The following is a 180,129-nucleotide window of genomic DNA, read 5'->3' on the forward strand; positions in this document are numbered from 1 at the left end:
CTTCCATGGACAGGTTGCGGATCGCCTCGCCCGCATATTCGATCACATGGCCGGTACCGCCGGCGGTGCCGATGCGGCCGATGATCGCCAGGACCAGATCCTTGGAAGTGACGCCGAACGGCAGGTCGCCCTCGACCCGGACCAGCATGTTCTTGGCCGGCGCCTGCACCAGTGTCTGGGTCGCCAGCACATGCTCGACCTCGGAGGTGCCGATGCCGAAGGCCAGCGCGCCGAAGGCGCCGTGCGTCGCGGTGTGGCTGTCGCCGCACACGATGGTCGTGCCCGGCAGGGTGAAGCCCTGTTCCGGGCCGATGATGTGCACGATGCCCTGTCGCAGATCATCCATCGCGTAATAGGGAACGCCGAATTCCTTCACATTGGATTCCAGCGTTTCGACCTGGATGCGGCTTTCCGCGTCGGCTATGCCCTTGGAACGGTCCGAGGTCGGCACGTTATGGTCGGCGACGGCGAGGGTCTGGTTCGGCCGGCGCACCGTGCGCCCGGTCGTGCGCAGCCCCTCGAAGGCCTGCGGGCTGGTCACCTCATGGACGAGGTGGCGGTCGATATAGATCAGGCAGGTACCGTCCTCCTGGACGTCCACCAGGTGGTTTTGCCAGATCTTGTCGAAAAGGGTACGGGGCTTGGAAGTGGCTGCAGTCACGAAGGCGGTCCTCATTCCTGGCGGTCGTCAATATTGTCGCCGGGTATCCTGACGATCAGGACCCCGGCTATTGGCCGCTCAGCTTAGACCCGCCGGTGCGGGCGCACCAAGCAGCATGCATTCTTGTCAGCCATGCGCCGCCGAGGAGTGGGTGCGGGGCGCAAAACGGGCCCGCATGGGCCCGTTTTTTTACTGGCTGTAAGTCTTACTCGCCGGCAGGGGCCGCCGCTGCTTCCACGGCCACGGCCTTGGGCGTACGAACGGTCTGCTTCTCGCGGATGCGGGCTGCCTTACCGGTCAGGCCGCGCAGATAGTACAGCTTGGCCCGGCGGACGTCGCCACGGCGCACCACCTCGATCGAGGCCAGGCGCGGCGAATACAGCGGGAATACGCGCTCCACACCCTCGCCGTAGGAAATCTTCCGCACGGTGAAGGAGGAGTTCAGGCCGGCATTGCTGCGGGCGATGCAGACGCCTTCGAAGGCCTGGATACGCTCGCGCGTGCCCTCGACGACCTTCACATTCACGCGCAGCGTGTCGCCCGGCACGAATTCCGGTACCTGGTGATCGGCCGTAACCTTGGCGATCTGCTCCTGCTCGAGCTGTTCGATGATGTTCATTGTCCTAATCCCTAGCTAACCGTAATCCCTGCCTGACCGTAATCCCTGTCTAACAGGGCCCTGCGGCAAACCACTCTCCAAGACACCTGACGGCGCCTAGTTCCTGTCTTCCTCTCCGGCCGCGACATAGGCCGACCAGAGGTCGGGCCTGCGTTCGGCCGTAATCCGTTCCGCTTCCGCGCGGCGCCACCGCCGCACCTTTTCGTGATGGCCCGAGGTCAGCACCTCCGGCACCACGCGCTCGACCCCTTCATGGTCGATCCAGGCCTGCGGCCGCGTATAGTGGGGATATTCCAGCAATCCCCGCTCGAAACTCTCTTCGTCCAGACTTTCCTCGGACCCCATGGCCCCAGGCAACAGCCGGACACAGGCATCAATCAGCGCCATCGCCGCCGGTTCGCCCCCGGAAAGGACGAAGTCGCCGAGGCTGACCTCGACGATCCGGCGCGAGTCGATGACCCGCTGATCCACCCCTTCGTAGCGCCCGCACAACAAGGTCACGCCCGGGCCGTCTGCCAGATCGCGCGCCATCGGCTGATCCAGCTTGCGGCCCCGCGGCGAGAGATAGATCACCGGGCCCGGCCGGTCCGCAACCGCACCCAACGCCGCATCCACGACATCGGGCCGCATCACCATACCGGCACCGCCGCCGAAAGGGGTGTCATCGACGGAGCGGTGTTTATTACGCGCGAACTCGCGAATGTCCAGCGTTTCCATTAGCCAGACGCCCTTTTCCAGCGCCTTGCCTGGAAGCGATGCCCCGAGCGGCCCCGGAAACATCTCTGGAAACAGCGTCAGCACGGTAGCCCGCCAGCTCATTCCGCATCATCCCGCACCGCGGAGTCCGCAATCTCGTCGCCAGCCGCACCGCTTTCCAGCAGCGCCGCCGGCGGATCGGCGACCAGCCGCCCGCCCGCGATATCGACCACCGGCACCACGGCCCTGGTGAAGGGCAGGAAGACGCTGCCGCCTTCCTCCCGCGTTACCTCCAGCACGTCGCCGGCGCCGAAATCATGGAGCGCCTTCACCGTGCCGAGCCGCCCGCCAGCCACCTGATCCACAGCAAGGCCGATCAGGTCGGCATGGTAGAACTCGTCTTCCTCCAGCGCCGGCAGGGCATCGCGGCCGATATAGAGCCGCAATCCCTTCAGCGCCTCGGCGGCGGTGCGGTCGGCAACGCCATCGAGCGTGGCCATCACCACATCGCCCTTCGGCTTGCCGCCCTTGGCCGTGCCGACGGGGCGCAGCGTCAGGCTGCGTCCCGCTTCGCCATCGCGCCGCTTTCCGAGAAGCGCGCCGTATCCGAAGATCGCGGCAGGCTCGCCGGTGAAGCTGCGGATTCGGAGCTGGCCACGGATGCCATGGGCACCGACAACGACCCCGAGCAGGACGGATTGTCCTGTCTCGGCATCGCGATCTGTGCCTGCCGGCGCCGGCTGGCGTTCTGGGTGGCTCGCCATGACCAGGCCGCTCCCGTCCTGAATGTGCGCGTTGCCATCGGCCCGGCGCCTTTAGGCGCTGGGCTTCTCGGCCTCGGCGGCTTCCTCGGCCGGGGCCTCGGCAGGTGCTTCCGCAGGGGCTTCAGCAGCAGGCGCTTCCTCGGCCGGGGCTTCCTCGGCAGGCGCGGCGGCGGCGGCAGCAGCGGCCTCGGCGGCGGCAGCTTCAGCGGCGGCCTTCTCGGCGGCAGCCTTCTCGGCCAGCGCGGCCTGTTCCTTCATGCGCTCCTGCGTCTTGGCGCGGGGCTGGTTCTTCTTGGTCTGCTCCGGCTGGGCCGGGGCTTCGCCAAGGCCAACCGTGGCCAGGAAGCGCGCGACGCGGTCGGTCGGCACGGCGCCAACCGAGATCCAGTGCTTGGCGCGGTCGGCGTCGATCTTCAGTCGGTCCGGATGGCCATGATCGACCATCGGATTGTAGGAGCCGATACGCTCGATGAAGGCGCCATCGCGCGGCGAGGTGCTCTGCGCCACAACGATGCGATAGAACGGACGCCGCTTTGCGCCGCCACGGGCCAGACGAATCTTCAGTGCCATTAGTTTCTTCCTTAACCTGTTACGCGTGTTCTGGTTGTCGTCGAATTGAAGTGTCAGCGCCGGCCGAAACCGGGGGGAAGCTTGCCGCCGGGCAGTTTCGGCAGGCCGGGGAAACCGCCGCCGCCGCCAAGCCCTCCAAGACCGCCGGGGGGCAGCTGCGGCGGTGTTCCGCCACCGCCACCCATCATTCCGCCCATCATGCCTTTCAGCATGCCGGACTTGCCCATCTGCTTCATGACCCGGCTCATATCCTGATACTGCTTCAGCAGCCGGTTCACTTCCTGCACCGTTGTGCCGCTGCCGGCCGCGATGCGCTTGCGGCGCGAGGCGTTCAGCAGCTTGATGTCCTTGCGTTCCTTCTTGGTCATCGAGGAGATGATGGCCTCCTGGTGGGCCAGTTGCCTCTCGTCGATGTTGGCGCCGGCCAGCTGCTTCTTCATCTTGCCGATGCCGGGCAGCAGGCCCATGACGCCGCCGAGCCCGCCCAGCTTGCGCAGCTGGCGCAGCTGCGAGGCCATGTCGTCCAGGTCGAAATCGCCCTTCGCCATCTTCTTGGCGAGCCGTTCGGCCTCGTCCTTCTCGATGGTCTCCGCGGCCTTCTCGACCAGCGAGACGACGTCGCCCATGCCGAGGATACGGCCGGCGATGCGCTGCGGATGGAAATCCTCCAGCGCGTCCATCTTCTCGCCGACGCCCAGCAGCTTGATCGGGCAGCCGGTAATGGCGCGCATCGACAGTGCCGCACCGCCGCGCGCATCGCCATCGACGCGGGTCATGACGATGCCGGTGACGCCGACGCGCTCCTTGAAGGATTTCGCCACATTCACGGCGTCCTGGCCGGTCATGGCATCGACCACCAGCAGCACCTCGTGCGGCTGCACGAGGTCGCGTACCGAGGCCACCTCGGTCATCAGCGCCTCATCGACATGCAGCCGGCCGGCCGTGTCCAGCATGACCACGTCATAGCCCTGCAGGCGGCCGACGGTCATGGCGCGCTTGGCGATGGAAACCGGCTGCTCGCCGGGCACGATGGGCAGGGTGGCCACACCGGTCTGCTCGCCCAGGATGCGCAGCTGTTCCTGCGCCGCCGGACGATGCACGTCCAGCGAGGCCATCAGCACCTTCTTCTTGTCGCGCTGGGTGAGGCGGCGCGCCAGCTTGCCGGTGGTGGTGGTCTTGCCCGAGCCCTGCAGGCCGACCATAAGGATCGGCACCGGGGCGGGGGCGTTCAGGTCGATTGGTTCCGGCTCCGCGCCCAGCATCTCGACCAGCTGGTCATGGACGATCTTCACCACCATCTGGCCCGGCGTGACCGAGCGCAGCACTTCCTGGCCGACGGCCTTCTCGCCGGCCTGGGCAATGAAATCCTTCACCACCGGCAGGGCGACATCGGCCTCCAGCAGCGCCACGCGCACTTCGCGCATGACCTCCTTGACGTCGCTCTCGGAGAGGGCGCCGCGCCGCTTCAGTCGCTCGAACACATCGCCGAGCTTGCCGGTCAGGCCGTCGAACAAGGGCTCTATCCCGTTGCCGTTGGGTCGGTTTAAAGTCGCGTCACCGCACGCAAACCCGCCCAAGCAAAAATGCGCCCGTGCGCGAAACTCGCGGACGGACGGTGCCCCCCAACAGGGGTGGAGGGCTTCTATGGGCGGCCAACATGCCGTGAATGGGGCGGAACCTAGGGGAAACGGCCACCGGAGTCAATCGCCGTGCGGCCGGGAAGCGGGGGGCTTCATGGAAGACGAGAAGACAAAAGATTTCTGGGCGGCCTATCGCGCCGCGTCGGGCGTGCCGGATCGGCCTTATGAGGTGGTGCGCTTCGGCGATTCGCCGGCGCTGGCCGACGAGCTGCTGGCCCTGGTCCGTGCCGGTCGCAAACGGGCGACGGCATCGCTGCTGCGCGACTATGCGCCGGATGCCGTGCCGAAGCCGGGGGATCATGTGCTGGTGCTGGACGGCGCCGGCAATCCGGCCTGCATCTGGCGGACCAGTGCGGCGGATATCCTGCCGTTCATCGAGGTGGGCGAGGATTTCGCGGCGGCGGAGGGCGAGGGGGATGGCAGCCTCGCCTATTGGCGCGAGGGGCATAACCGCTATTTCGGCCGGCAGGCGGAACGCGAGGGTTTCGCCATGCACGACCGGATCGAGGTGGTGTGCGAGCGTTTCGAACTGGTCTGGCCGCCGGAACTGGCGGACCGGCGATAAGGGGTTACTTCCCCGAGCGCTTCAGGCTCTTGATCTGGCCGCGCGGCTGGCCGGACATCTCGGCGATCTTCCGGTCCTGGTCCATGATGTAGGTCCGTGCGGGCGCATCGCCATCCAGCCCGTCGATAAGCTCGCCGGGTACCTTGCGGTTGGAGGACAGGCTGCCATCCTCATAGATCACGTTGAACAGGACGAAGCTGGCAGGTGTGGCGGGTTTCTTCTGGCGGCCCAAGATGGTCTCCATCGGGTATAAGGAAAGCGAGAAAGGCCGGTGGTCGCAGAATCAATCAACCGCGGCTGATTGACCGCGGTCTGGCGACCCCGGTTTGGCGACCCCGACCGCAGTGTCAGCAGGCACTTTGTTTCAGTCGCGCTTTTCCGGGCTTTCGCCTGTCGCGTCGCCACCAGGAAGGACGGTATCGGCGGATTCCCCGTCGAGAGTTTCGCCGTCGAGAGCGTCCCCGTCGGGGGATTCCCCGTCAGCGGACTCCTCGCCAAGTGTCCCCTTGCGGCGGGCCACTTCTTCTTCCTTGCGCAGAAGCTTTTCTTTTTTCTTCTGCTCTTTGGCCCGGTTCCGCTCGGCGCGCTGCTGATTGTAGTTCGGCTTAAAGGCCATCTGGGCGTCTCCCGGCTGGCTGAAATGGAAAAGGGCGCCGGTGAACCGGCGCCCTTTCGCTTTAGGCTCAGACCTTAGGTCAGACGGCCTTCAGATTCTCAGCCGAGGTCTTGCCACGCTTCGGATCGCGCTGCTCTTCATACGAGACCTTCTGGCCTTCGTTGAGGCTGCGCATCCCGGCGCGCTCGACGGCGGAGATGTGGACGAAAACGTCCGGACCACCGTTCTCCGGCTGAATGAAACCGTAACCCTTGGTGCTATTGAACCACTTGACTGTACCGATCGGCATGTTTGCCTCCTTCGTTGTCGATTCGCCCCACCCGGATGGGAGGAGCGTCGCACTCTGTGTCCAGGGATAGCGCGAACTGGACACCCGAAGGGGCGTTACGAGCCGGCAGTCTGAAGCAGAATGGTCACAGCAATGTGGGGCCGTTCCGTTCAAAAAGCAAGAGGAATGGCGGAATTCAGGAAAAGATAAGCCAGAGCAGCAGGATGAGCGGGATGGGAATTCCCACAAGCCAGAGCAGAATATAGGGCATGTGTGTCTCCTTTGATAGTTGCATAAGAGAACGATTGACCACCGGTTTCGATCCCGCCGGGCCGCTTCTGCAAGGCAGGTCTGCGGAAACAGGCGGGGGAATGCGCGTGTGCTTGCGCAAGCTGGCCGTGGACTCCGGGCCCCGCATCGCCATATAACGCGAGCTATGGAAAAGCTTCCGTTCATAAAGATGCATGGGCTGGGCAACGATTTCGTCGTGCTCGACGGCCGCGCCGCGCCGATTGTGCTGAGCGAGGCGCAGATTCGCGCCATCGCCGACCGCCGCACCGGCGTCGGCTTCGACCAGATGATCGTCATCGAGCCGCCGAAGAACGGCGCCGATGCCTATATGCGCATCCTGAATGCCGATGGCGGCGAGGTGGAGGCCTGCGGCAACGCCACGCGCTGCGTCGCGTCCTGGCTGTCGGAAGAGGCGGATCGGCCGGCTTTGTCGATCGAAACCGTGGTCGGCACGCTGCTGACCAATGTGAATGCGGACGGCACTGTGACCGTCGATATGGGCGAGGCGCGGCTGGGCTGGGACGAAATTCCGCTGGCCCGCGAGATGGACACGCTGAAGGTCATGGCCGGCGTGGCGCCGCTGACCGAGGCGACCTGCGTGAATGTCGGCAACCCGCACGCCGTCTATTTCGTCGATGATGTCGAGAGCGTCCCGATGGCCGAGATCGGCCCCCGCATCGAACATGACCCGATGTTCCCGCAGCGCATCAATGTCGAGGCGGTGCAGATCCTGTCGCCGACGAAGATGCGGATGCGGGTGTGGGAGCGTGGTGTCGGCATCACCCGGGCCTGCGGTACCGGCGCCTGCGCCAGCCTGGTTGCCGCCGTTCGGCGCGGCCTCAGTGAGCGCAAGGCCGATGTGATCCTCGATGGCGGCACGCTGACCATCGAATGGACCGAAGATGGCCGGGTGCTGATGACCGGGCCGGTCGCCATCTCCTACCGGGGCGAGCTGGAGCCGTCCGTCATCGGGGCCGCGTGATGGGCGTCGAGATCGTCACCTTCGGCTGCCGCCTCAATTCCTACGAATCCGAGGTGATGAAGGATCTGGCCGCGCAGGCCGGGCTGACCGACACGGTGATCGTGAATACCTGCGCCGTCACCGCCGAGGCCGAGCGCCAGGCGCGCCAGACCATCCGCAAGCTGCGCCGCAACAACCCGGACGCAAAGATCATCGTCACCGGCTGCGCTGCCCAGGTGAAGCCGGAGCAGTTTGCCGCCATGCCGGAAGTGGACCGCATCCTCGGCAATGAGGAGAAGCTGCAGGCCGCAAGCTACGGGCTGGACGACGATGCCCGGGTGCGGGTGAACGACATCATGAGCGTGCGCGAGACCGCCGCGCACATGATCGCCGGCTTCGAGGACCGCGCCCGCGCCTTCGTTCAGGTACAGCAGGGCTGTGACCATCGCTGCACCTTCTGCATCATCCCCTTCGGCCGCGGCAACAGCCGCTCCGTCCCCATCGGCCGGGTGGTCGAGCAGGTGCGCGAGCTGGTACGCAATGGCTATAACGAGGTCGTGCTGACCGGCGTCGATATCACCAGCTACGGCCCCGATCTGCCGGGCAAGCCGATGCTGGGCCAGATGATCCGCCGGCTGCTGGCCAATGTGCCGGAACTGCCGCGCCTGCGGCTGTCTTCGCTCGACCCGGTGGAGATCGACGATGATCTGTTCCGGCTGATCGCCGAGGAGCCGCGTCTGCTGCCGCATCTGCATATCAGCCTGCAGGCCGGCGACGACATGATCCTGAAGCGCATGAAGCGCCGCCATCTGCGCGCCGACGCCATCGCCTTTGTCGAGAAGGTGAAGGCGCTGTGCCCCGACATGGTGTTCGGCGCCGATCTGATCGCCGGTTTCCCGACCGAGACCGACGCGATGTTCGAGAACACGCTGCGCAGTGTCGAGGAATGCGACCTGACCTATCTGCACGTCTTTCCCTATAGCGAGCGCCCCGGCACGCCGGCGGCGCGCATGCCTCAGCTTCCGGTGGAGGTGCGCAAGGAGCGCGCGGCGCGTCTGCGCGCGGCGGGCGAGGCGCGGCAGGCGTCCTTCCTGGCCTCGCGCATCGGCACTGAGGCCGAGGTTCTGATGGAGAAGCCCGGTATGGGCCGGACCGAGCATTTCGCGCCCGTCCTTCTCGATACCGATGTCGCGCCGGGCACGATCCTGCGTGCCCGCATTACCGGGGCCGGGGCGGAACAGCTTACCGGCCAGACCTTGGATATCCGGACAGCAGCATGAGCGATGAGAGTGATCCGACCGGCGCGGCGCAGGATGACGCCCGCAAGCCCGGCTGGCTGGCGCGCCTAAAGCAGGGGCTGGCCCGCACCTCGGCGAAGCTGGGCGGCGGCATCATCGGGCTGTTCACCAAGCGCAAGCTGGACGACGCCACGCTGGAGGAGCTGGAAGATTTGCTGATCCAGGCCGATCTTGGCGTGAAGACAGCGGCGAAGCTGACCGCCAACCTGGCCCGCGAACGCTTCGACAAGGAAGTGACGTCGGAGGAGGTGCGGCAGGCCTTCGCCGAGGATATCGCGGAAATCCTGACCCCCGTGGCACTGCCGCTCACCATCGATCCGGCGCTGAAGCCGCATGTCGTGCTGGTGGTCGGCGTGAACGGCACCGGCAAGACCACGACCATCGGCAAGCTGGCCAAGCAGTTCCGCGACCAGAAGAAGAAGGTGATGCTGGCCGCGGGCGACACGTTCCGCGCTGCCGCCGTCGAGCAGCTGAAAATCTGGGGCGAGCGGACCGGCTGTCCGGTGATTTCCGGGCCGGAGAATTGCGATGCCGCCTCGCTGGCCTTCGACGCGCTGAAGCGGGCGAAGGCGGAAGGCGCCGACGTGCTGCTGATCGACACCGCCGGCCGGCTGCACAACAAGGCCGTGCTGATGGACGAGCTGAAGAAGGTGATCCGGGTCATCGCCAAGATGGACCCGGCCGCCCCGCATTCCACCGTGCTGGTGCTCGACGCCACCACCGGCCAGAACGCCCACGCCCAGGTCGAGACCTTCCGCGAGATGGTGAATATCACCGGCCTGGTGATGACCAAGCTGGATGGCACGGCGCGTGGCGGCATGGTGGTGGCGCTGGCCGATGCCTTCGGCCTGCCGGTGCATGCGGTCGGCGTCGGCGAGGGGGCGGACGATCTGCGGCCCTTCGAGGCCCGCAGCTTCGCCCGCAATCTGATGGGGCTGGAGTAGACTCTAGACGTTGCGCGCGCGGACTGTCCGCCCGGCCGGGAAGGTGACGCGCACGATGGTGCCGCGCCCCGGCCAGCTTTCGATGTCCATCTCGCCGTCATGCAGGCCGATCAGGCTGTCGATGATGGCGAGGCCGAGGCCGGTCCCCTGGATTTTATGCTTCGCGGCCCGGCTGGCGCGGCCGAAGCGCTGGCGGATCAGCGGAATTTCCTCGGGCTCGATGCCGACCCCGGTGTCAGAGACCAGGATCTGGATTGCCGCCGTTGCGGTCAGCACGGCGGAGACGGAGACCTGCCCGCCGGCCGGCGTGAACTTGATGGCGTTGGAGATCAAATTCACCAGAATCTGGCGTGTCATGCGCTCGTCCGCCATCAGGTGCGGCAGGCCGGGCGGCACATCGTTGGTCAGCTCGATCTCGGCGCTCTCCGCCCGGTCTGCGAACAGCCGGATCGTGCCCTGAACCAGGCTGGCGACATGAAGGTTGGTCTCGATCAGTGTCAGCCGGCCGGCCTCGATCTTGGCCAGGTCCAGCAGATCGTCGATGAATTCCAGCAGATGCTGGCCGCTGGCGTGGATATCCTCGGCATAGTCGCGGTAGCGCGGATTGTCGAAGGGGCCGAAATATTGACCCAGCATCACTTCGGAAAAGCCGATGATGGCGTTCAGCGGCGTGCGCAGTTCGTGGCTCATATTGGCCAGGAAGTCGCTTTTGGCGCGGTTGGCGATTTCCGCCTCTTCCTTCGCGCTGCGCAATTCATCCTCCGCCCCCACGCGCTCGGTGACGTCGATCACCTGGGAGATGATCTGAACGTCAGCGCCGGCGCCGGTCTCCAGAACGGCGGTGGTCATCAGGCCAACGACGATGTCGCCGCCCTTGGTGATGTAGCGCTTCTCGAACTGGAATTCGCCTGAGCGCGCCTGTGCCTGGCTGGCAAATCTCTGCGCCATCTGCTCGGCATCGTCCGGATGGGTGACATCCCGGACCGACATGTGCCGCAGCTCGTCACGGTCATAGCCGACGAACCGGCAATAGGCGTCGTTCACCCGCAGGTAGCGGCCTGTCAGGTCGATCACGGCCATGCCCATTGGCGAGCGTTCGAACAATTGGCGGAACAAGGCCTCCTTCCTGGCTTCGGCAGCGGCACGGTGCGTGCGTTCGGTTGCATCGTGACCGATAATCAGGGTGGCGCCATCGGCCAGGCGCTCCTCGCGCAGTTCGATGACGCGCCCGTCCCTGTGATGCAGCGTCAGCGTGCCTTTCGGGTTGCGGTGATAGGCGATGCGATAGGCGATCCATTCCTCGACCTGTTCGGGCGTACGCTCCGGCAGCAGGTTCGGGATGTTTTCCCGCAAGCAATCGAGATAGTGACTGCCGGGGGTCAGCAGGCTGGCGATACCGAAAAAAAGCTCCCGGTGCCGCCGGTTGCACAGGACCAGCCGGTCGTCGGCATCGAACAGCACCACACCATCGGAAGACAGGTCGAGTGCCTGTACCAGCTTGCGCGCGGCGTCATTGGCGATATCGACTTCGCGCACCTGGTCGGTGATGTTCTGGCAGGTGCCGTGATAGCCGAGGAAGCTGCCATCGGCGGCGTAGATGGGGAAGCCGGACACGCTGACCGTTCGTACCTGTCCGTTGGCGGCCAGATAGCTATAGCGGTAATCGTTGAAAGGCCGGCGATTGGCCAGGTCGTCCAGATGACGCTGCCAGGCTTCCTGGTTGGTGCGGGGCATGCCAACCTCGGCGCGGGTCTTGCCCAGGACGTCGTCTGGATCGAGGCCGGTTTCCGCCGCGAACTCGTCGGACAGCAAGGTGAACCGCAGATCGGCATCGGTCTCCCAGCGCCAAAGGCGGGCAAGCCGGGGCACTTCGCGGAACTTTTCAAGCTCCGCTTCCAGATCGGCGATCCGCTTCCGCAGGCGCTCCATCTCGGATGCCTGCGCAAGGTCGCTTGGGGGATTATCCTCTCCCGCCATGCTGGGTTTCGTCCTTACCGCCTCATGGGATCAGGTAAATGAATATCGAGTAAGCTTCAAATCTCATGCCTGTCGCAGCAATCCGCGCCCGGCCAGGTTGCGCATCAGCGCGCCCGTCCCGAAATTCCAGGCCGGAATCCGGTCCGAGCGGTTCACCCGGTTCACCAGCCGGCCCAGCGCCGGGCTGGCGATCGTCACCAGATCGCCCGGCTTGTGGGTGAAGCCCTGGCCCGGCGCCCCGCGATCCTCCACCGGGGCGAACAACGTACCGGTGAACAGCACCAGCCCATCGGGGTATTGATGGTTGGGGCCGATGGTCTGGGCGGCAAGGTCGCTCACATCGCGGCTGATTTCCGCCATTGAACTGCTGCCTTCCAGCCGGAACCCGTCCTCGCCCTCGACCGTCAGTGTCAGCTCTGCCTTGCGCACATCATCCAGCGTGAAGCCAGCGTCGAACAGCCGGATGAAGGGGCCGATGGCGCAGGAGCCGTTATTGTCCTTCGCCTTGCCCAGCAACAGCGCGCTGCGGCCCTCGACGTCGCGCAGATTGACGTCGTTGCCGAGGCTGGCCCCGACGATCTGCCCGGAAGACGCGATGGCCAGCACGATCTCCGGCTCGGGGTTGTTCCAGGAGGAGATCGGGTGGATGCCGATCTCGGCGCCGCAGCCGACCGCCGACATTGGCTGCGCCTTGGTGAAGATTTCCGCATCCGGGCCGATGCCGACCTCCAGATATTGCGACCACAGGCCGCGCGCCATCAGTGCCTGCTTCAGGCGCAGGGCGGCGTCCGAGCCGGGCTTGACGGCGCGCAGATCGTCGCCGATCTCGGCAACGATCAGCTTGCGCACGCCCTCGGCAGCAGCCGGGTCGCCCTTCGTCTGCTCCTCGATCACCCGTTCCAGCATGGAGCGCGCGAAGGTCACGCCGGCGGCTTTCACCGCTTGCAGATCGCACGGCGCCAGCAGCCAGGGCTGTTGCGGGTCCTGGCCTTTGGAAGCGTTGTTGGCGGCGGCGCTGTTGGCCAGCAGCGCCTCGACCGGGGCCAGCGACTCGCCGTCAGCGGCCTGCAGGGCGGCGGCCGGATCTGGCGCATCCAGCAATTCGGCGACGGTCGGCCAGTGCCGCGTGACATCGATGGCCATGCCGTCGCGCAACGTGACGACGCACGGCCCCGCGATGGCGGGATTCCAGACCCGCCCCACCAGCGTGGCCTGGCGCCAATCTTCCGGCAAGATTTCCTGTCCCAGCCCGTGTCGCATCGTTTCCTCGACGCAAGTTCTTGTCGTTCGGACAGTAGCAGGCCAATACTTCTAAGCAATAATAACGTGTAATCCGAAAGGAATGCTTATGCCTGCCGAGATGGAAATGGCTGGCCGGGCAGGCGATCCACCGCGCAGGGTGGTGTCCGTTGGCGAATGCATGGTGGAACTGCGTGACCGCCCGGACCGGCTTTCCCGCGCGTTTGGCGGCGATACGCTGAACACGGCGGTCTATCTGGCGCGGCTTGGTGTTCCGGTCGCCTATCTGACGGCGCTGGGCGACGATCCCTACAGTGCGGAAATGCTGGCCGCCTGGCAGGCAGAGGGCGTGGGGTGCGGCGATGTCGCGATCCTGCCCGGCAAGCTGCCCGGCCTCTATGCGATCCGTGTCGATGGCGGCGGCGAGCGGTCCTTCTATTACTGGCGCGGGGCCGCCGCCGCGCGCGAGATGATGAAGGACGCGGCGGGCGACAGGATCGCCGATGCCATCGCCCACGCCGGGTGCGCCTATCTGTCGGCGATCACCCTGTCGATTCTGGATGCAGCCAGCCGGGCGCGGCTGAACGGTGCGCTGGACGCCTTGCGCGGCGCTGGCGGGCTGGTGGCCTTCGACAGCAATTACCGGCCGCGCAACTGGCCCGGACGCGAGGCAGCGCGGCTTGCCGTTCAGGCAACGCTGGCCCGGGTCGATATCGCCCTGCCGACCTTCGAGGACGAACAGGCGCTGTTCGACGATCCGTCGCCGGAGGCTACTGTGGCCAGACTGACCGCGGCGGGCGTATCCGAAATTGTGGTGAAGCGCGGCGCCAGCCCGGCGCTGGTTGCGGCCGGCGGCCGGACTTGGCACAGTCCCCCGGAGCTGGTTGCCGATCCCGTTGACACCACGGCGGCGGGCGACGCCTTCAATGCCGGCTATCTGGCCGCCCGTCTGCGTGGCCTGGAACCGCCGTCGGCAGCGCGCGAGGGGCATCGCCTGGCGGCTGCCGTCATCCGTCACCCCGGCGCCATTATTCCGGTTGCCGCCATGCCCAAAGGTGAGTGATCCGCATGACCATCCGCTTCTACGACCTCGTCGGAACCGACAACCGCCGCATGAGTCCCTATGGCTGGCGCGTGCGCATGGCGCTCGCCCATAAGGGGCTGGACTATGAATGGGTGCCGGTACGCTTCACCGACAAGGAAGTGATCGGGTTTTCCGGCCAGAAGCTGGTGCCGGTTCTGACCGATGGCGAGACCGTGGTTTTCGACAGCTGGGCCATCGTCAATTATCTGGAGGACTCCTACCCCGACCGGCCCAGTATCTTCGGCGATTCCGGTGGGAAGGCGTTCGCAGAATTCATCATGCACTGGGCCAACACGCAGCTGCATCCGCCGCTCATCAAGCTGATCCTCGGCGATATCTTCAAGATCGTGCTGCCGGAGGACCAGCCCTATTTCCGCGAGAGCCGGGAAAAGCGCTTCGGCATGACGCTGGAGCAGGTCACCGACCAGTCGCCGGAGCGGGTGGCGGCCTTCCGCGCCGCGCTGGAGCCGGCGCGGCTCTGTCTGGCGTCGCGGCCCTATCTGGCCGGTGCGGCGCCATCCTATGCCGATTATGCGCTGTTCGGCAGCCTGCAATGGGCGCGCTGCGGCAGTCCGCTGAAGCTGCTGGCCGAGGATGATCCGCTGCATGGCTGGCGGCAGCGCCTGCTCGACAGCTTCGACGGCATGCCGGGCAAGGCGGTCGGTTTTGCGGCTTAGGCGGCTGCCAGCTTCTCCGCCAGGTCGAGCAGCATCCAGTCGCTGCCCGGCAGGCCGGCGATGGAGATGCCGAGCGGACAGCCCTCCAGCTTTGCCAGCGGCAGGGTGATCTGCGGCATGCCGGTGAGGCCGCCGGGGCAGGTCAGCTTCAGCATGGCGGCACGGTAGGCGCCCTCGGCGGCCCCCGACAGGGTCTTCAGCGGCGCCGGGCCGCTGGAGGCCGGCAGGCACAGCACGTCGCCCGGCTGCAGGATCGCCGCCAGGCGCTGGCGCGCCTTCTCCCGCACCTTGCCGGCCTCGGCGACTTGTTCCGCCGTCACCTGCCGGCCGAGGTCGAAGCGTTCGGCAATTTCCGGTGCCATTTTCGGCTGGGTCTTTGTGATCCACTCCCCATGCGCCTGCCAGGCCTCAAAGCCCTGGATCTGCCGGAAGGCGGCGAACCAGACATCGAATCCATCCGGGTTCAGCGTTGCGTAATGGCGCGGCCCGACCGCGGCGATCAGCCGGTCCACCAGCGGTTTCAGCGCGTCGCGCATTTCCGGCGCCACCAGGTCGAAGCAATCGGTGGCGATCACCAGCCTGCCGGCGGGGAAGCTCTCGCGCGGCCCTAGCAGCACCTCACCGACGCGTGCCAGGGTGCGGGCATCGCGGGTGAACCAGCCCACAACGTCGAAACTGTCGGCCAGCGGTACCAGCCCATCCTTCGCCACCCGCCCATGCGTGGTGCGGATGCCGTAGAGGCCGCAATTATTCGCCGGCACGCGCACCGATCCACCTGTGTCGGTGCCGAGCGCGAAATCGACCAGCCCGCCCGCCACGGCGGCGGCGGAACCGCTGGAGGAGCCGCCGGGCAGCCGGTCGGGGCAGGCGGTATTCACCGGCGTGCCGTAATGCATGTTCACGCCGGCCAGGCTGTAGGCCAGCTCGTCGGTGATGGTCTTGCCGTGCAGGGCGGCGCCGGCGTCGAGCAGCTTGCTGACGGAGGAGGCAGTGGCGCCTGCCGGCTTGTGGGTCGCCAGCCAGTCGGGATTGCCGGCGCCGGTCACATGGCCTTCGATGTCGAACAGATCCTTCGCGGCGAAGCTGAGTCCGGAAAGCGGGCCGCCTTCCTTGCCCTCGATATGGATGTCGCCATGCGGGCAGAAGCAGCCGAGCCGGTTGTCCAGTGCCATCGTTCTCTCTGTGGTTGCGGGCGGAACAGGGGGGGACGGAATGGGGAGAGTGTGTCAGCAGCCCAGCTTGTCGGCCAGCTCAGTGAAGCTGCCGGCGGCGAGGTCGATGCCGGGTTCGACGGCCAGGTCCCGGGTCTGGCCGGGGCCATGCTCGGTCGGCCGGGCGATGAAGGCGGTGCGCAGGCCGCTTTTCGCGGCGGCATGCAGGTCGGCATTGTGCGCGGCCACCATCATGCATTCGGCCGGCGCCAGCCCCAGCAGTTCCGCCGCCGCTTCATAGGCGCGCGGCTGCGGCTTGTAAGCCCGCGCCACTTCCGCCCCCAGGATCATGTCCCAGGGCATGCCGGCGCGTTTGGCCATGTTCACCATCAGCGCGACATTGCCGTTCGACAGGGTGGCGATGATGAATTTGCGCTTCAGCCGGGTCAGCCCCTCTACCACGTCAGGCCAGGGGTCGAGCCGGTGCCAGGCGTGGTTCAGATGATCGATTTCCGTCGGGGCGATACCGCTGACACCGAACCGGTCAAGCAGGGTAAGCAGGCTTTCGCGGTGCAGATCGTCCAGCTTCGTCCAGGGCCGGGCGCCGGTGCGCACCTGTTCCATCGAGGGCTGGTAGAGGCTGCGCCAGGCATCGGCGAAGGCCGGCCCGTCGAGCCCCAGCCCGTGCGACCGCGCGAAGGCGTCCACCTCACGGGCGATGCTGGTGCGCCAATCGACCACCGTTCCAAACACGTCGAACGTCAAGGCCCTGATTGCGGACACGTCCATCCCCCACCCCCTCTTTCAGCAAAGCCGCCCCGAATTTACCGCACTCTAGCGTCTGCCGCAGGGCCAATCTACGGCATGTTATGGGGTGACTCTACTGTTCTGCCTGAGTATTCTTCTTTAATCAGTTGATTTTAAGGTTAGAATCCTGTGTATTGCTCGAAGGGGGCATGAGCAATGCGGATAGTGGCAATATTCATGGCGGCACTGGTTCTGGCCGGCTGCGGGATGACCGCGAAAGCGCCTGCACCTGCCGCGCCCGATGCCGGGTCTGGCAGCGCTGCCTTGCCGGGGCAGGAGGCGCATGCCCTGCGGCCCTATCCGGAGACGGATGAATTCCTGCAATGCGTGCCCTTCGCCCGCACGGTTTCCGGCGTGGAAATTTATGGCGATGCCTGGACCTGGTGGACGCAGGCCGAGGGGCGCTATCGCCGTGGCAGGGAGCCCAGAATCGGTGCCGTGCTGGCGCTCCGCCAGACCGGTCGGCTGCGCCTCGGCCATGTTGCGGTGGTCGTCGCGCGGATCGACGAGCGCCGTCTTCTGGTCAGTCACGCCAATTGGGGCGGCGATTCCCGCACCAGGGGTAAAATCCACACACGCCAGCCAGTAATGGATGTCTCGCCGGCCAATGACTGGAGCCAGCTGCGCTTTATGAACACGCAAGGAACATTTGGCAGTGTTTATCCGGCACATGGTTTCATTTACCCGGAACAGGCTGTCGCTGCTCTCGGAAGATAATAGAAAATCGAGTTATGTAAAAATTTATGAAAATAAAAATGGGTGGTGTTGAATCTTCCGATTTTTCTAGTGAAGCAATTTTTCTTTTTGGAATTAACATTAGTTTAACGATTTACAACAATCCTGTTATCTTCACACGCGTCCTGTGTGTCCAATGATGGGGGACTCGATGTTTATGTGGAAGAAGGATGTTCATATCGAGCCGGGTATGCGGGTCGAGACTTTGAGCCGCTGGGGCGATACGAGCTGGATGATCGAGGGGGTCGTCAGCATCGAAGGCATTGCCCATGCCCGCTTGATGCCTGTTGATCCCGCCCGCGATTCGATCACCATCGCGGTTTCCGCTTTGGCCGACAAGCACCGCTTCCGGGTGCATCCGATGGCGGCTGTCGCCGGCTAGACTCTGTCTGTCTGCGCCGGATTGCATTGGCCCCGGCCGCGATAGGGCGGCGGGGGCTTGATCGGGTATTTCCCATCCCCTACATAAAGCATGGCGGTGCCAATCGGGCCGCCGGCTTCAGGCGCCGTTTACCGGGCCTTCTGAAGTCGTCTCAAGACCGTCTCGCTCATCGGGAGGAGGAAGGTCGCATGACGCGCATGACTGCATTCAACAGCCCGTTCCTGCTGGGCTTCGATCATTTCGAACGGGCGCTGGACCGTATCACCAAGGCGTCCACGGAAAGCTATCCCCCGTACAATATCGTGCAGACCGGCGCCAACAGCCTGCGCATCACGCTGGCTGTGGCCGGCTTTGGACCGGAGGCTCTGGAGGTTCTGGTCGAAGGCAACCAGTTGCAGATTCGCGGTCGCCAGAGCGAGGAGACGGAGCGGGTTTTCGTCCATCGCGGCATCGCCACCCGCCAGTTTCAGCGCAGCTTCATGCTCGCCGAAGGGATGAAGGTCAGTGCGGCGGCGCTGGGCAACGGGCTTCTGCACGTCGATCTGGAGCGCCCTGAACCGGAAACCAGGATTCAGCGCGTGGCGATCACGACGGCGTCTTAACCAATCGGCAGTGATTTGCCGGCAATATAGCGTTTCCGGGCCAGGCGACAGCCGCTTGCGTCAGGCAGCCCGGAAGAATATGGGATAGCGACCATGAACATGCTTCAGAAATTCCATCCGATGTCGAATCAGGACCTGGTCATGCTGGGCCTGAACGATGTGGCCTATATCCGCACGGTCCCCTCCCTGGAGGGGCAGTCGGGATTCGCCATTCACGCCGCCGACGGTACCGAGATGCTGGTCGTCGATAGCGTCGCATTGGCGATGGCGACAATCCGCCAGAACGATATGGAGCCGCTGCTGGTGCATTGACCGCGCTCCGCCGGCCGGGGCGATGCCCCGCCGGTGACGATATCAGGCTGCGCCGCCTTTCAGGCGGCGTGGCTGGTCGGAGTCTGGGTCAGTACGGCATAGAGCCCGTCCGCCGTGTCGCATCCCCTCAGCTTGCTGCAGGTCGAACGATCACGCAGCAGCCGCGATACCCGCGCCAGTGCCTTCAGATGATCCGCTCCCGCCGATTCGGGCGCCAGCAGCAGAAAGATCAGATCGACCGGCTCGTCGTCGATCGAATCGAAATCGATCGGCTTGTCCAGCCGCGCGAAAATGCCGTAGAGCCGGGTCAGCTCCGGCAGCTTGCCATGCGGAATGGCAATGCCGTTGCCCACGCCCGTGGTGCCCAGGCGCTCGCGCTCCAGCAGCACTTCGAAGATGCGCCGCTCTTCCAGTCCGGTAAGCTCGGCAGCCTTACGCGCAAGCTCCTGCAAAGCCTGCTTCTTGCTGGTCGCCCGCAGAGAGGCGATCACAGCGTCCGGTGAGATCAGGTCCATGATTTCCATGCTTGAAACGGCCCCGTTGTCTGTTGCGGGGCGGGCACAGCCCGCCCGTTCCTACATCTGGGGATCGATCCACCCTATATTGCCGTCTTCACGCCGATAGACGACGTTCAGCCGGCCGTTTGAGGCAAGGCGGAACATCAGTACCGGCTTGCCCGCAAGATCCATCCGCATGGCCGCGTCGCGCGGCGTCAGCGTGGGGATTTCGGTCTTCATTTCGGCCACGATCAGCGCGTCGTCACCGACAGGCTCGGCCCCTTCCTCTTCCGGTTCGGGGGCCAGCACATAATGCTGTGCCGACAGAACCTCTCCGACCCTGGCCGCGTTCTTGTGGTGATCGCGCAGCCGCCGCTTGTAGCGGCGCAGCTGCTTGGCGACGCGGGTGCAGGCATTGTCGAAGGCGACATGGGCGTCATCCGCCTCGCCGCTGGCCTGCACATCAATGCCGCGGCCGACATGCACATCGATATCGGCGGTGAACATCACCGCATCGCGTGACATGACAACCTTGGCTTCCAGCGCCGACCCGAAATACTTCTCGATCTCGGAACGCAGATTCTTGTCGATATGGTGACGCAAAGCGTCGCCGACGTCGATCTGCTTGCCCTTGACGGTGAGCTGCATAGAGCACCCCGTTTCTATGTTTATCCACTCCGCCGGTCCGCCGCCGATGCGGATTTTATCCGGCAGGAGGCGCGGACCATACTGCCCTCGCCTGAAGAGTCAAGCTTAGGCGGACCGGCCTGGCAAGGCCTTGACAAAAGCAAAAATTGGGTGTGCCGGATCACAGGCCAAGGCTTTTCTCCCGGCGGCGTTGAACAGATGAGGGAATGCGCATGGATTCCCGATACTTGGCGACGGTTCTTCTGGCGATATCGACGCCGCCCGTCTGCAAAATCTCGACGATCCGGTCATCCGACAGCACGGCGTCGGCAGGCTCCGCATCGATCAGCGTCTTGATGCGGAAGCGCACCGACTCGGCGGAATGGCTGGCCGCCCCGTCCATGGCCGAGATCGCGGCGCTGAAAAAGAACTTCAGTTCGAACACGCCGCGCGGGCTGGCGATGTATTTGTTCGCCGTCACCCGGCTGACGGTGCTTTCGTGCATGCCGATGGCATCGGCGATGTCGCGCAGTACCAGGGGGCGCAGATGGCCGATGCCGTGCCGGAAGAAGGCGTCCTGCTGGCGCACGATCTCGCCCGACACCTTGATGATGGTGGTGGCGCGCTGGTGCAGCGACTTCACCAGCCAGTTGGCCGATTGCAGCTGTTCGGACAGGTAATCCTTGTCCTCGCGGCGCAGGCCGCTGCGGCTGATGGCGGCATGGTAGCGCCGGTTGACCAGCACGCGCGGCAGGGTGTCGCTGTTCAGCTCGATCTCCCAGCCGCCATCGGCGGTCGGGCGCATCAGCACATCGGGGATCAGCGTCGGCGGTGCCTCGCGCTCGAAGCGCTCTCCGGGCTTCGGATTCAGCGCCTTGATCTCGGTGACCATGTCGCCGAGATCCTCGTTATCGACGCCACACAGGCGGCGCAAGGCGCTGAGATCGCGCTTGGCCAGCAGTTCCAGATTGTCGAGCAGCGCCTGCATTGCCGGGTCCAGCCGGTTCTTCTCGCGCAGCTGCAGGGCGAGGCATTCCTTCAGCGAGCGGGCGAAGATGCCGGGCGGGTCCAGCCGCTGCAGCCGGTCCAGTACCGCCTCCACCTGCTCCAGCGTGCATCCCAGCGCCTCGGCGATGGCCTCGCAGCCGGTGGTGAGCCAGCCGCAATCATCCAGCTGCCCGATCATGTAGCTGGCGATGGCGCGGTCCAGCGGGGCGGCGAAATCGGCGCCGACCTGTTCGTTCAGATGTTCGGACAGGCTTTTCTCCGAGGCCAGCGTGCGGTCGCGCAGATCCTCCTCGTCGCTGAAATCGCCGCCGCCGCCGGAGGTCTTCCAGTTCAGCGATTCGCCGCCGCTGCCCTCGCCGGTATATTCGTTGCTGCTCCAGAGGTTGGTATCGCCGGCATCGGAGTCGAGCGGGCCGTCGCCCTCGCCGGGCAGGGTGTCGCCGCCGGCAAGTACGGCGGTGTCCTGACGGTCGGAGGAGAGTTGGGGCGTGTCGTCCCGGTCGAGATCGGCGTCGATGCCACCCTCGATCCGGACGTCGCCATCGCCATCGTCACGCTCCAGCAGCGGGTTCTGCTCGATCTCGCGTTCGATATAGTCGGCGAGTTCCAGATTCGAGAGCTGCAGCAGCTTGATCGCCTGCTGCAGTTGCGGCGTCATCACCAACGCCTGCGACTGTCTGAGGTCTAACCGCTGCGCCAATGCCATGACCGTTCCGTCCCGTCCGACCGGTTACGCTTGCATCACAAGCTGAACCGTTCCCCGAGATAGACCCGGCGAACGTCGGCATCGTCCACGATCTCGGAAGGCACGCCTTCCATCAGCACCCGCCCATCATGCAGGATATAGGCGCGATCCACGATCTCCAGCGTCTCGCGCACATTATGGTCGGTGATCAGCACGCCGATCCCCCGGTCCTTCAGATGCGAGACCAGATCACGGATATCGCCCACCGCAATCGGATCGATGCCGGCCAGCGGTTCGTCCAGCAGGATGAAGCTGGGCCGCGAGGCCAGCGCCCGGGCGATCTCGACGCGCCGGCGTTCACCGCCGGACAGCGCCATCGCCGGCGTGCGGCGCAGATGCGAGATGGAGAATTCCGCCAGCAGCTCGTCGAGCTGTTCCTCGCGCCGCGCCGGATCGGCTTCCACCACCTCCAGCACCGCGCGGATGTTCTGCTCGACGGTCAGGCCGCGGAAGATCGAGGCCTCCTGCGGCAAATAGCCGATACCGAGGCGGGCGCGGCGGTACATCGGAAGCTCGGTGATGTCCTCGCCATCCAGGGCAATGGTGCCATAGTCCGGCGCGATCAGGCCGGTGATGATGTAGAAGCAGGTGGTCTTGCCGGCGCCGTTCGGCCCCAGCAAGCCAACCGCCTCGCCGCGCTGCACGGAGACGCTGACGCCGCGCAGCACCGGGCGCTTCTTGTACTGCTTGCCCAGATTGACGGCGGACAGGCCCCGGTTGTCGGCGATCAGGCGCGGGCCTCCGGCGGTCTCGCTGTCGGCGGCTGATCTGGGGCCGTTCTGGTTCATCGCCGTCCCTTCTCTTCCTACTGTGTCCTGCGACCGGGCAGCGAACTGCCCTCCTGCGGCACGAAAATCCCTTTCACACGGCCGTCCCCGCTCTGGCCGGCCAGCAATTTGCTGACGCCGGTGCGCAGATTCACCTCGGCGCGCTGGCCGTTCAGCTGATTCCGGCCCTGGGTGATCTTCACGTCTCCCGTGAGAACCGCTGTCTCCCTGGCGACAGTATAGACAGCTTGCCGGCTGCGCGCGATTTCGTTTGGCGTGGTGATGACGACATTTCCGTCGGCATCGACGCGGGTTAGCTGCTGCTTGCCGTCCTTGCCCTCGGCGAAGCGGGCGGTCAGTGTGTCGGCGCGGATCGTCCGGTCACCGCGCGTGGCGACCGCATCGCCGACCGCGACGGCCATCTTCTCCTGCTGGAAGTAATCGATGCGCTCACGCGCCGTGACCGTGTCCTCGGCGGAAACCAGCCGCAAATCCTGGCCGGTCAGGCGCATCCGCTGGCTGTCGAGATCATAGACGGCGCGGTCGCCATAGGCGGTTTCCGTCGGCGAGGCGATGCGCACATTGCCGTCGGCTTCCAGCTGGAAAATCTCGGTGCTGCCGTCCGCCGCCTCGCGGTAGGACGCGATCAGCCTGTCGGCAAGCACGGTGACCTCGCCCTGTGTGGCTCTGGCATTGCCGCGCGCGATGTACTGGCGGGCATCGCGCAGCCATTCGATGCCGTTCTCGGCCTCCACCGTCACCGGCCCGTCGCCGCCGCCGATGGTGGACAGCGATTGCGCCTGCACCGACGCCGGAACGAGAAGAAAGGAAAGGCAGAACAGCAGGGCGAGCAGGAGGGAGGGAACGGGCAGTCTGAGAGGTGTCGGCATTGTCGGAATCATCCTCCCGCCGCGGGATACATGACGAGGCGCGCCTTGCCGGTGAACAGGATGCGCGCGCCCTGGTCGAGAATCTGGAAGCCCTCTGCCTCGACATCGCCCAGCGGCCCTTGTCCGGTGACGGTTTGTTCACCGGACGCGGTGCCGGCCTTAAGGTCGATCAGGGCCGATTCGGAGCGGAACTCGTAGCCGGAATCATGGAAGATGTTCACGGCCCCCTTCAGGTCAATCGATTGCTGGCCCCGATGATACAGGCCGTCGCTGGCGGTCAGCGCAACCCAGGTGCCATCCTGCAGTGCGATGTCAGCCTTGGGATGGTCGAGCGCCACCAGATCGGCATTGCCGCTGGATTGCGTGGCGGCGTCGGCGGTGACGGTAAAGGGCTGGTTGCGGTTGTCGGTGCCGACATAGCGCGGGTTCACCATGCGCAGCGTCTCCGCGTCGCGCTGGTCGATGCGCACCGCGTTCAGCCGGAAGCGCCCATCGTTGGAGATCAGTTCCGGCCAGGCGATGACCAGCCCGACCAGCACCACCGCGATCGATGGCAGCAGGACTTTCATCAGGAACACCATGCGGCTGTAGCCAGCCACCGGCAGGCGGCGCACGCGCCGGCCCTTCGGCGGCGGCGGGGCCGGCCAATCGGCGCTTCCGTCCTCATTGGTGTGGGTCTGGCTGCTCACAATCTCCCCTGGGGCTTCCCCGGACTTCATCTTGCTTGGCGGGTCCGGTCATGCATCTGGCATCCCGCTTGCAGGGTGCCACAAGCGGATTATGGGCGGCTGTGCCAAACGGGTCAACGAAGCCGCAGATATGGCGCTTCCCCGGTGCCGGACCAAGGGCCGGCCGGAACGCGATCGCTCAGTGCGAGAAGATATCTTCTTCCGCCCAGCCGCTGAGGTCGAGCACAGCACGGGTTGGCAGGAAGCGGAAGCAGGCCGCGGCGATCTCCTGCCGGCCCTCGCGCGCCAGCCGCTCGTCCAGCACCGCCTTCAGCCTGTGCAGGTGCAGGACGTCGGAGGCCGCGTAGGCAAGCTGCTCCTGGGTCAGCTCAGCGGCCCCCCAGTCGGAGGATTGCTGCTGCTTGGACAGGTCGATGCCCAGCAATTCCCGGCACAGATCCTTCAGCCCGTGGCGGTCGGTATAGGTGCGCACCAGCTTGGAGGCGATCTTCGTGCAGTAGAGAGGGGTTGTCTCGACGCCCAGATAATGCCGGAACACGGCAATATCAAAGCGCGCATAATGGAACAGCTTGGTGATTTTGGGGTCGGCCAGCAGCCGCTTCAGATTGGGCGCGTCATACTGTTCCGGCGCGAACTGAACCAGATGGCTTTCGCCATCGCCGGCCGAAAGCTGGACCAGGCACAGCCGGTCGCGACCGGGGCGCAGGCCCATGGTTTCGCTGTCGATGGCGACGCAGCTGCCGAGGTCAAGACCGTCGGGCAGGTCGCCTTTATGAAGATGGATTGTCAACAGTACCTCCGGTCTCTATCCGGCTGGCGCCGAGATCATGACCGCCGGCCTGTTTATGCCAGCTTCCCTTGCTGCATTGAGCAAGAGATGGTGCCCAGGAGAAGACTCGAACTTCCACGACCTTTCGGCCACAGGTACCTGAAACCTGCGCGTCTACCAATTCCGCCACCTGGGCACGGCTTGGAGCGCCGTAAAATCGAGAAGAGCGGGGCTTCTGTCAATACGATTCTGCATGGTTCCGCAAAATCTTTCCGGCGCGTTGTGCGGCCCCCGGCAAATAGGCGGCAAATAGATGGTCCGGGTCGATTTACCTGCCGGGGCCGGTGTAGTATTAGGGGCGCACGGGATGCGCCCAGGCAATGTGTGTGGGGCGCACCCGCCAGGCTGAGGAATAGGCAATGAGCGATAAGGTGGTGACGGTTTTCGGCGGCTCGGGCTTTATCGGCCGCTATGTCGTCCAGCGGCTGGCCAAGACCGGCGTGCGCGTCAATGTCGCGGTGCGCCATGTCGAGCGTGCGAAATTCCTGAAGCCGATGGGCAATGTCGGCCAGATCACGCCGATCAGCTGCGATATCACCGACGCGGACTCGGTCGCCGGTGCCGTGCAGGGCGCTGACGCGGTCATCAATCTGGTCGGTATCCTGTATCCGTCGGGTCATGGCCACGGTTTCGACGACGTGCATCATCAGGCCGCCCGGACCATCGCCGAGGCCGCGAAGGCGGTCGGCGCCAGGGCGCTGGTCCATCTCTCGGCCATCGGCGCCGATGCCGACTCGGACTCGGCCTATGCGCGCTCCAAGGCGGCGGGCGAGGCGGCGGTTCGCGAGGTTTTCCCGGAAGCCACGATCCTGCGCCCCAGCATCGTGTTCGGGCCGGAGGATGCGTTTTTCAACCGGTTCGGCGCCATGGCGCGGCTGTCGCCGGCGCTGCCGCTGATCGGTGGCGGCCATACGCTGTTTCAACCGGTCTATGTCGGCGATGTGGCGGATGCGGTGCTGCGCGCCCTGTCGGATAGCAAGGCGCAGGGCAAGACCTACGAACTGGGCGGGCCCAAGACCTACAGTTTCAAGGCGCTGATGGAAGTCATGCTGGCCACCATCGGCCGCAGCCGGCTGCTGGTGCCGGTGCCGTTCTGCGTTGCGGACGTCCAGGCCGCCGTCCTGCAGCTGCTGCCGGTGCCGCCGCTGACCCGTGACCAGGTGACGCTGCTGAAGCACGACAATGTGGTGGCCGAGGGTGCGCTGACGCTGACCGATCTGGGCATCGACCCGACCACGCTGGAGGTCATCCTGCCGGCCTATATGGAGCGCTTCCGCCGGGATGGGCATTACAGCCGGTACACGGGGTAACGCCTGAAGGGGGTAACGCCTGAAGGGCGCAACGCCTAGAGATAGATCAGCGCCAGCAGGGCAGCCCCCAGCAGCAGCCGATACACCACGAAGGGCGTGAAGCTGGCCCGGCGCAGCCAGCGCATCATCAGAGCGATGGCGAGCAGCGCCGAGACGAAGGCCAGCCCCGCGCCGATCAGCGCGTCCATGGTCAGGCTGGCATCGCCGGCCTTCGCGAGATCCAGCGCTGCGAGCAACCCGGCGCCGGCAATCACCGGAATCGACATCAGCATCGAAAAGCGGGCGGTGTCGGCGCGCTCGTACCCCAGGAACCGCGCCGCCATCATGGTCACGCCGGACCGGCTGGCACCGGGGATGAAGGCCAGTACCTGCGCCAGGCCGAGCAGCAGCGCCGAGCCGGCGGTCATATGTTCGATCCGCCGCAGGGTCATGCCGATCCTGTCCGCGATATAGAGCAGTACGCCGAAGCCGATGGTCGCCCAGGCGATCACCTCGACGCTGCGCAGCAGGTCGCCGGCATATTTATGCAGCAGATAGCCGGCGAGGACGGCCGGGATTGTGGCGATGATCAGGTGCCCGATCATGCGCTGGCCTGCGGTGCGCTTGCCGCGCAGCGCCAGCCCCGCACCGCGCAGCATCTCCCAGAGGTCGCGCCAGAAATACAGCATCACCGCCAGCAGCGTGCCGACATGCACCGCGACGTCGAGCAGCAGCCCCTGATCCTCCCAGCCGGTGACATAGGGCACCAGGATCAGATGCGCCGAGGAGCTGACCGGGAGAAATTCAGTAATGCCCTGGACCAGGGCCAGGACGATCAGGTGGAACAGCGGCAAGTGAGCACCATGCACGCGAGGGTAAGGGGCGCGGCAGTCTCGCGCGCCCACAGGCGGCTGACTGTATAGCATTTCGGAATCCATCTCTCAGTGCGAAAAATAGGTCATTTGTGAGCCCTATTTACAAATGACGGAGAGGTCGAAAGATTCTTTCTCGACCGGGAAAGGATGAGTTTCCTGAAAATAGGTAATTTATCGGACCTATTTTCTATTTTTTGCTCGCCAAGGCTGGGCCACGCGCGTATAGCAGACCTCCGGACCGGTGCCCGCGATGGCGCCGGAGGCAAGGTGCGCGCGTCGGCAAAGGGGCGCGGGCCGAGAAAAGCGCCGAGAAAAGCGAGGGAGAGCCAGCCCATGGCCAGCAAGATGCTGAAATTCGTCACCGTGCCGCAGCACATGCCTGACAAGCGGGGTGTCGATGCGCGCCGGCAGGATTTCCAGGAAATCTATTCCCGCTTCGAGCCGAAGGATGCCGCGGAACAGGCAGCGCGCTGCTCGCAGTGCGGCGTGCCGTTCTGCCAGATTCACTGCCCGCTGCAGAACAACATCCCCGATTGGCTGATGCTGACCGCCGAAGGGCGCCTGGAGGAGGCCTACGAGGTATCCTCGGCGACCAACAACATGCCGGAAATCTGCGGCCGTATCTGCCCGCAGGACCGGCTGTGCGAGGGCAATTGCGTCATCGAGAAGGGCTTCAACTCGGTCACCATCGGCTCGGTCGAGAAATACATCACCGACACCGCCTGGGAAAAAGGCTGGGTGAAGGTGCCGAAGCCGCGCCGCGAGCTGGAGCAGTCGGTCGGCATCATCGGCGCCGGCCCGGCCGGCATGGCGGCGGCGGAACAGCTGCGCAAGAAGGGCTACCAGGTCCATATCTACGACCGCTACGACCGTGGCGGCGGGCTGATGATCTATGGCATCCCCGGCTTCAAGCTGGAGAAGGATGTGGTCGAGCGCCGCACGAAGCTGCTGCAGGATGCCGGCATCGTCTATCACTTCAATTGCGATATCGGCCGCGACGTCACCATGGATGAACTGCGCGAGCGCCACGACGCCGTGCTGATCGCCACCGGCGTCTATAAGGCGCGCGACATCAAGCTGCCGGGTGTCGGGCTGGGTAATATCGTGCCGGCGCTGGATTATCTGGTCGCCTCCAACCGCAAGGGGCTGGGCGACGAGGTGCCGGCCTATGACGATGGCTCGCTGAACGCGGCGGGCAAGAATGTCGTGGTCATCGGCGGCGGCGACACGGCGATGGATTGCGTGCGCACCGCGGTGCGCCAGGGTGCGAAATCGGTGAAGTGCCTCTATCGCCGCGACCGGGCCAACATGCCGGGCAGCCAGCGCGAGGTTCACCACGCCGAGGAAGAAGGCGTGGAGTTCGTCTGGCTGGCCGCGCCCGAAGCCTTTGTCGGCGACGGCACCGTCTCCGGCGTGCGCGCCATCCGCATGCATCTGGGCGTGCCCGACGCCACCGGCCGGCAGACGCCGCAGCCGATCGAGGGCTCGTCGGAGACGCATCCGGCCGACCTCGTCATCAAGGCGCTGGGCTTCGACCCGGAAGACCTGCCGGTGCTGTTTGGCGCGCCGGGCCTGGAGGTGACGCGCTGGGGCACGGTGAAGGTCAATCACCGCACCATGATGAGCAAGCTGGATGGCGTGTTCGCCGCCGGCGATATCGTGCGCGGCGCCTCGCTGGTCGTGTGGGCCGTGCGCGATGGCCGCGACGTGGCCGAGAGCATTCACAAGCACATCACGGCCAGGCTCGCCGGCGAGTCGGCGGAACAGCCGGCGGACGTGAAGAAGGCGGGCGGCAAGCCGCTCGCCATGGCATCCTGAGGGAGGGCCGGACAGTGGGCATTGAGAAGATTACGCAGGACAGCGGCCAGCAGTTCGTTTCCGAATATCGCCGCAACGCCGAGCATCTGGCCGATACCGGCCTGTACGATCCGGCTGACGAGCATGATGCCTGTGGCGTCGGTTTTGTCACCGCGCTGGATGGCACCGCGCGCCGCGATGTGGTCGAGGCCGGCATCAACGCGCTGAAGGCGGTCTGGCACCGCGGCGCTGTCGATGCCGATGGCAAGACCGGCGACGGCGCTGGCATCCATATCGAGATTCCGCAGGATTTCTTCCGCGAGGTGGTGGAGCGTCTGGGCTTCCGGACCGACAGCACGCGCATGGCGGTCGGCCAGGTGTTCCTGCCGCGCACCAGCTTCGACCAGCAGGAAACCTGCCGCTCCATCGTCGAGACCGAAATCCTGAATTTTGGCTACACTATCTATGGCTGGCGCCAGGTGCCGATCAGCATCGAGGTGATCGGCGAAAAGGCGAACGCGACCCGCCCGGAGATCGAGCAGATCATGATCTGCAACTCCAAGGGCGTGCCGGAGGCCACCTTCGAACGCGACCTCTACATCATCCGCCGCCGCATCGAAAAGCGGGTGCTGGAAGCGCACATCACCGAATTCTACATCTGCTCGCTGTCGTGCCGCTCGATCATCTACAAGGGCATGTTCCTGGCCGAGCAGCTGACGATCTTCTATCCCGACCTGCTGGACGGGCGCTTTGTGTCGCGCTTTGCGATTTATCACCAGCGCTATTCGACCAACACCTTCCCGACCTGGCGCCTGGCCCAGCCGTTCCGCGTGCTGGCGCATAATGGCGAGATCAATACGGTGAAGGGTAACATCAACTGGATGATGTCGCACGAGACGCGCATGGCCGCGCCCGCCTTCGGCGATCATGGCGAGGATCTGAAGCCGGTCATCCAGTCCGGCAGTTCCGACTCGGCGGCGCTCGATGCGGTGTTCGAGCTGCTCTGCCAGGCCGGCCGCGAGCTGCCCATGGTGAAGACCATGATGATGCCGGAAGCCTGGGGCGAGCACACCGACCTGCCACAGGCGGTGAAGGACATGTACGCCTACTGCAACTCGGTGATGGAGCCGTGGGACGGCCCGGCCGCCATTGCCGCCTGCTTCGGCGACTGGGTGATTGGCGGCATGGACCGCAACGGCCTGCGCCCGATGCGCTATACCATCACCGGCGACAAGCTGCTGATCGCCGGCTCCGAGACCGGCATGGTGAAGGTCGATGAAAGCCGCGTCATCGAGAAGGGCCGGCTTGACCCCGGCGAGATGATCGGCATCGATCTGGCCAATGGCCGGGTCTTCCATGACGGGCAGCTGAAGGATCATCTGGCGGGCAAGCGTCCGTTCGGCGACTGGATCGCCGGGTCGGTGAAGCTGGATAAGCTGATCCGTGGCGACCAGAGCGAGCCGGCCTATCTGTCGCGCGAGGAGCTGCGCCGCCGCGAGGTCACCTATGGCTGGTCGCTGGAGGATCTGGAACTGATCCTGCAGCCGATGGTCGAGGATGCGAAGGAGGCCGTCGGCTCGATGGGCGACGACACGCCGGTCGCGGTGCTGTCGCACACCTATCGCGGGCTGCATCATTTCTTCCGGCAGAATTTCAGCCAGGTCACGAACCCGCCGATCGACAGCTTGCGCGAACGCCGGGTGATGACGCTGAAGACCCGCCTCGGCAATCTCGGCAACATCCTCGACGAGGACCCGACCCAGTGCCAGCACCTGCTGCTGGAAAGCCCGGTGCTGTCCAGCGCCGAGTTTGAGGCGATGCGCGCCTATATGGGCGACATGGCGGTCGATATCGACTGCACCTTCGATGCCGCCGAGGATGGCGAGGAGGCGCTGCGTCAGGCCATCACCCGTATCCGCCGCGAGGCGGAGGAGGCGGTGCGCGGCGGCTGTGCCCATGTGATCCTGTCCGACGAGGCGATGAACGACGACCGCGCGGCGATCCCGATGATCCTGGCGGTCGGCGCGGTGCACAGCCATCTGGTGCGGCAGAATCTGCGCACCTTCACCTCGCTGAACGTGCGCTCGGGCGAATGTCTCGATGTGCATTACGTCGCGGTGCTGATCGGTGTCGGCGCCACCACGGTGAATGCCTATCTGGCGCAGGAGGCCATCGCCGACCGCCATGCCCGCGGCCTGTTCCCGGGCATGAGCCTTGAGGAATGCGTGCGGCGCTACAAGAAGGCGCTGGACGAGGGGCTGCTGAAGATCATGTCCAAGATGGGCATCTCGGTGCTGTCCAGCTATCGCGGCGGCTATCATTTCGAGGCCATCGGCCTGTCGCGCGCGCTGGTCGCCGAATTCTTCCCCGGCATGCCCAGCCGGATTTCCGGCATCGGCCTGCCCGGCATCCAGCGCCAGGTTCTGGCGCAGCATGCACGCGGCCATGCCGAGGATTTCTCCGCCCTGCCGGTCGGCGGTCTCTACCGCTTCCGCCAGCGCGGCGAGACCCACGCCTTCGAGGGCTCGCTGATCCATATGTTGCAGCACGCCTGCGACAATGACAGCTACTCGACCTACCGGAAATACGCCGAGACCGTGCGGCAGATGCCGGCGGTCAGCCTGCGCGACCTGCTGGATTTCCGGCCGCAGAAGGAGGCGATCCCGGTCGATGAGGTCGATTCCATCACCGAAATCCGCAAGCGGCTGGTCGCCCCTGGCATCTCGCTGGGCGCGCTTGGCCCGGAGGCGCACGAGACGCTGTCTATCGCTATGAACCGGATCGGCGCCAAGTCCGATTCCGGCGAGGGTGGCGAGGATCCGGCACGCTACAAGCCGCGGCCGAACGGCGACAATCCCAGCTCCGCGATCAAGCAGATCGCCTCGGGCCGGTTCGGCGTGACCGCGGAATATCTGAACAATTGCCGCGAGATCGAGATCAAGATGGCGCAGGGCGCCAAGCCCGGCGAGGGCGGCCAGCTGCCCGGCATGAAGGTTACCGGCCTGATTGCCCGGCTGCGCCATTCCATGCCCGGCGTCACGCTGATCAGCCCGCCGCCGCATCACGACATCTACTCGATCGAGGATCTGGCGCAGCTGATCTACGATCTGAAGCAGATCAACCCGGAAGCCAAGGTCTGCGTGAAGCTGGTGGCGCGCAGCGGCATCGGCACCATCGCCGCCGGCGTCGCCAAGGCGAAGGCCGACACGATCCTGATTTCCGGTCATTCCGGCGGCACCGGCGCCAGCCCGCAGACCTCGATCAAATATGCCGGCATTCCCTGGGAGATGGGGCTGTCGGAGGTGCATCAGGTGCTGACGCTGAACCGGCTGCGCCACCGGGTGACGCTGCGCGTCGATGGCGGCATCAAGACCGGCCGCGACGTGGTGATCGCGGCGATGCTGGGGGCCGAGGAATTCGGCCTCGGTACCGCCTCGCTGGTGGCGATGGGCTGCCTGATGGTGCGGCAGTGCCATTCCAACACCTGCCCGGTCGGCATCTGCACCCAGGATGACGAGCTGCGCGCCAAATTCGCCGGCACGCCGGAGAAGGTGGTGAACCTGTTCAGCTTCGTCGCCGAGGAGGTGCGCGAGATTCTGGCCTCGCTTGGCGTGAGCACACTGAACGATATCGTTGGCCGGTCCGACCTGCTGGCCCAGGTCAATCGCGGTTCGTCGGATGTCGATGCGCTGGATCTGAACGCCATTCTGGCGCAGGCCGATCCCGGCGATTATCCGCGCTATTGCACGCTGGAAGGCCGCAACGAGGTGCCCGACACGCTGGACGCCAAGATGCTGGGGGATGCCAAGCCGTTCCTGAAGGATGGCGAGAAGATGCAGCTCACCTACAACATCTCGAACACGATGCGCGCCATCGGCACGCGGCTGTCCAGCCATATCGTGCGCAAATACGGGATGACGGGGCTGCAGCCGGGGCATCTGACGGTGCGTCTGCGCGGCTCGGCCGGTCAGTCGCTCGGCGCCTTTGCCGTGCAGGGCATCAAGCTGGAAGTGTTCGGCGACGCCAATGACTATGTCGGCAAGGGGCTGTCGGGTGGCGCCATCGTGGTGCGGCCGATGACCTCCAGCCCGCTGGTGACCAACGAGAACACGATCATCGGCAATACCGTGCTGTATGGCGCCACGGCGGGCACGCTGTACGCCGCCGGCCAGGCGGGCGAACGTTTTGCCGTGCGCAATTCCGGCGCGGAGGCGGTGGTCGAGGGCTGCGGCTCCAATGGCTGCGAATACATGACCGGCGGCACCGTCGCCATTCTCGGCCCGGTCGGCGACAATTTCGCCGCCGGCATGACCGGGGGCATGGCCTTCATCCATGACAGCGATGGCTCCTTCGAGCGCCGGGTGAATCCGGAGACGGTCATCTGGCAGCGGCTGGAATCGCCCTACTGGACGGATGTGCTGAAGGCGCTGATCCGCCGCCATGCCGAGGCGACCCACTCGGCCTTCGCTGAGCGGCTGCTGATCGACTGGCAGCTGGAGGCGGGCAGCTTCTGGCAGATCGTGCCGAAGGAGATCTTGAACAAGCTGCCGCAGCCGCTGTCGGCCGAGCCGGCCGAGCTGCGGGCGTAACCAGCGCATGCTCCGACTGTACGATCATCCCGATTCCGGCAATGGCTATAAGGTCCGGCTGCTGCTGGCCAAGCTGGGGCTGGCCTACACGCTGGTCGAGCTGGACATCCTGAAGGGCGCAAGCCGGACCAAGGATTTCCTGGCGAAGAACCCGAATGGCCGCGTCCCGGCGCTGGAACTGGAGGATGGCACGGTCATCGCCGAATCGAACGCCATCCTCTATTACCTGGCGGAAGGCACGCGCTTCTGGCCGGAAGACAGGCTGGCGCGCGCCCAGGTGCTGCACTGGATGTTCTTCGAGCAGTACAGCCACGAGCCCTATATCGCCGTGCTGCGCTTCTGGTACCGGCACGGGCCGATGGATGCGGCAAGGCGGGCGCAGGAATCGGACAAGCGGGCACGGGGCGAGGCGGCGCTGGAGGTGATGGAGCGGCATTTGCTCAGCCGCTCCTACTTCGTCGGCACTTCCATGACCATCGCCGACATCGCGCTCTATGCCTATACCCATGCGGCGGCGGATGGCGGTTTCAACCTGTCGCATTATCCGGCGATCCGGCTCTGGCTCGACCGCATTGCCACCGATCACGGCCATGTGCCGATGCTGCCGGAGGATTACGTGCCGGAACGGCTGGGCTGAGTTTTAACGTTCCGCCAGCGCCCGGCCGGTGGGGCGCGCATCCGCGATTTCCCGGATCAGCTTTTTCAGCAGTGCCCGGTTCAGGTCGGCCCGGCTTTCCGCCACCTCGACAAAGGCGCCGAAACCGCCGATCACATCGCGCCGGTAATGCTCGTCCAGCGGCATGCCGCCGGGGCCGCGCAGCATGCCGTCCTTGTTGTTGATGGCCAGCGCGTTGATGGTGATGTCCTCGTCGATGGCCTCGGCACGGATGCGTTCCAGCGGCATGCCGCCGATCTGCGGCCCGTCGCCCGACACGTCGATCACCTTGCGCGGTGCCACAAGGCCGCTCTCGCGCATCAGCGCCGCGGAATAGGCGATGGCGTTGGAGATCGAGTTGTAGCCGAAGGCCTTGCGCGGGGCGGCGAGGATGTCGGCGGCGAATGCATCGGCGCTGGCCTGGTCGCGGATCACTGTCCAGTCGACGATGATGTGCTGCGAGGTGGGGGCGCCCCATTCGATCATCGCCACCGCGATCGACCCGCCATAGCCGGACTGGATCGCCGCCACCACGCGCGGGTCGCTGATAGCTGCGGCATAGCCTTCGCGCTGCAGCTTGAACTCGTCTTCGTCGATGGAGCCGGAGCCGTCAGCGGCCAGCACCAGCAGCAGATCCGGATTGTCGGCCCTGGCCGACGTCGCCGCAGGCGGTGCGGCGAGGAGGCAGAAAGCTGCCAGCAGGGTGAGGAAACAGCGTCGTGCGAGCCAGGCCATGCGCCGTTTTCCTCTCTGCCGTGCGCCAAGGAACGATTGCGTGCATATTAGCAGATGGCGCGCGACGGCATGAGGTCAAGGCCAGCGGTTTGACCCGGCGCTTTGGAATGCCTATATCCGGCCATAAGAAACAGGAGAAGCGGATATGGTCGTGGTGATCTTCGAGGTGTATCTCGACCCGGCGAAGGGCGATCGCTATTTCGAGATCGCCGCCGGCCTGCGCAAGGAGCTGGACCAGGTGGATGGTTTCATCTCGGTCGAGCGTTTCAAGAGCCTGGTGACCGAGGACAAGTACCTGTCGCTGTCCACCTGGCGCGACGAGCAGGCGGTCGAGGCGTGGTACAAGGTGGCCAACCACAAGAAGGCGCAGCAGGAGGGTATCGAATTGCTGTTCACCGATTACCGCATCCGTGTCGCCGGTGTGTTCCGCGATTATGACATGGCCGTTGGCCGACCCCGGATGACCCTATGAGGACTATAGCCACCGCCCTTCTTCTCGCCGTCGTGCTGCCCGCCGGCATGGCGGAGGCACAGCAGCGCCGGGAAAGGCCGCCGGTGTACGATACCGGCAGCAATGTGCTGCTGCGTTCCAACGCGCCCTTCTGGGAGGTCGGGCGGCTGTCGGAAATGTACTCCACCCTCTGCGCCGCCGGTCAGTTCAACCAGGTGCGCAAGAATGAAAGGGCGCTGGAGTTCGTTGGCCGGGGCGGCAATACCGTGCTGGGCGTTGCCAAGGGAACCGGCTGGAATCTCTATGATCCGCAGGGGCGGGCCGAGCGGGAGGCGGATTATTTCTTCCGCAATGACGGCACGACGAGCTGCGAAGTCTATTACTACAAGCCCGATCCGAACCGCCCGAAACAGAACGATCCGCTGCAGCGATAGGCGCTATCCGGCTCGGATGCCGTAGGGGGCTGCCCAGGCAAGCCCCGCCGAAGTGCCCTCCGGGCAGCGGTACTCGAAGCCGATCCAGCCGGCATAGCCGAGCCTATCGATCTCCGCCAGCAGCCAGGGGTAATTCACCTCGCCCTGGTCGGGCGCCACCCGCGCCGGCGGCCCGGCGATCTGGATATGGCCGACGAGGTCCAGCACGCCCTCCAGCCGGCGCAGCACGTCGCCCTGCTGCACCTGCGTGTGGTAGCAGTCGAATTGCAGCCGCACGGCGGGATGGCCGACAGCATTGACGATCTCCGCCCCCTGTTCGGCGCGGTTCAGGAAATAGCCGGGCTGGTCGTGCCCGTTCAGCGGCTCGATCAGCAGCGTGATGCCGCGCTTTTCCGCTTCCGGCGCGGCGCGGCTCAGATTGGCGATCAGCGTGTCGCGCGCCGATGCGCTGGCGGGGTCGATGCGGCCGGACAGCACATGGATGCGCCCCGCCCCGATGGCAGCGGCATAATCCAGCGCCTGGGTGATTTCCACCTCGAACACCGCTTCGGCACCCGGCAAGGCGGCGTGGCCCATTGTGCCCTTGTCCGGGTCGGTCGGGCTGTTGATCAGCACCGCCTCCACCCCCGCCGCCGTCAGCGCTTCCTTCACCCCGGCGGCTGGCGTGGCGTAGGGGCGCAGCATCTCCACCCCCTTGAAGCCGGCCTTCGCCGCCGCCGCGATGCGGGCCGGCAGGCTGTCCTGCTCCAGGAACAGATAATCGAGATTGGCGTCGAAACGGGGCATGGCTCTCCTCACCGCATAGGCGGGCCAGCATAGGCGTGCTGTTCCAAGGCTTCCAGCCCGCCATTGCCGGGCGCTTCCTCCCTCCGCTAAGCTGCCTGTCGAAAAAGCAGAAATGCCTGCAAGGGAGTCCTCCATGTCCGCGCCCGTCTGGCCCGTCACCGGCATCGACCATATCCTGATCGCGGTGCGCGATCTGAAGCAGGCCCGCAGTACCTACGAGGCGCTGGGCTTCATGCCGACGCCGATGGGCCGCCACACCAAGCTGGGCTCGATCAATCACTGCCTGATGCTGGAAAATGACTATCTGGAACTGCTCGCCATCGACCCGGAGAGCAGCGTGCCGAATCGCTGGAGTGGCCTGCTGGAAGTGCGGCAGGGGGTCGGCGCGGTGGCGCTGCGCAGCACCGATTCGAAAGGGGCGGCGGTGGCGTTGCGCGCGGCCGGGCTGAACCCTGGCGATGTCAGCGAATTCTCCCGCCCCGTCGAGCGGCCGGACGGGGTGAAGGATGCGTCCTTCACCGTGCTGCATATCGACCATGCCGCCACGCCGGGCCTGCGCGAATTCCTGTGCCAGCACCACACGCCGGAACTGGTCTGGCTGCCGGAATACCAGACCCATCCGAACGGCGCCAAGGCGATCTCCGAGGTGATCGTGGTGGCCACCGATCCGGCGTCGGTCGTCGCCGCGCAGGAGAAGATGTTCAACACCCGCGCCATGGGCAACAGCCCGCATGCCCGCGTCATCGAGACCGGGACCGCGACCCTGATGGTGATGACGCCCGATGCCTTCCTGAAGCGCTTCCCCAAGGCCACGCTGGTGAAGGCGGCGCTGCCCTATGTTGCCGGTTTCTCGCTCAGGCTGCGCGACACGATGGCCAGCGCCGGCTGGTTCCGCAAGCAGGGTATTTCCTTCGAGCGCAGCGCCGATGGCCGCGCCTACCTGCCGCCGGAGCGCGCCTGCGGCGTGACGCTGCAATTCGAAATGCCGGCCTGAAGGGAAAAGACAATGGGGCTGGAACTGGGGATCGACCGGAGGCCCGTGCTGCCGCCCTCGCTGTGGGCGAAGACCGCCGTCTCCGCGCCGGAAACGCCGGCCATGCAGGGCGATGTGCGCGCCGATGTCTGCATCATCGGCGGCGGCTATACCGGCCTGTCCACCGCGCTGCATCTGAAGCAGCGTGACCCGTCGCTTTCCATCGTGGTGCTGGAGGCGGCGGAACCGGGTTGGGGCGCGTCCGGCCGTAATAACGGGCAGGTCATCCCGGCGATGACCCGGCCCGATCCGACCGACATGCTGCGCGAATACGGGCCGGATCGCGGGCCGCTCTATGCCGCGATGATCCGCGATTCGGCGTCGCTCACCTTCGACATGATCCGCCGCCATGGTATCGATTGCGAGGCGGTGCAGAATGGCTGGGTGCAGCCGGCGCACACGCCGGGCCGGATGAAGATCAGCGAAAAGCGCTTCCGCGAGTGGGAGGCGCTGGGCGCGCCGGTGGCTCTCTATGACCGTGACGCCATCGGGAAGCTGGTCGGCAGTCCGCATTATGAAGGCGGCTGGGGCAATGCGACCGGCGGCCATATCAACCCGTTGGGCTACGCGCGCGGTCTGGCGCGCGCCGCGCTTGCGGCCGGCGTGGCTGTGCATGGCATGAGCCCGGCGACCGGGCTGGAACGCCATCACGAGGGCTGGCGCGTGACCATGCCGGGCGGCAGGGTGACGGCGGGATCGGTGGTGCTGGCGACGGCGGGCTACAGCCGCGACCTCTGGCCGCCGCTGGTGCGCTCCTTCGTGCCGTTCCGCAATTACCAGGCGGCGACGATGCCCATCGGCGAGAACCAGCGCGCCGGCATCGTGCCCGGCAATCAGGCGATCTCCGACACGCGCGGCGATCTCTATTTCTTCCGCTTCGATGCGTCGGGCCGGCTGGTCACCGGCGGCAATCTGATCCTGCCCTTTTCCAGCACGGAGCGGCTGGAACGCATGCTGCCGGCGCGGCTGTCCTGGCTGTTCCCGCAGCTGGCCGGCATCCGCATGGAGCATGTCTGGCACGGTCATTTCGCGGTAACGCTGGACCGCTATCCCCGCCTGTTCGAGCTGGGGCCGGGGCTCTATTCCTTCATCGGCTGCAACGGGCGCGGGGTGGCGCTCTCCACCGCCATGGGCGGGGTGCTGGCCGGGCTGGTGTTGGGCGATGACCGTGCGGGTCTGCCGCTGCCGGTCACGCAGCCGCAGCCCATCGCCTTCCACGCCGTGGCCCGCCGTGTCGCCCAGTCGGCGCTGGCCTGGTACCGCTGGAAGGACAAGCAGGAGGTCTAGCGCGACCGCCGTACCGCGTGCGCGGTCCACAGCGCGGCGGTGAACAGCAGGAAGGCGCCGCCCTGATGCGCCGCGCCCAGCGACACCGGCACATGCGCCAGCAACGTCATAATGCCCAGCAGATACTGGCCGGCCACCGCCAGCGCCAGCAGGTTGGCCGGCAGCCGCACGGCGGGGTCGGCATGGCGGCGCAGTTTCCACCACAGCACCAGCGCGGCCAGCAGCGTCAGCGTCGCCACCAGCCGGTGGTTGAACTGGATCGCCGCCGTATTCTCCAGCAGGTTCAGCCAGTAGGGCGTCAGCACGCCATAGGCTTCGGGCACCAGATGGCCGTCCATCAGCGGGAAACTATTATAGGCGCGGCCCGCATCGGTGCCGGCGACGAAGGCACCGGTCACCACCACGAACAGAATCCACAACGCCAGCGCCAGCGACCAGCCTGCGAGGCGGGAGCCAGCGGGGCGGGCTGTCGGGGCAAGCCGCCCGCGGATCAGGTCGAGGGCGGTCCACAGCACCACGCCATGCAGGATGAAGGCGACGGTCAGGTGCACTGCCAGCCGGTAATGGCTGACATCCGGCCGGTCCACCAGCCCGCTCTTCACCATCCACCAGCCGATGCCGCCCTGCACCGCGCCGAGGACGAACATCAGCAGCAGCGCCGGCAGCAGCGGGCGCTCGATGCGCCCCTTCACCAGGAACCAGACGAAGGGGATGAGGAACAGCAGCCCCAGCCCGCGCCCCCACAGCCGGTGGATATATTCCCACCAGAAGATCGTCTGGAAGTCGGAAAGGGTCATCCAGAAGTTCTTGTGCTGGAACTCTGGCGTTTGCCTGTACAGGTCGAACAGCCGCTGCCAGGCGGCGTCGCTCATCGGCGGCACGGCGTCCAGGAAGGCGCGCCATTCCACCATCGACAGGCCGGATTCGGTCAGCCTTGTGATGCCGCCGATCACCACCATGACGAAGATGGCGGCGGAACAGACCAGCAGCCAGCGGCCGATCTGGCGGCGATGCGCGGTACGGTCAGACGCGAAAGCGGTGTCGGCGGCGGCGGTCATCGGGCGCGGCATCCCTGGCTGGACGATATGGCTGTGGTCGGGATGGAATGTGTCGCGCCGGGCGGCTGCCGTCAAACCCCCGCGACCTTTGGGCGCGGCCTTATTGGACCAGCTTTACCGCGCCATCCTCGATGGCGAGCGGCACCGTCGTCAGGCTCTCGCCCTGGCAGGGGCCGGCGATGCATTCACCATCCGCGATCTTGAACAGCGCGCCATGGGTCGCGCAGATGATGAACTGGCCGCTATCGTCGATGAAATCGTCGGGCATCATTTCCAGCGGCGTGAACAGATGCGGGCAGACATTCACATAGCCGAATACCGCGCCGCCCTGACGCACCACGAAGATATCCCTGCCATCGACGGAAAATCCCCTGGAGTCGCCGTCGGGAATCTCCTCCAGCTGGCACAGCACGCTGCTCACAGGCTGGTCTCCCCCATCTCCAGCAGGATCTTCCAGTGCTCGTCGCTGACCGGCTGCACCGACAGGCGCGACTGGCGCACCAGCGCGATGTCGGTGAGGCGCGGATCTTCCTTGATGGCCTTCAGCGGCACCGGCTTGGTCATTTTCTTCACCGGCGCCACATCGACCATGCCGAACTTGCCGGCAGGGTCGCTGGGGTCCGGGTAATATTCCTTCACGATCTTGGCGATGCCGACGATCTCCACCCCTTCGTTGGAGTGGTAGAAGAAGGCGAGGTCGCCAATCTTCATCGCCTTCAGATTGTTGGCGGCCTGATAGTTGCGCACCCCGTCCCAATGGGTGCGCCCGTCCTTCACCAGCTGGTCCCAGGAATATTTGAAGGGCTCCGATTTCATCAGCCAGTGCGCCATCGGCTTATTCTCCAAGCGACGCGTTGAAGAACACCTTGCGCCAGGGCTTGATCTCGACATGCGCGAACAGCCCGGCAAGCGCATAGGGGTCGTTGGCGGCGAAGGCGCGGGCCGCCTCGATGTCCGGCATCTCGACGATCAGGTGGCTGCCGGTCGGCTCCTCGCCAGTGGCGCCGCCGCCCAGCACCGGGCCGCCGACCAGGATCTTGTCGGCCCGTTCCTTCAGATACTCCAGATGGGTCGGGCGGGTGGCCATGCGCAGCTCGACGCTGTTCGGCTTGTCTTGGCACACGATGGAAAACAGCATGGAAAAATCCTTCAGCTAGATATCGCGGAAAATGTCGGTCGAGAGGCTAGCCGGTCAAGACCGCGCTGCCAATGCTGTGCTTTGGGCCGCGTCTCGGGCCGAGTCACGAGGCCGCGCCGTGGCGCGCGGCTGCACGGAGACGGCGTCGGGGTCGAGCGGCCAGCGCGGGCGCGGCGCGAAGTCGAGGCCGTCGGTGAGACCGAGGCGCAGCCGCTCGATGCCGGCCCAGGCGATCATCGCCGCATTGTCGGTGCACAGGCGTGGCGGCGGGGCGGTGAAGCCATAGCCGAAGTCGCCGCACAGCCCGGTCAGCGCGGTCCGGATGGTCTGGTTGGAGGCAACGCCGCCGGCCACCACCAGCCTGCGCACTTCCGGATGGCTCTGCCCGAGCATCGTCATCGCGTTGCGGCAGCGGTTCACCAAGCTCTCGGCGGCGGCGGCCTGGAAGCTGGCGGCGAGGTCTGCCTGCGCGCGTTCCGGCAGTGGGCGCGGCATCGCCTCGGCGATATGGCGCACGGCGGTCTTCAGGCCGGAGAAGGAGAAGTCGCAGCCCGGCCGGCCCAGCATCGGGCGTGGCAGGGTGTAGCGCGCCGGATCGCCCGCGGTGGCGGCCTTTTCCAGTGACGGGCCGCCCGGATAGGGCAGGCCCAGCATCTTCGCCGTCTTGTCGAAGGCTTCGCCGACAGCATCGTCGATGGTGGAGCCCAGCAGCGCATAGCGCCCGACACCTTCGACCACGAGCAGCTGGCAATGCCCGCCGGACACCAGCAGCAGCAGGTAGGGGAAGGCGACATTGTCGGTCAGCCGCGCCGTCAGCGCGTGGCCTTCCAGATGGTTCACCGCGAGGAAGGGCAGGCCGTGCACGGCGGCGATGGCCTTGGCCGTCATCACGCCGACGATGACGCCGCCGATCAGCCCCGGCCCGCCGGTCGCGGCGACGCCGGACAGGTCGGCGAAGCCCATGCCGGCCTCGTCCATCGCCTGGCCCACCAGCCGGTCGATATGGTCGAGATGCGCGCGCGCGGCGATTTCCGGCACCACGCCGCCATAGGGGCGGTGCTCCTCCAGCTGCGACAGCACGACGTTGGACAGAATCCGCCGGTCCGCCGTCACGATGGCGGCAGCGGTCTCGTCGCAACTTGTCTCGATGCCCAGAACGATCATGGCGCGCACTCTATCGGATAGGTACGGTATACTCCAACGGGCTTTCCTTCCGCCCTTCATGCGTCTATCTGTGGCTATACCATGCAGAATAAAAGCCTTGTCCGAATCGGCACCCGTGGCAGCCAGCTCGCCCTGGCGCAGGCCAGCGAGGTCAAAGCGCGTCTCGCCGCCGCGCATGAGGCTCTCCGCGATCCCGACGCGGTGGAGATCGTCGTCATCAGCACCACCGGCGACCGGGTGCAGGACCGTCCGCTGGCGGATATCGGCGGCAAGGGCCTGTTCACCAAGGAGATCGAGGAGGCGCTGCTGTCGGGCGGCATCGACCTCGCCGTACACTCCATGAAGGATGTGCCGACGGTGCTGCCGGACGGCCTCATCATCGATTGCATCCTGGAGCGCGAGGATCCGCGCGACGCCTTCCTGTCCACGAAGGCAGCCGGCATCGACGAGCTGCCGGCGGGAAGCGTGGTTGGCACCTCCTCGCTGCGGCGGCAGGCGCTGATCCTCAGCCGTCGGTCCGATTTGAAGGTGGTCAGCTTCCGGGGCAATGTCGGAACCAGGCTGCGCAAGCTGGAAAATGGCGATGTCGATGCCACGCTGCTGGCGGTGGCCGGGCTGAATCGCCTGACATTGCAGCCGGCGGGGACCACGCCCATTCCGGCCGATGTCATGCTGCCGGCGGTGGCGCAGGGCGCCATCGGTATCGAGCGGCGGGAATCGGACGACCGGGTCGCCGTGCTGCTGGCGCCGCTGAACCATGCCGAATCCGCCATCCGGGTGACGGCGGAACGCGCCTTGCTGGCGGTGCTGGATGGTTCCTGCCGCACGCCGATTGCCGCGCATGCCGTGCTGTCGGGCGACCGTTTGGCGCTTGATGGCCTTGTCGTGTTGCCGGATGGCTCGCAACGCCATGATGCGGCGCTCGAAGGGGCGCCGGGCGATGCCGCAGCACTGGGCCGCGAGGTCGGGCTGCAATTGAAGCGCGATGCCGGGGCGGAATTTTTCCGGCTCTTGGGGCAGGGTTGATGCGGGTCCTGCTGACCCGTCCCGAACCCGACTCCACGGCGCTGGCCGCGCGCCTGAAAAATGACGGCATCGAGAGTGTGATCGCGCCGCTGCTGGAAATCGTGCCGCGCGATCCCGGCCCGCCGCCGGTGCCAATGGACAGCGTGCAGGCCTTGCTTGTCACCTCCGCCAATGCGGCGGAGCGCCTGCCGTCGGTGACCGAACGCCGCGATGTCCGCGTGCTCTGTGTCGGCGCGGCAACGGCGGAGGCGGCGCGCGCGCAAGGCTTCGATTCCGTGGAAAGCGCCGATGGCGCCATTGAGGAGCTGACCGCGCTGGCGCTCGGCACGCTCGATCCCAAGGCCGGGCCGGTGCTGCATCTCTCGGGCGAGACGGTGGCCGGCGACCTCGCCGGCATGCTGCGGCTGGCGGGGTTCGAGGCGCACCGGCTGGTGGTCTATGAGGCCCGTCCGGCGGAGGCCTTGCCGCCCCGCGTGCTGGCGGAACTGCGGCGGGGGCGGCTGGATGCCGTCCTGTTTTTCTCTCCCCGCACGGCGGAGACCTTTGTTAGGCTGGTCAAATCGGCGGGTCTGGCAGGGCAACTCGACAGCGTTGCGGCGGTCGCGATCAGCGACAAGGCGGCGGATGCCTGCCGCACCCTGCCCTGGCGTAGCGTGCTTGTCGCAGCATCGCCCGATTTGCCGGGCATGATGGCGGCTCTGACCCAGATGGCAACGGCCCAAGCGAAACCGGTGGATGGCGCGATGAGCGAACAGGACAAAGACCAGAAAGCAAAGCCGAAGCCCGAGTCTGCGAAGCCCGAGTCTGCGAAGCCGGCAGAGTCGACAGCGGTGTCGAAGGCATCGCCTGCCGGTGCGGCGGGCGCGAAGCCCGCAGACAGGAAGCCGGAAGGCCCGTCTGCCGCTTCCGCTTCTTCCGCCGCTGCTCCGCGCCGCAGCCGCGCGAAACTCTATGGCTATGGCGTGCTGGCGCTTGTCGTGCTGGCCATCGTTGCCTTCGGAACGCTGCCGCTGTGGCGGCCCACCGTGCAGCCCTATTTGTCGCAGATCGGCATCACCTTGCCGGATCTGACGCCGGCTTCCGCCGAGGATCAGCGGCTCACCGCCCTGACCGAGCGCGTGGCTGCGCTGGAAGCGACACCCCGCCAGGCCGATACGGCCCCGCAGGAGTTGGCCGATCTGCGGACGGCGCTGGAGGCGCGCATCACCGGTCTGGAAGAGCGCCAGACCGCGCTGTCCGAGGAAATCCAGCTGGTCCGCGAGATGCTGGCCGGCGAGGGGACGGCATCGTCGGCTGCTGCGCCGTCTGCGCTGCCCGCACCGGAAATCATGGATCGGCTGGAAAAGCTGGAACAGCAGGCGCAGGCGCTTGCCCAGGCGCAGGCCGGGCTGGATGGCGAGGCGCTGCGCGGCCGCGTGGCGGCGCTGGAAACCCGGCTGGCCGATATGCCGCGCACCGACCCGCAGGAGATGAGCCGCCTGCGCGAGGATCTGGGGGCGCTGAAACAATCCCTGTCGGAGATCGAGACCGGGGCCGGCGAGCGCGAGGCGCTGGTGCTGGCGGCGGCACAGCTTGCCGGACCGTTGCAGCAGGGGCTGTCCTACGAGATCGAACTGGCGGCGCTGAAGCGCACCGCAGGCGCTGATCCGCTGGTGGCGGAGATCGCCGTGCAGCTTCAGCCCTATGCAGCGCAGGGTGTGCCGACGCTGGAGGCGCTGCGGCAGCGCTTCCCGGATGTTGCGGGCGAGGCCGTGCGGGCGGCCCGGGTCGGAGAAAGCGACAGCGTGGTCGGCCAGACCCTGAACCGTATCGCGGGCCTGGTGTCTCTGCGCCGGGTCGGCCAGGTCGAGGGCGATACCGCAGAAGCCCGCATCGCCCGTGCCGAGGCGGCGCTGGCGCGGGGCGACCTCGCCGCGGTGCTTGGCGATCTGGAGGGGCTTCCCACCGATGCCGCGACCGTCGTCGCCGGCTGGCGCGCCGATGCCGAAGCGCGGCTGGCGGCGGACAAGGCGCTGGCCCGCTTGCGTGATCATCTGCTGGCCGGGCTGACCCAGCCTGCGGCCCAGCCCGCGACGAAGCCGTGAGGATACGGCTATGATCCGCGCAATCCTGTTCTTTGTGAAGCTGGCGCTGCTGGTCGCCGCCGCGGTCTGGCTGGTCGAGCATCCGGGTATGGTCCGTGTCGATTGGCAGGGCTACCGGCTGGAAACCTCCTTCGGCATTCTGGTGCTGATGCTGCTGGCGCTGGCTGTGCTGCTCTATGTGCTGGTGCGCTTCTACGGCTCCATCCTGAAGGCACCCTTCGCCTTTCTGAATGCCCGGCAGGAGCGCAAGCGCCGGCAGGGCTATCTTGCGCTGACACAGGGAATGGTGGCGGTCGCCGCCGGCGATCCGGACGAGGCGAAGCGGCTGGCCCGCAAGGCCGATTCGCTGCTGGACGACCCGCCGCTGACCATGCTGCTGTCGGCGCAGGCGGCGCAGCTGAATGGCGACGAGGCAGCGGCCGAACGCTATTTCACCGCCATGCTGAAACGCCCGGAAACCGAGTTCCTGGGCCTGCGTGGCCTGCTGACCGCCGCCGTGCGCAAGCAGGATTCCGCCAAGGCCTTGACGCTGGTGAAGCGTGCACATGAGATCAAGCCGCAGACCGACTGGGTGCTGCGCACCCTGTTCGACCTGCAGGTGAAGGAAGCGCGCTGGAACGAGGCGCTGGCCACCGTGCAGGAGATGGCGCAGACCAAGCTGCTGTCCGCCGAGACGGCGAATCGCCACCGCGCGGCCCTGCAGACCGAACGCACGCGCGAGGAAGTCGCCAAGGGTGACACCGGCGAGGCGCTGGACCGGGCGAAGCGCGCGCTGGGCCACAAGGCCGATTTCGTGCCGGCGGCACTGGAAAAGGCGCGGCTGCTGATCGAGGCCGGCAAGCACAAGCGCGCGGCGAAGCTGATCGAAAGCGTGTGGGCGGTGCGCCCGCACCCCGATCTCGTCCCCCTGTACGAACGCTGCTGGCCGGGCGAGAGCGCCCTGCAGCGCATGCGGCGCTTCCAGCATCTGGCATCGCTCAACCCCGATGCGGTGGACAGCCGGATCGCGGTCGCCGGCGCGGCGCTCGAGGCCCAGCTCTGGGGCGAGGCGCGCGGTCATCTCGACAAGGCGATGGCGGCCGGTGCCTCGGCCCGCGCCTACCGGCTGATGGCATCGGTCGTCGAGTCCGAATATGGCGATGCCGTGAAGACCCGGGACTGGCTGACCAAGGCCGCCGCGGCGCCGGCCGATCCGGCCTGGATCTGCGGCAATTGCGGTGCGCAGGCCGAACGCTGGCATGCGGTATGCGGCAATTGCGGCGCGTTTGACAGCCAGGACTGGCGCACGCCGCCACGCGCAGAGACGGATGCGGTGCCGGCACTCGACGCCCGGGCCGACGCCCGGGCCGGGACCGGGCAGACTCAACGGCCGCCGCAGCCGCCGGTTATCCTGCCGCCCGCAGCACAGCCGGCGGTAGCGGCAGCAACGCCACCCCGGCCGGATTAAGGGGGCCGGACTAAAGGGCCGGGTAAGGGCATCGGGATTGACCCGGTGCCGCGTCTCCGCTACGAGGCCTGGCCCATCCGTTCCAGCGCTCCTGTCCTAGCGCCCCTGCGAGGTTTCGACATGCCTGCCCACCCCGACTTCCCGAATCTGCATGTGCTCGATCATCCGCTGATCCAGCACAAGCTCTCCAAGATGCGCAGCCGCGAGACGACGACGATCAAGTTCCGCCTGCTGCTGAAGGAGATCGCGCTGCTGATGGGCTACGAGATCACCCGCAATCTGCCGATGACGACGGAGCGGGTGGAAACGCCGCTCACCACCATGGACGCGCCGGTGATCGACGGCCGCAAGCTGGCGGTTGTCTCGATCCTGCGCGCCGGCCTCGGCATGGCGGACGGGTTGCTGGAGCTGGTGCCGGCGGCACGGATCGGCCATGTCGGCCTCTATCGCGATCACGACACCAAGCAGCCGGTGGAATATCTGGTGAAGCTGCCTTCTGCGGAGGGACGGCTGTTCATCCTGGTCGATCCGATGCTGGCGACTGGCAATTCGGCGGTACATGCCGTCGATGTGCTGAACCGGCACGGCGTGCCGGACGAGCATATCCGCTTCATGGCGCTGGTGGCGGCGCCCGAGGGCGTGGCGCAGTTCAACAAATCGCACCCCAACGTGCCGGTCTATGTGGCGTCGCTGGATGAGAAGCTGGACGAGAATGCCTATATCGTGCCGGGCCTGGGCGATGCCGGCGACCGGCTGTTCGGCACCAAATAGCGAGGAAGACTCCCATGCCCCTGTCCGAACCGGCCGCACGCGAGAAGCTGCATACCCGCACGGTGACCTGCGAGGGATTCCGCCGCGCCGACGGGCTGTGGGACATCGAAGGCCACATGACCGACGTGAAGACCTACGGCTTCGACAATAGCTGGCGTGGCCGGGTCGAGCCGGGCGAGCCGCTGCACGGCATGTGGCTGCGCCTCACCATCGACGAGGATTTCACGATCCGCGCCGCCGAGGCCTTCACCGAATACAGCCCCTACGCGGTCTGCGGCGCCATTGCGCCGAATTTCCAGGCGCTGGAAGGGCTGACCATCGGGCCGGGTTTCACCCGCAAGGTGAAGGAACTGCTGGGCGGCACGCGGGGCTGTACCCATCTGGTGGAGCTGCTGGGGCCGATGGCGACGACCGCCTACCAGACGCTGGTCGGGCAGCGCCGGAAAAAGCCGCAGCCGGAAGACGCGCCGCGGCGCAAGCCCTGGCATCTGGATACGTGCCACGCGCTGGCCAGCGATGGCCCGATCGTGAAGAAGGATTGGCCGGACTTTTATACCGGCCGCTGAGTCCGTTCCGCCGCAATCTGCTGGCGCGTCATGCCCAGCGCCGCATCCAGCGGGTGGGGCGTCTGCACGGCGGCGGGCGGCCGAAGGCTGTCAATGGGGTCATCCAGCCCGGCGGCGACCGAGCGGAAATAGGCCAGCGCGAAGACCCGCACCGCCGAGGTCAGGCTGGAGCGGTCGCGCACCTGGTTCACCAGCGTACAGAGCTGGTTGATGCTGAGATTTTCCCGAAGCGAGATATCGCGCAGCGCGTCCCACATTTCGGGCTCCAGCCGCATGCTCGTCCTGTGTCCGTTCACGACGACGTTATGGCTTTTCAGGCTCGTGCCCATTTGCCCTTCGCGGTTGCTGCGCCGCCGCCGCCGGGGCGCCGGACGATTATCTTGGTATGTCAGTGTAGTGGAGCGCTTGATGAATGCAACCATGAAATGTCTTTCTTTTTGAAACACCCTCAATGGTTGATGTGCTCAGGGTATTTTTTCGTCAGGGGTCTGGGTGGACAGCGACAGGGCATGGATTGGCCCGGTCAGCTCTTCCGCCAGCAGCGCATGGATCATGCGCTGGCGCTCGACGCGTGATTTGCCGGCGAACTGCGCGGAGACGATCTCGACGCGGAAGTGGCTTTCCCCGCCGGGCCGGTGTCCGGCATGACCGACATGACGGTGGGATTCGTCGATGACCGTCAGGCTTTCCGGGGCGAGTCCCTGGCGCAGCTTGGCTTCTATCGTCTGGGCAACTGTCATGGAATCCTCACTGCCTGTGGTTGCGCCGGCATGGCGATTAACCATTACCGTGATACGAAGAGTAACGTCCGTACACAAATGATAAATCCGCAAACCCCGTATCAAAGCGGAAGATGCCGCCTGATGCGGTCAGCTATGCGGCCGGCTGATGCGGCTGCATGTGCGCCATGTTGTGCAGTCTCGGCGCTTGCCGGGGATGGGTCGCGCGACCATAATTCCTGTCATGGCACGCACGAAGACAATTGACCCGTGGGAAGAGGAGTGGCGCCGGCGCTATGCCGAGGCGCAGGCGCATCAGCCGGCCCATCGTATGTGCGAGCATCCCGGCTGTTCGGAGCGGGGCGAATTCCGTGCGCCGCGCGCGCGCGACAAGCTGAACGAATATCGCTGGTTCTGCCTGGCCCATGTGCGCGCCTACAATGCCGCCTGGAATTATTTCGCCGGCATGAGCGAGCCCGAGGTCGAGGCGCATATCCGCCGCGATATTATCTGGGACCGGCCAACCTGGCGGCTGGGCGACGGCCAGCGCGTGAAGGAGCCGAAGAAGGGCTGGCGCGTCTATGATGATTTTGGAATCTATGAGGAAAATGTCGGCCCGGATGCCGAGCAGGCCGAGAAAGCGAGGCGTCAGGCGCGCCAGCCTGCCGCCTCACCGGAGGCGCAGGCCGCTGCCGAGCTGGGGCTGGAATTGCCGATCACCTGGCCGGAAGTGCGGGTGCGCTACCGCCAGCTGGCCAAGGAGAATCACCCTGACATCAATGGCGGCGACAAGGCCGCCGAGGAGCGGCTGAAATCGATCAATCATGCCTATTCGATTTTGCGAAAGTTCTTATGTTAAAAAACGCGATGCGTAACCCTGCCCGATTGCGCTAGCCTGCTCCCCGATTTGGCCTGACGGCTGGCAAGGCTCCCTTAAAACAGAACGGAAGTCACCTTTCATGGCTCAAGCTACTGCGTCCGCCATCCCTGCATCGACCGTCGCGGAGACTCCGCGCGCGCACCCGCTGGACATGCCGGACATCACCGTTTCGGTGCGCCAGACCTTCGGCATCGATGTCGATATGGATGTGCCCGCCTTTTCCGTCGGCAGCGAATATGTGCCGGACCTGGACGAGACGTATCAGTTCGACCGGGCGACCACGCTCGCCATCCTGGCCGGCTTCGCGCATAACCGCCGCGTGATGATCCAGGGCTATCACGGCACCGGTAAATCGACCCATATCGAGCAGGTCGCCGCGCGCCTGAACTGGCCGTGCGTGCGCGTCAATCTGGACAGCCACATCAGCCGTATCGACCTGATCGGCAAGGACGCCATCGTGCTGCGCGACGGCCATCAGGTGACCGAGTTCCGTGAAGGCATCCTGCCCTGGGCGCTGCAGAACCCGGTGGCGCTGGTGTTCGACGAATATGACGCCGGCCGCGCCGACGTGATGTTCGTCATCCAGCGCGTGCTGGAGGTCGAGGGCAAGCTGACGTTGCTGGACCAGAACCGCGTGATCCGCCCGCACAAGAGCTTCCGCATGTTCTCCACCGCCAACACGGTGGGCCTCGGCGACACCACGGGCCTCTATCACGGCACGCAGCAGATCAACCAGGGCCAGATGGACCGCTGGTCGATCGTCGCCACGCTGAACTATCTGCCGCATGATGACGAGGTGAACATCGTCGCCGCCAAGCTGCCGGCCTATAACGGCAAGGAAGGCCGCGAGACGCTGTCCGCCATGGTGCGCGTCGCCGACCTGACGCGCGCCGGCTTCATCAATGGCGACATCTCCACGGTGATGAGCCCGCGTACCGTCATCACCTGGGCGGAGAATGCCAAGATCTTCGGGGATGTCGGGATGGCGTTCCGCCTGACCTTCCTGAACAAGTGCGACGAGGTCGAGCGCAGCGTGGTGGCGGAATATTACCAGCGCAGCTTCGGCAAGGATCTGGAGGATACCGGCATCCGCGCCACCCGGAAGAACTGAGCCCCCACTAAGCCCCTTAGGGACAGGTAAAGGCAGGATCGACATGTCGAGCGGCGAAACCCCGGTCGAGGAATTCAAGCGCGCTACCGCGGCCACCTTGCGGGCCATCGGTCGTGCGCCCGAGGCCGAGGTCACCTATGGCGTCGAACAGCCCGGCATCATCGCTGGTAGGGTCCGGCTGCCGGTGCCGGCGACCGACCTCAACCCGCATGAGCGTGCGCTGGTGCGTGGCGAGGCGGACGCGCTGGCCCTGCGCCTGCGCCATCATGACGAGTCGGTGCACCAGCGCCGTGCGCCAGGCAGCGGTGTGGCCAAGGCGATCTTCGATGCGATGGAACAGGCCCGCTGCGAAGCCATCGGCGCCAACCAGATGGCCGGAATCGCCGACAATCTGGCGCAGGCGCTGGACGAACGCTGCAAGCGCAAGGGCTTCGAACACATCACCGATCGCAACGAGGCCAACCTCGCCGATGTGATGCGGCTGATCGCGCGCGAGCAGATCAGCGGTGAAGCCCCGCCGCCGAGCGCCCGCCGGCTGGTCGATGTCTGGCGCGGCTGGGTGGAGGAACGCTGCGGTGGTGACCTCGATTCGCTGCGCGAGCATCTGCTGGACCAGGATTCCTTCGCCAAGGCGGCGCGCCAGCTTATCCGCGACCTGGACATCGATCCGGGCGAGGAGGGCGAGGGCGACGACAGCGACATGGATGACAGCGAGGGCGGCGACGACGGCGAAGCCGACCAGCAGGACGACAGCGACATGCAGTCGGCCTCGGACGGCGCCGATGGCGAAGACACCATGCCGCAGGAGATGCAGGCCGGCGAGGAGGGCGACGAGACCGGCGAACAGGCCGAGGGCGAGATGATGCCCGGCAGCAGCGAGGAGGATTCGGAAGAGCCCGGCTCGCCGCAGCAGCGCCGCAACCAGGCCGGTGCCGGCGATAACCGCCCCTATCAGCCCTATGTCACCGAATTCGACGAGGTGGTGCTGGCGGACGAGCTGTGCGATCCCGAGGAGCTGACGCGCCTGCGCAAGCTGCTGGACCAGCAGCTGACCCATCTGCAGGGCGTCATCGGCAAGCTGGCGAACCGGCTGCAGCGCCGCCTGATGGCGCAGCAGAACCGCACTTGGGAGTTCGATCTGGAAGAGGGCATGCTGGATACCGGCCGGCTGTCGCGGGTGGTCACCAACCCGACCTATCCGCTGTCCTACAAGATCGAGAAGGAAACCAACTTCCGCGACACCGTCGTCACGCTGCTGATCGACAATTCCGGCTCAATGCGCGGCCGGCCGATCACCATCGCGGCGATGAGCGCCGATATCCTGGCGCGCACGCTGGAGCGCTGCGGTGTGAAGGTGGAGATTCTGGGCTTCACCACCCGCGCCTGGAAGGGCGGACTGTCCCGCGAACGCTGGATTTCCGGCGGCAAGCCGGCCAATCCGGGTCGCCTGAACGATCTGCGCCACATCGTCTATAAGGCTGCCGACGAGCCACTGCGCCGGGCGCGCAAGAATCTGGGGCTGATGCTGCGCGAGGGTATTCTCAAGGAGAATATCGACGGCGAAGCACTGCTCTGGGCGCATAACCGCCTGCTTGCCCGCACCGAGGAGCGCCGCATCCTGATGGTGATCTCCGACGGTGCGCCTGTCGATGATTCGACGCTGTCGGTCAATCCGGGCAATTATCTGGAGCGCCACCTGCGCGAGGTCATCCACTTCATCGAGACCCGCTCGCCGGTACAACTCGTCGCCATCGGCATCGGCCATGACGTGACGCGGTACTATCGCCGCGCGGTCACGCTGGTGGATGCCGAGCAGCTGGGCGGCACGATGATGGAGCAGCTGGCCTCGCTGTTCGACGAGGATCAGGGCGGCCGCAAGGGACGCCGGGCGGCCTAATCAGCTAGCCCTTGCGGCCCGTTTTGGCTCCGGGCCGGGCCAGCGGGTGGTGCTGTTCGACCAGCCGGCGCAGCCTTTCCTCGACCACATGGGTATAGATCTGCGTGGTCGAGATGTCGGCATGGCCCAGCATCTGCTGCACGCTCCGCAGATCGGCGCCGTGGTCCAGCAAATGCGTCGCGAAGGCGTGGCGCAGCACATGCGGCGAAACCTTCTGCGGGTCGATGCCGGCCGTCACCGCCAGCTCCTTCAGCAATTGCGCGAAACGGTGCCGGGTGAGGTGCCCGCTATCGCCGCGCGAGGGGAAAAGATAGGGCGATTTCTGTTTCTCTTTCTGGCCTTCCTTCAGGAAGGCATCGCGGACCTGCCGGTAGGCCTCGACCGCGCGGATCGAGGCCTCGGTCAGCGGCACCATGCGTTCCTTCCCGCCCTTGCCGCGCACGATCAGCATGCCGGTATCGCGCGTCACTGCCGCCAGCGGCAGGCCGACCAGTTCGGATACGCGGAGGCCGCTGGCATAGAGCAGCTCCAGCAGCGCCAGCAGCCGCGCCCCGTCCGGTCCGGGCAGGCCGGCTGCGGCGTCGAGCAGTTGATCGACCTCCGCCTCGCTCAGTATTTTCGGCAGGGGCCGGCTGCGGCGCGGCGCATCGACCACGGTGCAGGGATTATCCTCACGATAATTCTCGGCATGCAGGAATTTATGGAACTGCCGCAGGGCGGAAAGCCGCCGTGCCGCCGTGCTGGCGGCCATGCCGGCGCGCGCGAGAGCGGACATATAGTCGCGCAGATCGGTGGTCGAAGCCGCATCGGCGCTGCGTTTCCGCCGGCTGAGGAAATCCGAGAAATCCTCCAGATCGTGCCGGTAGGCCTGCAGCGTGTTGGCGGCGATGCCGCGCTCGGCGACCAGCATTTCGAGGAAGGCCTCGACGGCGTGGCCAGCAGCGTTACCGGCAGTATGGCTGGCGGCCATCGTCACACGCCCCGGCTAGAAGCCGTGGGCGATGGCGGCTTCCAGTGCCAGCTGCCGCGCAGCCTCCGGCTGGTCCGCCTGGCGCAGTGCCTGAATGATACGGCGCAGCGGCACGATATCGATCTGGCCCAGCGGATCGCTGCCGGCGGCAATCAGCACCAGCGACAGCGTCTCGCCGATGCGCCCTTCCGCTGCGGCGTTTTCCAGCGCAAACCAGATTGTCGGCGACGGCAGGGCGGTTGCCTGGATGTAGGGACCGTCCAGCCAGCCGCGCCACAATGTAGACGGTACCGGTTCGCCGGCGGCGTCCAGCAGGGCTGCCAGCAAGGCCGCGCGCGCCGGCCCCTCGTTCGGCTGGGCGGTCATCAGCGCATTCAGTGATGCCTCCAGCGCCATATCCTCCCATACCGTGACGGTATCGTCGCCGACAAGGCGCGCCAGCGGCCACAGCTGCAGCCAGGCCGCCGCCGCCAACTCGTCGAAGCGTCCGCGGTCGCGGATCGCCAGCAGCCAGGGCCGGGCGTCCTCCGGGCGGTTGGCGGCATAGAGCGCATGCGCCGCCGGTTCGGCGAACCAGATCATTTCGCCCGTCGGCTGCATCCCGGCGATCAGCCCGGCATAGAGCCGCGCTGTCGCCATGTAGCTGCCGCCGTCGCGGGCGATGCGCAGCGCGGTGGCGATGGCCTCAGCCTTGGCGAGCGGCAGGCTCTCCTCGCTGGCCAGCCGGAACAGATGGGCGCGGCTGACACTGTCGGAGCGTTTCTCCGCCGCCGCGATGGCGCCGGCAAGCTGCGCCGGTGTCGCCGGATAGGCCGTGTACAGGGCGGCCAGCCGGTCGGCGGAGACGATGCCCAGCGCCAGGCCGCGCTCGGCGGCGGCGATGCTGATCTCGGCGGCGGCATAATCGCCTTCGGCAAGGGCAACCAGTGCGGTCGGCGGCGCGCCGGCAACGGCGTCGGCCGGTACCGGCATGTTCGCCGCCTTCAGCAGTGCCAGATGCAGCGCGGTCGGCGCCGGCAGGCTGTCCAGCAGCACCGAATGGCCCATCACCGCATCGACAAGCCGGGTGAAGGCGCGGTCTTCCGGCACATTCATTTCACGCAGCACGGTCATGCCCAGATCGACCCGGCCGGTCTCCCGCGCCAGCGCGTCGCAGACGATCTGCGCCCGGCGCCAGAACACGCCGCCATAGGTGCTGCCGGCGTTCCGGGCGGTGGCGCAGGCCGCATCATCCTTGCCGCGCAGCAGGTCGGTTTGCAGCGAAAGCCGGCTCAGCCCCTCGCTGCCGGCGTTGCGGGGCAGGCTGGCAAGCAGGGCCGACAGATCGTCCAGTGCCCCCATCTCGCGCAGCGCCTGGGCACGAATCGTCAGCACGGTGCCCTCCGGCCCCTCTTCCGGGCCAGGCGGGGGCAGCAGGGCGGCAGACACCAGCAGCCGGCGCTGCAGCGTATAAAGCGTGTGGCTGCCCGGCAGTTCCGGCAGGGATTCCAGCAGCCGCTGCGCCACGGCGCGCGGCGTCCCGTTCCAGATATCCTGCCCGAAGCCGCGCTCGGCAATGCCCAGCGAATCGAGCGAGGGGGCCGCCAGCACATTGCTCGACACCGGCACCGGCATTGGCACACGCAGCGAGGGCGCGCTGTCGGTTTGGGCGGGAGCCGCCGGGACCGGGCGCACCGGCGCGGCCGGCGCGATCTGACCGGGTGCGGTACTGTCCGTCGCTGCACCGGGCAGCGTTCCCGGCAGGGTTTGCGGCGTTTGCGAAGGTTGCCGTTCCGCCGCCGGCGGGCGGTTTTCCTGGCCGGCCCCCTGATTGGCCCCCTGGTTGCCCCCCTGACCGGGCAGCGGGAACAGGCGCAGCGGTTGCCCGCCGCTTTGCGCCAGTGCCGCGGGCGCGCAGATCGCCGTCGCTGTGAGCAGCCCCAGCGCGAGGGCCGCTGCCGGGAGTACCGTTCTAGTTCTTGAAACGGTCATTCGGGATCACCTTCTCGACGGGCGTGGCCGGCGGCGCGACATTACCGGAAACCAGGAAAGCGCCGCCGCCAAGGACGAGAAGCAGGAGCAGGACGATGAAAACGATAAGTGCCTTGAGCATGAAAACCGATGCGCTGTGCAGATAAAGGCGAAGAGGGTGCCGGGACAGATAATTTCGACTATATATACACGGTCAATGGCATTTTCGCGGCATATCCGTCCATGGTTGTTACTTTACCGGCGCTGGCGCGGGCTTTCAACGAGCCCTCCTTTGGCCTGCCCGACAGCCGGACAGGAGAGTCTCTTGCCATGCGCCCCGCATTGCCGATGATATGCGGATGACCATAGTACCGAAGCATATTCCCCGCACCATCGCGCTGGTCGGCCTCATGGGCGCCGGCAAGTCAGCCGTCGGACGGCGCCTGGCGGCGCAGATGGGCCTGCCCTTCATCGATGCCGACACGGCGATCGAGGCCGCGGCAGGCTGCACCATCGAGGAGATTTTCGCGCGTCACGGCGAGCCGGAATTCCGCGATGGCGAGCGGCGCGTGATCCAGCGCCTGCTGGAAAGTGAGCCGGTGCATGTGCTGGCCACCGGCGGCGGCGCTTTCGTGAACGAGCAGACCCGCGCCCGGCTGAAGCAGCAGGCTGTCACCATCTGGCTGCGCGCCGATCTCGAAACCCTGCTGGAGCGTGTCGCCAAGCGCAGCAACCGGCCGCTGCTGAAGCAGGGCGATCCCCGCATGGTGCTGGAAAAGCTGATCGCGGACCGCTATCCGATTTACGCCGAGGCGGATATCGTCGTGGATACCGCCCCCGGCCCGGTCGAGGAAACGGTGGAGCGCGTGCTGGATGCGCTGACCGGTTTTCTGGACCATGAATCTTCCCTTACCGAACGGACTGCCGCCTCGTGACCGCTCTCTCCGTTGACCCTGCCGCTTCCGCCGCCGCCGCGTACGATACGTTGTCGGTCGATCTCGCCGGCCGCGCCTATGACATTCTGATCGGCGAGGGATTGCTGGCCCGGGCCGGTGCCCTGTCGCGCCCGGTGCTGCGTCAGCCGCGAGTCGTCATCGTCACCGACAGCCATGTAGCGCCGCTGCACTTGAAGACGGTCGAGGAGTCCTACCGCGCCGCCGGAATCGAGGTGTCCTCGGTGATCGTGCCGGCCGGCGAAGGCAGCAAGAAGTTCGACCGGCTGCAGGCCTTGCTCGACGATCTGCTGGATTCCCGCATCGAGCGGCGCACCGCGCTGGTGGCGCTGGGCGGCGGGGTGATCGGTGACCTGACCGGCTTTGCCGCTGCGATCCTGCTGCGCGGCATCGACTTCATCCAGATTCCGACCACTTTGCTGGCGCAGGTGGACAGTTCGGTCGGCGGCAAGACCGGCATCAACACGCGCCATGGCAAAAATCTGGTCGGCGCCTTCCATCAGCCCCGCCTGGTGCTGGCCGATACCGGCGTGCTCGACACGCTGCCGCGCCGCGAATTGCTGGCCGGCTATGCCGAGGTGGTGAAATACGGGCTGCTGGGCGATGCCGGTTTCTTCGCCTGGCTGGAGGCGAACGGGTCCGCGCTGATCGCTGGTGACAGGGAAAAGCGCCGCCACGCGGTGAGGCTCAGCTGCGCCGCTAAGGCCGCCATCGTCGCCCGCGACGAGAAGGAGACAGGGGACCGAGCGCTGTTGAATCTGGGGCACACTTTCGGCCATGCGCTGGAGGCGGAGACCGGCTTCGGCGAGATGCTGCTGCATGGCGAGGGGGTTGCCATCGGCATGGTCATGGCGTTCGACCTGTCTGCCCGGCTGGGCCTGTGCCCGGCCGAGGATGCGGCGCGCGCGCGCCGGCATCTGCAGGATGTCGGCCTGCGCGTCAGCCCGCTGGAAGTCGCCGGCCGCCAGCACTGGTCGGTGGACAAGCTGCTGGGCCATATGGCCAAGGACAAGAAAGTTGCGGACGGCAAAATCACCTTCATTCTGGTACGGGGCATCGGCAAGGCCTTCATCACCCAGGATGTGGATGTCCAGGCCGTCCGCGATATGCTCGCCACTTCCATCGAAGGCTAACCGGAAATGACTCCCGAGCTTTGGCTCAACGTCGCCGCCATCGTCGCCTTGCTGATCCTGTCGGCATTCTTCTCGGGCAGCGAAACCGCCTTTACCGCCGCCTCGCGGGCGCGCATGCATCAGCTCGCCAAGAAGGGCAGCAAGCCGGCAAACATCGTCAACACGCTGCGCGCGCAGAGCGAACGGCTGATCGGCGCCATCCTGATCGGCAACAATCTGGTCAATATCCTGGCGGCCTCGCTGACCACCAGCATCATGATCACGCTGTTCGGCCCCGAGGGCGTGGCCTGGGCAACGCTGATCATGACGGCGGTTGTCGTGGTGTTCTCCGAGGTGCTGCCGAAGACCTACGCGCTGAACAATGCCGACCGTCTGGCGCTGCTGGTGGCGCCGCTGATCCGGCTGGTGGTGCTGCTGTTCGCCCCGGTTTCGCGCACGGTGCAGATTCTGGTGCGCGGCATCTTCCGGCTGTTCGGTGTGCCGATCACCGGGGATCTGGGGTCCGACGCCAGCGAGGAAGAGCTGCGTGGTGCCATCGAGCTGCATCAGGGCGAGGAGGGCGAGGGCCATCACGAGCGCGCCATGCTGCACAGCGTGCTCGATCTCGGCGATGTCGAGGTCGGCGAGATCATGACCCACCGCAAGAATGTGGTGATGATCGATGCCGACCTGCCGCCGGACGACATCATCGACCAGGTGCTGAACAGCCCCTATACCCGCATCCCGCTGTGGCGCGAGGACCAGGACAACATCATTGGCGTGCTGCATGCCAAGGCGCTGCTGCGCGAGCTGCGCGGCCATGGCGGTGAGATGAAGGGCATCGACATGGCGGCGCTGGCCAGCCCGCCCTGGTTCATCCCCGATACCACCACACTGCTGGACCAGTTGCAGGCCTTCCGCACGCGGCGCGAGCATTTTGCCCTGGTGATCGACGAGTACGGCACGCTGATGGGCATCGTCACGCTGGAGGATATCCTGGAGGAGATCGTCGGCGAGATTTCCGACGAGCATGACGTCGCCGTGGTCGGCGTGCGCGCACAGCCAGACGGGTCTTTCCTGGTCGATGGCACGGTCACGCTGCGCGATCTGAACCGGGAGTTCGACTGGAGCCTGCCGGACGAGGAAGCCTCCACCATCGCCGGCCTGGTGCTGCAGGAATCGCGGCAGATACCGGAAGTCGGCCAGGTTTTCACCTTCTATGGCTTCCGTTTCGAGATTCTGCGCAAGCAGCGCCACCAGATCACCCTGATGCGCGTTACCCCGCCGGTAAAGGGCGCCGCCTGATCGGGCGATAACGGCTCGCACAAAAGCAACTTCAAAGCGACTCTTGCCAGAAATTGATACGCAGGGTTGTGCCCTGTTATCGATTGCGGCAAAGTATCCTACGATTGTGTGCAGGCTTGGAATGCGCCCTGGAAACTGGGTGCGTGCAGCGATGGGGTCGGGGCGATGCGGAAGGGGCGACGACACGGCAACGGGTCGGCGAAGGGCACGGCGGACGACCGTCCGAAACGAAAGCCAGGGTTGAGTTTCGGCGGGGAAGGCAGTCTGCGCAATGGCGCGCGGGTGCGCCGGAATGTCCGGGTTGCCGCCCGGCGGACCAGCGTCAGCCTGGAGATTGCGATCTGGGACGCGCTGGCGGATATCTGCGCGCGTGAGGACATGCCCGTCGATGCGATCTGCGATGCGGTGGAATCGCGGCGCAGCAGCGATAGCCTCGCCTCTTCCCTGCGCACGTTCTCACTGCTGTATTTCCGGCTGACGACCAGCCGCCGGGAGGCGGCTGCAGCGGCAGCAAGGAATGGCGGGGCGTCGGTTTTCGACGGTCCCCAGGCCGGATTCCCGACAATCTTCGAGGAAGCCCTGAGCCGGTTCGAGGCGACCCGCGCCGCCGCACCACCGGGAGGGCCGGAAGAGTCGGATCCGGCCGTCTAGCGTGTGTTAGTCGCCTGCGCCCTGCGCGGCTTCCACATTCTGGCGGTCCAGCTTGCTGCGGTTGGTGACCATGCGGCCATGCAGTTCGGTGATCGCCATCGACCCGGTCTTCACGCACAGGAACGGGAACACGCCATGGATGAAGCAGGCCAGTCCGGCCACGAGCATGCGGCCGGAGAAGGAAAACGCCATCCCCATATGCTCGAAATAGCTTTCGCCGACCGATTTGGGGTGTTCGGTGAAAAGGCTGTGTAAGGACATGCGCGGGCTCCCAGAGGCTTGTTTCAAGTAGGATATCCCAGCCAGCGCAAAAGAATTTGCGATTTTATGGCAGTTTTCCTGTGATCGCAGAAAATTATTCCTCATAATCGCCTCTATGAAGAAAACCGTGCCTATAGATGAGCTGGACCGGCGAATTCTTGCCGTTCTGCAGGAGGATGCCTCGCTGTCGCTGGCGGATATCGCGCGCGAGGTCGGGCTGTCGGCCTCGCCCTGCTGGCGGCGTATCCAGCGGCTGGAGGAGGCGGGCGTGATCCGGGGGCGGGTGGCGCTGCTGGACCCTGAGAAGCTGAATGTCGGGGTGACGGTGTTCGTCGCGGTGCGCACCAGCCGGCACGATGCGGAATGGCTGGAGGGGTTCTCGCGTGCCGTGCGCGACTTCCCGGAAGTGGTCGAATTCTACCGGATGAGCGGCGAGATCGACTATCTGCTGCGCGTGCTGGTGCCCGACATCGCGGCCTATGACGCCTTCTACAAGCGGCTGATCCAGCGCGCCCAGATCACCGATGTCAGCTCCAGCTTCGCCATGGAGGTGATCAAATACACGACAGCCGTGCCGCTGGATTACGCGGAGTAGGCTGTCCTCAATCGACGATGAAAAGTTTTGCCCCGGTACGGGTCGCGGAGCGGTGCGGGGAATCGCCGAAGTCGGAGACCTGATAGCTCATGCCCGGTGTCAGCACGGTCTTGCGGCCGTCCTTCAGCTCGCTTTCCAGCTCGCCTTCCAGCACCAGCAGGATATGGCCGCGGTCGCACCAGTGATCGGCCAGGTAGCCGGGCGAATATTCCACCATGCGGATGCGGATGTCGCCGACCTCCAGCGTGCGCCACAGCGCCTCCCCGGTCTCGCCGGGATGGCGGGTGGCCGGCACCTTGGACCAGTCGGTCGCGGTGAAGGGCAGGGCGGGAATTTTCATGGCAAGAGCCTCTTAAGGATGGAGACGGGCCGCCGTCAGCTTGATCTCGACCAATATGTCCGGCCGCGCCATGTCGGCGCGGCAGCAGGTCAGGGCGGGCGGGTTTGCCGGATCGACCCAGCGGTTCCACGCCGCGACCATGCCGGGATAATCGGACATCCGGCGCAGCCAGATTGTGGCGGTAAGCAGCCGGGACCTGTCGGTCCCGGCCTCCGCCAGCAGCCCGTCCAGCGCCGCCAGCACCTGGGCGACCTGACCCTCGATGCCGGCGGCGGTGTCGGACGGCACGGTGCAGACCGAGACAAAACCGCGATGGGCGGTGCCGAGGCTGATCGACAGCCGCTCCGTCGCGATCACGCCATAGCGTTGGGGCAGGCTCACTTTACCGCCGTCACCATGATTTCGACCAGGATGTCGGGGAACGCCATCTCGGCATTCACGCAGGCGCGGGCCGGCGGGTTCTTCGGATCGACCCAGGCGTTCCAGACCGAATTCATCGCCTGGAAATCCTTCATGTCCTTCAGCCAGAGCTGCGCGGTCAGCAGCTTCGATTTATCGGTGCCGGCCTTGGCGAGGTAGGAATCGATGCTGTTCAGGATTTCCTGCGTCTGGCCCTTCACGTCGGCGGAACGGTCCTTGGCGGTCAGGCCGCACAGATAGACCATGTCGCCATGGATGACGGTGCGGCTCATGATCGGGCCGGGGCCGGTGGTGATGTCGATGCGTTCGATGCTCATTGGAGCCTCCCTTGGTTGAACCTTCGGGAGAGAGGCTAATCCACGGCGCGCACCAGATACAGCGCATCCTCGCCATAGCTGGCCAGCTTCGCGGCGAGTGCCGCATCGCCTTGATAGGGCGCGAAGCCCCGGCGCTGCCAGTAGCCGGCGGAATTATTCACCGCCGTCAGGGCCAGAACCGGAAATCCCGCCGCCTTAGCCAGCCTCAGCAGGTGCGCGACCAGTGCTGATCCCAGCCCCAGCCCATGCGCTTGCGGCAGCAGGGCGATGTCATGCAGATAGAGGCAATCGGGGGCTTCCGGCAGGCTGCCTAGCAGCACATCCAGCGCCGGCGGCCGGCCCAGCAGCCCCGGATGGCTGACGGCATAACCCAGCAGCCTGCCGTCGCGCTCCGCCACCAGACAGCCGGCGGGATAGAGCGCCAGCCGCTCCGCCGCCACTGCCGGCGATTCGGGGTACAGCGGATGCACGATCTCCGCCACATCCTGCACGGCGGGCAGGTCGGCGGGAGTCATGGGGCGCCAGAGCTTGGATATGGTCATGCGATCCGAATACGCGAGCCGGACGCGGCGCCCAAGAAAAATAAATGAGATTTATTTCCGCCCAATGGGAAACCCGGCTTGTCATACTATACCGTTGGCTTAGAACAACGCCATGGAACGAGCCAGAGGGAGGCGAGCGTGATCGAGCGTGTCGAGGTCGGCGGTCTGAAGATCGCCAGGGTGTTGTACGATTTCGTGAATGACGAGGTGATCCCCGCCACCGGGCGCAAGGCGGCCGATGTCTGGGCCGGGCTGGACGCCATCGTGCACGATCTGGCGCCGAAGAACCGGGCGCTGCTGGCGAAGCGTGACGAGATGCAGGCGAAGATAGATGGCTGGCATCGGGCGCGCAAGGGCAAGCCCTTCAATCTGGCGGAGTACAAGAGCTTCCTGCAGGAGATCGGCTATCTGCTGCCGGAAGGCCCGGATTTCGCCGTCTCGACCGCGAATGTCGATCCGGAGATCGCGGCCATCGCCGGCCCGCAGCTGGTGGTGCCGGTGATGAATGCGCGGTACGCGCTGAACGCGGCGAACGCGCGCTGGGGCAGCCTGTATGATGCGCTGTACGGCACCGATGCGATCTCCGAGGAGGACGGGGCGACCCGCACCGGCGGCTACAACCCGAAGCGCGGCGAGAAGGTGATCGCCTATGCCCGCGCCTTCCTGGACGAGACCTTCCCGTTGGCCGGCGGCTCCCACAAGGACGCCACCTTCTATGCCGTCGAAGGCGGCAAGCTGGCCGTCACCCTGACCGGCGGCAAGAAGGCCGGGCTGAAGGAGCCGGCACAGTTCGTGGGCTATCAGGGCGATGCGGCGTCGCCGTCGGTGATCCTGCTGGTGCATAACGGCCTGCATGCGGAAATCCGCATCGATGCCGGCCATCCGATCGGCAAGACCGACCCGGCCAACCTCGCCGATGTCGTGCTGGAATCCGCCGTCACCACCATCCAGGACTGTGAGGATTCCATCGCCGCTGTCGATGCCGAGGACAAGGTGGAGGTCTATCGCAACTGGCTCGGCCTGATGAACGGCACGCTGACGGCTGAGCTGGAGAAGGGCGGCAAGACCGTGGTGCGCCGGCTGAACCCGGACCGCAGCTACACCAAGCCGGAAGGCGGCACGCTCACCCTGCCGGGCCGCAGCATGATGCTGGTGCGCAATGTCGGCCATCTGATGAGCATCGACGCGGTGCTGGACAAGGACGGCAAGGAGGTGCCGGAAGGCATCCTCGACGCGATGATGACGGCGCTCATCGCCATCGTCGATCTGGAGCGCAAGAGCGGCCTCGCCAACAGCCGCACCGGTTCCATGTACATCGTGAAGCCGAAGATACACGGGCCGGAGGAGGTCGCCTTCGCCAGCGAATTGTTCGGCCGCGTCGAGCAGGCGCTGGGCCTGAAGCCCTACGCGCTGAAGATGGGCATCATGGATGAGGAGCGCCGCACCACCGTCAATCTGAAGGAATGCATCCGCGCCGCGCAGGAGCGGGTGGCCTTCATCAATACCGGCTTCCTCGACCGTACCGGCGACGAGATGCACACCTCGATGGAGGCCGGGCCGATGATCCGCAAGGCCGACATGAAGGCTACCGCCTGGATCAAGGCCTATGAGGACTGGAACGTCGATACCGGCCTGGCCTGCGGGCTGCGCGGGCGGGCGCAGATCGGCAAGGGCATGTGGGCGATGCCGGACATGATGGCGGAAATGCTGAAGCAGAAGATCGGCCATCCGATGGCCGGCGCCAACACCGCCTGGGTGCCCTCGCCGACGGCGGCCACACTGCATGCGCTGCATTACCACGAGGTCGATGTGGCGGCCCGGCAGGAGGCGCTGAAGAGCCGTCCGCGCGCCAGCCTGAACGACATCCTGACGATTCCGCTGGCCGACCGGCCGAACTGGTCGCCAGAGGAGGTGCAGCAGGAGCTGGACAATAACGCGCAGGGCATCCTCGGCTATGTCGTGCGCTGGATCGACCAGGGTGTGGGCTGCTCCAAGGTGCCGGACATCAACAATGTCGGGCTGATGGAAGACCGCGCGACGCTGCGCATCTCCAGCCAGCATATCGCCAACTGGCTGCATCACGGCATTGCCAGCGAGACGCAGGTGATGGAGACCATGAAGCGCATGGCCGCCGTGGTGGACAAGCAGAATGCGGGCGATCCGCTGTACCGCCCGATGGCGCCGGATTTCGACGCCAGTGTCGCCTTCGCTGCCGCCTGCGACCTGGTGTTCAAGGGCCGCGAGCAGCCGAACGGCTATACCGAGCCGGTGCTGCACCGCCGCCGCATCGAGGCGAAGGCAAAGTTCGGGCGGTAGGGCGTAATGGGTGAGGGATTGATTGATGCTTGCCCCCTCACTCAGCTCCGCCTAGCTCGCTGCGCTCACAAGGCTGCGCAACCCTTTCCCTCCAAGGGAGAGGGGAAAGAAAAAGCAGGCCCCCGTACGGTGCCGTTCCTCCAGCTGTCATTCCCGGCCTTGTGCCGGGAATCCAGGGTTCAGTTTACTCGGGCGGGCATCTAGCAAGCGGAAGCCTGGACCCCCGCAATAAATGCGGGGGTGACGGGCAGAGTTGAATGGCGAGTGGCGTGGAAGCTGGGTGAGGGGAGAAAAGCCTCCTACCGCGCCTGCTTGATCGCCTCGGTGGCCAGCTTGTCGGCGCGTTCATTCTCCGGGTGGCCGGCATGGCCCTTCACCCAGTGCCAGGTGACCTTGTGCGGCACCAGCGCCGCCTCCAGCCGCTGCCAGAGATCGACATTCTTCACCGGCTTCTTGTCGGCGGTCAGCCAGCCGCGCTTCTTCCAGCCCGGCAGCCATTTCAGGATGCCGTCGCGCAGGTACGTCGAGTCGGTATAAAGCTCCACCGTCGAGGGGCGCGTCAGCGCTTCCAGCGCCATGATCGCCGCCGTCATCTCCATGCGGTTGTTGGTGGTTGCAGGCTCCGCGCCCGACAGATCCTTCTCGTGCTTGCCATAGCGCAGCACGGCACCCCAGCCGCCCGGGCCCGGATTGCCGCTGCAGGCGCCGTCCGTGTAGATCTCGACGATGGGCTTGCTCATTGCGCGGCGGTTTCGACCGTGATGCCGTAATCGCCGGGACCGCGCGCCTTCTGGTGAAAGCGCAGCTTGTGGGCATATTCCATCGGGTCCTTCGGCTTCACGTAGGCGCCCTCGGGATGATTCAGCCAGTCATAGAGGCGGGTCAGCAGGAAGCGCATCGCCGCCCCCCGGCACAGCACGGGCAGGGCCGCGATCTCGGCCTCGGTCGGCGGTCGCAGGCGGGCATAGGCGTTCAGCATCAGCCGCGCCTTGGTGATGTTGAAGCTGCCATCCGGCTCGAAGCACCAGGCGTTCAGGCAGACCGCGATGTCGTAGGCCAGCGCGTCGGTGCAGGCAAAATAGAAATCGATGACGCCGCTCAGCTCGGGGCCCTTGAAGAACACATTGTCGGGGAACAAATCGGCATGGATGACGCCGCGCGGCAGATCGTGCGGCCAGTGTGCCTCCAGATAATCCAGCTCCCCGCGCAGCATCTCGGCAAGGCCGGGACAGACCTCGTCGGCGCGGTCCGCGCATTTGTCGAACAGCGGCCGCCAGTCCTCCAGCGTCAGCCCGTTGCGCCGGGACAGGGTGAAATCCGCGCCGGCGGTGTGGAACTGGCCCATCGCGATTCCGACGCCGGTGCAGTGCTGCGGCTGGATGCGGCGCGGCCACATGCCGTCCAGGAAGCTGATGATCGCCGCCGGCTTGCCGTTCAGGTCGCGCAGCGTGCGGCCCTGGCGATCGTGCAGCGGCGTCGGGCAGGCCATGCCCTTGGCCGCCAGATGCTCCATTAGCCCCAGGAAGAAGGGCAGATCTTCCGGGTGAACCCGCTTTTCATAGAGCGTGAGGATGTAGCTGCCGGTGGCGGTGCGCAGCATGAAGTTGGAGTTCTCGACCCCTTCCGCGATGCCGGCGAAGCTGGTGACCTCGCCGATATCGTAGCTGGCGACGAATGCCTGCAGATCCTCGTCGGAGACGGCGGTATAGACGGCCATGGAATCAGCGCGTGGTAAGGGGGGAGGGAGCAAACTGCCGATTGGGCGTCATGCGCTCAATACCTTGGGCAGCTTGAAGTGGATGTCCTCCTCGGCCGTCACCACTTCCTCCAGCGTCACGTCGAAGCGCTCGCGGCAGGCGTCGATCAGTTCATCGACCAGCACATCCGGGGCCGAGGCGCCGGCGGTCACACCCAGCCGCGCGACACCGTCGAGGAAGGTCCAGTCCATCTGGTCGGCGCGCTGCAGCAGCATGGATTTCGGGCAGCCGGCAACGCGCGCCACCTCGACAAGACGTTTCGAGTTGGAGGAGTTCGGCGCCCCGATCACCAGGATCGCGTCACAGCGCGCGGCGATGGCCTTCACCGCCTGCTGCCGGTTGGTGGTAGCGTAGCAGATATCCTCCTGCTTCGGCGCGGCGAGCTGCGGGAAGCGGCGGCGCAGCGCCTCGATGATCCCGGCCGTGTCATCGACCGACAGGGTGGTCTGCGTCACGTAGGCGATCTCGCGGTCGGCCGGCAGGTCGATGGTCTCGGCTTCCGCACTGGTCTCGATCAGCCGGACCGCACCTTCGGGCAACTGCCCCATCGTGCCGACCACCTCCGGATGGCCGGCATGGCCGATCAGCAGGATCAGCCGCCCCGCCGCGAAATGCCGCTCGGCCTCGCGGTGCACCTTGCTGACCAGCGGGCAGGTGGCGTCGAGATAGACCATGTTGCGTCGCTCCGCTTCGGCCGGCACCGATTTCGGCACGCCATGGGCGGAGAACACGACCGGTGCGTCCGGCGGCACCTCGTCCAGCTCCTCGACGAAGATGGCGCCTTTTCTCTCCAGCGATTCGACGACGAAGCGGTTATGCACGATCTCGTGGCGCACATAGACCGGCGCGCCGAACTTCTCCAGCGACCGCTCGACGATCTGGATGGCGCGATCAACACCGGCGCAGAAGCCGCGCGGGCCGGCGAGCAGGAGGGTGAGGGGCGGTTTTGACATGCCGTTCTATATGGTGCCGCAATTGCCGGATCGCAGACCGCCGTCCCCACTTTTTCCAGCCGGGCCGGCACGCTGCCGAATTGGCGACACCCTAATACAGCCGGCCCAAGGGCGAAACCGGGTTTTAGGGCGAAACCGGGTTTTGCGGGGACGGGCGGGACAGGCTATAGAGTGTCAGACCCTGTTTCCGATCCCAGCAACGGATAGCGCCGCTTCATGAAACGCCTCCTGCCCGCTTTGACGCGTTCCTTCCTCCGCCCGCCGCTGTTCTTCATGGTGCCGGCCCTGCTGCTGGCCGGCTGCGGATCGATGTTCGGCCCTTCGGCGCCGCCACCGGCCTGTCCGGACGCGCGCGTCGTCGCCAATCTGGATCGTATGACACAGTACCGTACCGGCGAGGGGCGCGACCTGACCGACGTGCTGTTCGAGGCGCGTATCGGCGACCTGGCAGGCGCCTGCGGCTATGACGAGGAGTCACTGGAGGTCGGGATCATCGTGCCGATCCAGATCGCGCGCGGGCCGGCCAATCAGGAGCGTGTTGCCCGGCTGGAATATTTCGTCGCGATCCAGAACCCGGAAGGAACTGTCATCGCCAAACGAAGCTTCCCGGTCGAGGTCGCGTTCGAACGCAACCAGAGCCGGGCGCTGTTTACCGATGAGCTGGAGCAGCGCATCCCGCTGGCCGATCTGAACCAGGGGCCGGCCTATCGGATCCTGCTGGGCTTCCAGCTCAGCGAGGATCAGGTGCAGGACAATATCCGCCGCCGTCAGCGCTGATTTCCCGGATTCTGTCCGGTCCGAAACGGCCCCGGCATGCTCCGGGGCCGTTTTTTATTGCCCGGAAAGAAGCAGGGTTTTCTCATAAAGTGCGAATTAGACTAAGAATCAGTTGCAAATAAATATTCCCCTCCCTAGGGTCGCGGCATAGGCGGCGGGGGCCGCAATTCTTGACCTGGAGGGGCTAACGATATGAAGCGCACAGTTGCGGTGGCTGGCAAGGCTGCCTTCCTTGTCTGTCTGGCCGGTACGGCGGCGGCGGAGACCTACAATCTGGAACCGGTGGTGGTGGAAAGCGGCACCGTGCATTCGTCGCAGTCGGTCCGGGAAAATGTGGAGGCCGCCGGCGAGGTCACCCGCAGCAGCAGCTATGTCGATGGCTCGGTCATCCAGAATCTGAACCCGGTGAACACCGGCGACGCGCTGCGCTATTCGACGCTCGGCATCATCAACCCGCCGGGCAACGGTAATCGCTTCGGCGGCGGCACCAAGATCCGTACCTCGGGCGACACTGGCGCCACAAATTCCATCGATGGGCTGCCGGCCTTCAGGGCAGCCGGCCAGGAGGGCGGCGGTTACACCAACACCACCATCCCCTCGATCGCCATCGACAGCATCGGTGTGCTGCGTGGCGGCCGTGCGGTCGGTTATGGAAATGGCACGGATGGCGGCGTGATCGAGACCCGCATCAAGTCCGGGCGCGGTTACAAGGATCATGCGGCGGTTTCGCTGGATCTGAGTTCCGCCATGGAAGCCAACACCCAGGCGGAGTTCGCGCACGGCACGGAGAAGTGGGACTACTACGTTGCCGGCAGCTGGCTGGAAGCCGACTTTGACGGCAAGCCCGACAATCTGGACGGGCAACATGTGCGCGGTGGCCTCGGCAAGTTCGGCTATAATTTCAGCGAGGATACGCGGGTCGAGCTGCTGGGCATCATGAGCCGCTCCGAGCCTGACATCATCCGTAACGGCAACGAGGAGCCGATCCGCACCTCCGCCAATGTGCTGGCGCTGACCCTGGATCACCGGCTGTCGGACAGCCAGAGCGTGCGGGCCGGCCTGTTCCACAATGACAGCCATGCCCTGTGGGGTGCCCGCAACCGCGACCGTGAAGTCAACAACGACATCCTGTTCGCCGACCATTATCTGGATGTGCCGCTCAGCGATAGCGTGCGCTATCTGGGCACGGTCGGCGGCGAGGTGAAGCGCACCGAATATCTGCGCGACAACCAGTGGGACGCGAATTTCACCGATGTCGCGCTGAAGTCGATCAACACGCTGCGCTTCGACGACAATCTCACCATCACCGCCGGCGCGCGTCACACCTGGTTCGAGAATGACGTGAAGCTGAATGGCGTGGAGCAGCCGGACAACCTGGCCGAGGACAAGATCTGGTCCTACGAGCTGGGGGCCTCCTACAGCGTGCTGCCGGATACGCGGGTGCGCGCCTCGGTTTCCACCGGCTATAACCGCTACATCGGAAAATACGGTAACTACGGGACAGATGCGCTGAATCCCGCTGGTGCAGGTGACAATATTGTCGAATCGCTGACCTACGAAATCGGCGTGCGGCAGGATTTCAGCTTCGGCTATTTCGACGTCGCGCTGTTCGACACCGAACAGGACGGTGTGGCGCGGCGCAATGGCGGCGCCATCGAGAGCATGATCGTCGATCAGCAGGGGCTGGAGGTCGAGGGGCTGTGGCGCGCCAGCCGGAAGCTGACCTTCACCGCCAATTATTTTCAGCTTCTCGATGTTGAGGCGACCCGCGCCGATGGCAGCAATGCCAACGGCAATATCTTTTACGGCACAGACGGCGTGTCGCTGCCGGATTATCAGCTGAGTGTCCAGGCGACTTACGCGATGACCGATACGGTCACCCTGTGGGGGCTGGCCTACCACACCGGTGGCTACGAGGCGGAAAATCTCGACGGATCGATCACCGAGCGCGATGGCTTCACCAAGCTCGACATCGGCGGTTCCTGGAAGGTGCAGCCGAACTGGGCGCTGCGAGCGCGGGTCGAAAACCTGTTCGACGAGCGCTCCTTCGGCTCCACCATTGCCGGCACCACGGCCAATGATGGCGGCAATCTCGGCACCGTGTTCTGGATCGGCACCGACTACACTTTCTAAGGGTGATTTGACAGGATGGAGCGGAGACGGCGCGTCACCAGAGTCGCGTTGACTTTCGCCCCATCCCGTCACATCTTGCCCGCAGTCCGCTGAACCTTGCGGGAGAGATCGGTCGCATGTCTCGCGGCCGGCGCCGAAGGAGCAATCCACCCCGGAAACTCTCAGGCAAAAGGACCGCAAGGGAAGGACTCTCTGGAAAGCAGACAGGCCATGGTCGGCCTGTCTCACCCAAGGTGAAAGCCGCGGGGGCTTCGGCCCTTTCGGTCAATCTCTCAGGTCCGACGACAGAGGGGGTGCCGGTCTGTAGAAGGCGCAATCGACCGCGCCGACCGGCATCATGAAATGTCGGGAAGGACCGAGCCGATGAGCGCCGAAACCCTGTTCACCACGCCGCTGAACGCCCTGCACCGGGAGCTGGGCGGCAAGATGGTGGAATTCGCCGGCTACGAGATGCCGGTGCAGTATCCCGCCGGCATCATGGCCGAGCATCTCCACACCCGTGAGAAGGCCGGCCTGTTCGACGTCTCGCATATGGGCCAGGTGAAGCTGTCCGGCGAGAATGTCGCCGAAGCGCTGGAAACCCTGGTGCCCGGCGAAATCCAGGCGCTGAAGCCGGGCCGCCAGCGCTACACCCTGTTCACCAACGAACAGGGCGGCATCCTGGACGACCTCATGGTCAGCTGCTTCAACGATCATCTGTTCCTGGTGGTGAATGCCGGCTGCAAGGGCCAGGACATCGAGCATATGCGCGCGCATTTGCCGGCCGGCGTGAAGCTGGAGGTGATGTTCGAGCGCGCGCTGCTGGCGCTGCAGGGGCCGGCCGCCAAGATTGTGATGGGCCGTCTCGGGCCGGCCGGCACCGAGCTGACCTTCATGGGCGCTGCACGGGTCGAGATCGGCGGCATCTGGTGCACCGTCACCCGCAGCGGCTATACCGGCGAGGACGGGTTCGAGATTTCCGTCGATGAGGACAAGGCCGAAAAACTCGCCCGGCTGCTGCTGGACCAGCCGGAGGTCATGCCGATTGGCCTGGGTGCCCGCGATTCGCTGCGGCTGGAAGCTGGCCTGTGCCTCTATGGCCATGACATCGACACCACAACCACGCCGATCGAGGCCGATCTTGCCTGGGCCATCGGCAAGCGCCGGCGCGAGGAAGGCGGCTTCCCCGGCGCCGATATCATCCTCGACCAGCTGAAGAACGGCACGGCGCGCAAGCGCGTCGGCATCCGCCCGGAAGGCCGCGCCCCGGCGCGCGAGCATACCGAGCTGACGGACGCCGATGGCCGCAGGATCGGCGAGATCACCAGCGGCGGCTTCGGTCCCAGCGTCGGTGCGCCGGTCGCCATGGGCTATGTCGAGACCGCTTCCGCTTCCGAGGGCACGGAAATCAACGCCAAGGTCCGCGGCAAGGCGCTGCCGGCCAAAGTGGCATCCATGCCTTTCACCCCCCATCGTTACCATCGCGGCTAGGAGTTGCGCAGCATGACCAGGAAATACACCGAAGATCACGAGTGGGTCGAAATCGCCGGCGACATCGCCACTGTCGGCATCACCGACTATGCGCAGCAGCAGCTGGGCGACGTCGTGTTCGTCGAGCTGCCGGCCGCCGGCAAGAAGGTGACCAAGGGCGGCGAGGCGGCCGTGGTCGAATCGGTGAAGGCGGCCAGCGAGGTCTATGCCCCGCTGACCGGCGAGGTCACCGAGACCAATGCCGATCTGGAAGCCGCCCCCGGCACGGTGAATGAGGACCCGCACGGCAAGGGCTGGTTCTTCAAGATGAAGCTCAGCGACAAGGGCGAGCTCGACGGCCTGATGGATGAGGCCGGCTACAAGTCCTATGTGGAGGGGCTCTAAGCATCATGCGCTACCTACCGCTGACCGAGGCCGACCGGCGGGCCATGCTGGCCGCCATCGGCGTTCCCTCGGTCGATAGCCTGTTCCGCGATGTGCCGGAATCCGCCTGGCTGAAGAAGCCCATCGACGGCCTGCCCGACCATATGGGCGAGCTGGAGGTGGACCGCGCGCTCTCCGCCATGGCGGCCAAGAGCATGACCGCCGGCAGCGTCCCCTTCTTCGTCGGCGGCGGGGCCTACAAGCATCATGTTCCCTCCTCGGTGGATCATCTGATCCAGCGCGGCGAGTTCATGACCTCCTACACGCCCTACCAGCCGGAAATCACCCAGGGCACGCTGCAGTACCTGTTCGAATTCCAGACCCAGGTGGCGCTGATCACCGGCATGGATGTGGCCAACGCCTCGATGTATGACGGCTCGACCGCCGCCGCCGAGGCGGTGGTGATGGCGAACCGCGTGACCCGGCGCAACAAGGCGGTGCTGTCGGGCAATCTGCATCCGATGTACCGCGCGGTCATCGAGACCCATGCCAAGCTGCTGGATTTCGAGGCGGTGACCGGCCGCATCGAGCCCAAGGGCGCGTCGGGCGGGGCTGACGATCTGATCGGCAAGATCGACGAGACCACCTCCTGCGTCGTCGTGCAGAATCCGGATTTCTTCGGCAACCTCACCGACTTCACCAAGCTGGCCGAGGCCTGCCAGGCCAAGGGCGCTCTACTAATCGTCGCGGTGACGGAGATCGTCTCGCTTGGGGCGGTGAAATCGCCGGGCGAGATGGGCGCGGACATCGTGGTGGCCGAGGGCCAGTCGATCGGCAACGCGCTGAATTTCGGCGGCCCCTATGTCGGCCTGTTCGCCACCAAGGAGAAATATGTACGGCAGATGCCGGGCCGCCTTGCCGGGCAGACCGTGGATGCCGCCGGAAGGCGCGGCTGGGTGCTGACGCTGTCCACCCGCGAGCAGCATATCCGCCGCGAGAAGGCGACCAGCAACATCTGCACGAATTCCGGCCTGTGCGCGCTGGCCTTCACCATCCACATGTCGCTGCTGGGCGAGGATGGGTTCACGCGCCTTGCCGAGCTGAACCATGCGGCGGCGGTGACGCTGGCCGGCAAGCTGGCGGGCGTGAAGGGTGTGGAGGTGCTGACGGACAGCTTCTTCAACGAATTCACTGTGCGCCTGTCGAAGCCGGCGGCGGAGGTTGTCGAGGCGCTGGCGGCGAAGAATATCCTGGCTGGCATCCCGGTCTCCCGCCTGATTCCCGGCCATGACGATCTGCTGGTCATCGCCGTCACCGAAGTGAACACGCAAGCCGATATGGACGCCCTGGCAAAGGGCCTCAGCGAGGTGCTGTCATGAGCGACTGGAGCAAGGCTTTGTCCTCCTTCGAGGGGGCGGCGGAGAACATGCCGACCATGACCGGCAATCTGGGCCTGCAGCTGGAAGAGCCGCTGATCTTCGAGCAGGGCGAGGACGGCCGCACCGGCGTCGATCTGCCGCCGGTACCGAAGGTCGGGAGCAAGCTGGGCGGCCTGGCGCGCAAGGGCAAGATCGGCCTGCCCGGCCTGTCGGAGCCGCAGGTGGTGCGGCACTATACCCGCCTCAGCCAGAAGAACTACGCCATCGATGCCGGGCTGTACCCGCTGGGTTCCTGCACGATGAAGCATAATCCGCGGCTGAACGAGAAGATGGCCCGGCTGGCCGGCTTCTCCGACGTGCATCCGCTGCAGCCGGTCTCCACCGTGCAGGGCGCCCTGGAGCTGATCGACACGCTGGCACACTGGCTGAAGACGCTGACCGGCATGCCGGCCGTCGCCATGTCGCCGGCTGCCGGCGCGCATGGCGAGCTGTGCGGCATGATGGCGATCCGCGCCGCCATCGAGGCGAAGGGCGAACGCCGCACCCGCGTGCTGGTGCCGGAATCGGCGCATGGCACCAACCCCGCCACGGCGGCGGCCTGCGGCTACACCGTCGATCCGATCCCGGCCAACGAGCGCGGCCGTGTCGATATCGAGGCCTTCCGGGCGAAGCTGGGGCCGGATGTCGCGGCGGTGATGATCACCAACCCGAACACCTGCGGGCTGTTCGAGAGCGAGATCATCGAGATCGCCGAGCTGATCCATTCGGTCGGCGGCTATTTCTACTGTGACGGCGCCAATTTCAACGCCATCGTCGGTCGGGTGCGTCCGGGCGATCTCGGCGTCGATGCCATGCACATCAACCTGCACAAGACCTTCTCCACCCCGCATGGCGGCGGCGGCCCGGGCGCCGGCCCGGTCGTGCTGTCGGAGGCTCTGGCGAAGTTCGTGCCGGTGCCCTATGTCGTGCACGGCAAGGACGGCTACAGCGTTGTCGAGAGCGAGGGGGCGGCGGAGGACGGCTTTGGCCGGCTGAAGGCCTTCCACGGCCAGATGGGCATGTTCGTGCGCGCGCTCACCTACATGATGAGCCACGGGGCGGACGGGCTGCGCCAGGTCGCCAGCGACGCGGTGCTGAATGCCAACTACATCCTCGCCTGCCTGAAGGACGAGATGAGCCCGGCCTTCGATGGTCCGTGCATGCATGAGGCGCTGTTCGACGATGATTTCCTGAAGGGTACCGGCGTTACCACGCTCGATTTCGCCAAGGCGATGATCGACGAGGGCTACCATCCGATGACCATGTATTTCCCGCTGGTCGTCCATGGTGCTCTGCTGATCGAGCCGACCGAGACCGAGAGCAAGGAGGCGATCGATCAGTTCATCGCCGTGCTCGCCGGCCTCGCGAAGAAGGCGAAGCAGGGCGATCAGGCTGACTGGTTCAAGGCCGCACCGCGCTTCACCCCGCGCCGCCGGCTGGACGAGACGGCCGCCGCCCGCAAGCCGATGCTGCGCTGGAAGCCAGAAGAACAGTCGAAGGACGCGGCGGACTGAGCTTCGCGGTTTCGAAAGACAGGGAAAAGGGCGCTCCGAGGGGGCGCCCTTTTTTTAATCGCTATCCTCGGATGAAGCCTCAGCCATTCTCCGCCAGCACATGGCCGGCGAGGTAGAGCGAGCCGCAGATCAGCAGCCGCGCCGGCTGTCCGTCCGCGCGCAGGATATCGGCGACGGCCCCGGCGACGCTATCTGCCGGTTCTGCCGCCAGACCGGCTTCGCGCGCCATCGTCGCGGTCTGTTCGGCGGTCAGCGAATGCGCCTCGCCCGGGATCGCCACCGTCCGCACCCTGCCGGCGACACCGGCGAAGGCCGCCAGATAATCCTGCGGCGCCTTGGTGTCCAGCATGCCGAAGACGAGATGCAGCGGCTTGTCCGCCCACAGCGTGCGGGCGGTCGCGGCCAGCACCGTGCCGGCATCCGCATTGTGGCCGCCATCCAGCCACAGCTCCCAGCCCGGCGGCAGCGCCTCCACCAGCGGGCCGCGCGTCAGGCGCTGCATCCGCGCCGGCCAGCGCGCGGTCTGCAACCCCCTGGCGATATCCGCCTCGGTTACCGGCAGCCGGTCCGTCGCGGCCTCGACCGTGGCGATGGCGGCGCCGGCATTGTCGATCTGGTGCAGGCCCGGCAGCACCGGCAGCGGCAGGCGGCGGGTGCCCAGAGCGCTCTCGTAAAGGAGGGCGCCGTTTTCGGCCTTTGCGCGCCATTCGGCGCCGCCCCGGCTCACCGGCGCGCCGACCGTCGCGGCATAGGCATCCAGCACGCCGGGCACTTCCGCGAAGCGCTGCGGCGCGTGGATCGCCGGCACGCCCGGCTTCATGATCGCCGCCTTCTCGCCCGCGATGGCCTGGATCGTGTCGCCCAGATACTGCATGTGATCCATCGAGATCGAGGTGATGACAGTGGCCAGCGGGCGCTCCACCACATTGGTGGCGTCCAGCCTTCCGCCCAGGCCGGTCTCCAGGATCAGCACATCGGCAGGGGTGCGGGAGAAGGCGAGGAAGGCCGCCGCCGTGGTGATCTCGAACAGGGTGATGGGCGAATCGCCATTGGCGCGCTCGCATTCTTCCAGAATGGCGGCGAGCGTCGCATCGGCGATCTCCGCCCCGGCGACATGGAAGCGCTCGTTGAAGCGCACCAGATGCGGGGAGGTGTAGGCGTGGACCTTGTAGCCCGCCGCCTCGTAGATCGCGCGCAGATAGGCCAGCGTGGAGCCCTTGCCATTGGTGCCGGCGATATGGATGACCGGCGGCAGCGTGCGTTCGGGATGGCCGAGCGCTTCCAGCAGCCGGTGCATCCGGTCCAGCGACAGGTCGATCAGCTTCGGATGCAGCTTCTGCAGCCGCTCCAGGATCGTCTCGGGGGCCGCCGGCGCCAAACCTGTTGCCACCTTGGGTCGCCCTTTCCTGATTTCGGAACTTACCGGCTGGCGTTTTGAGTGGGCGGAGCGATGCGCGGCGTCGGCCGCTTGTTGCGCAGCAGGCCGAGCACGCGGACCAGCGTGTCGCGCATCTCCTTGCGCGGCACCACCATATCGACCATGCCATGTTCCTGCAGATATTCGGCGCGCTGGAAGCCGTCGGGCAGCTGCTCGCGGATGGTCTCGGCGATGACGCGGGCACCGGCGAAGCCGATGACGGCACCCGGCTCGGCGATGTGGATATCGCCCAGCATGGCGAAGGAGGCGGTGACGCCGCCGGTCGTCGGGTCGGTCAGCAGCACGATGTAGGGCAGGCCCTTTTCCTTCACCATCTCGACCGCGATGATCGAGCGCGGCATCTGCATCAGCGACAGGATGCCTTCCTGCATGCGCGCCCCGCCGGAGGCCGGGATCGCCAGCAGCGTCGCTTCCTCGGCCACGGCCAGCCGACCGGCGGCGACCAGCGCCTCGCCCACGGCGATGCCCATGGAGCCGCCCATGAAGCTGAAATCGAACGCGGCGATGACGGTCTTGTGCCCGCCGATGGTGCCATGCGCGACGATGATGGCGTCCTGCCGGCCGGTCTTGGCCTGGGCTTCCTTCATGCGGTCGGAATAGCGCTTGCGGTCGCGGAACTTCAGCGGATCGAGCGGCGGTTTCGGCAGATCGATGGTCTTATAGGCGCCCTCGTCGAACAGCATCTTCAGCCGCGCCACAACCTCCAGACGCATGTGATGACCGCAATGCGGGCAGACGCGGGAATTCTCGTCGAGTTCGCGCTGGAAGATCATCTGCCCGCAGCTGGGGCATTTCTCCCACAGATTGTCCGGTACCTCGGTCTTCTGCACCAGGGCACGAATCTTCGGGCGAACGAAATTATTCAGCCAATCCATCGGTCGTTCCTGCCTTATGCAGCGGTGCGGGCCGCGCGCACGCCACCCGCCAGTTTCGCGACGAAGCCCAGCGCCGCCTCGACCAGTCCCGGCTTCGCCTTGCCGGCCTCGTCCAGATTGCCGGCGATGATATCGACCAGCGCGGTACCGACCACGGCGGCGTCGGCAACGGCGGCAACCGCGCCGGCCTGCTCCGGTGTCTTGATGCCGAAGCCGACCGCGACCGGCAGGTCGGTGTGGCTTTTCAGCCGGGCGACTGCCTGGGCGACATGCTGGCTGTCCACGGCCTGGGTGCCGGTGACGCCGGTGAAGGAGACGTAATAGACGAAGCCCGACGTGTTGGACAGCACCTTGGGCAGGCGCCTGTCATTGGTGGTCGGCGTCGCCAGCCGGATGAAGGCGATGTCGGCTTCCAGCGCCGGCAGGCACAGCTCGGCATCTTCCTCGGGCGGCAGATCGACGATGATCAGCCCGTCCACCCCGGCGCTCTTCGCATCCTTCAGGAAGCGCTCCACGCCGTAGATATAAATCGGGTTATAATAGCCCATCAGGATGATCGGCGTATCGCTGTCGCCGGACCGGAAGGCGCGCACCGCGTCGATGGTCTTGGTCAGCGTCATGCCGGCCTTCAGCGCCCTCAGCGAAGCGGCCTGGATCGACGGACCATCGGCCATCGGGTCGGAGAACGGCATGCCGATCTCGATCAGATCGGCGCCGGCGCCAGGCAACCCTTTGAGGATAGCCTGCGCGGTCACCGGGTCGGGATCGCCGCCGGTGACGAAGGTGACCAGGCCGCCGCGGCCTTCGGCCTTCAGGGCGGCGAAGCGACGGGCAATGCGGGAATCGGATTCGCTCATCACAGCTTGCCCTTTACAGCTTGCCACGGGCTTTGAGGTGCTTCAGCACGGCGGCCAGATCCTTGTCGCCGCGGCCGCAGAGATTCATCACCATCAGATGGTCCTTCGGCAGGGTCGGCGCCAGCTTGCCGACATAGGCCAGCGCGTGGCTCGGCTCCAGCGCCGGGATGATGCCTTCCATCTGTGCGCACAGCTTGAAGGAATCCAGCGCCTCCTCGTCGGTGGCGCTGACATAGCTCACGCGGCCGGTTTCGTGCAGCCAGGAATGTTCCGGCCCGATGCCGGGATAGTCGAGGCCGGCGCTGATCGAGTGGGCGTCGGTGATCTGCCCGTCCTCGTTCTGCAGCAGGTAGGTGCGGTTGCCATGCAGCACGCCCGGCCGTCCGCCGGTCAGCGAGGCGGCATGCTTGCCGGTATCGAGGCCGAGACCGGCGGCCTCCACCCCGTACATCTTCACCGACGGATCGTCTAGGAAGGGATGGAACAGGCCGATGGCGTTGGAGCCGCCGCCGATGCAGGCAACCAGGCTGTCGGGCAGGCGGCCCTCGGCCTCCATCATCTGCTCGCGCGTTTCGGTGCCGATCACCGACTGGAAGTCGCGCACCATGGCGGGGTAGGGGTGCGGGCCGGCAACCGTGCCGATGATGTAGAAATGCGTCTCCGCCTTGGCCACCCAGTAGCGCAGCGCCTCGTTCATCGCATCCTTCAGCGTCGATGTGCCGGAGGTGACGGGCACCACCTCGGCGCCCAGCAGGCGCATGCGCTCGACATTGGGCTGCTGGCGCTCGATATCCTCGGCGCCCATGAAGACCTTGCAGTTCATGCCGAACAGCGCGCAGACCGTGGCGGTGGCCACGCCATGCTGGCCGGCGCCGGTCTCGGCGATGATCTCTGTCTTGCCCATGCGCTTGGCGACCAGCGCCTGGCCCAGGCAATTGTTGATCTTGTGCGCGCCGGTGTGATTCAACTCGTCGCGCTTGAAGTACAGCTTGGCCCCACCGAAATGCGCCGTCAGCCGCTCCGCGAAATAGAGCGGCGAGGGCCGGCCGACATAATGTTTCAGGTAATAATCGAACTCCGCCTTGAAGTCCGGGTCCGCCTTCGCCGCCTTGTAGGCCGCCTCGACCTCCAGGACCAACGGCATCAGCGTCTCGGCGACGAAGCGTCCGCCGAAGATGCCGAAATGCCCGGATTCGTCCGGTCCGGCACGATAGGTATTGGGGATGGAACTGGCCATCGTCACTACGCCATTCGTCAGGGGTTCATGAGACGCCGCATAATGCAGACCTTGCCGCTTCTGTGCAAGGCGGGCGGCGGGGCTTGATTGTATGGACACATTCAGTAAGTATAAGTGTGTATGAATAGCCGCGAGATCATACACCGGCTGGAGCGGGAAGGCTGGAGGGAAGTGGCACGCAAGGGAAGCCACGTCCAGTTCAAGCATCCCGTCAGGCCGGGTCGGGTGACGGTGCCGCATCCGAAGAAGGATATACCGGCCGGCACCTTGCGCAGCATCGAGCGGCAATCGGGACTGAAACTGACATGACCCTGTCTTATATCGCCTTGATCCATAAGGAGGCCGGCAGCGATTTCGGCGTCTCCTTTCCCGATTTCCCCGGTTGCATCAGCGCCGGTGCAACATTGGAAGAAGCGCGCGCCATGGCGGATGAGGCGCTGGCCCTGCACATAGAAGGCATGCTGGAGGATATGCAGGAACTGCCCGCCCCATCCAGCCTGGATGCCATTATGGCCGATCCGGAAAACCGTGACGGGGTGGCAATCCTGGTGCCGGCACCGCCAGGCAGCGCGCGGGCGGTGCGGGTAAACATCACCTTGCCGGAAGATTTGCTGTCCGCCATCGACCGCCATGCGGCGAATTCAGGCCTCAGCCGCTCCGGCTTTCTGGCCTCGGCGGCGAAGCAGGCGCTGCGGAAGGCCGGCTAGGCCGCCTTCGCCGCTTTCAGGAAGGCCTGGATCAGCGGGATCGACTTGCGGCCCGGCGCATCCTCCACGCCGGAGGAGACGTCCACGCCCGGCGCACCGCTGGTGCGGATCGCCTCGGCGACATTATCCGGCGTCAGCCCGCCGGCCAGCAGCCAGGGCTTGCCGAAATGCGCGCCTGCGAGCAGCTGCCAGTCGAAGCGCAGCGCATTGCCGCCGGGCAGTGCGCCCGTCATCTCCTTCGGCGGTTTCGCGTCGAACATCAGCATGTCGACGACCGGCTCATAATCGCTGGCCTTGGCCACATCTTCCGCGCCGGCCACGGACAGCACCTTCATCACCGGCACGCCGAAGCGGCTGCGGACATCGGCCACGCGCGCCGGCGTTTCGTGCCCGTGCAGCTGCAGCAGGCCAGGCCGCATGGTTGAAAGGATGATCTCCAGCAACGCGTCATCGGCATCGACGGTCAGCGCCACGGTGCGGACACTGGCGGGCACCGGCTTCGTCAGCTCGGCGGCCTGTTCGGGGGTCACGTTGCGCGGCGAGCGCGGGTAGAAGACGAAACCCAGGAAATCCGCCCCGCCCGCGATGGCGGCGGCAACGCTCTCCGGTGTCGAGAGGCCGCAGATCTTGACCAGCGCCATGTCAGAGGTCCGCGATCTCGGCGGCGATGCGGGCGACGGCCCCGGCGGGATCGGCAGCGCCGGTGATCGGCCGGCCGATGACGAGGTAATCGGCACCGGCGCGGATCGCGTCAGCCGGGGTCATGATACGCTTCTGGTCACCGGTCTCGCTCCAGGCCGGGCGGATGCCGGGCACGATCAGCTTGAAGTCGCGGCCGCAGGCGGCGCGCACGGCGGCGATCTCTCGGGCCGAGCAGACGATGCCGTCGAGGCCGCAATCCTTTGTCAGCCGGGCGAGCCTGACCACTTGCTCCACCGCCGGCCCCTGCTGGCCGACGGCGGCGAGGTCGCCATCGTCCAGGCTGGTCAGCACGGTGACGGCGATCACCAGCGGCTTCTTGATGCCGGCGGCATGCGCGGCCGATTCGGCGGCGTCGCGCGCGGCCTCCATCATCGCCCGCCCGCCGCTGGCATGGACGTTCAGCATGAAGGGCTGGCAGGTACCGGTGGCGGCGCGCACCGCGCCGGCGACCGTGTTCGGAATGTCGTGATATTTCAGATCGAGGAAGATCGGGTGGCCGGCCTCGGCCACCTTGCGCACCCCGGCCGGGCCGTGGGCGTTCACGAACTCAAGGCCGAGCTTCACGCCGCCAAGCCCCGGCCCCAGCCGCCTGGCAAGTCCCGCGGCATGGTCGAGGTCAGTGGTGTCGATCGCGCAGAAGACGGGGGAGAGGGCGGCGTTCGTGTCGGTCATGACGGGCTTATAACCTATGCGCGGCTGTAGGCCAATTGCGCCGCAGCAAGGTCTTCCAGCGCGGTACCAACCGACTTGAAGAAGGTGATCTCCTCCGCGGTCTCGCGGCCTGTCGCGGTGCCGCGCGTCAGATCGTAGAGATCGCCCTGGATGGCTTCCGGCGTCAGCGCGCCGGCCTTTACCGCCAGCACGATGTCGCCGGCCTCCTTCAAGGCGCCCTCACGGGTATCGACGAACACGCGGGCGCGGCGGACCGCCTCGTCGTCGCTCTCGCGCATTTCCGGCGTAAAGGCACCGACGAGGTCCAGATGCGCACCGGGCTTCAGCCAAGCGCCCTTGACCAGCGGCTGCTTCGACAGGGTCGCGCAGGAAATCAGGTCGGCGGTGCGCGCCACCGCTTCCAGATCGCTGGCGGCGGTCACGTTGCGCCCGGTCTCGGCGGCCATCTTGTCCGCCAGCGCCTGGGATTTCGTCTTGTCGCGTGCCCAGATCGCGATCTCACGCAAGGACGGGCGCACGGCCAGATGCGCGCGGATCAGCTGCGGCGCCAGCGCGCCGGCGCCGACCATCAGCATCGTCGCTGCATCCTCGCGGGCGAGGTAGGAGGCGGCCAGCGCCGAGGCGGCGGCGGTGCGCCGCGCGGTCAGGGTCTGTCCGTCGATCATCGCCAGCACCTCGCCGGTGTCGCCGGACAGCAGCAGATACTGGCCCATGATGGCGGGCAGGCCCTTCTCGCCATTCGACGGAAAGACGGTAACCATCTTGATGCCGATATAGCCGCCGGGCGTCCAGGCCGGCATCAGCAGCAGCGTCGCCTCGGCCTTGCCGGGCACCTCGACGCCGTGATGATGGCGCAGCGGCACCGTGCAGCCCTCGCGGAACATGGTGCGCAACGCCTCGATCAGGGCGTCGAAGGGAAGCGCCCTGACGGCGCTGTCGGCGTCGATAATCCGCATGGTCAGAGTCGCTTCAATGCGTGGTTGGCGTGGTGAAGGCGGTTTGCGCCGGCTTTCCGGAGGCGGGCAGGTTGGGAACACCGTCCGGATCGACGGCGAGGCGCTTGTCGCGGCGCAGGCGGTTCAGCTCCTGCTCCTGCTGGTCGGCGACGCGGCGCAGGATGCGGATCTGCCGGCGGGCGCGCAGCACCTCGACCCACATGAAACCGGCACCGATCAGGAAGCCGATGAACAGCATGGCGAGGATGGTGACGAACAGCGGCAATGTCACCGCGTAGGGCAGCGGCCAGAGTGTGATCTCGACAGTTGCCCGGTTGGAGATGGCGAACAGGATCGCCAACAGCAGGAAGGGCAGCGTGATCAGCGCGGTGGCGATGCGGGCAATTCTGGAATGCTGGGCCATGCCCGCACTCCACACCGGCAGGCGGTCCGCGTCAAGGCTTCCCCGTCAAGATATTGACGTCAAGATTTGGTGGCGAGCTTGATGCCGAAATCGGCCAGCGCGGTCTTCTGCTCGTCGTCGAGCACGGCCTGGGTCAGGTCAGCACCTTCCAGAACAGTGGCGCGGCTGCGCCCCGTCGGCCGTCCGTCAGCGCCCATGATCGGCGCGGGGCCCAGCTTGGCGCCGGACAGGTCGGCATTGTTCAGTTTGGCGCCGGACAGATTGGCACCGGACAGATTGGCGCGCACCAGGCTGGCCTGCGCCAGATTGGCGCCGGACAGATCCGTCAGTACCAGCAGTGCGCCGTTAAGCAGGGCGCTTTGCAGATTCGCCGCGCGCAGGCTGGCGCCCGACAGGTTGAAGCCGCGCAGATCGGCATCAGCGAGATCGGCGCCATCCAGTTCCGCGCGTTCGCCGCGCTGGCCCTGGCTGCTGACCCAGCGGTCATGATCGAAGAGCTGGCGGTGCAGCTCGATGTCGAAACCGTCCAGCGGCGGCGCGAAATTGGCGCCTTCGGTATCGGCCCCGTCCAGCACGCCGTCGGTGAGTGTCACGCCGACCATCCGGGCGCGCTTCAGATTGGCGCCGTTGAAATGGGCATTGCTGAGATTGGCGCCGTTCAGCAGGGCCTCGCTGAGGTTGGCGGCGCCGAAATCGGCCTCGGTCAGGTCGGTGTTGCGCATATTGGCACCGGCCAGGCTGGCATTGCGCAGCACGGTTCCGACCAGCATCGCGCCGGTCAGGTCGGCCTGGTCCAGATTGGCGCCGGACAGGTCGGCGCCGGACAGGTTGGTGAGGCGCAGCATTGCCCCTTCGAAACCGGGCGAGGACATGGAGGCCGTGCCGTGCGCGCCGCGCAGATCGGCACCATTCAGATCACTGTCCCGGAAGCTGGCGCCGGACAGGTTCGCATCCACCAGACTGGCCTTGCGCAAGGACGCCTTGTCCAGCGTCGCCGCGGTGAGGTCCGCCCCGGTCAGGTCGGCGCCTTCAAGATTGGCGCCGGTCAGGCGGATGCCCTGCAGGCCCGCGCCGCACAGCTGGCATTTCCGCAGGTCCTGGCCGGACAGGTCGAGGCCGAACAGGCTGACATTGGAAAAATTAGCCGGCACGGCATCATCCGCGCCAGCAAGCCAGCGCCGGTGCGCTTCCAGCTCAGCGAAGATGTGTTCGCGCGATTTGTAGGAATGCAAGGCCATGACGCAGTTTAAAACAGGAAGGGTTAAGCGTCTGTTAATCCAGACTCGTGCTGTGATATTCCGGCGCCGCCATTTCACGGTAGAAGCCGATCAGCAGCATCCGCACCTCGTTTTCCTCGCCCAGGGGCAGGACGAGGCGATGATAATAGCCGACATTGCGATCGTTCGGATGGAAGCGGTGGCTTTCATAAACCGGCTGCCGGTCGGCGAGGATGCGGTTGTAGCTCGCAATGGCGGGGTTGCGCAGCGCGGTGATGTTGTCCTCGTCAATATAGCGACCGGTCAGGTCCGCGCCGCGAATGGTGCAGACATTGGTGCCATAGAGCCGGAAGCGGAAGCGGACCTGCGCGCCGCGCTCCACATCGACCAGAATCAGATTCGGCAGGAGGGCGGGAATATCAACCGGGTCGAGATCCGCGCGTGCCGGCATGAGGCGGTCGCCGCGCCTGCCATCCCAATAATCGTAGAGCTGGCGTAGCTTGCCATGGTCGATCTTATCCCGCACGGATGCCCCTTCTTCTATGAACGGGGCGGCCGTATCAGGACACACGCATCCTTTGCCTGGTCTGCCACCCGGCATCGTGAGCCGCCTCGAACTCGTGAATATAGTCGCGCGTTATCGGCAGCGCTTCCATCGATTTCGCGAGCTGTATCTGGAAGACCATCAGCTCCTTGCGGCGGAAGCCGAGTTCGCAGGCGGTGAGATAAAAGTCCCACATGCGGCAGAAACGTTCGTCATAGATCTCCCGCACCTTGTCGAGATTGCGGTGGAAATTCCGGCGCCAGGCCAGCAGCGTCTCGGCATAGTGCAGCCGCAGGATCTCGATATCGGTGATCAGCAGGTTGCACTCTTCGATCGGCCCGGTGATTTCCGAGAGCGTCGGAATGTAGGAGCCGGGGAAGATATATTTGCGCATCCAGGCATTCACCGGCCCCGGCTGGTCGAAGCGGCCGATGGAATGGATGACCGCCACCCCATCCTCGGCGAGCAGCTCCTTCACCTTGGAGAAGAAGGCGCGGTAGTGATGCCTGCCGACATGCTCCAGCATCCCGACCGAGACGATACGGTCGTAACAGCCGGTTTCGTTGCGATAATCGCGCAAGTGAAAGCCGACGCGGTCGGCCACATCCTGGTTCTGCGCCCGTTCGTTGGAAACCTTGTGCTGCTCTTCCGACAGGGTGATGCCGGTCACCGACACGTTTGCCGCCTCCGCCAGCGTTAGGCCCAGTCCGCCCCAGCCGGAACCGATATCCAGCACCTTCTGGCCGGGTTGCAGCGACAGTTTCGCCGCCAGATGCAGTTTCTTGCGGCGCTGTGCGGTTTCCAGATCGTCTGACGGGTCGGCAAAATAGGCGCAGGAATATTGCTGGTCACTGTCGAGGAACAGGCTGAACAGCCGCCCGTCGAGATCGTAATGATGCGCCACGCGCTGTTTTGCCCGCGGTATCGGATTATAGTCGGCGAAGCGCGCCACGACGTTGCGGATGCGCGACAGCCAGCGCAGCACCCCGTCATCATAGGCGAGCCGCAGATTCTGCACGCCGATATCGATGAAGTCGAAGAGGGTGCCCTCCTCGATCACCAGCTTGCCGTCCATATAGGCCTCGCCCACAGCAAGCTGCGGGGCCAGCATGACCTTCCAGTGCATGTGGGGATCGGTGATCCGGATCGTCACCTTCGGACTGTCCGAGGCCTTGTAGTGGCGGCGGCGCCCCTTGGCGTCGATGATCGTCAGGTCACCGACCTTGATAAGTCTTTCAAAGAGTTTGTTTGCCAGCATCGTTCGTGATCCTCACGTCTGCTTCTGGCTCATCCCTTCATTAAATCGTAATAGACAGATAAGAGGTTCCGCAAGTCCGGATAATGGATGTCGCGCGCAAGGCCGGTATTCATTTGCCGCCATTCAGGCCGGGGCAGGGGCTGGGCGGGGAGGTGCAGGGGAGGATTCTGAACCCGGGCGCTAATGCTTGGGGATTTCTAACGGCTCGAAGTTCCGCATCGGCGGCGTGCGGCGCACGATTTCCTCCAGAACAGCCTCCAGCGCCTTCACATCGCGCTCCAGTCGGGCGTCGGGTTTCTTGTCGGGGGACTTCTCGGCATCGCGTTCCAGCAGCTCGCCAAGCAGCTGGCGGTCCTCGTCGCAGCGCTCATGGCCGCCCAGATAGATCAGGTCGCGGCGCAGCATCAGGCCGTAGAAGGTGCGGGCGACTTCCATCGCGGCCCGGCTGACACGGCGTTCCAGCCCGTCAATATGTTCCAGAAGCTGGTCGCGCTCGACGGCGCCCATCTGCAGGTTCAGCAATTTGCCGCGGGCGAAGGCCGCCAGCACGAGAAAGGATTTCACTTCCTCGAAGAAGCCGCGATAGCGCGTGAAGGAAAAGTGCGAGACCTGCCGCCGCGTGACGGCGCAACGGCGCAGCATGGCCTTCGCCTCGCGTTCGAAGGACTGCAGCAATTCGACCGTCATCTGCTGTTCAGGGCTGGGCTTGGCCATTAGAGCGCTCGCATATTGAGCCATCCGATATATACTGGTCCTACCTGATACCAACAGGGCCTATTTGACAGGATGGCGAAGGGATTTAGATAAGGGGATTCAAACCCACCCGCAACTTTTCCGTGCCGCATCGTTGGCCGCGGTCAGGTTGAAGGGGCCTTTCCCATCCGGAATGGCACAAACAACAGGAGGCAACGTTTGATGATGAAAATCGGTTTCAAGACTCTGGCCGCGGTTGCGGCGATTGCGAGCGTGACGGCGGCATTGCCTGCCAAGGCGCAGGATGCCCGCTCCTACGTGCTCGCCACGGCGACCACCGGCGGCACCTATTATCCGGTCGGCGTGGCGCTGGCGACGCTGGTGAAGGTGAAGCTGGAGCCGAAGATGAAGATCGGCGTGTCGGCGATCAGCTCCGCCGGCTCCGGCGAGAATGTGAAGATGCTGCGTGAGAAGCAGGCGGACTTCGCCATCCTGCAGGGGCTGTTCGGCCTCTATGCCAAGGAAGGCAGCGGCTCCATCGCGCAGGATGGTCCGCAAAAGAACATCCGCTCAATCACCATGCTGTGGCCGAATGTCGAGCATTATGTCATGGCGGCCTCCGAGGTGAAGACCGGCACCGCTGCCGATCTGATGGGGCTGAAGGGCAAGAAATTCTCGATCGGCGCGCGCAACAGCGGCACCGAACATTCCAACCGCTTCATCCTGACGAATCTCGGCATCGATCCCGAAAGCCTGGATCTGGTGTTCCAGGGCTATGGTCCGACCGCCGATTCGCTTCAGAACGGCGCCATCGTCGGCGCCGGCATTCCGGGTGGCCCGCCGGTTTCCGTCATCACCCGCATTGCCGCCCAGATGGGCGACAAGGTGAAGGTGCTGCAGTTCACCGACGAGGAAGCCAAGAAGGCCGATGCCGGCCGCGGGCTTTATTACCAGTACACCATTCCGGCCGGCACCTATCCGGACCAGGACAAGGAATGGAAGACCATCGCCCAGCCGAACTTCCTGAGTGTGAATGACAGCGTTCCGGAAGAGGATGTCTATCAGATCACCAAGACGATCTATGAGAACCTGCCCTTCCTGAACAACATCCATGCCGCGACCAAGGCGATGTCGCTGGAACAGGCCATGTCGGGCCTGCCGATGCCGCTGCATCCGGGTGCCGCGCGCTTCTACAAGGAAAAGGGGCTGACCGTTCCGGCGTCGCTGATGGCGAACTGATCCGGTTCCAGTCTCTAATGGATATCGGCGCGGGGCGAGTGATCGTCCCGCGCCGGACCATTTCCGTCCGGGCTATTCTATGTCCCAGACCATTCCCCGTTCTTGTCCTCCAGTAACGGACCACTGCCTTGAGCGATGCCCGTCCCCAAACCAGCCAAGCGCCGTCCACCGATGAAAATGCCGGCGAGGTGAACAGTGCGGCCAATCTGCGGCCCGCCGATTCCCTGCCCGGCCGTGCGGCCTTCTGGGTCGGCATCGCGCTGGCGGTGCTGCATATCTGGATCAATACGCTGGGGACGATTTCCGAACTATGGGCGTCGGTGCTGCATTTCGGCGGCTTCGGCCTGCTCTGTGCGCTGCTCTATCCGGCCTGGCAGGCGAAGTCCGCCTCTGGCCGCGCCATGGTCCTGGCGCTCGATATCCTGCTCGGTCTGGCCGCTGTCTCGCTGTTCGCCTATCTGGTGCTGGGCGAGCCGACCTTCTATGCCCGCAATGGCGCCTTCTTCTGGTACGACTGGATATTCACGGCCATGGCCGTGCTGCTGGCGATCGAATTCACCCGGCGTACCACTGGCATGATCATTCCGATCCTGATCGTGCTGGCCTTTACCTATGTGACCCTGTGGGGCAACTGGTTCACCGGCGTGCTGTCCTTCAGCGGCCTTGGCTACGAGACGATGCTGTTCCGCAGCTTCTACTCCGATGACGGGATGTTCGGCGTCATCGCCACCATCTCCTACAGCTTCGTCTTCATGTTCATCCTGTTCGGCGCCTTCCTGGTGCGCTCCGGTGCGGGCGATTTCATCATCGATTTCGCGCGCGCAGTCGCCGGCAAGCTGATCGGCGGGCCGGGCTTCGTCGCCGTCATCGGCTCGGCGCTGATGGGGACGATTTCCGGCTCGGCCGTTGCCAACACCGTCTCCACCGGCGTCATCACCATTCCGCTGATGAAGCGCGCCGGCTTTCCCGCGAAGTTCGCCGCCGGGGTTGAGGCGACGGCATCGACGGGCGGCATGCTGATGCCGCCGATCATGGGGGCGGGCGCCTTCGTGATGGCCAGCTACACGCAGATTTCCTACCTGACCATTGCCGCCGTCTCGCTGCTGCCGGCGCTGCTGTATTTCTTCGGCGTCGCCTGTTTCGTGCGTGTCGAGGCGAAGAAGCAGAATATGGCGACGACGGACGCCGATGCGCCGCGCCTGCTCGCGGTGATGAAGCGCGGCATCACCTTCTTCATCCCGATCAGTCTGCTGATCTACATGCTGATCGACGGCTTCACCCCGACCTATGCCGCCGGCTATGCCATCCTCGCGACCATCGTCGCCTCCTGGTTCACCAAGACCCATCGCATGGGGCCGAAGGAGATCCTGGAGGCGCTGGCGACCGGTTCGCGCAACATGATCATGACCGCCGTGCTGCTGGTCTCCATCGGCATCGTGGTGAATGCGGTGACGCTGACCGGCATCGGCAACACCTTCTCGCTGATGATCAGCAACTGGGCTGGCGGCAACATTCTGATCGCCCTGGTGCTGATCGCGCTGGCCAGCCTGGTGCTGGGCATGGGGCTGCCGGTGACCGCCTCCTACATCGTGCTGGCGACGCTGTCCGCGCCGGCGCTGTCCGACATGATCGTGCAGAGCGAGCTGGTGAACGCCTTCGTCGCCGGCAATGTGCCGGACGCGGCCAAGGCGATCTTCATGCTGGTGGCGCCGGACAAGCTCGACCTGCTGAATGGCCCGATGAGCAAGGATGCGGCCGAGGCGCTGGTCGCCGCCATCCCGCCGGAGATGATGGGCACGGTGAAGGAATCGACGCTGACGCCGGCCGTCCTGACCACGGCGCTGCTGTCGGCGCACATGATCATCTACTGGCTGAGCCTCGATTCGAACGTGACGCCGCCGGTCTGCCTGACCGCGTTTGCCGCCGCCGCCATCGCCAAGAGCCCGCCGATGGCCACCGGCTTTACCGCCTGGAAGATCGCCAAGACGCTGTATATCGTGCCGGTGCTGTTCGCCTATACGCCGTTCCTGAACGGCGACCCGATCCTGGCGCTGGAGATCTTCGCCTTCGCGCTGGTCGGCATCTACGCCCTGATCGGCGCCATGGAAGGCTATCTGGAAGCGCCTGTCGCCTGGCCGATGCGCATCGTGCTGTTCGCCATCGGCATCACCATCCTGTGGCCGAACGACTGGACGGTGAACTTCATCGGCACCGGCCTGTTCCTCGCCTTCTTCGCCTGGAACCTGCGGGCCGACCGGCGGCTGCGCGCGGCAACCGCCTGAGGACTAATAGAACCTGAGGCCTAATAGAAGATGTGCAGCCCGATGCCGGCATAGTCGAGCCGGCGGTCGTAGAACTGTCCGTTCGGGTTGCGGCCGCTGTAATATTCCAGCAGCAGCATCACGCGCCGCCCGCCGACCACCGGATTGGTGAACTCGATACCGCCGCGCAGCGACATGTCGGTTGACCAGTCACTTTCCTCGCGATTGTGCAGGTCGGCGGCGAAGACCGGGCGGGCCACCCCGTCGAAGAAGGTGACGTCCGGCGTGATCTCGATGCCGTACTGCGCCGACCAGGGCTTCAGGTCCGACGGCTCCTTGTGGAACAGGAATCCGCCGCCGCCATAGACCCGGTAGGTGTCGTCGAACTCGTAGGACAGCAGCAGGTCCACCGCCTCGTAGCTGAGATTGACCCGGTTGTCCTGGTCCACATCCCCGCGCAGCAGATATTCGTCGCCGAGGTGCGAGCTCTGGTGATAGAGCCGCGCCATGGCGGAGAAATTATCGCGGCGGTAGGTCACCGGGATGCCGACCCAGTAATCGGCGTTGATCAGATCCTTCGATTCGGAATCGAGGTCGAACAGCGCGAACACGCCGGCCTGGAAGCCCAGCTCCCAATTGCCGTCATAGGGGGCGGGGCCGCGCAGCAGGCTGAATGTCTCGCCAAAGCTGGTCGAGCCGGCGTGCCGTACATCATCGTCATTGTCGTAATACTGATAGGAGGCGGAGAAATGCGCCCAGCGCGGGTCCGCCAGCAGGGCATCGAACAGCGGCTTGCCGGGCGGCAGGGCCACCGTCTGTTCGGTCGGGGTCGCCTGGGGCGAGACCGGAAGGCCTTCCGCCGCAGGGCGCGCCTGCGCCGTAACGCCGGCGAGTGTGCCTGGCGTAACGGCCGGCGCGGCCGCGCCGGCTTCCGTGATGCGTACCGCGCGCACACCTTTCAGCTTTTCCAGCGCCCGCGCGATCTCCGTGCTCGACTTGCCGGCGATGGCCTCAAGGCGCAGCGTGACCACGCCGTCCCGCACGCTGGCTGCATCGCCGGAGACGGCGAAATCGCGCTCCAGCACCGCCGAGACATAGCCGGCCAGGAAGACATCCTGGCGGCCCGGCAGGTCGTTCTGTGCCGCCGCCGGCAGGGACGGTCCAAGGACCGCCGCCGCGCAGAGCAGGCTGGAGAGGATCAGGGGGCGGAAATACTTGCTATCGGGTCGCTCCACGGGGCACTCCATCGGCACGATTCCTGGGGCACGTTTCCTGGTGATACGCAAGAAGGGCCGGCGCAGGGCCGACCCTTCGCGTCGAAGTCTTCTCCGCCATGGTAGGGGGGGTAGGGGGCATGGCGGCCGCTTCGACCAGTTTAATCCAGTTGGCGGGCTAATCTACCTTCACGTCGTCGTCGCTGGTCAGCGCGCCGGCAGCGGCACCGCCGGCACCGCCGATCACCGCGCCGGTCACCCAGCTGCCGGTCATCAGGCCGATGGCGGCACCGCCCGCGGCACCCAGCGCGCCGCCGGACAGCGCGCGCTGTTCCTGATTGTTCATACTGGAACAGGCGGACAGGGCCACAAGCGCCAGCGCAGCCATGGTTCCGGTGATGGCCCGCTGCGCGGTGCTGCGCGCGGGCTTAGCCTGCTCAATACGAATGGGGGTCATGTTCATGTCACCCTCCTCTGGATGATCTGGGGCCCGCGCGATGCGCCATGGGATGCGGGGGCGTCAAGGAGAGAACGCGGTGGCGGCGGTGGCGGTTCCCGGAAACTTCACGCAAAAGGTGGCGCGGACGCCTATCGTGGTGCATCGCCAACCGCTAAAGTCGGTTTCCAATGCGCAGCGCCAGGGAGGAAAGCATGGCCGCCACTGACCCGAATCGCGTCATCCTGACCGGAGAGAACCCGTTTATCCGCCTCAGTCACAAGGATGGCGACGCGAACAGCACTGATGCCAGTTTCTGGCGTCTCTATTTCAGCCCGGCCGGCCCCGGCCATGTGCTCTATCTGAAGAGCGAGCTGACCGAGGATCGCTGGGAGATCTATTCCGACAACATCGCGCTGGCGCGCTGGCTGCAGAACACGGAGCTGAAGGATACCGGCATCCCGGTGCAGGAGGCGGAGTTCGCCCAGCCGGAAGGCAACCCGCATTATTTCTGGACCGAGCGGGTGATGAGCGCCGATGGCGAGATCGCACTCACCTGGTACCAGACCGGCGATCCGCTGCTGATCCACACCCAGCCGAACGAGGTGCCGGGCCGGCAATACGGCCTGTCCACCATCCTGATGCCGGCGCTGGGCGCCAGGCTGACGCTGAACGGCATCGAAGCCTCGGGCAAACCCTGGCCGCGCGAGCGTGACGGGCGGCCGTTCAGCACCTGCGCGCTGGCCTTCTCCGAAAGCTGGACGGAGCCGCGCTGACGGCACCGAAAAGACCTGAATGAAAAAGGGCCGGAGAGATGTTCTCCGGCCCTTTTCGAATTGGTGGAGCCAAGCGGGATCGAACCGCTGACCTCTACAATGCCATTGTAGCGCTCTCCCAGCTGAGCTATGGCCCCTCAAGGTGCGCCGGCGGCTGGGGCCGTCCGGCGCAGGCGGAAGTGTTTAAGCCCTTCGTGGCGACAACGCAAGCCTGAGTTTGCGTTTTTTTGGCACCTGAGCCCTGCCCGTGAACGCGGTTCCGGCGGGCGGGCGGCTCAGCGCCCGCGCGGCTTCTCGTCCCCGTCCTCGTCCTCGTCGATCTCTTCTTCCACTTCGTCGAGGCTGTCCTCCTCCTCATCGTCGATGAGCAGGGCTTCTTCTTCATCGTCGTCGAGGTCGAGATCGATGTCCTCGTCCTCATCCTCGTCATCGGGGGCCACCCGCTTGGTGCCCGTCACCACGACATCCTCAAGCGTGTCGTCGGTATCGTCATCCTCGGCCAGGACATCGTCGTCGCCGACATCCTCGACGTCCTCGACGTCCTCGATGTCTTCCAGCGCATCGGTATCCTCGTCCTTGACGGGGCGTGCCTTCGCCTTCGCCGGAACCGGCTTGGCTTCGGCAACCGTGCGTACCTTGCGGCTCTTCAGCGCGGTCTCGAAATCGAAGGTGGTGCCACATTTCGGGCACACGATCGGATCGCGCTTCAGGTCGTAGAATTTCGCGCCGCAGCTATGACAGGTACGCTTAACGCCCCATTCGGGTTTGACCACTTGCCCCTCCGATGTCGTGAGCAGAAAATCCGCGTGCGACTTGCCACGGCATGCCAGCCAAGTCAAAGCGAAATTGATGCGGCACTTGTGCGCGCCGTGCAAGCGCAAGATGGTTTGGTTCGCTTTTCCGGGTTTCGAGGTTGGGCGGCGGGCCGGCAATATGTTAGAGACTCGCGCGATATCCGGCGCGGTCGCCGCGCCACCCGTTTCAGGAGGTTTCCTTGCATCCGCTCGTCTCCCGCCGTGCCGAGGCGCTTCGCGGCGCCGTCACCGCCCCCGGCGACAAGTCGATCTCGCACCGTGCGCTGATGTTTGGCGGCCTTGCCATTGGCGAGACGGCGATCCATGGCCTGCTGGAGGGCGAGGATGTGCTGAACACCGCCAAGGCGATGCGGGCCTATGGCGCGACCCTGAGGCGCGGCGAGGATGGTGTGTGGCGTGTGCGCGGTGTCGGCGTGGGCGGCCTTGCCGAGCCCGAGGACATGCTGGATCTCGGCAATTCCGGTACCGGCGCGCGGCTGCTGATGGGGCTGGCGGCGGGGCACCCGATCATCAGCTTTTTCACCGGCGATGCCTCGCTGCGCCGCCGCCCGATGGCGCGCGTCATGAAGCCGCTGGCCGAGATGGGCGCGCGCTTCGTGTCCCGCGAGGGCGGCCGGTTGCCGCTGGCGGTGACCGGTGCGTCCAGTCCGCTGCCCATCGAATACACGCTGCCGGTCGCCTCGGCCCAGGTTAAGTCGGCGATCCTGCTGGCCGGCCTGACCGCGCCGGGCGAGACCATCGTCATCGAGCCGGAACCGACCCGCGATCATTCCGAGCGCATGCTGCGCCATTTCGGGGCAGCGGTGCGCGTCGAGGACCGCGCGGACGGCACCCGTGCGGTCACGCTGACCGGCCAGCCGGAGCTGGTGGCGGCCACGGTCAGGGTGCCGGGCGATCCGTCCTCGGCCGCCTTTCCGGCGGTGGCGGCGCTGCTTGTCCCTGGCTCCGAGGTGCGGATTGCCAATGTCGGCGCCAACCCGCTGCGATTCGGCCTGTTCGAGACGCTGCTGGAGATGGGCGCCGATATCGCGCTGGAGAACCGGCGCGAGGAAGCCGGCGAGCCGGTGGTCGATCTGCTGATCCGCGCCGGCGCGCTGAAGGGTGTTGTCGTGCCGCCGCGCCGCGCCCCCAGCATGATCGACGAATATCCGATCCTGGCGATGGCGGCGGCGTGCGCCGATGGCCCCACCGTGATGGAAGGGCTGGCCGAGCTGCGCGTGAAGGAAAGCGACCGGCTGGGCGCGGTGGCGCGCGGGCTGGCCGCCTGCGGCGTCGAAATCGAAGAAGGCCCGGACCGGCTGGTGGTGCACGGCAAGGGCCGTCCGCCGGCGGGTGGTGCCATGATCGCGGCCAATCTGGATCACCGTATTGCCATGGCCTTCGCCGTGCTGGGGATGGTGACCGAGAAGCCGGTCTCGATCGACGATGGGGAGCCGATCGCCACCAGCTTCCCCGGCTTCGTGCCGATGATGAACGGGCTGGGGGCGGATATCGCGGACCAGCCGCCCCAGGCATCTGGCGCGCCGGCATGATCATCGCGGTTGACGGTCCCGCCGCGTCCGGCAAGGGCACCATCGCACGCCGTATCGCCCGGGAACTGGATTTCGCCTATCTCGATACCGGGCTGCTCTATCGCGGTGTCGGCGTGGCGGTGCTGGATCGCGGCGAGAATCCCGAGGATGCCGGGGCGGCGACGCGCGCGGCGGAATCCTTCGATCCGGCGCTGATGGCCGACCCCCGATTGCGCGGCGACGAGGCGGCGGTGGCGGCCTCCAAGGTCGCCGCGATTCCGGGTGTGCGCGCTGCCATGCTGGACTTCCAGCGCGGCTTCGGGCGCACCCCGCCGGACGGCAAGAAGGGGGCGGTTCTGGACGGGCGCGACATCGGCACGGTGATCTTTCCCGATGCCGATGTGAAGCTGTTCGTCACCGCCGCCGTCGAGGTTCGCGCCGAGCGCCGGCATAAGGAGTTGCTTGAGCGCGGGAGTCCTTCTATATATGCGCGCGTTCTGCAGGAGATGCAGGAGAGGGACCAGCGCGACCGGTCACGGTCGACAGCCCCGATGGCAATTGCACCCGATGCGGTTGTCATCGACACCTCGGCGCTCGACGTCGAGGCGGCCTTCGAGGCGGCGATGGATCCGATCCGGAAAAAGCACGACCGGTAGAACCCCGTCCGTTGAGCGCCGGCCTGGCCGCCGGTGCAAGATACGGACACCCGCCCTGGGCCTCCGAGAGCGAGGCAGGGCGGTTGCCCGCCGGCACCATCCAGCGGCCCCGGAAATCCCAAACCCATCCGGGGGCGCCGCACGGCAGGGCACATGGAAGGAGACTATTCTATATGGCCACACAGACCGCAACGGACACCTCGTCCGTCAAGGAAAGCTTTGCTGCACTGCTGGAGGAGTCGCTCGGCTCCGGTGACGGTCTCGAAGGGACCGTTGTCAAGGGCAGGGTGGTATCCATCGAGGGCGACTTCGCCCTCATCGATGTCGGCCTCAAGTCCGAAGGCCGCGTCCAGCTGAAGGAATTCGCCGCACCCGGCCAGAAGTCCGAAATTCAGCCGGGCGATACGGTCGAGGTCTATCTCGAGCGGATGGAAGACAAGAACGGCGAGGCGATGCTGAGCCGCGAGAAGGCCCGCCGGGAGGAATCCTGGGTCCTGCTCGAGAAGTCCTTCGAGGACAATCAGAAGGTCACCGGCGTGATCTTCGGTCGTGTGAAGGGCGGCTTCACGGTTGACCTGTCGGGGGCCGTGGCCTTCCTGCCGGGCAGCCAGGTCGATATCCGCCCGGTGCGCGACATCGGCCCGCTGATGGGCACGCCGCAGCCCTTCCAGATCCTGAAGATGGACCGTCGCCGCGGCAACATCGTCGTGTCGCGCCGCGCCGTGCTCGAGGAGAGCCGTGCGGAGGCCCGTTCGGAACTGGTCGCCTCCCTGAAGGAAGGCCAGGTGCTGAACGGTGTCGTGAAGAACATCACCGATTACGGCGCCTTCGTCGATCTGGGCGGCGTCGATGGTCTGCTGCACGTCACCGATATCGCGTGGCGCCGCATCAACCACCCGTCCGAGGCGCTGCAGATCGGCCAGACCGTCAAGGTCCAGGTCATCCGCTTCAACCCGGAAACCCAGCGTATCAGCCTTGGCATGAAGCAGCTTGAGGCCGATCCGTGGGAAGGCGTGGACGCCAAGTACCCGGTCTCGACCCGCTTCAGCGGCCGTGTCACCAACATCACCGACTACGGCGCCTTCGTGGAGCTGGAGCCGGGGATCGAGGGGCTGGTGCATGTCTCCGAGATGAGCTGGACCAAGAAGAACGTCCATCCGGGCAAGATCGTCTCCACCTCGCAGGAAGTGGAAGTGGTTGTGCTGGACGTCGATCCGGTCAAGCGCCGCATCTCGCTGGGCCTGAAGCAGACCCTGGCGAACCCGTGGGACGAGTTCGCGGCCAAGTTCCCGCCGCAGACCGAGGTCGAGGGCGAGGTCAAGAACATCACCGAATTCGGTGTGTTCATCGGCCTGCCGGGCGACATCGACGGCATGGTGCACTTCTCTGACCTTGATTGGCAGCGCCCCGGCGAAGAGGCCGTCAAGGACTACAAGAAGGGCGACATCGTGAAGGCCAAGGTGCTGGAAGTCGATGTCGAGAAGGAGCGTATCTCGCTGGGCATCAAGCAGCTCACCGAGGACACCTTCCCGAAGGGGACGGCGACGGCTGCCGCTGCCACCGGCGGTGCCGCTAGCGGTGGCGTGCGCAAGGGCTCGGTCGTGACCGCGACCGTGACCAAGGTCGAGGATAACGGCATCGAGGTCGAGGTGAGCGGGGCCATCGGCTTCATTCGCCGCGCCGACCTGTCGCGCGACCGTTCCGAGCAGCGCCCCGACCGTTTCGCCGTCGGCGAGAAGGTCGATGCCAAGATCACCAACGTCGATGCCAAGTCCCGGCGGATGACGCTGTCGATCAAGGCGCGCGAGATCGACGAGGACAAGCAGGTGATGGCGGAATTCGGCTCGTCCGATTCCGGCGCCAGCCTGGGCGATATCCTCGGCCCGGCACTCGCACGCGGCGGCGAGGCGGAAGACAAGAAGTAAGTCTTTCCCTAGGCTGCAAGCGATCAGGAACGCCCGGGCCCTTGTGCCCGGGCGTTTCCGCTTGTGGATACCTTCGAAAAATCCTTTGATCCGAACGGTTTACTTGACGCGCTCTGGCTAATCTGCCACCGTGCGTGAAGGAAAACGGCGGAAATGCGCCTAAAATACCGATGATGACGGCGCTACAGGCGGCGATATCGCGGGGGGCAAGACGGAAAAACGGCTGACAGGGGACGCTGCGATGACCAAATCGGAACTGATCGCGCGGTTAGCGGAGCAGAACCCGCATCTCTACCAGCGGGATGTCGAGCGTATCGTCTCGACCATCTTCGACGAGATCACCGCTGCCCTGGCACGCGGCGACCGGGTTGAGCTTCGGGGTTTCGGGGCTTTTTCTGTGAAGAAGCGCGATGCGCGGGTCGGGCGTAACCCGCGGACCGGCGATGCGGTGAAGGTGGATGCCAAGCATATCCCCTTCTTCAAGACCGGCAAGCAGCTGCGCGAGCGCCTGAACGCCGACTGAACGCCGGCCAGACAGCCCCCGCCTGATAGGGCAGGCCGGCTGACGGGCGCGCGCCCTTTTAGGCCTTCTTCGGTTTCCTGGCGTAATAATGCAGCAGTTTCTCGCGCTGCGATGGCGGCATGATCAGCCACCTGGCGGCAAGCCCGCCCGAATCGATTCGCGTCACCAGCACCATGCCATTCAGCCGGATCGTCCCGTCCGGCGCCTGGATGTCACGGATCACCGCTTCCACCCGCGCCCTTTGATTGGGGATGAGCCCGCCGCGATAGGGGTGGATCAGCAGACCCTCCGGCGACCAGTCATGCAGCGGATAGTCGCGCCCGTCGATCCGGACATAGGCATCGCCTTTCGGGTGCAGCCGGATATGGCGGCGGCGTTCTTTCAGTCGTGGGAGCATGGTGTTCTTCATGATGTTTGCAGCTCGTTGCGGCAGTCTTCTGGCCGCAGATTGGGCGCAGCATGATGAATAAACGGTTAATGCGCATAAAATACCATCTATTTTGACGGGGCGACTTGTCGCACCGCCTTACAAATATGCCCATTCCGTGAAGGGTTGTTGGCGCTGGGGCGCTGTGCTAGGGGAACGCCATGCTGAATAAGATCAAAGAGATTTTCGCGCCGAAGGCGGGAAATGTGAAGGATGCCCCCGTGCGGGATCGCCTGCATCTGGCCGCCGCGGCACTGCTGGTCGAGGCGGCCGCCACCGACGCGCAATATGGCGCGCCGCAGCGGGAGGTCGTCGAGCGGCTGTGCCGGGAGCAGTTTGCGCTGGATGCCGACGAGGCGGCGGAACTTGTGCGCGACGCCGAGGCGGAAATCGAGGGCACGAACGAGCTCTATGGGTTTACCCGCATCGTGCGCGAGGCGATGCCGCCGGAGGAACGGGTGGCCATCATCGAGATGCTGTGGGAGGTCGTCTATGCCGATGGCACCCTGCACGAATATGAGGCCAGCCTGTTGCGGCGCGTCTGCGGCCTGATCTATGTGACCGATCAGGATAGCGGCACAGCACGCAAGCGTGTGCTGGAGAAAATGGGGCTTTAGGGGCTGGGCCGTGCCGGGCGTCTTGTCGTCCGCCGGCTCGCTATTCTCGTTATGTTGGTAGGCTGGAGCGGACGATGACCTACGTGGTGACCGAGGCATGCATCAAGTGCAAATACATGGATTGCGTGGAGGTCTGTCCGGTGGACTGCTTCTACGAGGGCGAGACCATGCTGGTCATCCATCCGGACGAGTGCATCGATTGCGGGGTGTGCGAGCCGGAATGCCCGCCTGAGGCCATCATCCCGGATACCGAGGGCGAGGCCGACCGTTGGGTCGAGGTCAATCGCGACTTTGCGGAGAAATGGCCAAACATCACCCGCAAGGGCGAACCGCCGGCCGACGCAGACGAATATCGCGGCATGCCGGGAAAATTTGAGAAATTCTTTTCCGATAAGCCGGGCAAGGGCTGAGTCTTAGCCTCAGCCCGAATCTATTTGATTCTGTTCGGATTCTTGTTCACGCGCCGCGCCGGCGCGGGCCTTCGCGTGCATGATGTCCTGCTGATGCATGGGCGGAATGCGTGAGGAAGCTACCCTTATAAACCAAATTATGTTACGTTTTGTTGGTGGTGAGGGGTGTTTCGCCTGTCACGCTGCCGATTTCCCATATTCGGCCCTTAAGGGCTGCGCGGGTCGCGCCATTCCCGGATGGCGACAGGGCGGCGTCTTCTGTTTTCGGCGAACGGCTAAGAAAGGTCAGTTGGCTACAATGTCAAAAAAGATCGAGTTCTCAACCGGCGAGTTCGTGGTGTATCCGTCGCATGGCGTGGGCCAGATTGTCGGTCGCGAGACCCAGACGATCGCCGGTCACGAATTGCAGGTTTTCGTCATCGATTTCGAGAAGGACCGCATGACTCTGCGCGTGCCGGTGGCAAAGGCCGGTACGTCGGGCCTGCGGCCGCTCAGCAGCAAGAAGCAGATGCAGACCGCGCTGGCCAAGCTGAAGGGCCGCAGCCGCGCGCGCCGCACCATGTGGAGCCGCCGCGCCCAGGAATATGAGGCCAAGATCAATTCCGGCGATCCGGCCTCCATTGCCGAAGTGGTGCGCGATCTGCATCGCAACGCCTCGCAGCCGGACCAGTCCTACAGCGAGCGGCAGATGTATCAGGCGGCGCTTGACCGTCTGGCGCGGGAGTTCGCCGCGATCGAGAGCATCGACCCGGAAGCGGCGGCGCAGCGTCTCGAAGAGATGATGAGCGCGGCCTGACCGTAAGTGACGGCAAAAAAACAGAGGTGCCCGGCGGAGCTGTTCGCCGCGGCGCCTCTTTTCTTTTCAGCGGTTCTGCGGCACCGTCTCGGGCGATGGAACAAAGCACCTGCCAGGACGATTTCAATAGAGCATGAGTGATCGCGACAAGTTTGCCGTACTCCGCGGAGGCGGGCGGGTCTGGGCTGTAGGCGCCATTCATGGCGATGCCGAGCGGCTGTCGCGCCTGCATGATGCGCTGGCGGCCCGGCTGGAAGATCGCGACTGCCTGGTCTATCTCGGCAATTTCCTGGGCCGCGGCACACGGATCGTGGAAACCATCGACGAGTTGCTGCGCTTCCGCATTGCCTTTCTCGCCCGGCCCTACGGTTTTATCGAGGATATCGCCTTCCTGCGCGGCAATCAGGAGGAGATGTGGGACAAGCTGCTGCAGCTGCAATTTGCCCCCAACCCGCCCGAGGTTCTGGCCTGGATGCTGCGGCAGGGATTGCAGGGCACCATGACGGCCTATAGCAGCACCGCCGAGGAGGCGCTCGGCATCGCCCGCCAGGGGGCGGTGGCGATCTCGCGCTGGACCGGGCAGCTCAGGGCCGGCATGCAGTCTCACCCCGGACACATGCAGCTGTTGCACAGCCTGAAGCGCGCGGCCTACACGGATGATGGCGGACTGCTGTTCGTGAATGCCGGCATCGACCCCGAACGGCCGCTGACCGCGCAGAGCGACAGTTTCTGGTGGGGTGGCGGCAGTTTCGGGCGGATATCCTCCCCCTATGGCGGGTTCGCCAAGGTGATCCGCGGCTTCGACCCCTCGCATGGCGGTGTTGCCGACACGCCCTATACGGCCACCATCGATGCCGGATGCGGCTATGATGGCGGGCTGGTCGCGGCGTGCTTCGCCCCCGATGGCAGCGTGCTGGACTGGATCGAAAGCTGATCCCAGGCAGGGTCTCTGCCCGGAGCGTCTCCCGGCGGCTGACATGAGCGCCGCGAAGAATGATCAGCCGTTCACCGGCCTGTGATCCATCCCTTTGGTCATTGCGTACTAAGCTGTGAAAACCAGCCAGGAATGGCGGCATCCGATACCCATCGGGTTTAAGCCGCCCCGGCATCGTCAAGGGATGCTTATGCAATGGCCTATATCGACGACCCGGATACCCAGCGCGCGAACCTGACCTTCATCCGCACCTCGATGAAGGAGCCCTTGCTGAGCCGTGAGCATGAGCATGATCTTGTGTGCCGCTGGCGCCTCGATAATGACGAGGCCGCGCTGCACGAACTGATCCGCTCCTACACCCGCCTGGTTATCGGCACCGCCTCGAAATTCCGCAATTACGGCCTGCCGATGGGCGACCTCGTGCAGGAAGGCAATGTCGGGCTGATGCAGGCTGCCGCGCGCTTCGATCCCGAACGCGAGGTCCGGTTCTCGACCTATGCGATCTGGTGGATTCGCTCCGCCATCCAGGACTATATCCTGCGCAACTGGTCGATCGTGCGCACCGGTACCACCGCTGCCCAGAAGTCGCTGTTCTTCAACCTGCGCCGGCTGCGCGCGCGGATCAACGATATCGGCGCGACCAGCATGACGCAGGAGGCGCGGGAGAAGGTCGCTCGCGAACTGCGGGTCAGCCTCAGGGAAGTCGAATCCATGGAGGTGCGGCTGGGCAGCGCCGACCAGTCGCTGAACGCCACCATCGGCGAGACAGGCGAGGATAGCTGGCAGGATTTCCTGTCGGACGAGCGCCCCAGCCCGGAAATCGCCGTCGCGGGATTGCGCGATGCCGCCAGCCGGTCGCGCTGGCTGGCCGAGGCGCTGTCCGATTTGTCGCCGCGCGAGCGGGTCATCATCGAGCGCCGCCGGCTCGTCGATGAAGGGGCGACCCTGGAGGAGCTGGGCCGCGAGCTCGGCGTCTCCAAGGAGCGCATCCGCCAGCTCGAAAGCCGCGCGATGGACAAGCTGCGCGTCTTGATGATGCGCAATGTCTCCCACTTCGACGAATTGTTCGTCGAGGAATAATTCTTTCCTTCCCCCTCCCTCAGCCTCCCCCTACAGGGCGCCTTACCGGCGCCCTCTTTTTTCATGGTTAGCTCCCGTCCGAAACAATTGCCTGGCCGGTTGCCTCATCTTCCGCTCATTCCGATGACGAGAGGAAGAAACCATGAGTGTTACCTGCTGTATTCGCTATGAAATCGATCCGTTCCAGCGTGACGCCTTCGCCGCCTATGCGCGCAACTGGCTGCGCATCATCCCAGCCTGTGGCGGCGACCTGCTGGGCTATTTCCTGCCGCATGAAGGCACGAATTACGAGGCGCTGGCGCTGATCTCCTTCCCCAGCCTCGCCGAGTACGAGGCCTACCGCGCGCGGCTGAAGACCGACCCGGACGGCGCCGCCAATTTCCGCATGGCGCAGGAAAAGCGGTTCATCCTGAAGGAGGAGCGCACCTTCCTGACGCCGGTGGCGCCATGATCGCGGTGATCTTCGAGGTCGAGCCGGCGGCGGGCTGCCGGCAGGCCTATCTCGACATCGCCGCCGAGCTCAGACCGCTGCTCGATGGGATCGACGGGTTCCTCTCCATCGAGCGCTTCGAGAGCCTGACGCAGCCCGGCAAGATCCTGTCGCTGTCGTTCTGGCGCGACGAGGCGGCTGTCGGCGAATGGCGCCGCCTGGAGGCGCACCGCGCGGCGCAGGCGAAAGGGCGGTCCGGCCTGTTCGCGGATTACCGGCTGCGCGTCGCTGCTGTGATGCGCGATTACGGCCTTGACCGCCGCACCGAGACGCCGCCCGATCTGAAGGCGGCGCACGGCGGGTAGGTGGGCGGATAGCGCCCTTGCTACTCGGTGACGATCTTCACCAGCGTGCCGGCGGGCGGCACCTGCCCGACCTGCAGCCCGTTCAGGGCGGCGAAGCGTTCGGCGGCCAGCGGTCCGGCCGGCATCTTGCCGGCCAGGGCCGCCGCCGTATCGCCGGTGCGGACCTTGTATATCTTCAGCCTCTCGGGTTTCACCTTCGCCGCCTCGGCGGCACTCAGCCGGCGGAAGCTGTAGGTCGTCTCGCGCAGCCCCTGGGAAAGCTGCGCCGTCAATTGCGGCGGGGTGATGAAGGCGAAGCGGTAGAACCGTCCGTCGCCGCCGGCGATCGCCACCAGCCGCACATCGACGGCGCTACTGTTGCTGTTGGCGCGTACGGAACCGGTGGCGGCGGGCAGCCCGTTCACCGTGATGGCCTCGACGTTGGGCAGGCGCAGATTGCCGGCCCAGGCGCGCAGGTAATCGCTTGCGCTGGGATTGCCCTGTGCCTTGCCGATGTCGAAGCTGATGACGGCGCCGTTGGGGCCGGCCGCCTGTACCTTGGTCTGGCCATTCACCAGCGTGAAGCCGTCGGGCACGCTGAAACGGAAGCGTAAGGCCGGATGGATGAAGTCCTGGCCGCGTACGAGACCCTGTTCCGGATTGTCGCCATAGAGCATGCCGTTCAGGCGCTGGAGATATTCGTCGCGGGCAATGCGCGGGTTGGCGACCGCGGCGACATTCGCCGCCTGCCGGGCGGCCTCGACCCGGTCCAGCGTGCGCGGATGCGTTGCCATGATGTTGGTCTGATCGACGGTGTCGGGCGATTTTCCCGCAAGCTGCGCCTGCAGCCGGGAATGGCGGTCCAGCTTGGCCAGGAAGCTGGCCATCGCGTCGGGCGCGTAGCCGGCGCGGGTCAGGTAGCGCACGCCCAGCGTATCGGCCTCGAATTCCTGGCTGCGCGAATAGCTTTGCAGATAGGCCTGTGCGCCATAGCCGGCGACGTTCGCCAGTTCGTTCGACTTGGTCAGCACGCCGAGCAGCGCCACGCCCAGATTGGCAACCACACTCTGGCTGTAGCGCTCGGCGGAATGCCGTGCGGTGACGTGGCCGATCTCATGCGCCACGACGCCGGCAAGCTCCGCCTCGTTTTCTGCCAGCGCCATCAGGCCGCGCGTCACATAGACATAGCCGCCGGGCAGGGCGAAGGCGTTGACGATCGGCGAATCCAGCACGGTGAAGGTGAAATTCAGATCGGCCATCTCCGACTGCGCCGCCAGCCGCCCGCCCAGCTCCGAGACGTAGGCGGCGATGTTGCGCTCGTCATAGGTGCCGCCGAACTGCTCGGTGATCTTGGGATGCTGTTCCTGTCCGACCTGGCGTTCCTGCTGCGGCGACATCAGGGCGGCAAACTGCTCCTCCCCGGTCGCCGGATTGGTCGTGCAGGCCGGCAGCAGCGCGGCTGCGCCCAGCAGGCCAAGCGCTGCCAGCAGGCGGATCGGATTGGCCATGTTTCTGGCTTGGGTTCGGTGCGGCATCATCTTTCCAGTACCTCGATCTGTTCCGGATGCGTGGCCTCTATCATCGGGCCGTTCCATTCCTTCAGCCAGCCCCGGACCCGGATGGTCCGTCCTGCGAGCGTCAGCGGGTCGACATTCATTTCCTGGAACAGGCGTCCGGCGCGCCGTTCGATGGTGATTGTGAAATCAGACCTGAAATCCGCGGCAAAATTAAGGTAGACGCGCGCACCCTTGCGTTCGGCCTTCAGGACCGTGCCCTCGACCAGCTGGAAACTGTCGATATGGCTGCCGGCCTCGCGGTGATCGAGGATGCGGTAATAGGGATGCGCCCAGATGCCCCGGCGCGCCGCACGGGCCTCGCTTTCCAGCGCCAGCATGTCGGCCACCGCCGCGCGGTTGTCGGGGAAGGAATAGACCCTGGCCATGCCAAGGCGCAGCATTTCCCCCTGCACCCACAGATCGTCGCCCGCGCGGAACAGATGTGCCAGCAGCCTTTCGTGCCGGTCCTGCCGTGCGCCGCCATAGGCCAGCACCAGCTCCCGGCCGAGGGCGATCTTGGCCAGCGCCTGCTTCGATTCCTCGGCCAGCGGCCAGCTTCGAAAGTTGCGCCGCCCCAGCGGCAGCTTCGGTGCCTGCAGCCCGACCAGCCTGACTTCGCGCCCATTTTCCAGCACCAGCGTATCGCCATCGACGATCTCGACGGCGCGGGCCGTCTCGTCACGCACCAGCGCGTCCGACCGGGCAAGGGAGGCCGGCAGACTCAGGATGGCGATCAGCAGCAGCGTGGACAGGCGCAAGAGCATGATCCTTACTTAGCAGGGAACGGCCGACTCGCAACGTCATTGACGCGGGCGGCCCGGCACCGTTCCATATCCTTCAGGAGAAACCGTTCACGTCCGGCATAGAGGAGAAGCCGCCATGCCGCCTGAAGACGCCCTGCCGCTCTATCCCGAGATCGAGCCCTTCGAGACCGGCATGATGTCCGTGGGCAGCGATCACACGCTCTATTGGGAACAGTCGGGCAATCCGGACGGGATTCCGGTGGTCTTCCTGCATGGCGGACCGGGGTCGGGCGCCACGCCGATGCACCGCCGTTTCTTCGATCCCGAAACCTATCGGATCGTGGTGTTCGACCAGCGCGGGTCTGGCCGCTCCACGCCGCTGGGCAGCCTGACCGACAACACCACCGCGCATCTGATCGCCGATATGGAGGCGCTGCGCCGGCATCTCGGCATCGCCCGCTGGCTGGTGTTCGGCGGCTCCTGGGGTTCGACCCTGGCGCTCGCCTATGGTGTCGCGCATCCGGCCTCCTGTCTGGGCTTCGTGCTGCGCGGCATCTTCCTGGGAAGGCGCGCGGAGATCGACTGGTTCCTGAACGGCATCCGCACCGTGTTTCCGGAGAACTGGCGGAAATTCGCGGAATATCTGCCGGAGGAGGAGCGCGGCAATCTGCTCGCCGGCTATTACCGCCGGCTGGTCGATCCGGACCCGGCCATCCACATGCCGGCAGCCAGAAGCTGGAGCACCTATGAAGGCAGCTGCTCCACCCTGCTGCCCAACGCGCATCTGGTTGGCAGCTTCGCGGAAGAGCGCCACGCGCTCGGCATGGCGCGGATCGAGGCGCATTATTTCCGCCATGACTGCTTCATCGATGGCGAGGTGCTGCTGCGCCGGGTGGAGCTGATCCGGCAGCTTCCGGCGGTCATCGTGCAGGGCCGCTATGACATGGTCTGCCCCATCGTCACCGCCGATGCGCTGGCGCAGGCCTGGCCGGAGGCGGATTATCGCGTCATCCCCGATGCCGGCCATTCGGCGATGGAGCCGGGCATTGCCAAGGCGCTGGTCGAGGCGACGCGCGGCATGCTGGAAAAGCTGTCGGCTGTGGAGGGATAGGAAAGCCGCGCTTGCACGCCGCCGCTCAACCCGTATGATCTGCGCGGGGTCTGTTCCAAGGAGGGGATATCGTGAGCAGCAAGAACGGGTTGCGGTCGCTGGCCTTTGGCGTGGCGGCGTGCGCTGCACTGGCTTTTTCCGGTCAGGCAAAGGCAGAGGAGCCGGCTTTCCTGGCGCTGTCCGGCGGCGCCTACGATGTGAATGACAGCTTCACCGCCGGCGAGTTCCGCGCCGAATACCGCTTCGCCGAAAAGCACAAGCTCTGGGTCTTCACGCCGTTCATCGGCGTCATGGGCACGACCGATTCCGCCGTCTATGGCTATGCCGGCATCGGCATGGACATCTTTTTCGGCCGGCGTGTCGTGCTGACCCCGAACTTCGCGGTTGGCGCCTATCATGACGGCGACGGCAAGGATCTGGGTCATGCGGTCGAGTTCCGCTCCGGCCTGGAACTGGCCTATCGGTTCGACAACCGCTCGCGCCTCGGCATTGCCGTGCACCATATCTCCAATGCCAGCCTGGGCGACAGCAACCCCGGCACGGAATCGGTTGTGCTGACCTACGCCATTCCGACCGACATGTTGCTGGGCCGCTAACGCCGCTACAGCTCCCAGCGTTGCCGCCAGGCCTGCAGCATCAGCACCGCCCACAGCCTGCTGCCATGATCGCGCGTGCCTGCCAGATGTTCGTGCCAGGCGGCGCGGATCGGACGCGATTCCAGCAGCCCGTCCGCCGATAAGGATTCTGCGCCCAGCAGGCTTTCCGCCCAGTCGCGCAACGGGCCGCGCAGCCAGCCATCCAGCGGCACGGAGAATCCGGCCTTCGGGCGTTCGAACAGCGCGCGCGGGACGTGCCGTTCCAGAATTTGCCGCAACGGCCATTTGCTTCGGCCGTCGCGGTGCAGAAGGGATTTCGGCAGCCGCCAGGCGAGTTCCGCTACCCGGTGGTCGAGCAGCGGCACCCTGACTTCCAGCCCGCAGCCCATGCTGGCGCGGTCCACCTTGGCCAGAACATCGTCGGGCAGGTAGGTCAGCGCATCCATCAGCCGGGCACGGTGGAACGGATCGGCGACCCTCGCCGCGATGCCCAGCTCCTCCGCCGCCGTGCCACGCCGCACCGCCCCCGGCACCAGCCCTTCCGCCGCCGGCCAGTGGGTGATCAGGCGGCGGTACATATCGTCCGGCCCGTCCAGCGGCAGCACCGAGGCCAGCTTGCCGACCTTGTCGCCCAGCATCGGCGGGCGGTAGCGGTCCGGCAGTGCGCCGGCCAGCTTTGACCAGGCGCCCGAGGACGGCATCTTCAGCAGCGCCGAGGCCACCTGCCGCATCGGGCGCGGGACGGCGGAGACCCGGTCCCACACCGCCTCGCCGATGCGGTGCCGGTGATAGCCGCCGAACAGCTCGTCGCCGCCATCGCCGCTCAAGGCCACCGTCACCTGCTGGCGGGCGAGGCGGGAGACCAGCAGCGTCGGAATCTGCGAGGCGTCGGCGAAGGGTTCGTCATAGAGCTCCGGCAATTCCGGCACGGTGTTGCGGGCGTCGCTTTCCGTCAGATAGAGCTGCGTATGGTCGGTACCGAGATGGCGGGCGATGGCGCCGGCCAGCGGTGCCTCGTCCAGGTCGCTGTCCTGGAAGCCAATGGTGAAGCTGCGCACCGGCCGGTCGCTGGCCTGCTGCATCAGCGCCGTAACCACCGCCGAATCGATGCCGCCCGACAGCAGCACGCCCAGCGGCACGTCGGCCACCATGCGCCGCGTCACCGCATCGCGCAGCAGCGGTTCCAGCAGCGCCAGCGCGGCATCTGCATCCTCGGGCAGCGGGTCGGCGAGGCCGGCCAGGGCCACATCGCGCAGATCCCAGTAACGGGTCAGGCGCGGTTCCCCCTCGGGGCCGATCTCCAGCAGGCAGCCGGGCGGCAGCTTCCCGATGCGCCGGTAGATGCTGTGCGGGGCGGGCACATAGGCATGGCGCAGATAGGCGGCCACGCTGTCCCGGTCGATCTCGCGGGTCCAGTGCGGGCAGGCGGCCAGCGCCTTCAGTTCGGAGCCGAACAGCACCAGCCCGTCGCTCTTGCCCCAGTAGAGCGGCTTCACGCCCATGCGGTCACGGCCGAGCGTCAGACGGCGCCCCGATCGGTCCCAGACCGCGAAGGCGAACATGCCGATCAGCCGCGCCACCGTGGCGGATATCCCCCAGCGGGCGAAGCCTTCCAGCATCACCTCCGCATCACAATCGCCCCGGAAGGCCACACCGTCGTCTTCCAGCTCCCGGCGCAGCTCCCGGTAATTGTAGATTTCGCCATTATAGGTCAGCACCAGCCGCCCGTCGGCGCTGACCATCGGCTCGTGCCCGGCGGGCGACAAATCGATGATGGCAAGCCGCCGGTGGCCGAGCGCGATGCCGGCGGCTTCGTCCTGCCACAGCCCTTCATCGTCCGGCCCGCGCCGGGACAGCGCCGCTGTCATTGCAGCGATGCTGTCCGACATCAGATCGGGCGACAGCCGCCCTTCGAGGTCGAGCAGCCCGGCAATGCCGCACATCAGGCGGTCTCCCGCAGGATGCGTTCATAGAGATCGACCGTCTCGCGGCCGATGGCCTCGTCCCCGAACAGTGTTTCGGCGCGTTGCCGGGCAGCGGCGCCCAGGCGCTGGCGCCGTGCGGTGTCGCCGGCCAGCTCCAGCAGCGCGTTGGCCATCGCCGCCGGATCGTTCGCCGGCACCAGCAGGCCGGCCTCGCCATCGGGGCCGACGACATCGCGGCAGCCCGGCACGTCGGTAGCGACCAGTGGCCGGGCGCAGGCCGCGGCCTCCAGCAGGCTCTTCGGCACGCCCTCGCCGCCGCGCGAGGCGAGCAGGCCGATATGCGCGCGCCGCCAGACCGTCCGCACATCCGCGACCGGCCCCAGCCACTCGATGCCCGGCTCATCCGCCCAGCGGCGCAAGCTCGCCTCATCGAAGGAGGCCGGGTTGGCCGGGTCCGGCGCGCCCGCCAGCAGCAGGCGGATATCCTGGCCGCCGCGCTGCAACCGCCGCACCGCCTCGACCGCCGTGTCGATGCCCTTTATCCGCAGCATGCGGGAGACCAGCGCCACGGTGACCGGCCCGGCCGGTTCCGGCAGGGCCGCGAAATGAGTGAGATCGATGCCCGAACCGCGGATCAGGACGGTGCGGTTAGCCTCGGTGAGGCGCAGCTTCAGCGCCAGCGCGCGGTCATCCTCATTCTGCAGCAGCGTCCAGGCATTGCGGCGGTTGGTGAGCGGCGGCAGCAGGGCGCGAACGCCAGCGCGGATCAGCGTTGCCTTTGCCGTCGCCGTGCCGCCCAGATAGCCGAAGCCGGTGACCGCGTTCACGCTGGCGCGCACACCGGCCAGCCGGGCGGCCAGCGCGCCGGGGGCGATGGATTTCAGCGCCACATGATGCACGATGTCGGGCCGTTCCCGCCGGTACAGCTTCGTCAGCACCCGGACCGTCGCCAGCTGGTGGGCGATGCCGCCCTCGCGGCTCCAGGGCAGCGGGATCAGGCGGAAGCCCTCCTGCTCGATGCGCTTGCCATGGGCGTTCACGCGGGTCGCCACCAGCACCTCGAAGCCGGCATCGCGCGCGGCGCGCGCCTGCGGCAGGCGGTGCGACCAGAAATACCAGTCCTCGGTAACCAGAAACAAAAGTCGGCGGGTCAAGGGAACCGTCCTTCCATATCCATCGCCGTGCTTACGCGCTGCGCCGTCCCTTTGTAAAGCATGCCGGCGTCTTGACGGGCCGCGGCGGCACTGGTCTAGTCCCCGGAACCTCCCCGTCCGCCGGAGCCGGATGCGCCCGTGACGACGCCCAGCCGCTTTTCGCCCGATGCCTGCCTGACCTGGAACCTGCGCCTGCTCGGGCTGTGGATACTGGCGATGGGCGCGCTTCTGCCCTGGGCGCCGCGCGCCCTGCAGATTGGCCTGTTCGCGGTGGCGCTGCTGACAATCGTCCTGCACTGGGCCGGCCAAGGGCGGTTTCCCTGGCCGCGCTATCGGCTGGCGCTGCCGATGGCGCTGTTCTTCGCCTATGCCTGCCTGACCGCGGTATGGAGCGTGAACCGCGCGGATGCCCCCGCCCAGGCGGGCCAGTTCCTGCTGGTCTATGGCGTTGCGCTGCCTTTCTTCGCGGCACTTCTGGCGATGCCGGGGGCGGCAGTGCGCCCGGCGGCGAAGGCGGTGCTGGCTGGCCTTGCGCTGGGTGTCGGGCTGTTTCTTGTCGAGCTGTTGCTCGACCAGCCGATCTACCGGCTGACACGCGGCATGGATTTCACGGAGATGATCGGCGCGAATGCAATCAACCGCCCGGCGGCGGTCTCCGCGCTGCTGGTCTGGCCGCTGGCCTATGGTGTCTGGCGGCTTGGCTGGCGCAAGTTGGCATTGGCGCTGCCGGTGCTGTTCGCCGTGGCGGTGGCCTTCTCCTCCAGCCAGTCGGCGCTGGCCGGCATGCTGACCGGGCTGCTGTTCTGGCCGCTGGCCGCGATCTCCTTGCGCGCCGCGCGGCGGCTGTTGCGGGTTGCGGTGGCGGTGGCCTTCCTCACCATGCCCTTCCTGGCGCAGGCGCTGCAGGCGTCGGGTCTGGCCGATGCGCCGTGGCTACCCTTCTCAATGGGGCACCGGGTACTGATCTGGAACCATGTCGCCGGCCTGGCGCTGGAGCGGCCCTTCTTCGGCTGGGGGCTGGACGCCTCGCGCGTGCTCAGCGATTTCGCCACCGTGCCGGGGGGCACCTTGCGGGGCGTCATCGAGCTGCTGCCGCTGCACCCGCATAATGCGCCCTTGCAGATCTGGCTGGAACTGGGCGGCATCGGCGCGCTGCTGGCGCTGGCGATGGCCTGGGTGCTGCTGCGCGCCATCGGCAAGCTGGACCGGGCGGCGCAGCTGTTCGCCTATCCGCTGTTCGCCTGCGGCCTGTTCATGAGCGGCACCGCCTATGGCGCCTGGCAGACCTGGTGGATGAGCGGGTTTCTGACCGCAGCGGCGGCCTTCCTGATCCTGTGGCGCGGAGCGTCGGATGAGCGTTGACCGGGAGCCGCTGGTAGAGGTGGTGCTGTCCAGCTATGACGGCGCCGCCTGGCTGGACGCCCAGATATCCAGCATCCTCGGCCAGACCCACGGCACTCTCCGGCTCAGCGTGCGCGACGATGGGTCGCGCGACGGCACACCGGATGTGCTGGCGGCCTGGGCGGCGCGGGAGCCGCGGTTTTCGTTCCGGCTTGGCAGCCGCAATCTCGGCCCCAGCGGCAGCTTCTTCCGGCTGCTGGACGGGGTGGGGGAGGATGCCGCCTTCGCCGCCTTCGCCGATCAGGACGATGTGTGGGAGGCGGACAAGATCGCCCGGGCGGTCGCGGCACTGTCGGCCCTGCCCGAGGGGGTGCCCGGCCTGTATTGCGCGCGTGTCGTCATCGTTGACGAAGACTTGCAGCGGCGCGGCCTGTCGCCTCTGCCCGGACGCGGTCCCAGCCTGGCCAACGCGCTGATCGAGAACATTGCCATCGGCTGCACGTCGGTGCTGAACCGCGCGGCGCTCGACCTGCTGCGCGCCGAATGGCCGGCCCAGCCAGCCAAGCATGACTGGTGGGCCTATCAGGTGATTTCCGCATTGGGCCAGGTGATCTACGACCCGCGCCCGGCGCTGAAATACCGCCAGCATGGCGGCAACATGACGGGGGCGGGATATACGCCGCTCGACCGCTTCCTCGGCAAGGTCGGGCGCCAGCTGAATGGCGAGCAGTCGGCGCTGCGCCGGCATCAGGCCCGCGAGTTGCTGCGGTTGTTCGGCGACCGGCTGGCGGCGTCGGACAGGGTGCTGGTCGAGGATTTCCTGGACAGCACGCACGGACTGACGGACCGGCTGCGCTATGGGCTCTGCGGCGACGTGCATCGCCAGCACTGGCTGGATAATCTGGCCTACAGGCTGCTGTATGTGATCCGAGGCGTTTAAGCCGGCTATAGGCCGGCGAGATCCAGCAACGCCGCTTCCACGCGCTCGACCGGCAGGTCCTTCAGGTCCGGTTCGCGCAGGATGGTGACTTTCGGGCCGCGCTGGCCGCTCTGCGTCGGGGTGGAGGCGTGGGAATAGAGCACGACCGACGGGCACCCCGCCACCGCCAGCAGATGCATCGGCCCGGTATCGTTGCCAACCGCCCCAGCGGCTTCGCGGGCGATGCCGCCCAGTTCGAACAGGCTGGTTTTATCGGTGAGGTCGATGGCCTGCGGGCAGGCGGCGGCGATGGCGGTGGTGGTCTCCGCCTCCGATTTCGTGCCGACCAGCACCGGCGTGATGCCGCGCGCGGCCAGCCGGTTGGCGAGGTCGGCATAGTGGGTTTCCGGCCAGCGTTTTTCCGGCCGGTGCGGGGCGCAGCCAGGGGCCAGCAGCACATAGCGGTCAGGCAGGGCGAAGCGCGAGATATCTGCCGATATCCAGCCGGCATCCGGCGGCGGCACGTGCGTGATGCCCATGGTCGCCAGCTGCATCGCATAGCGGTCGGTGCCGTGGGTCGCGTTGCGGGCCGGATTCGGGTCGGGGTCGGAACAGCCCCAGGCGGTGCCGGACCAGCGCGGCGGGAAGGGCCGCAGCAGCTGGAAATAGAGGCCGGTACGGTCGGAGCTTTGCAGATCATAGACCAGATCGAAGCGGCCACCTTTGATCTGCCGGCGGATGGCGAGGAGTGCGCGCAGTCCCTTTTCGCGCGGGTCGGTCCAGACCTCGTCGAACCAGCCGCTGGCCCGGGCCAGCGGCGCCAGCGAGGGGATGGTCTGCAGCACCAGATGATCGCCTTCATGGTGCCGCCGCAGCGCCTGGAAGGCGCCCAGCGCCATGATGAAATCGCCGAACGCGCCATGCTTGATGACGAGGATGCGGCGCGCTCTGGATGGTGTGTCGGTGCGGTCGGACATGCCTGCCGGATATACCGGGCCGAGACCGATAAGGGAAGGGCGGTTGCGGGCGGGAAGGCGAGGCACTAGGATGCGCCGCCTTTCGATGGAGGATGAAGCATGACGATCCAGGTTCCGGTGTCCTGGGGCGAGCTGATCGACAAGATCGCGATCCTGGAAATCAAGTCCGAGCGCATTTCCGATGCGGCGAAGCTGGTGAATGTGCGCACCGAACTGGCGGCGCTGGCCGGCGTGCGCGACGCCAATCTGCCGTCGGACCAGAAGGTGCTGGCCGATCTCGCCACCCTCACCGCCGATATCAAGAAAGTGAACGAGGCGCTGTGGGAGATCGAGGACGATATCCGCGACTGCGAACGCGACAAGGATTTCGGGCCGCGCTTCGTGGAACTGGCGCGTTCGGTCTACAAGACCAATGACAGGCGCGCGGCGCTGAAGCGCGACATCAACACGCTGCTGGGCTCGGAACTGGTCGAGGAAAAATCCTACCAGTCCTACGAGTAGGTGATTGGCGCGTAGGCAGTTGGCGCGCAGGCGGCGCGCAGTAAAAGCCTTTATCGCGACCGTGTTTGCTGGCAAAAAGGGCCGGACAAACGGTGCGTCCCCGTAGCTCATCAGGATAGAGCGACAGTTTCCTAAACTGTAGGCAGCAGGTTCGAGTCCTGCCGGGGACACCATTTCCTTTCCGTCATGCCCCGAGATCGGAGCGCGATGACCGACCGTCCCCTGCTCTATAACGCGGCCTTCGGCCCGCTGAACCTGGCGGCGGTGCGCAACGCGCCCTGCCAGATGTCGCTGGGCGAGCGGCTGTTCCTGTACAGCCTGGTCTATGCCGCGCGGCCCGCGCATTACTGCGAGATCGGCACGGCGCAGGGCGGTTCCGCGCTGATTGCCCAGTCGGCTTTGTTCGATGTCGGCAACCATGATGCCTGCATGTCGCTGATCGATATCGCGTTCGATCTCGACAAGCCGGCGCGGCAGATGCTGGAGCGCCGGGCCGGTTTTCACGAAGGTCCGTCCACTGAAATGCTGCCGAAGGTGGCGGCAGCGGCGCCTATCGATTTCCTGCTGATCGACGGCGACCACACCCATGATGGCGCGCTGCGCGATATCGAGATGGCGGCGGATCTCGTGCTCCCCGGCGCGCATGTGCTGATCCACGACGCCTATAACCCGCCGATCGCGGCGGCGATTGCAGAGGCGGCGGCCAACCCGGCCTGGATCGATGTCGGCCTCGTCGTGCGCCATGGCAACGATCTGCATGACAGCCCGCTGGAAGACGGCCCCTGGAAGGGCCAGCGCAATGTCTGGGGCGGCATGCATCATCTGCGGCGGCTCTAACCCCCTCGCGTTCATTTTCCCCACAAGAACCGGATAGGCCCGCGGGCGCGGGACCGGCATGACGGACGGGCGATTTCACCTGCCCGGGAGTATTCTCATGTCGTTTTCGCCGATATCCAGACTCGGTTTCGCCACTGGTTTCGCACATGGCGCGGACCAGCTGGCCCTCGCCGCGCTGCCGCTGGTCGTCACGCTGGGGCTGGGCGGCGGCCCCGGCCTCGTCGGCCTGCTGGTGGCGGTGCAGAGCGCCGCCTGGCTGCTGGTGTCGCTGCCGGCGGGGGCGCTGATCGATCGCTCGGAAAAGCGGCGCTGGATGGTGCGCGCGCAGGGTCTGGCGGCGCTGTGCCTGGCGGCGGCGGCCGCTGCCGCCACGCTGCAGCTTGTGCCGGCGCTGGGCCTCGCGGTGCTGCTGGGGGCCGGCGGGACGGTCGCCTTCGTGCTGTCCGGCTTTGCCGCCGTGCCGCTGCTGGCCGAACCCGCCGCCCTGCCGCGCGCCAATGCAAGGCTGGAGCTGGCGCGCGCCGTCGCCACCCTGTCGGCGCCGGTGCTGGCGGGCGTGCTGGCGAAGGCCGGACAGGCCCCGCTGGGTTTCGCGCTGGCGGCTTTGTGCGCGCTGCTGTCGGCGGTACTGGCCAGCCGGCTGCCGGCGATGCCGCGGAGCGCCGCCGAACGGCCGCCGCTTGGCAAGGCGATCCGCGACGGTGCTTCCTTCGTGTGGCGGCAGCCCTATCTGCGCGCCATCGCGCTGTGCGCCATCGTCTGGAACATGGGCTTCTTCGTGCTGATGGCGGTGTTCGTGCCCTATGCCCTGGGGCATCTGGGGCTGGATGCGGCGGGCACCGGCCTGACGCTCAGCGCCTATGGTGCCGGGCTGCTGTTGGGGGCGCTGGCCGCCCCCCGGCTGGCCGGGCTGCTGAAGACCGGCACGCTGCTGGCGATCGGTCCGGGCCTGTCGGTACTGGCCGGCTTCGCCCTGCTGGCCGGGCCGACGCCCTATGGCGCGCTGCCGTTCGTCGCCTTCTTCCTGATTGGCTTCGGGCCGATGATCTGGCAGATCGGCCAGACCAGCCTGCGCCAGATCGTGACGCCGCCCGATCTGCTGGGCCGGGTCGGGGCGACCTTGCAGGTAGCAGTGTTCGGCGTGCGACCGCTGGGGGCGCTGCTGGGTGGCTGGATCGGTGCCGGCTGGGGGGTTGAGACCGCGATGCTGCTGGTGCCGGCGGGTTTTGCGCTGTCGCTGCTGGCGATCCTGGCCTCGCCGCTGCGCCGGCTGGGCAGCCTGGAAGCGGCCGTACGGGTTAGTGGCTGAATTTGGTGCCGGTGGTGATCGCCCGGCCGAGCTTGGTGCCATCCAGAATGGCGCCGCGCAGATCGGCACCGGTCAGATTGGCGCCGGTCAGATTGGCGCCGGTCAGGTTCACACCGCGCAGCACGGCGCCGCGCAGATCGGCATCGGTCAGGTTGGCCTCGGTCAGGTTGCTGGCCATGACCTTGCCGCTGGGCTGACCATCCGGCTTGCGCAGCGGCAGCGGCGACAGATCGGCATCGCGCATCGCCGCTTCGATCAGCGTGGCACCGACGAGGCGCACGCCATACATGGTCGAACCGCTGAGATCGGCCTTGGTGAGGTCGGCGTCTGACAGGTTGGCCAGCAGCAGTTCGGCATTCATGATCTGGCTGCCCGAGAGGTTCACGCCGGAGAGGATCGCGGCGCGCAGGTCGCTGGCCGAAAGATCGAGGTTGGACAAATCGTTGCGCGCGAAATCCGCGCGCTCGCCGGCCATGCCGTTGGTGGCGATCCAGATGCTGTGCTGGTCGATCAGGAACTGGATCAGCGAGGGAATGGCACCGCCATCCTTTTTCAGGATGGCGCCTTCCAGCTGCGCATTGGTCATCGTCGCGCTGGACAGATCGACATTGCGCAGATTGGCACCGGTGAGGTCGGCGCCGGTGAAATCCGTGCCCTCGACCTTGGCGCCGATCATGATGGCGTTGCGCAGCTTGGCGCTGCGGAATTTCGCGCCGTTCAGCTTGGCGCCCGACAGATTCACCTCGATCATCCGGGCGCGCGAGAAATCCGCATTCTCGGCGGAGCTGACAGCCAGATTGGCACCGTTCAGATTGGCGCCGGTCATCCGCGCCCGGTCGATGCGCGCACCGCCCAGATCGACCGCCTGATCCTCCTCGACCTCCTTGCCGTCGCGCATCACCACGATCTGGCCCGGGCGAAGATCAGCGTCTGTGAAATCGGCGTCGGCCAGCTGTGCCTTGCCGAGGTTGCAGCCGCGCAGGTCCGCCTTCCTGAAATTGGCGTTGCGCAGGTCAGCCATGAAGAAATTGCTGGCGAACACGTCAGCTTCCGAGAAATCGACCCGCTGCAGGATGGTGTTGGTGAAGCTGCAGCGTTGCAGCACCGCGCCTTTGAGAACCCGGTCCGTCAGGTCCATATTGTCGAAGGCGAGCGCCTTGGTCATCAGCCGCTTGCCTTGCGGCTTGCCGGCGATGAAGCGGCCATGGGCGTCGATTGCACGGGTGATGGCTATGGCGGCGTTCTGCACTGTCATCTGCCGGGCGTTGGAGGGTTGGGGCGGGCTTTCTGCTGACCGCTCCGGAAATTACAAAAAAACCGTAAAGGATTCGTAAACCCATATGTAATTTTCGTAAATTTTTAAATTCTGACGCATTCTGACGAAGAGGCCGGATGATCCCGATCAATGACGACAACCCGACCGAGCGGCCCGCCATCGTGACGGTGGTGCTGATCGCAAGTTGCGTGCTGGTCTATCTCTGGCAGATGTCACTGGGGGAACGCGAGGGGCAGCGCGTCATCTATGCGCTGGGGATGATTCCGGCGGTGCTGCTGGATGGCCAGCGCCTGCATCCCGCCCTGGCGCTGGTCGATCCCTGGGTGACGCTGTTCAGCTCGATGTTCCTGCATGGCGGGCTGCTGCATCTGGGCGGCAACATGCTGTATCTCTGGATATTCGGGAACAATGTGGAGGATGCGCTGGGGCGCGTCCGCTTCATCCTGTTCTATCTGGCCTGCGGCGTGGCGGCGGCACTGCTGCAGGCCATCGTCGATCCGGCCTCGGAGATTCCCATGGTTGGGGCCAGCGGCGCCATTTCCGGAGTATTGGGGGCGTATCTGCTGCTGTTTCCGCGCGCCAACGTGCTGGTGCTGATTCCGCTGGGCTGGTTCACCCAGCTGCGTCCGCTGCCGGCGGTGTTCGTGCTGGGATTCTATTTCGTGCTGCAACTCATCAGCGCGGCGCTGGATACCGGAGAGGCGGGCGTGGCCTTCTACGCCCATATTGGCGGCTTTGTCGCCGGCATGGTTTTGCTGCCGCTGATGAAGCGGCGCGCGGTGCCGCTGTTCTCACAGAGGCGGCAGCCGCCGCGGCCGGCCATACGAATCCGGCGGCGGCTGCGTCCCTGGGAGCAGAAGCCAGGGCAACCGCCAGAGAACCGGCGGCGCGGCCCCTGGGATTGAAAGGGAACGGATTAACGCCCGAGCGCTTTCGCCAGCCGGGTGATCTCGTTGTCGCTGGCCCCAAGAATCTCACGCAGCACATCATCCGTGTCGGCGCCCAGCATCGGCGGCGAGCGGTCGCTGCTGGTCGGGCCGCTGGCGAACTTCACCGGGTTGCCGACCTGCGGCACTTCCGGGGCGGCCGGGCTGTTCAGCACGCGCTTCAGCCCGCGCGCCTCGACCTGCGGATCGGCGAACACCTCGCCGATATCGTTGATCGGGCCGCAGGGCACGGCGTGGTTCTCCAGCAGCGATACCCAGTCGGATGTGGTGCGCTGAAGCACGATCTCCGCCACCTGCGGGATCAGCGTCTCGCGGTTCACGATGCGCCCGGCATTGGTCTTGTAGCGCGGGTCGTTGCACAGATGCTCCGCCCCGACCACGGCGCAGAAGCGCTGGAACTGCCCGTCATTGCCGATGCCGAGGATCATGTGGCCATCGGCAGTCTTGAACACCTGATAGGGCACGACATTGGGATGCGCGTTGCCCATGCGCGTCGGCGCGGTGCCGGAGACCAGATAATTGGTCGCCTGGTTGGCCAGCGTGGCGATCTGCGTGTCGAGCAGCGCCATGTCGATATATTCGCCCGCACCCGTGCGGTCGCGCTTGATGATCGCGGTCAGGATGGCGGACAGCGAGTAGAGGCCGCAGATCTGGTCGGAGATCGCCACGCCGACCTTCATCGGTTCCGCTCCCGGCACGCCGTCGGGATGGCCGGTGATGCTCATCAGCCCGCTCATCGCCTGGATCAGGAAGTCGTAGCCGGCGCGCTTGGCATAGGGGCCGGTCTGGCCGAAGCCGGTGATCGAACACCAGATCAGCTTCGGATTGACCTGGCTGAGGCTGGCGTAATCCAGCCCGTATTTGGCGAGGCCGCCAACCTTGTAATTCTCCACCACCACATCGCATTCGGCGGCCAGCCGGCGGATGAGTTCCTGCCCTTCTGCCGAGGCCATATCGACGGTGACCGAGCGCTTGCCGCGGTTGCAGGCCAGGTAATAGGCCGACAGGCCGGGGTCTTCCCCGGCCGGTTCCACCAGGTAGGGCGGACCCCAGCCGCGCGTGTCGTCGCCGGCGCCCGGGCGTTCGACCTTGATGACATAGGCCCCCATATCGGCCAGAAACTGGGTCGCCCAGGGTCCGGCCAGCACGCGCGACAGGTCCAGCACCTTGATATGGCTTAACGGCGCTTCATAGGTCATATGTCGTTCTTCCTCCCGATAGGGCCTTGGCGGCCTTTGTGCCGGATTGGTAGCATCGGAAGGTGTCACAATAAATAACAAGTCGCAGCGCTGCGTCAGAGCAGCGCCGCGGTGCCAGGGAGGCGACCATTCCAGACGACGGTTTTTTGGGTGCCGGGGATCCGGGTGCGCTCGACGCGCTCTACCGGCAGTTCCTCGACGATCCGCACAGCGTGCCGCGCGACATGGCGCGCCGGCTGGCGCAGCTTTTCGAGGCAGGCGATGCCCTGGCGCCGTCCTCGGCTGCCGGCGGCGGCTTGGCGCTTCTGGCCGAGGCCTGGCGCCATCGCGGCCATCTGGCGGCCCGGCTCGACCCGCTGGGCCTGACCGAACCGGCAGCGGTGCCGGAACTCGATCCCGCCGCCTACGGTCTGCCGCTAGGGGCGGAGGCGGAGTTGCGCGCCGCCTATGGCGGGCCGATCGGCTGGGACTTCGGCCATATCCACGATGGGGAAAAGCGCGCCTGGCTGCAGGCGCAGGCGGAAGGGGCCGCCGCAACGCCGTCTGACGAACAGCGTCTCGCCTTGCTCGGCCTGTTGGCACGCGGCCATGCGCTGGAAGAGATTCTGCAGGGCCGGCTGCCCGGCGCCAAGATGTTCGGGCTGGCCGGCGGCGATGGTTTCCTCGCCGTGGTCGAGAGCGTCATCCGCGAGAGCGTGCGCCAGGGCACGGAAGAAGTGCTGATGGGCGGCATGCATCGCGGCCGCTTCACCCTGCTGGCGACGATCCTGGAAAAGCCGCTGGTGGCGCTGGTCGCCGATCTGCTGGGCAAGCCGGCGCTGCCGGCGGGCATCGAGGCCTCCAGCGACGTGCCCTATCATCTGGGCTATTCCGGCGAGCGGATGATCGAGGGGAAACGGGTCTGGCTCAGCGCCTCGCCGCATCCCTCGCATCTGCAGCTGGTCGGCGTGGTGACGCAGGGGCGGTCGCGCGGCAAGCAGATTTTGCTCGGCGCGGACGGCAAGCGGCAGGTGCTGCCGCTGCTGCTGCACACCGACGCCAGCTTCGCCGGCCAGGGAATCGTGGCGGAGCTGTTCCAGCTCTCCAAACTGCCGCCCTACGATCTGGGCGGGACGATCCATGTCATCATCAACAACCAGCTCGGCTTCACCACGATGCCGGAGGAAGGGCGCTCGGCGCGCTATTGCACCGACATCGCCAAGCTGGTCGAGGCGCCGGTGCTGCATGTGAATGGCGACGATGTGGAGGCGCTGTTCCGTGCCGCCACCGTGGCCGCGCAATGGCGCGCGCGCTTCGGCAGCGACATTCTGATCGATATCGTCTGTTACCGCCGGCTTGGCCATAACGAGATCGACGAGCCGCGCTTCACCCAGCCGCAGATGTACAGGGCGATCGATGCCCGCCCGCCGCTGGCAACGCTTTACCGCGAGCAGTTGGCCGGGCGCGGGCTGGATGTCGCCGCCGCCGATGCGGAGACCGAGACCCTGCGTCAGGCGATCAAGGACGCGTTCGAGACGGCCAAAGGGTATGAGGTCAACGATCCGGGCTGGTTCCGGGGCGTCTGGCAGGGATATCGCAGTGCCGGCGAGGCTGACATGGTCGAGTTCGTCGAGACCGGCCTGCCGCTGGACGAGTTGCGTGCCATCGGCAAGGCGCTGACCACGGCGCCGGCGGACTATGCGCTGGACCGCAAGGTGGCGCGGTTCCTCGATCAGCGCCGCGAGAGCATCGAGAGTGGCGCGGGCATCGACTGGGCGACCGGCGAGGCGATGGGGTTCGCCAGCCTGCTGGCCGAGGGCTTCCCGTTGCGCTTCGGCGGGCAGGATTCGATGCGCGGCGCCTTCACCCAGCGCCATCTGTTCGTCCATGATGCGGAGAATCCGCGCCGCCATTGCGTGCTCAATCCGCTGGCGACGCAGGGCGGTGTGGCCTGCGAAGCGTTCAACACGCCGCTGATCGAGCATGCCGTGCTGGCCTATGAATATGGCCATACGCTGGCCGATCCCCGGCGGCTGATCGTGTGGGAGGCGCAGTTCGGCGACTTCCTGAATGTGGCGCAGCCGGTGTTCGACCAGTTCGTGGTGTGCGGGGAGGATCGCTGGCTGCGCTCTTCCGGCCTCGTCATGCTGCTGCCGCATGGGCTGGATGGCGGCGGGCCGGACCATTCCACCGCCCATCCAGACAGGCTGCTGGGGCTGTGTGCACGGGGCAATATCCAGCTCGCCAATGTCTCGACGCCGGCCAATTTCTTCCACCTGCTGCGCCGGCAGATGAAGCGCGACTTCCGCAAGCCGCTGGTGGTGCTGACGCCGAAGGCGCTGCTGCGCACCAAGGCCTGCGTCTCCACGCTGGACGAGTTCGGGCCGGGCACCGGCTTCCGCGCGCTGATCCCCGACGAGGGCGCGAAAAAGCCGGAAAAGCTGATCCTGTGCACCGGCAAGATCTATTACGAGCTGGCGGCGGAACGCGCGGCGCGCGGGCTCGAGGAGAAGGTGGCGCTGGCCCGGCTGGAGCAGCTCTACCCGCTGCCGGAAGCCGAGCTGAAGGCGCTGTTCGCGGCGCATCCGAAGGCGGAGCTGGTCTGGTGCCAGGAGGAGCCGGCGAATATGGGCTATTTCACCCATCTCGACCGGACGCTGGAAAAGCTCGCCGGCCGCACCCTGCGCTATGCCGGACGGCCCGCCGTGCCAACGCCCGCCGTCGGCGTGAAATACTGGCACGAGGCGGAACGCAAGGCGGTGCTGGACTTGGCGCTGGGGTAAAAAGCCCTACTCCGCCTGCCGGACCGCGCCGCTGTCGATCAGCGCGGCGATCTCGTCGTTGCTGTAGCCGGCCTCATCCAGCACGGCGCGGCTGTCCTCGCCGAGGCTCGGCGCGCCCTTGCGGATCGTGGCCGGGCTGTCGGAAAACCGCAGCGGCGATGCGGGGGTGCGGATGCGTCCTTCGCTGGGATGGTCATATTCCCGGAAGAAGCCGGTCTCGGCCAGATGGCGGTCGGCCAGCACATCCTCCAGGCTGTTCACCGGCATCGCCGGGATGTCGGCAGCTTCCAGCGCCGCCAGCCAGTCGGCGCTGCTGCGCGACGGCATGATCTCCGCCACCATCTCGTACAGCTCGCCGATCATTCGGCTGCGCAGGGCGGCATCGGTGACGCGCGGATCGTCCAGCATCTCCGGCTTGCCGGCGAGGGTGAAGAAGCTGCGCCATTGCTTCGTCGTGTAGGGCAGCACGGTGATGTGGCCGTCCGCCGTGCGGTAGGGCTTGCGGTGCGGCGCCAGCATGCGCTGATAGCCCATCGGCCCCTCGGCCGGCTCGAACACGGCGCCGGCCAGATGCTCGACCAGCATGAAGGAGGCCAGGCTCTCGAACATCGGCACCTCGACCGACTGGCCGCGCCCGGTGCGGACCTTGTGCACGATGGCGGTCAGCAGCGCGATGGCAACATGCAGACCCGCCGTCTTGTCGGCCAGGATCGAGGGCACATAGGCGGGTTCCGCGGTCAGCCCCTGCCGGCGCGACAGGTCGGCTGCCCCCGACATGGCCTGGATGATGTCGTCATAGGCCGGCTTGTCGGCATAGGGCCCGTCGCTGCCATAGCCCCAGGCAGAGCAATGGATGATCTCCGGATTCGCCCGTTTCAGCGTCTCGTAATCCAGCCCGAGCTTGGTCATCGCCTGCGGGCGCATGGAGTGCACGAACACATCCGCCGTTGCGGCCAGCCGCATCAGCACGTCGCGGGCGGCGGGCTGCTTCAGGTCCAGCACGATGCTGCGCTTGTTGCGGTTGGCGTTCAGATACACCGCGCCCATGCCGGGATGGCGGGCCGGGGCGGCGGCACGCATCACGTCGCCCTCCGGCGATTCGATCTTGATCACGTCCGCCCCCATGTCGCCCAGCATCTGCGTGGCATAGGGGCCGAACACGACCGAGGTGAGATCGAGAATGCGGAGGCCGGCGAGGGCGCCGGGCGCGGTTTGGTTGGGCATGGGGTTTCCGTCTGTTTTGTTTTGCCGCTATCCAAGCGCTGACGGGATGCAAAGGCAATGGCTGAGGTAATGCCATAAGAATCAGCGGCTTGCGGAATGCCGGCCGTTTTTTTGTCCTATGCGCGCAAGATTTATCCGGTATTCATTTGCATACATGGTTGTGAATGTGGCGGCGATCTGTAAAAATACGGGTCAAGTGCGGTCCATCGTCACGGGCCGATAATCAAGAATGAGCAGTTTGGGAGGTTACGGATGAAAGTTAAGACGCTTGTTGGCGTCGCCACGATGGCGGGCGCCCTTCTCATCTCCGGCATGCCGGTTCAGGCGCAGACCATCGATGGTCCGTCGGTTTCCTGGAACCTGTCCACCTGGGGCACCAAGCGCGCCTTCACGGCGGGCATGGAATATGTCGCCGCGCAGGTCAGCGAGAAGACCGGCGGCAAGTTCAACATCAAGATTCATTATGGCGAGGCGCTGTCCAAGGCGCGCGAGAATTTCGACGGCATCAAGATCGGCGCCTTCCAGGCCGCGATGTATTGCAACTTCTACCATCCCGGCAAGAATCCCGCCTCGATGGTGCTGACCATGCCGTTCCTGCCGCTGGGCGACCTCGAGGTCTCCATGCATGTGCGCGAGGCGGTGATGGCGCATCCTGCCTTCGTGAAGGACATGGATAACTGGAACGCCATGTCCTACATGTCGGCGCTGATGCCGCAGTATGAATTCATGGGCCGCGGCAAGCCGCCGCAGAAGCTGGAAGACTGGAAAGGCCTGCGCGTGCGTGCCGGCGGCGGTCTCGGTACCGCGATGGGCAAGCTGGGTGCTACCCTGACCACCGTTCCGGCACCGGAAGTCTATACCGGCGTGGAACGCGGCACGATGGATGCGGCGTCCTTGCCCTATACCTACGCGCACGCCTCCTACAAGCTGCCGGAAGTGTCCGACTGGTTCACCTCCAACATGTCGCCGGGCACCAGCGAGTGCGGCACGGTCTTCAACAAGGATGCCTATGCCAAGCTGCCCGATCAGTACAAGAAGCTGCTGATGGACCTGAAGGCGCCGGCCTATAAGGTGCAGATCAAGGCCTATCACGACATCGACGAGAAGAACCTGCCGGCGTTCCGCGCGAAGCTGAAGGAAGTCGTCTATACCGACGCCCAGCTTGAGGAATTCCGGAAGATCGCCGCGAAGCCGGTGTGGGACGAGTGGGTGGCCGCGAACAAGGACAAGTTCGACGCCCAGGGCCTGCTGGACCTCGTGATGGCCGAGGCCGAGAAGGCAGCGAAAAAATAAGCAACGGATGAAGTGGCCGCGCTCCGCTAAGGGCGCGGCCATTTTTCTTGCCTTCAGTATCCCTTACGCTCCGCCCTTCTGGCGGAGCGTCATGTATCCGGTCCAAAATCGTACCAGCGTAGGTTGGGGAGTTTCCATGGACAGCAAGATCAGGCGGCCCGTCAGCTGGACTCCGCAGGAGGAGGCCACCGGCGGTCGTTTAATCGATCGGCTCGACGGTATCTTCCACCCGATCGAGAAGTTCGTCGCCTTTCTGTCGGCCCTGTGCATCTTCGGGCTGATGGTCGTCGGCGTGGCGCAGATCGTCGGGCGGCAGGTCTTCGGCACGCCGATTCACGCCTATATTGACGCGGTGGAGATGTCGATCAGCATCTTCGCCTTCCTCGCTATCGCCTATTGCGAACGGCTGAACGGCCATGTCCGCATGGAGCTGGCGGTCGGCAAGATGCGCGGCCGGCTGCTGTGGAGCACGGAAATCTTCGGCCAGATCGTGGCGCTGTTTGTCGTCGCCATCCTGATCTATTACGGCTGGACCCATGCTTTGCGCGCCTATGAATACGGCGATTCCACCATCGATGCGCAAATCCCCTGGTGGCCGTCCAAGATGCTGGTCGCCTTCGCCTTCTTTACGCTGTGGGTGCGCCTGTGGCTGAACCTGTTCGGTTATCTGCGGCTGTTCCTGAATCCCGATGCGGCGCCCATTGCCGTGCCGCTGGTTTCCGACGTGAAACAGATGGCCGAGGAAGAGGCCGCCGAAGCCGGTGCGCTGGAACAGGAAAAGAATAAGAATAAGGGGAGTGCGGCCTCGTGACCGGCCTCGACAACGATACCATCGGCGTCATCGGCGTCATCTGCATGCTGCTGCTGGTGCTGTCCGGCGTGCGCATCTACATCGCGGCGGCCGCTGTCGGCCTTGTCGGCCTGGTCTCCATGATCGGCTGGGACGCCGGTGCCGGCATGATCGGCACGATCCCGCATTCCAAGGCTGTCAGCTACACGCTGTCGGTGCTGCCGATGTTCATCCTGATCGGCTACCTTGCCTTCCATGCCGGCATTACCCAGTCGCTGTTCGACGCGGCGCGGAAATGGTTCGGCTTCCTGCCGGGCGGGCTTGCCGTGGCCTCGGTCTTCGCGACGGCCGGTTTCGCCGCCGTGTCCGGTGCCTCGACCGCGACAGCGGCGGTGTTCGCCCGCGTCGCCATACCGGAGATGCTGGCGGCCGGTTACTCGCGCCGGCTGGCGGCGGGCGTTGTGGCGGCCGGTGGCACGCTGGCGACGCTGATTCCGCCCAGCGCCATCCTGGTCATCTACGCGATCATCGTCGAGGAATCGGTCGGCCGGCTGCTGCTGGCGGGTTTCATTCCCGGCATCGTGTCGGCGCTGATCTACGTCCTGATCATTCTGGTCTGGGCCAAGATCAGCCCCGGCATCGGCCCGGCAATCAAGGGCTATACCTGGAGCGACCGCATCAAGTCCGTACCCGGCACCATGCCGGTGATCTCGGTCGTGGTCATCATCTTCTCTGCGATGTATCTCGGCTGGGCGACACCGACGGAAGCCGGTGCGCTGGGCGCTTTCGTCGTGTTCCTGATGGCCCTGATGAAGGGGATGCGGTACGAAGCGCTGAAGGACTCCCTGCTGGAGACAGCCAAGCTCACCGTGATGATCTTCTCGCTGATCTGGGGCGTGCTTATCTTCGTGCGCTTCCTGGGCTTTGCGGGCCTGCCGGAACATTTCACCCAGTTCATCACCAGCCTGCCGTTCGAGCCCTGGGTGGTCATGCTGTTCATCCTGTTCGGCTATGTCATTCTCGGCATGTTCATGGATGCGATCGGCATGCTGCTGCTCACATTGCCGGTCGTCTATCCGGCGGTGATGGCGCTGGGCTACGATCCGATCTGGTTCGGCATCATCGTGGTGAAGATGGCTGAGGTCTGCCTGGTCACGCCACCCATCGGGCTGAACTGCTTCGTGGTGTCGGCGGTCAGGCCGGATATTCCGGTTTCAACCGTGTTCCGCGGTGTCGGCCCCTTCGTGGTCGCCGACTTCCTGACGGTTGCCGTGTTCCTGATCTGGCCGGAAGTCATCACCTGGCTGCCAAACCAGATGATGAATTGACGACACTGGTCGGTTGAAGAAAAAGGGGGGCTGTTCATGCCCCCCTTTTTTTATTGTTTATCCCTTGGCCCTTATCCTTTGGGTAGGGGCGGTGCATCCTCCGGCAGCGCGATTTCCAGCCCCAGCAGGAAAGAGCTCCAGCTCTTGCCGTGGCCGTCCAGATTCAGCGAGCCGTTGACGCCGCCTTCCAGCGCCGTCTCCATGACGAAATTCAGCGCCTGCAGCTGCGGTACCGCATAGCGCTTCACGCTGCCCTGGACCAGCCCGGCCATGTGCGCGGCCACGGCTTGCGGCGTCAGCTGCGCTTCCAGCAGCTTGTAGTGCGCCGGGTCATAGGCGAAGACCGCAATGTTGGAGGTGTTGTTCTTGTCGCCGGCGCGGGCATGGGCGAGCGCGCGCAGCGGAACCATTTTGCTGCTCATGGCCGGATCACCTCGGTACGGATGGAAATGGCGTCACGCGGGATATAGGCATCATGCGTGGTGAAGCTGCGCCGCACGACGCCGCGCACCCCGCCGCCGCCGGCCGGCCCGCAGGTATAAAGCGCCTCCACCTCCCACAGCACGCGGTCGGCGGTGTCGGCATCGTCGGTCCGGGCGGTGACATGGACGCGCACATCCGCCGAGCCGCTGGGCACGTTGCGGCGCACCGATTCCGCCGAGGCATGCAGTGCCGCGACGCCGATCAGATCGACACGCAACTCCGCAATGTCGCGCAGGCGGTGGCGCAGAATATCGGCGGCCAGCCGTCCGCGATCCGCCGCCCCCGGCCCGGCATAGGAGATGCCGGCCTCGGCGATCAGCCCGCCATCGAAGGCGACTGTCACCTTCAGATTGTCCGGCCGTGCCGTGCCCGATGCACCGCTCAGGCCGACCCGGTTGCGGCCATCCGCGCGCAGGGCGACGCCAGAGAAATCCGCCGTCACGTCGGGCGTCAGATAGCGCGCCGGATCATGCACCTCATACAGCACCTGCTCCTTCACCGTGCGCGCATCGACCAGCCCGCCATCGCTGTCCAGCTTGGTGATGATGGCTGTCGCATCCGCCGTCACTTCTGCCAGCGGAAAGCCGACATCCTCGACGCCTGGCACGTCCTTGTAGCCGGGATCGGCGAAATAGCCGCCGGTGACCTGGGCCGCGCATTCCAGCAGATGGCCGACCAGCGTGCCGCCGCCCAGCCGCGCCCAGTCGTCCAGCGCCCAGCCATATCTGTGCGCCAGCGGCGCCAGGAACAGCGACGGATCGGCGACGCGGCCGGTGATGATGATGGCCGCGCCGCCGTCGATGGCGGGCAGGATTTGCTCGATGCCGAGATAGGCGTTGGCGGAGATCACTGGCGTACCGATATCGGCGACGGTGCCGCCGGTATCGGCCAGGGGCGTCGTGTCGTCGATCAGATGGCGTACATCGTCGCCCTCGACATAGGCGACGCTCGGCCCGCCCGAACCGCACAGCGCTGCTGCCGCGCGGGCCGCCGCCGCCGGATTGGCCGCCCCCATATTGGTGATGAGGCGCGTGCCGTTCCGCGCCATCGCCGGCAGGCAGGCGCGCAGCCGGGCCTCCAGATAGCGATTATAGCCCTTGGCCGGGTCGGCGGCGCGGGCGGTCTGGGCCTGCGCCAGCGTGCGCTCGGCCAGGCATTCGAAGCCGATCCAGTCCAGCCTGCCCTGCTCGATAAGCCGCAAGGCCGGGTCCAGCCTGTCGGCACCGAATCCGGCGCCGCTTCCTATGCGCATATGTCATTCCTCCCGACAGGTTTTTCCGCCTACGATAGCGGCCATCGCCGGTAAGGGAAAAGAAAACCGCCGGCAGCGTGCTGTTAGTCGCGGTTGTTCCTCACGGGGCAGGCGCTACAATCGGCGCGCCGATAATGAAGAAAACGCCCGGAGGAACCCATGAAACTGATCGAGCATCTCTCGGAGCTGGCGGCCTATGCCCCGCCGGGCCATTCCCGCACCCGCAATGTGCGGCTGGTGGAGCGCGATTTCTGCGGCAGCTTCGAGATGATCCTGGGCGAGCTGGAGCCGGGCGGCACCGCCGACCCGCATGACCATGCCGATGAACACCAGATCATCTTCGTGCTGGAAGGCGAATGCGAGGTGACGTTGGGCGACGATCCGATGCAGGTCTGCGGGCCCGGCACGGTGATCCGCATTCCGCCCCGCCTGATGCATGCGGTGAAGGTGATCGGCGAGCGGACGCTGAAGCTGATCGTGCTCTATAGTCCGCCGCTGCAGCCGCGTGCCGAGGACCCGATGCCGCCGATGACGAAAGCGAGCGCATGACCAAGCTGAATGCCGATATTCTGGATCGCCTGAAGAAAATCGTCGGCCCGGCCGGCTATATCGACGACCCGGCCGACATGGAGCCCTATTGCGTGTCCTGGCGCGATGGCTGGCGCGGCGACACGCCGCTGGTGCTGCGCCCGGCCTCGACCGGGGAGGTCGCGGAGATCGTGAAGCTCTGCGCGGTATCCGGCGTGCCGATCGTGCCGCAGGGCGGCAATACCGGGCTGACCGGGGGCGGGCAGCCGCATGCGGGCGGGCTGGAGGTGGTGGTTTCCACCGCCCGGATGAACCGCATCCGCGCGGTCGATACGCTGAACGACACCATGACGGTAGAGGCCGGCGTTGTGCTGACCACGATCCAGGACAAGGCGGCGGAGATCGACCGGCTGTTCCCGCTGAGCCTCGGTGCGGAAGGCTCCTGCCAGATCGGCGGCAACCTCTCGACCAATGCCGGCGGCACCCAGGTGCTGCGCTACGGCAATGCCCGCAACCTCGTGCTGGGGCTGGAGGTGGTGCTGCCCGACGGGCGCATCTGGAACGGTCTGCGCGGCTTGCGCAAGGACAATACCGGCTTCGACATGAAGCAGCTCTTCATCGGCGGCGAGGGTACCATCGGCATTATCACGGCGGCCGTGCTGCGGCTGTTCCCGAAGCCGCGCGAGAGCCAGACCGCCTTCGTCGCCGTGCCCGATCCCAATGCGGCGGTGAAGCTGCTGGGGCTGATGCGCGGCCGGCTGGGCGAGCAGGTCACCAGTTTCGAGCTGCTGCAGCGCAGCTGTCTCGATTTCGTTTTCGACGCGCTGGACGGCCATGACGACCCGCTGTCCGAAATCCATCCCTGGTATGTGCTGACCGAGGTGACGGGGCAGGGTGCGCCCGGCTCGCTGAAGGAGCCGCTGGAGGAAGCGCTGGCCGAGGCCATCGAGCAGGAGCTGGTGCCTGATGCGGTGATCGCCGCCTCCGGCGACCAGTCGAAGAAGCTGTGGGCGATCCGCGAGGAACTGGCCGAGGCGCAGAAACTGACCGGTGTGGGCATCAAGCACGATGTCTCGGTGCCGCTGTCGCGCATCGCCGAATTCATCGAGCGCGCCGATCTGGCGCTGGAGAAGGCCTATCCCGGCATCCGCCCCTGCGGCTTCGGCCATGTCGGCGATGGCAACATCCACTACAACCCGATTGCCCCGAAGGACTGGGACGGGGCCGCCTTCGCCGCCGAGCGCGAGAAGGTGAACCGCATCGTCCACGACATTGTGGCGGAGATGGATGGCTCGATCAGCGCCGAGCATGGCCTTGGCCGGCTGCGCCGCGAGGAGGCAGAGCATTACAAGTCCGACGTCGAGATGGACATGATGCGCGCCGTGAAGAAGGCGCTCGACCCGGACAACATCATGAACCCTGGAAAAATGCTGCGGCTCTGAGACCGCAAAACAAGAACGCAAAGAAAGAGGAAACGCCTTATGGATTTCACGCTGACCGAGGAACAGGAAAAGCTGCGCGACACGGTGCGCCGCTTCGCCACGACCGAGCTGGTCGGGATCGCCCGCAAGGTCGAGGAAGAAGACGAGCCGCCAAGCCATGATGTGGTGAAGCGCTTTGCCGAACTCGGCCTGCTGGGCGTGAATATCGACGAGAAATATGGCGGCGTCGGCATGACGCATTTCGATGCCGTGCTGGTGCTGGAGGAGATGGCGAAAGTCTCGCCCGCCGTTGCCTTCCCGGTGTTCGAATCCTGCTTCGGCCCGATCCTCGCCATCGCGCATTTCGCGCCGGAGGAACTGCGCCAGCGCATCATCCCGAAGGTCTGCGCGGGTGAGATGATCGTCGCCGTCTCGATGTCGGAGCCGGATGCCGGCAGCGCGCTAACCGACCTCACCACACGCGGCCGCATCGAAGGCGACAAGATCGTCATCAACGGCCAGAAGCGTTGGTGTTCCGGCGCCGGGCACGCGGACGCCTATGTCGTCTATTGCCGGCTGTCGGACGAACCGGGGGCGAAGGGCGTCGGCGCGGTGCTGGTGGAGAAGGAGCGCAAGGGCTTCAGCTTCGGCAAGCGCGAGCGGCATATGGGCTTCCGCGGTATCACCAGCGCCGACATGTATTTCGACAATGTCGAGGTGCCAATCTCCAACATGATCGTGCCGGCCGGCGGTTTCCGCAAGCTGATGGAAGCGTTCGATCTGGAGCGCTGCGGCAACGCCACCATGAGCCTCGCCATCGCCCAGAGCGCCCTCGACTACGTGCTGGAATACACGCAGGAGCGCAAGCAGTTCGGCAAGCCCATCGTCGATTTCCAGGCGGTGCAGCTGCGCCTCGCCGAGATGGCGATGAAGGTGGATGCGGCACGCCTGCTGCTCTACCGCGCCGTCATCAATGCGCAGAACGGCCTGCCCTCGATCCGCGAAAGCTCGATCGCCAAATGCTTCGCCAACGAGATGGTGCGCGAGGTCACCGGCAGCGCCGTGCAGATGATGGGCGGCTATGGCTATTCGCGCGAATATCCGATGGAGCAGAAGATGCGCGATGGCTGGGGCTGGGGCATCGCCGGCGGCGCCATCGACATCCAGAAGGTGAACATCGCCGCAGCGCTGGTCGGCCGCCGCTTCGACCAGCGGCGCTAGCAGAAGCTACGCCGCCAGGGACACCGCCTCGAACTCGCTGCAGGGCATCGGCATGGCAATGCCGAAGCCCTGCAGCAGGTTGATGCCGATATCGGCCAGCATCGCGCCGGTATCGCGGTCCTCGACGCCTTCGGCGACCACGCGCAGCCCGAATTGCCGCGCGATCAGCACGATGGCCTCGACGATCTGCCGGTCTTCGGCATTGTTCGCCATATCCGTGATGAAGCTGCGGTCGATCTTCAGCTCCGCGAAGGGCAGCCGCTTCAGCTGCACAAGCGAGGAATGGCCGGTGCCGAAATCGTCGATGGAAAAGGTAATGCCGGCCTCGGTCAGCTGCCGCATTGCCGCTGCCGCGGTCACCGGATCGCGCATCGCCGAATGTTCGGTGATTTCCAGGATCAGACGTTCCGGGGCGATGTCATAGCTGCGGGTGATATCCAGAACCTTTTCCACGAAGCCCGGATCGCAGAATTGCGATGCCGAGATGTTAACGGCCAGCGAGAGGTCGCGATGCGTCGCGCCATTGGCACGCCAGCGGCTGAGAATCTGGCAGGCTTCGTTCAGCGTCCACCCCTCCAGCATGCTGAGCAGGCCGAATTTCTCGGCGATGCCAAGGAATTCTCCCGGAAGCAGCAGGCCGTGGATCGGGTGGCGCCAGCGCACCAGCGCTTCCGCCGAACGGATGATGCCGGATTTCGCGCAGACCTTGGGTTGCAGGAACAGTTCCAGCTCGCCGTCCAGGAAGGCTTTGCGAAGGTCGCGTTGCAGGTCGAACTCGCGTTTGGCCGTGTCCTGCATCTTCTCCTCGAAAAAGCGGAACCGGTTCCGCCCCTCCGTCTTCGCCTCGTACAATGCCTTCTCGGCATGGTCGATCATCATTCTGGCAGCGGCGTTGCCGGTGTGGGCTTTGCAGGTAGCGGATACGGCGATGCCGATGGTTGCGGTGACGGAAATTTCCCGACCCTGCAGCAAGAAGGGCTGCCATAGCGCGGCACGGAAAGTGTCGATCTGGCGCAGGATGTCAGGTGCGTCGCAGGGCTCCTCCAGGATGACGACGAATGTATCGCCGCTGAACCGCGCGATAATCGGCGATTCCGGAAAACTGTCCCGCAGGGTCCTGGCGAGTTGCCGTAGCAGTTCGTCGCCATCGGCATGGTTCAGCGAGCTGTTGACCAGCTTGAAATTGTCGAGGTCGATGAGGAGCGCGGCGCATCGCCGGTCGGTCAGGGTGCCGCTGGCAATGATGTCGTCCAGCGTTTCCATCAGCAACGCCCGGCTGGCCAGTCCGGTCAGCTGGTCGGTGCGTGCCATTTGTTTAAGCTCTTCGGTGGCCTCGCGCAGCGAGTGACTGAGGTGTGTTGTCACCGTCTCGAACCGGCTGTCGAACAGGGCGGCGATCAGCGTTCCACCCAGCACGACAATGGAGGTAAGGGCGACGGCCCAGACGATCCAGGGCTGGTCGGTGCTACCGGCAGCCAGGCAGATGCTGTCCGCAGGGAAATTCGCGGCCAGCATGCCGGTATAGTGCATGCTGGCGATGGCCAGACCCATGATGGCTGCGGCGACAAGCCGGTACAGCAGGATCGGGCCGTGCGGCTGGCGGCTCAGATGAAAGGCGATATAGAGGGCGGCGGTCGCAGCGGCGATGGCGATCGCGATGGACAGTGCGAAATAGACCGGCTGATAGACGATGCCGGGGGCCATCAGCATCGCCGCCATGCCGACATAATGCATCGCGGCGATGGCCAGCCCCATCAGGATGCCGGCGGTCAGCAGACGGTGCATCGGCAATTGCGGGCTGCGGATCTGCATCAGCGCGAAACCCGACAGGGCCGTGGCGATGACCAGCGACAATATTGTCAGCGTCAGGTCGTATCCCAGCGGGATCGGCAGGTCGAAGGCCAGCATGCCGATGAAATGCATCGACCAGATGCCGGTGCCCATCGACAGCGCGCCGAAGCCCAGCCACAGATGGCTGCCCTTCGCCGAGGCGACGATGCGGTTCGACAGGGTCAGCGTCGTGTACGAGGCAAGTGCCGCCACCAGCACGGACAGCATGACCAGGCCAGCGTCATGGCTGCCTGTCAGCATGTCGGTGTTCGGAAATGACAGGATGATATCCGTCACGGGATGGCGGCCTCTCGAAACATATAGGGAGTCCATGCCGGCGCGATGGCGCGGTTCCGTCGCATGACAAACCGGCGGCGCCCTTCATCAATAAAAATGACACAGAGAGGTTAAGACGGGCTTAACCGAATGCTGATTCAGGCGTGGCCGGCGCGCCGCAGTTTGTTGATCGCGAGATCGAGAGCGGACAGGAAGCTGGAACGATCCTTCGCGGAGAACGGGCGCGGGCCGCTGGTGATCTGGCCGGCGGCGCGCAGGTCGGTCATCAGGTTGCGGGTCGCCAGCGCCATGCCGATGGCGGCCTCGCTGAACGGCTTGCCGTTCGGGCCAATAACCGTTGCGCCGGCCTTCACGCCACGGCTGGCCAGCGGCACGTCGGCGGTGACCACGATGTCGCCCGGCCCGGCGCGTTCGGCGATCCAGTCGTCGGCGGCGTCGAATCCGTCGCTGACCACAATCCGGCTGAACAGCGGGTTCGGCGGCACGGCGATATAGTCATTGGCAACGATGATAACGGATACGCCATAGCGTTCCGCCACGCGGTAGATTTCCGCCTTCACCGGGCAGGCGTCGGCATCGACAAGGATGCGGACAGGATTTTTCGGTTCGTTCATACCGCAGATATAGCGGCATGACGGCCCGGGGGCAAAGTCAGACGGCGCGGGAATGTTTCGCTTTACCGGTCGCGAGATAGGCGTCGAACATGCAGGCGATGCTGCGCATCAGCGGGCGGGCTTCCTCGGGCACGGTCAGAATATCGCCGTCAAGCTTGACCAGCCCGTCACCGGCCAGCGCCGCCAGGGCCGTGTGTTCGGCGTCGAGGTCCAGGGTCAGGCCGGCGGCCTGCTGCATGGCCGCCAGATCGACCTTCATGTGGCACATGATCTGTTCGATGATGGCGCGGCGCAGCCGGTCCTCCGGCGTCAGTTCGATGCCGCGCGCGACGGGCAGCCGGCCCTCTCCGATAGCCTTGCGGTAGTCCGGCATCGCCGTGACATTCTGGATATAGCCCTGCGGCAGCGCGCCGATGGCCGAGGCACCGAAGCCGATCAGCACCTCCGCCGGATCGACGGTGTAGCCCTGGAAATTGCGGTGCAGCCTTCCTTCTCGTAGTGCTGGTACCAGCGGATCGCTGTCCTTCGCGAAATGGTCGAGGCCGATGCGCGTATAGCCGGCTTCGACCAGCCGGTCGGCTATCGCCTGCTGCTGGCGGAAGCGTTCGTCACGGCCGGGCAGGGCATGGCCGGGGATCAGGTTCATATGCGGCTTCATATGCGGCACATGGGCATAGCCGAACACCGCCAGCCGGTCCGGCCGCAGCGGCAGGATGCATTCCACCGTGTGCAGCACGCGGGAAACCGTCTGGAACGGCAACCCGTACATCAGGTCGATATTGATGCGGTCCACGCCTTCCGCGCGCAGGGCGGCCATCGCCTCCGCCGTGCTGGACAGCGGCTGGATGCGGTTCACCGCCTCCTGCACCTGGCGGTTCACGTCCTGCACGCCGATGCTGGCGCGGTTCACGCCGATCTCGGCGAAGGCGCGCACCGTCTCGTATTGCAGGCCGCGCGGGTCGATCTCCACGGCGATCTCGGCATCCGGCGTACGGTCGAACAGGCCCCACACAAAATCGCCCAGCCGCCTTATATCGTCGGGCGACAGCATGGTGGGCGATCCGCCGCCGAAATGCATGTGGCTGACGGTGCGGCGGCCCAGCTTTTCGGCGACCAGGGCGATCTCGCGCTTCAGCAACTCGAAATAGGTCGATACCGGCTCGTAGCGGTTCACCACGCGGGTGTTGCAACCGCAGAACCAGCACAGGCTGTCGCAGAACGGGATATGGAAATAGAGCGACAGCGGCAGGGCCGGGTCGAGCGCCTCCAGCCAGCGCCCATAGGCAGCGGCGTCGATGCCGGCATGGAAATGCGGCGCCGTCGGATAGCTGGTATAGCGCGGCACCGGCTGGTCGTATTTTGCAAGCAGATCAGGCGTCATCATGGCCCGAATTTACATCGGCCGGCTGCCGCGAACCTTGACCTGGATCAAAGCTTATCGGGGGCAGGCCAAGGGGGCGGGTCTTGGCCGGCGGCGCGGGGACAGGCATGCAGGGCGTCTATCGGGATGCCGGCGGCTATGCCATTCTCGGGCGTGAGTGAATGCTGCTGATCGGGGGACGCCGGACATGACGCTGGAACATTGGCTGATCTATCTGGTGGCGGCGTTCGGCCTGTCGCTGACGCCGGGGCCGAACGGGCTGCTGGCGCTGACCCATGGCATGCGCTTCGGGCTGCGCCGCTCGGTCGCCACGCTGCTGGGCGGTGTCGTGGGCTTCCTGCTGCTGATCGCGGTGTCGATGGCGGGGCTGGGCGCGCTGCTGGCCGCCTCGGAGCAGGCCTTCACCATCGCGAAATGGCTGGGTGCGGCTTATCTCGTCTATCTCGGCATCCGCACCTGGCGCGCGCCGGTGACGGCCCCGGTGCGGGCGGAGAACCTGCCGGATAGCGGCGGGCGGCGGGAAGGGCCGGCGGCGCTGTTCCTGCAAGGCTTCCTGGTCGCGACCTCGAACCCGAAGGCGCTGATCTTCTTCGCGGCCTTCCTGCCGCAATTCATGGTGCCGGGGGTCTCGCTGCCGCTGCAGTTCGTGATCCTGGGCGGCACCTTCGCCATTGTCGAATTCTGCTTCGAGCTGGTATTGGCCGGGGCGGCGCAACGCATCGCGCCCTGGCTCTACCGCCACGGGAAAATGGTGAACCGCGCGGCCGGCGCCACCTTCATCGGCATCGGCGGCGTGCTGGCGACAGCCAACCGCGCGGTGTGACTCTTCCCTAGAAGGTCGCCTTCAGCTTGATACTGATATCGCGTGCGCATGCACGTGTTCACTTTGAAGCACATGTTCACGTTAGATTGTAAAAATCCGGATTATCGCCGCGAGCATCTAAGCGCGTCAGCGCAACGCGCCGGGGCTTCCGGTAGCAAGCTTCGCGATTTTGAATGGAGTGGTGCGCATTGCCGGGTGAAGATGATAACTACGTCTACGCCATAGCCCTCTAACTGTAGGCTCAAGCCAATGGCTCTTGGGGTGGTTTGCGTACTGGCAGGTTTCGGATGACTCCGCGGCAAAAGCAGCCTCGATGAGGAACGAAGCCGTCGAGAACGCGCGTCCGTCAGCAGCGCTTCGGAGACAGCACCCTCCCCGAGGTGCAAAGTGATTGGTTCAGCCATGATCCGGCAGGGATTGTGATCGCTGGCGATGCGTAGCATAGCCCTTTGCTGTCCACGTTTTTTCGATCCGGGTGCCAGCGAGATGAAATCACGATGTTCCAAATGACCGCGATGCTGGCCCTGTCGGTGCGTAGCTTTTTATGTGTACGGGCAAGTGCTGTGTTCCATGCAGCTTGAAACCTTCGATACCGTCATCCTCGGCGCGGGCGCGGCGGGCATGATGTGCGCGATCCATGCCGCTGCGCGCGGTGGCCGTGTGCTGGTGGTGGATCATGCGAAGGCACCCGGCGAAAAGATCCGCATTTCCGGCGGCGGCCGTTGCAATTTCACCAATATCGGGACAAGCGCGAAAAACTTCATCTCCGATAATCCGCATTTCTCTAAGTCGGCGCTTGGTCGCTACACGCCGCATGATTTCATCGCGCTCGTCGAAAAACACGGCATCGCCTGGCACGAGAAGACGCTTGGCCAGCTCTTCTGCGACACATCGGCGAAACAGATCGTCGCGATGCTTCTGGACGAGATGAACCAGGTAAAGTGCGAATTGCGCTTGAGAACCATGCTCGAATCAATCGAGCGCGACATGAGCAGCTTTACCGTCACGCTCGGCGGCGATGGGGCGGCGAAGATCCGCTGCCGGCATTTCGTCGTCGCCTGCGGCGGCAAGTCGATTCCGAAAATGGGTGCGACCGGCCTTGGCTACCAGATCGCAGAACAATTCGGACTCGCTGTTACCGAAACGCGCCCTGCGCTCGTCCCGCTCACCTTCGGAGAGGACGTGCTCGCCGGTTTCAGAGATATAGCGGGGGTTGCGGCAAGTGCGGGTGTGTCCTGCGGCAAAACGGCGTTCGAGGAAGCATTGCTGTTCACGCATCGTGGTCTCTCAGGGCCGGCGATCCTTCAAATCTCGTCCTATTGGCGCGAAAGGCAGCCAATCCGCATCGCGTTCTTGCCCGGCGATGACGTCAGTGCCTCGCTTGCCTCGGCCAAGCGAGAAAATGGCCGCCGTGCGATCTCAACCGTGCTCAGCGACATCCTGCCCAAACGCCTCGCACTCTATCTCGCCGAAACCCATGGATGGACCGGACCGATCGGCGAGGCGAGCGATAGAAAACTCGCCACAATCGCCGGGACCCTTCAAGATTGGGAGGTGTTTCCGATCGGCTCGGAAGGCTACCGCACAGCCGAGGTGACGCTTGGTGGCGTCGACACGGACGGGCTGAATTCACGGACAATGGCAACCAAAGCAGTCGAGGGACTCTATTTCATTGGCGAGGTGGTCGATGTCACCGGCTGGCTCGGCGGCTACAATTTCCAGTGGGCGTGGTCGTCCGGCTGGGCCGCGGGCACGGCGATTTCGGAACTGGCGGGGTGAACAACGCGCTCACAAAACATCTTGCCATCGCAGTCGGCGATGCATCCTCAAGCCCTTCATTTCCGGGGCGTTCGAACCGGGACGCGCCAATGATGGAGACAGCTTGAGGCTCCACGAAAGGTAGCTTTCGGGAAACTATACGTTAGGTTGGAACGGTCGAATTGAGGTCGAGAGTTGCCGTTTGCCAGCCTTCGAGCTTTATCGCGCTGTAGCGTGGAAACGGCGGTTTCGCATGCCGGTTGGTGGGTGTGCGGTGATCGGCGGCGATATCGCACTGTAGAGGGCAATCGACGGGAAAATGGTGCGCCCGAAGAGATTCGAACTCCTAACCTTCTGATCCGTAGTCAGATGCTCTATCCAGTTGAGCTACGGGCGCTTTGTCGCCAGGGAAGAGAGTGCGGACAGGCCGCCCCCCAACGAGGCGCGCACACTACTCAAAGCCTTTGGCAAACGCAATAGGCTATCGCGCGGAAAATAGCGGGCTGCGCACGGCGGCGGACAGGGCAGTTCCGCGCCAGTAATTCCAGCATGGTGCGACAGGAATATGGACGCACCATCAGCTTTTCCGGTCCGCTGGCAGCCTGCCGGGTTAAATCAGCTTGTGGCACTGCCAGGCTTTCGGTAGTATCGACGCAAAATTAAGCGGTTAGCGCGCGTTGCTGCAAAGAGTCGATTAATTCGGGGCATTCGATTAATTGGGACTGGGCAGAATGGCGTTTCGGGGGTTACGGTCTGCTGACCGCAGTCGGGGACAATAGAAACAAGCATGTGGCAGTCTGGAATGACAAAGTCCCGTTCATGGACAGGTCTTGTGGGGGCAGCGCTGCTACTCTCTGGATGCTCCTTCACGTCGGACACGCTGTGGCCGACCTTGACGGGCGAAAATCCGGCGGGCGGCAGTCAGGGGCAGCAGGTCGCGATCGAGCCATCTCCCGCTGAACGCAACGCACAACCGGTTCTCGGCGCACCGCCGCCGGCGCTTGGCAGCACCGATTTCAGGATCGATCCGCCAAGGCCCGGCCAGCCGACCGGTACCTATGTCGGCCAGAAGGTGCAGGAACTGCGCGAGGATCTGCGCCGGCTGCAAAGCTCCATCGCGCAGCACAATGAAACGCTGCAGCAGATTCGCAACACCATCGAGCAGAATGCGGCCAGCTATCACGGCACGGTCGCGGCGATCAATGCGCGCCTGCAGGTTGGCACAACGCCGGGCAATCCGGTGCTGGTCCAGCAGTGGGACCAGTCGCAGCGCCAGCTCGAGACGCTGAACAATGATGTCGGCCGGATGAACGAACTGGCCAACCGCGCCGCCGCCGACAGCAATCTTTCCGCCTATATGCTGCAATCGACGCGGGCCGCCTATGGCCTGTCCGGCGCGGTGGAGGAAGATCACCGCCAGCTCGGTATTCTGGAAGACGATGTGAATCGCACCGTCGTGCTGATCGACCGTCTGCTGAACGAGATGACCGACGATGTGCGCCGCCAGGCCGCCTATATCAGCAACGAGCGCGGCAATCTCCAGACCCTGGCGCTCGGCATCAAGAACGGCCAGCTCTACGGTTCCAGCCTTGCCAACCGTGCCTTCATGCCGGCGATGGGCGTGGCCAGCACCGCCGGCCTGCCGGCCCAGCCGAACTATGTCGGCCCGGCATCGCAGCAGGGCAGCCCGGCCGGTGGCCGTCCGCTGGTCGTCATTCGCTTCGACCGTCCGAATGTCGCCTATGAGGAGGCGCTGTACAGCGCCGTGTCCTCCGCCTTGCAGCGCCGGCCCGACGCGACCTTCGATCTGGTCGCCGTCAGTTCCAACCAGGGCGGCGCCGCGCAGGCGGCACTCGGCTCCAGCAGCGCCCGGCGCAATGCCGAACGGGTTCTGCGGACCCTGACCGAGATGGGCCTGCCGCCGGCACGGGTGAACCTGTCCGCGGCCAGCAGCGTCGAGGCGGCGGCCAGCGAAGTGCATCTCTATCTGCGCTGACGCGTAAGCTTCTTTGTCTGGAACCGGCGTCGGGGTCTCTCCGGCGCCGGTTTCGTTTCGGCTGGGCATTGCGACAGCACGTCCGCTCCGGTATAGGCTGGCCGAAGCCCCAAAGCCACCCGACCAAGCTGGAGCCGCCGCGCATGACCCAAGCCGCCGACAAGCCCTTTCTCGTTTCCTGGGAGGAACTGCACCGCGATGCCCGGGTGTTGGCCTGGCGGCTGCTGGAGCAGGGCCCGTTCGAGCGTATCGTCGCCATCGCCCGCGGCGGCCTGGTGCCGGCGGCGGTCGTGGCGCGCGAGCTGGAAATCCGGCTGGTCGATACGGTCTGTGTCGCTAGCTATGACGATGCCAAGGCGCTGGGCCGGCAGGGCGAGATGCAGGTGCTGAAGGATGTGGCCGGCGACGGCACAGGCGTTCTGGTGGTGGACGATCTGGTCGATAGCGGCCTGACCGCGAAGCTGGTGCGCGACATGCTGCCCAAGGCGCATATCGCCACCGTCTATGCCAAGCCGAAGGGCCGCCCGCTGGTCGATACCTTCGTTACCGAGGTCAGCCAGGACACCTGGATCTACTTCCCCTGGGATCTGGGCGCGCAGCCGGTTCAGCCCATCGTGCTGGGGCTGAAACCGCGCTGAGGCAGCCTCTCGCCCGAGCCTATCGCCAAGCCGCCGGCTTGGCGCTACCCTGCCGGCATCCGGAACGGAGTTAACCATGCGCCGCCTGTTTGCCGCCTGTCTTGTCCTGCTGATCGTCGCGCCCGCCGTTCGCGCTGCCGAGCCGGCCCGGGCAACGAAATACATGGCTGTAACCGCCAACCCGCTGGCCACCGAGGCCGCGTTGAAGGCGCTGCGCGCCGGCGGGTCGGCCATCGATGCGGCAATCGCGGCGCAGATGGTGCTGACCCTGGTGGAGCCGCAATCCTCGGGTATCGGCGGCGGCGCCTTCCTGGTGCATTTCGACAAGAAGGCGGGCCGCACCGCCAGCTATGACGGGCGCGAGACGGCCCCGGCGGCAGCCCGGCCCGACCGCTTTCTCGACAAGGACGGCAAGCCGCTCTCCTATTTTGACGCGGTGGTCGGCGGCCGCTCGGTCGGTGTGCCGGGCACGCTGCGGGTGCTGGAGCTGGCGCATCGCCAGCATGGCAAGCTGCCCTGGGGCAGCCTGTTCGATGACGCGATCCGACTCGCCGAGGAGGGCTTTCCGGTGCCGCCGCGCCTGGCGCGCGCGCTCACCCGCGAGAAGCATCTGACGCAGGAGGCCGCCCGCGCCTATTTCTACAAGCCCGATGGCAAGCCCTGGAAACAGGGCGAACTTCTGCGCAACCCGGCGCTGGCCGACACGCTGCGGATCGTCGCGAAGCAAGGCGCGGAGGCCTTCTACACCGGCGCCATCGCCGGGGATATCGTTGCCACGGTGGCGAACGCGCCGCGCAATCCGGGCGATCTGACGCTGGAGGATCTGGCCGGCTATCAGGCGAAGGAACGTCCCGCCGTCTGCGGCAGCTATCGCGCGCGAACCGTCTGCGGCATGGGGCCGCCCAGCAGCGGCGGGCTCACCGTGCTGATGGTGCTGGGCATGCTGGAGCGTTTCGACCTGCCGAACGAGAAACGGCTGTCCAGCAACGCGGCGCACTGGATGCTGGAAGCGCAGCGCCTGGCCTATGCCGACCGCAATCTCTATATCGCCGACAGCGACTTCGTCGATGTGCCGGTGGACGGGCTGCTGGACCGCCGCTATCTCGCCGACCGCGCGGCGCAGATCGATGTCGCCAGCAGCAGCGGCGAGAAGGCCGAGGCCGGTGACGTGCCGCGCAAGCGCACGCAGAATTTCGCGCCCGACAACGCGTTGCAATTGCCGGCGACCAGCCATCTTTCCATCGTCGATGGCGCGGGCAATGCGCTCGCCATGACCACCACCATCGAGGCGGCGTTCGGCTCCCGCCTGATGGTGCGCGGCTTCCTGCTGAACAACGAGCTGACGGATTTCTCCTTCCGGCCCGAGGTGGACGGCCTGCCGGTCGCCAATCGGGTGGAGGGCGGCAAGCGGTCGCGCAGCACGATGTCGCCGACACTGGTGTTCGGCAAGGACGGACGGCTGGAGTTCGTGACCGGCTCGCCGGGCGGCAGCCAGATCATCAACTATGTGCTGAAGACGATTGTCGGCGTGGTCGATTGGGGGCTCGACCCGCAGGCCGCCATTGAGCTGCCCAACATCTCCAATCGCAACGGCCCCAGCGAGATCGAGCGCCGCGCCGATGCCGATGCACTGGCCAGCTCGCTGGCGGCGCGCGGCCACAAGGTGGAGCGCAGCCTCCTGGTCAGCGGGCTGCAGGCGATCCAGATACTGCCCGACGGCACGCTGCTGGGCGGCGCCGATCCGCGCCGCGACAGCCTGGCCGCCGGCGACTGAATTCCGTAACCGCAAGAGCAAGCATGCATCCCACCATCACTCTCGCTGCCGGCCGCGACAAGCGCCTGCGCGGCGGCCATCCCTGGGTCTATGCCAACGAGCTGCAGATGACCCCGGCGCTGAAGGAGCTGCCGCCGGGCAGCCTCGTCACGCTGGCCGATGCACGCGGCGAGAAGCTGGGCACGGCCTGCTTCAACCCGAAGCCGCTGGTCGTGGCGCGGATGCTGGATTCCCGGCCCAACCTCGCCATCGATGCCGGCTTCCTGCGCGCCCGGCTGGCGGCGGCGCTCGACCTGCGCGAGCGGCTGTTCGCGGCGCCCTATTACCGTCTCGTCCATGCCGAGGCCGACCGGTTGCCGGGGCTGGTCATCGACCGGTTCGGCGACGCGCTGACCGTGCAGCTGAACTGTGCCGGCATGGACCGGCTGGAAGCGCCGCTGCTGGAGGCGCTGACCGACCTGCTGAAGCCGTCCCGCATTGTGCTGCGCAATGACAGTCCCGCCCGTACGGTCGAAGGGCTGGAGACCGGTATCCGCGCGGTGTTGGGAGAGGAAGGCCCCATCGAGCTGATGGAGAATGGTGCGCGCTTCCGCTGCGATCCGCTGGGCGGGCAGAAGACCGGCTGGTTCTACGACCAGCGCGATAACCGCGCCTTCGTGGCGCAGTTGGCCAAAGGCAGGCGGCTGATCGACATCTATGCCTATATCGGCGGCTTCGGCATCGAGGCGGCGGTGGCGGGGGCGACCGAGGTCACGCTGGTGGACCGCTCGGCACCGGCGATGGCGCTGGCGGCGGAGACGGCGGCGCTGAACGGCGTGGCCGGCAAGGTGACCACGCAGGTGGGCGATGCCTTCGAGACGCTTGAGGCGCTGGCCGCCAAGGGCGAGAAGTTCGATGTGGTGGTGTGCGATCCGCCGGCCTTCGTGAAGGCGAAGAAGGATCTGGCGACGGGCCTGCGCGCCTATCAGAAGATGGCGCGGCTGGCGGCCCCGCTTGTGGCGCCGGGCGGGGTTCTGTTCGTGGCGTCCTGCTCGCACAATGCGCCGGAGGAGGAATTCGCCAAGCAGATCGGCATTGGCCTGTCGAAGGCCGGACGCAGCGGGCGTATCCTGCGTCAGGCGGGGGCCGGCCCCGATCATCCGGTGCATCCTTTCCTGCGCGAAAGCGCCTATCTTAAATCCCTGACCCTGCAACTGGACTGAGGCGCTTATGCTGGGACCGGAGATCGAACGGCTGATCCAGCTGCTGGCCCGCTTGCCGGGCCTTGGCCCGCGATCCGCACGCCGCGCGGCCCTGCAATTGCTGAAGCGCAAGGAGGCGCTGATGCAGCCGCTGGCCGAGGCGCTGTCGGTGGCGGCGGAGCGGGTTGTCACCTGCTCGGTCTGCGGCAGCTTCGACACCAGCGATCCGTGCGGCGTGTGCCGGGATGACCGCCGCGACCCGTCGATCCTGTGCGTCGTCGAGGAGGTGGCCGATGTCTGGGCGCTGGAACGCGCCAGCGGTTTCAAGGGCCGCTATCACGTGCTGGGCGGCACGCTTTCGGCACTGGACGGGGTGGGGCCGGAAGACCTGAACATCGCCGCGCTCGTCACCCGGGCCAGCGATCCGGCGGTGACCGAGGTGATCCTGGCGATGGACGCCACGGTCGATGGCCAGACCACCGCGCACTACATCACCGACCGGCTGGCCGAGGCCAATGTCTCGGTCTCCCGCCTCGCCCATGGCGTGCCGGTCGGCGGCGAGCTGGACTATCTCGACGATGGCACGCTGACCACGGCGCTGAAGGCAAGGCGACCGGTTTAGGGGAGTTTCACGCCACCTCGGCGACCTGCCCGCCGGTCAGCGTGGCGAGGTCGCCGGGCGTCAGCCGGAACACGGCGTTTGGCGTGCCGGCGGCGGCCCAGATTTCCCCCAAAGCCAGCAGATCGCGGTCGATGACCGTGATTGGCGCTTCCAGATGGCCGACCGGCGGCACCCCGCCTATGGCGAAGCCGGTGCGGGCGCGCACGAACTCCGCATCCGCCTTGCCGATCTTCTCGCCGATCAGCGCGTTGATTTTCTTCTCATCCACCCGGTTGGCGCCGCTGGCGATCACCAGCACCGGCCGGTCGGACGACTTGCCGCGGAAGATCAGCGATTTGGCGATCTGCGCCACAGTGCAGCCGATGGCGGCGGCGGCGTCCTCGGCGGTGCGGGTGGAAGCCGGGAACTCCCGCACCTCCAGCCCCAGCCCGTGGGCAGCAAGCGCTTCCTGAACGCGCTGCGCGGAGGGTTTCAGCGAACTCATTTCCTTATTCCCCGGCGAGACGGTCGGGCGGCGGCACCAGCGGGGTTTCTTCCGCCGGCCCCAGCTGCAATTCCTCGATCCGGCCGGCGCGCTTGGTCACCTTCTCGGTCGAGATGCGGATCTGCCTTATGTCCTCGCCGGCCTGGTTGAAATGCGTCTGCAGCTTCTCGACACGCTCGTCCAGCCGGCCGACATCGGTGCCCAGCAGCTGCACCTCGCGCTGGATGATGTGCGCCTGCTCGCGCATGCGGGCATCCTTCAGGACGGCACGCACCGTGTTCAGCGTCGCCATCAGCGTGGTCGGCGAGACGATCCACACCTTCTCGCGGTAGGACTGCTCCACCACATCGCCCAGATTGGCGTGCAGCTCGGCATAGATCGCCTCGGACGGCAGGAACATCAGCGCCGAATCGGCGGTCTCGCCGGGCACGATATAGCGGTCGCGGATGTCGCGCACATGCTTCAGCACCGAGGCGCCCAGCGCCTTGCGGGCGACGTTCCGGGCGACATCGTCCTGGGCGTTCTGCAGCGCGCGATAGCCTTCCAGCGGGAATTTCGCGTCGATGCCGATGGGGCCGGGCGGGTTGGGCAGGATCAGCAGGCAATCGACGCGCTTGCCGTCGCCGATCTGCGCCTGGAACTGGTAGGCGTTGGGCGGCAGCACCGCCTGCACCAGATTTTCCAGCTGCACCTCGCCGAAGGCGCCGCGTGCCTGCTTGTTCGACAATATGTCCTGCAGCCCGACCACCTGGGTCGACAGCTCGGTGATGTTCTTCTGCGCCGCGTCGATGACGGCGAGGCGCTCCTTCAGCTCGGTCAGCGACTGGGTCGCCTGGGTGGAGCTTTTGTCCAGCGTCTCGCCGATGCGCCGGGTCACGTCGGCCAGCCTGTCCTCGACCGATTTGGACAGCTGGCGCTCCTGCGCCTGCATCTGCTGGGCGAGCCGTGCCTGCGCCGCGGCCTGGCTCTCGGCCAGCTGGGACAGCCTGCCGGCCAGCTCCGCCTGTGCCGCCATCATCTTCTCGGCGGTCAGGGCGGCCAGCGCCTGGGCCTGCGCTTCGGCTTCGCTGCTGCCGCGCCGGTCACGCAGGGCGAGCCAGAAGGCGAGCGCCAGCGCCAGCAGCGCGGCCCCGCCGGCCAGCAGCATGATCAGGGTCGGATCGAGGGAATCGAACATCATGCCTACTGTATATCGTGGCACGGGCGGAGACGTCCACCAATGCTGCACATACTACGGCAAAGCTTGACGCTGCATCCGCTGCTGCTTAGGTAATGGCCAATCGCGCAAGTTTATTCGAATGGTTCCAATCATGGCCGTGCTGCCCCTCGTCGTCGCCCCCGATCCACGTCTGAAGAAGAAGGCGCTGCCTGTCGAGCGCGTGGACGACACCATCCGCAAGCTGATGGATGACATGGTGGAGACGATGTACGCCGAGAATGGCATGGGGCTGGCCGCGCCCCAGGTCGGCATCTCCAGCCGCGTCATCGTCATGGATATCGCCCGCAAGGACGAGCAGCCGAAGATCTTCAAGATGGCGAATCCGGAGATCGTCTGGGAATCGCCGGAGGTCAAATCCTACGAGGAAGGCTGCCTGTCGGTGCCGGAGCATTATGCCGAGGTGGAGCGCCCGGCCAGCATAAAGCTCCGCTTCATCGATTATGAGAACGAAATCCGCGAGATCGATGCGGACGGCGTGCTGGCGGTCTGCGTGCAGCATGAGATCGACCATCTGAACGGCGTGCTGTTCATTGATCACCTGTCCTCGCTGAAGCGCAGCATCATCTCGCGCAAGCTGCTGAAGGCGAAGAAGGCGATGGCCGAACCGGCCAGTTCCTGATTGGCCAATTCCTGATGACCTCCCTGCGCCTCGCCTTCATGGGCACGCCGGACTTTTCGGTGCCGGCACTGCAGGCGCTGATCGCGACCGGGCACGAGATCGCCGCGGTCTATTCCCAGCCGCCGCGCCCGGCGGGCCGGGGCCAGAAGCTTACCCCCTCGCCGGTGCAGGCCTATGCGCAATCGCAGGGGCTGGAGGTGCGCACGCCAAAAAGCCTGCGCAATGCGGAGGCGCAGGCGGCGTTTGCCGCACTCGGTCTCGATTGCGCGGTGGTGGTCGCCTATGGGCTGATCCTGCCGAAGCCGATCCTGGAGGCGCCGCGCCTCGGCTGCGTGAACATCCATGCCTCGCTGCTGCCGCGCTGGCGCGGGGCGGCACCGATCCAGCGCGCCATCCAGGCCGGCGATGTCGAATCCGGCGTCACCATCATGCAGATGGATGAGGGGCTGGATACCGGGCCGATGCTGCTGCGCGACTCCGTACCGATCACGGGCGAGACCACGGGCCAGAGTCTGCATGATGCGCTTTCCGCGCTGGGCGGGCGGATGATCGTGGAGGCTCTGAACGGACTGGCGGCGGGCACGCTGCAAGCGGTGGCGCAGCCGGAAGCGGGCGTCACCTACGCCGCCAAGCTGACGAAGGAGGAGGCGCTGCTCGACTGGACCAGGCCGGCGGCAGAGCTGGAGCGGCAGATTCGCGCCTTCGATCCGTGGCCCGGCTCCTTCTTCCTGCATCAGGGCGAGCGGCTGAAAGTGCTGAAGGCCGAGCTGGCCGAAGGCAAGGGCGCCCCCGGCGCGCTGCTGCCCGGAACTTTGCTGGACGATGCGCTTGCCGTCGCCTGCGGAGAGGGGGCGCTGCGTCTCCTGCGCGTGCAGCGCCCCGGCAAGGCGGCGATGGAGGCAGAGGCGCTGCTGCGCGGCTATCCGCTGCCCAAGGGTACGGTTCTGGGCTGAGCCTCAGGCCGCGTCGCTGATTTCCGTCAGGGGCCGGGCGGTTTCGGGATCGATGTGGATCAGTTCGGCCAGCGAGAAATACTGCACTACGGCGCCCAGCAGATGCGTCGTGCGGCCCGGCTCCCCGAAAGGCAGCACCAGCCGCGAATAGCGGAACACCGAGTTGCGCGCCGAAAAGCCGCTTTTCGCATAGGCCGGGTGCTGGGTACGGCTGACCGTGCTGAGATGCTCGATCAGCGGTGCGGTGAAGTCGCGCGGCGTGACATCGCTGATGCTGCGTCCGGCGACCGGGCCGCGATAAAAGCGCTGCACGGTTTCGCCGGCGATGCGGATGATGTAATCCTCCGGATCGCGGCGCACCTCGATCAGGTACAGCCGGTCCAGCGGAAAGGGCAGCAGGACCGGGTCGAGGTCGGCGCGGGCCGGCAGGGCGCGATCGCCGCGAATCTCGTGCCAGTGCGCCAGCAGTTTTTGCAATTGCGGTTCCTCGACGGAAACCGCTTTGGGATTCTCCATCGCGTTCTCGATCATCTTCAAATCAGGATGCAAGGCGGCATCCGCCTTTTGTTGCGGCGCAAAATGCGCGAAACGGGCTAACAAATCGTTACGAACTTTTGACAATGCAAACGGGTGTGACAAAAAGCGCCATGCCACGGTATCGCCTTACCCTTGAATATGATGGACGGCCCTATGTCGGCTGGCAGCGCCAGTCGAATGGCCCGTCCGTGCAGCAGGCACTCGAAGAAGCGGTCACGCGCCTGACCGGCGAAACCGTGGTGCTGACCGCCGCCGGGCGCACCGATGCGGGCGTGCATGCCACCGGCCAGGTCTGCCATCTGGAGATCGACAAGGAGCTGGCTCCCGGCAGGCTGCGCGACGGGCTGAACGCGCATCTGCGGGAGGAGGCGGTGGTCGTGCTGGCCGCGCATCGCGCCGCGGCGGATTTCCACGCGCGTTTCTCGGCGACGGGCCGCGGCTATCTCTATCGCATCCTGAACCGCCGGGCGTATCCGGCGCTGGATCGCGGCCGGGTCTGGTGGTATCCGCGCCCGCTGGACGCCGAGGCGATGCATGCGGCAGCACGGCTGCTGCTCGGCACGCATGATTTCTCCAGCTTCCGCGCCAGCGAATGCCAGGCGGCCAGCCCGGTGAAGACGCTCGACCGGCTGGATGTATCGCGCGTCGGCGACGAGGTGCAGATGATCGTCGAGGCGCGCTCCTTCCTGCATCATCAGGTGCGCAATTTCGCCGGCTCGCTGGCGCTGGTGGGTCTGGGCAGGTGGACGCAGGAGGATCTGCGCCGGGTGCTGGCGGCCCGGGACCGCAGGGCCGGCGGGCCGACCGCGCCGCCTGAAGGGCTCTATCTCACCCGCGTCGATTATCCGGTGGAGATGTCAGAAGGCGACTGACTGGCCCAGCAGCCGCACCATAAGCCCGACCACCATGTCGAAAAACACCACCGCGATGGCGGCGCCGGTCGCGATGCCAAGCCCGGTGCGGGCGATGTACCATTGATAGACCAGGATGGCCGCGAAGGCCGCCATGGTGACGAAGCCGGCCAGATCTTCCGGGATCACGCCGCCGACTGCCAGCGCCGAGACCAGCAGGAAGGCGGCGATCTGCAGCACGCCGGCCCAGTTATAGGGCACGATATAGTCGAAATAGCGCTCTTCCCGGTCGAGATAGCGGGTCACATAGACCATGACCAGCGGGAAGGCGAGCCAGGAGATCACATAGATCGCCGCCTCGCGCATCAGCCCGAACAGCCCGCCAATCATCACCGGTGAGTCGCCGCCAGCCAGCACCAGCAGGCCGAAATGCGCCGGGGCGGCGATGGCGGCGGCGAAGAAGCTCTTCCAGAACCCGTCCAGGCTGCGGTCGAAATACTCCAGCCCCCTGGCGTCGAACCGCGCCAGCCGCCAGGCGCCGTACAGCGCCTTCGCGATTTCCGCCTGGCTGGGCAAATTCATGTCAGCGGCCTGTCCCGGTGCGGGCGAAGAAGGCGGCCAGCACGGCCTTGAAGATATCGGCCAGCTTGCGGATATCCTCCACGGCGACGCGCTCATCCACCTTGTGCATGGTCTGGCCGACCAGCCCGAATTCGGCGACCGGACAGACCGCGCGGATGAAACGCGCATCCGAGGTGCCGCCGGTGGTGGAGAGTTCCGGGCGCAGGCCGGTCACGCCTTCCACCGCATCCTGCAGCAGATCGGAGAACCAGCCCGGTTCGGTCAGGAAGCTCTCACCGCTGACCGAGCATTTCAGCTCGTAGCTGCCGCCATCACTGCCCAGCCCCTCGTCGAAGATCTGCCGCAGCCAGGCTTCCAGCTTCGTCGAGGTCCACAGATCGTTGAAGCGGATATTGAAAGTGGCCCTTGCCTGCGCCGGCACCACATTATTGGCCGGGTTGCCGACATCCACCGTTGTGACCTGCACCGAGGAGGGCTGAAAATAATCGCTGCCCTCGTCGATATAGGTCTTCGACAGCGGGGCCAGCATGCGCACCAGCCGATGGATCGGGTTATCGGCCAGATGCGGATAGGCGACATGGCCCTGCGCGCCATGGACGGTCAGCCAGCCGGTCAGGCTGCCGCGCCGGCCGATCTTCACCATCTCGCCCAGCCTGGTCGGGTTGGTCGGCTCCCCCACCACGCAGGCATCGATGGTCTCGCCGCGCGCCGCCATCCAGTCCAGCATCTTCCTGGTGCCGTTGATCGCCGGGCCTTCCTCGTCGCCGGTGATCAGCAGCACGATGGAGCCGGGCAGGGTGCCGGCCTCCGCGATATAGGACTGGGCGGCAGCGGCGAAGCTGGCGATGGAGGATTTCATGTCCACCGCACCGCGCCCGTACAGCACGCCGTCATGAATCTCGGCGGCAAAGGGATCGATGCTCCAGGCCGCCGCATCGCCAACCGGCACCACATCGGTATGGCCGGCATAGCAGAACACCGGCCCCGCCGTGCCGATGCGGGCATAGAGGTTATCGACCGGTGGCGTGCCGTCTTCCTCGAAGCGCAGCCGCTCGCAGGTGAGGCCGATGTCCTCCAGCGCCCGCGCCAGCACATCGAGCGCGCCCTCGTCCGCCGGCGTGACGCTGGGACAGCGGATCAGCGCCTGGGCGAGAGAGACGGGGTCGATTGCCCCGGGGGGGATAGGGTCCTGGAGGGCCATCGGTGTCAGCCTCAGTCGCGCAGCAGGTCGTTGATCGAGGTCTTGGAGCGGGTCTGCGCATCGACCCGCTTCACGATGACGGCGCAATAGAGCGACGGGCCGGGCGTGCCGTCCGGCAGCGGCTTGCCCGGCAGATTGCCCGACACCACCACGGAATAGGCCGGCACGCGGCCGATGAAGATTTCGCCGGTATTGCGGTCGATGATCTTGGTGGATTTGGAGATGAAGGTGCCCATCGACAGGACCGAGCCTTCCTCGACGATCACGCCCTCGACCACTTCCGAACGTGCGCCGATGAAGCAATTATCCTCGATGATGACCGGATCGGCCTGCAGCGGCTCCAGCACGCCGCCGATGCCCACGCCGCCCGACAGATGCACGTTCTTGCCGATCTGCGCGCACGACCCGACGGTCACCCAGGTATCGACCATGGTGCCGGTATCGACATAGGCGCCCAGATTCACGAAGCTCGGCATCAGCACGGCGCCGGGTGCGATATAGGCGGAGCGGCGGACCACGCAGTTCGGCACGGCGCGGAAGCCGGCATCGCGGAATTTCGCCTCGTCCCAGCCGGAGAATTTCGACGGCACCTTGTCGAACCAGGGTGCCGGGCCGCGCACCGGGTCGGTCGGACCGCCGGGGATCGGCACCATGTCGTACAGGCGGAAGGACAGCAGCACCGCCTTCTTCAGCCACTGATGCACGACCCAGGAACCGGTCTCTTTCGAGGCGACCCGGTATTTGCCGGAATCAAGACCTTCCAGCGCCGCCTCGACGGCGTCGCGGATTTCGCCCTTGGTGGCAAGGCCAATATTGGCCCGGTCTTCCCAGGCGGCATCGATGGTGGCTTGAAGGGAGGCGTCGCTCATGGCCGGTTATCCTCGAAAGTTCCAGTCTGAAAGGCGGGCGTGAGGATGGTATGACCACCCCCCCAAGTCAACTGCTGCCGGGCGTATCGGGGGCTTTCGCTGTTCGTGTCTCCAGCCAGCCGGCCAGATCGTCGGTGGCATGATGGATATGGCCGTCCTCGCTGCCGGCTTTTGCCCAGTCCGGGCCACCGGCGACCCAGACCGTCGTCATGCCCAGCGCCGCCGCCGGCACCAGATTGCGGGCGATATCCTCGACCATGGCCGCGCGGCGCGGATCGATGGCGTGGCGCTTCACGAAGCTGGCATAGGGGGCGGGGTCGGGCTTCGGCATATAGTCCGCCGCCACGATATCGAAAATGCCGGAAAACCCGTCCAGCCCCAGCCGTTCCAGCACGCGCTCGGCATGGCGGACCGTGCCGTTGGTGAAGATCAGCTTCTCGCCGGGCAAGGCGGCCATTGCCGCCTTCAGCCGGTCACAGGCGAGGACCGGCGCATAGTCAATGTCATGCACGAAATCGAGAAAGGCGGAGGGTTCCAGCCCATGCTCGACCATCAGCCCGCGCAGCGTGGTGCCGTGGCGGCGGAACAGCGCCTTCTGCAGCGGACGGGCTTCGTCGGGCGGCAGGCTCAGCGCCTCGGCGATGAATGCGGTCATCCGCCAGTCGATCTGCGAGAACAGATCGCACGACGCCGGGTAGAGCGTGTTGTCGAGATCGAACACCCAATGCTCGATCTCGCTAAGGGGGGCGGGGAGGAGGGTTGTCTGGTTCATGTTCCTAATCTAGGGCGGCGAACGCGGGAGGGGAATGCCCCTATCCCGGCAGTACCTGCCAGACGGCGGTGTGGCGGATGTCGCGGTCTTCCAGGTCGCGGCTGACCGGCACGGCGAAATCGCCCAGCTTGTAGAGCCCGTCGGCCGGTGCATAGGCGCGGCCGGGGTCGCCCAGCAGCACGGTGGTGCCGGTCGATGCTGCGGTGCGCAGCCAGCCCATGACACGCCCGGCCATCGGCTTCTCGTAGCACAGATCGCCGGCCAGAATGATGTCCCAGTCGCGCGCCACATCATCCAGCAGGTCGCGCCCCAGTGCATCGACGGTCACGCCATTGGCGGCGGCGTTCAGCGCGATGGCGGCCAACGCCAGCGCGTCGATATCGTTCGCCGTCGCCCGTAAGGCACCGGCCCGCATGGCGGCAATGGCGGCGATGCCGCCGCCGGCGCCAAGATCGAGCACCCGCCTGGCCTTCACCAGCTCCGGCCGGTCGAGGATCAGCCGCGCCACCGCCTGTCCGCCCGGCCAGGCGAAGGCCCAGTAGGGCGGCGGCACGCCCTGGCGCTCCAGGTCGGCCTCGGTCATCTCCCACAGCGGCATGACGGCGTCGGCGAGGTAAAGGGCCAGTTCGGGGACGAGCGGGGCGGCCCCCAGCCGGGTGTTGCGGATGATGAAATCTTCCGGATTGTCGATCACGCAACGACCTGACCGGCCATAACTTGTCCCGCCACTAGGGCCGCCAGGATAATGAGGCCGAAATCGCGGTTCGAGCGGAAGGTGCGCTTGCAGGCTTCCGGGTCGTCGATGTCCAGGCGGATGGCCTGCCAGAAAAGCTGCACCGCGCCGAGGGCAAGCCCGGCCCAGAACGGCCAGGCGAGGCCAGCCAGCCAGCCGGCGCCGGCGATGCCCAGCAGGGTCAGGGCGTAGAAGACGAACAGCGCCGGCCTTGTGTGGCGGCCCAGCGCCAGGGCGGAGGATTTCACCCCCACCTTCAGATCGTCCTCCCGGTCCTGATGGGCGTAGATCGTGTCATAGCCCAGCGTCCAGGCGATGCTGGCGGCATAAAGGATCAGCGCTGGCAGGTGCAGCGTGCCGGCCACAGCGGCATAGCCGATCAGGATGCCCCAGTTGAAGGTGACGCCCAGCACGAATTGCGGCCAGTAGGTGATGCGCTTCATGAAGGGGTAGAGCACGATCAGCCCGACCACCCCGGCGCCCAGCGCCCAGCTATAGGGGTTCAGCGACAGCAGCACGGCGAGGCCAATGCCGCACATGACGGCGATGAAGGCCAGCGCCTGCCGCACCGACAGCGCACCGCTGGCCAGCGGCCTTGTGCGGGTGCGCGCCACCTTGCGGTCGATGTCGCGGTCGGCCAGGTCGTTCACCGCGCAGCCCGCCGCCCGCATGGCGAAGGAGCCCAGCACGAACAGCGCCATCAGCAGCGGGTCCGGCCATGTGTCTGTCGCCAGCGCCTGTCCCCACCAGCATGGAATCAGCAGCAGCCAGGTGCCGATCGGTCGGTCGAAGCGGCCGAGCCGCAGATAGGCGTGCGACCAGCCGGGCATCCAGCGGTCGATCCAGCTGTCCGCCGGAATGTCGATCCGGGCGTCTGGTCGGCTATCGGGCGAATTTTCGGAGCGCAAACTTTCGGGTCCGTTCTGCATGGGGTATTGTTCGGCTATTCCTGAAAGACCCTCGGAGACTCTCTCCCTCATGGCCCGTTTGTATCAGACCCGCCTGTATACTGGCGAGAGCCTCGCGGCAGCTATTGCCGTGACGCTGCCCAAGGCGCAGGCGCATTATCTGCGCAGCGTGCTGCGGCTGTCGCCCGGCGACAAGGTGGCGTTGTTCAACGGGCGCGACGGTGAATGGCTGGCGGAGATATCCGACCTCGGCAAGGCGGCGGCGGTTCTGGCGCCGCTCAGCCAGTTACGCCCGCAGACACCGGAACCGGATTTGTGGCTGGTCTTCGCGCCGCTGAAACATGCCCGCATCGACTATCTGGCGGAGAAGGCGACGGAGCTTGGCGTCTCCGCCCTGTGCCCGGTTTTTACCCAGCGCACCATCGTCTCCCGCGTGAACGAGGAGCGGCTGCTGGCCAACGCCATCGAGGCCGCCGAACAGTCGGAACGCCTCAGCGTGCCCATCGTCCAGCCGGCCCGCAAGCTGGAGGCGATGCTGGCCAACTGGCCGGTGGGGCGTCGGCTGCTGGTCTGTGACGAGACCGGCGGCGGCAGACCCGTGGCGGACGCCCTCGCAGACAATGTCGTTTCGGGAAATGCTGTATTGATCGGACCGGAAGGCGGGTTCACGGAAACGGAACTTGACGGGTTGCGGAAACTTCCCTTTGTTACCGCCATCAGCCTTGGGCCACGGGTGTTGCGTGCCGATACGGCGGCGCTCGCGGCTCTGACCTGCTTCCAGGCCGTCGCTGGCGACTGGCAGCAGGGACGCCCGGATTTCCGGGGATAGGCCGAAGAGGGTAAAGCGCTATCGGCCTTCCGGCCCAAAAAGCCATCTTTCGAGCTTAAGGAATCGTCCGCATGTCCCGTCCGCCCGAGAGCCAAGGCGAGCCGATCACCGACAAACGCCAGCTGGTCGAATATCTGGAGCAGGGCAGCAAGCCGAAATCCGACTGGCGCATCGGCACCGAGCACGAGAAATTCGCCTACGATCTGAAGACTCTGCGCGCGCTGCCCTATGAAGGCGAGGGCGGCATCCGTGCGATTCTGGAAGGCATGACCCGCTTCGGCTGGCAACCGATTGTGGAGGGCGACAAGATCATCGCCCTGTCGATGGACAAATGCGCGATCACGCTGGAGCCGGGCGGCCAGTTCGAGCTGTCGGGCGCGCCGCTGGAGACGCTGCACCAGACCTGTTCCGAGGTGCATCAGCATCTGGCGCAGGTGAAGGAAGTCTGCGGCGAGATCGGCGCCGGCATGATGGGCCTGGGCTTCAACCCGAAATGGCCGCGTGCCGACATCCCCTGGATGCCGAAGGGCCGCTACAAGATCATGCGCGAGTATATGCCCAAGAAGGGCAGCCTCGGCCTCGACATGATGCTGCGCACCTGCACCATCCAGACCAACCTCGACTTCCTGGACGAGGCGGACATGGTGAAGAAGTTCCGCGTCAGCCTGGCCCTGCAGCCTGTGGCGACGGCGCTGTTCGCCAGCTCGCCTTTCACCGAAGGCAAGCCGAACGGCTTCCAGAGCTTCCGCAGCCATATCTGGACCGACACCGACCCCGACCGTTGCGGCGTGCTGCCCTTCGTGTTCGAGGACGGCATGGGCTTCGAGCGCTATGTCGATTATCTGCTCGATGTGCCGATGTATTTCGTCTATCGCGACGGCCAGTATATCGATGTCGCCGGCCAGTCCTTCCGCGACTTCATCGATTGCCGGCTGCCGGGCCTGCCGGGCCAGCAGCCCGGCATGGGCGACTGGACCGATCATATGACGACCTCCTTCCCGGAAGTGCGGCTGAAGCGCTATCTGGAAATGCGCGGCGCCGATGGCGGGCCGTGGCGGCGGATCTGCGCGCTGCCGGCCTTCTGGGTCGGGCTGCTGTATGACGACACGGCGCTGAACGCCGCCTGGGATCTGGTGAAGGACTGGACCCTGGAGGATCACCAGGCGCTTCGCGATGCGGTGCCGCGCCAGGGCCTGCGCACACCGTTCCGCGGCGGTACGGTGCGCGACCTGGCGCTGGAATGCCTGAAGATCGCGCGTGCCGGCCTGCGTGCCCGCGCCTTCCGCGATTCCATGGGCGATGACGAGACGCATTTCCTGGACACGCTGGTCGCCATCGCGCAGGGCGACCGCACCCTGTCCGACGAGATGCTGGAGGCGTATGAGGGGCGCTGGGGCGGCTCGGTCGATCCGGTGTTCCGCGAATATGCATATTAGCAAAATATTTTAGAACAGTTCTAACTTATTGGCAAAACTGGCGAATTGCCTTGACCCGGTTGCCGGGTAGGGTCTAGCTGTCTGAAAATCAGACCAGTCGCCAGCAGCCGATTCGCCCATGCAACTTTCCGACGAGCGCTTTCAGGAACTGCCGCGCCAGCGCGTTGCCGACCGCATCGCGGCCGAGCTGCGGCGGCTGATCGCCGTCGGTGAGCTGGGCCCGGGGGAGCGTCTGCCCGGCGAACGCCAGCTGGCCGAGATGATGAATGTCAGCCGCGTCTCGGTGCGTGCGGCCCTGCAGCAGCTGAAGGCGCAGGGGCTGGTCGATGCGGTGCAGGGCGGCGGCACCCGCGTGCTGTCCAGCGTGCGGCATCTCGATCTGCCTCTGACCGAGCTGGTGAAGGAGAATGTCACCAGCCTGCATGATCTGATGGAAATCCGTGGCGCGCTGGAGGTCTGGGCGGCCCGGCGCGCAGCCTTGCACGCGACGCCGGAGCAGGTGGCCGAACTGGCGTCCATCCTGGACTCGATGGCGGATTCCTGCCGGGTGCGCACCTACAAGGCCAGCGACGATCTGCGGTTTCATCTGGTGATCGCGCGGGCCACGGCAAGCTGCGTCTATATGCATATGCTGGAAACGCTGCGCGACATCATGGTCGAGATGCTGGCCTTTCACCGCTACGAGCTGCTGGCCAGCGAGCGCGACGACCTGGCGCTGCTGGAACAGCACCGCGCCATCTACGAGGCGGTTCGCGACCGGAATCCGGATCAGGCGGCGCGCGCCATGGAGGCGCATCTCGGCTGGATTCTGGAGCATTACGAGAAGGAACGGCAGCGCCGCGCCGACGGTGACGTGGCCGGCCAGGCAGCGGAATAGACCGTTTCAGCGCTGCTGCTTGCAGCCGCCGATGACGGCGTCGTTCTCCACGATCATCTCCGAGGCATAGCGGCCGACATCCAGTTCCGACGGCACCTCGGTCGGCCGGCCGAACAGCGGCACCAGCCCGCCCAGCAGGATGTAGGGGCGTCCCGTTCCATCCGTGACCGGCAGGATCATGCCTTCATAGGCGCGATAGCGGCGGTTGAAGGCATGGTTGGTGCGCACCACCACGAAGGGATCGTAGTCATGCAGGCAGCGCAGATGATTGGCCTGCATCCTGTCGAACAGCAGAGGATTGCTCTCCCGGTGTGCCTGCTCAAAGGTGCGGCCCCGGAAGTCCGCGCCGGAGAAGTCGGTATAGGCGGTGCCGAACAGCCGCCCGGTCAGCGTGGTGCCGTCTTTTTCAAGCTGCCACATATAGATGTGGCGCAGCAGCTGCGGAATATCGGTAGGGTCAATTTCGTCGCGCGTCGGCGCAAGCTTTCCTGACCGGCGCGACGACCAGTAATCGAAGATAGCCCGGTTCTGCTCCGTGTAAATCACGTCGCGAAAGGCTGGCATTCTACCATCCTGACTGCCCCGTGCCGCGCGCGAACGCGACCAGGAGCGTTCATTAATCTTCCGTTAACTATGTTCCGATACCGGCGTGGTCACAACCCCCATGCTGGCTCTGGATGCCGTGAGGACGATCAAGCCTGCGTGAGGAAGCTGTCCAGCAGCCAGCGCGCATGGCCGGTCGCCTTGGCGTCCTGGTGCGGGAAGCAGCCCAGCTGCACGCCCAGCGGCATGCTGTCGGAAGCCAGCAGCGGCAGGCTCCAGACCGGCGCGCCGGTGATTGAGGTGGCGGCGTTCATCGACGGGTTGCCGGTGGTTTCCAGCCCCTTCGGTGCCGGGCCGGGCGAGGACAGGGTGATGAAGCCGTCAGCCTTGCCTTTCAGCGCGGCGAAGGCTTTGCGGATATCCTCGCGCTTCGCCAGCATGGCGCGGTAATCCTCCAGCGTCTGCGCCTCGGCGTCGGCCAGCCGGCCCAGCATGAAGTCGCTCAGCATGCCCGGCCCGCGATCGCGGTAGCCGATCAGCGGCCAGCGCAGCTCGAACATGCAGATCACGATGGAGAGTTCCAGCGACTCGGCGCTGAGCTGCTCATAGGTCTCGACATCGGCATCGTCGGCCCGGCCGATGACAGACACACCCTGGCGCGCCAGATGGTCGATGACGGTCTCGAAGGCGGCCCTGCTCTCGCCGTCGATATCGGTCCAGCCGGCGGTTTCCAGCCGGATCAGACGCTGCGGTGCCGCCGGCGCCATCGGCTCGCGGTCGCCATACAGGCCGGGATGGCCGACATCGCCGCCGGCCAGGTTGGCGATCTGCCAGCAGGTCGCCCAGGCATCCTCGATGGAACCGGCATGCACGCCGATATGGCTCTGGCTGAGGCTGGAATGGCCGCCGCCCCGGTTCAGCGCGCCGAAGGTCGGCTTGATCGCCACATTGCCGCAATAGCCGGCCGGCCGGATGACCGAGCCGACCACCTGGCTGCCGATGGCGGCGGGCAGCATGCCGGCGCCGATGGCGGCCGCCGAGCCGGAGGAGGAACCGCCAGGCGTGCGGCTCGCGTCAAACGGGTTGTGGGTCTTGCCGGGGAAGGAGAAGCCCAGCTCCGTCGTCACCAGCTTGCCCAGCACCACGGCGCCGGCCTTGCGCAGCCCGTGCACATGCGCGGCGTCGCGGCCGGATTCCCAGCCGGCCCAGACCGGGCTGCCCATCTGCGTGGGCATGTCCTTGGTCTCGAACAGATCCTTGATGCCGATCGGCATGCCGTCGATGGGCGACAGCGGCCGCCCCTCGGCATAGCGCTTGCCGGCTTCGTCGGCGGCGGCACGCGCGCCATCGATGTTCATCGTAACGAAGGCCTGCACTTCCGGCTCGCGCGTTTCGATCACGTCGAGGCAGCGCTCCAGATAGGCGCGCGGCGTGTCCCGTCCGTCCAGGAAGCGCGGCACCGCGTCATGAAAGGTCAGCAGTTTCTGCGTGCGCGGATCGTAGCTTGCCATTGGAGCCTCCCGGTTGTCATTTATGCTGACATCTTAGGGGCGGCTGTGAGCATCGCCAAGGCCCGCTGTTGCGGGGCTGCCATTCTGGCCCGGCGAGGGGGTTATTCCGCCGGCAGATGCCCGCCGACGGCGCCGGTGACTGCCTGTGCCGTGCGGGCCACCATCTCGCCCAGCAGCTTAAGGCGCGCATCGGTCAGCCGCGCACTGGGGCCGGACAGCGAGATGGCGGCCATCGGCTCGCCATACTCGTCATGGATCGGGGCGGCGACGCAGCGCAGCCCGGCGGCATATTCCTCGTCGTCGATGGCATAGCCGCGCTGGCGCGACAGCGCCATGTCGCGCTCCATCGCTTCATGCGTCGCCAGGGTCTTGTCGGTGAAGCGCGGGATATGGTTGCCGATCAGAGTGCGTGTGATCTCCGTCGGCAGCGCGGAGAGCAGCGCCTTGCCGAGGCCGGAGCAGTGCAGCGGCGAGCGCCCGCCCGGCCGGGCCAGCACCCGCATCACCTCGCGGCATTCGACCTGGGCGAGGAACACCACCTCGCGGCCGTCGAGCACGCCGAGATTGACCGATTCGCCGGATTCCTCCATCAGCCGCCGCATATAGGGGCGGGCGATCTCCACCACATCGCGGGAGCGCAGGAAGGCATTGCCGACCATGAAGGCCTGCACGCCGACATTCCACAGCGCGCGCTGATGGTCGTGCTGGACGAAGCCCATCTGCTCCAGGCTCTTCAGCAGCCGGTGCGCGGTCGAGGGCGGCAGGCCGGCGCGGTGCGCCAGCTCGCTGAGCGAGGCGCCGCCATCGCTGCCGGCGATCTCCACCAGCAGGGTCAGCGCCCGTGTGAGGGACTGGACCTGGCCGCTTTCGCGCGTGGCATTGCCCGAGGCCGGGCGGCCGCGCCGCCTGGCCTGCGGCTCGTCCTCGCCACTGCTGGCAAGCGTCAAGTGACTCGCGCGGCCAAGGCGGTCCGCTCTGTCTTGCGCCATCTGTTCGCTGTGCCTCGCACGAGGGATGTTCTGTTTGCGGTCAGGACTGTAGCATACTTTACGCAACGATAAGAAAGGTCCGCCGTTTTCATGTCCCTGCCCGCCGATTTCGCACCACAGGATTTCCTGCTCTCGCTGTTCGAGGCCGCCCGCAAGGCGGCAGACCCCGCCGCCTGCGTGCCGGCCCATCTGCCGCCACGGCCGAAGGGCCGCACCATCGTCGTCGGTGCCGGCAAGGCCGCCGCCGCCATGGCCCGCGCGGTGGAGGAGAACTGGCCCAAGGGGGAGGGCGGAGACCTGGAAGGGCTGGTCGTCACCCGCTATGACCATGCCGTGCCCTGCGCGCGCATCGAGGTGGTGGAGGCCAGCCACCCGGTGCCCGATGCCGCCGGCGAGGCGGCGGCGCGCCGCATGCTGGAGACGGTGCGCGGGCTGGGACCGGACGATCTGGTGCTGTGCCTGATGTCGGGCGGCGCCTCGGCGCTGCTGTCGCTGCCGGCCGACGGGCTGACGCTGGCCGACAAGCAGGCGGTCACCGGCGCGCTGCTGAAATCGGGGGCGACCATTGGCGAGATGAACTGCGTGCGCAAGCATCTGTCGGCGGTGAAGGGCGGGCGGCTGGCTGCTGCTGCGCATCCGGCGCGGGTGGTCACACTGGCGATCTCCGACGTGCCGGGCGACGATCCGGCGGTGATCGGCTCCGGCCCCACGGTGCCGGACCCCACCAGCTTCGCCGATGCGCGCGCGGTGCTGGCGAAATACGGGATCGAGCCGCCGGAAGCGGTGCGCCGGCATCTGGAATCGGCGCTTGAGGAAAGTGCCAAGCCGGGCGATCTGCGTTTGCAGAAGACCGAACTGGCGATGGTCGCCCGCCCGCAGGCCTCGCTGGAGGCAGCGGCGGATCTCGCGCGCAAGGCCGGTATCACGCCGGTCATTCTGGGCGACGCCATCGAAGGTGAGGCGCGCGAGGTTGCAACTGTCATGGCCGGCATTGCATTCCAGGTGGCGCGGCACGGCCAGCCGGCGCCCGCCCCCTGCGTTCTGCTGTCGGGTGGCGAGACCACGGTGACCGTGCGCGGCCAGGGGCGCGGCGGGCGCAATGTGGAATTCCTGCTGGGCCTCGCCGTGGCGTTGGGCGGGCATCCGTCGGTCTGGGCGGTTGCCGGCGATACCGACGGCATCGACGGGACGGAGGATAATGCGGGTGCTGTGCTGACGCCGGACAGCATTGCCCGCGCGGCGGCGAAAGGGGTATCGGCAAAGCAGCGGCTGGCTGATAATGACGGTTACGGTTTCTTCCAGACGCTGGGCGATCTGGTGATGACCGGGCCCACCCTGACCAATGTGAATGATTTCCGGGCCATCCTTGTGATGCCCGATGCCTGACACGATGAACGGACAAGAGGGAATGACCATGCGACGTCAGCGCTGCGCAAAGATCGTCGCCACGCTTGGGCCGGCCTCCTCGACGGCGGAGCAGATCAGGGCGCTGTTCGCCGCCGGGGCGGATGTGTTCCGGCTGAATTTCAGCCATGGCGACCATGCCGACCATGCCGAGCGCGTCCGGATGATCAGGGCGCTGGAAGAGGAGACCGGCCGGCCGATCAGCATCATGATGGATCTGCAGGGGCCGAAGCTGCGCGTCGGCACCTTCACGGGCGGCCGCATCGAATTGCATGCGGGACGGCATTTCCGGCTCGACCTCGACAAGGCGCCGGGCGATGGCAAGCGGGTCTGCCTGCCGCACCCGGAAATCTTCAAGGCGCTGCATCCCGGCGACGCGCTGCTGCTGGATGACGGCAAGATCCGGCTGAAGGTGATCTCCTGCGACGCCGAATCGGCCGAGACCGAGATCATCTCCGGCGGGCCGCTGTCAGACCGCAAGGGCGTGAACGTGCCGAATGCGGTGCTGGATCTGTCGCCGCTGACCGACAAGGACCGGCGCGACCTGCAATTCGGCCTCGATCAGGGCGTGGACTGGGTGGCGTTGTCCTTCGTGCAGCGGCCGGAGGATATCGCCGAGGCGCGCAAGCTGATCGCCGGGCGCGCCACCATCATCGCCAAGCTGGAGAAACCCTCGGCGATCAAATATCTGGACGGGATCATCGAACAGACCGACGCGGTCATGGTGGCGCGCGGCGATCTGGGCGTCGAGATGGCGCCGGAAGATGTGCCGCCGATGCAGAAGCGCATCGTCCGCGCCTGCCGCATGGCCGGCAAGCCGGTGATCGTCGCCACCCAGATGCTCGAATCGATGATCACCGCCCCGGCGCCGACCCGCGCCGAAGTATCGGACGTGGCCACGGCGGTCTATGACGGCGCGGATGCGGTCATGCTGTCGGCGGAATCGGCGGCGGGCCAATATCCGGTCGAATCGGTGACGATGATGAACCGCATCATCGAGCGGGTGGAGCGCGACGATCTCTACCGCACCATCCTCGATGCGGTCCATGGCACGCCGGACGCGACCGGCCAGGACGCGATCACCGCGGCGGCGCGCAGCGTTGCCGAGACCATCGGCGCCGCCGCCATCGTCACCTACACCACTTCCGGCTCGACCACGCTGCGTGCCTCGCGGGAGCGGCCGCCGGTGCCGATCCTGTGCCTGACCGCCAGCCTCGCCACGGCGCGCCGGCTGGTTCTTGCCTGGGGGGTGCATCCGGTGCCGATGCGCGATGTGCGGAATTTCTCCGACATGGTGCAGAGCGCGCAGACCGTGACCCTCCGCGAAGGCTTTGCCCGCAAGGACGACAAGATCGTGATCACCGCCGGCGTTCCCTTCGGCACGCCGGGGGCGACCAACGTGCTGCGCATCGCCCGGGTGTGAGGGGGGAAGACGTAAAAAAAAATCCCTCGCCCCGGAAGGGGAGAGGGATGAGGAAGCTTGGCGAATGAAATGAGCCTAGCGAATGCCGGGTGAGGGGAGTCCGGCTCCGTCCGTGCAATACCCCCTCACCCAGCTCCGCCTAATTCGCTTCGCTCATAAGGCTGCGCAACCCTCTCCCCCCTTTTGGCAAGCGATAGCGGATGGCAATGGGTCGCCATCAGCGGAGGGCGAGGGAAAGAAAATTCCGATTGAATCGCTTGAGGAAAAGCGCGAAAGGCCGCGCTTACTCCGCCGCCTGGTCGCGGTCGTCCGCCATGCCGCCGGTGCCGCTCTCGGCCTCGCTGCCCTCACCGCTCCCGGGCATCATGCCCAGCGCCTGCAGATAGAGGTCGAGCAGGGTTTCCTGCTCCTGCCGGTCCTCGCGGTCCAGTTTCCGCAGCTTCAGTACCTGGCGCATGATCTTGGTGTCGAAGCCCGTGCCCTTGGCCTCGGCGTAGATCTCGCGGATATCGGCGGCCAGCGCCGCCTTCTCCTCCTCCAGCCGCTCGATGCGTTCGATAAAGGAACGCAGGCGTTCGCCCGCGATGCCGCCGACGTCAGGCATGGATCATCCTCTGCATATGATTGGGTGTCGCGTTGTCCGCGACGATAGCCGCAAGCCCCCCACCGCCGCAAGCGGACTGTGTCATCTGGCGTTGCTTCATGTTCGCCGGAGCATATTGCCTAAAGATTTAAGAAAAATTTTGAATACTTACTCACAATCATTTGATTGCAAAAAATATTCAGTTTCGTTAACGTTTTGTATACGAAGTACGGTCTTAACTATTATTAAGGTTAATACCTTGGGGAGTAACGCCAATGTTTTCGGCAACGAAGCAGAAAGACCCGGAGGCCGAACGCCGGCTCATTGAAGCCCTGAAAGCGCGCTGCGATGCGCAGATTCATCAGCTGGCAGGGATGGCGGAAAAGGCCGAGACGACCTCGGCCGAGCGTGCGGCCCAGCGTCTCATCGAGCAGGCGAAGAATCCGAAACTGCCCAGCGATTATCGCAAATACGCGATGGACGAGGCACAGAAGCTGGAATGCGCGGCCAACATCAAGGCGACCGACATGGCCGTGCATCGCGCCATGGCGGCGGCACTGGCCGACGATAAGGAGACCCGCGACAAGGAAGTCGCGAAAATCCGCCAGTTCATGCAAAAGGCGATCAGCCTGCGCGCGCCGGCCGATTTCCGCGTCGGTACGGAAAAGTCGCTGGAGAATATCCTGCTGTCGGGCGGGGTGAAGCATACCGGCCCGACCAAGGCCAAGCCGATGGACACCGCGCCCAAGAATGAAAAGCATGCCAAGGACGGCCTGCCGGCGATGGTGCGCTGACCGCGACAGCGGAAGGGATAAAAAGCAAGGGGCGCCGGTTGGCGCCCCTTTTTGTTACTGCCTGTGTGATACCGCTCAATCGTCGAGCGCCTCAGTCGTCAAGTGCGGGGCGGTTCATCCGGTGTGCCAGCGGCTTGTCGGAGGCGATGCGGAACAGCACCATGCCGGGACGGGCGATGCGCTCTGGCCGGCGGCCGAACAGCACGCCATCGGCCAGGCTCTTCACCGGCACGCGGGCCTTGGTCTGGTCCTCGGCATAGGGGTCGATGATCTCGCACACCACCTCGCCGGTCTTGACCATATCGCCCGGCGCCTTGTGATAGGTCAGCACGCCGGTCATCGGCGCGTAGCCGACTTCCATCGCCGACACCGGCACGGCCTTGCACAGCGGCTTCGGCAGCGGGCCGGGATCGCCGGCAATGGCGCCGTAGCGCTGCAGGACCTTGAACAGGTTCTCCGCGTCCGGCTTGCCGAAGCCGTCGGTCACATCGACCCGGCCGCGATATTCCACGGTGGCCGAGATACAGGCCTGCGGGACCGGCTTGGCCTCGTCCTGGATCAGCCCGCGCAGGTCGGACCACAGCCCGCCAATGCCCTGCGAGAAGGCGCGCGCGCCACCGCTGGCATGCCGGCTGACCAGCGTCGCCATGCTGCCGATCTGGGCCGACAGTTCGGCGCCGCCCTCATCATAGCTGTCCTGATGCATGAACAGATGCATGGTCGCCTCGCCGGCGCAATGCAGGTCGAGGCAGATGTCGGAATCGATGGCCAGCCGCTGCAGGTTGAATTTCAGCGATTCATTTTCGTTGCGCGGCGCCTGCGCGGTGAGCCAGGCGACCGCCGCCTCGCGCACGATCTCCACATTCTTCGTGGCGTCGTTGGTCAGCTTCGGCTTCACCTCATCGGCGATGCCCTCGGCGACGGCCAGGAAGTTGCGGTTGAAGTTCTCGCGGCTGATCAGGTCGAAACGGCCCAGATGATAGCCGGCGATGTTCTGCGCCAGGCCGACCGGATTGGCGACCGGCACGACAACGATCTCGCCCTTGATCTGGCCCTTGGCGTCGGCCTCTTCCAGCATCGGGCGCAGATGGTGCAGCGCCATCATCGCCGGCAGCTCGTCGGCATGGATCGCCGCCTGCAGATAGACTTTCGGGCGCGATCCCGGCGTGCCGAAACGATGCACCGCAAGATGGCGCTCGGTACCGGGGGACGGGCTGACGAGGGTGATTTTTTCGACCGAGCGGGGCATTGGCTGGGCCTCTCCTGTTGGTAAGTGACGGCGTTGTTACGCCAAAGTCCTTACCATGCGGGAGAGGCTGTCAGCCATGCGTTATAGGCAAGCCGGATAGAGGCGATGCCGCCGCGCGCGCCGTTCAGTGCGCCCCGCGGGCCGTTCAGTGCGAGTGAATCTTCTCGAACATCGCCTTCTGCTCGGCATTTGCCTCGCTCTGGTACTTTGCCTTCCAGTCCTCGTAGGGCATGCCATAGACGATTTCGCGGGCCTGATCGTAGCTGACCTCCAGCCCCTTGTCCTTGGCGGCGGCGGCATACCATTTCGACAGGCAGTTGCGGCAGAAGCCGGCAAGGTTCATCAGATCGATGTTCTGCACGTCGGTACGGGTCTGCAGATGATCGACCAGCGTGCGGAAGGCAGCGGCCTCAAGCTCGGTGCGGGTCTTGTCGTCGATCTGGCTCATGACTTTCCTCCTGTTGCGGTCGAACCGGTTGCCCACCTATGTCGGGGCGAGGGTCCAGCGTGTCAAACGGTGATCGCGGCTTCAAGACGGGCGTCAGCCCGCCTGGGTGCCACCGACGGTGATGCCGCCCATCTTCACGGTCGGCTGGCCGACGCCCACCGGCACGCCCTGGCCGTCCTTGCCGCAGGTGCCGATGCCGTCATCCAGCTTCAGATCGTTGCCGATCATCGAGACCTGGGTCATCGCCTTCGGGCCGTTGCCGATCAGCGTCGCCCCCTTCACCGCCGGGCCGATCTTGCCATTCTCGATGAGATAGGCCTCGGAGGCGGAGAACACGAACTTGCCCGAGGTGATGTCGACCTGGCCGCCGCCGAAATTCACGGCATAGAGGCCACGCCCCTTCACCGAGGCGATGATCTCCTCAGGGTCGTGCTGGCCGGCCATCATCAGCGTGTTGGTCATGCGCGGCATCGGGTGGTGGCCGAAGCTCTGGCGGCGACCGTTGCCGGTCGGCTTCATGCCCATGAGGCGCGCATTCTGCCGGTCCTGCATATAGCCGACCAGGATGCCATCCTCGATCAGCACGGTGCGCTGCGAGGGCGTGCCCTCGTCATCGACGGTCAGCGAGCCGCGCCGGTCCTGCAGCGTGCCGTCATCGACCACGGTGACGCCCTTCGAGGCGACCTGCTGGCCGATCTTGCCGGAGAAGGCGGAGGTCTGCTTGCGGTTGAAGTCGCCTTCCAGCCCGTGGCCGACCGCCTCATGCAGCATGATGCCGGGCCAGCCGGAGCCCAGGACGACTTCCATTTCGCCGGCCGGGGCCGGGATCGATCCCAGATTGACGATGGCCTGGCGCAGCGCCTCATCGACCTGGCCCTGCCAGGTGCGGGGATCGAGATAAAGGTCGTAGCCGGTGCGCCCGCCGGCGCCGCTGCTGCCGCTTTCCATGCGGTCGCCCTCGCCGACGACGATCTGGACGTTCAGACGCACCAGCGGCCGGATATCGGCGACCCGCATCCCGTCCGGGCGGATGATCTGTACCGCCTTCCAGCTGCCCGCCACCGAAGCCGAGACCTGACGCACGCGCGGATCCTTCGCCCGCGCATAGGCGTCGATGTCCTGCAGCAGCTTCACCTTGGTCTCGAACGGCACGGCGGAAAGCGGGTTGGCGTCGGTATAGAGCTGCCGGTTGGTGCCGATCGGCCCCTCGGCCAGCGTGCCGCCCTGCCCGGACTTCACCGCCTGCACGGTGGAAACCGCGCGCCGGATGGCGTCTTCCGACAGCTCGGCGGCATGGGCATAGCCGGAGGCGTCGCCGATCACCGAGCGCAGGCCGAAGCCCTGCGCGGTGTCGAAGCTGGCGGCCTTCAGCCGGCCGTCATCGAAGCCGAGACTCTCCGACTGGCTGTATTCCAGATAGAGTTCCCCGTCATCGGTGCTCGACAGCGCCTCGCCGACCAGCCGTTCGATGCGGCTGCGGTCCAGGCCGGCGCGGGTGAAGAACAGTTCGTCGGTCTGCGCGAGAACGGTCATGAAACTTCCTTATGGTTGCGGCGGGCAGTGCTATCGACAAGGATATAGGCAGCATTGCCCGGCGCAACCAGCATAGGCACGCTATTCGGGGGCAGGAATATGAGCGGCAGCACGGAAGATCCGGCATTGGCGAATCGCCCGGAGGCGTTCCTGGGGCAAGCGTCCCTGGGGCGCCTGCCGGGGGAGCATCCGCTGCGCCAGGCGCTGAATGACGAGGTGCATGCCCGCCCGTTCGAACCGATGGTGGCGCCGGCCCGGATATCGCATATCGCCGTGCTGACCGGGGAACAGATGGCCAGCCAGGAGCGCGCGCATCTGGCCAGGCTGTGCGCCCATTTCGATGTTGCGCCGCCGCCCCCGGAGGCGACCCAGGTGATGATCGATATGGGCGGCTTCGCCCTGCGCTGGGAGCGGCACACCGAGTTTTCGACCTATGGCTTCATCCTGGAAGGCCCGTTCGGGGAGGCCTTTGCCGACCCGGTGATCCGCCGGGTGCCGCCGGACTGGCTCGAGACCATTCCCGGCCAGACGATCGTCGCCATCCATGTCGCGGTGGAGGCGCGCGGCGGTCCGCGTTATGGCGCGTCGGAGGCCTCCGCGCTGCTGGGGGCCCTGCCGGGGGGCAATGCGGCCGCCGGCAGCATGATGAGCAGCGGGGCGGCAGCGGCCTGGACCGATTTCACCATCGGGCCGGACGGGTTCAGCCGCATCCTGGTGCAGGATTACGAGATGGGGCCGCGCCGGACCGGCCGGCTGGTGCGGCGGCTGCTGGAGATGGAAACCTACCGCATGATGGCGCTGCTGGCCTTCCCGCTGGCGCGCGATGCCGGGCCGGCGCTGACCAAGGTGGGGGAGGAGATTTCCAACATCACCACGGCGCTGGCGACGGGGCAGGACAGCCGTGACGACCGCGCGCTGCTCGACGAGCTGACCCGCCTCGCAGCGGAGGTGGAGCGTATCGGCGCGCGCGTCGCCTACCGGCTGGGGGCCGCCAAGGCCTATACGGCGCTGGTGGCGCAGCGTATCGAGGAGCTGCGCGAGGCGCGCCTCGAAGGGCTGCAGACGCTGGGCGAGTTCATGAACCGGCGATTCCTGCCGGCGATGCGCACCTGTACCTCGGTGCAGCAGCGGCTCGAAGGGCTGGCGGCGCGGGTGGCGCGGACCAGCGAATTGCTGCGTACCCGCGTCGATGTGCAGCTGGAGGCACAGAACCGCGACCTGCTGCAATCGATGAACCGCCGCGCCATGATGCAATTGCGCCTGCAGGAGACGGTGGAGGGGCTGTCGGTCGTCGCCATCAGCTATTACGCGGCGGGGCTGCTGGGCTATGCCATGAAGGGGCTGAAGAGCACGCCCTGGGGGGCGGGGCTTCCGGTTTCGCCCGAACTCGTCGTGGGTGCTGCGATCCCGGTCATCTTCCTGCTGGTCTGGGGCGGTGTCCGGGGCATGCGCCGGCGGATGACCCGTGATGTGGAAAAAGATGACCTGTAAGCTTGCGCGGACAGGAAAAACCCCGCCAAACAATTGGCAAACCAGCGGCAAAAAAGCGGCAGGATGCGACATCTGGTCACAATTCGCGCTTGCCCGATCCGAATAAGATGGATAGACAGCCAGCGTGCGCAGCGCGTGGCGGCCAGGCCGCTGACAGATTGCCGCAACGGTTCGGGCCGGGTTCCGCCCCATCGTCCGTCATGGGCGGGGTCCAATATGGGCATGCGGAGCCTTTCGTCCATGCCGCGCCTTCAGGGTGCGGACGGATTTTGTGTCTAGGGATTAGGGTAGGATGCCGAGCAATAGGAAGCGAATCGCCACCGTGTTCTTCGGGATTCTCCTCGCCGCGCTGGCGGGAGTGGGGCTAACAACGGGTGCCTGGGCGGCGGAGCCGCAGCCCTGGCAGCTTGGCATGCAGACGCCGGTGACGCCGGGCAAGGAGAGCCTGCATTCATTGCATGATCTGCTGCTGTGGCTCATCACGATCATCGTGATCTTCGTCCTGGCGCTGCTGATCTACGTCATGGTCCGGTTCCGCGCCTCGGCGAACCCGAACCCGTCCAGGACGTCGCACAACACGCTGATCGAGGTGCTGTGGACGGTGATCCCGGTGATCATCCTGGTGGTGATCGCGGTGCCGTCCTTCCGGCTGCTCTATTTTATGGACCGCACCGAGGAGGCCGATATGACCATCAAGGTCACCGGCCATCAGTGGTACTGGAACTATGCCTATCCGGATAATGGCGATTTCGCCTTCGACAGCTACATGATCCCCGAAGAGGATCTGAAGCCGGGTCAGAAGCGCCTGCTGGAAGTGGACAATGCGCTGGTCGTGCCGGCCGGCAAGAACATCCGGGTGCTGGTTGCCGGCGCCGATGTGATGCACAGCTGGCTGGTGCCGGCGCTGGGCGTGCAGCTCTACACCATTCCGGGACGTATCAACGAGACCTGGTTCCGCATCGACAAGCCGGGCACCTATTACGGCCAGTGCAACCAGATCTGCGGCGTGAATCATGCCTACATGCCGGTGAAGGTCGAGGCTGTCAGCGAGGCCGAGTTCGAGGCCTGGGTGAAGCAGGCGCAGGACAAGTTCGCGGATTCCGGCGACCGCAAGGTCGCGGCCGCGGCGGCGCAGTAATCGGAAGGAGGGCGGCGCTTCCGCGCTGCCCGCAACGAGATTAGTAAAGGGCTTGTCCGCCCGAACGGTGGACACCTTTGAAAGCAAGGAAAGGTTGATCCATGGCGCAGGCATCGGCAGCGCACGACCATCACGATCATCATCCCAGCGGCTGGCGGCGGTACGTCTATTCGACGAACCACAAGGACATCGGCACGATGTACCTGATCTTCGCCATCTGTGCCGGCATCATCGGCGGCCTGTTCTCGCTCTATATGCGTATGGAGCTGCAGGATCCGGGGATCCAGTACATGTCGGGCGGCCAGGAGTGGAACGTCATCATCACCGCGCACGGCCTGATCATGGTGTTCTTCATGGTCATGCCGGCGCTGATCGGCGGTTTTGGCAACTGGTTCGTGCCGCTGATGATCGGCGCGCCGGACATGGCCTTTCCGCGCATGAACAACATCAGCTTCTGGCTGCTGATCCCGGCTTTCGGCCTGCTGCTGCTGGCGGCCTTCGTGGATGGCGGCGCCGGCGTGGGCTGGACGATCTATCCGCCGCTGTCGGGGCCGAACGGCCATCCGGGCATGGCGGTCGATTTCGCCATCCTGTCGCTGCATGTCGCCGGCGTGTCCTCGATCCTGGGCGCGGTCAACTTCATCACCACCATCTTCAACATGCGCGCGCCGGGCATGACGCTGCACAAGATGCCGCTGTTCGTGTGGGCGATGCTGATCACCGCCTTCCTGCTGGTGCTGTCGCTGCCGGTTCTGGCCGGCGCCATCACCATGCTGCTGACCGACCGTAATTTCGGCACCAGCTTCTTCGATCCGGCCGGCGGCGGCGACCCGATCCTGTTCCTGCACCTCTTCTGGTTCTTCGGTCATCCGGAGGTGTACATCATGATTCTGCCGGCCTTCGGCATCATCAGCCACATCGTCTCGACCTTCTCGCGCAAGCCGGTGTTCGGCTATCTCGGGATGGCCTATGCGATGGTGTCGATCGGCTTCGTCGGCTTCATCGTCTGGGCGCACCACATGTACACGGTGGGTCTGGACGTCGATACCCGCGCCTATTTCACGGCGGCGACCATGGTTATCGCGGTGCCGACCGGCATTAAGATCTTCTCCTGGATTGCCACCATGTGGGGCGGCTCGATCAAGTTCGACACCCCGATGCTGTGGGCCGTCGGCTTTATCTTCCTGTTCACCGTCGGCGGCGTGACCGGCGTGGTGCTGGCCAATGCCGGCGTGGACGTGGCGCTGCACAACACCTACTACGTGATCGCCCACTTCCATTACGTGCTGTCGCTGGGCGCGGTGTTCGCGATCTTCGCCGGCTTCTATTACTGGATCGGCAAGATGAGCGGCCGCCAGTATCCGGAGACGCTGGGCAAGATCCATTTCTGGATGACCTTCATCGGTGTGAACCTGACCTTCTTCCCGATGCACTTCCTGGGTCTGGCCGGCATGCCGCGCCGTATCCCGGATTATCCGGATGCGTTCCATGGCTGGAACTACGTCTCCTCCATCGGCTCGTATATCTCCATCGCCGCCATGTTCTTCTTCCTGTTCGTCGTGCTGCGCACCTTCACTTCGGGTGCCAAGGTGCCGGCGAACCAGTGGGGCGAGGGTGCCGATACGCTGGAGTGGACGGTTTCTTCGCCGCCGCCCTTCCACACCTTCGAGGAAATCCCCCAGGTCAAGTGACCTTCAGGGTCAGTTGGCCCAGGGTCACGCGATTGAGGGGATCCTCCGGGTCTTCCGTAAAGCGAGCGGGATAGCCAAAAAGTGAGCGACGTCCAGCTGCAAGCGACGACGATGCGGGCGGGGGCCGAAGGGCCCTCGCTTGGCGTCCCCGGTGTGGCCGACTATGTCGAGCTGCTGAAGCCGCGCGTCATGTCGCTGGTGGTGTTCACCGGCTTCGTCGGGATGTATCTGGCACCGGGATCGATCCATCCGATCCTGGGTGCCATCGCCATCCTGTGCATCGCCATCGGCGCCGGCGCGTCGGGCGCCATCAACATGTGGTACGACCGCGATATCGATGCGGTAATGACCCGCACCCAGGGCCGCCCCATCGTGCGCGGGCGGATCGACCCGGAAGCCGCGCTGGCCTTCGGGGCGGTGCTGTCCGGCTTCTCGGTCATGGTGATGGGGCTGGCGGTGAACTGGGTGGCGGCCGCCCTGCTGGCGCTCACCATCGCTTTCTATGTCTTCATCTATACCATGTGGCTGAAGCGCAGCACGCCGCAGAACATCGTGATCGGCGGCGCTGCCGGCGCCTTCCCGCCGATGATTGGCTGGGCGGCCGTGACCGGCGGCGTCAGCATCGATTCGGTGGTGCTGTTCGCAATCATCTTCATGTGGACCCCGCCGCATTTCTGGGCGCTGTCGCTGTTCGCCTGCGAGGATTATGCCCGCGCCGGCGTGCCGATGCTGCCGGTGGTTTCCGGCAAGCGGGAGACCCGCCGCCAGATCCTGATCTATTCGGTGCTGCTGGCGCCGCTGGCCGTGCTGCCCTGGCCGCTTGGCACCTCCGGCGCCTTCTATGGGGTCGGGGCCAGTCTGCTGGGCGCGATCTTCCTGGCGGGCGCCTGGCGCATCTGGCGTGCGGGCGACGGGCCACGTGCCGAACTGGCCGCGCGCCATCTTTTTGCCTATTCGATCCTGTATCTCCTGTTGATCTTCAGCCTGCTGATTCTGGACCGCACCTGGAACCTGGTAGCGCTGGGAGGCTGGATGTGAGCGTCATGGAACAGGATATGGAAAACCGGGATCGCGACTCCTTTCGGCGTAACCGCCGTCCGCGCAACCGCGCCCTGCTGTGGGTGCTGCTGGGGCTGGCTGTCCTGTTCTACGCCATTACTATCGTGAAGATGGGGTGAGGCGATGAACACCACGCCGACTCAGACGCCGCGCAAGACAGGCCGCAACTGGATTGCGGTTGGCGGCGTGCTGCTGATCCTGGGCGGGATGACGACGCTGACCGCCTACAGCAGCACGCTGTATGAGATGTTCTGCCGGGTCACCGGTTATGGCGGCACCACGCGGCAGGCGGATGTACTGCCGGAGAAGATGGGCGAGCGCATGATCACCGTGCGCTTCGACGCCAATACCAGCCCGGACCTGAAATGGCGCTTCAAGCCGCTGCAGATTTCCGAAAAGGTTCATGTCGGCGAGAACGGCCTGGCGCTCTATGAGGCGGTCAACAATGGCGACGTGCCGATTGTCGGCACCGCGACCTACAGCGTGACGCCGCACAAGGCCGGCATCTATTTCAACAAGCTGCAGTGCTTCTGCTTCACCGAGCAGGTCCTGCAGCCGGGCGAGCGCATCGAGATGCCGGTGTCCTATTTCGTCGATCCGGCGATCGTCGATGACCGCAATTTGGACGATGTCACGACGATTACCTTGAGCTATACCTTCTTTCCGGCCCCTGACCAGTCCCTGGCGGGTGTCCGGCAAACCAGCGAGCTGAAGCCCGCAGACGCGGCGGGCGACGGCGCGCGGGTGAATTGACGGTTTTGAGTTAGCGTACTTGAGTTAGTGTTCTTGAAGTTAGACTGGGGAAACACGCCGACGGGCGGTCATGCCGCCTGTAAGCTGAAGGGGTTTTGAGGGATGAGCGACGCACACGCCACGCACCAGAAGCATCCGTACCATCTCGTCGATCCGAGCCCGTGGCCCTTCGTGGGGTCCATTGCGGCCTTCGTGACCGCCATCGGTGGCGCGATGGGCATGCACGACAAGGGCTACTGGGTGCTGTTCCTCGGCCTCGCCCTGGTCCTGGCCACCATGTTCTTCTGGTGGCGCGACGTGATCCGCGAGGCCAATAGCGGCAAGTACCACACCAGCGTGGTGCAGCTTGGCCTGCGCTACGGCATGATCCTGTTCATCGCCTCCGAGGTGATGTTCTTCGCCGCCTTCTTCTGGGCCTTCTTCGCCTCGGCCTTCTATCCGACCGAGGTCATCGGCGGGGTCTGGCCGCCGGCGGAGATCGTCACCTTCGATCCGTTCGAACTGCCCTTCATCAACACGCTGATCCTGCTGCTGTCGGGCTGCACCGTGACCTGGGCGCACCATGCGCTGATCGAGGGCAACCGCCGCGACCTGATCCGCGGCCTGTGGCTGACCGTCCTGCTGGGCATGTGCTTCACCGCGCTGCAGGCTTTCGAATACAGCCATGCCGCCTTCGGCTTCACCGATGGCATCTACGCCTCGACCTTCTACATGGCGACCGGCTTCCACGGCTTCCATGTCATCGTCGGCACCATCTTCCTGGCGGTCTGCCTGATCCGCGCCTATCAGGGCCATTTCACGCCGCAGCAGCATTTCGGCTTCGAGGCGGCGGCCTGGTACTGGCACTTCGTGGACGTGGTCTGGCTGTTCCTGTTCGTCGCCATCTACTGGTGGGGGGCGTAATCCCCCGCCGCCCGGAACAACCGAGCAGAGGATGAACGAGGCACCGTCCTATCCGCCGCTATCGCCTGTTCTGACCGGTCTGGCCTGCCGCTGTCCGCGCTGTGGACGCGGCAGGCTTTTTTCCGGCTATCTGCAGGTGGCGGATACTTGCGATGCCTGCGGCCTCGATCTGCGCAATCATGACAGCGGCGACGGCCCGGCGGTGTTCGTGATCTTCGCGCTGGGAATCATCGTCGTGCCTCTCGCCCTCTGGGTCGAATCGGCCTTCCAGCCGCCGCTCTGGCTGCATGCCGTGCTGTGGTCCATCGTTATCCTGGCGGGAGCGCTCGGCCTGCTGCGTCTGTTCAAGGGCGTGCTGATCGCCCTGCAATACAAGCATCGCGGGACCGCACATGACTGATACACGCTCCACCCTGCATCGCACCCTCGGTTTCCGCCCGCGCCTGTGGCCGACGCTGATCTCGCTGCCGATGATTGTCGTCATGCTGGGCCTGGGATCCTGGCAGCTGCAGCGCATGGCCTGGAAGGAAGGGCTGATCGACCGGCTGGAAAGCCGGATGATGGCGCCGGCGATCCCCGCACCCGGCGCTGGCGCGGACATCGAGGAATTCGAGTTCCGCCGTGTGACCGCCACCGGCGAATGGCTGCACCAGTTCGAGATGCCACTGATCGGCCGGCCGGAAAAGGGCACGGTCGGCTACCATGTCGTCACCCCGCTGCGCACGGCAGAGGGCCGCGTGCTGCTGGTCAATCGCGGCTGGATTCCCGACGACCGCAAGGATGCCGCGCGCCGCCCGGAAAGCCAGCCCACGGGCACGGTGACGGTCGAGGGCATCGTGCGCCGGGCCGGACTGCGCAATTCCTTCACGCCGGACAATGAGCCGGGGCGCGGCATGTGGTTCTATGTCGATGTGCCGCAGATGGCCGCCTTCGCCAAAGCAGAGGGCGTGCCCAACTATTATATCGATGAATTGCGCCGTGAGGCCGGGCCGCAGCTGCCGATTGGCGCCGACCCGATGATCGGGCTGCGCAACGAGCATCTGCAATATGCCATCACCTGGTTCGCCATGGCCTTCGGTCTGATCGTCGTCTATGTGATGTGGCACCGCCGCACCGAGCGCGAGGACCGGGACGCCGCCAAATGAGCAATGCCGCCGGCGCATACAAGGCGCTGGAGCGGCGCTTTCACCGGCTGTCCGTGCTCGACGGGGTGGGCGGCATCCTGGGGTGGGACATGTCGGTCATCATGCCCGATGGCGGTGCCGAGGCGCGCGGCGAGCAGCTGGCGACGCTGAGCGTGCTGTCGCATGAGCTGCTGACCGCCCCCGATATGGCTGACCTGCTGGAAGCCGCCGGGGCGGAGACTCTCGAGGACTGGCCGGCGGCGAACCTGGCGCTGATGCGCCGCCAGCATGCCCATGCCACCGCCGTGCCGGCCGATCTGGTGGAAGCGCGCTCCAAGGCCAGCTCTGCCTGCGAGATGGTCTGGCGCTCGGCCCGCAAGAACAGCGATTTCGCCGCCGTGCTGCCGCATCTGCGGGAGGTCGTGCGGCTGACCCGCGAGATGGCGGCGGTGAAGGCGGCGGCGCTGGGGCTCGATCCCTATGACGCGCTGCTCGACCAGTACGATCCCGGCAACCGCGCGGCCCGGATCGACCCGGTGTTCGACGATCTGGCGGCTTTCCTGCCGCCGCTGCTGGAACGCGTGCTGGAGAGGCAGGCAGCCGAGCCGCCGCTCGCCCTGCCGCAGGGGCCGTTCGCCACCGACAGCCAGGCGGCATTGGGCCGCAAGCTGATGACGGCTGCGGGGTTCGATTTCGACCGGGGCCGGCTGGATGTCTCGCTGCATCCGTTCTGCGGCGGCGGGCCGGACGATATCCGCATCACCACGCGCTATGACGAGGGCGATTTCACCCAGAGCCTGATGGGTGTGCTGCACGAGACCGGCCATGCGCTCTATGAGCTGGGCCTGCCGGCGGCGCCCTGGCGACACCAGCCGATCGGGCAGGCGCGCGGCATGACCGTGCATGAAAGCCAGTCGCTGCTGGTGGAGATGCAGGCCTGCCGGTCGCCGGCCTTTCTGGATTTCGCGGCCCCGCTGATCCGCGAGGCCTTCGGCGTTTCCGGCCCGGCCTACACGCCTGAGATGCTGCGCCGCCTCTATACCCGCGTCGAGCGCGGCTTCATCCGCGTCGATGCCGACGAGGTGACCTACCCGCTGCATGTCATCCTGCGCTACCGGCTGGAACGCGCCATCGTCTCCGGCGATCTTGATGTGGCCGACCTGCCCGGTGCCTGGAACGACGGCATGCGCGACCTGCTGGGCGTCACGCCGCCGGATGACCGGCTGGGCTGCCTGCAGGATATCCACTGGTACGATGGCGCCATCGGCTATTTCCCGACCTACACGCTGGGCGCGATGATGGCGGCGCAGCTTTTCGCCGCCGCCACGCAGCAGCAGCCCGATATCCTGCCCGGTATCGCGCGCGGCGATTTCGCGCCGCTGGTCGGCTGGCTGCGCGCCAATGTGCATGCCCATGGCTCGCGCTATTCCGCCGACGAGCTGCTGGCCCGCGCGACCGGCGCGCCGCTCTCCACCACCGCCTTCAAGGCGCATCTCGAACGGCGCTATCTGGGGGCGTAAGCCGCCCCCCTTGCGCCGGCCCCCGGCCTCTGGAACACTCGCCAAAAGACAACAGCCGGAGGTCGCCATGCATCGCCGCCATCACGACATGGGCGGATTGCCCGCCGGGCCGGTCGAACAGGCCGAGCATGAGTACGCGCCGTGGGAGAAGAAGGTGGACGCGATCATGCGGCTGCTGACCGATTCCAAGCGCAGGATCCTGACCGTCGATGAGCTGCGGCGCGGCATCGAGGAGATGGGGCCGGGCATCTATGACGAGCTGACCTATTACGAGCGCTGGATCGCCTCGATCACCAACAATCTGCTGGAAAAGGGCGTGGTCACGGTGGACGAGCTGGGCCGCGCGATGGAAGCGGCGCAGGCCCGCCATGCCGAGGCGGCGAAGATCACCTGCGCGCCCGGAGAGCATCCGTGAGCGCCGGGACGCTGGACCGGCCGGCTTCCTTCCGGCCCGGCGATGCGGTCAGGGTGCGTGTTGCCTATCCGCCCGGCCATGTCCGTGCGCCGTTCTTCTGCCGGGGCAAGCCGGGCGTGGTGGAGGAGCTGGTGGGCGGCTTCGCCAACCCGGAGGAGCTGGCCTATGGCCGCGAGGGCAAGCCGTCCCTGCCGCTCTACCGCGTGGTGTTCCGCCAGGCCGATCTCTGGCCGGATTATGATGGGCCGGAGCGCGACACGGCGGTGATCGATGTCTATGAAAACTGGCTGGAGGCAGCGCGATGAGCGGGCACGACCATCCCCACGATCACGGCCATGACCACGATCATCCCCATGGCCACGGGCCGTTCCAGCCGGATATCGAGGACCGCCCGCTGACCCATCATCAGGCGATGACCGAGGCGGTGGCCGACCTGCTGCTCGCCAAGGGCATTATCGAGCCGGTTGAGCTGCGGAAGATGCTGGAGGCCATCGACGCCAAAAGCCCGGCAGCGGGATCGAAGATGGTGGCAAAGGCCTGGACCGATCCGGCCTTCAAGCAGCGCATGCTGGCCGATGTGATCGCGGCGGCTTCGGAACTGGACATTGATGCCGGCGGCATCCCGATCAAGGCCATCGAGAACACGGAGGCCACGCACAATGTCGTGGTCTGCACGCTGTGCTCCTGCTATCCGCGGCTGCTGATCGGCCTGCCGCCGGACTGGTACAAGGCGCGCGCCTATCGCAGCCGGGTGATCCGCGAGCCGCGCGCGGTGCTGAAGGAGTTCGGCACCGAGATCCCCGACGATGTCGAGGTCAGGGTGCATGATTCCACCGCCGACCTGCGCTATCTGATCATCCCGCGCCGCCCCGCCGGCACCGAAGGCTGGAGTGCGGAAAAGCTGGAGGCGCTGGTCACCCGCGACACCATGATCGGCGTGGCATTGCCGCAGGTGTGAGGGGGCATCCTCTTTATTCGTCACCCTCGGGCTTGATCTGGGGGGCAGGGGCGGAGCCTTGCCTATATTGTCCCTGGCCATGGCTCCTGAATTTGCCCCAAGCCCATTGGGTCAAGCCCGACAATTAACATGTGCACAGATGTTACCAGATTGAATTAAATCTGAGACAGTTTCTTGTTTATGTGATTTTGTTAATCTTTGTACATGCTTGAGTTGAATATGAAACACCACAACACCTAGTGGCTTAAAAATTGTTGACTTAAATGGCAACGCTTATAGAATTAGTGAGCTCTGGGGCTCTCGTTAAATTGGACGCTGACCTCGCGCATGATGAGCAAGAGTGGCGCTGTATCTATCTGCTGCCAAATGTAAAAAAATGGCTGGAAAAGGAGCTTCCGAGCCTAGTTTCTTCATGGAACATAGCGGAAAGCCCGCGCGAGCAGGTTGGTGTCCTTTTTTGGGAATTTTGTTCCGGGGAAAGGCTGATTCACAGCATCCAGTTCAAGTCGCTAAACCATCTAGGTGATGGCATATGGGAGCTAAAAACCGCAGACATAAGAATTTTTGGATGGTTTCAGCAAAAGGACCACTTTATTGCAGCGGATATCGATCTTGCGCAGCGTGTCAAGGAGCACGATCTTTATAAGGGTTACAGCGTGCAGGCCAAGCGTCGGCGCGATCAGTTGAATTTAGACGAACCCAAGTGCGTAGTTGGAGATAACCCTTATGACGTCATTTCAGATTTCGATACCGCCTAGTAGGCGGGAAGCCACGCGCCTGATCGCTAGGATTAGACGGGAACTCCAGAAAATTGTTGTGGCTGAAAAAAAGGAATCGGGAATTACACAGTCCGATGTAGCTCGTGCCATTGGCGTTCACAGATCTGTAATCAATCGAGAGCTTCGAGGAACACAAGATTTGAGCATAGGCCGGCTAGGAGAATTGGCGTGGGCGTATGGTCGAACAGTAAAAATATCGTTTCCGAAAGAAGAGATTTATAACGGCAACAATGCCGCGCTTGCGAAGGCTGGTGCGTTGCATGAAATTTCACCAGGCCTTCGAGGCGAGATGGAAAAAGGCACTGGGCAGGTTTGTGGCGGCATTGTTTCACATGACTCAATGTCATCGAAGGTGATGGTCGAACCAAGCCGCCAGCGTAATCATTTGGTGACAATAAAGGAATCCATATGAAAATTATTGGTTGGGAAATGGGAAGGCTTTTAGTGCTCTTTCCACCTGTTGAAATTATTCCACACAGAGGAATATATCTTCCGGCTGCTATTGAATCTATTCGTAATGAATTTTTATTTACTGAGTACCCAGATTTATCCAGATCCATAGATCAGCTTG

At 65.7% G+C, this 180,129-nt stretch carries 186 protein-coding genes, 4 tRNA genes and 2 riboswitches (1 of these 192 only partly in view); of the genes, 101 read left to right on the top strand and 89 right to left on the bottom strand.

Annotation, left to right across the window (positions count from 1 at the left end):
• The 6 genes from leuC to ffh form a co-directional block, all read right to left on the bottom strand.
• Positions 1–661, bottom strand: partial view of a 3-isopropylmalate dehydratase large subunit gene (gene leuC, locus BKM74_RS02165; protein WP_245825751.1) — the start only. 761 nt of this gene lie to the left of the window's left edge; the window shows 661 of its 1,422 coding nt (coding positions 1–661); the start codon lies at positions 659–661; its stop codon lies beyond the left edge, outside the window.
• Positions 662–866: 205 nt separating this feature from the next.
• Positions 867–1,280 (bottom strand): 50S ribosomal protein L19, encoded by a 414-nt coding sequence (rplS, locus tag BKM74_RS02170; RefSeq protein ID WP_086464039.1) that lies wholly within the window; start codon positions 1,278–1,280, stop codon positions 867–869.
• A gap of 96 nt (positions 1,281–1,376) precedes the next feature.
• Positions 1,377–2,099 carry a tRNA (guanosine(37)-N1)-methyltransferase TrmD gene (gene trmD, locus BKM74_RS02175; RefSeq protein WP_086464040.1) on the bottom strand — a complete coding sequence of 241 codons (723 nt, stop codon included), beginning with the start codon at positions 2,097–2,099 and terminating at the stop codon, positions 1,377–1,379.
• On the bottom strand, positions 2,096–2,740 hold the full coding sequence (gene rimM, locus BKM74_RS02180) for a ribosome maturation factor RimM (protein WP_086464041.1): 645 nt from the start codon (positions 2,738–2,740) through the stop codon (positions 2,096–2,098). Before rimM ends, trmD begins: the two co-directional genes overlap by 4 nt.
• Before the next feature lie 51 nt (positions 2,741–2,791).
• Positions 2,792–3,310, bottom strand: coding sequence for a 30S ribosomal protein S16 (gene rpsP / locus BKM74_RS02185; RefSeq protein WP_086464042.1), 519 nt, complete (start codon positions 3,308–3,310; stop codon positions 2,792–2,794).
• A 53-nt stretch (positions 3,311–3,363) separates the two neighbouring features.
• Positions 3,364–4,824 carry a signal recognition particle protein gene (ffh, locus tag BKM74_RS02190; protein ID WP_086464043.1) on the bottom strand — a complete coding sequence of 487 codons (1,461 nt, stop codon included), beginning with the start codon at positions 4,822–4,824 and terminating at the stop codon, positions 3,364–3,366.
• 220 nt (positions 4,825–5,044) lie between these two features.
• On the opposite strand from ffh, the gene BKM74_RS02195 reads away from it, so the two are divergent.
• On the top strand, positions 5,045–5,515 hold the full coding sequence (locus BKM74_RS02195; RefSeq protein ID WP_086464044.1) for an ASCH domain-containing protein: 471 nt from the start codon (positions 5,045–5,047) through the stop codon (positions 5,513–5,515).
• Between the two features lie 4 nt (positions 5,516–5,519).
• Here BKM74_RS02195 and BKM74_RS02200 read toward each other — a convergent pair whose 3' ends face one another.
• The 3 genes from BKM74_RS02200 to BKM74_RS02210 form a co-directional block, all read right to left on the bottom strand.
• Positions 5,520–5,747 (bottom strand): hypothetical protein, encoded by a 228-nt coding sequence (locus tag BKM74_RS02200; RefSeq protein WP_086464045.1) that lies wholly within the window; start codon positions 5,745–5,747, stop codon positions 5,520–5,522.
• Between the two features lie 132 nt (positions 5,748–5,879).
• Positions 5,880–6,131 carry a hypothetical protein gene (locus BKM74_RS02205; RefSeq protein ID WP_086464046.1) on the bottom strand — a complete coding sequence of 84 codons (252 nt, stop codon included), beginning with the start codon at positions 6,129–6,131 and terminating at the stop codon, positions 5,880–5,882.
• 79 nt (positions 6,132–6,210) lie between these two features.
• Positions 6,211–6,420: a cold-shock protein gene (locus BKM74_RS02210; RefSeq protein ID WP_086464047.1), complete on the bottom strand. Its 210-nt coding sequence runs from the start codon at positions 6,418–6,420 to the stop codon at positions 6,211–6,213.
• Between the two features lie 415 nt (positions 6,421–6,835).
• Between BKM74_RS02210 and dapF the strand changes: the two genes are divergently transcribed.
• Genes dapF through ftsY form a run of 3 tightly spaced genes read left to right on the top strand, consistent with a single transcriptional unit; the run spans position 6,836 to position 9,893 of the window.
• A complete protein-coding gene (gene dapF, locus BKM74_RS02215) occupies positions 6,836–7,672 on the top strand; it encodes a diaminopimelate epimerase (RefSeq protein WP_086464048.1) in 837 nt (278 codons plus the stop codon).
• Positions 7,672–8,931, top strand: a complete 1,260-nt coding sequence (gene mtaB, locus BKM74_RS02220; protein ID WP_086464049.1) for a tRNA (N(6)-L-threonylcarbamoyladenosine(37)-C(2))-methylthiotransferase MtaB — start codon at positions 7,672–7,674, stop codon at positions 8,929–8,931. Before dapF ends, mtaB begins: the two co-directional genes overlap by 1 nt.
• The gene (gene ftsY, locus BKM74_RS02225) at positions 8,928–9,893 is read left to right on the top strand and encodes a signal recognition particle-docking protein FtsY (RefSeq protein ID WP_086464050.1); all 966 of its coding nucleotides are present in this window, start codon (positions 8,928–8,930) and stop codon (positions 9,891–9,893) included. Before mtaB ends, ftsY begins: the two co-directional genes overlap by 4 nt.
• A 3-nt stretch (positions 9,894–9,896) precedes the next feature.
• Here the strand turns inward: ftsY and BKM74_RS02230 are convergent, their stop codons facing one another.
• On the bottom strand, positions 9,897–11,822 hold the full coding sequence (locus BKM74_RS02230) for a PAS domain-containing sensor histidine kinase (protein WP_176342343.1): 1,926 nt from the start codon (positions 11,820–11,822) through the stop codon (positions 9,897–9,899).
• A 111-nt stretch (positions 11,823–11,933) separates the two neighbouring features.
• Positions 11,934–13,130 carry a fumarylacetoacetate hydrolase family protein gene (locus BKM74_RS02235; RefSeq protein WP_086464052.1) on the bottom strand — a complete coding sequence of 399 codons (1,197 nt, stop codon included), beginning with the start codon at positions 13,128–13,130 and terminating at the stop codon, positions 11,934–11,936.
• Positions 13,131–13,218: 88 nt separating this feature from the next.
• Here BKM74_RS02235 and BKM74_RS02240 point away from each other — a divergent pair, with 88 nt between their 5' ends.
• Together BKM74_RS02240 and BKM74_RS02245 are read left to right on the top strand one after the other, a co-directional pair.
• Positions 13,219–14,172: a sugar kinase gene (locus BKM74_RS02240; protein WP_245825753.1), complete on the top strand. Its 954-nt coding sequence runs from the start codon at positions 13,219–13,221 to the stop codon at positions 14,170–14,172.
• A 5-nt stretch (positions 14,173–14,177) separates the two neighbouring features.
• Positions 14,178–14,870, top strand: coding sequence for a glutathione S-transferase family protein (locus tag BKM74_RS02245; protein WP_086464250.1), 693 nt, complete (start codon positions 14,178–14,180; stop codon positions 14,868–14,870).
• Here the strand turns inward: BKM74_RS02245 and BKM74_RS02250 are convergent.
• Positions 14,867–16,042, bottom strand: coding sequence for an amidase (locus BKM74_RS02250; RefSeq protein ID WP_086464054.1), 1,176 nt, complete (start codon positions 16,040–16,042; stop codon positions 14,867–14,869). The two genes, BKM74_RS02245 and BKM74_RS02250, sit on opposite strands and share 4 nt — an antisense overlap.
• A 54-nt stretch (positions 16,043–16,096) precedes the next feature.
• Complete coding sequence (locus BKM74_RS02255) at positions 16,097–16,810, bottom strand: haloacid dehalogenase type II (protein WP_086464055.1); 714 nt, start codon at positions 16,808–16,810, stop codon at positions 16,097–16,099.
• Between the two features lie 195 nt (positions 16,811–17,005).
• On the opposite strand from BKM74_RS02255, the gene BKM74_RS02260 reads away from it, so the two are divergent.
• The 4 genes from BKM74_RS02260 to BKM74_RS02275 all read left to right on the top strand — a co-directional run bounded on the left by BKM74_RS02260 (position 17,006) and on the right by BKM74_RS02275 (position 18,859).
• Positions 17,006–17,545 (top strand): CHAP domain-containing protein, encoded by a 540-nt coding sequence (locus BKM74_RS02260; RefSeq protein ID WP_245825756.1) that lies wholly within the window; start codon positions 17,006–17,008, stop codon positions 17,543–17,545.
• A 175-nt stretch (positions 17,546–17,720) separates the two neighbouring features.
• Positions 17,721–17,945 (top strand): hypothetical protein, encoded by a 225-nt coding sequence (locus BKM74_RS02265; protein WP_140056004.1) that lies wholly within the window; start codon positions 17,721–17,723, stop codon positions 17,943–17,945.
• A 188-nt stretch (positions 17,946–18,133) separates the two neighbouring features.
• Positions 18,134–18,547, top strand: coding sequence for an Hsp20 family protein (locus BKM74_RS02270; protein WP_086464058.1), 414 nt, complete (start codon positions 18,134–18,136; stop codon positions 18,545–18,547).
• A 93-nt stretch (positions 18,548–18,640) separates the two neighbouring features.
• Positions 18,641–18,859, top strand: a complete 219-nt coding sequence (locus BKM74_RS02275) for a DUF1150 family protein (protein WP_086464059.1) — start codon at positions 18,641–18,643, stop codon at positions 18,857–18,859.
• 59 nt (positions 18,860–18,918) lie between these two features.
• On the opposite strand, the gene ptsN is transcribed toward BKM74_RS02275, so the two are convergent.
• The 8 genes from ptsN to BKM74_RS02315 all read right to left on the bottom strand — a co-directional run bounded on the left by ptsN (position 18,919) and on the right by BKM74_RS02315 (position 25,047).
• On the bottom strand, positions 18,919–19,383 hold the full coding sequence (ptsN, locus tag BKM74_RS02280; protein ID WP_086464060.1) for a PTS IIA-like nitrogen regulatory protein PtsN: 465 nt from the start codon (positions 19,381–19,383) through the stop codon (positions 18,919–18,921).
• A gap of 51 nt (positions 19,384–19,434) precedes the next feature.
• Complete coding sequence (gene hpf / locus BKM74_RS02285; protein ID WP_086464061.1) at positions 19,435–20,004, bottom strand: ribosome hibernation-promoting factor, HPF/YfiA family; 570 nt, start codon at positions 20,002–20,004, stop codon at positions 19,435–19,437.
• Positions 20,005–20,164: 160 nt separating this feature from the next.
• On the bottom strand, positions 20,165–21,697 hold the full coding sequence (rpoN, locus tag BKM74_RS02290; RefSeq protein WP_086464062.1) for an RNA polymerase factor sigma-54: 1,533 nt from the start codon (positions 21,695–21,697) through the stop codon (positions 20,165–20,167).
• Between the two features lie 35 nt (positions 21,698–21,732).
• The gene (lptB, locus tag BKM74_RS02295; RefSeq protein WP_086464063.1) at positions 21,733–22,524 is read right to left on the bottom strand and encodes an LPS export ABC transporter ATP-binding protein; all 792 of its coding nucleotides are present in this window, start codon (positions 22,522–22,524) and stop codon (positions 21,733–21,735) included.
• A gap of 17 nt (positions 22,525–22,541) precedes the next feature.
• Positions 22,542–23,393, bottom strand: a complete 852-nt coding sequence (locus tag BKM74_RS02300; protein WP_086464064.1) for an LptA/OstA family protein — start codon at positions 23,391–23,393, stop codon at positions 22,542–22,544.
• Between the two features lie 8 nt (positions 23,394–23,401).
• On the bottom strand, positions 23,402–24,082 hold the full coding sequence (gene lptC, locus BKM74_RS02305; RefSeq protein WP_176342344.1) for an LPS export ABC transporter periplasmic protein LptC: 681 nt from the start codon (positions 24,080–24,082) through the stop codon (positions 23,402–23,404).
• 178 nt (positions 24,083–24,260) lie between these two features.
• Positions 24,261–24,872 carry a ribonuclease D gene (locus tag BKM74_RS02310; protein WP_086464066.1) on the bottom strand — a complete coding sequence of 204 codons (612 nt, stop codon included), beginning with the start codon at positions 24,870–24,872 and terminating at the stop codon, positions 24,261–24,263.
• Between the two features lie 88 nt (positions 24,873–24,960).
• A tRNA-Leu gene (locus BKM74_RS02315) sits at positions 24,961–25,047 on the bottom strand.
• A gap of 223 nt (positions 25,048–25,270) precedes the next feature.
• Between BKM74_RS02315 and BKM74_RS02320 the strand changes: the two genes are divergently transcribed.
• A complete protein-coding gene (locus tag BKM74_RS02320) occupies positions 25,271–26,221 on the top strand; it encodes a complex I NDUFA9 subunit family protein (protein WP_086464067.1) in 951 nt (316 codons plus the stop codon).
• A 35-nt stretch (positions 26,222–26,256) separates the two neighbouring features.
• On the opposite strand, the gene BKM74_RS02325 is transcribed toward BKM74_RS02320, so the two are convergent.
• Complete coding sequence (locus BKM74_RS02325; RefSeq protein ID WP_086464068.1) at positions 26,257–27,054, bottom strand: undecaprenyl-diphosphate phosphatase; 798 nt, start codon at positions 27,052–27,054, stop codon at positions 26,257–26,259.
• 354 nt (positions 27,055–27,408) lie between these two features.
• Between BKM74_RS02325 and BKM74_RS02330 the strand changes: the two genes are divergently transcribed.
• Genes BKM74_RS02330 through BKM74_RS02340 form a run of 3 tightly spaced genes read left to right on the top strand, consistent with a single transcriptional unit; the run spans position 27,409 to position 34,098 of the window.
• Entirely contained in the window at positions 27,409–28,893 is a 1,485-nt protein-coding gene (locus BKM74_RS02330; RefSeq protein WP_086464069.1) for an NAD(P)-dependent oxidoreductase, read from the top strand.
• A gap of 14 nt (positions 28,894–28,907) precedes the next feature.
• Entirely contained in the window at positions 28,908–33,461 is a 4,554-nt protein-coding gene (gltB, locus tag BKM74_RS02335; RefSeq protein ID WP_086464070.1) for a glutamate synthase large subunit, read from the top strand.
• A 7-nt stretch (positions 33,462–33,468) separates the two neighbouring features.
• Positions 33,469–34,098 carry a glutathione S-transferase family protein gene (locus BKM74_RS02340; protein WP_086464071.1) on the top strand — a complete coding sequence of 210 codons (630 nt, stop codon included), beginning with the start codon at positions 33,469–33,471 and terminating at the stop codon, positions 34,096–34,098.
• Positions 34,099–34,101: 3 nt separating this feature from the next.
• Here BKM74_RS02340 and BKM74_RS02345 read toward each other — a convergent pair whose 3' ends face one another.
• On the bottom strand, positions 34,102–34,851 hold the full coding sequence (locus BKM74_RS02345) for a DUF1194 domain-containing protein (protein WP_086464072.1): 750 nt from the start codon (positions 34,849–34,851) through the stop codon (positions 34,102–34,104).
• A 145-nt stretch (positions 34,852–34,996) separates the two neighbouring features.
• Between BKM74_RS02345 and BKM74_RS02350 the strand changes: the two genes are divergently transcribed.
• Together BKM74_RS02350 and BKM74_RS02355 are read left to right on the top strand one after the other, a co-directional pair.
• Positions 34,997–35,323, top strand: a complete 327-nt coding sequence (locus BKM74_RS02350; RefSeq protein WP_086464073.1) for an antibiotic biosynthesis monooxygenase family protein — start codon at positions 34,997–34,999, stop codon at positions 35,321–35,323.
• Positions 35,320–35,736, top strand: a complete 417-nt coding sequence (locus tag BKM74_RS02355; protein ID WP_086464074.1) for a hypothetical protein — start codon at positions 35,320–35,322, stop codon at positions 35,734–35,736. The genes BKM74_RS02350 and BKM74_RS02355 overlap by 4 nt, the downstream gene beginning before the upstream one ends.
• Positions 35,737–35,739: 3 nt before the next feature.
• Here the strand turns inward: BKM74_RS02355 and BKM74_RS02360 are convergent, their stop codons facing one another.
• Positions 35,740–36,522 (bottom strand): hydroxypyruvate isomerase family protein, encoded by a 783-nt coding sequence (locus tag BKM74_RS02360; protein ID WP_086464075.1) that lies wholly within the window; start codon positions 36,520–36,522, stop codon positions 35,740–35,742.
• A 133-nt stretch (positions 36,523–36,655) separates the two neighbouring features.
• Between BKM74_RS02360 and BKM74_RS02365 the strand changes: the two genes are divergently transcribed.
• Both BKM74_RS02365 and BKM74_RS02370 read left to right on the top strand, forming a co-directional pair.
• Entirely contained in the window at positions 36,656–37,516 is an 861-nt protein-coding gene (locus BKM74_RS02365; RefSeq protein ID WP_176342345.1) for a VOC family protein, read from the top strand.
• A gap of 12 nt (positions 37,517–37,528) precedes the next feature.
• Complete coding sequence (locus BKM74_RS02370; protein ID WP_086464077.1) at positions 37,529–38,842, top strand: NAD(P)/FAD-dependent oxidoreductase; 1,314 nt, start codon at positions 37,529–37,531, stop codon at positions 38,840–38,842.
• Here the strand turns inward: BKM74_RS02370 and BKM74_RS02375 are convergent.
• The 5 genes from BKM74_RS02375 to tsaD form a co-directional block, all read right to left on the bottom strand.
• Positions 38,839–39,900 carry a COX15/CtaA family protein gene (locus tag BKM74_RS02375; protein ID WP_086464078.1) on the bottom strand — a complete coding sequence of 354 codons (1,062 nt, stop codon included), beginning with the start codon at positions 39,898–39,900 and terminating at the stop codon, positions 38,839–38,841. The two genes, BKM74_RS02370 and BKM74_RS02375, sit on opposite strands and share 4 nt — an antisense overlap.
• A 100-nt stretch (positions 39,901–40,000) precedes the next feature.
• Positions 40,001–40,321, bottom strand: a complete 321-nt coding sequence (locus BKM74_RS02380) for a Rieske (2Fe-2S) protein (RefSeq protein WP_086464079.1) — start codon at positions 40,319–40,321, stop codon at positions 40,001–40,003.
• Positions 40,318–40,731 (bottom strand): EVE domain-containing protein, encoded by a 414-nt coding sequence (locus tag BKM74_RS02385; RefSeq protein WP_086464080.1) that lies wholly within the window; start codon positions 40,729–40,731, stop codon positions 40,318–40,320. Before BKM74_RS02385 ends, BKM74_RS02380 begins: the two co-directional genes overlap by 4 nt.
• Positions 40,732–40,735: 4 nt before the next feature.
• Positions 40,736–41,038: a YciI family protein gene (locus BKM74_RS02390; protein ID WP_086464081.1), complete on the bottom strand. Its 303-nt coding sequence runs from the start codon at positions 41,036–41,038 to the stop codon at positions 40,736–40,738.
• Between the two features lie 54 nt (positions 41,039–41,092).
• Positions 41,093–42,202 (bottom strand): tRNA (adenosine(37)-N6)-threonylcarbamoyltransferase complex transferase subunit TsaD, encoded by a 1,110-nt coding sequence (tsaD, locus tag BKM74_RS02395; protein WP_086464251.1) that lies wholly within the window; start codon positions 42,200–42,202, stop codon positions 41,093–41,095.
• A gap of 81 nt (positions 42,203–42,283) precedes the next feature.
• Here tsaD and hemC point away from each other — a divergent pair, with 81 nt between their 5' ends.
• From hemC to BKM74_RS02420, 5 genes are all read left to right on the top strand, one after another.
• Complete coding sequence (gene hemC / locus BKM74_RS02400) at positions 42,284–43,228, top strand: hydroxymethylbilane synthase (RefSeq protein ID WP_086464082.1); 945 nt, start codon at positions 42,284–42,286, stop codon at positions 43,226–43,228.
• Positions 43,228–45,312, top strand: a complete 2,085-nt coding sequence (locus BKM74_RS02405) for a uroporphyrinogen-III synthase (protein ID WP_086464083.1) — start codon at positions 43,228–43,230, stop codon at positions 45,310–45,312. Before hemC ends, BKM74_RS02405 begins: the two co-directional genes overlap by 1 nt.
• Positions 45,313–45,322: 10 nt before the next feature.
• The gene (locus tag BKM74_RS02410; protein ID WP_086464084.1) at positions 45,323–46,759 is read left to right on the top strand and encodes a heme biosynthesis protein HemY; all 1,437 of its coding nucleotides are present in this window, start codon (positions 45,323–45,325) and stop codon (positions 46,757–46,759) included.
• A 120-nt stretch (positions 46,760–46,879) separates the two neighbouring features.
• Positions 46,880–47,530: a uracil phosphoribosyltransferase gene (gene upp, locus BKM74_RS02415; RefSeq protein ID WP_086464085.1), complete on the top strand. Its 651-nt coding sequence runs from the start codon at positions 46,880–46,882 to the stop codon at positions 47,528–47,530.
• A gap of 14 nt (positions 47,531–47,544) precedes the next feature.
• Complete coding sequence (locus tag BKM74_RS02420) at positions 47,545–48,096, top strand: DUF2889 domain-containing protein (RefSeq protein WP_086464086.1); 552 nt, start codon at positions 47,545–47,547, stop codon at positions 48,094–48,096.
• On the opposite strand, the gene BKM74_RS02425 is transcribed toward BKM74_RS02420, so the two are convergent.
• Entirely contained in the window at positions 48,081–48,425 is a 345-nt protein-coding gene (locus BKM74_RS02425) for a ribbon-helix-helix domain-containing protein (protein ID WP_086464087.1), read from the bottom strand. The two genes, BKM74_RS02420 and BKM74_RS02425, sit on opposite strands and share 16 nt — an antisense overlap.
• A 135-nt stretch (positions 48,426–48,560) precedes the next feature.
• The gene (locus BKM74_RS02430; RefSeq protein WP_086464088.1) at positions 48,561–48,836 is read right to left on the bottom strand and encodes a BolA family protein; all 276 of its coding nucleotides are present in this window, start codon (positions 48,834–48,836) and stop codon (positions 48,561–48,563) included.
• A 223-nt stretch (positions 48,837–49,059) separates the two neighbouring features.
• Between BKM74_RS02430 and BKM74_RS02435 the strand changes: the two genes are divergently transcribed.
• From BKM74_RS02435 to cobT, 3 genes are all read left to right on the top strand, one after another.
• Positions 49,060–49,674, top strand: a complete 615-nt coding sequence (locus BKM74_RS02435; protein WP_086464089.1) for a DnaJ domain-containing protein — start codon at positions 49,060–49,062, stop codon at positions 49,672–49,674.
• Positions 49,675–49,846: 172 nt separating this feature from the next.
• A complete protein-coding gene (cobS, locus tag BKM74_RS02440) occupies positions 49,847–50,806 on the top strand; it encodes a cobaltochelatase subunit CobS (protein ID WP_176342368.1) in 960 nt (319 codons plus the stop codon).
• 43 nt (positions 50,807–50,849) lie between these two features.
• Positions 50,850–52,703: a cobaltochelatase subunit CobT gene (gene cobT / locus BKM74_RS02445; protein ID WP_086464091.1), complete on the top strand. Its 1,854-nt coding sequence runs from the start codon at positions 50,850–50,852 to the stop codon at positions 52,701–52,703.
• Positions 52,704–52,707: 4 nt separating this feature from the next.
• On the opposite strand, the gene xerD is transcribed toward cobT, so the two are convergent.
• The 3 genes from xerD to BKM74_RS18655 are packed head-to-tail and all read right to left on the bottom strand — an operon-like array spanning position 52,708 to position 55,765.
• Positions 52,708–53,673 carry a site-specific tyrosine recombinase XerD gene (gene xerD, locus BKM74_RS02450; RefSeq protein WP_086464252.1) on the bottom strand — a complete coding sequence of 322 codons (966 nt, stop codon included), beginning with the start codon at positions 53,671–53,673 and terminating at the stop codon, positions 52,708–52,710.
• Between the two features lie 15 nt (positions 53,674–53,688).
• A complete protein-coding gene (locus BKM74_RS02455; RefSeq protein ID WP_140056005.1) occupies positions 53,689–55,644 on the bottom strand; it encodes a hypothetical protein in 1,956 nt (651 codons plus the stop codon).
• Entirely contained in the window at positions 55,625–55,765 is a 141-nt protein-coding gene (locus tag BKM74_RS18655; protein WP_176342346.1) for a hypothetical protein, read from the bottom strand. Before BKM74_RS18655 ends, BKM74_RS02455 begins: the two co-directional genes overlap by 20 nt.
• Before the next feature lie 217 nt (positions 55,766–55,982).
• On the opposite strand from BKM74_RS18655, the gene BKM74_RS02460 reads away from it, so the two are divergent.
• The 4 genes from BKM74_RS02460 (at position 55,983) to BKM74_RS02475 (ending at position 59,644) form a co-directional block, all read left to right on the top strand.
• Complete coding sequence (locus BKM74_RS02460) at positions 55,983–56,558, top strand: shikimate kinase (protein ID WP_086464253.1); 576 nt, start codon at positions 55,983–55,985, stop codon at positions 56,556–56,558.
• Complete coding sequence (gene aroB, locus BKM74_RS02465) at positions 56,555–57,709, top strand: 3-dehydroquinate synthase (RefSeq protein ID WP_086464093.1); 1,155 nt, start codon at positions 56,555–56,557, stop codon at positions 57,707–57,709. The genes BKM74_RS02460 and aroB overlap by 4 nt, the downstream gene beginning before the upstream one ends.
• 6 nt (positions 57,710–57,715) lie before the next feature.
• Entirely contained in the window at positions 57,716–58,993 is a 1,278-nt protein-coding gene (locus tag BKM74_RS02470; protein WP_086464094.1) for an HlyC/CorC family transporter, read from the top strand.
• Positions 58,994–59,158: 165 nt separating this feature from the next.
• Positions 59,159–59,644, top strand: a complete 486-nt coding sequence (locus BKM74_RS02475; protein ID WP_086464095.1) for a ribbon-helix-helix domain-containing protein — start codon at positions 59,159–59,161, stop codon at positions 59,642–59,644.
• Between the two features lie 6 nt (positions 59,645–59,650).
• On the opposite strand, the gene BKM74_RS02480 is transcribed toward BKM74_RS02475, so the two are convergent.
• A complete protein-coding gene (locus tag BKM74_RS02480; RefSeq protein ID WP_086464096.1) occupies positions 59,651–59,905 on the bottom strand; it encodes a DUF6356 family protein in 255 nt (84 codons plus the stop codon).
• 127 nt (positions 59,906–60,032) lie between these two features.
• On the opposite strand from BKM74_RS02480, the gene BKM74_RS02485 reads away from it, so the two are divergent.
• On the top strand, positions 60,033–60,500 hold the full coding sequence (locus BKM74_RS02485; RefSeq protein ID WP_289594416.1) for an Lrp/AsnC family transcriptional regulator: 468 nt from the start codon (positions 60,033–60,035) through the stop codon (positions 60,498–60,500).
• Between the two features lie 7 nt (positions 60,501–60,507).
• Here BKM74_RS02485 and BKM74_RS02490 read toward each other — a convergent pair whose 3' ends face one another.
• The 4 genes from BKM74_RS02490 to BKM74_RS02505 are packed head-to-tail and all read right to left on the bottom strand — an operon-like array spanning position 60,508 to position 62,119.
• Entirely contained in the window at positions 60,508–60,840 is a 333-nt protein-coding gene (locus tag BKM74_RS02490; RefSeq protein ID WP_086464097.1) for a DHCW motif cupin fold protein, read from the bottom strand.
• Between the two features lie 12 nt (positions 60,841–60,852).
• Entirely contained in the window at positions 60,853–61,221 is a 369-nt protein-coding gene (locus tag BKM74_RS02495) for a RidA family protein (RefSeq protein ID WP_176342347.1), read from the bottom strand.
• Entirely contained in the window at positions 61,218–61,577 is a 360-nt protein-coding gene (locus tag BKM74_RS02500) for a RidA family protein (RefSeq protein ID WP_086464099.1), read from the bottom strand. Before BKM74_RS02500 ends, BKM74_RS02495 begins: the two co-directional genes overlap by 4 nt.
• 35 nt (positions 61,578–61,612) lie before the next feature.
• Entirely contained in the window at positions 61,613–62,119 is a 507-nt protein-coding gene (locus BKM74_RS02505) for a GNAT family N-acetyltransferase (RefSeq protein ID WP_086464100.1), read from the bottom strand.
• 138 nt (positions 62,120–62,257) lie between these two features.
• Here BKM74_RS02505 and BKM74_RS02510 point away from each other — a divergent pair, with 138 nt between their 5' ends.
• Entirely contained in the window at positions 62,258–64,435 is a 2,178-nt protein-coding gene (locus tag BKM74_RS02510) for a malate synthase G (RefSeq protein WP_086464101.1), read from the top strand.
• A gap of 299 nt (positions 64,436–64,734) precedes the next feature.
• Here BKM74_RS02510 and rnhA read toward each other — a convergent pair whose 3' ends face one another.
• From rnhA to ispH, 3 genes are read right to left on the bottom strand one after another with little or no spacing between them, the layout of a single operon-like run.
• Complete coding sequence (rnhA, locus tag BKM74_RS02515; RefSeq protein ID WP_086464102.1) at positions 64,735–65,175, bottom strand: ribonuclease HI; 441 nt, start codon at positions 65,173–65,175, stop codon at positions 64,735–64,737.
• Entirely contained in the window at positions 65,172–66,152 is a 981-nt protein-coding gene (locus tag BKM74_RS02520; protein WP_086464103.1) for a homoserine kinase, read from the bottom strand. The genes rnhA and BKM74_RS02520 overlap by 4 nt, the downstream gene beginning before the upstream one ends.
• A 48-nt stretch (positions 66,153–66,200) precedes the next feature.
• Positions 66,201–67,145: a 4-hydroxy-3-methylbut-2-enyl diphosphate reductase gene (gene ispH / locus BKM74_RS02525; RefSeq protein WP_086464104.1), complete on the bottom strand. Its 945-nt coding sequence runs from the start codon at positions 67,143–67,145 to the stop codon at positions 66,201–66,203.
• 216 nt (positions 67,146–67,361) lie between these two features.
• On the opposite strand from ispH, the gene BKM74_RS02530 reads away from it, so the two are divergent.
• From BKM74_RS02530 to gcvPB, 6 genes are all read left to right on the top strand, one after another.
• Positions 67,362–67,922 (top strand): hypothetical protein, encoded by a 561-nt coding sequence (locus tag BKM74_RS02530; RefSeq protein ID WP_086464105.1) that lies wholly within the window; start codon positions 67,362–67,364, stop codon positions 67,920–67,922.
• A 192-nt stretch (positions 67,923–68,114) separates the two neighbouring features.
• Complete coding sequence (locus tag BKM74_RS02535; RefSeq protein ID WP_086464106.1) at positions 68,115–70,055, top strand: TonB-dependent receptor; 1,941 nt, start codon at positions 68,115–68,117, stop codon at positions 70,053–70,055.
• Between the two features lie 89 nt (positions 70,056–70,144).
• A riboswitch (glycine riboswitch) is annotated at positions 70,145–70,242 on the top strand.
• 1 nt (position 70,243) lies between these two features.
• Positions 70,244–70,347, top strand: a riboswitch (glycine riboswitch).
• A gap of 71 nt (positions 70,348–70,418) precedes the next feature.
• Entirely contained in the window at positions 70,419–71,525 is a 1,107-nt protein-coding gene (gene gcvT / locus BKM74_RS02540) for a glycine cleavage system aminomethyltransferase GcvT (protein ID WP_086464107.1), read from the top strand.
• A 12-nt stretch (positions 71,526–71,537) separates the two neighbouring features.
• Complete coding sequence (gene gcvH, locus BKM74_RS02545) at positions 71,538–71,909, top strand: glycine cleavage system protein GcvH (protein WP_086464108.1); 372 nt, start codon at positions 71,538–71,540, stop codon at positions 71,907–71,909.
• A gap of 5 nt (positions 71,910–71,914) precedes the next feature.
• Positions 71,915–73,267 (top strand): aminomethyl-transferring glycine dehydrogenase subunit GcvPA, encoded by a 1,353-nt coding sequence (gene gcvPA / locus BKM74_RS02550; protein ID WP_086464109.1) that lies wholly within the window; start codon positions 71,915–71,917, stop codon positions 73,265–73,267.
• The gene (gcvPB, locus tag BKM74_RS02555) at positions 73,264–74,820 is read left to right on the top strand and encodes an aminomethyl-transferring glycine dehydrogenase subunit GcvPB (protein ID WP_086464110.1); all 1,557 of its coding nucleotides are present in this window, start codon (positions 73,264–73,266) and stop codon (positions 74,818–74,820) included. Before gcvPA ends, gcvPB begins: the two co-directional genes overlap by 4 nt.
• Before the next feature lie 79 nt (positions 74,821–74,899).
• Here gcvPB and BKM74_RS02560 read toward each other — a convergent pair whose 3' ends face one another.
• The 4 genes from BKM74_RS02560 to trpB are packed head-to-tail and all read right to left on the bottom strand — an operon-like array spanning position 74,900 to position 79,227.
• Positions 74,900–76,198: a bifunctional folylpolyglutamate synthase/dihydrofolate synthase gene (locus tag BKM74_RS02560; RefSeq protein WP_086464111.1), complete on the bottom strand. Its 1,299-nt coding sequence runs from the start codon at positions 76,196–76,198 to the stop codon at positions 74,900–74,902.
• A 41-nt stretch (positions 76,199–76,239) separates the two neighbouring features.
• Positions 76,240–77,133, bottom strand: a complete 894-nt coding sequence (accD, locus tag BKM74_RS02565; protein WP_086464112.1) for an acetyl-CoA carboxylase, carboxyltransferase subunit beta — start codon at positions 77,131–77,133, stop codon at positions 76,240–76,242.
• 14 nt (positions 77,134–77,147) lie between these two features.
• Positions 77,148–77,990 (bottom strand): tryptophan synthase subunit alpha, encoded by an 843-nt coding sequence (gene trpA, locus BKM74_RS02570; RefSeq protein WP_086464113.1) that lies wholly within the window; start codon positions 77,988–77,990, stop codon positions 77,148–77,150.
• 13 nt (positions 77,991–78,003) lie between these two features.
• Positions 78,004–79,227 (bottom strand): tryptophan synthase subunit beta, encoded by a 1,224-nt coding sequence (trpB, locus tag BKM74_RS02575; RefSeq protein WP_086464114.1) that lies wholly within the window; start codon positions 79,225–79,227, stop codon positions 78,004–78,006.
• Positions 79,228–79,347: 120 nt separating this feature from the next.
• Here trpB and BKM74_RS02580 point away from each other — a divergent pair, with 120 nt between their 5' ends.
• Positions 79,348–79,536 carry a type II toxin-antitoxin system HicA family toxin gene (locus BKM74_RS02580; RefSeq protein WP_086464115.1) on the top strand — a complete coding sequence of 63 codons (189 nt, stop codon included), beginning with the start codon at positions 79,348–79,350 and terminating at the stop codon, positions 79,534–79,536.
• On the top strand, positions 79,533–79,934 hold the full coding sequence (locus BKM74_RS02585; RefSeq protein ID WP_086464116.1) for a type II toxin-antitoxin system HicB family antitoxin: 402 nt from the start codon (positions 79,533–79,535) through the stop codon (positions 79,932–79,934). Before BKM74_RS02580 ends, BKM74_RS02585 begins: the two co-directional genes overlap by 4 nt.
• Here the strand turns inward: BKM74_RS02585 and BKM74_RS02590 are convergent.
• The 8 genes from BKM74_RS02590 to BKM74_RS02625 all read right to left on the bottom strand — a co-directional run bounded on the left by BKM74_RS02590 (position 79,931) and on the right by BKM74_RS02625 (position 86,400).
• Entirely contained in the window at positions 79,931–80,575 is a 645-nt protein-coding gene (locus BKM74_RS02590; RefSeq protein ID WP_086464117.1) for a phosphoribosylanthranilate isomerase, read from the bottom strand. The two genes, BKM74_RS02585 and BKM74_RS02590, sit on opposite strands and share 4 nt — an antisense overlap.
• A gap of 1 nt (position 80,576) precedes the next feature.
• A complete protein-coding gene (gene pyrF / locus BKM74_RS02595) occupies positions 80,577–81,308 on the bottom strand; it encodes an orotidine-5'-phosphate decarboxylase (RefSeq protein WP_086464118.1) in 732 nt (243 codons plus the stop codon).
• Positions 81,309–81,322: 14 nt separating this feature from the next.
• Positions 81,323–82,264: a bifunctional Delta(1)-pyrroline-2-carboxylate/Delta(1)-piperideine-2-carboxylate reductase gene (gene lhpI, locus BKM74_RS02600; RefSeq protein WP_086464119.1), complete on the bottom strand. Its 942-nt coding sequence runs from the start codon at positions 82,262–82,264 to the stop codon at positions 81,323–81,325.
• A 13-nt stretch (positions 82,265–82,277) separates the two neighbouring features.
• The gene (locus BKM74_RS02605; RefSeq protein ID WP_086464120.1) at positions 82,278–82,667 is read right to left on the bottom strand and encodes a LapA family protein; all 390 of its coding nucleotides are present in this window, start codon (positions 82,665–82,667) and stop codon (positions 82,278–82,280) included.
• Positions 82,668–82,726: 59 nt separating this feature from the next.
• A complete protein-coding gene (locus BKM74_RS02610; RefSeq protein ID WP_086464121.1) occupies positions 82,727–83,905 on the bottom strand; it encodes a pentapeptide repeat-containing protein in 1,179 nt (392 codons plus the stop codon).
• A gap of 34 nt (positions 83,906–83,939) precedes the next feature.
• Positions 83,940–84,410 carry a PAS domain-containing protein gene (locus BKM74_RS02615; RefSeq protein WP_176342348.1) on the bottom strand — a complete coding sequence of 157 codons (471 nt, stop codon included), beginning with the start codon at positions 84,408–84,410 and terminating at the stop codon, positions 83,940–83,942.
• Between the two features lie 34 nt (positions 84,411–84,444).
• The gene (locus tag BKM74_RS02620) at positions 84,445–85,686 is read right to left on the bottom strand and encodes an SAM-dependent methyltransferase (protein WP_086464123.1); all 1,242 of its coding nucleotides are present in this window, start codon (positions 85,684–85,686) and stop codon (positions 84,445–84,447) included.
• Between the two features lie 180 nt (positions 85,687–85,866).
• On the bottom strand, positions 85,867–86,400 hold the full coding sequence (locus BKM74_RS02625) for a hypothetical protein (RefSeq protein ID WP_086464124.1): 534 nt from the start codon (positions 86,398–86,400) through the stop codon (positions 85,867–85,869).
• A gap of 201 nt (positions 86,401–86,601) precedes the next feature.
• Between BKM74_RS02625 and BKM74_RS02630 the strand changes: the two genes are divergently transcribed.
• Positions 86,602–87,618 carry a TAXI family TRAP transporter solute-binding subunit gene (locus BKM74_RS02630; RefSeq protein ID WP_245825760.1) on the top strand — a complete coding sequence of 339 codons (1,017 nt, stop codon included), beginning with the start codon at positions 86,602–86,604 and terminating at the stop codon, positions 87,616–87,618.
• Between the two features lie 128 nt (positions 87,619–87,746).
• Positions 87,747–89,900 carry a TRAP transporter permease gene (locus tag BKM74_RS02635; protein ID WP_086464125.1) on the top strand — a complete coding sequence of 718 codons (2,154 nt, stop codon included), beginning with the start codon at positions 87,747–87,749 and terminating at the stop codon, positions 89,898–89,900.
• 20 nt (positions 89,901–89,920) lie between these two features.
• Here the strand turns inward: BKM74_RS02635 and BKM74_RS02640 are convergent, their stop codons facing one another.
• Together BKM74_RS02640 and BKM74_RS02645 are read right to left on the bottom strand one after the other, a co-directional pair.
• On the bottom strand, positions 89,921–91,114 hold the full coding sequence (locus tag BKM74_RS02640) for a DUF1207 domain-containing protein (RefSeq protein ID WP_176342349.1): 1,194 nt from the start codon (positions 91,112–91,114) through the stop codon (positions 89,921–89,923).
• Positions 91,115–91,271: 157 nt separating this feature from the next.
• A complete protein-coding gene (locus BKM74_RS02645) occupies positions 91,272–91,556 on the bottom strand; it encodes a glycine zipper domain-containing protein (RefSeq protein WP_176342350.1) in 285 nt (94 codons plus the stop codon).
• A 188-nt stretch (positions 91,557–91,744) separates the two neighbouring features.
• Here BKM74_RS02645 and BKM74_RS02650 point away from each other — a divergent pair, with 188 nt between their 5' ends.
• Positions 91,745–92,305, top strand: a complete 561-nt coding sequence (locus BKM74_RS02650) for a hypothetical protein (protein ID WP_086464127.1) — start codon at positions 91,745–91,747, stop codon at positions 92,303–92,305.
• 61 nt (positions 92,306–92,366) lie between these two features.
• On the opposite strand, the gene BKM74_RS02655 is transcribed toward BKM74_RS02650, so the two are convergent.
• Both BKM74_RS02655 and BKM74_RS02660 read right to left on the bottom strand, forming a co-directional pair.
• A tRNA-Ala gene (locus BKM74_RS02655) sits at positions 92,367–92,442 on the bottom strand.
• A 138-nt stretch (positions 92,443–92,580) separates the two neighbouring features.
• Positions 92,581–93,078, bottom strand: a complete 498-nt coding sequence (locus tag BKM74_RS02660) for a TIGR02300 family protein (protein ID WP_086464257.1) — start codon at positions 93,076–93,078, stop codon at positions 92,581–92,583.
• A 221-nt stretch (positions 93,079–93,299) separates the two neighbouring features.
• Here BKM74_RS02660 and aroA point away from each other — a divergent pair, with 221 nt between their 5' ends.
• The 4 genes from aroA (at position 93,300) to ihfB (ending at position 97,735) form a co-directional block, all read left to right on the top strand.
• Positions 93,300–94,652 (top strand): 3-phosphoshikimate 1-carboxyvinyltransferase, encoded by a 1,353-nt coding sequence (gene aroA, locus BKM74_RS02665; RefSeq protein WP_086464128.1) that lies wholly within the window; start codon positions 93,300–93,302, stop codon positions 94,650–94,652.
• Positions 94,649–95,287 (top strand): (d)CMP kinase, encoded by a 639-nt coding sequence (cmk, locus tag BKM74_RS02670; RefSeq protein ID WP_086464129.1) that lies wholly within the window; start codon positions 94,649–94,651, stop codon positions 95,285–95,287. Before aroA ends, cmk begins: the two co-directional genes overlap by 4 nt.
• A gap of 173 nt (positions 95,288–95,460) precedes the next feature.
• A complete protein-coding gene (gene rpsA, locus BKM74_RS02675) occupies positions 95,461–97,212 on the top strand; it encodes a 30S ribosomal protein S1 (RefSeq protein ID WP_086464130.1) in 1,752 nt (583 codons plus the stop codon).
• A gap of 241 nt (positions 97,213–97,453) precedes the next feature.
• On the top strand, positions 97,454–97,735 hold the full coding sequence (ihfB, locus tag BKM74_RS02680; RefSeq protein ID WP_008944030.1) for an integration host factor subunit beta: 282 nt from the start codon (positions 97,454–97,456) through the stop codon (positions 97,733–97,735).
• Between the two features lie 58 nt (positions 97,736–97,793).
• Here ihfB and BKM74_RS02685 read toward each other — a convergent pair whose 3' ends face one another.
• Positions 97,794–98,144: a hypothetical protein gene (locus tag BKM74_RS02685; protein ID WP_086464131.1), complete on the bottom strand. Its 351-nt coding sequence runs from the start codon at positions 98,142–98,144 to the stop codon at positions 97,794–97,796.
• Positions 98,145–98,323: 179 nt separating this feature from the next.
• Between BKM74_RS02685 and BKM74_RS02690 the strand changes: the two genes are divergently transcribed.
• From BKM74_RS02690 to BKM74_RS02720, 7 genes are all read left to right on the top strand, one after another.
• The gene (locus BKM74_RS02690) at positions 98,324–98,779 is read left to right on the top strand and encodes a tellurite resistance TerB family protein (RefSeq protein WP_086464132.1); all 456 of its coding nucleotides are present in this window, start codon (positions 98,324–98,326) and stop codon (positions 98,777–98,779) included.
• 74 nt (positions 98,780–98,853) lie between these two features.
• The gene (gene fdxA, locus BKM74_RS02695; protein WP_086464133.1) at positions 98,854–99,189 is read left to right on the top strand and encodes a ferredoxin FdxA; all 336 of its coding nucleotides are present in this window, start codon (positions 98,854–98,856) and stop codon (positions 99,187–99,189) included.
• A 298-nt stretch (positions 99,190–99,487) separates the two neighbouring features.
• Positions 99,488–99,985, top strand: a complete 498-nt coding sequence (locus tag BKM74_RS02700; protein ID WP_008944034.1) for a CarD family transcriptional regulator — start codon at positions 99,488–99,490, stop codon at positions 99,983–99,985.
• A 133-nt stretch (positions 99,986–100,118) separates the two neighbouring features.
• Positions 100,119–100,919, top strand: coding sequence for a metallophosphoesterase family protein (locus tag BKM74_RS02705; RefSeq protein ID WP_086464134.1), 801 nt, complete (start codon positions 100,119–100,121; stop codon positions 100,917–100,919).
• 195 nt (positions 100,920–101,114) lie between these two features.
• A complete protein-coding gene (locus BKM74_RS02710) occupies positions 101,115–101,999 on the top strand; it encodes an RNA polymerase factor sigma-32 (RefSeq protein ID WP_086464135.1) in 885 nt (294 codons plus the stop codon).
• A 142-nt stretch (positions 102,000–102,141) separates the two neighbouring features.
• Positions 102,142–102,450, top strand: a complete 309-nt coding sequence (locus tag BKM74_RS02715; protein WP_086464136.1) for an NIPSNAP family protein — start codon at positions 102,142–102,144, stop codon at positions 102,448–102,450.
• Positions 102,447–102,794: an antibiotic biosynthesis monooxygenase family protein gene (locus BKM74_RS02720; protein ID WP_086464137.1), complete on the top strand. Its 348-nt coding sequence runs from the start codon at positions 102,447–102,449 to the stop codon at positions 102,792–102,794. The genes BKM74_RS02715 and BKM74_RS02720 overlap by 4 nt, the downstream gene beginning before the upstream one ends.
• Positions 102,795–102,814: 20 nt before the next feature.
• Here the strand turns inward: BKM74_RS02720 and BKM74_RS02725 are convergent, their stop codons facing one another.
• Both BKM74_RS02725 and BKM74_RS02730 read right to left on the bottom strand, forming a co-directional pair.
• Entirely contained in the window at positions 102,815–104,281 is a 1,467-nt protein-coding gene (locus BKM74_RS02725) for a M48 family metalloprotease (protein WP_245825761.1), read from the bottom strand.
• A 26-nt stretch (positions 104,282–104,307) separates the two neighbouring features.
• Entirely contained in the window at positions 104,308–105,093 is a 786-nt protein-coding gene (locus BKM74_RS02730; protein WP_086464139.1) for a thermonuclease family protein, read from the bottom strand.
• A gap of 115 nt (positions 105,094–105,208) precedes the next feature.
• Between BKM74_RS02730 and pip the strand changes: the two genes are divergently transcribed.
• Together pip and BKM74_RS02740 are read left to right on the top strand one after the other, a co-directional pair.
• Entirely contained in the window at positions 105,209–106,183 is a 975-nt protein-coding gene (pip, locus tag BKM74_RS02735) for a prolyl aminopeptidase (RefSeq protein WP_086464140.1), read from the top strand.
• Positions 106,184–106,254: 71 nt separating this feature from the next.
• On the top strand, positions 106,255–106,779 hold the full coding sequence (locus BKM74_RS02740) for an acyloxyacyl hydrolase (RefSeq protein WP_086464141.1): 525 nt from the start codon (positions 106,255–106,257) through the stop codon (positions 106,777–106,779).
• Between the two features lie 5 nt (positions 106,780–106,784).
• Here BKM74_RS02740 and asnB read toward each other — a convergent pair whose 3' ends face one another.
• Positions 106,785–108,722: an asparagine synthase (glutamine-hydrolyzing) gene (asnB, locus tag BKM74_RS02745; RefSeq protein ID WP_086464142.1), complete on the bottom strand. Its 1,938-nt coding sequence runs from the start codon at positions 108,720–108,722 to the stop codon at positions 106,785–106,787.
• The gene (locus BKM74_RS02750; RefSeq protein WP_086464143.1) at positions 108,722–109,858 is read right to left on the bottom strand and encodes a glycosyltransferase family 4 protein; all 1,137 of its coding nucleotides are present in this window, start codon (positions 109,856–109,858) and stop codon (positions 108,722–108,724) included. Before BKM74_RS02750 ends, asnB begins: the two co-directional genes overlap by 1 nt.
• A 138-nt stretch (positions 109,859–109,996) precedes the next feature.
• On the opposite strand from BKM74_RS02750, the gene BKM74_RS02755 reads away from it, so the two are divergent.
• Together BKM74_RS02755 and BKM74_RS02760 are read left to right on the top strand one after the other, a co-directional pair.
• Positions 109,997–111,220, top strand: coding sequence for an O-antigen ligase family protein (locus tag BKM74_RS02755; RefSeq protein ID WP_086464144.1), 1,224 nt, complete (start codon positions 109,997–109,999; stop codon positions 111,218–111,220).
• Positions 111,210–112,139, top strand: coding sequence for a glycosyltransferase (locus tag BKM74_RS02760; RefSeq protein WP_086464145.1), 930 nt, complete (start codon positions 111,210–111,212; stop codon positions 112,137–112,139). Before BKM74_RS02755 ends, BKM74_RS02760 begins: the two co-directional genes overlap by 11 nt.
• Before the next feature lie 5 nt (positions 112,140–112,144).
• Here BKM74_RS02760 and BKM74_RS02765 read toward each other — a convergent pair whose 3' ends face one another.
• The gene (locus BKM74_RS02765) at positions 112,145–113,095 is read right to left on the bottom strand and encodes a glycosyltransferase family 9 protein (protein WP_086464146.1); all 951 of its coding nucleotides are present in this window, start codon (positions 113,093–113,095) and stop codon (positions 112,145–112,147) included.
• A gap of 99 nt (positions 113,096–113,194) precedes the next feature.
• On the opposite strand from BKM74_RS02765, the gene BKM74_RS02770 reads away from it, so the two are divergent.
• The 4 genes from BKM74_RS02770 (at position 113,195) to BKM74_RS02785 (ending at position 115,742) form a co-directional block, all read left to right on the top strand.
• Positions 113,195–113,596 (top strand): DUF6165 family protein, encoded by a 402-nt coding sequence (locus BKM74_RS02770; protein ID WP_086464147.1) that lies wholly within the window; start codon positions 113,195–113,197, stop codon positions 113,594–113,596.
• Positions 113,597–113,692: 96 nt separating this feature from the next.
• A tRNA-Arg gene (locus BKM74_RS02775) sits at positions 113,693–113,769 on the top strand.
• Between the two features lie 34 nt (positions 113,770–113,803).
• On the top strand, positions 113,804–114,433 hold the full coding sequence (locus BKM74_RS02780) for a CmcI family methyltransferase (RefSeq protein ID WP_176342351.1): 630 nt from the start codon (positions 113,804–113,806) through the stop codon (positions 114,431–114,433).
• Between the two features lie 97 nt (positions 114,434–114,530).
• On the top strand, positions 114,531–115,742 hold the full coding sequence (locus tag BKM74_RS02785) for an MFS transporter (RefSeq protein WP_176342352.1): 1,212 nt from the start codon (positions 114,531–114,533) through the stop codon (positions 115,740–115,742).
• Here the strand turns inward: BKM74_RS02785 and BKM74_RS02790 are convergent.
• Complete coding sequence (locus tag BKM74_RS02790; RefSeq protein ID WP_086464150.1) at positions 115,732–116,997, bottom strand: pentapeptide repeat-containing protein; 1,266 nt, start codon at positions 116,995–116,997, stop codon at positions 115,732–115,734. The two genes, BKM74_RS02785 and BKM74_RS02790, sit on opposite strands and share 11 nt — an antisense overlap.
• Before the next feature lie 137 nt (positions 116,998–117,134).
• Here BKM74_RS02790 and BKM74_RS02795 point away from each other — a divergent pair, with 137 nt between their 5' ends.
• On the top strand, positions 117,135–117,923 hold the full coding sequence (locus tag BKM74_RS02795) for a rhomboid family intramembrane serine protease (protein ID WP_086464151.1): 789 nt from the start codon (positions 117,135–117,137) through the stop codon (positions 117,921–117,923).
• A gap of 11 nt (positions 117,924–117,934) precedes the next feature.
• Here the strand turns inward: BKM74_RS02795 and BKM74_RS02800 are convergent, their stop codons facing one another.
• Entirely contained in the window at positions 117,935–119,164 is a 1,230-nt protein-coding gene (locus tag BKM74_RS02800; protein ID WP_086464152.1) for a CaiB/BaiF CoA transferase family protein, read from the bottom strand.
• Positions 119,165–119,310: 146 nt separating this feature from the next.
• Between BKM74_RS02800 and BKM74_RS02805 the strand changes: the two genes are divergently transcribed.
• Entirely contained in the window at positions 119,311–121,926 is a 2,616-nt protein-coding gene (locus tag BKM74_RS02805; RefSeq protein WP_086464153.1) for a 2-oxoglutarate dehydrogenase E1 component, read from the top strand.
• 6 nt (positions 121,927–121,932) lie between these two features.
• Here BKM74_RS02805 and BKM74_RS02810 read toward each other — a convergent pair whose 3' ends face one another.
• Entirely contained in the window at positions 121,933–123,150 is a 1,218-nt protein-coding gene (locus BKM74_RS02810) for a CaiB/BaiF CoA transferase family protein (RefSeq protein WP_086464154.1), read from the bottom strand.
• Between the two features lie 252 nt (positions 123,151–123,402).
• Between BKM74_RS02810 and BKM74_RS02815 the strand changes: the two genes are divergently transcribed.
• From BKM74_RS02815 to BKM74_RS02825, 3 genes are all read left to right on the top strand, one after another.
• The gene (locus tag BKM74_RS02815) at positions 123,403–124,443 is read left to right on the top strand and encodes a C4-dicarboxylate TRAP transporter substrate-binding protein (RefSeq protein WP_086464155.1); all 1,041 of its coding nucleotides are present in this window, start codon (positions 123,403–123,405) and stop codon (positions 124,441–124,443) included.
• A 136-nt stretch (positions 124,444–124,579) separates the two neighbouring features.
• The gene (locus tag BKM74_RS02820) at positions 124,580–125,254 is read left to right on the top strand and encodes a TRAP transporter small permease subunit (protein ID WP_086464156.1); all 675 of its coding nucleotides are present in this window, start codon (positions 124,580–124,582) and stop codon (positions 125,252–125,254) included.
• Complete coding sequence (locus BKM74_RS02825) at positions 125,251–126,561, top strand: TRAP transporter large permease (protein WP_176342353.1); 1,311 nt, start codon at positions 125,251–125,253, stop codon at positions 126,559–126,561. The genes BKM74_RS02820 and BKM74_RS02825 overlap by 4 nt, the downstream gene beginning before the upstream one ends.
• Positions 126,562–126,632: 71 nt before the next feature.
• Here the strand turns inward: BKM74_RS02825 and BKM74_RS02830 are convergent, their stop codons facing one another.
• Both BKM74_RS02830 and BKM74_RS02835 read right to left on the bottom strand, forming a co-directional pair.
• Complete coding sequence (locus BKM74_RS02830; RefSeq protein WP_086464157.1) at positions 126,633–126,983, bottom strand: AtuA-related protein; 351 nt, start codon at positions 126,981–126,983, stop codon at positions 126,633–126,635.
• A complete protein-coding gene (locus tag BKM74_RS02835) occupies positions 126,980–128,296 on the bottom strand; it encodes an acyclic terpene utilization AtuA family protein (RefSeq protein WP_086464158.1) in 1,317 nt (438 codons plus the stop codon). The genes BKM74_RS02830 and BKM74_RS02835 overlap by 4 nt, the downstream gene beginning before the upstream one ends.
• 159 nt (positions 128,297–128,455) lie before the next feature.
• Between BKM74_RS02835 and BKM74_RS02840 the strand changes: the two genes are divergently transcribed.
• Genes BKM74_RS02840 through BKM74_RS02850 form a run of 3 tightly spaced genes read left to right on the top strand, consistent with a single transcriptional unit; the run spans position 128,456 to position 131,466 of the window.
• Positions 128,456–128,845, top strand: coding sequence for a cupin domain-containing protein (locus BKM74_RS02840; RefSeq protein WP_086464159.1), 390 nt, complete (start codon positions 128,456–128,458; stop codon positions 128,843–128,845).
• Complete coding sequence (locus BKM74_RS02845) at positions 128,842–130,266, top strand: FAD-binding oxidoreductase (RefSeq protein WP_086464160.1); 1,425 nt, start codon at positions 128,842–128,844, stop codon at positions 130,264–130,266. Before BKM74_RS02840 ends, BKM74_RS02845 begins: the two co-directional genes overlap by 4 nt.
• A gap of 39 nt (positions 130,267–130,305) precedes the next feature.
• The gene (locus tag BKM74_RS02850; protein ID WP_086464161.1) at positions 130,306–131,466 is read left to right on the top strand and encodes an acyl-CoA dehydrogenase family protein; all 1,161 of its coding nucleotides are present in this window, start codon (positions 130,306–130,308) and stop codon (positions 131,464–131,466) included.
• Positions 131,467–131,472: 6 nt separating this feature from the next.
• Here BKM74_RS02850 and BKM74_RS02855 read toward each other — a convergent pair whose 3' ends face one another.
• The 3 genes from BKM74_RS02855 to hemN form a co-directional block, all read right to left on the bottom strand.
• Entirely contained in the window at positions 131,473–133,593 is a 2,121-nt protein-coding gene (locus BKM74_RS02855; RefSeq protein ID WP_176342354.1) for a putative bifunctional diguanylate cyclase/phosphodiesterase, read from the bottom strand.
• Positions 133,594–133,730: 137 nt separating this feature from the next.
• A complete protein-coding gene (locus tag BKM74_RS02860) occupies positions 133,731–134,207 on the bottom strand; it encodes a YaiI/YqxD family protein (RefSeq protein WP_086464163.1) in 477 nt (158 codons plus the stop codon).
• A gap of 37 nt (positions 134,208–134,244) precedes the next feature.
• The gene (gene hemN / locus BKM74_RS02865) at positions 134,245–135,591 is read right to left on the bottom strand and encodes an oxygen-independent coproporphyrinogen III oxidase (protein WP_217895431.1); all 1,347 of its coding nucleotides are present in this window, start codon (positions 135,589–135,591) and stop codon (positions 134,245–134,247) included.
• Positions 135,592–135,775: 184 nt separating this feature from the next.
• On the opposite strand from hemN, the gene BKM74_RS02870 reads away from it, so the two are divergent.
• On the top strand, positions 135,776–136,411 hold the full coding sequence (locus BKM74_RS02870) for a LysE family translocator (protein WP_086464164.1): 636 nt from the start codon (positions 135,776–135,778) through the stop codon (positions 136,409–136,411).
• Positions 136,412–136,981: 570 nt separating this feature from the next.
• On the top strand, positions 136,982–138,190 hold the full coding sequence (locus BKM74_RS02875; RefSeq protein WP_086464165.1) for a BaiN/RdsA family NAD(P)/FAD-dependent oxidoreductase: 1,209 nt from the start codon (positions 136,982–136,984) through the stop codon (positions 138,188–138,190).
• A 299-nt stretch (positions 138,191–138,489) separates the two neighbouring features.
• Here BKM74_RS02875 and BKM74_RS02880 read toward each other — a convergent pair.
• Positions 138,490–138,566, bottom strand: a tRNA-Arg gene (locus BKM74_RS02880).
• A gap of 495 nt (positions 138,567–139,061) precedes the next feature.
• On the opposite strand from BKM74_RS02880, the gene BKM74_RS02885 reads away from it, so the two are divergent.
• From BKM74_RS02885 to recR, 5 genes are all read left to right on the top strand, one after another.
• The gene (locus BKM74_RS02885; protein ID WP_245825762.1) at positions 139,062–140,165 is read left to right on the top strand and encodes a hypothetical protein; all 1,104 of its coding nucleotides are present in this window, start codon (positions 139,062–139,064) and stop codon (positions 140,163–140,165) included.
• A 143-nt stretch (positions 140,166–140,308) separates the two neighbouring features.
• Positions 140,309–140,803 carry a xanthine phosphoribosyltransferase gene (gene gpt, locus BKM74_RS02890; protein WP_086464167.1) on the top strand — a complete coding sequence of 165 codons (495 nt, stop codon included), beginning with the start codon at positions 140,309–140,311 and terminating at the stop codon, positions 140,801–140,803.
• A gap of 76 nt (positions 140,804–140,879) precedes the next feature.
• Complete coding sequence (ggt, locus tag BKM74_RS02895; RefSeq protein ID WP_086464168.1) at positions 140,880–142,577, top strand: gamma-glutamyltransferase; 1,698 nt, start codon at positions 140,880–140,882, stop codon at positions 142,575–142,577.
• Between the two features lie 23 nt (positions 142,578–142,600).
• Positions 142,601–143,779 carry a class I SAM-dependent rRNA methyltransferase gene (locus BKM74_RS02900; RefSeq protein ID WP_086464169.1) on the top strand — a complete coding sequence of 393 codons (1,179 nt, stop codon included), beginning with the start codon at positions 142,601–142,603 and terminating at the stop codon, positions 143,777–143,779.
• 7 nt (positions 143,780–143,786) lie between these two features.
• A complete protein-coding gene (recR, locus tag BKM74_RS02905; RefSeq protein WP_086464170.1) occupies positions 143,787–144,380 on the top strand; it encodes a recombination mediator RecR in 594 nt (197 codons plus the stop codon).
• Between the two features lie 7 nt (positions 144,381–144,387).
• Here the strand turns inward: recR and BKM74_RS02910 are convergent, their stop codons facing one another.
• Complete coding sequence (locus BKM74_RS02910) at positions 144,388–144,864, bottom strand: YbaK/EbsC family protein (protein ID WP_086464171.1); 477 nt, start codon at positions 144,862–144,864, stop codon at positions 144,388–144,390.
• A gap of 4 nt (positions 144,865–144,868) precedes the next feature.
• Complete coding sequence (locus BKM74_RS02915) at positions 144,869–146,044, bottom strand: DNA recombination protein RmuC (RefSeq protein WP_086464172.1); 1,176 nt, start codon at positions 146,042–146,044, stop codon at positions 144,869–144,871.
• Between the two features lie 130 nt (positions 146,045–146,174).
• Here BKM74_RS02915 and def point away from each other — a divergent pair, with 130 nt between their 5' ends.
• Together def and fmt are read left to right on the top strand one after the other, a co-directional pair.
• Complete coding sequence (gene def / locus BKM74_RS02920; RefSeq protein WP_086464260.1) at positions 146,175–146,702, top strand: peptide deformylase; 528 nt, start codon at positions 146,175–146,177, stop codon at positions 146,700–146,702.
• 14 nt (positions 146,703–146,716) lie between these two features.
• Positions 146,717–147,655 (top strand): methionyl-tRNA formyltransferase, encoded by a 939-nt coding sequence (gene fmt / locus BKM74_RS02925; RefSeq protein WP_086464173.1) that lies wholly within the window; start codon positions 146,717–146,719, stop codon positions 147,653–147,655.
• A gap of 3 nt (positions 147,656–147,658) precedes the next feature.
• On the opposite strand, the gene BKM74_RS02930 is transcribed toward fmt, so the two are convergent.
• Positions 147,659–148,204 (bottom strand): PAS domain-containing protein, encoded by a 546-nt coding sequence (locus BKM74_RS02930; RefSeq protein ID WP_176342355.1) that lies wholly within the window; start codon positions 148,202–148,204, stop codon positions 147,659–147,661.
• Positions 148,205–148,302: 98 nt separating this feature from the next.
• Between BKM74_RS02930 and truA the strand changes: the two genes are divergently transcribed.
• On the top strand, positions 148,303–149,064 hold the full coding sequence (gene truA, locus BKM74_RS02935; protein ID WP_086464175.1) for a tRNA pseudouridine(38-40) synthase TruA: 762 nt from the start codon (positions 148,303–148,305) through the stop codon (positions 149,062–149,064).
• On the opposite strand, the gene BKM74_RS02940 is transcribed toward truA, so the two are convergent.
• The 6 genes from BKM74_RS02940 to ubiA form a co-directional block, all read right to left on the bottom strand.
• Positions 149,050–149,625 carry a hypothetical protein gene (locus BKM74_RS02940; RefSeq protein WP_086464176.1) on the bottom strand — a complete coding sequence of 192 codons (576 nt, stop codon included), beginning with the start codon at positions 149,623–149,625 and terminating at the stop codon, positions 149,050–149,052. The genes truA and BKM74_RS02940 overlap by 15 nt on opposite strands.
• 1 nt (position 149,626) lies before the next feature.
• Entirely contained in the window at positions 149,627–150,826 is a 1,200-nt protein-coding gene (dapE, locus tag BKM74_RS02945; protein WP_086464177.1) for a succinyl-diaminopimelate desuccinylase, read from the bottom strand.
• 11 nt (positions 150,827–150,837) lie between these two features.
• A complete protein-coding gene (gene dapD / locus BKM74_RS02950) occupies positions 150,838–151,695 on the bottom strand; it encodes a 2,3,4,5-tetrahydropyridine-2,6-dicarboxylate N-succinyltransferase (RefSeq protein ID WP_086464178.1) in 858 nt (285 codons plus the stop codon).
• A gap of 67 nt (positions 151,696–151,762) precedes the next feature.
• A complete protein-coding gene (locus BKM74_RS02955; RefSeq protein WP_086464179.1) occupies positions 151,763–152,467 on the bottom strand; it encodes a pyrimidine 5'-nucleotidase in 705 nt (234 codons plus the stop codon).
• 40 nt (positions 152,468–152,507) lie between these two features.
• The gene (locus BKM74_RS02960; RefSeq protein WP_086464180.1) at positions 152,508–153,161 is read right to left on the bottom strand and encodes a class I SAM-dependent methyltransferase; all 654 of its coding nucleotides are present in this window, start codon (positions 153,159–153,161) and stop codon (positions 152,508–152,510) included.
• Positions 153,158–154,129: a 4-hydroxybenzoate octaprenyltransferase gene (gene ubiA / locus BKM74_RS02965; RefSeq protein WP_086464181.1), complete on the bottom strand. Its 972-nt coding sequence runs from the start codon at positions 154,127–154,129 to the stop codon at positions 153,158–153,160. The genes BKM74_RS02960 and ubiA overlap by 4 nt, the downstream gene beginning before the upstream one ends.
• Before the next feature lie 49 nt (positions 154,130–154,178).
• Here ubiA and BKM74_RS02970 point away from each other — a divergent pair, with 49 nt between their 5' ends.
• From BKM74_RS02970 to BKM74_RS02980, 3 genes are all read left to right on the top strand, one after another.
• On the top strand, positions 154,179–154,937 hold the full coding sequence (locus tag BKM74_RS02970; protein ID WP_086464182.1) for a 16S rRNA (uracil(1498)-N(3))-methyltransferase: 759 nt from the start codon (positions 154,179–154,181) through the stop codon (positions 154,935–154,937).
• Between the two features lie 71 nt (positions 154,938–155,008).
• On the top strand, positions 155,009–156,373 hold the full coding sequence (locus tag BKM74_RS02975) for a glutamate--cysteine ligase (RefSeq protein ID WP_086464183.1): 1,365 nt from the start codon (positions 155,009–155,011) through the stop codon (positions 156,371–156,373).
• A 118-nt stretch (positions 156,374–156,491) separates the two neighbouring features.
• Complete coding sequence (locus BKM74_RS02980; protein WP_086464184.1) at positions 156,492–157,250, top strand: FadR/GntR family transcriptional regulator; 759 nt, start codon at positions 156,492–156,494, stop codon at positions 157,248–157,250.
• 6 nt (positions 157,251–157,256) lie between these two features.
• Here BKM74_RS02980 and BKM74_RS02985 read toward each other — a convergent pair whose 3' ends face one another.
• The 3 genes from BKM74_RS02985 to BKM74_RS02995 form a co-directional block, all read right to left on the bottom strand.
• Positions 157,257–157,814, bottom strand: coding sequence for a PAS domain-containing protein (locus BKM74_RS02985; protein ID WP_086464185.1), 558 nt, complete (start codon positions 157,812–157,814; stop codon positions 157,257–157,259).
• 128 nt (positions 157,815–157,942) lie between these two features.
• Positions 157,943–159,304 carry an amidase gene (locus BKM74_RS02990; protein WP_086464186.1) on the bottom strand — a complete coding sequence of 454 codons (1,362 nt, stop codon included), beginning with the start codon at positions 159,302–159,304 and terminating at the stop codon, positions 157,943–157,945.
• 101 nt (positions 159,305–159,405) lie between these two features.
• Positions 159,406–160,251, bottom strand: a complete 846-nt coding sequence (locus tag BKM74_RS02995) for an IclR family transcriptional regulator domain-containing protein (protein WP_086464187.1) — start codon at positions 160,249–160,251, stop codon at positions 159,406–159,408.
• 132 nt (positions 160,252–160,383) lie between these two features.
• Between BKM74_RS02995 and BKM74_RS03000 the strand changes: the two genes are divergently transcribed.
• On the top strand, positions 160,384–161,679 hold the full coding sequence (locus BKM74_RS03000) for a glycerate kinase type-2 family protein (protein ID WP_086464188.1): 1,296 nt from the start codon (positions 160,384–160,386) through the stop codon (positions 161,677–161,679).
• A 22-nt stretch (positions 161,680–161,701) separates the two neighbouring features.
• Positions 161,702–163,120, top strand: coding sequence for a pyruvate kinase (gene pyk / locus BKM74_RS03005; RefSeq protein ID WP_086464189.1), 1,419 nt, complete (start codon positions 161,702–161,704; stop codon positions 163,118–163,120).
• A 283-nt stretch (positions 163,121–163,403) separates the two neighbouring features.
• Here the strand turns inward: pyk and BKM74_RS03010 are convergent, their stop codons facing one another.
• Positions 163,404–163,724, bottom strand: coding sequence for a DUF2312 domain-containing protein (locus tag BKM74_RS03010; protein ID WP_086464190.1), 321 nt, complete (start codon positions 163,722–163,724; stop codon positions 163,404–163,406).
• A gap of 254 nt (positions 163,725–163,978) precedes the next feature.
• Here BKM74_RS03010 and BKM74_RS03015 point away from each other — a divergent pair, with 254 nt between their 5' ends.
• Positions 163,979–164,497, top strand: coding sequence for a hypothetical protein (locus BKM74_RS03015; protein WP_086464191.1), 519 nt, complete (start codon positions 163,979–163,981; stop codon positions 164,495–164,497).
• 91 nt (positions 164,498–164,588) lie between these two features.
• Here the strand turns inward: BKM74_RS03015 and BKM74_RS03020 are convergent, their stop codons facing one another.
• The 3 genes from BKM74_RS03020 to tldD all read right to left on the bottom strand — a co-directional run bounded on the left by BKM74_RS03020 (position 164,589) and on the right by tldD (position 167,727).
• Complete coding sequence (locus tag BKM74_RS03020; protein ID WP_086464192.1) at positions 164,589–165,746, bottom strand: succinylglutamate desuccinylase/aspartoacylase family protein; 1,158 nt, start codon at positions 165,744–165,746, stop codon at positions 164,589–164,591.
• A 145-nt stretch (positions 165,747–165,891) separates the two neighbouring features.
• On the bottom strand, positions 165,892–166,194 hold the full coding sequence (locus tag BKM74_RS03025; protein WP_086464193.1) for a DUF1244 domain-containing protein: 303 nt from the start codon (positions 166,192–166,194) through the stop codon (positions 165,892–165,894).
• 93 nt (positions 166,195–166,287) lie between these two features.
• On the bottom strand, positions 166,288–167,727 hold the full coding sequence (gene tldD, locus BKM74_RS03030) for a metalloprotease TldD (protein ID WP_086464194.1): 1,440 nt from the start codon (positions 167,725–167,727) through the stop codon (positions 166,288–166,290).
• A 99-nt stretch (positions 167,728–167,826) separates the two neighbouring features.
• Here tldD and BKM74_RS03035 point away from each other — a divergent pair, with 99 nt between their 5' ends.
• The 15 genes from BKM74_RS03035 to BKM74_RS03095 all read left to right on the top strand — a co-directional run bounded on the left by BKM74_RS03035 (position 167,827) and on the right by BKM74_RS03095 (position 179,970).
• Positions 167,827–169,218, top strand: coding sequence for a DUF3422 family protein (locus BKM74_RS03035; RefSeq protein ID WP_245825763.1), 1,392 nt, complete (start codon positions 167,827–167,829; stop codon positions 169,216–169,218).
• 292 nt (positions 169,219–169,510) lie between these two features.
• Positions 169,511–170,356, top strand: coding sequence for a cytochrome c oxidase subunit II (gene coxB, locus BKM74_RS03040; RefSeq protein ID WP_086464195.1), 846 nt, complete (start codon positions 169,511–169,513; stop codon positions 170,354–170,356).
• A 101-nt stretch (positions 170,357–170,457) separates the two neighbouring features.
• Positions 170,458–172,047: a cytochrome c oxidase subunit I gene (gene ctaD, locus BKM74_RS03045; RefSeq protein ID WP_086464196.1), complete on the top strand. Its 1,590-nt coding sequence runs from the start codon at positions 170,458–170,460 to the stop codon at positions 172,045–172,047.
• 111 nt (positions 172,048–172,158) lie between these two features.
• A complete protein-coding gene (locus tag BKM74_RS03050) occupies positions 172,159–173,085 on the top strand; it encodes a heme o synthase (RefSeq protein ID WP_086464262.1) in 927 nt (308 codons plus the stop codon).
• Positions 173,082–173,225 (top strand): hypothetical protein, encoded by a 144-nt coding sequence (locus tag BKM74_RS18660; RefSeq protein WP_176342316.1) that lies wholly within the window; start codon positions 173,082–173,084, stop codon positions 173,223–173,225. Before BKM74_RS03050 ends, BKM74_RS18660 begins: the two co-directional genes overlap by 4 nt.
• Before the next feature lie 4 nt (positions 173,226–173,229).
• Complete coding sequence (locus BKM74_RS03055; RefSeq protein ID WP_086464197.1) at positions 173,230–173,859, top strand: cytochrome c oxidase assembly protein; 630 nt, start codon at positions 173,230–173,232, stop codon at positions 173,857–173,859.
• Positions 173,860–173,961: 102 nt separating this feature from the next.
• Complete coding sequence (locus BKM74_RS03060) at positions 173,962–174,762, top strand: cytochrome c oxidase subunit 3 (RefSeq protein ID WP_086464198.1); 801 nt, start codon at positions 173,962–173,964, stop codon at positions 174,760–174,762.
• A gap of 31 nt (positions 174,763–174,793) precedes the next feature.
• On the top strand, positions 174,794–175,162 hold the full coding sequence (locus BKM74_RS03065; protein WP_086464199.1) for a DUF983 domain-containing protein: 369 nt from the start codon (positions 174,794–174,796) through the stop codon (positions 175,160–175,162).
• Entirely contained in the window at positions 175,155–175,907 is a 753-nt protein-coding gene (locus tag BKM74_RS03070; RefSeq protein WP_086464200.1) for an SURF1 family protein, read from the top strand. Before BKM74_RS03065 ends, BKM74_RS03070 begins: the two co-directional genes overlap by 8 nt.
• Positions 175,904–177,406 (top strand): carboxypeptidase M32, encoded by a 1,503-nt coding sequence (locus tag BKM74_RS03075; RefSeq protein ID WP_086464201.1) that lies wholly within the window; start codon positions 175,904–175,906, stop codon positions 177,404–177,406. Before BKM74_RS03070 ends, BKM74_RS03075 begins: the two co-directional genes overlap by 4 nt.
• Positions 177,407–177,473: 67 nt before the next feature.
• Positions 177,474–177,821, top strand: a complete 348-nt coding sequence (locus BKM74_RS19055) for an SH3-like domain-containing protein (RefSeq protein WP_217895432.1) — start codon at positions 177,474–177,476, stop codon at positions 177,819–177,821.
• Positions 177,818–178,126 (top strand): SH3-like domain-containing protein, encoded by a 309-nt coding sequence (locus tag BKM74_RS19060; protein WP_281251439.1) that lies wholly within the window; start codon positions 177,818–177,820, stop codon positions 178,124–178,126. Before BKM74_RS19055 ends, BKM74_RS19060 begins: the two co-directional genes overlap by 4 nt.
• Entirely contained in the window at positions 178,123–178,779 is a 657-nt protein-coding gene (locus BKM74_RS03090; protein WP_086464202.1) for a nitrile hydratase subunit alpha, read from the top strand. The genes BKM74_RS19060 and BKM74_RS03090 overlap by 4 nt, the downstream gene beginning before the upstream one ends.
• A gap of 308 nt (positions 178,780–179,087) precedes the next feature.
• Positions 179,088–179,537: a hypothetical protein gene (locus BKM74_RS18465; protein ID WP_140056006.1), complete on the top strand. Its 450-nt coding sequence runs from the start codon at positions 179,088–179,090 to the stop codon at positions 179,535–179,537.
• Between the two features lie 58 nt (positions 179,538–179,595).
• On the top strand, positions 179,596–179,970 hold the full coding sequence (locus tag BKM74_RS03095; RefSeq protein WP_176342356.1) for a helix-turn-helix domain-containing protein: 375 nt from the start codon (positions 179,596–179,598) through the stop codon (positions 179,968–179,970).
• The last annotated feature ends 159 nt before the right edge of the window (positions 179,971–180,129 follow it).

This window comes from Oceanibaculum nanhaiense, from assembly GCF_002148795.1.
Taxonomy (GTDB): Bacteria; Pseudomonadota; Alphaproteobacteria; order Oceanibaculales; family Oceanibaculaceae; genus Oceanibaculum; species Oceanibaculum nanhaiense.

Excerpts from the sequence above, each read along its gene's own strand:
- BKM74_RS02205 (WP_086464046.1), bottom strand. The coding sequence starts at position 6,131 with ATGGCCTTTAAGCCGAACTACAATCAGCAGCGCGCCGAGCGGAACCGG.
- BKM74_RS02520 (WP_086464103.1), bottom strand. The coding sequence starts at position 66,152 with ATGGCCGTCTATACCGCCGTCTCCGACGAGGATCTGCAGGCATTCGTC.
- BKM74_RS03050 (WP_086464262.1), top strand. The coding sequence starts at position 172,159 with ATGCGGGCGGGGGCCGAAGGGCCCTCGCTTGGCGTCCCCGGTGTGGCC.
- BKM74_RS03090 (WP_086464202.1), top strand. The coding sequence starts at position 178,123 with ATGAGCGGGCACGACCATCCCCACGATCACGGCCATGACCACGATCAT.
- BKM74_RS02840 (WP_086464159.1), top strand. The coding sequence starts at position 128,456 with ATGAAACTGATCGAGCATCTCTCGGAGCTGGCGGCCTATGCCCCGCCG.
- ispH (WP_086464104.1), bottom strand. The coding sequence starts at position 67,145 with ATGTCAAAACCGCCCCTCACCCTCCTGCTCGCCGGCCCGCGCGGCTTC.
- BKM74_RS02650 (WP_086464127.1), top strand. The coding sequence starts at position 91,745 with ATGGCCGCCACTGACCCGAATCGCGTCATCCTGACCGGAGAGAACCCG.
- recR (WP_086464170.1), top strand. The coding sequence starts at position 143,787 with ATGCTGGGACCGGAGATCGAACGGCTGATCCAGCTGCTGGCCCGCTTG.
- rplS (WP_086464039.1), bottom strand. The coding sequence starts at position 1,280 with ATGAACATCATCGAACAGCTCGAGCAGGAGCAGATCGCCAAGGTTACG.
- rnhA (WP_086464102.1), bottom strand. The coding sequence starts at position 65,175 with ATGAGCAAGCCCATCGTCGAGATCTACACGGACGGCGCCTGCAGCGGC.
- BKM74_RS03065 (WP_086464199.1), top strand. The coding sequence starts at position 174,794 with ATGAACGAGGCACCGTCCTATCCGCCGCTATCGCCTGTTCTGACCGGT.
- BKM74_RS02980 (WP_086464184.1), top strand. The coding sequence starts at position 156,492 with ATGCAACTTTCCGACGAGCGCTTTCAGGAACTGCCGCGCCAGCGCGTT.
- BKM74_RS02685 (WP_086464131.1), bottom strand. The coding sequence starts at position 98,144 with ATGAAGAACACCATGCTCCCACGACTGAAAGAACGCCGCCGCCATATC.
- BKM74_RS02250 (WP_086464054.1), bottom strand. The coding sequence starts at position 16,042 with ATGGCACTGGACAACCGGCTCGGCTGCTTCTGCCCGCATGGCGACATC.
- BKM74_RS02710 (WP_086464135.1), top strand. The coding sequence starts at position 101,115 with ATGGCCTATATCGACGACCCGGATACCCAGCGCGCGAACCTGACCTTC.
- BKM74_RS02500 (WP_086464099.1), bottom strand. The coding sequence starts at position 61,577 with ATGAGCATCGAACGCATCGACATCACCACCGGCCCCGGCCCGATCATG.
- BKM74_RS02835 (WP_086464158.1), bottom strand. The coding sequence starts at position 128,296 with ATGCGCATAGGAAGCGGCGCCGGATTCGGTGCCGACAGGCTGGACCCG.
- BKM74_RS02430 (WP_086464088.1), bottom strand. The coding sequence starts at position 48,836 with ATGACAGTTGCCCAGACGATAGAAGCCAAGCTGCGCCAGGGACTCGCC.
- BKM74_RS02940 (WP_086464176.1), bottom strand. The coding sequence starts at position 149,625 with ATGAATTTGCCCAGCCAGGCGGAAATCGCGAAGGCGCTGTACGGCGCC.
- BKM74_RS02270 (WP_086464058.1), top strand. The coding sequence starts at position 18,134 with ATGACGCGCATGACTGCATTCAACAGCCCGTTCCTGCTGGGCTTCGAT.
- rpsP (WP_086464042.1), bottom strand. The coding sequence starts at position 3,310 with ATGGCACTGAAGATTCGTCTGGCCCGTGGCGGCGCAAAGCGGCGTCCG.
- BKM74_RS02330 (WP_086464069.1), top strand. The coding sequence starts at position 27,409 with ATGGCCAGCAAGATGCTGAAATTCGTCACCGTGCCGCAGCACATGCCT.
- BKM74_RS02915 (WP_086464172.1), bottom strand. The coding sequence starts at position 146,044 with ATGATGTTCGATTCCCTCGATCCGACCCTGATCATGCTGCTGGCCGGC.
- BKM74_RS02410 (WP_086464084.1), top strand. The coding sequence starts at position 45,323 with ATGATCCGCGCAATCCTGTTCTTTGTGAAGCTGGCGCTGCTGGTCGCC.
- BKM74_RS02535 (WP_086464106.1), top strand. The coding sequence starts at position 68,115 with ATGAAGCGCACAGTTGCGGTGGCTGGCAAGGCTGCCTTCCTTGTCTGT.
- ftsY (WP_086464050.1), top strand. The coding sequence starts at position 8,928 with ATGAGCGATGAGAGTGATCCGACCGGCGCGGCGCAGGATGACGCCCGC.
- BKM74_RS02195 (WP_086464044.1), top strand. The coding sequence starts at position 5,045 with ATGGAAGACGAGAAGACAAAAGATTTCTGGGCGGCCTATCGCGCCGCG.
- BKM74_RS02580 (WP_086464115.1), top strand. The coding sequence starts at position 79,348 with ATGAATAGCCGCGAGATCATACACCGGCTGGAGCGGGAAGGCTGGAGG.
- BKM74_RS02625 (WP_086464124.1), bottom strand. The coding sequence starts at position 86,400 with ATGGCCAAGCCCAGCCCTGAACAGCAGATGACGGTCGAATTGCTGCAG.
- BKM74_RS02365 (WP_176342345.1), top strand. The coding sequence starts at position 36,656 with ATGTCCGCGCCCGTCTGGCCCGTCACCGGCATCGACCATATCCTGATC.
- BKM74_RS02505 (WP_086464100.1), bottom strand. The coding sequence starts at position 62,119 with ATGACCATATCCAAGCTCTGGCGCCCCATGACTCCCGCCGACCTGCCC.
- gcvH (WP_086464108.1), top strand. The coding sequence starts at position 71,538 with ATGACCAGGAAATACACCGAAGATCACGAGTGGGTCGAAATCGCCGGC.
- BKM74_RS02490 (WP_086464097.1), bottom strand. The coding sequence starts at position 60,840 with ATGAAAATTCCCGCCCTGCCCTTCACCGCGACCGACTGGTCCAAGGTG.
- BKM74_RS02760 (WP_086464145.1), top strand. The coding sequence starts at position 111,210 with ATGAGCGTTGACCGGGAGCCGCTGGTAGAGGTGGTGCTGTCCAGCTAT.
- BKM74_RS02715 (WP_086464136.1), top strand. The coding sequence starts at position 102,142 with ATGAGTGTTACCTGCTGTATTCGCTATGAAATCGATCCGTTCCAGCGT.
- rpsA (WP_086464130.1), top strand. The coding sequence starts at position 95,461 with ATGGCCACACAGACCGCAACGGACACCTCGTCCGTCAAGGAAAGCTTT.
- BKM74_RS02705 (WP_086464134.1), top strand. The coding sequence starts at position 100,119 with ATGAGTGATCGCGACAAGTTTGCCGTACTCCGCGGAGGCGGGCGGGTC.
- BKM74_RS02480 (WP_086464096.1), bottom strand. The coding sequence starts at position 59,905 with ATGTCCTTACACAGCCTTTTCACCGAACACCCCAAATCGGTCGGCGAA.
- lptB (WP_086464063.1), bottom strand. The coding sequence starts at position 22,524 with ATGAACCAGAACGGCCCCAGATCAGCCGCCGACAGCGAGACCGCCGGA.
- BKM74_RS02700 (WP_008944034.1), top strand. The coding sequence starts at position 99,488 with ATGTCAAAAAAGATCGAGTTCTCAACCGGCGAGTTCGTGGTGTATCCG.
- BKM74_RS02845 (WP_086464160.1), top strand. The coding sequence starts at position 128,842 with ATGACCAAGCTGAATGCCGATATTCTGGATCGCCTGAAGAAAATCGTC.
- tldD (WP_086464194.1), bottom strand. The coding sequence starts at position 167,727 with ATGACCGTTCTCGCGCAGACCGACGAACTGTTCTTCACCCGCGCCGGC.
- BKM74_RS02255 (WP_086464055.1), bottom strand. The coding sequence starts at position 16,810 with ATGGACGTGTCCGCAATCAGGGCCTTGACGTTCGACGTGTTTGGAACG.
- BKM74_RS02770 (WP_086464147.1), top strand. The coding sequence starts at position 113,195 with ATGACGATCCAGGTTCCGGTGTCCTGGGGCGAGCTGATCGACAAGATC.
- ggt (WP_086464168.1), top strand. The coding sequence starts at position 140,880 with ATGCGCCGCCTGTTTGCCGCCTGTCTTGTCCTGCTGATCGTCGCGCCC.
- tsaD (WP_086464251.1), bottom strand. The coding sequence starts at position 42,202 with ATGATCGTTCTGGGCATCGAGACAAGTTGCGACGAGACCGCTGCCGCC.
- truA (WP_086464175.1), top strand. The coding sequence starts at position 148,303 with ATGCCACGGTATCGCCTTACCCTTGAATATGATGGACGGCCCTATGTC.
- cmk (WP_086464129.1), top strand. The coding sequence starts at position 94,649 with ATGATCATCGCGGTTGACGGTCCCGCCGCGTCCGGCAAGGGCACCATC.
- ubiA (WP_086464181.1), bottom strand. The coding sequence starts at position 154,129 with ATGCAGAACGGACCCGAAAGTTTGCGCTCCGAAAATTCGCCCGATAGC.
- BKM74_RS02630 (WP_245825760.1), top strand. The coding sequence starts at position 86,602 with ATGATGAAAATCGGTTTCAAGACTCTGGCCGCGGTTGCGGCGATTGCG.
- dapF (WP_086464048.1), top strand. The coding sequence starts at position 6,836 with ATGGAAAAGCTTCCGTTCATAAAGATGCATGGGCTGGGCAACGATTTC.
- fdxA (WP_086464133.1), top strand. The coding sequence starts at position 98,854 with ATGACCTACGTGGTGACCGAGGCATGCATCAAGTGCAAATACATGGAT.
- BKM74_RS02850 (WP_086464161.1), top strand. The coding sequence starts at position 130,306 with ATGGATTTCACGCTGACCGAGGAACAGGAAAAGCTGCGCGACACGGTG.
- BKM74_RS02375 (WP_086464078.1), bottom strand. The coding sequence starts at position 39,900 with ATGACCGCCGCCGCCGACACCGCTTTCGCGTCTGACCGTACCGCGCAT.
- BKM74_RS02785 (WP_176342352.1), top strand. The coding sequence starts at position 114,531 with ATGTCGTTTTCGCCGATATCCAGACTCGGTTTCGCCACTGGTTTCGCA.
- BKM74_RS02870 (WP_086464164.1), top strand. The coding sequence starts at position 135,776 with ATGACGCTGGAACATTGGCTGATCTATCTGGTGGCGGCGTTCGGCCTG.
- BKM74_RS02230 (WP_176342343.1), bottom strand. The coding sequence starts at position 11,822 with ATGGAGCGCCTGCGGAAGCGGATCGCCGATCTGGAAGCGGAGCTTGAA.
- BKM74_RS03035 (WP_245825763.1), top strand. The coding sequence starts at position 167,827 with ATGAGCGGCAGCACGGAAGATCCGGCATTGGCGAATCGCCCGGAGGCG.
- BKM74_RS02780 (WP_176342351.1), top strand. The coding sequence starts at position 113,804 with ATGACCGACCGTCCCCTGCTCTATAACGCGGCCTTCGGCCCGCTGAAC.
- BKM74_RS02245 (WP_086464250.1), top strand. The coding sequence starts at position 14,178 with ATGACCATCCGCTTCTACGACCTCGTCGGAACCGACAACCGCCGCATG.
- BKM74_RS02795 (WP_086464151.1), top strand. The coding sequence starts at position 117,135 with ATGATCCCGATCAATGACGACAACCCGACCGAGCGGCCCGCCATCGTG.
- gcvT (WP_086464107.1), top strand. The coding sequence starts at position 70,419 with ATGAGCGCCGAAACCCTGTTCACCACGCCGCTGAACGCCCTGCACCGG.
- gcvPB (WP_086464110.1), top strand. The coding sequence starts at position 73,264 with ATGAGCGACTGGAGCAAGGCTTTGTCCTCCTTCGAGGGGGCGGCGGAG.
- BKM74_RS02235 (WP_086464052.1), bottom strand. The coding sequence starts at position 13,130 with ATGCGACACGGGCTGGGACAGGAAATCTTGCCGGAAGATTGGCGCCAG.
- BKM74_RS03075 (WP_086464201.1), top strand. The coding sequence starts at position 175,904 with ATGAGCAATGCCGCCGGCGCATACAAGGCGCTGGAGCGGCGCTTTCAC.
- BKM74_RS02800 (WP_086464152.1), bottom strand. The coding sequence starts at position 119,164 with ATGACCTATGAAGCGCCGTTAAGCCATATCAAGGTGCTGGACCTGTCG.
- fmt (WP_086464173.1), top strand. The coding sequence starts at position 146,717 with ATGACCTCCCTGCGCCTCGCCTTCATGGGCACGCCGGACTTTTCGGTG.
- dapE (WP_086464177.1), bottom strand. The coding sequence starts at position 150,826 with ATGGCCCTCCAGGACCCTATCCCCCCCGGGGCAATCGACCCCGTCTCT.
- BKM74_RS02460 (WP_086464253.1), top strand. The coding sequence starts at position 55,983 with ATGACCATAGTACCGAAGCATATTCCCCGCACCATCGCGCTGGTCGGC.
- BKM74_RS02275 (WP_086464059.1), top strand. The coding sequence starts at position 18,641 with ATGAACATGCTTCAGAAATTCCATCCGATGTCGAATCAGGACCTGGTC.
- BKM74_RS02815 (WP_086464155.1), top strand. The coding sequence starts at position 123,403 with ATGAAAGTTAAGACGCTTGTTGGCGTCGCCACGATGGCGGGCGCCCTT.
- BKM74_RS02390 (WP_086464081.1), bottom strand. The coding sequence starts at position 41,038 with ATGCTGTTTTCCATCGTGTGCCAAGACAAGCCGAACAGCGTCGAGCTG.
- pyrF (WP_086464118.1), bottom strand. The coding sequence starts at position 81,308 with ATGACCGACACGAACGCCGCCCTCTCCCCCGTCTTCTGCGCGATCGAC.
- BKM74_RS02370 (WP_086464077.1), top strand. The coding sequence starts at position 37,529 with ATGGGGCTGGAACTGGGGATCGACCGGAGGCCCGTGCTGCCGCCCTCG.
- BKM74_RS02765 (WP_086464146.1), bottom strand. The coding sequence starts at position 113,095 with ATGTCCGACCGCACCGACACACCATCCAGAGCGCGCCGCATCCTCGTC.
- pip (WP_086464140.1), top strand. The coding sequence starts at position 105,209 with ATGCCGCCTGAAGACGCCCTGCCGCTCTATCCCGAGATCGAGCCCTTC.
- gcvPA (WP_086464109.1), top strand. The coding sequence starts at position 71,915 with ATGCGCTACCTACCGCTGACCGAGGCCGACCGGCGGGCCATGCTGGCC.
- rpoN (WP_086464062.1), bottom strand. The coding sequence starts at position 21,697 with ATGGCATTGGCGCAGCGGTTAGACCTCAGACAGTCGCAGGCGTTGGTG.
- coxB (WP_086464195.1), top strand. The coding sequence starts at position 169,511 with ATGCCGAGCAATAGGAAGCGAATCGCCACCGTGTTCTTCGGGATTCTC.
- BKM74_RS19055 (WP_217895432.1), top strand. The coding sequence starts at position 177,474 with ATGCATCGCCGCCATCACGACATGGGCGGATTGCCCGCCGGGCCGGTC.
- BKM74_RS02360 (WP_086464075.1), bottom strand. The coding sequence starts at position 36,522 with ATGCCCCGTTTCGACGCCAATCTCGATTATCTGTTCCTGGAGCAGGAC.
- trpA (WP_086464113.1), bottom strand. The coding sequence starts at position 77,990 with ATGAGCGAATCCGATTCCCGCATTGCCCGTCGCTTCGCCGCCCTGAAG.
- BKM74_RS02605 (WP_086464120.1), bottom strand. The coding sequence starts at position 82,667 with ATGGCCCAGCATTCCAGAATTGCCCGCATCGCCACCGCGCTGATCACG.
- BKM74_RS02910 (WP_086464171.1), bottom strand. The coding sequence starts at position 144,864 with ATGAGTTCGCTGAAACCCTCCGCGCAGCGCGTTCAGGAAGCGCTTGCT.
- BKM74_RS03025 (WP_086464193.1), bottom strand. The coding sequence starts at position 166,194 with ATGAGCCAGATCGACGACAAGACCCGCACCGAGCTTGAGGCCGCTGCC.
- BKM74_RS02530 (WP_086464105.1), top strand. The coding sequence starts at position 67,362 with ATGAAACGCCTCCTGCCCGCTTTGACGCGTTCCTTCCTCCGCCCGCCG.
- cobS (WP_176342368.1), top strand. The coding sequence starts at position 49,847 with ATGCCGGACATCACCGTTTCGGTGCGCCAGACCTTCGGCATCGATGTC.
- hemC (WP_086464082.1), top strand. The coding sequence starts at position 42,284 with ATGCAGAATAAAAGCCTTGTCCGAATCGGCACCCGTGGCAGCCAGCTC.
- xerD (WP_086464252.1), bottom strand. The coding sequence starts at position 53,673 with ATGGCCGCCAGCCATACTGCCGGTAACGCTGCTGGCCACGCCGTCGAG.
- BKM74_RS02860 (WP_086464163.1), bottom strand. The coding sequence starts at position 134,207 with ATGAACGAACCGAAAAATCCTGTCCGCATCCTTGTCGATGCCGACGCC.
- BKM74_RS02645 (WP_176342350.1), bottom strand. The coding sequence starts at position 91,556 with ATGAACATGACCCCCATTCGTATTGAGCAGGCTAAGCCCGCGCGCAGC.
- trpB (WP_086464114.1), bottom strand. The coding sequence starts at position 79,227 with ATGGCCAGTTCCATCCCCAATACCTATCGTGCCGGACCGGACGAATCC.
- mtaB (WP_086464049.1), top strand. The coding sequence starts at position 7,672 with ATGGGCGTCGAGATCGTCACCTTCGGCTGCCGCCTCAATTCCTACGAA.
- BKM74_RS02720 (WP_086464137.1), top strand. The coding sequence starts at position 102,447 with ATGATCGCGGTGATCTTCGAGGTCGAGCCGGCGGCGGGCTGCCGGCAG.
- hemN (WP_217895431.1), bottom strand. The coding sequence starts at position 135,591 with ATGATGACGCCTGATCTGCTTGCAAAATACGACCAGCCGGTGCCGCGC.
- hpf (WP_086464061.1), bottom strand. The coding sequence starts at position 20,004 with ATGCAGCTCACCGTCAAGGGCAAGCAGATCGACGTCGGCGACGCTTTG.
- BKM74_RS02260 (WP_245825756.1), top strand. The coding sequence starts at position 17,006 with ATGGCGGCACTGGTTCTGGCCGGCTGCGGGATGACCGCGAAAGCGCCT.
- BKM74_RS02210 (WP_086464047.1), bottom strand. The coding sequence starts at position 6,420 with ATGCCGATCGGTACAGTCAAGTGGTTCAATAGCACCAAGGGTTACGGT.
- BKM74_RS02585 (WP_086464116.1), top strand. The coding sequence starts at position 79,533 with ATGACCCTGTCTTATATCGCCTTGATCCATAAGGAGGCCGGCAGCGAT.
- BKM74_RS02475 (WP_086464095.1), top strand. The coding sequence starts at position 59,159 with ATGCGGAAGGGGCGACGACACGGCAACGGGTCGGCGAAGGGCACGGCG.
- BKM74_RS03020 (WP_086464192.1), bottom strand. The coding sequence starts at position 165,746 with ATGCCCCGCTCGGTCGAAAAAATCACCCTCGTCAGCCCGTCCCCCGGT.
- rimM (WP_086464041.1), bottom strand. The coding sequence starts at position 2,740 with ATGGCGAGCCACCCAGAACGCCAGCCGGCGCCGGCAGGCACAGATCGC.
- BKM74_RS02970 (WP_086464182.1), top strand. The coding sequence starts at position 154,179 with ATGGCCCGTTTGTATCAGACCCGCCTGTATACTGGCGAGAGCCTCGCG.
- upp (WP_086464085.1), top strand. The coding sequence starts at position 46,880 with ATGCCTGCCCACCCCGACTTCCCGAATCTGCATGTGCTCGATCATCCG.
- BKM74_RS02875 (WP_086464165.1), top strand. The coding sequence starts at position 136,982 with ATGCAGCTTGAAACCTTCGATACCGTCATCCTCGGCGCGGGCGCGGCG.
- gpt (WP_086464167.1), top strand. The coding sequence starts at position 140,309 with ATGACCCAAGCCGCCGACAAGCCCTTTCTCGTTTCCTGGGAGGAACTG.
- BKM74_RS02690 (WP_086464132.1), top strand. The coding sequence starts at position 98,324 with ATGCTGAATAAGATCAAAGAGATTTTCGCGCCGAAGGCGGGAAATGTG.
- ihfB (WP_008944030.1), top strand. The coding sequence starts at position 97,454 with ATGACCAAATCGGAACTGATCGCGCGGTTAGCGGAGCAGAACCCGCAT.
- BKM74_RS02790 (WP_086464150.1), bottom strand. The coding sequence starts at position 116,997 with ATGACAGTGCAGAACGCCGCCATAGCCATCACCCGTGCAATCGACGCC.
- BKM74_RS18655 (WP_176342346.1), bottom strand. The coding sequence starts at position 55,765 with ATGCTCAAGGCACTTATCGTTTTCATCGTCCTGCTCCTGCTTCTCGTC.
- BKM74_RS02350 (WP_086464073.1), top strand. The coding sequence starts at position 34,997 with ATGGTCGTGGTGATCTTCGAGGTGTATCTCGACCCGGCGAAGGGCGAT.
- BKM74_RS02345 (WP_086464072.1), bottom strand. The coding sequence starts at position 34,851 with ATGGCCTGGCTCGCACGACGCTGTTTCCTCACCCTGCTGGCAGCTTTC.
- BKM74_RS03015 (WP_086464191.1), top strand. The coding sequence starts at position 163,979 with ATGTTTTCGGCAACGAAGCAGAAAGACCCGGAGGCCGAACGCCGGCTC.
- BKM74_RS02985 (WP_086464185.1), bottom strand. The coding sequence starts at position 157,814 with ATGCCAGCCTTTCGCGACGTGATTTACACGGAGCAGAACCGGGCTATC.
- dapD (WP_086464178.1), bottom strand. The coding sequence starts at position 151,695 with ATGAGCGACGCCTCCCTTCAAGCCACCATCGATGCCGCCTGGGAAGAC.
- BKM74_RS02830 (WP_086464157.1), bottom strand. The coding sequence starts at position 126,983 with ATGAGCAGCAAAATGGTTCCGCTGCGCGCGCTCGCCCATGCCCGCGCC.
- BKM74_RS03055 (WP_086464197.1), top strand. The coding sequence starts at position 173,230 with ATGAACACCACGCCGACTCAGACGCCGCGCAAGACAGGCCGCAACTGG.
- BKM74_RS02455 (WP_140056005.1), bottom strand. The coding sequence starts at position 55,644 with ATGACCGTTTCAAGAACTAGAACGGTACTCCCGGCAGCGGCCCTCGCG.
- BKM74_RS02300 (WP_086464064.1), bottom strand. The coding sequence starts at position 23,393 with ATGCCGACACCTCTCAGACTGCCCGTTCCCTCCCTCCTGCTCGCCCTG.
- BKM74_RS02590 (WP_086464117.1), bottom strand. The coding sequence starts at position 80,575 with ATGGCGCTGGTCAAGATCTGCGGCCTCTCGACACCGGAGAGCGTTGCC.
- trmD (WP_086464040.1), bottom strand. The coding sequence starts at position 2,099 with ATGAGCTGGCGGGCTACCGTGCTGACGCTGTTTCCAGAGATGTTTCCG.
- BKM74_RS02470 (WP_086464094.1), top strand. The coding sequence starts at position 57,716 with ATGACTCCCGAGCTTTGGCTCAACGTCGCCGCCATCGTCGCCTTGCTG.
- BKM74_RS02990 (WP_086464186.1), bottom strand. The coding sequence starts at position 159,304 with ATGGCAAGCTACGATCCGCGCACGCAGAAACTGCTGACCTTTCATGAC.
- BKM74_RS02420 (WP_086464086.1), top strand. The coding sequence starts at position 47,545 with ATGCCCCTGTCCGAACCGGCCGCACGCGAGAAGCTGCATACCCGCACG.
- cobT (WP_086464091.1), top strand. The coding sequence starts at position 50,850 with ATGTCGAGCGGCGAAACCCCGGTCGAGGAATTCAAGCGCGCTACCGCG.
- def (WP_086464260.1), top strand. The coding sequence starts at position 146,175 with ATGGCCGTGCTGCCCCTCGTCGTCGCCCCCGATCCACGTCTGAAGAAG.
- BKM74_RS03000 (WP_086464188.1), top strand. The coding sequence starts at position 160,384 with ATGTCCCTGCCCGCCGATTTCGCACCACAGGATTTCCTGCTCTCGCTG.
- BKM74_RS02320 (WP_086464067.1), top strand. The coding sequence starts at position 25,271 with ATGAGCGATAAGGTGGTGACGGTTTTCGGCGGCTCGGGCTTTATCGGC.
- BKM74_RS02620 (WP_086464123.1), bottom strand. The coding sequence starts at position 85,686 with ATGCTGGCAAACAAACTCTTTGAAAGACTTATCAAGGTCGGTGACCTG.
- BKM74_RS02725 (WP_245825761.1), bottom strand. The coding sequence starts at position 104,281 with ATGGCCAATCCGATCCGCCTGCTGGCAGCGCTTGGCCTGCTGGGCGCA.
- BKM74_RS03070 (WP_086464200.1), top strand. The coding sequence starts at position 175,155 with ATGACTGATACACGCTCCACCCTGCATCGCACCCTCGGTTTCCGCCCG.
- BKM74_RS02730 (WP_086464139.1), bottom strand. The coding sequence starts at position 105,093 with ATGCTCTTGCGCCTGTCCACGCTGCTGCTGATCGCCATCCTGAGTCTG.
- ctaD (WP_086464196.1), top strand. The coding sequence starts at position 170,458 with ATGGCGCAGGCATCGGCAGCGCACGACCATCACGATCATCATCCCAGC.
- BKM74_RS02820 (WP_086464156.1), top strand. The coding sequence starts at position 124,580 with ATGGACAGCAAGATCAGGCGGCCCGTCAGCTGGACTCCGCAGGAGGAG.
- accD (WP_086464112.1), bottom strand. The coding sequence starts at position 77,133 with ATGGATTGGCTGAATAATTTCGTTCGCCCGAAGATTCGTGCCCTGGTG.
- BKM74_RS02610 (WP_086464121.1), bottom strand. The coding sequence starts at position 83,905 with ATGGCCTTGCATTCCTACAAATCGCGCGAACACATCTTCGCTGAGCTG.
- ptsN (WP_086464060.1), bottom strand. The coding sequence starts at position 19,383 with ATGGAAATCATGGACCTGATCTCACCGGACGCTGTGATCGCCTCTCTG.
- pyk (WP_086464189.1), top strand. The coding sequence starts at position 161,702 with ATGACCATGCGACGTCAGCGCTGCGCAAAGATCGTCGCCACGCTTGGG.
- BKM74_RS02425 (WP_086464087.1), bottom strand. The coding sequence starts at position 48,425 with ATGGGCACGAGCCTGAAAAGCCATAACGTCGTCGTGAACGGACACAGG.
- BKM74_RS02240 (WP_245825753.1), top strand. The coding sequence starts at position 13,219 with ATGCCTGCCGAGATGGAAATGGCTGGCCGGGCAGGCGATCCACCGCGC.
- BKM74_RS02385 (WP_086464080.1), bottom strand. The coding sequence starts at position 40,731 with ATGGCGCACTGGCTGATGAAATCGGAGCCCTTCAAATATTCCTGGGAC.
- BKM74_RS02355 (WP_086464074.1), top strand. The coding sequence starts at position 35,320 with ATGAGGACTATAGCCACCGCCCTTCTTCTCGCCGTCGTGCTGCCCGCC.
- BKM74_RS03010 (WP_086464190.1), bottom strand. The coding sequence starts at position 163,724 with ATGCCTGACGTCGGCGGCATCGCGGGCGAACGCCTGCGTTCCTTTATC.
- lhpI (WP_086464119.1), bottom strand. The coding sequence starts at position 82,264 with ATGCGGATTATCGACGCCGACAGCGCCGTCAGGGCGCTTCCCTTCGAC.
- BKM74_RS02975 (WP_086464183.1), top strand. The coding sequence starts at position 155,009 with ATGTCCCGTCCGCCCGAGAGCCAAGGCGAGCCGATCACCGACAAACGC.
- BKM74_RS02810 (WP_086464154.1), bottom strand. The coding sequence starts at position 123,150 with ATGCCCAACCAAACCGCGCCCGGCGCCCTCGCCGGCCTCCGCATTCTC.
- BKM74_RS03060 (WP_086464198.1), top strand. The coding sequence starts at position 173,962 with ATGAGCGACGCACACGCCACGCACCAGAAGCATCCGTACCATCTCGTC.
- BKM74_RS02435 (WP_086464089.1), top strand. The coding sequence starts at position 49,060 with ATGGCACGCACGAAGACAATTGACCCGTGGGAAGAGGAGTGGCGCCGG.
- BKM74_RS02405 (WP_086464083.1), top strand. The coding sequence starts at position 43,228 with ATGCGGGTCCTGCTGACCCGTCCCGAACCCGACTCCACGGCGCTGGCC.
- BKM74_RS02955 (WP_086464179.1), bottom strand. The coding sequence starts at position 152,467 with ATGAACCAGACAACCCTCCTCCCCGCCCCCCTTAGCGAGATCGAGCAT.
- asnB (WP_086464142.1), bottom strand. The coding sequence starts at position 108,722 with ATGTGCGGCATTGCCGGGCTGCTCGACCTCGAAGGGCGGCTGTCGCCC.
- BKM74_RS02900 (WP_086464169.1), top strand. The coding sequence starts at position 142,601 with ATGCATCCCACCATCACTCTCGCTGCCGGCCGCGACAAGCGCCTGCGC.
- BKM74_RS02340 (WP_086464071.1), top strand. The coding sequence starts at position 33,469 with ATGCTCCGACTGTACGATCATCCCGATTCCGGCAATGGCTATAAGGTC.
- BKM74_RS02265 (WP_140056004.1), top strand. The coding sequence starts at position 17,721 with ATGTGGAAGAAGGATGTTCATATCGAGCCGGGTATGCGGGTCGAGACT.